We start from the raw sequence: 227,435 nt of genomic DNA on the forward strand, positions 1-227,435 counted from the left end.
CGGATGCGCCGCAAGTTCCGGCTCGTCGATCCGGCCTTCGACGCGATCGACACGCTCTACGGCGCGGGCTACAGCTTCACCGATGGCTGATGCGCCCAAGGGCAGCGGCGAGCACCTCAGCGCGGGCGGACGCTTCGCGCTCACGGGCCGCATCCTCGCGGTCAACATCCTGCCGCTGGTGTTCCTCGGCGGCGGGCTGTTCTACCTCGACAGCTACCGCACGCAGCTCGTCAACGAGCGCTTCAAGCTCGCGCGCATCGAGGCGCAGATCACCGCCGAGGCATTGGCAGGCGCGAGCCGCGCGCGGCAGGAGGCGCTGCTCGTCCAGATCGGCAAGGAACAGCGCATGCGCCTCAGGCTGTTCGACGCGCGCGGCCGCCTCACCGCCGACAGCTTCGCGCTCGCGGACCCCGCCTTCCGCTTCAACGACATCTCCGACGACGACTGGGAGCAGCGCTTCGCCCGCTGGCTTGACCGCACCGTCGACACCATCGTCGCCGCCGAGCCGGTCAAGGACTATGCCGAGCCCGAGGCGCAGGAGGCCGATGCCTGGCCCGAGCTCGCCCGCGCGCGCGAGCTCGGCCTCTCGCAGGTGCGCCTCTACGACTGGATCGACGGCACGCCCGTCATCACCGCCGCGGTGCCGGTGGGCCTGCAAGGCGCGACCTTGCTTACCGTGCGCAACGCCGTCGACATCACCGAGAGCGTGCGCGCGGCGCGCTCGACCCTCGGCTTCGCGGTGCTGCTGGTGATGGCCTGCTCGGCGCTGCTCTCGCTGTTCCTCGCGCGCACGATCGTTACCCCGCTGCGCCTGCTCGCCCGCGCCGCCGTGCGCGTCAAGCAGGGCCGCGACCGCGAGGTCGAGGTGCCGCGCCTCCCCCAGCGCCGCGACGAGATCGGCCTGCTCGCCCGCGCGGTCTCGGACATGACCACCGCGCTGCGCCACCGCATCGACGCGGTCGACAGCTTCGCCGCCGACGTCGCGCACGAGATCAAGAACCCGCTCGCCTCGCTGCGCAGCGCGGTCGACACCCTGCCCCGCGTCGAGGACCCGGCCCTGCGCAGCGAGCTCATCCAGATCGCCGCCCACGACGTGCGCCGCATCGACCGCCTCGTCACCGAGATCGCCGCCGCGAGCCGCGTCGATGCCGAGATCAGCCGCGCCAAGCTCGAGACCGTCGATCTCGCCGAGCTCTTCGCCAACCTCATCCGCAGCCGCGAGGATCGCGGGATGAACGCCGGGCGGCAGCTGCGCCTCGACGCGGCGCCCGGGGCGCGGCTCAAGGTGCTCGGCGTGCCGACCCAGCTCGAACGGGTCGCCGAGAACCTCCTCGACAACGCCGTCTCCTTTTCCCCGCCCGAGGGCACGGTCAGCGTCGCGATCCGCCGCGCGAACGGCCGGGTCGTCACCGAGGTCTGCGACGAGGGGCCCGGCATCGCCCCCGAGCGGCGCGAGGACGTGTTCCGGCGCTTCCATTCCGACCGGCCCGAGGGCGAGAGCTTCGGCAACCACTCCGGCCTCGGCCTCGCGATCGGCCGCGCCATCGCCGAGGCGCATGACGGTTCGCTCACCGCCGATGCGCGTGCCGACGGGGCCTCGGGCGCCTGCCTGCGCCTCGCCCTGCCCGCCGCACCGTGAGCGAGGGGCTGGTCTTCCCGGCGAGCGCCGTTGCCCTCGACGGCCGCGCGCTGCTGATCGAGGGCCCGCCGGGGAGCGGCAAGTCGAGCCTCGCGCTGGCGCTGATCGAGGCCGGGGCCGGACTGATCGGCGACGATGCGGTGACCCTGACGCCCGCGAAAGGCGCGCTGGTCGCCTCGCCTCCGCCGAACATCGGCGGGCTGCTCGAGGTGCGCGGGGTCGGCCTCGTCAGCCTCCCCCTCGCGCCCCCCGCGCCGGTCGCGCTGCTCCTGACGCTCGGCGGCCCCTCTCCCGAACGCCTCCCCGAGCTGCCGATCCCCACCCGCCGCATCGCCGGGATTGCCGTCCCGGTGCTCGGCTTCGAGCCCGGCACCATCGCCCCCGCCGCACGCGCCGTCTGGGCGCTGCGCTGCCACGGCCTCGTATTCGAACCGGCTTTTCATCGCAGCCCCGGCGCGTCACAATAGGCGCCATGAGCGACACGCCCGCCCCTGAGACCCCCGAGCGACGCCAGCTCCTGCTCGTCACCGGGCTCTCGGGGGCGGGCAAGTCGACCGTCCTCGCGGTGCTCGAGGATCTGGGCTGGGAGACCATCGACAACTTTCCGGTGCGGATGCTCAAGCGCCTCGTCACCATGCCCGACGAGGCGCGCGCGCCGCTCGCGATCGGCTTCGATTCGCGCACCCGCGGCTTCGTGCCGGCCGACGTGATCGCGCTGGTGAAGGACCTCGCCGCCCGGCCCGACATCGCGCTCACCTTCCTGTTCCTCGACTGCTCGGGGGGCGAGCTCGAGCGCCGCTTCAACGAGACCCGCCGCCGCCACCCGCTCGCCGCCGGGCGCCCGCTGCTCGAGGGCATCGCCGCCGAGCGCGAGCTGCTCGAGCCGCTGCGCCGCTGGGCGGACGTGATGATCGACACCACCGCGCTCACCAGCAACGACCTGCAGGCGCGCATCCGCGAGCTCTTCGCCCCCGCCGACAGTGCCGCGGCGCTGACGCTCACGCTCTCGAGCTTCGGCTTCGCGCGCGGGATGCCGCCGCTCGCCGACCTCGTCTTCGACATGCGCTTCCTCGACAATCCGCACTGGGTGCCCGGGCTGCGCGAGCAGACCGGGCAGGACGCCGCGGTCGGCGAGCACATCCGCCGCGACCCCGCCTTCGCCGACGCCTTCGCGCGGATCCGCGACCTGCTGCTGGTGCTGCTCCCGCGCTATGCCGCGCAAGGCAAGCCCTATGTCCACGTCGCCTTCGGCTGTACCGGGGGGAGACACCGCTCGGTCTACACCGCCGAAAGCATGGCTCAGGCCTTGCGCGCCGCCGGATTTTCGCCCACTGTCCGCCACCGCAACCTGGGCTCGCGCGCGGCCGATGCGATCGAGGGGGATCGCCGCTAGCAGCGCCGTGCCATTTTCGTCAGGTTGCCTGCGGCACATTGCCGGTTCAGTTAGAAACGCGTAAGGCACGCCCCGGCGGGCAGGTAACGGACCCTTTTTCACGCATGATCGGCTTGATCCTGGTAACCCATGGCCGCCTCGCGGACCAGTTTGTCGAGGCCATGGAGCACGTGGTCGGCCCGCAGGACGGGATCGTCACGGTGTGCATCGGCCCCAATGACGACATGGAGCAACGCCGCGCCGACATCGCGGGCGCGATCCAGGCGGTCGACAGCGGCGCGGGGGTCATCATCCTCACCGACCTGTTCGGCGGCACGCCTTCCAACCTCGCGATCTCGCTGCTCGATGCGGGGCATGTCGAGGTGATCGCGGGGATCAACCTGCCGATGCTGATCCGCCTCGCCGGGGCGAGGAAGGCCATGGACGTCACCGCCGCGGTCCACGCCGCGCAGACCGCCGGGCGCAACTACATCACCATCGCCAGCGAACTCCTCGGGCAGGAAACGCCGCCCGCACGGGCCAAGGCTTGAGGACAGCCGCCGTGGGGGAGGCAAGGCGACACGTCACCATCGTCAACCGCCGCGGGCTGCACGCCCGGGCGAGCGCGAAGTTCGTCGGCGCGGTCGCGGCGCTGCCGGAGGGCGTGAAGGTCACCGTCTCGAAGGCGCCCAACAGCGCGGCAGGCGGGTCGATCCTCGGACTGATGATGCTCGGCGCGGCCAAGGGGGACACGGTCGAGGTGGCGGTCGAGGGCGATGGCGCCGAGGCGGTGCTCGCCGATCTCGTCGGACTGATCGCCGACGGCTTCGGCGAGGACTAGCGCCGGGTTCCGTTCGCCTCGAGCGCAGTCGAGAGGCGGTGGTACAGGTGTCTCGACTTCGCTCGACACGAACGGCATAGGTTCCCTCCGATGCGCAAGCACATCACCGGCTTCTCCAATCCGACGGTCAAGTACCTGCGCTCGCTTCGCGACAAGAAGCACCGCCGGCGCGCGGGGCAGTTCCTCGTCGAGGGCCTGCGCCTGCTCGAGGATGCGCGTGCCTGCGGGCGGGTGCCGCGGACGCTGGTGATGGCCGAGGGGCGCGATCCCCACGACCTCCTCGCGCGGCTCGAGGCAGAGGTGCTGGCCGAGGGCGGCGAGGTGATCGCCACCACCCCCGACATCCTCTCCAAGATCACCGGCAAGGAGAACGCCCAGAGCGTGGCGGGAGTGTTCGACGAGTGGGACACCTCGCTCGCCGGGCTTGACCGCGGGGCGGCGCCGATCTGGCTCGCCGCACAGGCGCTGCGCGATCCGGGGAACCTCGGCACGATGCTGCGCACCTGCGACGCGGTCGGCGCAGGGGGGCTGATCCTGATCGACGACTGCGCCGATCCCTTCAGCGCCGAGGCCGTGCGCGCGAGCATGGGCGCGGTCTTCACCGTCGGCCTTGCGCAGGCGCGGTGGGACGAATTCCTGCCGTGGCTGCGCGCCGGGGAAGGCCAGCTCGCCGCCGCCTCGCTGCGGGACGCTGTGCCCTACCGCGGTGCGGCCTATCGGGCGCCGTGCTTCATCCTCGTCGGCAACGAATCGCAGGGGCTGCCGGACGACTACGAGGCCGCCTGCGATTTGCGCGTCACCATGCCGATGAAGGGCCGCGCCGATTCATTGAACGCCGCGGTCGCCGGTGCGGTGCTCGCCTACGAAGTGCTGGCGGCGGTGGCGCCCTGAAGCGGACAAAGCGGACACCCTGTCCGCTTGGTCGGCAAGGGCATTGCTGATGATTTTCAAGACCTTGATCCTCCGCATGCGCGGCGGACGGACACGGGTTGCGCGAGCGAGAACGAGCCGGGGCCGGTTCGCGGGGGTTCGGACGATGCCAAGGAGCCGCCGGCATCATGCGACCGCGCGGCGCGGTAGGAAAGCGCTGCGTCAGCCCTCCGCGGGCCGCGTCGCGGCGCCGTCGTTTCGGACCGTTTCGCTCGGCGCGCGCCAGGTGACTTCGCTCTGGTCGATCCCGACGGCGCGGCAGAAGGCGGCGATCCGTTCCGCCGTGGGCGCGCCGTCCGCGACGCACCATACCTGTGTTCCCGGGGCCGGTGCGCCGACCCCGCGCCGGAGCGCGAACAGGCCCGCCTCGGTCCGCACGATCGCCACGAAGTGCAGCCCGAGGCCGTCTTCCTCACAGGCCTCGAACCGCAGGCCGAACCGCGGGACCGCGTCGTCGCGGACGACCGCCAGCGCGAAGTCGAGCCCCTCCGGCCAGTCGGCGAGGCCTACCTGCTCCACGCTGCCGCCCTCACGCGGTGCCGATGCACCAAGGGTCGGGCTGCATGTCGACCGGCGGGGTGCGCTCGCCGGGCCGCGGGAAGCGCGCCTTGAAGGTGAAGGCCTGCGGCGTCGGGCCGTAGCGGTCGAGCATCCACAGACGCGAGAGGCCCTCGTCGATGGTGGGACGATGCCCTTGCGCAACCCACCACAGCGCCTGGTAGGCGCCCTCGAAGCGGTGGAAATACTCGCGCCGCCGCGCCATCTCGGGGGTGTGGCCGGAGCGGTAGACGAAGTCGAACAGCGCCTCTGCGCTCTCCCAGAGCGACATGTTGAGCAGCAGCAACGGGTCCGAGGCGACGCTGAATTCGGTCGCGTTGCCGCTGTCGCCCTGGAGCCGCCAGACGAAGCCCGGCGAGGCGTCGGCGATGGCGTTCACGCGCTCCAGCGCGTCGAAGAAGGGCTGCACTCGCGCGTCGCCCTCGGGCGCCAGCAGCTTTCCGATATTGATCTGCGCAAGGTGCCACACCTTGCCGCCCGCGCCTGCCCCCTGTCCGCTCATGCCTACTCCGCTGCGTCGTTGTCCACCGCGAGCGCGGGGTACTCTGTCGCCACCGCCTCGCCGTCGGCCGCATTATAGCGCGGCGCGGCTTCCACCAAGGGGACTTCGTCGATCGCCTGCTTGCCGATCTCGACCCCCTTCTCGGCGAGCCGCCGCCCCGAGGTGAGCACGTTGCGCTCGAAGGAGCCGACGAACTTGTTGTAATTGTTGACCGCCGTCTCGAGCCCGCCGCCGACGCGCTTGAGGTGCTCGCTGGCGACGCGCAGGCGGTCGTAGAGCTCGGCGCCCATCCGGCCGATTGCCTGCGCCTCCTTGGCGAGCCCGTCCTGCCGCCACACCTGCGCAACGGTGCGGGCGATGGCGACGAGGTTGGTCGGCGTCGCGAGCAGCACGCGGCGTTCGAAGGCGAAGTCCCACAGCTCGGGATCGGCCTCGAGCGCGGCGGTGACGAAATGCTCGCCGGGGACGAACATGATCACGTAGTCGGGCGCTTCCTCGAACTGGCTCTGGTAGCTCTTGGCGCCGAGGGTCTGCACGTGCCCGCGCATCGACTTGGCGTGGAGGTCGAGATGGCGCTTGCGCTCGGCCTCGTCATTGGCCTCGAAGGCGGCCTGGTAAGCGTTCAGCGACACCTTGGAATCGACCACCAGCTTCTTCTGACCGGGCACGTTGATGATCGCGTCGGGGCGCAGGCGCCCGTCCTCGGTGTCGATCGAGTGCTCCATGACGAAGTCGGTGTGCTGGGCGAGCCCGCATTGCTCGAGCAGGTTCTGGAGCGCCCGCTCGCCCCAGCGTCCGCGTGCCTTGGGGGCGTTGGTGAGCGAATTGCCGAGCCGCTGCGCCTCGCGCCGCACCTCCTCCTGGCCCACGCGCATCGACTGGATGAGGCCGGCGAGCTGACCGAAGGCATCGGTGCGCTTGGCCTCCAATTCGGCGACCTGTTTCTCGTAATTCGCCAGCTTCTCGCCCACCGGCGAGAGCAGCGCCCTGATCTTGGCCTCGCCCGCTTCCTCCGACTGGCGGAAGCGCGCCTCGGCCCGCTCAAGAAAGGCCTTCTGCGCCTGTTCCAAGACACGGCTGCCGGCGTTCTCGAACTCCTTGCGCAAGCTGTCCTGCGCGGCGAGGAGCGCGGCCTTCTGCTCGGCGAAGGCTTTTTCGCGTTCGGCCGAGGCGCTCTCGAGCGCGGCGAGACGTTCGGACAGCCCCGCCCGCTCGGCCTGCACGGTGTCGAGCCGCGCCAGCAGGCCATCGGCCTGCGCCGCGCGCTCCTTCAACCCGGCGACCTCGATCCGCGCCTCACCCAGCTCGGCGATGGCGCGCTTGAAATCCGCCTCCTGCGACGCCGTGGCCGCCTCGGCGGCAGCGAGGCGGGTGCGCAGGTCGGCCAGCGGGCGCGAGCCGACGAACCAGCCGGCGAGGCCGCCGATCACGAGGGCGAGGAACGAAAGAATCGCGATGTCCATGCCACGATCCTACACGGAACGAAAAGAGAACGCCAGTGGCTTCGCGCCGCTATCCCCCGCCGTGTTTCGCGGGCGGCTCGGGCGCGCGCTCCTTCTGCCAGGGCCAGCGCCCGTCGATCTCGACCTCAAGGCTGAAGCTGAGGAAGGTGCGGATCACGACGATGATGCCGAGCACGAGCACGCTCTCGAGCGTGGGGTCGATCGCGACAGTGCGGATGATGTCGGCGGCGACGAGCAGTTCGAGCCCGGTGAGGATCGCGCGGCCGAGCATCCGGCGGAAGGCGGCGACGCGGTCCTCGCCCTCGGCGGGGCGGGTGACGAGCGAGGTGCCGAAGGCCCCGGCGGCGTAGAGGGCGCCGATGACGATGACGCCGATGCCGCCGAGTTCGAACAGCTTCGCCACGAGGGTGGCGATGGCAAGCATGGTCTGGTCATCGATCATGCGCGGGTTACCGGCGCGGGCGGGGCAGGGTTCCGCCACAAGAGAAGCGGGGCCCCGGATCCCCGGCCTTCGCCGGGGCAGGCAAGCCCGGGGAGGCGAAGGAAGTGAAAGGATGGCGCTGGACCGGCGCGCAGGGCCGCGAGGCCACGCGGCCGAGCCGCAGCGCGCGCAGCTTTGCTGCGCGTCTAGCGAGGACGCTCGCCCGGATGGGCGAGCGCAAGCACATCACGCCGCCCGGCGGATCTTCTCGAGCTTCTTGAGCACCATCGCGCGCTTGAGGCGGCTGAGGTGGTCGATGAACAGGATGCCCTCGAGGTGGTCCATCTCGTGCTGGAGGCAGGTCGCCATCAGCCCCTCGAGTGCTTCCTCGTGGGTGTTGCCGTCCAAGTCCTGGTAGCGCACGCGGCAGGTCGCCGGACGATCGACGTCGGCGTAGATTTCGGGGACCGAGAGGCAGCCCTCCTGGTAGGTCGAGAGCTCCTCGGCCGGGTCGAGGATCACCGGGTTGACGAACACCCGCGGCTCCTTCTTCGTCGCCGGGTGGGTGTGCTTGTGACCGTCATGCGAGCACTCGACCGGCGGCGCGTCGGGATCGTCCGGCTGGAGGTCGATCACCAGCACGCGCTTGGGCACGCCGACCTGGATCGCGGCGAGGCCGATGCCGGGGGCATCGTACATCGTCTCGAACATGTCTTCGACGAGCTGGTTCAGCTCGGGGCCGAACTCGTGGGGTTCGACGGGGGTCGAGACGACTTTGAGCCGGGGGTCCGGCACTTCGAGGATTTCGCGGATAGCCATGCGGGACAAGATAGGGGCCGCGCCGCCTCGGGGCAAGCGCGATGCTCCGATCAGCGTGATCGGCGCAGCCAGCGCTTTCCTACGTGGCCGCAGGCAGGGCAGCGGCCTCGGTGGGAGCTTTCGCCGATCGCCTTGTAGCGGATGCCGCCCATATCCCACACGCTCTCGCGGTGACCGCACTGGCCGCATTCGTACGCCCACTCGCGCGATTCCCGTTCGACCCCGGGGCCGAGAAGCCAGGTGAAAAAGCGCTGGATTCGGTTCATCCGACCGGCCTTCTTGCCCGCAAAGCCTGCGCGAGTGTGCCCTCGTCGAGGTAGTCGAGCTCGCCGCCCACCGGCAACCCGTGGGCGAGCTGGGTGACGCGCAGCGGGAAGGCCTCGAGCCGCTCGGCGATGTAATGCGCGGTGGTCTGGCCCTCGAGCGTCGCGTTCATCGCGAGCACCACCTCGTCGATGCCGCCCGCCTCGACGCGGGCGAGGAGGCTGGCGATGCCGAGGTCCTCGGGGCCGATGCCGTCCAATGCCGAGAGCCGCCCGCCGAGCACGTGGTAGCGTCCGGGGAACAGCCGCGAGCGATCGAGCGCCCAGACGTCGGAGACCTCCTCGACCACGCACAGGGACCGCGCGTCGCGGCGCGGGTCGGCGCAGATACCGCAGGGGTCGCGGGTGTCGACATTGCCGCAGACGTGGCACTCAACCAGCGTCTCGGCGACGCCCGCGAGCGCCTCGAGCAGCGCGGGGAGCGCGCTTTCGCGGTGCTTGACGAGCCACAGCACCGCGCGCCGGGCGGAACGCGGCCCGAACCCCGGCAGGCGGGCGAGCGCGGAACTGAGGGCTTCGATTTCCTGTGAGGCCATGCTGTCCCGTTACCCGTTCGGGCTGAGCTTGTCGAAGCCCCGCCCTTTTCTTTGCGGCGGATAGAAGTAAGGACGGCCCTTCGACAAGCTCAGGGCAAACGGGACTGGTGACGTGCGCGTAGTATTCATGGGAACGCCCGATTTCGCGGTGCCCGCCCTCGCCGCGCTGGTCGAGGCGGGGCACGAGATCGCCTGCGTCTACACCCAGCCGCCGCGCCCGGCGGGGCGGGGCAAGAGGCTGATGCCCTCTCCCGTGCAGGTCGCGGCCGAGCGGCTGGGGCTCGAGGTGCGCTCGCCGGTGTCGCTCAGGAATGCCGAGGCGCAAGCCGATTTCGCCGCACTCGAAGCGGATGTCGCGGTGGTGGCCGCCTACGGGCTGATCCTGCCGCAGCCGGTGCTCGATGCGCCGACGCACGGCTGCCTCAACATCCACGCCTCGCTGCTCCCGCGCTGGCGCGGGGCGGCGCCGATCCACCGGGCGGTGATGGCGGGCGATCCCGAGACGGGCGTGACGATCATGCAGATGGAGGCCGGGCTCGACACCGGGCCGATGCTCCACAAGGTGCGCACGCCGGTCGGCCGCAAGACCACGGGCGAGCTGTTCGGCGAGCTGGGTGCGATGGGCGCGGCGGCGATGGTCGAGGTGCTGGCGGACCTCGCCGCCTTCCCGCACGAGCCGCAGGACGAGGCGCTCGCCGTCTATGCGCCCAAGATCGACAAGGCGGAAGGCAAGATCGACTGGGCCGAGGACGCCGCAGCGATCGAGCGACTGGTGCGCGGCCTCGCCCCCTTCCCCGGCGCGTGGTTCGAACTGGGCGAGGAGCGGGTCAAGCTGCTGCTCGCCGAGGTGGTGGAGGCGGAGGGCGCGCCCGGGACGGTGCTGGATGACGATTGCACGATCGCCTGCGGGACGGGCGCGCTCCGGCCCCTCACGCTGCAACGCGCGGGCAAGCCGGTGCTCGAACGCGCCGAATTTCTGCGCGGGCGGGCGGTGGCGGCGGGGACGGTGCTCTTATGATCGTCATTGCGAGCGCAGCGAAGCAATCCATGGATCGCCTTGGCCCTCCGTCGCAGTTGCAGGCCACGGATTGCCGCGTCGCCTTCGGCTCCTCGCAATGACGAGGTGAAGAGATGACCCGCTTCGCCCTCACCCTCGAGTTCGACGGGACGCCCTTCTTCGGGCTCCAGCGCCAGAGCCACGGGCCGAGCGTGCAGCAGGCGGTCGAGGATGCGCTCCAGCGGATCACCGGCGAGAGCGTCGTGATGCACTCGGCAGGCCGCACGGACGCGGGCGTGCACGCGCTGGCGATGCGCAGCCACGTGGACATCGCAAAGCCCTTCGATCCCTTCCGGCTGACGGCGGCGCTCAACGCACAGCTGCGCCCCGATCCGGTCGCGGTCATCCAATGCGAGGTGGTGCCCGACGACTGGCACGCGCGCTTTTCCTGCACCGGGCGGCGCTATCTCTACCGCATCGTCAACCGCCGCGCGCCATTGACGCTGATGCGCGACAAGGCGTGGCACGTGCCGCAGCCGCTCGATCCGCAAGCGATGCACCGCGCCGCGCAGGCGCTGGTCGGGCGGCACGATTTCACCACCTTCCGCTCGGTCCATTGCCAGGCCGCCGATCCGGTGAAGGCCTTGGACGAGCTGCGGGTGGAGCGCGTCGGCGAGGAAATCCACATCCACGCCGCAGCGCGCTCCTTCCTCCACCACCAGGTGCGCTCGATGGTGGGCTGCCTCAAGCTGGTCGGCGCGGGGACGTGGCCGGAGCGCCGCATCGCCGAGGCGCTGGCGGCGCGCGACCGGGGCGCGCTCGGGCTCAACGCCCCGCCGCACGGGCTCTATTTCGTCGAGGCCACCTATCCCTGACGGGCCCACCCCCGGCCCCTCCCGCAAGCGGGAGGGGAGGACGAACGGCGATCTGTCCCCCTCCCGCCCGCGGGAGGGGTCAGGGGTGGGCGACCGCCGCCCGTTGCCATTCGCAACCGGAATGCCTAGGCCTTCAGGCAACCAAGGGAGACGATCGCCATGACCACCGGAAAGCAGCTCTTCACCACGCTTCAACCCGACGGCAAGCTGACGCTGGAGGTAGCTGAGAGCCAGTTCCACGAGCCCAAGGGCAACCAGGTGCTGGTGAAGATGGAGGCCGCGCCGATCAACCCGAGCGATCTCGCGATCCTCACCAGCGCGGCCGATTTCGAGACCGCCGAATATGCCCCCGGCAAGGTCGTCGCGACCATGCCCGAGCCCTTCCTCTCCGGCCAGAAGGCCCGCCACGGCCAGCGCCTGCCGGCGGGCAACGAGGGTGCGGGCACGGTGATCGCGACCGGCGACAGCGACGCGGCCAAGGCGCTGATGGGCCAGCGCGTCGCCTGCGTGCCGGGCCACGCCTTCTCGCAATATGCCCTCGCCGATGCGATGATGTGCCTGCCGCTCGGCGACCACTCCGCCGAGGTCGGCGCCTCCTCCTTCGTCAACCCGATGACCGCGCTGGGCTTCGTCGAGACCGCGCGGATGGAGGGCCATTCGGCGATCGTTCACTTGGCCGCTGCCAGCAACCTCGGCCAGATGCTCAACCGCATCTGCCTCGAGGACGGGATGAAGCTCGTCAACATCGTGCGCAAGGACGATCATGCCGAATTGCTGAAATCGCAGGGGGCCGAGTATGTCGTGAACTCCTCCGCGCCCACCTACATGGCCGACCTGCGCGCCGCGATCGCCGAGACCGGCGCTTTCCTCGGCTTCGATCCGATCGGCGGCGGACAGGCCTCGGACGGGGTGCTCAAGGCGATGGAGCAGGTCGCGGTCAGCCGCATGACCGAGTTCTCGCGCTACGGCTCGAACCAGCACAAGAAGATGTATATATACGGCCGGCTCGAGCTCGCGCCGACGATCCTCACCCCCTCCTACGGGCTCGACTGGAGCGTCGCCGGCTGGCTGCTCACGCCCTTCCTCCAGCGCGCCGGGCTGGAGACCGTGGTGCGGATGCGCAGCCGGGTGCAGGCGAACCTCACCACCACCTTCGCGAGCCACTACAAGGCCAAGGTCAACCTCGAGCAGATGCTCGAGAAGCCGGCGATCACCGACTACCGCCAGATGAAGACCGGCGAGAAATACCTTGTCACGCCCTGGGGGTGAGGGGAGCGGATGATTTACATCCTCCTCAACATCGTGCCGATCACCGCCGCAACGCTGCTGGGGCTCGCGATCGGTGCAGGGTGGCTGGCCGCGCTCTGTCTGCCGCGGCCCGGCTGGGGGACGCTGGCCGGGATCGCGCTCGCCGAGTTCTGGCTCGCCGCGATCCTGGCCGGAGCGCTGATCCTCGCCCCGCGCGAGGCGGGGGCCTGGGTGATGGCGCTGGGGAGCGCGGTGGTGATCTGGATCGGCTTCGTCGTGCCGGTGCTCGGCGTGAGCCTTGCCGCCTTCGGTCTCGGGCGAAAGCGAATGGTGTCGGCGATGGCCTATTGGCTCGTGGCAATGCTCGGGCAGGCGGCGGTGATGCAGGCGATCGGCCTCGTCCCGCCGCCCGCTGCCGCATAGCGCCGGGCCACGCGCCGCTCCGCCGCGAGCGGTAACCAAGAGAGGCTGCGGCGACACCGATACTTGCGCCTCGCGCAGGGCCGCCGCGCGCGGCGCCGGGTTAACCTTGTCTATAACAATGGCAACTAAGCTGCGGCGGATCGGATCATGCCCGTCGCGCCCGCGCGGCGCGCGTGGTTCGATCTCGCAAGCAAGGCAGCCCCGGGTCGTTACCTCATGAGCCCCTCCCCCGCCCCCGACGGCACACTCGGCCTGATCGGCCACACCGGCTTCGTCGGCGGCGCGCTGCTGCGCCAGGCACGCTTCGAGGCGTGCTACAACTCCGCGAACATCGCCGAGATCGCCGGGCAGAGCTTCGGGACGCTGGTCTGCGCCGCCGCGCCGGGATCGATGGTCGAGGCGAACCGCGCGCCGGAGCGCGACAAGGCGCAGATCGACGCGCTGATCGCCCGGCTCGATGGCGTGCGCGCGGAGCGTTTCGTGCTGATTTCCTCGATCGCGGTGCTCGCCGACTTCGCGGGGGGCGACGACGAGGGGACGCAGGCCTTCCAGCAGAGCCTCGCCTATGGCCGCCACCGCCGCGCGCTCGAGGCTTTCGTCGAGCAGCGCTTCCCCGGCAGCCTGATCGTGCGCCTGCCCGCGCTGTTCGGGGCGGGACTGCGCAAGAACTTCCTCTTCGACCTGCTGAACCCCGTCCCCACGCTGCTCGCCGAGACGAAGCTGGAGGCGCTGGCGGAGGGACTCGCGCCGGACCTCGGCGGCTGGGTGCGCGCGCTCTATGCCCCGGACGCGGCAACCGGCCTGCTGCGGCTCGACCGCGCGGCGTTCGATGCCGATTCGCGGCGGCGGGCGCTCGAGGAGGCGATGACCGCCTGCGGTGCCTCCGCGACCCAGTTCCACAACCGCGCGACCACCTACCAGTATTACGCCATCGACCGGCTGTGGCAGGACATCGGCATCGCGCTCGGAGCCGGGCTCTCGCATCTGCACCTCGCCCCCGAGCCGCTCGCCGCCGCGACGATCCACGCGCGCCTCACCGGCCGTGCCATGCCCGAGACCCCCGCCTCGCTCCACCGCGAGGCCATGCGCACCCGCCACGCCGACCTGTGGGGCACGCAAGGACCCTACCAGTTCGCCGCCGCCGCCACGCTCGACGCGCTGGCGGCGTTCTTCGCGCAGGCGAGGAGCGCGGCGGCATGATCCTCGCCATGTCGAACATCGCCTGGGCGCCCGGGGAGCGGCTCGCGGCCTATGCGATCCTCGCCGAGGCGGGCTTCACCGGCCTCGAGATCGCGCCGGGGCTGTTTTTCCACGCCGCCGCCGACCCCTTCGTGCCCGACGCGGCGAGCGCCCGCGAGGCCCTCGCCGAGATCGCGGACGCAGGGCTCGCGCTCGTCTCGATGCAGTCGCTGCTCTTCGGCGTCGAGGGTGCTGCACTGTTCGGCGGCCCCGAGGCGCGCGCCGCCTTCGAGACGGGCATGACCCGCGCGATCCGCCTCGCCGGGGAGTTCGGCATCCCGCACCTCGTGTTCGGCTCGCCGCTGCAACGCCGCGTCCCCGAGGGGCTGGCGATGGACAGGGCGGTGGGCGAGGCGGCCGCGGTGTTCCGCAGGCTCGCCGACACCGCCGTCGCCGCGGGCACGCGCATCGGCATCGAGGCCAACCCCGCGGCCTACGGGACCAAGTTCTGCACCACCCTCGAGGCGGCGCTCGGCTTCGTCGCGCTCGTCGATCACCCCGCTGTGGTCGCGCACCTCGACATCGGGGCGATGCACATGAACGGCGATTTCGCGGAGCTGGCCGCGCGGCTCCCCGCGCTCGCCCCGCGCCTGTCGCACGTCCACGTCAGCGAGCCGCACCTCGCCCCCGCCCCCGCCGACCCGGCGACGCTGGCGCCGGTGCTGCACGCCCTGTCCGCGGCAGGCTACGCGCGGGCCGTGTCGATCGAGATGAAGCGCCCCGAGGGTGGCCTCGCCGAAGTCCGCGCCGCGGTGACGCGCCTGTCGCAGGCGGCCCGCGCGGCGGAGGCGATCGATGCGTGAGCCCGACCCCGGCCAGTTCGTGAAACCGCGCGAGGACGTGGTCGTCTCGGTGTGCTTCTCCGAGCTCCACGAGAGCCTCTCGACCTTCGCCGCAATCCGCGCGGTCGCCGACACCCTCGACCGCGCCTACCGCTACCGCGAGATCATCCTCGTGGTCGGCGAGGCCCAGCGCGAGGCCTTCCTCGCGATCGTCGAAGAGGTGCCCAACTGCCGCCTCTTCGTCGTGCGCCGCGGGGTCGAATACTACGACCGCCGGGTGATCGCCGCCGAGGAAGCGATCGGCGACCTCGTGGTGATCGGCAACCTCGACGAGATCGCCGCGCTCGACCTTGTCGCCTTCCTCGACCACGCCGAAGCGGCGGACGCAGTGACAATGATCTACCGCTCGCCGAAGCGCCCGGTGAAGCGGCTGCTCGCCTGGCCCTTCATCGCCCTCGGCAAGGTCGCCGGGTTCAACGTCGATCCGAGCGACTTCCAGTCGATCGCCGCGCCGCGCACGCTGCTCAACCTGCTCGCTGCGCACGAGGAGCCGCGCCTTGCGCTGCGCTTCCCCCCGCGCGATCCGCGCATCCCGGTCGACTGGTTCGCGACCCGGCGCAACGTCGCGAGCCGCACCGCCTTCATCGGGCTGCGGCGCCGCGCGCAGCTGCTCCAGACGCTGCTCGTCCACCTCACCCCGCTGATCCTCACCATCGTGGCTATCTCCTCGAGCCTGCTCGCGCTGGTCGGGCTTGCCTATGCCGCGTGGATCGTCGGCGCGCTGCTGCTGGTCGACAGCCTCGCGCCCGGCTGGCTCACCACCAACGCGATGCTCGCGGTGAGCGCGGTGTTCATGGGGATGTCGACCCTCGGGCTCAGCCTCGGCCTCCAACACCTGCTCAAGCAGCAGCGCCGCTTGAAGGGCGACCTCGTGCCCGAGGAGGTCAACCGCATCGACCTGTTCCACCAGGTCGCCTTCGACCTCAATGTCGAGCTCGCGCGCGACGTCCGCCCGCAGCCGCCCGGCGAGGCGTGATGGCGGCACCCGGCTCCACCCGCTACGACTACATCGTGATCGGCGGCGGCTTCTACGGCTGCTGCCTCGCGCTCTACCTGCGCTCGATCGCGGCGCGGGTGCTGGTGGTCGAGGCGGGCGAGCGGCTGATGGACCGCGCCTCGCGGGTCAACCAGGCGCGGGTGCACACCGGCTTCCACTACCCGCGCTCGGCGGCCACCGCGGTCAAGTCGACCCTGCTCCACCGCCGCTTCCTCGCCGATTTCCCCGAGGCGATCGTCGGCGACTTCCAGATGCTCTACGCCATCGCGCGGCGCCGCTCGAAGGTTACGGCCAAGAAGTTCCACCGCATGTTCCGCGACATGGGCGCGCCGATCGCGCCCGCCTCCCCGAGCCAGAAGGCGCTGTTCGACCCCGACATGATCGAGGACGTGTTCGCCTGCCACGAGGTCGCCTTCGACCACAAGGTGCTCGGCCGCCTCGTCGCCGCGCGGCTCGCCGAGGCGGGGATCGCGGTTCGGCTGGCGACCGAACTCGTGGGCCTTGCCGATCGCCCCGAAGGCGTGGTCGCGGCGCTCTCCGACGGCAGCGAGGTGAGCGCGCGCTATGCCTTCAACGTCACCTATGCGCAGATCAACCGCGTGCTCGCCAGGGCGGGCCTGCCCCCGGCGCGGCTCAAGCACGAGATCGCCGAACTCGCGCTGATCGCGCCCCCGCGCGAGCTCGCGCAGGTCGGGGTCACGGTCATGGACGGGCCGTTCTTCTCGGCGATGCCCTACCCGGCCGAGGCGCTCCACTCCTTCACCCATGTGCGCTACACCCCGCACGAGAGCTGGGCGGACGAAGGGGCCGCGCGCGATCCTTACGCGCACTTCGCGGCGCAAGATCCCGAGAGCCGCTTCGCCTTCATGCGCGCCGACGCCCGGCGCTATCTGCCGTGCCTCGCGGAGGCCGAATACCGCACCTCGATCTACGAGGTGAAGACGATTCTCATCAAGAACGAGGCCGACGACGGGCGCCCGATCCTCTACCAGCAGAAGCCCGAGGGGAGCCGGGTGATCTCGATCCTCGGCGGCAAGATCGACAATATCTACGACCTGCTCGAGGCGGTGCGGGACACCGCGCCCGAGTTCGCGGGGCTCCATTCGGGCCATGTGTTCGGGCATGAGCATGCCTGACCGCTTGAGTGTGCGGCCGGGCGTGCGCGGGGGCCTCGTGCTGGCGCTGCTCGCCGCGACGATCCTCGCCTTGCGCGGCGGGGCGCTGCTTTACGAGCACAGCCTCAACTCGCTCGACGGGGCGATGCAGACGTGGTTCGCGCTGCACCACTTCGCAGCCGGGGACCGGCTGGGGAGCGCGTTCCAGTCCTATCTCGGGATCACGATGGTGCTGAGCCTGCTGCCGGTCTTCGCGGCGCTCGGCCAGACGCTGTTCGCCTCGACGATGGCGGCTTACGCGATGGTGACCGCAGGCGCTTTCGCGGCGGCCTGGGCCGTGGTCGGGATGATCCGCGCGGTGCCGGCGAGGCAGCGCTGGCAGGCGGCGGTGGTGCTGCTTTTCGCCTTCTACTACGCGGGGCCGATGGCGGCGGGCGTGGCCGGGCCGGCGTGGCCCGCGACACTCGATCCCGGCGTATCGCTGCGGCCCTTGCGGGGTTTCCTGCCGTTCCTGGTGCTGCCGTTCTACCTCGTGCTGGTGCGCGCCGTGCTGCGCGAGGGCCGGGCGCTGCCGGGCGGGCTGCTGCTCGGACTGGTGGCGGGAGCGGGGCTGCTGTGGTCGAACGACGCGGGCATTCCGCTGGTCATCGCGCTGACGGCGGGACTGGCGCTGGCACTCCACCACCGGCCCGGCCTGCTGGCGCGGACGCTCGCGGCGTTCGGCGCGGGGACCGCCGCATCGGCGGGAGCGATCCTGCTCGCGGTGACCCACGGCGCGCCGGGGCCGTGGGTCGCCTACAACTTCCGCGACGTCGCGGGCGACCAGTTCTGGTTCTTCGCGCCCTGGGAGCGCAGCACCCGCATCCTCGGCCCTGCCGACCTCCCGAACATCCTGCGACACGCCGATCCGCTCTCCGCCGCGAGCCTCGTGGTGCTCGCCGCCTGCGTGCTGTGGGCCGCGCTCCAGCGCCTGCGCGCGCGCAGCGCGCCGGTGCGCGGGAGCGCCTTCGTGTTCGTCGGCGCGAGCGTGCTCGGCACCGCGCTGGTCCCGCAGCTCGGCGGCCATGTCGGGCCGGAGTACAACCCGATCACCTTCGTCCTCGGAGCCTGCGCGCCGCTGATTGTCGGCGGGCGGGCTCTGCTGCGTCGGGACAAGCCGTGGCTGCGCCGCGCCGCCGCAGGACCGGGCCTTATCGCAGGCCTCGCGGCGCTCGGGATGATCGGGATCGAGGCTGTCCACCTCGCGACCGTCTGGTCCGCCACCGACCGGACCGTCTACGACCCCGCGCTCGGCTTCCACGTGACCCCCGCCGAAGCGCGGGACCTCGCGGCGATGCGGCGCCTGAACGCGGCGTGGGAGGCCGAAGGCGTGCCCGCGGACCGCCGCCTGCTGTCGGTCTACACCTCGACACTCGACATTGCCGCGGGGGTCGAGAGCCCCGCCGCGGTGGGCTCGCTGATCCACGCGCTCGGCCCCCGCAACCGCGCCGCCTTCACCGCGCTGGTGGCGGAGCGCAAGGTCGCCGCCGTCACCACCATCGCCCCCGACTCCAGCGGCTGGGAGGGCTGGCTGCTGCGCGCCGACTGGCCGTTCTTCCGGGCGCTGCGCACGAACTACACGCCCATCGCGCGCTCGCGCCAACAGGTGCTGTGGGTGCGCCGCGAAGTCGCCGCGCCGCGCCCCTCCCCTGCCAAGTGCCGGGTGCTCACGCCGACGGGCGGAACGCTGGTGCTCGAGGTCGACGCCCCTGCCGCCGGCCTCGCCGCGCTGACCGTGACCCGCCGCCCGCCCTTCGCCACCGGGCGCGGGGCGATGCTCACCGTCACCGAGGCCTCGCCCGACACCCTCGGCCCCGCAGAGGATCGCTGGACCGACTTCCCGCGTTACGCCGTCCGCAATGCTGCGACCCTCGCGCTGGTCGCGCCGGTCGAACCGGGCACGCCCACCCGCCTGACGCTCGAACAACTCGACGGCGCGGCGCTCGGAGCGGCGACCTGCACCGCCGAGGTCCACCCCGCCATCGCCTTCGCCGCCCTGCCCCCGCTCGCCGAGGGCATCGCGCGCTATCTGGAGGCGGGCCGATGAGCGAGTTCGCGCGCTTCTTCGCGGTCACGGTGCTCGGCGTGGCGGTCGACCTCGCGATCGCCTTCGCGCTCGCCCGCTGGCTGGGCCTGCCCTTGTGGGCCGCAGCCGCTACCGGCTTCACGCTGGCGGCCGCGCTCAACTACGTGATCCACCAGAGCTGGAGCTTCCGCAAGGGCCCGCGCGGCTTGTCGCTGCGGCGGGCGGGGCTCTACGCCCTCGTCGCGGCTGCGACGCTCGCGGTGCGGGTCGGGATCGTCGCGCAGCTCGACCGGATGTTCGCGGGCGCATGGCCGCTGGCGATCCTCGCCTGCGGGGCGGGCGGGTCCTTCCTCGTCAACTTCGCGCTGTCCAAGTTCCTCGTGTTCGGCCCGACGAGGGGGAAGACGGCATGACGGTGCAGCCCGGCCCCATCCTCGACGATGCCGACTGGCAGGTCCCCGCGCACGAGACCGCGCGCTATGCCCCGCGCCGGCACGCCCACGCGCTCGTCATCCCCGTCATCAACGAGGGCGAGCGAATCCGCGGGCAGCTCCTGCGCATCCAGGCCGTGGGGCTGCCGGTCGACGTCATCATCGCCGACGGCGGATCTACCGACGGCTCGCTCGACCACGAGTTCGTCGCGCAGGCCGGGGTGCGCGCGGTGCTCACCAAGACCGGCCCCGGCAAGCTGAGCGCCCAGCTGCGCATGGCCTACGCCTTCGCCCTGCGCGAGGGCTATGCCGGGATCGTCACCATCGACGGCAACGGCAAGGACGGGGTCGAGGCCATCGCCGCGATGGTCGCGAAGCTCGAAGAGGGCTGCGACTACGTCCAGGGCTCGCGCTACCTGCCGGGGGGCGTCGCGGAAAACACCCCGCTCGAGCGGACCATCGCCAACCGGCTGATCCACGCGCCGCTGCTGAGCCTTGCCGGGCGGCACTGGTTCACCGACACCACCAACGGCTTCCGCGCCTACTCCGCGCGCTACCTCACCCACCCCGGCGTGCGCCCGTTCCGCGACGAGTTCCAGGTCTACAACCTGCTCTTCTACCTCACCGTGCGCGCCGGACAGCTCGGCATGAAGGTCGCGCAGGTGCCGGTGGCGCGGCGATATCCCGAGGACGGCAAGGTGCCGACCAAGATCGGCGGTCTTGCCTCGATGCTCGCCCTGCTGCGCGAGACCGTGGTCGCCGCGACCGGCGGGCACACCCCCGACGACGCCGTGCGCGCCCCGGCGGGCTGGCTGGGGCCGCTCCTCGTCCTCCTGCTGGTCCTAGCGCCGCTGCTCGCGAGCGTCATCGCCGCCCCGCCCTATTCGCCCGATTCCTGGGCGCTCTACGAGCTCGCGCAGAGCGTCGGCGCCGACTTCTACCGCTTCACCCACTGGCGCAGCTACGCCAGCGCCTCGCCCTATTCGGCGAGCTTCCCGCCGCTCACGCCGGTGCTGATCGCGCTTGTCGACGCCCTGTTCGGGACGGGCGCGCGCTCCGGGCTGTATCTCGCCTTCGCGAGCTTCGCCGGCTTCGCGCTCGTCTCGGAGCGGATCGGGCGGGCCGTGACCGAGGCGCCGTGGCTGGGGCTCGGGGCGGCGCTGGTGCTGCTGCTCGGCCCCAACATGTTGCTCATCGAGATGAGCGCGGGGCGCACGATCCCGCTGCATTTGCTGCTGTGCGCGCTGATCCTGCTCGGACTGCTGGACGGCGGGCGGCTCGGCGCGGCGCGCGCGGCGGGGATCGGCTTTCTCGCAGGCCTGGCGCTCCTCAACCGCTTCGACGCGCTGCTGCTGCCGCTCCTGACTGCCGGGGCGATCGCGTGGCGGACCCGCTCGAGCACGCGCACGCTCGCGGCGCTCGCCGCCTCGGCGATCGCCGTCTCGCCGTGGATCGTCCACTCGCTGATACGCTTCGGCACGCCGTTCGCCACGGACAATGCGGGGATTGCGACTTCGCTCGACCTTGCCGCCTATGTCACCGACTGGTGGCCGGAGGCGCAGGCCCCGGTCGCCGGGGCGCCGCTCGCTCTCGCCGTCAAGATCGCCGCCAACGTGCTCACCTGCGCCTGGACCGGAGCGGGCTTGCTGGCGAGCCCGATGGGGCTGGCGGCAGCGGCGTTCTGCGCCGCTCCGGCGGGGGTCGCGGCGCTCGCCGGGGGCCGCCCCAAGGGTGACGCGCGCCTGTGGACCCTCGCCGCCGCCGCCGCAGCCGCCGCGGTAATGCTCGCGCCGCAGGTGCTGACGGGCTATCTCGAACAGCGCTATTTCAGCCTGTTCTTCTGGACCGCGTTCCTCGCGGCGGCGTGCTGGGGCGCCGCGCAAGGCCAGCGGCTTGCCCAGCGTAGGCTCGCGGGCCAGCTCGCCTGCGCCGCGGCGCTGCTCGCGGCGGCGGTGCTGGTCGCCGGGCAGGTGGTGCAATCCGCGCGCGCGGGCGGCCTCGCCGCCGGGCGTTGGGCAGACTTCGATGCACCCGCGGACGTGCGGACCCTTGCGGACTGCACCCGCGCCGAGCCGGGGGCGCGCATCCTCGTGCTCGGCGACGATGCCTTCGCCGCGCGCGCCGGAGCGCTCGGCGGCCTCGCGACGATGATGGCACCGCGCAACATGCTCGCCGGGCGGCTCGACGCCGCGGCGAGCCGCGCCTTCCTCGCGGAATGGCAGGTCGACCTCGTGCTCGTCGCCGACCCGGCACGCTCGGCATGGGCGCGCACGACCTTCCCGCTGGCGCCGGTCCCCGGCTGCACGCTCGCGCTCTACCGGGTGACCGGCTGAGCTAGCCCGCGTCGAAAGCCGCCTGCACGGCCTGCGGGTCGGTGATCCCGTTCGCGATCAGCACCATCAGCAGCACGCGCGCCTTGGCCGGGCCGAGCGCGCGCGCGGCGACGAGGCCGAGCGCATCGTCCGCGACCTCGACATTGCGATCGACCAGCCCCTCGTCGACCCGCGTCGCGCGCACCACCGGCACGCCCGAGGCAGCGCAGCGGGCGAGGGCCTCCAGCACCACCGCGGGGGCGTTGCCCTGCCCCATCCCGGCGAGCACGATCCCGCGCGCGCCGATCCCCAGCAAGGCCTCGACGGGCCGCGCGTCCATCCCCGCGCCGGCGGTGAGGATCGCGACCCGCGGAAGCTCCGCCGGGAAGGGATAGCGCGCCGCCGCGCCGGGGCGGTGCGGCGGGCCGAACCAGTCAAGGCTCGCGGGCGTGACCCTTGCGAGGGGGCCGCGGGGAAAGCTGCGGAACGCGTCGATGCTGCTGGTCGCGGCCTTGCGGGCGTCGCGCGCGGCGAGCACCGCGTCACCCATCACCAGCATCACGCCCCGCCCCGCCGCGTGGCGGTCGCCCGCGACCTTCACCGCGTTGGCGAAGTTGCGCATCCCGTCGGCCCCGACCGCGTCGGCCGGACGCATCGCGCCGACCAGCACCACCGGCTTGGTCGCTGGCAGCGTGAGGTCGAGCAACAGCGCGGTCTCCTCCGCGGTGTCGGTGCCGTGGGCGATGATCACCCCGGCGATCCGCGGGTCGGCAAGCGCGCGGGTGCAGGCGCCGTGGAGCGCCTGCCACTCGGCCCAGCCGATGTCCTGCGAGCCGATCCGCGCGATCTCCTCGGGCACCAGATCGGCCGCGAGCCCCAGCGCGCCGAGGTGCGCGACGAGGCTTTCGAGCGCGACGCCGCCGGGGCGATAGGCCACGCCGGTCCCGCCACTGCCCGCACCCGCGATCGTGCCGCCGGTGCCGAGAACGAGGATGGTGGGGCGTGTCATGGGAGCGCCCTAGCCCGCGCCGTCGCCCGCGCCTAGGGCCTCGCGGCCGAACTGGTCGAACACCGCCGCGAGCCCCGGCACGTCGCTCTCGGCCCGCAATGCCGCGAGCGCCTCGGCGATGTCGATCTCGAGCACCGAGACTCCGCCCTCGAAGCCCGCGCCTTCCGCGCCGAGCGAGCGCGCCAGCGCCAGCGCCGGACGGTTCTCGGGGAGGATGTGGACGGTGAACTGGGCAAGCCCCTCGCGCGCGCAGTCGAGCAGCAGTACTGCGGTCAGCAGCCGGGCGAGCCCGCGGCCGTGATACTCGTCGACCACCGCGACCGAATACTCCGCGCTTTCGGGCGCGTCGGCGTCGCGGAAGGCGTGCACCACCCCGAGCGCCGGGGTCCCCGCGAGGTCGGTGCGCAGCGCCCCCCAGGCGAGGTGGTCGTGCCCGTCGGGGCTCGCCAGCGCGCGCAGCACCTGCGGCGGGGCCTCGCGCATCCCGGAGAAGAACCTGAGGTAGCGCGACTGCGGCGAGAGGCGCGCGATGCCCTCCCTGAGACGCGCCTCGTCCTCGCGCCGTACCCGACGGATGCACACCGGCGTGCCGTCATTGAGCTCGGTCTCGATGATCATGGCGCCATTCTAGCAGCTTGGCGCTTCCGGGGGCAGGCCCACGTGAGCCCGCTTGACCCCCGCGCCGCCGCCGCCTACCTCGCCCCAGCCCGCTCAGGCGGGGCGGTTAGCTCAGTTGGTAGAGCATCTCGTTTACACCGAGAGGGTCGGCGGTTCGAGCCCGTCACCGCCCACCAGCGCACAAGGCGGCGCGCGGCGCCTCAGCCCGAGGACGCCGCGGCGAGCGCGATCATCCGTTCGCGCGACAAGGGATCGGCGGGGAAGAAGGTCTCGATCGCGATCTCGTCGAGCGTCACGTCTAGCGGCGATCCGAACACCGTGGTGGTGCTGAACATCGCGATTCGGCCCGCCGCGGTCTCGAGCTCCACCGGCAGGAGGATGCCGCCCTCGCCGCCTGCCGCGCGCTCCGGCCTGCGGGGCGGGCGGGGCAGGCGCTCGATCTCGTCGATCAGCGCCCCGATCCCCGCATCGCCCGATCGCTCGAAGGTCCGCGCCAGCCGCGCCAGCACATGCGCGCGCCACGCGCCATGGTTGACGATCCGCGCGCCCAGACCCTCGGGGTGGAGCGAGAGCTTGAGGACATTGACCGGCGGGGCCAGCAGCGCGGGGGCGACGCCCGCGAGGTAGCAGGCCAGCGCGGCATTGGCCTCGATCAGGTTCCAGTGCCGGTCGATCGCCAGCGCCGGGAAGGGCATGTGGCCGGCGAGCACGAGCCGGACCGCCTCGGCGGCGGGCTGCAGGGCAGGGTCGGACAGGGCATGGCCGCCGTAGACCGGCGCGAATCCGGCGCTTGCGAGCATCAGGTTGCGCTCGCGCAGCGGCAGGCCGAGCGTCTCGGCGATGCGCAGCACCATCGCGCGGCTCGGGCAGGCCCGGCCGGTCTCGAGGAAGGAGAGGTGGCGCGCCGAGATTTCGCTCTCGAGCGCGAGGGCGAGCTGGCTCATCCGGCGGCGCGAGCGCCAGTCCCTGAGGCGCGATCCGAAGCTGGCGGCGTGACTGGCCATGTCGCCTCCTAGCACCCGGGCGCGGCGGCGCCATTACCTCGCGGGTAATCGCCAGGGCGATCGCGGCCTGCGCACAAGGGCGCTCTCGGCACAAGGAGGAGGCAGCGATGATCCGGAGAGACGTCTTGAGCACGGCGGTGGCGGCGGGGGCCTGCGCGGGCCTCGGCCCCATGCCACCCGCGCGCGCCGCGGCGACCTTGCCCGCCCGGGCCCGCGACGACGGTGGCTTCGTCACCGCGCGCGACGGGACGCGGCTCTTCGCCCGCTCGTGGGGCAGCGGGGCGCCGGTGCTGTTCCTCCATGCGTGGGCGCTCCACAGCGGGATGTGGCACCGGCAGTTCGTCGACCTCGCCGCGCGCGGGGTGCGCTGCATCGCCTTCGACCGGCGCGGCCACGGCCGCTCGGCGCTCGCGGGCGGGGGCTACGATCTCGACACCCTCGCCGACGACGTCGCGCGGGTGGTGGAGGCGCTGGGGCTCGAGGAGATCACGCTGGTCGGACACTCGATGGGCGGCGCCGAGGCGGTGCGCTTCTGCGCGCGGGCCGGGGCTGGCGCGGTGCGCCGGCTGGTGCTGGTCGCGCCGACCACCCCCTGCCTCACCCGTTCGCCCGACAATCCCGACGGTATCCCGGCCGAGCTCCTCGCCGCGGCGCGGGCGCGGATGGCGGAGGATTTCCCGCGCTGGGTGGAGGAGAACAAGGCGCCTTTCGTCACGCCCGAGACCTCGCCGCAGACGACCGACTGGCTGGCGCGGATGATGGCCGATGTCGACCTTCCGGCGGTGCTCGCCTCGGCGCGCGCCTTCGCCGAGGCGGACGTGAGGCCCGATCTCGCCCGGATCGCCTGCCCGACGCTCGTGATCCAGGGCGACCGCGATGCCTCGGCGCCGCTCGATCTGACCGGGCGCCGCACCGCACAGGGGATCGCCGGGGCGAGGCTCGAGGTCTATGCGGGCGCGCCGCACGGGCTGTTCGTCACCCACGCCGAGCGCCTCAGCGCCGACATCCTCGCCCACATGGCCTGACGCGCTGCCCTCTTCCGTCTCGCCGAGCGCCGTGCCAAGCAGTTGCGCAAGGATTGCGAGGAGACGCGGCATGGATCTGCAACTGGCCGGCAAGGCGGCGCTGGTGCTCGGGGCTAGCAAGGGGCTCGGGCGCGCGGTCGCCGAGGCGCTCGGAGCGGAGGGGGCCGAGGTGCTCACCGTCGCGCGCTCGGGCGAAGTCGATCTCGTCGCCGACCTCGACGACCCGGCGGCCCCGCAGGCGATCATCGCCGCGGTGCGGGCGCGCGGCGTCTCTCCGGACATCCTCGTGCTCAACAGCGGTGGCCCGCCGACGGGCGGGGCGGCGGGCACCACCCCGGCGGATTTCGCACGCGTCATGGACCGGATGTTCAACGCCCAGCTCGCGCTCGCGCAGACCTTCCTGCCGGAGATGCGCGCGAGCGGCTTCGGGCGCATTCTCGCGATCGCCTCGACGAGCCTCCTCACCCCGATCCCCGGCCTCGTGCTCTCCAACGCGGTGCGCGCGATGCTCGCCTCGTGGTGCAAGACGCTTGCCGCCGAGGTCGCTGCCGACGGCGTGACGGTGAACCTCCTCCTCCCCGGCCAGATCGCGACCGACCGCCTGACCAGCCTCCACGCGGCGATGGCGGCGGGACAGGGCCTTGCCGCCGAGCAGGTCACCGCGCGCTCGATCGCGGCGATCCCGGCGGGGCGGCTCGGGCGGCCCGAGGAGTTCGGCGACATCGCCGCCTTCCTCGCCTCCCCGCGCGCGGGCTTCATCACGGGAAGCGCAATCAAGGTCGACGGCGGGCAGACCGCGATCCTCTGACCCTGCGTGCTTGCGCGCCGCGCCGCCGGTGGCTAGCGCCGCCTGCATGTCCGCCGCCTTCATCGCGCTCCAGCACGTCCTGCCCCAGCACGCCCTCTCGCGCCTCGCCGGGCGCCTCGCCGCGAGCGAGACGCCGTGGCTGCGCGACGCGCTGATCCGCCGCTTCGTCGCGGCCTACGGCGTCGACCTCTCCGAGGCCGCCCGGGGTATCGGGGAGTTCGCCAGCTTCAACGACTTCTTTACCCGCGAGCTGAAGCCCGGCGCCCGCCCGCTCGCCGACGCGCGGGAGTTCATCCTCTCCCCCGCCGACGGAGCGATCAGCCAATTGGGGCCGATCACCGGCGGCCGGATCATCCAGGCCAAGGGACGCGATTACGCGGTCGCCGAGATCCTCGGCTGCGATGCGGCGGAGGCGGCGCGCTTCGAGGGGGGGCGGTTCATCACCGTCTACCTGTCGCCGAAGGACTATCACCGCGTCCACATGCCCGCCGCGGGCACCCTCGCCCGGACCAGCTACATCCCCGGCGACCTCTACTCGGTGAACGTCGCGACCGCCGGGGGTGTCAACCGGCTGTTCGCCCGCAACGAGCGCCTCTCCTGCCGCTTCGACGGGCCTGACGGGCACTTCGCGAGCGTCATGGTCGGCGCGATGATCGTCGCCGGGATCGACACCGTCTGGCCCAACGCCTTCCGCACCCATGCCGCCGCCCCGGTCCACGAGGACTTCGCGGGCGCAGGCCACGCCTTTGCCGCCGGGGACGAGATGGGCCGCTTCCACCTCGGCTCAACGGTCGTGCTGCTGTTCGAGCCCGGCCGGGTGGAATGGCTCGAGGGCCTCGTGGCCGGCGATCCGCTGCGCATGGGGCAGGCGATCGGGCGGCGTCTCGGCGCTTAACTCGCGAGTCTTTGCACGAAATTCACTGGTGCCGCTCTAGCGCCTCGGTATCGAGGAAGACGCGCGGCGCGCGACGCCGCGGCTGTGAGGGGCGCAGCATGGATCGGCTCAATGTGGCGATCATCGGGTGCGGGCCGGCGGGACTCGCGGCGGGGCTGCTGCTCGCGCGGCAGGGGCACGCGATCGCCATCTTCGACCAGTTCGCTGCGCCCGGCCCGGTCGGCTCGGGGCTGATGATCCAGCCGACGGGCCTCGCGGTCCTCGCCGAACTGGGGCTTGCCGAGGCGGTGGTGCTCCGCGGGGCGCGGATCGACGCGCTCCGGGGCATCGAGGAGCACGGCGCCTGCGTGCTCGACGCGCCCTATGCCGCGCTCGGCCTCCCCGGCGCCTTCGGCCTCGGCATCCACCGCGCGAGCCTGTTCGACGTGCTCCACGCGGCGGCGCTCGCGCAGGAGGGGATCGCGATCCACGCCGGCCACGCGGTGACGGGCAGCACCTGCACCCACGAGGGCCGCCGCCTGACCTTCACCGACCGCCCACCGAGCGCAGCCTTCGACCTCGTCGTCGACGCGAGCGGCTGGCGCACCGGCTTTGACCCAGCGCCCAAGGGCGTGCTCCCCTTCGGCGCGCTGTGGGCAAGCCTCCCCTTCGTGCCGGGCGACCCCTTCGCGGGCAACCTCCTCGAACAGCGCTATCGCCGCGCCGCCCAAATGGCGGGCGTGCTCCCGATCGGCACCCGGCCGGAGGTGGGCACGCAGGAGGTGGCCTTTTTCTGGTCGCTCAAGGCCGAGGACCATGCCGCCTGGCAGGCGACCCCGCTCGCGGACTGGAAGGCCGAGGTGCTGCGCCTTTGGCCCGCGCTCGAGGGCCTGCTCGCGCGGATCACCGACCGCCGCCAGCTCACCTTCGCGCGCTATGCCCATCGCACCCACCCGCGTCCCGTGAAGGAGCGGATGATCGCGATCGGCGACGCCTGGCACTCGGCGAGCCCGCAGCTCGGGCAAGGCGCGAACATGGCGCTGCTCGACGCGTGGAGCCTCGCGCGCGGCCTTGCCGAGGGCCGCACGCTCGCCGAGGGCCTGCGCCTCGCGGCCGGGTGGCGGCGCGACCACGTGTGGCTCTACCAGTGGGTGACGAAGCTCTTCACCCCGCTCTACCAGTCGGATTCGCGCTGGCTTCCCGCGATCCGCGACCGGGTGCTCGCCCCGCTCTCGCGCCACTGGCCGGCGCGCGGCATCCAGGCGCAGCTGATGAGCGGGCTGTTCGGCTTCCCGCTCGCCCCGCTCGGGCTCGCCCCGCCCGACTACGAGGCCTTGGCCGAGAGCGCGTCGCGGATCAGCTTGGCCGCCTCGGGGCTGCCCCAGTCGTAGCCCCCCGCCACGCGCAGCACCTCCTTGCCGCTCGCGTCGAACAGGATGGTGAGCGGCAGCACCCCCTCGGGGGTGAACTGCGCGGCGAGCTCGGTCTCGGGGTCGAGCCAGGGTTCGAGCTTGCGGTAGCCGCCCTTGGCGAAGAACGGCGTCACCACCTCAGGCCCGCGCACGTCCTGGCTGACGGTCAGCACCTTGACCTCGCCCTCGAGCTCGCCCGCCAGCGCGTCGAGCTGCGGCATCTCCTTGACGCAAGGGGCGCACCATGTCGCCCACAGGTTGATGAGCACCGGCCCGTCCTGTGCGCCGAGGTCGAGGGTCCTGCCCGCCGGGTCCTTGAAGGCGAGCGCCGGGAGCGGCGTTCCGGCCTTGCTGCGGTCCACCTTGGCCGATGATGCGCCCGCCTCAGCGCCCGGTTGCGTCGGCGCGCCCTCGGGCCTATCGCATCCCGCCAGAACGAGGACCATCAGGGCAGTAATGAGCGACAAGCGGGACATGACAGGCTCCATCGACGGCGCTGCGACCAACGCCATGTGGGGCGGCCGCTTCGCCGACGGCCCTAGCGCGATCATGCGCGAAATCAACGCCTCGATCCCCTTCGACAAGGCGCTGTGGCGGCAGGATATCGCGGCGAGCAAGGCGCACGTGGCGATGCTCGGGGCGGCGGGGATCGTCGCAGCCGAGGATGCCGCGGCGATCGCTGCCGGGCTCGACCGGGTCGCGGCGGAATACGCGGCCGACGGCGTTCCCGAGGACTGGGACCGCGAGGACATCCACATGACGACGGAGGCCCGGCTCGCCGAGCTGATCGGTCCGGTCGCCGGGCGGCTCCACACCGCGAGGAGCCGCAACGACCAGGTCGCGACCGACTTCCGCCTGTGGGTGCGCGACGCAATGGTGCAATTGGACGAGGGCCTCGCCGCGCTCCAGCGCGCGCTGGTGTCCCGCGCGGGCGAGCACGCGGACAGCATCATGCCCGGCTTCACCCACCTCCAGACCGCGCAGCCGGTGACGCTCGGCCACCACCTCATGGCCTATTACGAGATGTTCCGGCGTGACCGCGCGCGGATCGCCGATGCGCGGGTGCGGATGAACGAGTGCCCGCTCGGCTCGGCGGCGCTCGCCGGGACCGGCTTTCCCGTCGACCGCGAGGCGACAGCCCGCGCGCTCGGCTTCGACCGCCCGACCGCGAACTCCTTGGACGCCGTCTCCGACCGCGATTTCGCCCTGGACTTCCTGTGGTGCTGCTCGGCCACCGCGCTCCACCTCTCGCGCCTTGCCGAGGAACTGATCCTGTGGGCGAGCCAGCCCTTCGGCTTCATCCGCCTGCCCGACAGCCTCTCGACCGGCAGCTCGATCATGCCGCAGAAGAAGAACCCCGACGCCGCCGAACTGGTGCGCGGGCATTCGGGGCGGGTGATCGGGGCGCTCACCAGCCTGATGATCACCATGAAGGGCCTGCCGCTCGCCTATTCGAAGGACATGCAGGACGACAAGCCGCCGGTCTTCGAAGCCGCCTCGCTGATGGCGCTTTCGGTCGCGGCGATGACGGGGATGATCGAAGGCGCAACCTTCAACACCGCCCGCATGCGCGCCGCCGCCGAACTCGGCTATGCCACCGCGACCGACCTTGCCGACTGGCTGGTGCGGCAGGCCGGCATCCCGTTCCGCGAGGCGCACCACATCACCGGCGCGGCGGTCAAGCTCGCTGAAAACCGAGGCATCGCGCTCGACCAGCTGCCGCTCGAAGACTTGAAGGCGATCGATGCGCGGATCGAGGAAAGCGTCTATGCTGCCCTTTCCGTCGACGCCTCGGTCGCGGCGCGGGCCTCCTATGGCGGGACCGCGCCCGATCAGGTACGCCAGCAGGTCGCCGCCGCGCGCGCCAGCCTGGGAATGGAGGAATGATGCGCATCGCTGCTGCCCTCGGGCTTTGCCTCCTCGCCGCAGGCTGCGGGACCCAGACACCGCTCACCCCGCCCAAGGGCGCCGAGCTGCCGCCGGCCCCCTATGGCGCAGCCGAGAAACCCAGCTCCGACGAGCTCCTGCGCCGCGACGCGCTCGCCGCCCCCGAACGCTCGGTCGAACTGCGCCGCCGCTCCGAGGAGCGCCAGGACGACCCCTTCGACCTCCCTCCTGAATAGAGCCCCCGCTGCATGGACCATTTCACTCTCAGGGACGGCGTGATGCACGCCGAGGACGTGCCGCTGCCGGACATCGCGGCGGCGGTCGGCACGCCGGTCTACGTCTATTCGCGCGCCACGCTGGAGCGCCACGCGCGGGTCTTCGCCGAGGCGCTGGCGGCGGTGCCCGACAAGCTCATCGCCTTCGCGGTCAAGTCCAACCCCAACCTCGCGGTGCTGAAGGTGCTGGGGCGGCAGGGGATGGGCGCGGACGTCGTCTCGGTGGGCGAGATGCGCCGCGCGCTCGCCGCGGGGATCGCGCCCGAGATGATCGTCTTCTCCGGGGTCGGCAAGACCGCGGCCGAGATGGTCGCGGCGCTCGAGGCGGGCATCGGCCAGTTCAACATCGAGAGCGAGGAGGAAGGCGTCGAGCTCGCCGAACTCGCCGCCGCGCGCGGGCTGACGGCGCTGTGCGCGCTGCGCATCAACCCGGACGTCGACGCGGGCACGCACGACAAGATCTCGACCGGCAAGGCCGACAACAAGTTCGGCGTGCCCATCGGCGAGGCGGGGCAGATCTTCGGGTCGCTGTCGCGCCTGCCGGGGATCAACCTGCGCGGGGTGGCGGTGCATATCGGCAGCCAACTCGCTGATCTTGCACCCCTCGAAGCGGCTTTCGGCAAGCTCGGCGCGCTGGTCGAGGCGCTGCGCGGGGCGGGGCACGCGATCACCCATGTCGACCTCGGCGGGGGCCTCGGCGTGCCCTATCGCGTCGGCGAAGTGCTGCCCGAGCCCGCCGCCTACGGCGCGATGGTCGCGCGGGTGACGCGGGACTGGGGGGTCAAGCTGATCTTCGAGCCGGGCCGGGTGATCGCGGGCAATGCAGGGGTGTTGCTGACCCGGGTGGTGCGGGTGAAGCGCGGGATCAACGATCCCTTCGTGATCGTCGACGCCGCCATGAACGACCTCGCACGTCCTGCCCTCTACGGCGCCTACCACCACTTCGAGGCGGTGAGCCCAAGGGGCGACCGGATGACGGCCAACATCGTCGGTCCGATCTGCGAGACCGGCGACACCTTCGCGATGGGCCGCGAGTGCGACCTGTTGGAGGCGGGCGACCTCGCGGTGTTCCGCACCGCGGGCGCTTACGGCGCGACGATGGCCTCGTCCTACAATTCGCGCGGCTTCGTCGCCGAGGTGCTGGTCGACGGCGACCGCTTCGCGGTCGTCGCGGACCGTATCGAGGCGGGCGCGATCATGGACGCCGAGCGCGTGCCGGAATGGCTCGTCTGACACCGTCATGAGCGGCATCGCGAGCCTGCCGCTGTTCCACAAGGTCGCGGGACAACAGGTGCTTGTGCTCGGTGACGGGCCCGCGGCGGAGCCCAAGCGGCGGCTCGTCGAACGCGCCGGGGGCGTGGTGGTCGAGGACTTTGCGCGGGCGGTTGACGAGGGGGTGCGGCTCGCCTTCATCGCCTTCGAGGACCGACTTGCCTGCGAGGCGGCGGCGATCAATGCGCGCTGTGCGGGGATGCTGGTCAACGTCGTCGACCGGCCGGAATTATGCGACTTTACAACGCCTTCGATCCTCGACCGCGACCCGCTGCTGGTGGCGATCGGGACCGGGGGGGCCTCGGCGGGGCTGGCGAAGCACGTGCGGCTGCGGCTCGAGCGGGTGCTGCCCGAAACGCTCGGGGCGCTCGCCCGGGCGCTCGAGGCGGCGCGGCCTGCGCTCCGGCGGCGTTTCCCCGAGGGGCTGGCGCGGCGGCGGGCGGTGGATGCCGGCTTGCGGGAGGGCGGACCGCTCGATCCGCTCGATCCCGAGGCTTTCCAGCGGGTTGCAGGCTGGATCGCGGGCGCGGACAGCGCTCCGACGGGGGAGCTTCGCGAGGTGATCCTCACCCGCGCCGACCCTGAGGACCTGACCCTCAGGCAAGCCCGCTGGCTGGGCGAGGCGGACCTGATCCTGATCGATGGGGAGGTGCCCGCCGCGATCCTCGCAAGGGCCCGCGCCGATGCCGAGCGGCGGATGTTTCACGCGAAACATCCCCGCGAGGGGGGGGCTGAAGGGGGTCTGGATGGGGTCAAGGCGGGGTCTGGAGCGGGCAAGGCCGGGTCTGGCGCGGGCGAGCAGGAGGCTGCGCCCACCGCCCCTGAAGGCGAGGGCGACGCTGCCCCCGGCCTCACGCTGGTCCTGCGCTGGCGGCCGGTGGCGCCGGGCGGCTAGCGGGCACGGTAAGAGGAGTCGCGACGCGCGGGGGCGGAGCCCCCACCCCCGGCCCCTCCCCCGGGGGAGAGGAGAAGAAGGGCGCTCCCTTAGGGCGGCATCTGCCCTGGCGAGAGGACGAACCCCTGCGCCGCTTCGGAAAACCTAAGCCGCCTGGAGCACCGGAGTGCGCAGGCTCGCGAAGTAGCCGGACATCGCGGCGATGGCCTTGTCGCTCAGCGCGATGAAGGCGCGGCGACGGTCGGCCGGGTCGGGAACGCGCACGAAGATGCCGCTCTCGACCATCTGGGTGAGCCAGCGGAGCGCCGTCGTCGCCGGAACCCCGGCGGCGATGCACAGCGAGGTCACCGAGACCTGCACGCCCTCGCCGTGCGCGGCGGTCAGGTCCAGCAGCATGTCCCACGCCGGATCGCCGAACAGCGCCGGATCGAAGAAGCGGGTGCGCGCCTGGCGGTTGGCGATGATCTGGCGCACCACCTGCGGATCGGGGAGCGCCGGGCGCGCCGGGGCAAACCCGCTCGCGGCGGCCGATTCGAGGCGCGCCGTCTCGTGCCCGAGGCCGCTGAAGGCCCCGCGCTCGCCCGCGGTGTGGCCGATGCGGTCGAGCGAATGGGCGATCGCCTCGACCTGCTGCGAGAGGCGCAGCAGCGCGACGCGGTCCTCCTCGGCCATTTCGCGCAGCCGCGCCGCGCCCGCCTCGCCCATCACCCGGCCGACCGCGATCACCCGCTCGGCGCGGCTCGGCGACACGAGGATCTGCGGGTTGGACTGGTCGAGCACGGCGAAGACATCGTCGAGACCTTCGAGGTTGGTGCCGACGATCAGCTTTGCCCCCGAGCGCGCGATCCGCATGTCGAGCCGGGCGAGGCCTGCCAGCATCATCGCGTCCATCCCGCGCGAGCCGGTGACCGCGCAATCGACCACCACCACATCGCCGAGCAGCGCGATCGGCCCTTCGAGCAGCGCGCGCAGGCCGCCCCCGTCGATGCTCTGGAACCCGGCCCCGCCGAGATCGGCGGCGATCTGGCGGCGGAGCCCCTCGTGCTCCCCGAAAATCGCGACCCGCGCGGGGAGCCCGGCCCCGTCATCGGCGCAGCCATAGGCGAAATCTTCGGCAGCAGAAGCGTGGTTGAGCATCGACTCGACTCCAGCAATGTTGGAACGAGAATAGAACAAAAACGGATCATAGCAAGCAAATGTTGGAGATGACGCGCGCTTGCGCTTCGCTCCTCCGCATCGCCGCGTCGCAGTCGCGCGTCGCGGGACAAGCGCGTTCCCGACCGGACCGACGAGCGGCAGATCCGTCCCGAAAATTTTCAAAACCAGGATAGACTCCCCACCTGATCGAAGCTAACCATCGCGCTCATGAGCGCCTGGTCAAAAGCCGTCCACCCTGCCCAAACCTGGTTTCGCAAGAAGCGTGCAGAACGCATCCTGAAGCGGTTTCCGGAGATCAATGGCGGCGTGGTGATCGACGTCGGCGGATCGCTCACCTTCTGGAAGTCGGTCGGCGACATCCTCAAGCCGGCCCGCGTGATCATCTACAATATCAGCGCCGGACGCATGCAGATGGGCCTGCAGAACCGGACCGACTATATCGAAACCCATATTTATGATGGCCACACCATTCCCGAGGCGGATGGCACTGCCGACGTGGTGATCTGCAATTCCGTGATCGAACACGTGCCGCTCGAAAACAGGGCGCGGCTGGTCTCGGAGATCGCCCGCGTCGGGAAGAGGTTCGTGGTGCAGACCCCGGCCTATGGCTTCCCGCTCGAACTGCATTTCGGGCTGCCCTTCATTCACTGGCTTCCGCGCAGCTGGGGCCGGTTGCTTGTGCGTGCATCGCCCTTTGCACTCATGTCCGATGCAAGTTCGGTATGGATGTTCGACCAGACGCAGCTGCTGCGGAAGCCTGAATTCAAGCGCTACTTCCCCGATGCCGACATGGAAGTCGAATACTTCCTCGGCATGCCCAAGAGCGTGCTGGTTTTCGGATAGTCCTGTCCAGCCCGCCTGCCGCAGTGCGGGTGGTTCCTCACTCGAAATTCATGCGCGCGGGCCCTGGCTGATGGGCGCGATCAGGGCCTGATCTCGATCGCCGTGCCGTCGGGGACGATGCGCCACAGCTCCTCGATCTCGGCGTTCGAGAGCGCGATGCAGCCGTCGGTCCAGTCGCCCGGCATCCGCCCCGTCGGCAGGGCATTGGGCTGGCCGTGGAGGAAGATGTCGCCCCCCGGCGAGCGGCCCTGCCGCGCGGCATAGGCGCGGTCCTCGGCGTTGGGGTAGGAGAGCTTGAGGCTCAAATGATAGGCGCTCCCCGGATTGCGCCCCTCGATCACGTAGCGCCCCTCGGGCGTGCGCTCGTCGCCCTCGAAGCGCTTGTGGCCCTGCGGCTGGTCGCCGAACTGCAAGCCCCGCCAGGCCCTGACCGGCTGGCCGCCGGCATAGGCGACCATCAGCCGCTCGGACTTGTCGACAATCAGGTAGTCGACCTTGGCGAAGCGCGGCGCGGGGATGATCCGCGCCGCCTCGCGGGCGAGCGGGGGCTGCGCGGCTGGGCCCTGCGCCTGCTCGGGCTGCGGCGCGGCGCAGGCGGCGAGCAGCAGGAGCGGGAGGATTGCGAGGCGGGTCACGCGGGCAAGCCTACCCCGGCGGGGGACGGGCGATCAATCCGCATTGCTCCTCGCCCGGAGGATCGGGCTCAGGCGCCGAACCCCAGCCGCTCGGCCGCCTTCACCAGTTCCTCCTCGCGGCCCCGCGCACGGGCCGCAGCCGCCTCGGCATAGCGCGCGACGAGCTCGGGTCCGGCCTTCGCGGGAGAGCCCGCGTCGAAGGGCGGCGCAGGGTCATATTCGAAGCCGAGCTGGAGCGCCCTGGCGACCTCTTCCCCGGCGATCTGAGCGATCAGGGTCAGCGCGAAATCGATCCCCGCTGTCACCCCGCCGCCGGTCACGCGGTTGCGATCGATCACGGTGCGGGCGTGGACGGGCTCGGCGCCGAAGCGCGCGAGGTGGTGGTGCCAGGCCCAGTGGGTGGTCGCCCGGTATCCCCTGAGCAGCCCTGCCGCGCCGAGGATCAGCGCCCCGGTGCACACGCTGGTGACCCAGGTGGCGGTGCTGCCCGCCTGCCGCAGCCATGCCATCGCGGCGTCGTCGTTCATCACGCTCGCGACGCCGACGCCGCCCGGCACGCAGATGATGTCGGGCGCAGGGATGTCCGCATAGGTGATGGTGGGGACGATAGAGAACCCCGCGTCGGTGGGCAGCGGGTCGAGGCTGTGCGAGACGTAATGCACGCTCGCCCCCGGCAGGCGCGCGAGGAACTGCGCCGGGCCGGTCATGTCGAGCTGGGTCATGTGGGCGAAGGGCAGGAACGCGATCTGCATCGGAGGCCTCCTAGTCGACGAAGGGATCGCGCATCAGGATCGTGTCGTCGCGCTCCGGCGAGGTCGAGACGAGCGCGACGGGGCATTCGATCAGCTCCTGGATGCGCTGGATGTACTTGATCGCGTTGGCCGGAAGGTCGGCATAGGAGCGCGCGCCCGCGGTGCTCTCGTGCCAGCCGGGCATTTCCTCGTAGATCGGCTCGCATTCGGCCTGGTCGGCGGCGTGGCTGGGGAGGTAGTCGTAGACCTTGCCGCGCAGGCGATAGCCGGTGCAGATCGCGACCTTCTCGAGCCCGTCGAGCACGTCGATCTTGGTGAGCGCGATGCCGGTGACGCCGCTGATCGCGCAGGACTGGCGCACGAGCACGGCATCGAACCAGCCGACCCGGCGCTTGCGGCCGGTGACGGTGCCGAATTCGTGGCCGCGCTCGCCGAGGCGCTGGCCGACCTCGTCCTCGAGTTCCGTCGGGAAGGGGCCCGAGCCGACGCGGGTGGTGTAGGCCTTGACGATGCCGAGCACGAAGCCGGTCGAATTGGGGCCGAGGCCGCTGCCCGACGCCGCGGTGCCGCTCACCGTGTTCGACGAGGTGACGAAGGGATAGGTGCCGTGATCGACGTCGAGCAGCACCCCCTGCGCGCCCTCGAACAGGATCTTGGCCCCGGCGCGGCGGACCTTCTTGAGGCGCTTCCACACCGGCTGTGCGAAGCGCAGCACGAAGGGGGCGATCTCGCGCAGCTCTTCCAGCAGCGCGGCGCGGTCGACCGGGGGCTGGCCGAAGCCGGCGCGCAGCGCGTCGTGGTGGGCGCACAGGCGGTCGAGCTGCGGCTCCAATGTGTCGAGGTGCGCAAGGTCGCACACCCGGATCGCCCGCCGGCCGACCTTGTCCTCGTAGGCCGGGCCGATCCCGCGCCCGGTGGTGCCGATCTTGCCCTTGCCCGCCGCCGTCTCCCTGAGCGCGTCAAGATCGCGGTGGAGCGGCAGGATCAGCGGGCAATTGTCGGCGATCGCGAGGTTCTCGTCGGTGACGGATACCCCCTGCCCCTCGACCTTGGCGACCTCGTCGCGCAGCGCCCAGGGGTCGAGCACCACGCCGTTGCCGATCACCGAGAGCGTCCCCGAGACGATGCCGGAGGGGAGCAGCGAGAGCTTGTAGGTCTTGCCGTCGATCACGAGGGTGTGGCCGGCGTTGTGCCCGCCCTGGAAGCGCACGACCACGTCGGCGCGGCTCGCCAGCCAGTCGACGATCTTGCCCTTGCCCTCATCGCCCCACTGGGCGCCGATCACGGTGACGTTGGCCATGCTGGTCCTTTGCTAGCGGCTCGACAAAACCCGGGGGGCCTAGGCGTTCGCCGCGCCAAGGGCAAGCGCGGTGAGGGGCCTCCCGCGCGAAGGGTTTGGCGCGAGCGCGCGTTGCTTGGGGAACGACCCTGCCGCCAAGGAGCCTGCCCATGAAGACCCCCGCCACGCTTCTCACCGCCGCCGCCGCGCTCGGCGTGCTCGCCACCCCGATCCTCGCCCAGCAGCAGCGCGGCGGGGGCGGGCGCCTCCCGCCCGAGTGCCGCGCCGAGATCGTGCGGCTGTGCGGCACGGACCGGACGCAGATGCGCTCCTGCCTGCGCGAGAAGGCGGGCGAGCTCTCGGACGGGTGCCGGAGCGAGCTGCGCCAGCGGATCGAGCAGCGCCTGCGCCAGCGCGGCGGCGGGGGGATGGGCGCGCAAGGACCCGCGACCCCGCCGACGCAGACCCTCGCCTACGGCCCCGACAGCCTCCAGGCATTGGACCTGTGGGTGCCCGAGGGCGCGAAGAAGGCTCCCCTCGTCCTGTTCGTCCACGGCGGCGGTTGGAAGCGCGGCTCGAAGAACAACGCCACCTCGCGCGCGCTCCCGGCGCATATGCTCGAACAGGGCTATGCCTTCGCCTCGATCGACTACCGGCTGGTGCCGCGCAACACCGTCGAGGAGCAGGCGCGCGACGTCGCCGCCGCGCTCGCGCACCTGCTGAAGCGCGCCGAGAGCCTCGGCATCGATCCGACCCGCGTGGTGCTGACCGGTCACTCGGCGGGCGCGCATCTCGTCGCGCTGGTGGGGACCGACGAGCGTTATCTCAAGGCCGCGGGCCTGTCCTTCGCGGACATCGACGGGGTGATCCCCAACGACGGCGCGGCCTATGACGTCGCGGAGCAGTTGGCGGCGGGGCCGAAGATGATGGCGCCGACCTATGTCCAGGCCTTCGGCACCGACCTGGCGCGCCAGAAGGCGCTTTCGCCGACTCTCCAGGCGGCTGCACCCAACGCGCCCGCCTTCCTGCTGCTCCACGTCCAGCGCCCCGACGCGATCGCGCAATCGAACGCGCTCGCCGCGGCGCTCAGGCGCGCGGGCACCAAGGCCGAGGTCGCGGGCTTCCCCGGCGAGGGCCTGCGCGGCCACATGGAGATCAATCGCAAGCTCGGCCAAAGCAACTATCCCGCGACTGCGGTGATGGATGCGTGGCTGAAGAAGGTGCTGGGCTGAACCCGTTGGGGGGCGTCGCCCCGGGCCCTGCGTCCGGGGCGACGATATCCTGAAAAGGCCCGGCGCTGCGTCCGAACCTCAGAACAGCATTGCACTCAGCACGCCCGCCAGCCCCCCCGTCACCACCGAGGCGAGCGTGATCCTGAACATCATCCGGGGCACAGTCTCCCCGCGCCGCCGCCGCAGCGTGAACCAGCCACCCACCTTGCCATGCTGCGTGTCGCCGCGTGCGCCGGAAGCGCGGCGCGCCCCGCCACCCCAGCCGAGAACCTCGGCGAGACGCTCCGCCCGCGAGCGGTAGCCCCCCATGCCCACCACCCAGTCGCGCGCGGCCATCCGGGCCTCCGCCTTGGCAAGCTCCATCGCATCGACCACCTCGCCGCGCAGGTTCAGCACCACCGCCTTGGGCAAGGCCTCCTCGAACTCGATACCCGCATGGCTCCCGCGGCACCACTTGACCTCGCCGAAGACCTTGATCCTCCCGAGGTCGAGCCAGACGGCTTGCGCGACTTCGAGCGGGCGCGGGGTGACGATGCCCGCGCCGCGAAGGGACAGATCGGCGATCTCCACAAGGAAAGTGTTCGCTGTCGTGGCGAGGCTGCTGCGAATCCCGAGCACCGCTCGCCCCAGGCTGCGCTTGCAATCTGGGGTTTCGTCGGAGAGGGGCTGAGCGTGGGCATTCATCGCGCGATGCTAGCACGAAGCCCCAGAATAAGCCGTGCGGGCACTTAGGTGAATCTCCGTAGGTCGGAGCCTCGGGAAGGGGCCGCCGGCGACGAGGCTCCGTCCTTGCAGGTCAGAGCGCGACCGGCTCTTCTCCTTCCAGCACGTAGCCGCAGCCGAGCATCTGCGGGTCCTCGCCCGCGGCGAGCTGGGCGAGGGTGCGCCAGCCTTCGAACCTCAGGCGCGCCGCCACCGCCCGGTCGTGACCCAGGGGCAGGTAGCAGGTGCGCACCGGCTCGGGCTGGGGGGCGATCTCGGCAAGGCGGTCGAGGTAGAGGGTGAAGCCGGTCGCGGGCTCCTCGCTCCCGGCGATGCGGTAGGTGCCGCCCCGCCCCGCCGCGCGGCGCAGGCCTTCGGCGTAGAGCGTGAAGCCGAACCACGACTGGTATTCGAAGCCGTGGCGCTCGGTCGGGTCGAGGGTGATCGTCGCCGCGTCGCCGACGGCCGCCGCGATCTGCTCGAGCGCGTCGAGCCGCGACTTGAGCGCCCCGCCCGCATCGACCGCGCGAAGCGAAGCGAGCGCCCCCTCGAAGGGCCCGGTCGCATAGAGCAGCGGCAGGTAGGCCGACCCGCCCGCGGCCTTCAATCCGCCCGCGTCCTTGGTGTCGAGCTCGCGGCGCACCGCCTCGATCTGCTCGGGCGCGAGCGGGAAGGTCTTCGCCGCAAGCGTGTCGACGAGGTCCGGCAGGGTGAAATCGACCGCGATGCCGGTCAGCCCCGCGGCCTTCAGCGCCTCGACCGCGAGCATCACCGCCTCGCTCGCGGCGGCGACCGAATCCGCGCCGATCAGCTCGGCGCCCAGTTGCAGCCGCTCGCGCGCGGGGTCGAGCTGGCTCGCCTTGATGACCACCGTGTCGCCGCAATAGGCGAGCCTGAGCGGACGCGGGGCGGCGGCGAGGCTGGTCGCGGCGATGCGCCCGACCTGCGGGGTCATGTCGGAGCGCAGCGCGAGGGTGCGCAGCGAAGCGGGATCGACGAAGCGGAACATCGCACTGCTCTCGCCGACCGTGACGCCCGCCATCCTCCCGGCAAGCGAGGCCTCGAACTCGAGCAGCGGCGGGCGCACCCGGTCGTAGCCATGCGCGGCGAGCACGTCGAGCGCGGCGCGCATGGCAGCCGTGATCCGCGCGGCCTCGGGGGGCAGGCGGTCCTCGAGGCCTTCGGGGAGGAGGTCGTTGGGCTTGGTCAATTGATCACACTTCCGTTCGTGCTGAGCCTGTCGAAGCACGGCACTTCTTCTGCACCGCGGCGCTATAAGATGTGCGGCCCTTCGACAAGCTCAGGGCGAACGGGAGAAAAGAGACACCCACCCCTAACCCCTCCCGCAAGCGGGAGGGGGACCGGGTTGCGCTTTCGTCTCCCCTCCCGCTTGCGGGAGGGGCCGGGGGTGGGCCCGCGCCGAACTCAGAACGTCAGCGCCTTGACCGTCTTGACGCCCTCGACCTTCTCGGCCTCGGCGATCACCTCGGGGGTCAGCGCCTCGTCGAGGCTCAACAGCAGCACCGCTTCCCCGCCGGCCTCGCGGCGGCCGAGGTTGAAGGTGCCGATGTTGATCCCGTGGTCGCCGAGCAGCGTGCCGATGCGGCCGATGAAGCCCGGCTTGTCGTCGTTGACGATGTAGAGCATGTGGCCCGAGAGCTCGGCCTCGATGCCGATGCCGAAGATCTCGACCAGCCGCGGCGCCTCGGTGCCGAACAGCGTGCCGGCGACCGAGCGGGGGCCCTGCGCGGTCTCGACGGTGACGCGCACCAGCGTGTTGAACGCGCCCTCGCGTTCGTGGCGCACCTCGCTCACGGCAAGCCCGCGCTCCTTGGCGAGGAAGGGCGCGTTGACCATGTTCACCGTGTCCGAATAGCGGCGCATGAAGCCCGCGAGCACGGCGGCGGTGATCGGCTTGCCATTGAGTTCGGCCGCCGCGCCCTCACGCTCGACCCCGATCTGGGTGAGGTTGCCGTGGGCGAGCTGGCCGACGAGGCTGCCGAGCTTCTCGGCGAGCGTCATGTAGGGCTTGAGCTTGGGGGCTTCCTCGGCGGAGAGCGACGGCACGTTGAGCGCATTGGTCACGCCGCCGTTGACGAGATAGTCCGCCATCTGCTCGGCGACCTGGAGTGCGACGTTGACCTGCGCCTCGTTGGTCGAGGCCCCGAGGTGCGGCGTGCAGATGAAGTTGGGCGCGCCGAACAGCGGGTGGTCGGCGGCCGGAGGCTCGACCTCGAAAACGTCCAGCGCCGCGCCCGCGACCTGGCCGCTCTCGAGGCATTCCTTCAGCGCCGCCTCGTCGATCAGGCCGCCGCGCGCGCAATTGATGACGCGGATGCCCTTCTTGGCGTTCTCGAGCCGCTCGCGGCTGAGGATGTTGCGGGTCTCCTCGGTGAGCGGGGTGTGGAGCGTCACGAAGTCGGCGCGGCTGAGCAGCGTGTCGAGGTCGACCTTCTCAATGCCGAGCTCGATCGCGCGCTCCTCGGTGAGGAAGGGATCATAGGCGATCACCTTCATCCGGAGGCCCAATGCGCGGCTCGCCACGATCGAGCCGATGTTGCCAGCGCCGATCAGGCCGAGGGTCTTGCCCGTCACCTCGACGCCCATGAACCCGCTCTTGGGCCACTTGCCCGCCTGGGTCTGGGCGTTCGCTTCCGGGATCTGCCGGGCGAGCGCGAACATCAGCGCGATGGCGTGTTCGGCGGTGGTGATCGAGTTGCCGAAGGGGGTGTTCATCACCACCACGCCCTTGGAGCTGGCGTAGGGGATATCGACATTGTCCACCCCGATGCCGGCGCGGCCGATCACCTTCAAGTTGGGCGCGGCATCGAGGATCGCCTTGGTGACCTTGGTCGAGGAGCGGATCGCGAGGCCGTGATATTCATGGATGCGCGCGGCGAGCTCATCGGGGGTCTCCCCGGTGATGACATCGACATCGCAGCCGCGCTCCTCGAAGATGCGCGCGGCGTTGGGGTCCATCTTGTCGCTGATGAGAACTTTGGGCTTGGTCATGGAGATTTCCTTCCACGGAAAAGAAGACCCGTTCGCCCTGAGCCTGTCGAAGGGCTGCACTTCATTTGGAAGGCAGCGCGGCATCAGAAAAAAGGCAGTGCTTCGACAAGCTCAGCACGAACGGAGGAGGGGTGAGTGCGAAAGGCCGGCAAATCAGCCGTTCTTGACCTTCTCGTAGGCCCACTCGATCCACGGCAGCAGGCGCTTGATGTCCTCCTGCTCGACCGTGGAGCCGCACCAGATGCGCAAGCTCGGCGGCGCGTCGCGGTAGCCGTTGAAGTCGAAGCCGACGTTGCGCTCCTCGAGCAGCTTGACGATCTTCTTGGGAACGCCCGCCTTGTCCTCGTCGGAGAGGCTCTCGTACCAGTCGCCCTGGAAGACCATGCACACGCCGGTGTTGGTCTGGAGCGCCGGGTCGCTCGCCATGTTGCGCAGCCACGGGGTCGCCTCGATCCAGTCCTTGACCAGCGCCGCATTGGCATTGGCCCGCTCGATCAGCGCCTTGCGCCCGCCGATCGCCTTGCCCCATTCGAGCGCGGCGATGTAGTCCTCGGTCGCCAGCATCGAGGGGGTGTTGATCGTCTCGCCCTCGAAGATCCCGCGGTTGAGCTTGGCGCCCTTCTTCATGCGGAACAGCTTGGGGAGCGGCCAGGCCGGGTCGTAGCTCTCGATCCGCTCGACCGCCTTGGGGCTGAGGATCAGCATCCCGTGCTGGGCTTCCGAGCCCATCACCTTCTGCCACGAATAGGTCGTCGCATCGAGCTTGGCCCAGTCCATCTCCATCGCGAAGATTGCGCTGGTGGCGTCGTTGATCGTCACGCCCTCGCGGCCCTTCTCGAGCCAGTCGGTGTTCGGAATGCGCGCGCCCGAAGTCGTGCCGTTCCAGGTGAACACCACGTCGTTCCTCTGCGGGATGGTGGTGAGGTCGGGGATTGCACCATAGTCGGCGGTCAGGACCTGCAGGTTCGGCAGCTTCAGCTGCTTCACCGCGTCCTGGATCCAGACATTGCCGAAGCTCTCCCACGCCGCGACCGTCACGGGCCTCGCGGGATCGAGCATCGACCACATCGCGGCCTCGATCGCCCCGGTGTCCGAGGCCGGCATGATGCCGATCAGATAGTCATCAGGAATGCCGAGCAGTTCGCGGCTGAGATCGAGCGCGTATTTGAGGCGCGCCTTGCCGATGCTCGAACGGTGCGAGCGGCCGAGCGATTCGGTCTTAAGCTTGTCCAGCGACCAGCCGGGGAATTTTGCCGTAGGGCCCGAGGAAAAGAAGGGGCGCTCAGGCTTCAGCGAAGGCTCATGCGCGAGCCCGCGAACGTAGTCAGTCATGTATTCTCTCCTTGCAGAGAGCACGCGCGGCGTTGGGACCGCGTGGCCCGTCGGCCGCTGTAGAGAGGCGCGGCGACAAGTCAATGACGAAAGGGGAAAGGTCGATCGCCCCTCCCCGTCCCGAAGGGATGAGGAGGGGCTGTCCTGAGCCTGTCGAAGGATGGCAGACGCCGCAGGCGGCTGACGGAGGGGTAATCCTCCGGCGCCGCATGACCCCTCCGTCATCGCTTCGCGATGCCACCTCCCCATTCGCAAGCGAACGGGGAGGGACTTGGGCTCTCGCGCAACCTCCCTCTCGCAAATTCCCCCGGGCTCGCCTAAACGGGCGGCCTCATGGACATCGCCAACCTCCGCGTCGCCCTGTTCAGCGGCAATTACAACTACACCCGCGACGGGGCTAACCAGGCCCTCAACCGGCTCGTGGGCTCGCTGCTGGCACGCGGGGCGAAGGTGCGCGTCTACTCGCCCAAGGTCGCCAATCCCGATTTCCCCCCGACCGGCGATCTCGTCGGGCTGCCCAACGTGCCGATGCCGGTGAAGGGCCGCGGCGAATACCGCCTGCCGACGGGGCTCGGGCCTGCGGTGCGCCGCGACCTCGCGGCCTTCGCGCCCGACATCGTCCACCTCTCCTCGCCCGACCCCTCGGGCCACGCCGCGCTCAAGTGGGCCCGCGCGCGCGGCGTCCCGGTGCTCGCCAGCGTCCACACCCGCTTCGAGACCTACCCGCGCTACTACAACATGGCCTTTCTCGAGCCGGTGATCGTCAAGCTGCTGAAGCGCTTCTACAACCGCTGCGACGCCCTCGTCGCGCCCTCGCAGTCGATGATCGACGAGCTCGCCGCGATGGGCATGCACCACCGCATCGGGTTGTGGAGCCGCGGTGTGGACCGCACGATCTTCTCTTCCGCCCGCCGCGACCCCGAATGGCGCCGCGAGCTCGGCCTCGCCGACGAGGACGTCGCGATCGTCTTCCTCGGCCGGCTGGTGATGGAAAAGGGCCTCGACGTCTTCGCCGAGACCATCGCCGCCCTGCGCGAGCAGGGCGTTCCGCACAAGGTGCTGGTGATCGGCGACGGGCCGGCGCGCGCGTGGTTCGAGGCGAACCTGCCGGGCGGAATCTTCGCGGGCTTCCGGACCGGCGAGGGCCTCGGCCAGGCGCTCGCCAGCGGGGACGTGTTCTTCAACCCCTCGGTCACCGAGACCTTCGGCAACGTCACGCTCGAGGCGATGGCGAGCGGGCTTCCCGTGGTCGCCGCCGGGGCAACCGGCAGCGCGAGCCTCGTCGCCGACGGGGTCACCGGGCGGCTGGTCGCGCCCTCGGGCAGCATCAAGGCCGACGCCGCCGCCTTCGCCGCGGCGCTCGCGCCCTATTGCGCCGACCGGGCGCTGCGCTCGGGCCACGGCGCGGCCGGCGAGACGCGCGCCTGCGAGTTCGGCTGGGAGGCAATCAACGCGGTGGTCGCCGACACCTATCTCCAGCTGGTCGAGGAACGGCGCGGCAGGAAGGCGGCCTAGGGAGGCGTTCTTGTCACCCTGCCGCCTCGCTGCTTGAGGGCGTCAGCGCAGCACCCCGGCCTTCCTCATCCGGACCGCGTAGAACAGCAGGAACAGCGTCACGGCCCAGATCGAGACCTTGAGCCCGGGCGGCGTGGCCATGTCGGCCGGCACATCGAGGATCACGGTCTCGGCCATCGTCACGCCGATCAGCCCCGCAAGCGCGATCGCCATCGCCGGCACCGCCCACCTCGAGCGGAGCAGCAGCAGCACCGATCCCGCAAATGCGCCCCACACCCCCATCGCCCAGACGGCGGTGGCCCACGCGGGATAGCTTTCCATGAAGGCGATCTGGCTCGGGGTCATGCCCATCTCCTCGAGCTTGCCGAGCTTGGTCGAGAGATAGCTGATGATCCCCATGCTGTTGAACAGCAGGGTCACGGTGCCGACCATCCACAGGTGGACCGGCGCGTGCATGCGGCCTTCGGTAACTGTCGCCAAGAGCGTTTCCCTCCCCCGATCCGGCGCGACCCGAACGGGGGAGAGGATAGGCCTTTCGTGCATCCGCTGCAACAGCGGATGCCGTAACGTCAAAGGCGCTCGATGCGCTTGGCCATCTCGTCGATCATGTCGACGATCTCGCCGATCGTGCGCTCGTCGAGCTTGCCGGCCCGCGCGCGGTTCTTGAGCACGCTGGCGAGGTTGCCCATCGCGCGGAACATGTCGGAGGAGCGCACGTGGGTGGTCTGCTCGCCGTGGCGGCCGAGGCGGCGCATCAGGCCCTCGACCTCGTCCTTGCGCGCCTCGAGCTCCTCACGGCCCTGCTGGGTCGCGGCGAAGGGCTTCTTGGCGCCCTCGGCCTCGGCTTCCTCGATCGCGCCCTCGTCCTCAAGCAGCTGGAGCGTCGGGTAGACCGCGCCCGGGCTCGGCGCATAGGCGCCGCCGGTCAGCTCCTCGATCTCCTTGATGAGCTCGTAGCCGTGGCGGGGCTCCTCGGCGATCAGCGCGAGCAGGACGAGGCGCAATTCGCCCTGACCGAACATCCGCCCGCGCCGACCACGCCGGCCGCGCTCGCCGCGTGCCTCCTCGCCGCCCTCGCGCTCGGTGTCCTCGCTGTCGTAGCGCCAGCGCATCTTGACGCCCGGCCCGGGGCCGAAGTTCACGTTGCCGTTCATCGCCAGCGCCGCGATCGCCTCGCCGAGCTTGTCCCAGCCGTTGCCGCGGCCATATCTGTTCCAGGTCATGCGCATCTCCTCCGTCAGAGTCGTAAGATACATCCAAGATATATCGCAGACCTATCGTTGCAAGCGCGCGCGCCAGGGACGGTTCCCTTTTCCGCCGGGCGGCCTATCACGACCGACGAATGGCTGACCTGTTCGGACAAGACGCCCCCGGGGGCCCGCGCGACCATGCTCCGGCAGCGCCAGAGGACTCTGGCGCCCCGCTCGCCGACCGGCTGCGGCCGCGGACCCTCGCCGAGGTGGTCGGGCAGGAGCACCTCACCGGGCCCGAGGGCGCGATCGGACGGATGGTCGCGGCGGGGCGCCTTGCGAGCATGATCCTGTGGGGCCCGCCGGGGACGGGCAAGACCAGCATCGCGCGCCTCCTCGCCGAGGCGGTGGGGATGCGCTACGCCGCGATCAGCGCGGTGTTCTCCGGGGTCGCCGACCTCAAGCAGGCCTTCGCCGAGGCCGAGACAATGGCGAAGGCGGGCAAGCGCACGCTGCTGTTCGTGGACGAGATCCACCGCTTCAACCGCGCCCAGCAGGACGGCTTCCTCCCCTTCGTGGAGCGCGGGACGGTGACGCTGGTCGGCGCGACCACCGAGAACCCGAGCTTCGCCCTCAACGCCGCGCTGCTGAGCCGCGCGCAGGTGCTGGTGCTGAACCGGCTCGACGAGGCCGCGCTCGAGGCGCTGCTCGCCAAGGCGGAGGCGCTGGAGGGCCCCCTCCCCCTCGATCCGCAAGCGCGCGCGGCGCTGATCGCGCAGGCCGACGGCGACGGGCGCTTCCTCCTCGGGCAGGCCGAGACGCTCTACGCGGCGCGGCTCGAGGGGGCCCTCGACCCTGCGGGTCTCGGGGCCTTTTTGCAGCGCCGCGTGGCGGTCTACGACAAGGACCGGGACGGGCACTACAACCTCATTTCCGCGCTCCACAAGTCGGTACGCGGGAGCGATCCGCAGGCGGCGCTCTACTGGCTGGCGCGGATGCTGGTGGCGGGCGAGGAGCCGCTGTTCCTCGCGCGGCGGCTGGTGCGCATGGCGGTCGAGGACATCGGCCTCGCCGATCCCCAGGCGCTCCCGCAATGCATGGCGGCGATGGAGGCCTACCGCTTCCTCGGCTCGCCCGAGGGAGAGCTGGCGCTGGTGCAGGCGTGCCTCTACCTCGCGACGGCGCCGAAGTCGAACGCCGCCTATGTGGCGCAGAAGACCGCGTGGAAGGCAGCAAAAGAGACGGGGAGCCTCGCCCCGCCCGCCAACATCCTCAACGCGCCGACGAAGCTGATGAAGGACCTCGGCTACGGCGCGGGCTACACCTACGACCACGAGGCGGCGGACGGCTTCTCGGGCGACAACTACTGGCCGGAAGGAATGGAACCGGCGCAGTTCTACGCACCGGTGGAGCGCGGCTTCGAGCGCGAGATCAGGAAGCGTCTCGACTACTGGGACATGCTCAGGGCCGAGCGGGGGTGACGCTGCCTCGTCGATCGATTCCGTTCGGGCTGAGCTTGTCGAAGCCCCGCACTTTCTTCCGCGCGAGCGGCCGGAAGAAGGACGGCCCTTCGACAAGCTCAGGGCGAACGGGGTTGGTTGCTTGACCCGCTTCACCCACTTCCTCGCGGTCGACTGGTCGGGAGCCAGGGGCGCGCGCCAGAAGGGGATCGCGGTCGCGGTCGCGCTCGCGGAGGGCGGAGCGCCGGTGCTGGTCGCGCCGCCCGATCCCCGCGGCTGGGCGCGCGCGGAGGTGCTCGCGCTGCTGCTCGACCTCCCGGGGGCGACGCTCGTCGGGCTCGACCTCGGCCTCTCGCTGCCGTTCCACGACGCGGGTGCCTTCTTCCCCGGCTGGGATGCCTCGCCCCCCGACGCGCGCGGGCTGTGGGCGCTGATCGACCGCCTGTGCGCCGCCGACCCGCATCTCGAGGCGGGAGGCCTCCTCGCCCACCCCGAGGCCGCGCGCTACTTCCGCCACGGCGCAGGCGCCGAGGGCGACCGCTTCCTCCTCCCCGGCGCCGCGAGCCGCGAGGGCCGCTTCCGCATCGCCGAGGCCGCGCAGCGCGCGCAGGGCGTGCGGCCGGTGAGCAACTTCAACCTCGTCGGCGCCGCGCAGGTCGGCAAGTCGAGCCTGACGGGGATGCGGATGCTCCACCGCCTCGCCGGGCGCGTGCCGGTGTGGCCCGTCGACCCGCTGCCCCCGGAGGGCTCGGTGGTCACGGAGATCTACACCTCGATGGCCGCGCGGCTCGGCGGGGTGACGGGGGCGGCGACGAAGATCCGCACCTTCGAGGCCCTGAACGATGCGCTCGATGCGCTCGGCTCGCCGCCGGTCGCGGGCAGCGGCGCGATCGGCGACCACGCCTCCGACGCCCTCCTCACCGCCGCCTGGCTGCGCCGGGTGCACGGCAATCGCGATCTGTGGCACCCGCCTGCGCTGACCCCCGCAGTCGCCCGCACGGAAGGGTGGACTTTCGGCGCGTTATAGGTGCCCTACCGCTTCGCTACTTGAGGGCAGGACGGATTGGCATTAGGGCGCAAGCCGGAAAGCCGGCTTAGCTCAGATGGTAGAGCACCTGATTTGTAATCAGGGGGCCGCGGGTTCGATCCCTGCAGCCGGCACCAGCACCCCCGTTGTCCCCTCCCCGCCTCGATCCGGCGACGCCCTGTTCGCGCCGAGGGCCGCGAGCACCCGGGCGGCGACCCGGCGATTGTCGGCCGCATCGAGATGCGCGAAGCAGCCGCTCAGCGCGAAGTCGCGCTCCATGGTGACGAGGCGCACCGCCGCACGATCGCGGGCGGACAGGCGCGCATAGGCCGCCGCGTGGGCTTCCCGGACGGGTCCATAGCCGTAGTCGAGCAGGAGAATGCGCGCGCCCGGATTGGCCTTGCGCAAGCCCCGAGCGAAGCGGGCTAGGGCGGGCGCCAGCGCGCGCGTCACCGTGTCGCTGTCGGCCAGCGCCTCGCGCGGAAGGAAGGGCTCCGACAGGTCATTCTCGCCCAGCGCGACGATGATCGTGCGCGGACGCCACGTGGCAGGGCGGCGCCAGGGCTCGACGGTCTCGGGAAGCGTTCGCAGGTAGAGCTTCTGCATGGTCGGCTTGCCCGCCTGATAGACGAAGTTGCGGACCAGTCCGGCGCCGGAATAGGCGTTGACCGCGTAATCCGCGCCCAGTGCCTTGGCGACGAGCACGGGCCAGGCGCGGCTCGTGTCGGTCGTCTCCCAGACCTCCTCGTCCGTGCACGCAGCCTTGCCGGCGGAGAGCCCGAATCCGGTCATGAAGGAATCGCCGATGAATTCGATCTGGTCAGGGCGCCCCGGCCCGGGCGGCAGGACCCGCGCATCGCGCGGGACGGACACGCCGAGCAGCTGGACATTGGCGTAGCGGTCCTCGTCGATCCGCTCGAGACGCAGGAGATGCTCGCCCGCGGCGAGCCCGCCGACCACGAAGACCGGCCCGATCCGCGCGTCGATCAGACCGAGGTCGGCGCCGTCGACGAAGACGCGCCAGCGCGAGCGACCGGCAAACGGGCCGACAAGGACCTGCGTGCCGACGAAGCGCGCCTCGACATAGGTCCCCGGCCATGCGCTGGTGAAACCCTCTGCCTCGGCGCGAACGCGGCCTCCCAGCCGCAGCGGGACAGGCGTGTCGAAAGCGACAAGCGCGTCCGGTCCGACCGGCACGATGGCGGGCGCCGCTCCGACCGGCCCGCCGAAGAGGGCCGCGGCCAGCAGGATCGGCGCCATACCACGCAGCAGCATTCCGAATGTCATGCACCCCTCCCCCACAGCCAGCGCCGGCGGCGTACACAATCGCGGTCGCCGGCTCAACCGGTCGGGAGCCGTCAGCCTTGCTTGAGGAAGAACTCCTCGCGCTCGCGGCGCAGCTCGTCCGGAGTGAGCGCGGCGAGGCTGCCGAGCTCGGCGCGCAGCGCGAGTGCGAGGCGTTTGACCGTCTCGGCCGGATCGCGGTGCGCGCCGCCGCGCGGCTCGTAGACGATGCGGTGGATGACGCCCAGCTTGAGGAGGTCCGCCGCGGTCACCTTCATCGCCTCGGCGGCGCTCTCGGCCTCAGCGGCGCTGCGCCACAGGATCGAGGCGCAGCCCTCAGGGCTGATCACCGAATAGACCGCGTGCTCGAACATCAGCACGCGGTTCGCCGCGGCGAGCGCCACCGCGCCGCCCGAGCCGCCCTCGCCGACGATCACCGCGACGAGCGGCACGCCGAGGGCGAGGCACGCCTCGGTCGAGCGGGCGATCGCCTCGGCCTGCCCGCGCGCCTCGGCATCGACGCCGGGGAAGGCGCCCGGCGTGTCGACCAGCGTCACCACCGGCAGGCCGAAGCGGTCGGCGAGCTCCATCAGGCGGATTGCCTTCCTGTAGCCCTCGGGCCGGGCCATGCCGAAATTGTGCCGCAGGCGCCCGGGCGTGTCCTCGCCCTTGACGTGGCCGATCACCATCACGCGGCGGCCCTCAAAGGTGGCAAAGCCGCCGATGATCGCCTGGTCCTCGCCGAACACCCGGTCGCCGGCGATCGGCAGGAACTCGGAGAACAGCCCGGCCACCAGCCGCTCGAAACGCGGCCTTTGCGGGTGCCGCGCGACGAGGGTGCGCTGCCACGGCGAGAGACGCGCATAGGTGTTTTCGAGCAGCTTCGCCGCCCGGGTCGCGAGCATCCGCGCCTCCTCGGTGCCCTCGGCATGGGCAGCGAGCTCGGCGGCGTGCTTGTCGAGCGCCTCGATCGGCTTCTCGAAGGGCAGGTACTGGATCACGGGTTGGGCTTGTATCACACCGTCATCGACATGCCGCGATAGATCCGCGCACGGTAGCGCGAATCCTCCGCATCGGGCAGCGGCGCGCCGACCAGCAGCACCGCGCGGGCGAAGCGGCGCACCTCCTCGAGATGCTCGTCGAGATCGCGCGGCTCCTCCGACTGCACGCGGCGGGTGAGGTTGATCTGGTTGACCGGCACATCGTGGACGAGCCGCTCGTTCTCCACGGCGAGCGTCGCGGTGAAGGCGTGGAGCGTCGTCTTGATGAAGTTCGCGAGCGCGAAGGCCGGGCTCTTGTCCCCCATCGGCACGTCGGGGCTGGTCAGCACCAGCTGGCAATCGTCGTAGAGCGAGGCGCGGCGCGAGACGCGGAAGTGGTGGGTGAGGTTGTCGGCCACGACCGTGCGGAACTCCTCAGGGGTGAGCGGATCGTCGGTGTCGAACAGCTTGGCCGGCAGCGCGGACATCGGGGTCGAGAGGATGGTGGTCGGCTTGCCCCACGCGACCAGCGCCTCGTCCATCGCGGCTTCGATGTCGGTCGTCTTGACCAGCGAGGTCAGCGCCTCGGCGGTCTCGGGCTCGAGCTGGGCCTTGATCGCCTCGAAAGCCTCGGGCGTGCGGGTTATCACCACCACGTTCGCCGCATGGCAGTCCTCGATGAAGGCGCGCGCTGTCTCGGCGAGATAGTCGGCGAGGTGCTCGCCGATGATCCACACCGTCTTGCCCCGCATCTGGTCGAGGCGTTCCTGCTTGGGCGAGCCGAACAGCTCGCGCTCGGTGGTCGAGCGTTCCACGCTGAGGCCGCCCGAGGGCATGAAGGTCTCGCCCGACACGGCGCGGTCGGCGAGGAAGAAGACCGTCGCCTGCGCGACGTCGTGCTCGGTCGGCATCTTGCCGAGATAGAGCTTGGAGAGCACCCCGGTGCCGACCTTCTTGGCCTCGACCGCGATCTTGTCGGCGGGGAGGAAGGGCGCATCCTCCGGGGGCACGCGCAGCAGCCAGTCGCTGTCCTCGGACGAGGGTCGGTCGTTCCACTCGGGCGCGTCGAGGAACAGGCCGGCCTGGCGCAGGCGGCTCACCAGCGCGGCGGCGATGGCGGGCGTGAGGAGATACTGGTCCCAGGTGCAGGTCCCGTCCCCCTCGCGCGCGCAGGCGAGCGCCAGCTCGCGCAGCTCGCGCGGGTTGTTGGTGTCGTGGCTCATCTTGACCGTGTCGTTGCGCGCGAGCCGCGCCAGCACCGCCTCCACGCGCACCCCGCGCCGGATCGCCTTGATCGCGGCGGCGTGGACGGCGTTGAGGCGCTTGTTTGCGAGGATCAGCTTGCCGCGCCGCTCGAACAGCCCGGGCTTGCCGCCGGTGCCCGACAGGCGGTCGCCGTCGACCGGCCCCGGCGCGATCGCGTTGAACTGCACCTCGGGGCCGAGATAGCGCGCCATGCTCTCGACCATCGCGCGCTGCCCGGCCTTGGACACCGCGTAGTCGGCGCGGTTGGGATAGGCGACCGCGAGATACTTCTCGCCGCCGAAATAGGACGAGACGTTGAGGATGTAGCCCGAGCCCTGCGCCTTCATCAGCGGGGCGACGTGGTGCATCAGGAAGTAGTTCGACACGAGGTTCGCATCGAGCGTGTAGTTCCAGGCATCGACGCTCATGTCGACGACCATGTCCTCCGCGCCTGCCACCCCGGCGTTGTTGATGAGGTAGTCGATCCGCCCGAAGGCCTTGAGCGTCGCATCGACCGCGCCCTTGAGGCTCTCGAAATTGCTGACGTCGACATTGGCGAGGGTCTGCACCCGGCGCTCGACCCCGGCGAAACCGATGTCCTCGAGTTCGCTGACGATCCGCGCGCGGGCGACCGCGAGTTCGCTCTCGCGCCGGGCGACCATCATCACCTTGCCGCCCGCGAGCGCGAGCAAGCGCGCGACCTGTCCGCCGATCCCGGCCGAGCCGCCGGTGATCAGCGCGACCTTGCCGAGGTGCAGCCCGGTGATGTTCTCGCTGAATCCCGGCATCGCCTTGCGCGCCCCGGTCGCCTCGCCGATATTGCCGGGGACGTAGAGCGTGATCTCGCCGAGCTTGCTCTCCTTCAGCAGGATGCGCGCCGCGTGGCCCGCGGTGAAGCGGATGTTCTCGGCCTCGCTGTTGGTGAAGCGCACGATCTGGTTGCCCCACTCCGCCTGCCGGCGGCGGCCGTGGGCGGTGTCGATCGCGCTCTCGTCACGCCAGATGCGAATCAGCTGCTCGGTCGCGGCGCGCTGGATGTGGTTGTAGATATTGCCGTTACCGTCGCTCTTGTGGCTGACGAAGACGAAGCGCGGCGGCTGGAGGAGGTTGTCGTGGCGCTTCCAGTAGCGGCTCATGGTCCGCGCGAGCGCCATGTTGCCCGCGAGCTCGGCGTCCATCAGCGCCTCGACCACGCCATCCTCGGCCTCGGTGAGCTTGCCCTTGAGTTCGTCCGCCGCCAGCGCGGGCAGGAACAGCGCGCCGCTGACGGGCGTGCCCTGCTTCGTGTAGTCCTCGAGCGCGGCCTCCATGCCGCCTGCGTCCTTGCGGCTGAAGCGGGTGATGCTGAGCTTGTCCGAGAGGCCCATCGCTGCGCAGCGCTTCTCGGCGATGGCGACGTCGGCGGCGCGCGGCAGGCCGAGCAGGACCTGCGCCCCGCAGGCGAGCTGCACCTGCGCGATCTCGAGCGCCTCCTCCCAGTCGTCCCCCGCGGCGATCAGCACGGCAAGGCCGGTGCCGTCCATCGAGCGCATCGTCGGCCGCGCGAGATAGGTCGCGCGCTCCTCTTTGCGCACCGTCATCCCGTGGGTGACCTCGAAATCGTGGCCGTTATAGGCCGCGCTCTCGTCCGAGCCGAGGAACACGCAGGTGGTGGCGATGTCGGTCGGCGTCGGGAAGGTCTTGGCCTTGTCGTTCCCGCCGGTCGCGCGCTCGAGGCTCATCATGTCGAAGAACTGCTTCGCGGTCGTCCCCTGCTCGTCGCCGCGCGCGGTGTCCATCGCGGCGAAGACGGTGCGGATCCGCTCGCTCTCGATCGGGCCGGGGTAGACGAGGTTGACGCGGATTCCTTTCGGCCCGAGTTCGAGCGACAATTCGCGGCTCCACGCGTTCATCGCCGCCTTGGGGACGACATAGGCCGCCCGCGCGTAGTAGGGCGTGCGGCTGAAGATCGTCGAGACGTTGATGATCGAGCCGCCTTCGGGAATGTGCTCGGCCGCTACGCGCGCGACGTTGAAGGCGACGCCGAAGATGTTCCTGAGCGCGTCGGGCACGGTCTCGCCGTCGGTCGAGCCCGTCTTCCGAAGCGCCGACAGTTCCTCCGCCGACAGCGGCAGGTTCTCGATCGGCTGCTTGGGCCCGGCGCTCCCGGCGTTGTTGACGAGGATGTCGATGCGGCCGAACTGCTTGACCACCTCCGCGATCCCCGCCCGCACCGAGGCGAGGTCGCCGCCGTCCAATGCCACGGTCGCGACCCGCGCCGGGTCCGCGCCCGTAGCCTTGAGCAGCGCCTCGGCTGCCGCCTCGGTGCGCTCGGGCGTGCGGCCCGTCATCACCACGGTCGCGCCCTCGGCGAGGTAGTGGCGGCAGATGTGCCCGCCGAGATTGCCCGCCGCGCCGGTGACGACGGCGATCTTGCCCGCGAGGCGCCCCGGGACATCGCCCTGCAAGGCGGGCGCGGCGGCAGCGACTTTGGACTTGGCCATAAGCTCTCTCCTCACGGAATTGCGGCGAAGCGGCACTTCGCGGACAGTTTCGTTCAAAACCCTGGGGAGGAGCGCTAAGAACGTTTCAACGATGGCAATGCGGCATCAGGCTTTCGGTTCCCCGCCCGCTTGCGACGCAGCCCACGCTTCCAACAGGGCGTCGCGGCTCCTGAGGCCGAGTTCGGGGAGCGCGTGGTTGACGACATAGGTCGAGCCGGTGTGCCGGTTGTCCCACATCGCCTGGTGCGCTTCCGGCAGGCCGTTCCACGCGACCACCTCGGGCTCGGTCACCTCGAGGAGGCCAGCGGCGATCATGTCGTTCATCCGCGCGACCTCGTAGGCGTTGCACAGGTGCGTGCCGAAGATGTTGGCGGTCGGCATGTAGATGCGCCGCTGCCGGGTCCAGACCTGCGGCGCGTAGAAGGTGAAGCGGCAGCCGCTGAGGTCCTCGGCGAAGATCACGCGGCCCGTGAAGGGCTTTACGAGCGAGGTCGAGATGCCGAGCGTGTCCTGCCCGGCCCGCTCGAAGACGAGGTCCGGGCTGCCGCGCGGGTTGTCGGGCGAGCGCAGGATCTTGCCCACCGCCGAGCCGAAGGGCTTCATCACCCGGTCCTGGTAGTCGCGCACCGCCGCCTTGAAGACCTCGATGTCGGCCTTGGCGTCGGGCAGGCGCGGCATGGTGTCGGGCCAGTGGAAGTTCGCCCCCTCGCGGCGGCGGATGGCTTCGAGGCTGACGATCCCCTCGATCGCGTCTTCGAGCCCGAGCGATTGCAGGAATTCGCGCTGCCCGTCGGTGGTGGTGGCGATCACCGAGCGGGCGTTGAAGCGGCGCGCGGCCTCGATCATCTGGAGCCCGGTCTCGTCAAGCAGCTCCGAGGAGCCCGGCCCGTAGAAGATCAGCACCGCCTCGCCCCCGCGCAGGGCCGCGCGGCGGAGCATCTCCTCGGGCGAGGCCGTCCCCGGCTTGCCCATGAAGCTGAAGTGGTAGCCGGACGAAGCCCCGTAGAAGGCGAGCGTGCCGCCCTCGGCCAGCAGCTGGAACGAACGCGGGAAGGCGGTTTCGCCCGCATGGCTGACAACGTAGTCGGCGAGCTTGCCGCCGTTGAGCTTCCGGTATTCCTCGATCAGCGGCGCGCCCGCGGCCTCCCAGGCGATGGCCTCCGCCTTGTCCTCGGGCACAACGGTGAACAGGCTGGCGAGCGCAGGGTCCTTGCGGTTGATCGCCCCCACCGCGCCCTGCACCCCGGTGATGAAGCGCGCGCGCTCCTCCGAGGACACGAGGCCCGTCACCTGCAACCCGGTCCGCACCGACGAGCGCAGCGCATCCAGCCCCGTCCCCGTCGCCGCGCCCTCGACAAACAGCGTCCGCCCCGGCGCGATTTGCAAGGTCGTGAACAGGCAGCGCGCGATGGTGCCCAAGTTGAGCACGTAGCTCCCCGCCTGCTCGAGCGTCAGGTCCGGCGGCACCTTGTGCATCTGCGGGGCCTGCACCGTCAGGAACTGCGCATGGCTCCCGGTCTCGGTCTCGTAGCCCTGGATCGAGAAATCCGCATACATCGGGTCGTTGCCGACCAGCGGGCTCAAGAGGTCGTTGGTCCCCGAATAGACCGTCACCAGATCGCCGACCTTGATCCGCCCCTGCGCCCGCGTCTCGGAACCCAATGCCGCGACCAGCGCGATCCCGCCCGAGCCGGTGATCTGCACGTCCTCCTCGTGCGCGTCGAAGGGCGAGACGGGGATGCCGGTGAGCGCCCAGATGTCGTTGAAGTTGACCTCGCTGGTCAGCATGTAGAGCAGCGCCTCGTTGGGCGCGGGCTCGGGGGTTGTGACGATCAGCTCCTTCTCGTGGCTCGCGGGAGGTCCGAAACGGGGCTGGCCGGTGTCGGGATCGCGGGCGATGCCGAAGGCATACTGGTAGGGCGGGATCGGGGTGACGCCCGGGAAGAAGGGTGCGCCGACGGGGAGGAGGTCGCCCGCCGCTTCGAGCGTTGCGCTGCGCATCTCGTGCTCGGCGTCGATCCACACCCCGTCGCGGCGGACGGGGAGCGGGGGCGCGACCTTGTCGATGAACTGGCGGATGCCGGTCTTGCCGCCCTCGGGATCGACGATGGCTTCCGCGAAGAGCCGCGCCTCGCGCGCCGTGCCCGCGGTGATGCCCTGTTCGAGCCCGGTGCGCACCGCTTCCAATGCGCGCTCGCCCGCCTTGGCGCGGCCCGCCCAGTCGAGCTGCCGGAGGATGCGCTGGAGGAAATCGTCCGCGAGCACCGCATCGAGGCTCACGTCCGATGCCTCCTCCCAGCGCGCCACCGCCTTCTGCCGTTCCGCGAAGGCAAAGCCGAGCGCGCTCTCCTCCCCATGCTTCACGAAATCCCGCACCGCCGCATGGGCCGCCGAAAGGGCATCCTCCGCCCCCTCGACCAGCGCGTCGACGACGCCAATCTCCACCGCCTGCTCCGCCGTGATGCTCCGCCCGCCGAGGATGAGGTCGAGCGCATCGCGCACGCCCTCCGTCCCGCGCCGGTCGGCGAGCAGGCGCGGCAGGCGCTGGGTGCCGCCATAGCCGGGGAGCAGCCGCAGCCGGATTTCCGGCTGGCCGAAGCGCGCCACCGGCTCGGCGACGCGGTAGTGGCAGGCGAGCGCGAACTCCATGCCGCCGCCCAGCGCCACCCCCTGCACCGCCGCAACGCAGGGCTTGCCCATGCTCTCCATGGTGCGGAAGGCAAGGTGCGCGTTGTTGGGGAGGACCATCGCCTCCTCGACCGAGTGGATCTCCTCGAGCATCTGACGGATGTCGGCGCCCGCCACAAAGGACGAGGTGCCCTCGCCGGTGAAGACCACCGCGACGACGTTCGGATCGCGCGCGAGGGTCGAGGTGACCAGCACCAGCTCGTCGATCGCGCGCTCGTTCAGCGCATTGACCGGCGGGTTGGTGACGGTGACTGTCGCGACCTGCTTGCCCGGGGCAACGGTGTTGTACTGCACGAGGAAGTAGCGGTGGCGGTCGAACAGCGCCTGCTCGTCGGCCATGCGCTGCTTGCGCTGCCAGTCGGCGATCACGCGCTTCAGTTCGTCGAGAGCCTCGGGGTTCCTGAGCGTCGTGACGTCGCCGACATCCTCGCCGACCACCAGCGCGCGGACCATGCGGCGCATGTACTTGCCCGAGCGGGTCTCGGGGAATTGCGAGACCTCGATGAAGTCCGCCGGGACCGCCACCGCGCCCTTCTCGGTGCGCACGAGGTCGAACAGCCGGCGCTTGTCCTCGTGCGTGAGTTTCCTCCCCGCGACCGGCACGACGAAGGCGAGCGGGGTCAGCCCCTTCTCGCGGTGCGGCGCGCCGACCACCAGCACGTTGCCGACCGGCGAATCCGGCGCGAGCGCCTTGTCGCGCAGCACGGCGCCCTCGATCTCCTCGGTGCCCATGCGGTGGCCCGAGACGTTGATGACGTCGTCCGAGCGCCCGTGGAAGGAGAAGGAGCCGTCGGCGTGCGCAATCGCGAAGTCGCCCTGGGTGTAGGCCCATGCGCCCTTCCAGCGGCGCCAGTAGCCCTCCTCCCAGCGCGCCGCGTCGCCGCGCCAGGCGGGATCGACGCGGCCATCGGAAACCTCGAAGCCCGCGATGTCGCCCCAGATCGTGCGCGCGAGATAGGGGTAGGGCGCGGCGATGACGACCTCGCCCTTCTCGCCGGTCGCGGCGCGGCGCCATGCGACGCCGCCCTCGTCCGAGCGCGCGAAGGGCGCCTCGCCGACTGCCGGAGCGTCCTCGTCCTCGACCCAGACGTCGCCGACGATCCACGGCAGCGGATAGGCGTGGGCGTCGGCGCGCAGCGGGAAGTCGTCGTTGGCGAACATATGCGTCCACGCGATCCCGCCGTGCTCGGTCGCCCAGTAGGAATTGATATAGCGGGGGGTGACGTGCTCCATCCCGAAGGCCTGCACCGACGGGGAGACAGGCTCGGCGCAGAAGGTCGCCACGCGCAGGCCGCTCATGTCGTAGCGTTCGAGCTCGGCGAGGTTGTCGGGGTCGGACATCACCGACTTGAGGAAGGTCACCCCGGCCTTGAAGATGCGGACATTGTGCCGCTCGATCATCGAGGCGAAGCGGCCCGCGTGGGGGAAGACCGGCGAGCCTTCGCTCACCAGCGAGGTCACCCGCGTCATCAGCGGCGCGCAGATCAGGTAGCTCTGGCCGGTGATCCAGCCCGGATCGGCGACCACGAACAGCGTGTCCCCGGCCCGCGCATCGAAGCTCGCCCTCATCGTCTCGGCGACGCCCGCGGCATAGCCGTGCGAGTGGACGATCCCCTTGGGCTTGCCGGTGCTCCCCGAGGTGTAGATGAAGAACATCGGGTAGTCGGCGTCGACCGGCATGGGCTTCGAGGAGGCCCAGATCGCGCGGACGAAATCGGCGTCGGGCAGCGCCATCAGCTCGGCCTCGCCCTGCACGGCGAAGCCCGCGCCCCGCGCCTTCTCGAGCACGGTGCCGAGCGCCGCGTCGGTCAGCTCGTGGCTCCAGCGGTCGCGCTCCTCGCGCCAGATCATGTCGGGCTGGTTGGTGTGGCGGCACACGATCACCGCCTCGACCCGCGGCGGCAGGGTCACGAGGCTCGAGGCGATCGCGATCCGCACCCGCGCCGCGTCGGCGGAGGTGATGCGCCCCTCGGCGCCCAGCTGGATCAGCGCCCGGCCCACGCCGCGCATCACGTCCGAGCGGTCGACCGTGATCTCCCCGGCGAGCGCCTCGCGCACCGCGGCGAGGATCGTCGCGTGGTCCTCGCCCGGCAATTCCAGATCGAGCCCGCCGAGGATCTCCAGCGCCGTCGTCACCGGCACGAAATTGTCGAGCGCCGGATCGGTATAGGCGTTCTTGAAGGCCGCGACCTGCGCGTTGCGGTAGCTGCCGTCGCTCGTCACGATCACCCGCGCGCCGGTGTCAGCGATGCGGTCCGAGAGGGTCTTGTCGGAGAAGCCGCCGAACACCGCGGTGTAGACCACCCCCATGCGCTTGGCCGCCTCGGTCCAGTAGATCTGCGGCACGATGCTCGGCATGTTCAATGCCATGCGGTCGCCGGGCTTCAACCCCAGCGCCTCCAGCGCCACCGCGCACTTGGCGACCTCGAGCAGCAGCCGCTTGCGGCTGATCGTGAAGCAGTCGATCGGCGCGCCCTTGCCGCCGTTGGCGCTCATGTCCCAGCGATCGCCCTCGAAGACCAGCGCCGCCTCGGCCCCGTGGCCGGCGAGCACGTGGCGGTCGAGCTCGGAGAAGGCCGCGTTGGTGCGCCCGCCGACGAACCAGCGCCAGTGCGGCGGGTGGCTCCCGTCGAAGCCAGTGTGCCACGGCGTGAAATCCGCCGGCAGGTCGGGCGACACCGGCGCGCCATCGCGCGCGTCCCACCCCGACCAGCGCCCGTCCTCGCCCCGCGCGAGCCATGCCCCCGCGGCGCCGACATCGGCGACAAACCAGTGCATGTTGCGCGCGGCGATGTCGCCATGGAAACCGCCCGGATCGGCGAGCGCGGCGGCGCGCATCGCCTCCCAGTCGGCGCGGGTGCGCACCGGGTTGGTCACGGCAGCGGGCGTGGTCGCCGACAGAGTGGTGACAGGAATAGCCTCGTCCCCCCAGATGCAGGCAAAACTCGCGGGCGCGGTCCCGACGCTTGGCGGTTCTGGCAGCAAAATTGCACGACGCGCGCCCTCCGAGCAAGAATATGCCACGGACGGTGCACCCTGCGATAACACGGCAAGCGCCAAAGGGTTCCACGCGTCCCCTCTCGCCCCTTGGCCCGGCCCGAGGCTGGCGGCTAACGCTTTGTCAACCAAGGCGGGACTATGGGGCGATCCTAGGGGCGCGTCTACCCGGCTGCCCCCCGACGAGGACAAGAGATGCCGCTTGGCTTTCGCAAATCCGCAGGCGACAGGAAGGCCCCCGCGCCCGAGAAGCGCGAGGCCGCCCCGCGGCCCGAGCGCAACGTCGTGCTCGGCGAGGTCGAGGAGCTGGGCATCGGGATGTTCTGGGCGACCGACGCCGAGGACCGCCTGACCTTCCTCTCGCAGCGCGCGCTCGCCGACCTCGGCGCCGAGGCCGAGAGCCTGATCGGCACCCCGCTCACCCGCGTGTTCCTCGATGTCGAGGAGGAAGGCAGCGCCAGCCCGCAGCGCAGCCTCGCCTTCAAGTTGAAGGCCCGCTCCAAGCTCGACGAGCAGATCGTCGCCGTGCCGACGGCGCGCGGCGCGACCCGCTGGTGGCGCCTCAACGGCCGCGCGCTGATCGATGCCAAGGGCAATTTCCAGGGCTTCCGCGGCAGCGCGGTCGATATCTCGGCGCAATATGCCTACGAGACCCAGGTCGCGCGTCAGTCGCAGGTCGACGAGCTGACCGGGCTCGCCAACCGCCGCAAGCTCGGCGAGCGGCTCGCCGCGATGCTCGCCGCCTTCCGCGCCAGCAAGCGCTCCTGCGCGCTGATGATGGTCGACCTCGACCGTTTCAAGCAGGTCAACGACACGATGGGCCACCCGGCGGGCGACGAGCTCTTGAAGCAGGTCGCGCAGCGCCTCTCCGCGATCGTCGGCCAGGCCGGCGAGGTCGGGCGGCTCGGCGGCGACGAGTTCCAGGTGCTGCTGCCCGACATGGACGACCGCGGCACCCTCGGCGAGCTCGCCAACCGCATCGTCCAGTCGCTCTCGCAGCCCTACCAGATCCACGGGCGGCGGGCGATCATCGGCACCTCGGTGGGCATTGCCGTCGCGCCTTATGACGGGGTCGAGGCCGCCGAGCTGACGAGCGCGGCCGACATGGCGCTCTATTCGGCCAAGGAGACCCGCGCGGGCACCTTCTGCTTCTTCACCAGCCAGCTGCGCGATGCCGCCTCGAAGAGCGCGCTGCTCGGCGACCGGCTGCGCGACGCGGTCGACAAGAACGCGCTGAAGCTCGCCTACCAGCCGCTCGTCGATCCCGAAACCAACGAGGTCAAGTGCTTCGAGGCGCTGCTGCGCTGGCACGACGAGGAAGAGGGCGACATCAGCCCGGCGCACTTCATCCCGATCGCCGAGAACGACGACCTCATCATCCGCCTCGGCGAGACGGCGCTGCGGCAGGCCTGCATCGACGCGGTCGCCTGGCCCGAGACGATCCGCGTCGCGGTCAACGTCTCGGCCAAGCAGTTCGTGCGCCCCGGCTTCCGCAAGGCGGTGGTGGGCGCGCTCCAGGCCTCGGGCCTGCCCGCCGGGCGGCTCGAGCTCGAGATCACCGAGAGCGTCTTCGTGGGCGATCTCGAGGAGGTCGACGCGCTGTTCCGCGAATTGAAGAAGATCGGGGTGCGCTTCGCGCTCGACGACTTCGGGACGGGCTACTCCTCATTGGGCTATCTGAAGCACGGCCATTTCGACAAGATCAAGATCGACCAGAGCTTCGTGCGCGGCTGCACCGAGAACGGCGACATCAACCCCGCGATCATCGCCGCGATCGTCGCGCTCGCCAAGGCTCTGGGGATGGAGACGGTCGCCGAGGGGGTCGAGGCGATGGACGAGCTCGAACTCGTGCGCGCGCGCGGCGCGGACCTCGTGCAGGGCTTCATCTACTCGCGGCCGATGACGCAGGAACAGGTGCTCGCCCGTTTCGAGGCGGAGGACGCCGAGTTCAAGCCCAGCGGCCCGCCGCGCCACCGCTCGGAGCGGATCACCATCTTCCGCAAGGTCGGGCTGATCCACGAGGACCACTATTACGACGTGATCTTGCGGAACCTCTCTAAGACCGGCGCGCGGATCACCGGCCTTGCCGGGGTGCCGGTCGGCACCGACGTGGTGCTCGATCTCGGCCACGGGCAGCTGGTGGTGAGCAAGGTGGTGAACGCGACCGAGAACAGCCAGGGCTTGAAGTTCGAGACCCACCTCATCGCCGACGGCAGCGGCGGGTTCATGACCCGGCACCGCATCTCGCCCTATTCGCTCGCCGAGGCGGGCATTCCGCTCGCGGCATTGGGCGCGGGGGCCTTCCCGCTCGCCAAGTGGCGCGAGGCGAACAAGAGCGTGCCCAAGTTCGTCCAGCTCGAGCTGAGCGCGCCGGGGCTCTGAGCGGCGCGTTTCGCAGGCCCGGGCGAGCGCGGTCCAGCTGGCGCCTTGCTCGGTTCAGAGGCGCGCTAGACCCCCTCTAGACCCGGTTCAGACCCCGTCCAGAGGCCCCCTGCTGGCGATGTTTCACGTGAAACATCGCTTGGCGCGGCTCAGCCGCGGCCGCGGTAGGAGGGCACGCCCTGATCCGGCAGCCACAGGTCCTTGGGCGGCGGCCCCGACTGCCAGAACACGTCGATCGGGATGCCCCCGCGCGGATACCAGTAGCCGCCGATGCGCAGCCATTGGGGGCGCATCTCCTCGAACAGGCGGACCCCGATGCCGACCGTCACGTCCTCGTGGAAGCCGTTGTGATTCCTGAAGGAACCAAGGAACAGCTTGAGGCTCTTGCTCTCGACGATGGTCTCGCTGGGCACGTAGTCGATGACGAGATGCGCGAAATCGGGCTGGTTCGTGACCGGGCACAGCGAGGTGAATTCGGGGCTGACGAAGCGCACGAGGTAGGTGAGGCCGGGCCGCGGGTTGGGCACGTAGTCGAGCACCGCCTCCTCCGGCGAGGCGGGGAGCGGGGTGTCGCGGCCGAGGAACTGCGGCTGCGGTCTGTTGGAGGGGGGTGTGCTTTCCATGCCGCGCTGTTGCCCCGATCGGGCGCGGCGCGCAAGCCGCAAGCTGGACGCGGGCCGGCCTCGCGCCCTATGTTGGACAGCGCCGGTTCACCCAACTTCCGGCACTCAGTCCCGCTTCCTTGCGAGCGCCCCACCCGAGCCGACCACCGGACCCGTCGCCCCATGACCCGCCTGCCCTCCCGCCCCGCTCCGCACACCCCGGGCCAAGCGCCCCGGCCGCAGCGTCGGCGGAGGCTGCGGCAGGGCCTCGCCAAGTCCTGCGCACTCGCGGCCGCCCTGCTGCTCCCCGAGGGGCTGGCGGCACAGCAGAGCAGCGGCACCTTCAGCCTCCCGCCGGGGCCCACCCAAGCCCCCGCCGGCCCCGCCGACGAGCGCGCGGGGGTCGCGATCCCGCCCCGCCCCGTCCCGACCGCGCGCCCGACGTCCACCCCGAGCGCCGCCCCCGCTCCCGCGCCCACCATCGCGCCGCGCCCCGTGATCGACACCGCGCCCGCCCCTCTCCCGCCGCGCGCCGCTCCGGCCCTTGCCCCCACCCGCGAGAGCCCGCCGCAGGCGGGCGCGAGCGCCCCCTCCCCCGCCGATCCCCTGCCCGCTCCCACCCTCGAGGCGGCGCCCTCGCCTGCGGCTTCGGGCGCGGCACCCCTGCCGCTCCCCGCGCCCGCCGACAGCCGTGAAACCGCGCCCGTGCGTATCCTCCCCGCGCTCCCCGGCTGGTGGCCCTTCGCCGCCGGCGGGCTCGGCGCGCTGGCGCTGCTCGGCGGGCTCGTCGCACTGGTGCGGCGTCGCAAGCCCAAGGTGCTGCGCCTCGCCGAGCCTTCTGTCGTCGAGGAGAGCGAGGCGCTGCCCGACCTCGCCGATCTCCACCTCGGCCTCGAGGTCACCGGCGCGACCCGCAGCCTGATGATGTTCACCTTGGGCTACCGCCTCACCATCGCCAACCGTTCCGGGCGGGCGGTCGGCAACCTCGTGACCGGGGTGCAGCTCGTCTGCGCCCGGGCGAGCGCCGCGGCGACCGGGAGCAACGGCCCCTCGGCCGGCGCCGCGCAGGCGCTCGGCGCGATCGAGCGGATCGGCCCGCACCAGGCGCGCAGCATCATGGGCGAGGTGCAGCTCCCCCTCTCCGCGATCCGGCCGCTGCGGCAGGGCACCAAGCCGGTGTTCGTGCCGCTGGTCCACGTGACGCTCGAGGGCGAGGGCCAGAGCGCGATCACCCGCAGCTTCGTGATCGGCCCGCGTAGCCCGAGCGGCCGCGTACATCCGATCCCGCTCGACCAGGGGCCGGGCGGCATCGCCGGCCTCGTCGCGCAGGGGATCGCGGTTCCGCCCGCCTCCGCCGCGGCCTGACGCGCGCGGGGCTTTGCAGGCGCGCGCCGCGCGCGCTAGGGTCGTCGGCGATGACCACGCTCCCCTCCCCGCTCGTCACGACCGAGTGGCTCGCCGCGCACCGCGATGCGCCCGGCCTCGCCGTGCTCGACGCCTCCTATCACCTCCCCGCCGCCGCGCGCGACGCCGCCGCGGAGTTCGCTGCGGGGCACATTCCGGCCGCGCGCTTCCTCGATCTCGCGAGCCTCTTCGACGCCGCCTCGCCGGTGCCCTATGCGGTGCCGACGCCCGCGCAGCTCGCCGCGCGCCTCGCCGGCCTCGGCATCGCGCCGGGCGACGCGATCGTGCTCTACGACGACAGCGCGATCCGCACCGCCGCCCGCGCGTGGTTCGTCCTCACTGCGAGCGGCTGGACGGAGGTCGCGATCCTCGACGGCGGGTTCGGCAAGTGGCGCGCGGAGGGCCGGCCGCTGGAGAGCGGCGCGCCCGAGATCGCCCCCGCCGCTCCGGCGAGCCTGAGCGCGGCTCGCGCCGTGCGCAGCAAGGCGGAGATGCTCGCCAACCTGAGCAGCCGCGCGGAACAGGTGCTCGACGCGCGCGGCGCCGACCGGGTCTACGGCACCGGCCTCGACCCGGTCCACGCGATGCCCAACGGCCGCATCCCGGGGGCGCTCAACCTCCCCTACACCGCGCTGTTCCACCCCGACGGGACGTGGAAGGCGCCCGAGGACCTGCGCAGGCTCTTCATGGAAGCGGGGATCGACCTCGACCGGCCCGTCACCACCACCTGCGGCAGTGGGGTGACCGCGTCGGTGCTGCTCTTCGCCCTGCACCTCCTCGGCAAGGAGGACACCGCGCTCTACGACGGCAGCTGGAGCGAATGGGGCGCAGACCCCGCCACCCCCAAGGCGCAAGGAGCCGAAGCATGAGCGGCGGCGAGGACGGCAAGCCCCTTAAGCCCGCCACCCGGCTCGTCCACGGCGGGCGGCGCAGGGAGTGGACCGGGCCGGTGGTCAACCCGCCCGTCTGGCGTGCCTCGACCCACCTCTACGCCACCGATGCCGAGCGCCAGGCGGCGGGGAAGAACAATGCCGACGGCCAGTTCTTCTACGGCCGCCGCGGCGCGCCGACCCAGTGGGCGCTCGCCGAGGCGCTCACCGAGCTCGAGCCCGGCGCCCACGGCACGGTCCTCTACCCGAGCGGCGTCGCGGCGATCCTCGGCTGCATGCTCGCGGTCCTGACGCCCGGCGACCGCCTGCTGATGAGCGACAACGCCTATGACCCGACGCGCAGCATGGCACTGGGGCTGCTCGCCCGGCTCGGGGTGGAGACGACCTTCTTCGACCCGCGCGACGTCGAGGCCTTCGCCGAACTCTTCGACCGCCCGGTCAAGGCGGTGTGGCTCGAAAGCCCCGGCAGCCTGACCTTCGAGGTCAGCGACGTGCCCGCGCTCGCTGCCATCGCCCGCGGGCGCGGTGCGGTGACCCTCCTCGACAACACCTGGGCGAGCCCGCTCGGGTTCGCGGGGCTGACGCAAGGCTGCGACATCGTGATGATGAGCCTCTCCAAGCACGTCGGCGGCCACTCGGACCTGATGATGGGCTCGGCGAGCGCGGGCAAGCGCTGGTACACGGCGCTGCGTCGCACCTCGCAGGAACTCGGGCAGGTGGTCTCGCCCGACGATGCCGCGCTCGCGGCGCGGGGCCTGAGGACGATGGGCGTCCGGCTCGCGGCGCAGACCCGCTCGGCGCTGCGGGTGGCCGAGTGGCTCGAGGCCCAGCCGCAGGTCGCCGAGGTGCTCTGCCCGCTGCTTCCCTCGCACCCCGGCCACGCGCTCTGGCAGCGCGACTTCACGGGCGGCTGCGGGCTGTTCTCCTTCGTGCTGGCAAGCGACGACCCGGCCGCCTCGGCGCGGGTCTCGGACGCGCTCCGGCTGTTCGGCAACGGCTATTCCTGGGGCGGGTTCGAGAGCCTCGCCCTGCCGATTGCCCCCCGCACCTATCGCAGCATCATGCCCTGCCCCACGGGCGGACGGCCGGCGCTGCGGCTCTCGATCGGGCTCGAGGACCCGGACGACCTGATCGCCGACCTCGCGACCGCGCTCGGGCAGCTCGGGTGACGCCGCCGGGCGAGAAGGTCGCGGGCGCGGACCTCCTGCGCGAGGACCTTGCCGAGCACTCGCGTACCATCGGCGGGATCGCCGACCGGCTCGACGCCTTCGCCTTCGAGCTCGGCCAATACCGCGTCTCGGCCTTCGACGTGATCTTCGCGATCGCCGCGATCCTGCTCGCCATCGGCCTCGCGATGCTCGCCACGCGCCTGACCCGCGCGGCCTTGCGGCGCGCAACCCGGCTCGACGGCACCCAGCAAGTCCTCGCCGAGAAGATCGCCACCATCGTCATCTGGGTGACCGCCTTCCTGATCGGGGTCGACCTCATCGGCGTCGATCTCACCGCGCTGACCGTCTTCTCCGGCGCCTTCGGCCTCGCGATCGGCTTCGGGCTGCAGAAGACCTTCGGCAACCTCATCTCCGGCATCATCCTGCTGATGGACAAGTCGATCAAGCCCGGCGACGTCATCGCGGTCGCCGACCAGACCGGGCAGCAGACCTTCGGCCAGATCCGCAAGATCGGCATCCGCGCCGTCTCGGTCACTACCCGCGACGAGCGCGAATACCTGATTCCGAACGAGAATCTGATGACCGCGCAGGTCGAGAACTGGTCCTATTCCTCGCGGAACGTGCGCATCCAGGTGCCGGTGGGCGTGAGCTACGATGCGGACATGGCGCTCGCCGAGAAGCTGATGCTCGAGGCCGCGCGCAAGGCCAAGCGCGTGCTGCTCAAGCCCGCGCCGAGCGTGTGGTGGAGCGGCTTCGGCGACAATGCGGTGAACTTCACCATCCACTGCTGGATCGACGATCCCGAGGAGGGCGTCGGCAATGTCCGAAGCGAGGTGCTGAAGCTGCTGTGGACGCTGTTCAAGGAGAACGGGATCGCGCTCCCCTATCCGCAGCGCGATCTCCACCTCAGGCGTAGCGAAGCGGTCGACCGCATCATCGCGGTGCTCGAGGAAAGGGGCGCTCCGCCCCCCCAATAGCTGCGCTTCGCACGGGGCAATCCATTCTCGCTGGCACCGCTCGCCCGGCTGGCCCATCTGCTCCCCATGCAGACTGGCACAATCTTTCTCGTCGGCGCGGGGCCGGGTCCGGTGGACCTCCTGACCCTGCGCGCCGCGCGCCTGATCGAGCGCGCGGAGGTGATCGTCCATGACGGTCTGGTCGGGCCCGACATCCTCGGCCTTGCCCCTCCGCAAGCGCGGCTGATCTCGGTCGCCAAGCGGCGCGCCCGTCACACCATGCCGCAGGACGAGATCAACGCGCTGCTGGTGCGCGAGGCGCGCGCCGGACACGTCGTGGTGCGTTTGAAGGGCGGCGATCCCTTCATCTTCGGGCGCGGCGGCGAGGAAGCCGAGGCCGCGCGCGCCGCCGGGGTGGCGGTCGAGGTGGTCCCCGGCATCAGCGCCGCGAACGGCGCGGCCGCCGCGTCGCACATCGCGCTCACCCACCGCGAGGCCTCGAGCATCGTCTCCTTCGTCGCCGGCCAGTGCAAGGGCCTCGCCGAGCAGGACTGGTCGGGCCTCGCCGGCAAGGGCCGCACGCTGGTGATCTACATGGGCGTCTCGACCGCTCCGCAGATCGCCGAGAAGCTGATGGCCGACGGCCTCGCCCCCGAGATGCCGGTCGCCGTGATCGAGAACGCCGCGCGCCCCGAAATGCGCGTGCTGCGCGGATTGCTGGCGGGCTTGCCCGAGCTGGTCGCGGCGCATGGCGTGAAGAGCCCCGCGCTGATCGTCATCGGCGAGGTGACCGCGCGCGATGATGTCGCCCTCGCCGCGACGGCCTGGGAGGCGGCGCGATGAAGATCCTCACCGGCAACGACCTGCGCTCGGGCGCGGTGACCTGGTGGACCGGCTCGGGCTGGTCGCTGTTCGTCGACGACGCCGTCGACGTGGGTGACGAGGCCGCGGAGATCCTCGCCCGCGAGGAAGCCGCGCGCCGGGTCAACGCCGCCTATGCGATCGACGCGAGCATCGACGCGGCGGGCCACGTGCGCCCCGCGCATATCAAGGACCGGGTGCGCGCGCTCGGCCCGACCGTGCGGCGCGACCTCGCCGTGCCGACCGCCGAGAAGACCGGCTGGGACTGGGTGATCTGATGCGCACCCCGTCGATCACGGTCGCTTCCGCCTTCGCTTTCGCCGCCGTGCCCGCCGCCGCGCAGGAGGCCCCCGCGCCCGCCGAAGCGCGCGCCACGATGGTCGTCGAGTGGACCCGCCTCAAGGCCCTCCCCGGCGAGCGCGCCAACCTTACCTCGTTCATTTTCCTCAACTGGTTCGCGATGGACGCCAAGGCGGTCGAGCAGGGCCTGTTCACCTCCTACCGCCTGATCGCCAACCCGGCTGCCGACGGTGAGTGGGACCTGCTGGTCGAGGTCGGCTATCCGACCCCTGCCGGCTACGACGATCCGGCGACGCAAGCCGCCTTCGGCGCGATCCGCGCCGCGCACAAGGAAGTGCCGGTCGCCGGCAAGACCCTGAAGGAGCTCGGCACCATCCTCGGCACCGAGCGCCTCCCCGTTCTCACTGGAACCCGCTGATGTACCGTTACGATTCCTATGACCAGGCGATGGTCGATGCCCGCGTGGAAGAGTTCCGCGACCAGGCGCGCCGCCGCCTCGAGGGCAAGCTGACCGAGGACCAGTTCAAGCCGCTGCGGCTGATGAACGGGCTCTACCTCCAGCTCCACGCCTATATGCTGCGCGTCGCGATCCCCTACGGGACGCTCAATTCGGTGCAGCTCGAAAAGCTCGCCGACATCGCCGACAAGTATGACCGCGGCTACGGGCATTTCACCACCCGGCAGAACATCCAGTACAACTGGATCAGGCTCGAGGACGCCGCCGACATCCTCGCCGAGCTTGCAACGGTCGAGATGCACGCGATTCAGACCAGCGGCAACTGCATCCGCAACATCAGCGCCGACCACTTCGCGGGCGCCGCGGCCGACGAGGTGGTGGACCCGCGCCCCTATGCCGAGCTGATGCGCCAGTGGTCGAGCTTCCACCCGGAGTTCACCTACCTCCCCCGCAAGTTCAAGATCGCCGTGATCGCGTCGGAAAAGGACCGCGCGGCGATGCGGCTCCACGACATCGGCGTGCGGATCGTCAAGCGCGGCGAGGAGATCGGGGCCGAGTTCTACGCCGGCGGCGGCATGGGCCGCACCCCGATGATCGCACCGCTGATCCGCGACTTCGTGCCGATCGACCAGTTCATCACCTATGCCGAGGCGTGCCTTCGCGTCTACAACCGCTACGGCCGGCGCGACAACAAGTACAAGGCGCGGATCAAGATCCTCGTCCACGAGCTCGGCGCCGCCGAATACATCCGCCAGGTCGAGGAGGAATTCGCGCACCTGCTCTCGGTCGGCGTCGAGCCCCCGCGCGAGGAGCTCGCGCGCATCGCGGCGCACTTCACCCCTCCCCCGTTCCTGTCGAGCCCTTCGGCAGGCTCAGGGCAGGCTGCCGACATTCTGTCGTCAGTCGAGACACCCAGCCTCTCGACTATGCTCGAAGCAAACGGTGGTCAGGGCAGCGTCTTCGGCCAGTGGGTCCGCCGCAACACCCACGCCCACAAGGCGCCGGGCTACGTCTCGGCGGTCATCAGCCTCAAGCCCGCGGGCGGCATCCCCGGCGATGCCACCGCCGAGCAGATGCGCGTCGTGGCGCGGCTCGCGCGCGAATACTCCTTCGACGAGCTCCGGGTCATGCACACGCAGAACCTGCTGCTGCCCCACGTGCGCATCGCCGATCTCCACGCGGTGTGGACCGCGCTCGACGAAGCCGGACTGGGCGCGCCTAACATGGACACGATCGAGGACATCATCGCCTGCCCGGGCCTCGACTACTGCTCGCTCGCCAACGCCCGCTCGATCCCGCTCGCCCAGCGCATCTCCGAGCGCTTCGCCGAGACGGGCCGCACCGAGGTGGTCGGCGAGTTGAAGCTCAAGATCTCCGGCTGCATCAATGCCTGCGGGCACCACCACGCGGGCCACATCGGCATCCTCGGCGTCGACAAGAAGGGCGTGGAGAACTACCAGCTCTCCCTCGGCGGCTCGGAGGCCGAGGACGTCAGCCTCGCCAAGATCACCGGCCCCGGCTTCGACGAGGACGGCGTGATCGCCGCGGTCGAGAAGGTGACCGACGTCTACCTCGCCGCACGAACCGAGGGGGAGCGCTTCCTCGATACCTACCGCCGGATCGGCATGGAGCCGTTCAAGGAGGTGCTCTATGGCTGACAATCTGGGGGCGAGCCCCGACGAGGTGCAGTTCCGCTTCCGCGATGACGAGCCGGTCGACCACGCGACCGTCACCGTCGATTCATGCTGCGATCAGACCAATGCCACCGCCGTACGGATCGAGCCGGGCGACGACGCGCGGGTCCTGCTGCCGTTCATAGACCGCTTGGCACTGGTCGAGGTCAACTTCCCGAGCTTCGGGGACGGGCGCGGCTATTCCGCGGCACGCATCCTGCGCGAGGCGGGCTACACTGGCGAGCTGCGCGCGGTCGGCCAGGTGCTGATCGACCAGCTCTCGCATATGCGCCGCTGCGGCTTCGACAGCTTCGCCCCCGACAAGCGCCTCGACGAGGAGGACGCGGCCCGCGCCTTCGCGACGTGGGAGAATGTCTACCAGAGAGCCGCCGATGCCCGACGCACCATTCCGGAGAAGCGCCATGAAGCCTGATGTGCCCATCGCCAAGATCGGCATGATCGCGCACACGCCCGACGTGCTCGACCTCGCCCCGCGCTTCACCGAGCACGACGCGGTGCGGCTCAACAACCTGTTCCGCGGCTCCTCGACGCAGGAGATGCTCGAAAGCGTGATCCGCGACCGGCTCGCGGGCGATCTCGCGGTGGTCTCGAGCTTTGGCGCGGAGAGCGCGGTGCTGCTGCACCTCGTCGCCGAAGTCGACCCCAAGGTGCCGGTGCTGTTCCTCGACACCGGCAAGCACTTCGCCGAGACGCTGGCCTATCGTGACGCGCTCGTCCGTCTGCTCGGCCTCAACCTCGTGGTGCTGACCCCCGACCCGGAGGACCTCGCGAAGAGGGACGAGACCGGCCTCAGGTGGTCCTACGATCCCGACGGGTGCTGTGAGATCCGCAAGGTGCGGCCGCTTGAGAAGGCGCTCGCGGCCTATGATGCGAGCTTCACCGGGCGCAAGGCCTTCCAAGCCAGGACCCGCGCCAACCTGCCGCGCTTCGAGATCGACACCTCGGATGCGCAGGGGCGGCTCAAGATCAACCCGCTGATCGACTGGGACGCGGGCCAGATCGAGGGCTATTTCATCCAGCACGACCTCCCCCGCCACCCGCTGATCGCGCAGGGCTATCCCTCGATCGGCTGCTCGCCCTGCACCTCGCAGGTCGCCCCGGGCGAAGACCCGCGCTCGGGCCGCTGGAAGGGCTGGGACAAGACCGAGTGCGGCATCCACAAGCCGGGCGAAGAGCCGTTCCTGTGAGGCTTGCGGCCTAGAGCCACCCTTCGCGGGCGTACCACGCGGCGGTTGCCTTCAGCCCCTCCTCGCCCGCGATGCGGGGCTGCCACAGGCCGGGCGGCGGCTTCCTGTCGAAGCGCGATACCCAGTTGGGATGGGCCATGTAGCCGACCCGGTCGGGGGTGAGCTTCGCCCGGTCGCCCCGCGCGAGGCGGTCGGCGGCGGCGGCGAGGTCGAGCAGGGCGCGCGGCAGGTGCGGCGCGAGGACCGAGCGCCGGCCCACCGCCCGCCCGATCGCCTGCGCGAGCTCCTTGTGGCTCCAACCGCCCTCGCGCCCGTCGTCGGGCTCGTAGACTTTCTTGCTTGCCGGTCCTACCGCTTCGCTACTTGAGGACGCGGCAAGGACGACCAGCAGCGCGGCGAGATCATCGGCATGGATGATCGAGGTCGCACCCCCCGGCGGCAGCGGCACCACGCCCCACTTCGCGGCGCGGAACAGGTCGAGCATGTCGATGTCGCGCGGGCCGTAGACGGCGGGCGGCCGCACCGTCGTCCAGTCGAGCTCCGAGGCCTCGACCAGCGCCTCGGCGCGGGCCTTGGAGGCGCCATAGGCCGACAGCTGCGGCTCGCGCGCGGAGAGCGAGGAGACGAACACCAGCCGCACGAGCTTCGCGCCCTGCATTGCGGCGATGACGTTGGCGGTGCCGGTGACGTTGGCGATGTCGAACTGCGCGGTGTCGGGCGTGTTGGTCAGCCCCGCGACATGAATCACCGCGTCGGCCCCTTCGACCAGCGCGGCCAGCGCCGCCTCGTCGCCGAGATCGCCGCCCAACCACGTGACGCCCTCGCGTAGGGGCTGTTCGCGGCGGGCGAGCGCGCGCACCGTGTGACCCTCGGCCAGCGCGTCGGCGAGCACTGCGCTCCCCACGAAACCGGTCGCGCCGGTGATCGCCAGAATGCTCACAGCAGGACCATGTGGTCGCGGTGGATCACGCAGGAGCGTGGGCTATAGCCCAAGCGATCGGCCTGGTCCTCGGCGCGCTTGCCGGCGATCAGTTGGACTTCGGCGGCGTCGTATTCGGCGAGCCCCTGTGCGAGCCGCTCGCCGCGCATCGACAGCACGCTGACGAGATCGCCGCGCCGGAAGCTGCCGGACACGCCCACGACCCCCGCCGCGAGCAGGCTCGCCCCGCCCTTCAGCGCCTCGGCACAGCCCTTGTCGACGCGCAGCTCGCCCGCCGGCGCGAGCCGCCCGCCGAGCCACGCCTTGCGCGCGCTGTCGGAGCGCACGGGGAGAAACAGCGTCCCCGTCCCCTCGGCGAGCGCGCGGGCAATCGGCGCCTCGTGCGTGCCGTTGAGGATCCCGAGCGCGATCCCCGCCCGGGTCGCGATCTGCGCGGCCTGGAGCTTCGAGACCATCCCTCCCGAACCGAGTCCCGAGGACGAGGCGCCGCTTGCCATCGCCATCACCTCGGGCGTGACGGCCTCGACGACCGGGATCAGCGCGGCGCCCGCCTCGCGCGGGTCGCGGTCGTAGAGTCCGTCGACGTCCGAGAGCAGCAGCACGAGGTCGGCATTGGCCGCCTGCGCCACCCGCGCGGCGAGGCGGTCATTGTCGCCGAAGCGGATTTCCTCGGTGGCGACGGAGTCGTTCTCGTTGATGACGGGGATGGTGCCCGCCTCCAGCAGCCGGTCGAGCGTCGCGGCGGCATTGAGATAGCGGCGGCGGTCCTCGAGGTCGCCGAGCGTCAGGAGCATCTGCGCGGCGGTGATCCCCTCGGCCCCCAGCGCGCGGCTCCACAGGTCGGCGAGCGCGATCTGGCCCACGGCGGCAGCGGCCTGCGCGTCGGCGAGGCTCCCGCGCCCGCCCTTCGCCAGCCCGAGCCGCGCCGCGCCCAGCGCGATCGCGCCGGAACTCACGACAATGATCTGCGCGCCCGCCTGCCGCAGCGCCGCAAGGTCGCCCGCCATCCGGGTCAGCCAAGCCTCGCGCGCCTGCCCGCCGCCGACCAGCAGCGCGGAGCCGATCTTGACCACGATCCGCCGCGCGGCGGCGATGTCGGCGAGACGCGTCAGCATCCTGCCCTCAGAGCGGCGACCACGCGGGCGCGTCGCCGTCGTCCTCGATCTCCACCGCCTTGGTCTCGGTGGCAGTGCGATCGGGAAGGTAGGCGAGCACGGCGTCCAGCAGTTCGGGGATGCCCGCGCCGGTCGCGCCCGAAACGGCGAAGACCTGCTCCGCACCCGCCGCGAGCAGTTCGCCGCGGAACCCCTCGACCAGTTCGGCATCGGCAAGGTCGAGCTTGTTCAGCACCACCAGCCGCGGCTTCTCGTCCAGCCGCGTGTGCTCCTTGTCGCCATAGGCGGCGAGCTCCTCCTCGACGATGCGCATGGCCTCGGCAGGATCGGCGTCGTCGGTGCCAGTGATGTCGATGAGGTGGATCAGCACCCGGCAGCGCTCGATATGCCCGAGGAAGCGGTCGCCGATCCCGACCCCTTCCGCCGCACCCTCGATCAGGCCGGGGATGTCGGCGAGCACGAATTCGCGGCCCTTGTGGCGCACGACACCGAGCTTCGGGACGAGCGTGGTGAAGGCATAGTCGCCGACCTTGGCCTGCGCGTTGGAGACGGCGTTGATGAAGGTCGACTTGCCCGCGTTCGGAAGACCCACCAGCCCCACGTCGGCGAGCAGCTTCAATCGCAGCCACACCCACATCTCCTCGCCGGGCATTCCCGGCTGGTGCTGGCGGGGCGCGCGGTTGGTCGAGGTCTTGTAGGAGGCATTGCCGCGCCCGCCCATCCCGCCCTCGAGGAAGACCACCCGCTGACCGACCTCGGTGAAATCGGCGAGCACCTCCTCCTTGTCCTCGGAGAGGATCTGCGTGCCCACCGGCACCTTGATCACCAGCGGCTCGGCCGAGGCGCCGGTGCGGTCCTTGCCCATGCCGTGGCCGCCGCGCGGCGCCTTGAAGTGCTGCGAGTAGCGGAAGTCGATGAGGGTGTTGAGCCCGGCCACGGCCTCGAAGACGATGTCGCCGCCGCGCCCGCCGTTGCCGCCGTCGGGTCCGCCGTATTCGACATATTTCTCGCGGCGGAACGAGACGGCCCCGGGGCCGCCTCCGCCGGACTTCACGTAGATCTTGGCCTGGTCGAGGAAATGCATGGCGCGCGCATAGGGAATTCCTGCTGCGAATGCGAGGGGAATGGCAATCCCGCGCGTTCCGTTCGTGTCGAGCGCAGTCGAGACACCGCCGGGAGGCCTCTCGACTGCGCTCGAGGCGAACGGAGCCTGGCTAGAGCCTTGCGATGAAAGGCTGGAGCCGCTCCGGGATATCGTCCGGCGCGTGGACGAGGCAGGCGAGCACCTCGGCGCTCTCCGCCAGCCGCGGGCCCGGACGGTTGAAGAGGTGGTGGCCGTCGACCGCGAAGACCCGCCCCTCGCGCACCGCCCTGAGGCTTCGCCATGGCTCCCCGGCCAGCAGCGCGCGCGCCTCGGGGAGGGTCTGGGCGAGCTGGTAACCGCAGGGCATGAAGGCGATGACGTCGGGATCGGCAGCGACGACCGCATCGGCCTCGATCCAGTGCGAGTGGACGCCCGGCGCAGCGAGCAGCGGCTCGGCGCCGGCCGCCGCAACCAGTTCCGGCACCCAGTTGCCCGCGACCATCAGCGGCTCGATCCACTCGACCGCGAGCATCCGCGGGCTCCCCTGCGGCAGCGTGGGGCGCGTGGCGATCCCCTCGCGCATCCGGGCGATAGCGGCCGGCGCACGCTCGGGCACGCCTGCTGCCTCGGCCACCCGCGCGAAATCGCCGAACACGTCGGACAGGTCGTCGGGCGCGAGCGAGACGAGCCTGGGCGGCGTTCCCACCCAGCTCGCCAGCGCCTCCTCGAGATCGGCGGGCGTCACCGCGCAGACCGCGCATTGCGCCTGGGTGAGGATCACGTCGGGCCTGAGCGACTTGAGCAGCGGGGCATCGACATCGTAGACCGACAGCCCCTTCTCGACGATCGCCTTCACCCGGTCCTCGATCGCGCGCGAGCTGAGGCCCTTCTCCAGCTTGGTCGAGGTGCACACCGGCAGCGCCTTCACCGCAGGGGGGAAGTCGCATTCGTGCGAGCGGCCGACGAGGTTCTCCTGCAATCCCAGCGCCACCGCGATCTCGGTGGCGCTGGGGAGCAGCGAGACGATCCGCAGGCCCTCGCTCATCGGGCCTGCCGGACGGCAAGGGCCGGGATGCGGGCGAGGACCTGCCAGCCGAGCCACAGCCCGGCGAACCACAGCGCGTCGTTGAGCGCAACGAGGCCGACGATGTGGGGCGCGAACATCGCCACGTCGCCGAAGGCCAGCGCATAGGCGAAGAGACTCGCCTCGAAGGCGACGAAGGCCGCGAGGAAGGCGAGCAGCGGCCCGCCCCGCCCGCCGAGCCGGCGCACGGCGCCGAAGGCGATGAGGCTCGCCCCCAGCAGCGACAGCCCGGCGGCGAAAGTCGGCCCGTCCCATGGGAAGCCGAGCAGCCCGAAGCCGAGCGCCTGGTTGCCGAGCCAGCACAGCACGACCGCCCCGATCCCCTGCCGCCGTTCCATCGCCAGCGCGGCGATGGCGGCGACGGCGGCGAAGGGCATCATGCAGGCGATGACCAGGCTGCCCGACAGGGTGGTCGCGGCGAGGATGGCGGGAAGCGCCAGCGGGGCGAGCGATTTCACAGTATCCGTCATGACGTCATCTCCCTTTCAGAACCGCGCCTCGACGCCCACGGCGGCCGAGCGGCCGGGGGAGACGAAGCTGAACACCTGCTCGTAGGTCTCGCCCAGCAGGTTCTCGACCCGGGCGAAGCCGCTGATCCCCTCGGTGAGCTTCACCCGCGCATTGAGGTTGACGAGGGTGTAGTCGCCGAGCCGCACCCGCACCGGCACGAAGCTCGGATCGGTGAAGGCATCGTCGAGCGCGCGGCCGTTGTAGCGCACCACGAGGCTCGCCGAGGCGGCATCGCCCGGCGCGCTCCAGGTGAGCGCCCCGCTGGCGATGTGGCGGGGGCGGCGCACCTCCTCGCGGCCGTTCTCCTCGGCATCGAGGTAGGAATAGGCCGCATCGAGGCTCCATTGCTCGGCGAGCCTTGCCGCGAGCGAGACTTCCACCCCGCGCTGCTCGCTCGTGGTGGTGCGGTTGGCGGGGGTGGCGATGAAGTTCGGCGGCGGGAAGGTGGTGAAGATCTCGCCCTTCAGTTCGCTGTCGAACCAGGTCACCGCCACGCTGGCGCTGTCGCCCAGCTGCTGGTCGATCCCGACCTCCCAGCCCTCCGACTTCTCGGGCCGCAGCGCCGCATTGCCGATGAAGCGGCCGTCGACGAAGCCGTAGAGCTCGAAGAAGCCGGGGTTCTTGACCCCCGATCCGGCCGCCGCGCGCAGGCGGGTGCTGTCCGTCACCCGGTAGCCTGCGCCCACCCGGTAGGTGGTCGCGTCGCGGAACAGGTCGTTGATGTCGTGGCGGACCGCGCCCGAAAGGTCGAGCCGTTCGCCCGAATAGCGATACTCGCCGACGATCCCGACCTGCTCGATCCGCCGCTTGCCGGTGAAGGCGAAGCCGCCCGGCGTGGTGTTGCGGAAGCCCTCGCGCTCGTAGTCGGCGGCGAGCGTCAGGCGGTGCCCGCTCCCGGCGTCGAAGGCGCTGACGTAGGAGGCCTTGACGCGGTCGCCCTCGCTGCCCGAGGAGCGGCCGAGGGCGCCGTAGCTGTCGCGGGTGACGTCCGCAATCTGGGCGGAGAGGTCATGCGTCCAGCGTCCGTCCAGCGTGTCGAGCTTCGCGCCCACCAAGGCATAGACCGCCTCGTTGGTGAAGCGGGTGCCGGGGCTGTCGATGGTGAAGCCGAAGGTCGGGCTCGCCGTGTCGAAGTCGCTGTCGTTGAAGCGGCCCTCGGTGCGGATGAAGCGGGCCGCGGCGCGCAGGGCGAGGTTCTCGCTCACCGCGAGGCTCCCCTTGCCCGCCAGCGTGTAGCTGTCGCGCCCGATGTCCCGCGAGCCGCCGCGCGCGTTGGGCTGGCCGTCGGTGCTGACGACGACGGCGGAGAGCGCCGCGTCCCAGCCGTTGCCCGACGCGCCGTAGCGCGCGGCGCCGTTGACGGTGCCTTGCGTCCCGCCCTCGATCCGCCCGGCGAGGCCTTCGAGGCTGCTCCCGCGCGCGGTCTCGTAGGCGACCACGCCGCCGATCGCGTCCGAGCCGTAGAGCGCCGACTGCGGCCCGCGCAGCACCTCGAGGCGCGCGCCGATGTCGGCGGAGAGGGTGCCGATGTCGAACTCGCCGGCGAAGGGATCGGAGACCTCGATCCCGTCGACCAGCACAAGCACGTGGTTGCCCTCGGACCCGCGCAGGCGGATCTGGGTCTGCCCCGCCACGCCCGCGACCGCGACGCCCGGGACATCGCGCAGCACGTCGGCGATGTCGCGGGTCTGGCGCTGTTCGAGCTGTTCAGGGGTGAGGACGCTCACCGAGCCGGTGAACGCGCGCAGCGGGGTGCTTCCCGCCCTGCTGGCGCTGACGAGGATGGGGGCAGGCGAGGCGGTGGGATAGACCTCGGCGAGGTCGTCCTCCTCGGTCCGCTCCTGGGCCGCGGCAGGCACGCCCCACACCAGCGCCGCCACCGCGACCCTGTACCACAATGTCGAATTCTTCACGGATTCCTCCCGTCACAAGCAACATGGTGGCCGCGAGAGGTTGCCCCCAGCGCAGCCCAGCGATGTCGCTCACAACGAAAGTCTGTTTCCGCGCCTGGCCAATCCCTGAGCCGGGCAAAGAGCGACACGCCCCGGTCGGTCTCCTGGCTCGCGGGTCGTCATACCCGGCGCTCACCTTCCCAGGGCCTGGTCGGCCCCAGTGGCTGCACCCCCGAAGGAGCGCGCGCGCCGCATACTCGCCGCTTACAGTTGCAGGGACAGCTGCGGAATCGCACCGCATTCCCGTTACCGAAACGCGTCGGCAGGGTTAGCGTCAGGCGCGGCTGACGGCAAGGTGTGTAAATGGAGGGTGCGAAAGGTTGCTCTTCGCGGCGACCGCTCCCGCGCTTCGCTTGGGAGCTTTTCGGCCGCGACTGTCCCCCGGACAGTCGCGAGTCACGAAAAGCTGGTGGAGCCGAGGGGGATCGAACCCCTGACCTCGTCATTGCGAACGACGCGCTCTCCCATCTGAGCTACGGCCCCGTTCCAGGTTTTCGCGCCCGCAGGGCCCCGTCGGGGAGCGGGCGAGCGCGCGCATTAGCGGGAAGCGCGGGCCCATGCAACGGGCATTTTGCGCCCCGTTGCGCGGCCGTCTAGTTCCCCGGTTTCGTCGCAGGCGAAGGCGCGGGCTTGGGCGCGATCGGCTGCACCACGGGCTGCGCGGTGACCCCTTCGCGAACCGGGATGACCGGGACCGGCAGGCCGGTCTCGGGATCGATCACGGTCTGCGCCGGGACCTGCGCGGGCGCAGTGGCGAGCCCCGCGCGCGCCTGCTGCACCGCCACCCAGCCGGGCTGCGAGGCACCGTAGAGCGCGCCCCACTTCGCGTCCCACGCCGCCGAGGCCTGCTGATAGGCCTCGTATTCGTCGAAGAACTGCTCGAAGGGCTGGAGCAGCCCGGCGAAGTTCGCGCGGGCGAAGGCGAGTGGATCGGTCGGCGGTGCGGCGAGGGCGCGGTTCGCCATGTCGAGCGCCGCGCGGCAGAACCCGGCGCGCGCGGCGGGCTCGGCGAAGAAGTTGTAGACCTGCGTGGTGTAACCGTCGCGCGCCACCATCGCATCGCGGCGCGCCTTGTGTCGGCTGGTGTAGATCTTCTCGATCCGGTCGTTGACCGCCTTCAGCGATCGCGTGTTCCGGGCGAGAAAGGTCCGGTAGCCGGTCAGGATCGGCTCGTACTCCGGCCCGAGGCAGTTGAGCGCCGCGACGTTCCAGGCCGAGCGCAGGTTCCAGACCAGCTGGTCGTCGGACAGGTTCGAATTGACCGTGATGCGCTGCCCGTCGGGCCCGCGCGAGGGCATGGTCATGACGTAATGCGCGCCCCCCGGCGGGAGCGGGCGGTAGGGCACCGCCTCGACCACCTGCGGCGGCGGGGCCGGCGGCGGCGGGGGAGGCGGCGGCGGCGGGGGCGCCTTGGCGGCACAGCCCGCGAGCAGCGCCGCTCCGGCGAGGCTGGTGATCACCAGGCCCAGCGGGGGGCGGCCCGGGGACACGGCGGCCGCGGCCGGCTTGGGGGACAACGCGCTCATCGAAACACCTCTCCTGCTCCCGGCGGGACGCTGCCGGAGTGCGAGGGTGGGCGCCTCCGGCTTGCTCCAGCCTGAAGCGCCGCGATAGCCGCGCGGGGCCGCAAAGCAAATGCCCGGGAGCCAGCGAGGCCCCCGGGCATCCGAGATTTCAACACTCTTGCGCCGGGTCGAGGCCCGACGTGCCGCCGCTTACTCGCGGTTGCCGAGCAGGCGCAGCAGGTGGAGGAACAGGTTGATGAAATCGAGGTAGAGGTTGAGCGCCCCGAAGATCACCGCCCGGCCCGCCATTTCGGTGCCGCGCACGTACTGGTATTCATCCTTCAGGCGCTGCGTGTCCCACGCGGTCAGACCCGCGAAGATCAGCACGCCGAGCACGCTGATGACGAAGGACAGCGGACCGGAAGCGACGAAGATGTTGATGATGCTCGCCGCGATCAGGCCGACCAGGCCCATGATGAGGAAGCTGCCCCAGGCCGAGATGTCCTTCTTGGTGGTGTAGCCGAACAGCGACAGGCCCGCGAAGGCCGCCGCGGCGGCGAAGAAGGCGGTCGCGATCGAGGCGCCGGTGTAGGTCACGAAGATCGTCGAGAGCGACAGGCCGAACAGGACCGTGAAGGCCCAGAACGCGACCTGGAGCGCCCCGGTGCTGGCGCGCGCGGCACCGAACCACCAGAACAGCATCACCGCGAGCGGCGAGAGCGTAATCAGCCAGCCGAGGCCGGTCGGCTGCGCGAAGGCGCCGCCGGGGGTCTCGACCACGTTGAACGCCAGCGCGAACAGCGGCGAGTTGACGAACAGCAGCGCCACGATGCCGGTCAGCAGCACGCCCGAGGTCATGTAGTTGTAAATCGAGAGCATGTGCGAACGCAGGCCCTCGTCGTAGCTCACGCGGCCGGCGACATCGCCCCCGGCGCGAGGCACGGAGCCCAGCGGCTGCGCATTGCGCGAGGTGTCTTTCCAGTCAGCCATTGTGAAACCCTTAGCCTTTCCATGTCGGAGCGCGAAAAGCCGCGCTCTCCACGGGCGAATATCGGTGTTTCGGGGGCGCATTTCAAGCGAAACCGGACGCGCAAATCTCGCGGAATTGGCAGCTTAATCGCTGTTAATATTGCACTGTGCGCGACAGCGCGGCGCCCTTGTCGCGGGTTGCGGCAAGGGTTGCGGCGAGCAGCCTGCGCAGCGCCTGTTGCTCGTCGAGCACGTTCAGCCCCTCGCGGGTCATGCCGCCGGGGCTGGCGACGCGGTCGGCGAGTGTCGCCGGGTCCGCGTCCGAGGCCGCTGCGAGCGCCGCGGCGCCCTCGACCGTCGCCAGCGCGAGCCGCGCGGCGGTGGGTGCGTCGAGGCCGAGGTCGCTCGCCGCCCCCGCGAGCGCGTCGATGAAGCGGTAGACGAAGCCCGGTCCCGAGCCCGCCAGCGCGGTGACGAGATCGAACTGCGCCTCGTCCTCGAGCCAGACGGCACTGCCCAGCGCGTCGAACAGCGCGAAGCAGGCGCTGCGGGCGCCAGCGTCAAGGCCGCGCTCGCTGAGGATCACCGGCGACTTGCGGATCGCGGCGGCGAGGTTGGGCATCACCCGCACGTGCGCGCCCGCACCGGGAAAGGCGGCCACAAGCTGGTCGAGCGTGATCCCGGCGAGGAGCGAGTGGACGATGCGGCCTTGGGTCAGCCCCTGAAGCCCCGGCCCGAGCGCGGCGAGCTGCTGCGGCTTGAAGCCGAGCAGCACCGCGTCGTGATGGCCCGGCACGTCGTCGGCGCTGCGGTGGAGCGTGACGCCCCCGAGCGCCTCGGCCAGCGCGGGATCAAGCACGCTGAACCGCGCAGCAGGCTCGCCCGCTGCCAGCCACCCGGCGAGCATCGCCCCGCCCATGTTGCCGCAACCGATGATGAGGAGGTGTCCGAACATTGCGGGAGGCGGCGTATCAGGCCTCGCCCGCCGCGTCGACCATCGCCGCATCGAGCGCGGCGCGGGGGGACTTGCCGCCCCACAGCACGAACTGGAAGGCGGGATAGAAGCGGTCGCATTCGTCGATCGCGCTCTCGACCAGCGCCTGCGCCATGTCGAGGCTGAGGCGCCCGTGATCGCCGAGCATCGCGCCGTGGCGGTAGAGCAGGACGTCGCCGTTCGACCAGATGTCGAAATGCCCCAGCCACATCTGCTCGTTGACGAGGCAGAGCAGCTCGTAGGCGGCGGGGCGCTTGTCGTCGGTGACGCGGATGTCGGGGAGGCACAGGAACTGGAGGACGCTGTCCTCCGCGCGCCAGATCGCGCGCAGCTGGTAATTGGCCCAGCTGCCCTGGACCTCGCCGGTCATCTCGTCGTCGGAGACCATCTCGCAGGGCCACCCGCGCGCGGCGAAGAGGCTGGCGAGCATCTCCACGGGGGCGGCATCATCCTCGGCGGCATAGTCCATGTCAGCAGCTCTCATCGCCGGGCTTTCGTTGGGGCGTGGGTCGGGGAACCATCGGGGCGAGGATTGGACGCGAAGCGGGGGGCTTGGCAATCACATGGGCTGGAGCGGCTGGGGAGAATTGGACAGAGCTGTGCAAAGCCTGTGCACAGAAGCTGGAGGGCGCCCGAAGGGCTTCACTTAAGCGGTTGAACTTCCTCGCCTTCCCCGCTGAGCCAGAGGAACACGTCGAGCCCCTTCTTCTTGAGTTCGCGCACGGCCGCCTCGGCCTTGTCGCGGCTCGGGTAAGGGCCGGCGAGCAGGCGAGTGGTCTGGCCCCACTTCGCGGTCCAGGCCTTCTGGCCGGCGAGCGTCTTGCCGCCTTCCTTGGAGAGGCGCTTCCAGTCGAAGGCGAGCGCGTCGAGCTTGCGGCCCGCGGCGACCTGCACCCAGATGCGGCTGGGATGCTTGGGCTTGGGCGGCTCCTTGGCCTTGGACTTGGCCTTTTCGGCGGTCTTGGCCTTGTCGGCAGCGGGGGAGGCCGCAGTCACCGGCGGGGCCTCGCGCCGCACCTCGATTCGCGAGATGTCGACCGCGTCGGCGCCCGCCCGGGCGTCGGGCGTCGGCGCGCCGAGATCGGCGAAGGCGTCGGCGACGCGCGGGGTCGGTGCGGCCGAAACGGCGACGGGTGTGACGGTCGCGGTGCGCGCCGGGGCCTTGCCCTTGCCACCCGCCTGCGCGGGCGCCGGGGCGGGCCGCGCGCCGAGCGGCGGGCCGGAGGGCGCGAGCCGGCTCTCGCCGCGCTCCTCGGCGGCAAAGCGCGCCAGCCGCGGATCATCGCGCCCGATATCGGCGGCACGCGGGAAGATCCCGAGGTTCGCCGCCGCCGCCTGCTGCGGCTTGGTGAGGCGCGGCATGTAGCCGAAATAGGGCACCAGCCGCGTCGCGAGGTCGCGCGGCATGACCTGCTCGACGATCGCGGTCGCCCGGTCGGCATCGCCGAGGATCGCGAGCCCGAAGGCGCGGGCGCGCTGCGCGGCCATGTCGCGGCGGTCGAGCAGCGGGCGCAGCGTCTCCTCGAAGCGCGCGCGGTTGCCGGCGATCGCGTAGCTGACTGCGAGCCGCCGCCGCGCCTCGTCGTCGCCCGGATCGAGCTCGAGCGCGCGGGTGTAGGCGGCCTGTGCGGCGACCTGCTCGCCGACGAGGTCGAGAGTCAGCGCGCGGTCGGTGATAAGGGCGCGCTCGTCCGCCCCCGCGGCGAGCGCGCGGTCGAACTGCACCAGCGCCTCGCCCGCCCGGCCCGATCGCAGGTAGACGGAACCGAGCCCCTGGGCGACGCCGGGGTGCCCGGGATCGATCTCGGCGGCCCGGCCGAAGAAGCCGATCGCCGCCTCGAGATCGCTGACGCCGAGCGCCGCCTGCCCCGCCTCGAGCAGGGTGTCGCGATCGCGCGGCGCCTTGGCGAGCGCGACGAGGGCACGGTTGAGGCGCTGGACTTCGGGGCTGGGAAGCTGCTGGACGACCTCGCGCGCCTCCGTGTCCTGCGCCGCGGCGCCGGTCACCGGCAGCAGCGCCGCGGTCAGGGCGAGGAAGGCAATTGCGGGAAGGCGCGACACCATCGCTCGTGCTCTATCTTTTCGGCCGCTGCCCGCCAGAGGCACGGCGCGACCTTGCGGCCAGCAGGGGCGCCTGCGCGCCGGACGGCGGCGGGCGCCTGCGCCGGTTACTGGTTGTTCTGCCGACCGAGGAAGCGCGGGATGCTGAGCGCCGGGCCGTCGTCGCCCTCGTCGCCTTCGTCCTCGTCATCGCCGTCCCGCGCGGTGCTGCGCGAGAGGTTGGCCATGCGTTCGAACAGGGTGCTGCCCGACGTCGCCCCGCCGCCGGCACTGCCCGCATCGCCGCCCCCGCCGCCGAGCAGGCCGCGACGGCGACCGCCGCCGAGCCGCGCCTCGACGGGGCGATCCTCCGCCGCGAGCCGGTCGGCGCTGGCGAGGAGATCGTCCTGCACCGGGTGGCGCGGCGTCGCGGCGGGATCGCCATAGGCGGCATAGCTGTCGTCGAGGTCGAGCGCGTCGTCATCCTCCGCTGCCGCGCCGGCGCCGTAGCCGTAGCCCGAAGGCGCGTCCTCGGCATTGCGCAGGCCAGCGAGCGGATCGACGATCTCGTCGACATCGTCCTCGTATTCCTCGCCGTAATCGTCGCCGGCCTGCATGCCGGTCAGCTCGAAAGGCGCCGCCGACCCGTAGCTCTCGTCCTCCGCCTCCTCGGCGAGGTCGAGCGTGTCTTCCTCGTCATCGGCGACGACCGGCACTGCGCCGAGGTCGAAGGTCGGCGTGGCCGCCACATGGGCCGGCGCCGCGACGGCCGCGGGAGCATAGGGCTCGGGCGCGGGGGCAAGCCCCTCGTCCTCCGACAGCTCGAGCACCGGGCGCTTGGGCGCACGCGCGCCGCCGAGCGAGACGTGCTGCGAACGGTCGATTGCGCCGACCGCGCCCTGCTCGATCCCGGTGGCGACCACCGAGACGCGGATCTTGCCCTTGAGATCGGGGTTGAAGGCCGAGCCCCAGATGATGTTCGCGTCCTCGTCGACGAGTTCGCGGATGTGGTTCGCCGCCTCGTCGACTTCGAGCAGGCGCATGTCCTCGCCCCCGATGATCGAGATGATGACGCCCTTGGCGCCCGCCATGCTCACGCCGTCGAGCAGCGGGTTGGCGATCGCCTGTTCGGCGGCGTCAAGTGCACGGTTCTCGCCCTCGCCCTCGCCGGTGCCCATCATCGCCTTGCCCATCTCGCTCATCACCGAGCGCACGTCGGCGAAGTCGAGGTTGATGAGGCCGGGCATGACCATCAGGTCGGTGATCGAGCGCACGCCCTGCTGGAGCACCTCGTCGGCGAGCTGAAAGGCCTCCTTGAAGGTGGTCTCGGCCTTGGCGACGAGGAACAGGTTCTGGTTCGGGATGACGATCAGCGTGTCGACGTGGCGCTGGAGCTCGTCGATGCCGGCCTCCGCGGCGCGCATCCGGCGGGTGCCTTCGAAGAGGAACGGCTTGGTGACGACCCCGACGGTCAGCACGCCCATGCGCCGCGCGGCCTCCGCGATCACCGGCGCGGCGCCGGTACCGGTGCCCCCGCCCATCCCCGCGGCGATGAAGCACATGTTGACGCCCTCGAGCGCGCGCTCGATCTCGGCGACGGTCTCCTCGGCGGCAGCCTTGCCGACTTCGGGGCGGGCGCCCGCGCCGAGGCCGCCGGTGATGTCGGGCCCGAGCTGGATGCGCTTCTCCGCCGGCGAGGTGCTGAGCGCCTGCGCATCGGTGTTGGCGACGATGAACTCCACGCCCTCGATCTCGGCCGCGATCATGTTGGCGATCGCATTGCCGCCGGCCCCGCCGATCCCGATGACGGTGATGCGGGGGCGCAGGTCGTCGCTGGCCGCGGGTCCGATATTGATGCTCATGGGCTGGTCCTCCAGGCGCGGGGTCGCGACTTTGTCATCCTCTTCCCCCGCTTATAGCGTCTCTGACAGAATCGGTGTCATCATTTTATAGCGGCAAAGCCCTTATCCACAGCATGGGGTGCGCCTTGCCGACTCGTCGCCACAGGGGCGTGGCGGCTCAGAAATACTCCTTGAGCGCCCGGAACAGGCGCATCACCAGCGCCCACCAGCCCGCCTCGCGGTTGAAGGCGCGGTACACCCCGCCCCGCCCGGCGCCGACCTTGCGGATGTCGACCGGGTCGTCGGCGGCGTAAAGGCACAGGCCGGCAAGCGTCGCGAAGCCGGGCGCATGATGTGCCTCGGGCATGCCGGTGAGCTGCGGCGGGCGGCCCAACCGCACCGGCTGGCCGAGCGCGCCCTGCATGAAGTCCGCCATCCCGGCGAGTTCCGCGCCGCCGCCGGTGAGCACCACCTGGCCCGCACGGCTGCCCGAAAAGCCGATCGCCTTCAGCGCCTTGCCGACCTCCGCGGTGAGCACGCCGAGCTGCTGGGTCACCACCGCGACGAGCTCGGCGCGCACGATCCGGTTCTTGTCGTCCGCCCCGCGCGCGAGCGGCCCGACGGGCGCGCCGTCCCCGCCCTCGCCCGGCGGACTGACCGGGATCAGCTCGCGGTGATCGGAGGGGCTGGCGATCGCCGAGCCCGCGACGCATTTCAGCCGCTCGGCCTGCGAGCGGCGGATGCCGAAGCTCGAGGCGATCGCGTCGGTGATCGCCCCGGAGCCCATCGGCACGGCGTGGAGACCGAGGAGCATACCCCCTGCGAAGACCGCGACATTGGTGATGTCCGCCCCGATCTCGACCAGCGCCACGCCGAGCTCGCGCTCCTCGACCGTCAGGCAGGCGTGCCCCGCGGCGAGCGGCGCGGCGACCACGCCCTCGACCTCGAGATGCGCGTTCTGCACCGCCTCGGTGAGGTTCCGCACCGGCGCGCCGTCGGCGAGCATCACGTGGATGTCGACGCCGAGCCGCTCGGCATGAAGCCCGCGCGGATTGGCGACCCCGTGGGCGCCGTCCAATGTGTAATGCGCAGGCTGGGCGTGGAGCACGCGGCGACCGTCGGGCTGGATCATGTCCTGCGCCTCGATCAGCAGCTGCTCTACGTCCTCGTCCTCGATCCGCCGCCCGCCGATCTCGATGTCGACCGAGACGACGTTGCTGGCAAGCCCCGCCCCCGCGCAGGCGATCCACACCGAGCGCACCGGGGTTCCGGCGCTCCGTTCGGCGCGCTCGACCGCGTCGCGAATGGCGTGGGCGGCGGCGGTCATGTCGGTGACGTAGCCGCGCCTGATCCCCGCGCTCGCACGGTGGCCGGAGCCCAGGACCTGCAACTCGCCGGTTTCGGTCTCGCCCATGATCATCGCCGAGATGCGGAAGCTGCCGATATTGACCGCGGCATAGGTGCGCGCGAGACGGCGCTGGGGGGCTGCCTTGGACGCCATCAGGTCGGGTCTCCTTCGCCCTCGGGCTTGGCGGCGACGTCCTTGGGCTTGCCCACCGCGTCGGGCAGGCGCAGGTAGAGCCGCGGCGGCGTCCTCATGTCGAAGGCGAGCACCTTGCCGCCGAGCAGCCTGTTCTTGCCGTCGAGGCGCGCGAACTTGACGAGCGCGGTCGCCGCCTCGACCTCGCCCTCGGGAAGCGCGAGCATCTGGCCGGTCGTGAAGGTGAGGTTCCAGCGGCGGTTGCCGACCCACTCCGCCGCCTCGACCTTGGGGGCGAGCGCGGGGGCGGCGGCGAGCAGGCTCTCGAGCGCCTTTGCCTGCCGCCCGGCGCCGGGCCCGGCGAGCCGCAGCATCCCCTTGGCCTTGTCGGCGGCGATCGGCTCCAGCTCGACCCCGGTCGCGTCGATCAGCACCAGCCGGTCGGGCTTCTCGAGCACCGCATGGGGCTCGCGCTCGACGATGTCGATGGCAAGGGTGTGGGGGAGCTGGATCGAGACCCGCGCGTCCTTCACCCACGGCAGCGCGCGCAGCTCCTCGCGTAGGGCTGCGATGTCGACGTCGGGCATCGCCTGGTTGCGGGTGGCGAGCGCGCGGGCATAGACCTGCTGCTCGTCCATGCGGGCCGTGCCGGTCACGCGCACGTGGCGCACTTCGAAGCCCGCATCGGCGGCGATCTTCGCGACCTGCGCCTGCGCGAGCGCGGGGACGCCGGCGAGGCTGGCGATGACGAAGGCCACCGCGACCGTGCCGCCGATGATCGCGGCGAGCCAGATGCGGCTCCACTGTTCCTCGGTGAAGGGCAGCACGCCCATCGCCTTGTCGACGACGCCGCTCGCCGAGCCGCGCGCCTTGCGGGCGGTGACCGCGCGGCTCTGTGCCCTTGCGGCACGGCGCACCCCGGGAGTGCCGTTACGCCGGATCTGCTGCGCCATCGCCGCCTCCCTTCCGCTTGAGGGCGTGGACCCTGAGGGCCTCGGCGCACAGCATCTCGACGAGGTCGGCATAGGAAATGCCGCAACCCGCCGCCTGCTCCGGGACGAGGCTCAGGGGCGTCATGCCCGGCTGGGTGTTGGTCTCGAGCACGAACAGCCCGTCCTCGCCCTGCTCCTCGTCCCAGCGGAAGTCGGTGCGGCTGGTGCCGTGGCAACCGAGAACCTGATGGGCCTTGACCGCATAGGCCTCGCACAGGGCGGTGATTTCGGGCGGGAGCCTGGCGGGGAAGATGTGCTCGGTGCGCCCGGCGGTGTACTTGTTCTCGTAATCGTAGAAGCCGTTGGCGACGATCAATTCGGTGACACCCAATGCGCGCGGGCCGTCGGGGCCGTCGAGCACGGCGGCGGTGAGTTCGCGGCCCTTGATGAAAGGCTCGGCGAGCAGTTCGGCGAACTCCTGCCACGGGCCGGTCGCGTCCGGATTGATCGGGTTGCCGACATTGCTGTCGGCGGTGACGATCGCGACGCCCACCGAGGAGCCCTCGTTGACGGGCTTCAGCACATAGGGCCGCGGCAGCGGGTCGCGCTGGTAGAGCTCCTCGCGCGTGACGATCCGCCCGCCCGGCATGGGAATGCCGTGGGGGACGAGCGCCTGCTTGGTGAGCTGCTTGTCGATCGCGATCACCGAGGTGGCGAGGCCCGAGTGGGTGTAGGCGAGGCCCATCAGGTCGAGCATCCCCTGCACCGTCCCGTCCTCGCCGGGCACGCCATGGAGCGCGTTGAAGACGACGTCGGGTCTGGCCTCGTGGAGCCTGAGCGCAACGTCGCGCCCCATGTCGATGCGGGTGACACGGTGCCCCTTGCTCTCGAGCGCGTCGGCGACGCCCGCGCCGCTGGTCAGCGAGACCTGCCGCTCGTTCGCCCAGCCGCCCATCAGGACCGCGACGTGGAGGGGTTTGTCAAACATTGAACAGATCCGTTCGCCCTGAGCTTGTCGAAGGGCCGTCCTTCTTAAGCACCGGGTCAGAAGAGAAGCGCAGGGCTTCGACAGGCTCAGCCCGAACGGTGTTGGAGTGAACCATCACGGCCGCCCCACCCGCTGGATTTCCCATTCGAGGCTCACCCCGGTCGCGGCGTAGACCTTGTCGCGCACCAGCTCGCCCAGCCCCTCGATGTCGGCGCTGGTGGCATCGCCGGTGTTGAGGAGGAAGTTGGTGTGCTTTTCCGAGACCTGCGCCCCGCCGAGCTTGAGGCCCCGGCACCCGGCCTCGTCGACCAGCTGCCAGGCCTTGCGCCCGCCCGAGACCGCGGGGTCGGGGTTCTTGAAGGTCGAGCCGCCGGTCTTGGTGCGCAGCGGCTGGCTGGCCTCGCGCGCGGCGGCGATGCGGTCCATCTCGACGCCGATCGCCGCGGGGTCGCCCGGAGCCCCGCGGAAGCGCGCCGAGACGACGATCGCACCCTCGGGGAGCGCGGAATGGCGGTAGCCGTAGTCCAGTTCGGCGGCGGTGAGCGTCACGAAGGTCCCGTCCGGAAGGATCACCGCGCAGTCGACCAGCACGTCGGCGACTTCGCGCCCATAGGCCCCGCCGTTCATCCGCACGAAGCCGCCGACGGTGCCGGGGATGCCGCGCATGAACTCGCAGCCGGCGATCCCGGCGTCCCGCGCCTTGGAGGCGACGAGGATACCGCTCGCTCCGCCGCCGCAGGTGAGTTCCAGTTCGCCGCTGCGTTCGACGCCCGCAAAGGTCTTGCCGAGCCGCACCACCACGCCGGGCACCCCGCCGTCCCTCACGATCATGTTGGAGCCGAGGCCCAGCGCCATGACCGGGATCTCGCCCTCGAGCCGTTCGAGGAACATCTTGAGGTCCTCGAGGTCAGCGGGCTCGAACAGCCAGTCGGCGGGTCCGCCGGTCTTGAACCAGGTGTAGGGCGCGAGCGGGGCCTTGCAGGTGAGCTTGCCGCGGATGCCGTCCAAGGGCACCGGCGCGGCGACGGCGCCCTCGACCGCGCAGGTCGGGGCCATGCCGGTGCCGCCGATGAAGGTGTCGCCCGGCTGGTTCACGCGGCCTCGGCCTCCCGCCTCGCGGTAATCGCAGGCGCGAGGCCCGCGGCCCAGCGGGTGATGTCGCCCGCGCCGAGGCAGACGACGAGGTCGCCCGGCTGGACTTCCCCGGCAAGCGTCTCGGCGAGCGCGTCAGCCCCGGCGATCTCGCGCGCGGCGCGGTGGCCGCGGGCCTTCATCCCGGCGACCAGCGCGGCGTGATCGACCCCCTCGATCGGCTCCTCGCCCGCCGGGTAGACCGGGGCGACATAGGCGATGTCGGCGTCGTCGAAGCAGGACTGGAACTCGTCCATGAGCGACTGGAGGCGGGTGTAGCGGTGCGGCTGGGCGACCGCGATCACCCGCCCGCCCGAGGACACCGCCTCGCGCGCGGCGGCGAGCACGGCGCGGATCTCGACCGGGTGGTGGGCGTAGTCGTCGATCACGGTGACCTTGCCGCCCGCAAGCTCGACGGACCCCACGCGGGTGAAGCGCCGCCGCACCCCGCCGAAGCGGGCAAAGCCGGTGCGGATCACCTCGTCCGAGCAGCCCATCTCGATCGCGACGGCGATCGCCGCGAGCGCGTTCTGGACGTTGTGACGGCCGGGCATCGGCAGGTGCACACCCTCGATGCGGCGATCCTCGAGACCGCGCTGGCGGACGATCACGTCGAAGGCGTTGCCTCCGTCCTCGGAACGGACGTTGACGCCGCAGATATCGGCCTGGAGCGAGAAGCCGTAGGTCACGACCTTGCGGTCGCGCACCGCGCCGATCACCGCCTGCACCACCGGGTGATCGACGCACAGCACCGCCGCGCCGTAGAAGGGCACGTTGTGGATGAACTCGACGAAGGCGCGCTTCACCCCGTCAAAGTCGCCGTAGTGATCGAGGTGCTCGGGATCGATGTTGGTGACGACCGCGATGGTGCCGTCGAGGCGCAGGAAGCTCCCGTCGCTTTCGTCGGCCTCGACCACCATCCAGTCGCTATCGCCGAGGCGCGCGTTGGAGCCATATTGCTCGATGATCCCGCCGTTGATGACGGTGGGATCGATCCCCCCGGCGTCGAGCAGGGTCGCGATCATCGAAGTGGTGGTGGTCTTGCCGTGGGTCCCCGCCACCGCGACAGTGGATTTGAGACGCATCAGCTCGGCGAGCATCTCGGCGCGGCGCACCACGGGGACGCGCGCCTCGAGCGCGGCGGCGACTTCGGGGTTGGTGCGGCGCACCGCGGTCGAGGTGACAACCACCGCCACGCCCGCGACATTCTCGGCGCGGTGGCCGACATGGACGGTGATCCCGCGCGCGCGCAGGCGCTCGACGCTCGCCCCCTCGGCGATGTCGGAGCCCTGCACCTTGTAGCCGAGGTTGTGCATCACCTCGGCGATGCCGGACATGCCGATCCCGCCGATGCCGACGAAGTGGATGATGCCGATGTCGGTGCCCACGCCCTTCATTGGTCGGCCTGCTCCTTCGCCGCCTTGCGCGCCGAGCTGGTCGAGGGGCGCGCCGCAGCCGCTGCCGGCGCACCCGCGTCGACGCGGATCACGTCCATGAGGTCGACGCCGCTCATGCTCTCGACGAGGTCGGCGAGCGCCTTCGCCGCCTCGGGCCGCCCGCAGTTGAAGGCGCAGTGCGCGGCGTTGGCGAGGCTCTGCGGGTTCATCGCCATCGCCTGGATCTGCTTGGCGAGCTCCTTGGGCTGGAAGGCCTCCTGCCGGATCATCCGCGCGCCCCCGGCCTTGACCATCTCGCGGGTGTTGACCGCCTGGTGGTCGTCGGTGGCGATGGGCAGGGGCACGAGGATCGCGGGCCGGCCCACCGCGGTCAGTTCGGCGATGGTCGATGCGCCCGCACGACCGATGAACAGGTGCGCGTCGGCGAGGCGCTCGTGCATGTCCTCGAAATAGGTGCCGAGTTCGGCGGGAATGTCGTGCTCGGCATAGCGCTTGCGTACCGCCTCGAGGTCCTCGGGGCGGCACTGCTGGGTGACCTGGAGCCGCTGGCGCAGCGCCGGGGGAAGCATGGCGAGGCCATCGGGCACCACCTGCGAGAGGATGCTCGCGCCCTGCGAACCGCCGGTGACGAGGATGCGCAGCAGGCTCTCCTCGGTGAAGGCGGGGAAGTCCTGTTCGCGCAGCGCGAGCACCTCGGCGCGCACCGGGTTGCCGGTGAGGTGGACCTTGGCGGCGTGCTTCGCCTTCAGCCGGTCGACCTCGTCGTAGGAGGTGGCGATCGCGTCGACGCGGCCTGCGAGCAGGCGGTTGACCCGGCCGAGCACCGCGTTCTGCTCGTGGACGATGCTCGGCAGCTTGGCCGAAATGGCGGCGAGCAGCGCCGGAAGCGCCGGGTAGCCGCCGAAGCCGACGATCGCGGAAGGCGCGAAGCTCTCGAACAGCCGCAGCGCCATCGACCGCCCCTCGAGCACCGCGCGCACCCCGCCGAGCCAGCCCAATGGGTTCTTGCCGAAGCGCCCGGCGGGCAGCACGTGGGCGGGCAGGAACTTGGGCTTGCCCGGCAGCATCGCCCCGCGCTCGTCGGTAATGAGGGCGACGTGGTGCCCCCGGTGGTGCAGCTCGGTCGCCAGCGCGAAGGCGGGGATCAGGTGCCCGCCGGTGCCCCCTGCCGCCAGCACGTAGTGCCGGGTGGCGCCGCTCCTCGGTTCGCTCGTCATGGACGTTCTTCCTTGCGTTCGATCAGGTCGCGCAAGCTGCCGCCCTCGCGGGCGAGGAACGGGTTGCGCCGGGTGATCGCCAGCAATAGCCCAAGCGTGAAGCACACCGCCAGTGTCGATGAACCGCCGTAGGAGATCAGCGGCAGGGTCATCCCCTTGGAGGGAAAGAGCTTCAGGTTCACGAGGATGTTGATGAAAGCCTGACCGCCGAACTGGGTGATGAGCCCCGCGCCCGCGAGCAGCGCGAAGAGGTTGTCCTCGCCCACCAGCCGGGTGAGCGCGCGCATCACCAGCGCGCAGTAGACGAGCACGATCACCGCGCACATCACGAGGCCGAACTCCTCGCCGATCACCGAGAAGATATAGTCCGTGTGCGCCTCGGGGAGGTTCATCTTGCGGATGCCGAGCCACAGGCCGGTGCCGGTCCAGCCCCCGGCGGTGATGGTGCGCTGGGCGAGGTCGACCTGGTCGAAGGCGGTGCCCCCGCCGAGGAAGCCGTCGATGCGGTGGCGGGCGTTGTCGTAGAACATGTAGGCGAGCGTGAGGCCGACGATGCCGAGCCCGCCCAGCCCGGCGATGCGCTGCCACGGCATCCCGGCGAGCAGCACCATCACGAGCCAGATCCCGCCGAACAGGATCGCGTCGCCGAGGTTCGGCTGAAGCATCAGCAGCGCGGCGATCAGGCCGAAGAAGCCGGTGACGTAGACGATCACCGGCAGGTGCGGATCGCGCACCTTCCAGCTCAGCACCCAGGCGCAGATGATCGCGAAGCCGGGCTTGAGGAATTCCGACGGCTGGAGGCTCATGCCCACGTTGATCCAGCGCCGCGCGCCGTTCTTCTCCTCGCCGATGAAGGGCACGACGAACAGCAGCGCGAGCATCACCGCGCCCACCAGGATGCCGAGCCGGCGCGCCTGGTCGCGGTCGAGGAAGCTGAGCCCGGTCATCACCGCAAGGCCCATCAGCTGGAACACGATGTGGCGCTTGAAGAACATGAAGCCGTCGAGCCGCTCCTTGGCGGTCGAGAGCTGGTCGGCGCTCGCCGGTGACGCCGCGGCGACCGCGACGAGGCCGATGCCCATCAGCACGAGGATCAGCGCCAGCAGCACCTTGTCGATCTCGCGCCACCAGACGCGCAAGCCATCGCGCCAGCGGCGCTGGACAGGGACGGGCGGGAGGAAGTTGCCGGGGCCGCGAACGGCGGGGGTGTAGGGCGCGCTCACGCGAGGGTGTTCCCGGTGCCCGCGACTTCATCGCAGGTCTCGCAGCCGGTGATGACGCCGACCATCTGGCGGAAGTGGTGGCCGCGCTTCTCGTAGTCGCGGAACTGGTCGTAGGAGGCGCAGGCGGGCGAGAGCAGCACCACCTCGCCGGGGCGGGCGACCTCCTCGGCGCGGCGCACCGCCTCGCTGATGAGCTCGCAGCGCTCGACCTTGACCCGCCCTTCGAGGAGGTCGGCGAACATCGGCCCGGCCTCGCCCACGGTGTAGGCGGCGGCGACGTTGCCGAGGTGGTCGGCACAGGCGCCGAGGCCGTCCTCCTTGGGCAGCCCGCCGACGATCCAGTGGATGCGGGGCGCACCGCCGCTGATCGCCGGATCGGGCGGGAAGGCCGCGAGCGCCGGGGCGGCGGAGGCGGCGTTGGTCGCCTTGCTGTCGTTGATGTAGACGACGCCCTTCGCCTCGCAGACCCGCTCCATGCGGTGCGGCAGCCCGCGATAGGTGGCGAGGCCCTGCCCGATCTGCGCGTCGGTCAGCCCCAGCTCGCGGCAGATCGCCACCGCGACCGCGGCGTTCTGGGCGTTGTGCGGCCCCGCCAGCAAGGGCGAGCGACCCTCGGCGAGCCCCGCCGCCGCGAGATCAGCGCTCTTCACCCGCACCAGCGGCTTGCCCGCCGTCTCCAGTCCCTCGGCGATCGCAGTGGTGGGCTCGTCCTCGTCGCAGACGATCGCCGTGCCGGTCTGCTGCATCTGGAACAGCCGCTCCTTCGCCGCGGCATAGGCCGCGAAGTCGGCGTAGCGGTCGAGGTGGTCGGGGGTGATGTTGGTCAGCGCCGCGACGTCGCAGTCGAGCGTGAAGGTGAGGTCGATCTGGAAGCTCGACAATTCGAGCACGTAGACCCCGCCCTCGGGTAAGGGCGCCTGCCCCAGGATCGGGTCGCCGATGTTGCCGCCCATCACGCTGGGCACCCCGGCAGTCTTGAGGATGTGGTGGACCAGTGCGGTCGTGGTCGACTTGCCGTTGGTGCCGGTGATGCCGACCACCTTGTGCTCAGGAAGGCTCGCGCGGGCCATCGCGAAAAGCTCGATGTCCCCGATCACCGGCAGGCCGTATTGCCACACGTGCGGGCCGATCGGATGGGTGTTCAATGGCACCCCCGGCGAGACAACCACGCCCGCAAAGCCGGTGAGGTCGAGCTCCAGCGGGTCGATCAGCCGGCAGCGCCCCTCGAAGGGTGCGCGCGCGTGCGGCTGGCGATCCCACGCGATCACCTCCGCCCCGCTCGCGAGCAGCGCCTCGGCCGCCGCCGCGCCGGAGCGCGCGAGGCCGAGCACCGCGAAGCGCCTGCCCTTGAAGACGGGGGAGATGATCACGCCGCGCGCCCTACCTGAGCTTCAGCGTCGAAAGGCCGATCAGCGCGAGCACGATGGCGATGATCCAGAAGCGGATCACGACCTTGCTCTCGCTCCAGCCGAGCTGCTCGAAGTGGTGGTGGATCGGCGCCATCTTGAAGACGCGGCGCCCGGTGCGCTTGAACCAGAACACCTGGACGATCACGCTCACAGCCTCGAGCACGAAGAGGCCGCCGACGATCGCGAGCACGACCTCGTGGTGCGAGGCGACCGCGATCGCGCCGAGCGCGCCGCCGAGGGCAAGGCTGCCGGTGTCGCCCATGAACACCGCGGCGGGCGGCGCGTTGAACCACAGGAAGGCGAGCCCCGCGCCCATGATCGCGGCGCAGAAGATCGCCAGGTCCCCTGCACCCGGAACGTGCGGGATGCCGAGATAGGCGGAATAGTCGGCCCGGCCCGCAAGGTAGCAGATGATCGCGAAGGTGCCCGCGGCGATGATGACAGGCATGATCGCAAGGCCGTCCAAGCCGTCGGTGAGGTTCACCGCATTGCCCGCGCCGACGATCACGAAGGCGGCAAAGACGTAGTAGGCCGGGCCCAGCGGGATGCTCACGCCCGTCAGGAAAGGCAGATAGAGGTTGGTGTTGATCTGGCTGACGATCAGCCAGGCGGCGATCCCTGCGACCACGAACTCGGCCGCGAGCCGCACCCGCCCGGGCACGCCGGCGTGGCTGTTCTTGGCGACCTTGTCGTAATCGTCGAGGAAGCCGATGATCCCGAAGCCGATGGTGACAGCGAAGCACGCCCAGACAAAGGGGCTCGCGAGGTTCATCCAGATCAGCAGCGAGAGCGTCAGCGAGACGAGGATCATCAGCCCGCCCATCGTCGGCGTGCCGCGCTTGGCGAGGTGCGACTGCGGGCCGTCGAGGCGGATCGGCTGGCCCTTGCCCTGCCGCACGCGCAAGAGGTTGATGAAGCGCGGACCGATAAGGAGGCCGATGAAGAGCGCGGTCATCAGGGTCGCCCCCGCGCGGAAGCTCTGGTAGCGCACCAGGTTGAGGATGCCTTCGAAGCCAAGCCACTCGGCAAGCAGATAGAGCATTCAGTCTTCCTTTGGTGCCCGCGGCGAGGCGGGCGTCAGCCTCCCGCGCGCACGGCCTCGGTGTAATGTGCCACAAGCCTGCCCAATCCGACCGAATTGGACCCCTTCACCAGCACCGCATCCCCCCCCGCGAGACCGAACCGGCCGAGCGCCGCGATCGCTTCGGCAGGCGTTTCGCAATGCGCGAAGGAGGGGGGCTTGCCAAGCGAGGGATTTCCACCTTTCCCCAACTCGTCCGCGAGCGCCCGCATCTCGTCGCCCACGAGGATCGCGTGATCGACATTCGCCTCGGCGAGCGGGGCGGCGAGCTGGCGGTGGAAGGCCTCGGCAAAGTCGCCGAGTTCCTTCATGCTGCCCAGCACCGCGATGCGGCGGGTGGCGGTGGTGGCGGCGAGCGCCTTCAAGGTCGCGCGCATCGAGGCGGGGTTGGCGTTGTAGCTCTCGTCGATCAGCAGCGCGGTGCCGCCCGCCGCCGCGATGGTGTGGCGCGCGCCGCGGCCCTTTAGCCCGCCCATCTCGGCGAGCGCGAGGCCCGCGCTGGCAAGGTCCCCGCCCGCCGCGCGCACCGCCGCGATCACGCCCAGCGAGTTGACGATCCAGTGCTCGCCGGGCTCGGCTAGCTGGTAGCAGATGCGCCGGTCGCCGAGGTCGGCGGTGACCAGCGAGCCGCCGCCCGCCGCCGGAATCGCGTCGAGCAGACGGACGTCGGCATTGGCAGAGCGCCCGAAGGTCACGACCTTGGCCCCGCAGGCCCGCGCATGGCCGGCGAGCCGTTCGGCCCACTCGCTGTCGGCCGGGACGATGGCGACCCCGCCGGGGACGAGTCCGGTGTAGATCTGCGCCTTTTCATCCGCGATCGCCTCGAGGCTGCCGAGGTTCTCGATATGTGCGGGTGCGATCGTGGTGATGAGCGCCACGTGGGGCCGCGCGTGGGCGGCGAGCGGCGCGATTTCGCCCGCGTGGTTCATGCCCATCTCGAACACGCCGAACTTCGTGCGCGCGGGCATCCGGGCGAGGCTCAGCGGCACGCCGACATGGTTGTTGTAGGAGCGCACCGAGCGATGCGCCGCGCCGCGGCTGGCGCGGTCGAGGCAGGCGAAGATCGCCTCCTTCACCCCGGTCTTGCCGACCGAGCCGGTGATCCCGATCCGCACCGCCTCCACCGCCCGGTCGCGTGCGGCGTGGGCGAGGTCGTGGAGCGCCTGCGTCGTGTCCTTCACGAGCACGTGCGGGACGTCGACGGGCCGGTCGACGATCGCCGCGACCGCGCCCTTCGCCATCGCCGCCTCGACGAAGCGGTGCCCGTCCATCGCCTCGCCCTTCAGCGCCACGAAGACGTCGCCGGGCTTGACGTCGCGCGAGTCCATCTCGACGCCCGAGGCCTGGAAGTCGTGGCTGGCGATTCCGCCTGTGGCGGCCTCGATCTCGGCAGCGGTCCACAGCGCAAGGGGGAGCGCGTCACGCGCGGTGACGGGCCATTGGTGGAGCATGGGATGAGCGAGCGGGGCGTTCACTTGGGGGCGCTCCCGGCGCAGTGCCGCGCCACCTCGACATCGTCGAATGCTTCGATCCGCATCGTTTCTCCAGACCCGAATATCTGACCCTGCTCGTGGCCCTTCCCCGCGATCAGCACAATGTCGCGAGGGCCGGCTTCCCCAATTGCGGCGGCGATCGCGGCGCGGCGGTCGCCGATGTCGCGCGCGTTGGCTCCGGCGCCCGCGATGACCTGCGCGCGGATGCTCGCGGGGTCCTCGGAGCGCGGATTGTCGTCGGTCACGATCACCAGATCGGCGGCGCGCGCGGCGACCGCGCCCATCTCCGGGCGCTTGCCCGCATCGCGGTCCCCGCCCGCGCCGAAGACGACGATCAGCTTGCCGCCCTCGGCCACGTGCGGGCGGAGCGCGGCAATCGCCGCCTCGAGAGCGTCGGGGGTGTGGGCATAGTCGACATAGGCCGGCGCGCCCGCCGCGTTGAGCGCCGCGCGCTCGAGGCGGCCCCGCACCGGCTGGAGGCGGGTCAGCGCGTCGAAGGTGGCGCTCGGCGAAACCCCGGTCGCCATGGCGAGCCCCGCTGCAACCAGCGCGTTGGCGGCCTGATAGGCGCCGATCAGGGGAAGGCCCACCTTCCGGGTCTCGCCTTCATGTTCGATGTGAAGAAGCTGCCCCAACTGCCCGGGTTCGCGCGCGGTCAGCCTGAGGAAGGCCCCGCCCTCGCCGACCGTCAGCACCTTGAGGCCGCGCGCCTCGGCTGCGGCGATGGCCTTCGCGGTCCACTCCGACCCGTCGCCTGCATCATGGATCACCGCCGGGCTGCCGGGCGCCACGACCTCGGTGAACAGCCGCATCTTGGCCGCGAAATAGGCCTCCATCGAGCCGTGGTAGTCGAGGTGGTCGCGGCTGAAATTGGTGAAGGCCGAAGCCGCCACCGTCAGCCCCTCGTTGCGATACTGGTCGAGACCGTGGCTCGAGGCCTCGTAGGCGACATGGGTGACGCCCTCGCGCGCAAGGCCCGCCATGTTGGCGAGGAAGGTGACGATGTCGGGGGTGGTGAGCCCGGTCGAGACGCTGCCGTCGGGCGTGGTGACGCCCAGCGTCCCGATGCTCGCCGCGCGCTCGCCCGCCATGCGCCAGATCTGGCGGGTCATCTCCACCGTGGAGGTCTTGCCGTTGGTTCCCGTCACCGCGACGATGCTCGCAGGGTAAGGCGCGAAGAAGCCCGCCGCGAGGCGCGCGAAGGCGCGGCGCGGGACCGGGTCGGCGACGTGCAGCGCGCCTTCGACTCGCGCCTCGGGCCGGGCGACGACCGCGATTGCGCCTGCCTCGATCGCCGCGGGGATGAAGTCCTCGCCGTTGACGGCGGCGCCCTGGAAGGCGCCGAACACGGTGCCGGGCGCGACCTTGCGGTGATCGATGGCGAAGCCGGTGACCGCAGCATCGCTCTCGCCCGCCAGCCCCGCGCCCCTCAGCAGCTCGCCCAACCTCATTCCGCCTCGCCCCCGCGGTCGACGAGGTAGCGCAGGTCCGAAATGTCGACGTCGCGCGTTTCGTCAGGCTGGACGCCGAGCAGCGGACCGATGCGCGGCACCAGCTTGCCGACGATCGGCGCCGAGGTGAAGGCGGCGGTGCGCTGGAAGCTCGAGGCCATCGTGCCCTTGGGCTCGTCGACCACCACCACCACGACATAGCGCGGCGCGTCCATCGGGAAGGCGGCGGCGAAGGAGGAGACCAGCGCGGTCTTGTTGTAGCCGCCCACGCCCGCCTTTTCGGCCGAGCCGGTCTTGCCGCCGACCCGGTAGCCGGGGGCGTCGGCGCTCTTGCCGGTGCCGTAGAGCGAGATCATGCGCAGCATCTGGCGCATCCGCGAGGAGGTCGATTCCTTGAACACCCGGCGCCCACGCGGCACATCGGCGGGCGCGCGCTTCATCAGCGTCGCCGGGCGCCAGATCCCGCCGTTGACCATCGCGGCATAGGCGCTCGCGAGGTGCAGCGGGGTGACCGCAAGGCCGTGGCCGAAGCCGACGGTCATGTTGGTGACGCGGCTCCACTCGCCCTTCGGCCACAGCGGCTTGCCCTTGGCGGGCAGTTCGATGAACGGACGGCGGTCCATGCCGAGGTCAATCATCGCGCGGCGCAAGCGTTCCGGGCCCATCGCGTCGGCGACCCGCGCGGTCACGGTGTTCGAGGAATAGACCAGCGCCTGCGGCACGTTGAGGACGCTGCCGTGCGAGTGCAGGTCCTTGATCGCGCGGCTGCCGACCTGCACCGGGCTCGCGTCCCAGGGCTTCGACAGGTCGCGCACCACGCCCGCGTCCATCGCCGCGGCGACGCTGATCGGCTTGAAGGTCGAGCCGAGTTCGAAGACGCCGTTGGTGGCGCGGTTGAAGACGTTGACCGGCCCGGAGGCCCCGGCGACGTTGGGATCGAAGTCGGGAAGGCTCGCCATCGCCATGACCTCGCCGGTGTCGACATCGAGAACGATGCCCGCCGCACCGATCGCGTTGGTGGCGAGCATCCCGCGCCGCAGTTCGTCCTCGAGCGCACCCTGCACGCGCACGTCGATCGACAGCGCGACCGGCTTCGTGCGCTTGTCGGGATGGCTGAGCTGCGCCTCGAGCACCTGCTCCATCCCGGTCTTGCCGCCCTCGTCTTCGACGACGTAGCCGAGCACGTGCGCGGCGAGCGAGCCCTGCGGGTAGTATCGGTCGGTCTCGCGCGGGATCTCGAGCGCGATTTCGCCCAATGCGAAGACCTTGTTGGCCTCCTCGGGAAGGATGCGGCGGCGCAGGTAGCCGGGCTTGCCCGAGGCGAGGCGCTTCGCCATCCGCGCCTCGTCGATATCGGGGAAGATCGCCTTGAGGCGCGCGGCGACCTCGGCGGGCGAATGCACCAGCGGGCTGCCGTTGTCGCCCATCGCGGAAGGCTCGAACCACAGGGCGTAGGCCGGGAAGGCGCGCGCCAGCGGGGCGCCGTTGCGATCGGTGATCTCGCCGCGCGGGGGAACCAGCGCGTCGGCGAGGCTCGCCTGCTGCGGAGCCTGCCCGCCGAAGCCGAGCACCGCGATGCGCAGGCAGGCGATCAGCGCCACCGCCGCGAAGCCGCCGATCAGCCACAGCAGCCGCACCTTGGCCGCCCACAGCAGCTGGCTGCGCAGGGTGAGGCTCGGCAGGCGCCCGGCGGGGATCACCGGCGCGGGTGCGGGGACGGCGAAGGGCGCGGCGAGCGGGGTCCGGGGCGCGGCGAAGGCGGCGGAGCGGACCGCCATCATGTTCATTCCGCGAGCCCCTTGCCGGCGAGCGGCTTGGCGACGCGCGGGGTCTCGGCCTTGGCCGGACGGATCGGCGAGGCCTCGATCAGGAAGTCGCCGAAGGCCTGGGCGAAAACCGCGGTCGCGCCCTTGTCGCCGTCCGCGGCGGCGAGCGTCACCTTGGCGCCCGACACCGGCGAGCGCATCGGCGCGTCGCCCGCGGCGACCTCACCGGCCTCGTCCTCGGCCCGCGCGAGGCGGATCGGGTTCGGCGCATCGGGCCCGCGCACCTCGCCGAGGCTCGCGAGCTGGCGCTCGCCGTCGAGGAACTGCCCGGCGCGCGGGGCGCCGTAGCCGAACTCGACCTGGTTCCACTCGGCGAGCTGGCGCTGGCTGGCGCGGGTCTCGAACTCGGTCTCGAGCAGCAGCTTCTCGCGCTTGAGCGCAATCAGCTGGCGCTCGGCGAGCAGCACCTCGCTCTTGACCGCGTGAACCTTGAAGCTGAGCACCGTGACGAGCGCGAGGCAGACCGCCAGCACGGCGGCCCAGCCCAGCGAACGGGCCTGTGAGCTGTTCATCATGCGGCGAGGCTCCTCGCAGGCGCGCCGGTGCGGACGGCATGGCGCAGGGTGGACGAACGGGCGCGGGGGTTGCGGGCGATCTCGGCCTCGGAGGGGCGGATAGCCTTGGAAACCTGCGCAAAGGTGGGCGGGGCACCGGGGATTTCCCCGGGCAGGTGGCGCGATACCGCGCGGCCCGCGCCCGAGGCGGCCTTGAGGAACTGCTTGACGATCCGGTCCTCGAGGCTGTGGAAGCTGACCACCGCGAGCACCCCACCCGGCACCAGCAGCGCCTCGGCAGCCGCGAGCCCGGCCTCGAGCTCGCCGAGCTCGTCGTTCACATGGATGCGCACCGCCTGGAAGGTGCGGGTCGCGGGGTCCTTCTTGTCGTGCGGCTTGTACCCGAGCGCGCGGCGCACCACGCGGGCGAGCTCGCCGGTGGTCGCGAGCGGGCGCGCGGCGACGATCGCGCGGGCGACGCGGCGCGACTGGCGCTCATCACCGTAGCGGTAGAGCACGTCGGCGATCGCCGCCTCGTCGGCGGTGTTGAGGAAGTCCGCCGCGCTCTCGCCCGCCTGGCTCATGCGCATGTCGAGCGGGCCGTCGCGCATGAAGGCAAAGCCGCGGTCCCCCTGGTCGAGCTGCATCGAGGAGACGCCGATGTCCATGACCACGGCATCGACCTTGGGAACGCCCATGCGGCGCAGCTCGTGATACATCATCGAGAAGCGCTGCGGGTGGAGCGACAGACGGCCGCCGTAGTCGGCCTCGTAGACCGCACCCTCCGCAATCGCGTGAGGATCGCGGTCGAAGGCATAGACCCGCGCGCCCGCCTCGAGCAGGGCGATCGAATAGCCGCCCGCGCCGAAGGTCGCATCGACGATGGTCATGCCGGGGCGCGGCTGGAGGGCAGCGACGACTTCCTCGAGCAGGACGGGAATGTGCGGAGCGCCGGAAAGTTCGGGAGTCATTCCGAAGCTCCCTTCCGCGCGGCGGCGACGAGCTTGGCGCAGCTCGCCTGCGCGCCCTTCCACTCGGGGCCCATCAGCGCAAGTTCGGCCGGGTTCCAGACGAAGAAGAAATCGCCCGCACCCTGGAAGTAGAGCCCATCGCCGACCTTGCCGAGGTCGCGCAGGTGTTCGGGCATGACGAAGCGGCCGCTCTCGTCGAAGGGGAGCTGCTCGAAGCCGAACAACTGCTGGGCGCGCACGTCGCGGTCGAAATCGTGCTGGCCTAAGCGGATCGCGCGCTCTTCCTCGCGCTCGAGCTGCTCGTGGAGCTTCTCGGTGCGCGACAGGCCGAAGCCGACGAGGCAGTCGAAGCGGTCGTGGGCGGCGAGGCACAGGACGCGGCTGCCCGAGCTCTCCTTCACCGCCTTGCGGAAGGCGGAAGGCAGGACGAAGCGACCCTTGTCGCCCGAGGGCGAGAAGGCCTGACCGCTATATCCCACAAAAGCAGACACGTGCCTGCAATCCCCTCTGACCCCTGGCGGTGCCCCTCACCGGCCCCCGCGCGAATGACGCACTCGAAATTCCCCCGGACACGCCTCCCCCGCCCCGCCCGCAGGCGCGCGGACGGTCGCGCCGACCCGGTGAGCGGCGCGCTAGACATTACAGGCATGTCTGATGGACCCCGGTCATATCGGGGAAGGCGCGGGGATGAAAGGGTTTTTTGCGGGAAAACGCGGGATAAGTGGGTAAATATATGATTTTCTTATGTTGGATGAGTTTCGTGCAAGGCGTGCACCGCATGAACTAAGTGAACCAGACGCTCCCAATTGCAGAACAAACAGGGACATTCGGGCGCGTTCCCGCGATTTCCCGTGGGGATTCGGGCCAAGCGAGTCCTGCCCTCCCGCGATTTCCCCGAAAGCGCCTACTCGACCGCCGCGCGCACCACCGCACGCAGCGCCGGGCTGCCCTCGCCGCCGATGTCGGCGTGCTCGAACAGCGCGGCGTCGGCGATCAGCGTCACCCGCCCCTTGCCGACCGGGCAGGTCGCGCCCGCGCTGCCGTGGCCGAGGCAGGCCCCGGCGAGCGCAGGGGTCACCGAGACGAGCCCCGGAAAGGCGAGCGGCACCGGGCTTCCGTCGGGAAGCGCGTCGACGCGGTGATTGCCCGCGACGCTGTCGTCCTCGGGCAGGGTGATGTCGAAGCCCCAGCGCTTCACCACCGGCGGGATCAGCGCGGGTTCGGTCGGGCGGCGCGGGTCGCCCAAGGGCAGGTCGTAGTCTCCGGTCAGCACCGGATCGAGCACCAGCAGCAGGTGCCCCCCGGCCCGCACCCAGTCGTCGAGCGCGACGTTGTCGCGCGGCGAGAGCCCGCGCGGCTGGATCACCGCGAGCCGGGTGAGACCCGCCAGCGGATCGGTCGGCGGGTCGCTCGGGGATAGGCCCGGAATGGGCGCGAGGGTGTCAAGGGGGACGAGCGCGTAGTCCTGCCCGAGCGCCTTGCCCTGCCACGGCGTCTCGACCGTCCCGGCCGCGATCGCGCCGACCTCGGCGCCGAGCGGCCAGGTGAGCGGCAGGCTGCTCATCAGCCCGAGCTTCGGCCGCTGCTCGCCCGCCCCGCCCGTGGCTGCCGCGTCGCCGGATGCCCCGTCGCAGCCCGCGAGCGCCAGCGCCGCGACCGCCGCGATCAGGCTATTGCGCCGGCGCGACATTGCCCGCGGAGCCCGGCGGCGGGGGCAGGTCGAGCGGCTTGGGGCTCGGCGAGGGGCTCGGCTCGGCGGCGATGTCGGGGACCACGCCCGCGTCCGCGAGCGGGTTGTTCTGCGCCGCCGGGGCGCCCGGCTCGGTGGTCGGCGCGGCCTCGGGCACGGCGAGCCGGTCGGTCTTGTCGGCCTGCCCGCCGATGATGCTCGCAAGGCCGACGAGCAGCACCATCGCGCCAATCCCGAACATCCCCACCTGCAGCCGCTGCACCGCCTCGCCGCGCGCGTTGACCGCGGCGGTGAGTTCCTCCTCGGCGATCTGCGGCGCGGTCGCAGCCGGATCGCCGACGCGGTGGAACAGGCTGCGCTGGTTCATCCTGAGCAGCCGCTCGCGCAGGGAGAGCCGGCTCACGCGGCGGCTCCCACGGCCGACGGCGTGCGCGCCAGCCAGTCGAACACCGGCAGGCCCTTCGCCGCGAGCCACTCGGGGTTGTAGAGCGTCGAGAGGTAGCGGAAGCCCGTGTCGCACAGGATCGTCACCACCTGCGGGTTCGCGCGGCCCTCGGCGACCAGCTGCCGGCCGAGCGCCACGGCCCCGGCGACATTGATCCCCGAGGAGAGGCCGAGGCACAGGCCCTCTTCCTTCAGGAGCCGCTCGACCCAGACAAGGCCCTCCTCGTCGGCGATGCGGAACTGGGTGTCGATCGGCGCGCCTTCGAGGTTGGCGGTGATCCGCCCCTGCCCGATCCCCTCGGCGACCGAGGAGCCTTCGGCGCGCAATTCGCCGTGGGCATAGTAGTTGTAGAGCGCAGCGCCGTGCGGGTCGGTGAGCGCGATGCGGATGGTCTCGTCGAAGGCCTTGAGGCCGAGGCCCACCCCCGCGATCGTCCCGCCGGTGCCCGCCGCGCAGGTGAAGCCGTCGATCCGACCCCCGGTCTGCTCCCAGATCTCCGGGGCCGTGCCCTCGATATGGGCGCGGCGGTTGGCGATGTTGTCGAACTGGTTGGCCCAGACCGCCCCCGGCGTCTCCTCGGCGAGGCGGCGCGAGGTGTGGACGAAATGCCCGGCGTCGGAGAACTTGGTCGGCGGCACCAGCACAAGCTCGGCGCCCAATGCCCGCAGGGTGTCCATCTTCTCCTTGGATTGGTTGTCGGGCATGACGATGATCGTCCGGTAGCCGCGCGCGTTGGCGACCAGCGCGACGCCGATCCCGGTGTTGCCCGCCGTCCCCTCGACCACCGTGCCGCCGGGCTTCAACTCGCCCCGGCTTTCGGCATCGCGGATGATCCAGAGCGCCGCGCGGTCCTTCACCGAGGCGCCGGGGTTGGCGAATTCGCACTTCCCCCAGATGTCGCAGCCCGCCTCTGCCGAGGGGCCCGCGAGGCGGACGAGCGGGGTGTTGCCGATAAGCGCGAGCGTGTCGCCGAAGGGCCGGGTGATGTTCATGGGGCAAGAGTTAGGCGCTGCGGCGGCGCGGGGCAATGATCAAGGCGAGGAGGTGTGATCCCCCCTTATCGTCATTGCGAGCCGCAGGCGAAGCAATCCATGGACCCGGCATCGCGCTCGTGACCGACGGCAGTCGATGGATTGCCGCGTCGCTACGCTCCTCGCAATGACGAAAAAACGTGCATTCTGGGCAACGGCGACAGTCACGCCAGCGCCAGCTGCGCCTCGACTTCCGCCCCCTCGGCGATCTTCTCCGCCTTGCGCACCGCGGCCTTGAGCGGCAGCAGCCAGCCGCCGTGCGCCTTGCTCGGGAACAGCGAGGTGCGCCAGGTGGTGCCGCCGATGGTCGCCGCGATCCGCACCGAGCCCCAGGCGTCGGCCTTGCTCGCGGCGGCGCGGATCGCCTGCGCGGTCTCGCCGCTCACGGTGAGGAAATACCACGAGCCCTTGGCCGGCGCGCCGTCTGCGCCCTGCCACAGCCACACGGGCCCGCGCACCGTCCACGGCCCCGCCCCGGAGCCCTCGGGCGCAACCCCCAGCTCGTCGCGCAGGAAGCGGGCGAGGTCAGCGTCCAAGTCGCAACACCCTCGGCCCCGCCCCCGGAAATCAATCTTCCGGAGCGATGGTGACGTGCAGCCCGTCGAGCTCGGCGGTGAAGGGGATCTGGCACGACAGGCGGCTGGTCGCGACGCGGTGATCGGAAGATTCGAGCAGGTCGTCCTCGTCCTCGCTCATCTTCGGCAGCTTGTCGGCGAATTCCGGGTCGACGACCACGTGGCAGGTCGCGCAGGAACAGCACCCGCCGCACAGCGCCAGCAGCTCGTCGAAGCCATTGTCGCGGATCGCTTCCATCACGGTGAGACCGTCCTCGACGGTGATCTCGCTGGTGGCGCCTTCGCGATTGGTGACGACCAGTCTGGGCATGGATCGGTGTTCCTTTTCGGCTATGGGGCGCAAGAGGCTGCGCTCGTGAGAGTGTGTGCGGGCTGCTAAGGCACTCTGGGGGCCAGTGCAAGATAAGGAAATTGCGAGTGGGATTGGCGGCCGAAAAATTGCGCGGCGATCTGGATATCCTTGCGGCGCGCGAGCCGGCGGTGGCGGCGGCGCTGGAGCGCGTGGGCTATCCCGAGCCGCGCATCCGCGACCGCGGCTTCGTCACCATGCTGCGCACCATCGTCGGCCAGCAGGTCTCGGTCGCGGCCGCCGCCTCGATGTGGCGCAAGCTCGAGGCGGAACTCGGCGAGGGCTTCACGCCCGCGTGCCTGCTGGAGCGCGACTTCGACACCTTGCGCGCCTGCGGATTGTCGCGCCAGAAACAGGGCTACGCGCGCTCGCTGTGCGAACTGGTCGCGGCGGGCGAGCTCGACTTCGCGCGGCTGCCGGAGGACGATGAGGCGGCCATCGCGCTCCTCACCCGCATCAAGGGCATCGGCCGCTGGTCGGCGGAGATCTACCTGCTCTTCGCCGAAGGCCGCCCCGACATCTGGCCCGCCGGCGACCTCGCGGTGCAGGAGGGGGTGAAGCGGCTGCTGGGGCTGGAAGAGCGCCCGGCGGAGAAGGCCACCCGCGCGCTCGCCGAGGGCTGGTCGCCGCACAGGGGGGCGATGGCGATCTTCACGTGGCATTTTTACGCGAACCCGGCGATGTGACGGTGCGGGAAGGCATGGCTGCACCGGACCGACACTGAGCCGATCAGGTTCCGGTCCGAGCTCTCCCCGGCTGCCGACTGCGCGCTCGTCGCGAGCGGCGATCGGTCTCGCAGGCATGCCGATCGAGCGTTTGACCACCGATCCCGCACTCGATACGACTGCGCCATGTCAGTCGCATCCGAGGGCAGGGACAGCGATCTTGCGCGACCGCTTCGGGGAAGGCGCCGCGCGGCGCTCGGCGCCCTGGCAATTCTCCTTATCGCCGGGCCGGCGCTGGTTGTGGTGGCACGTCTGCGCGCCCCGGACCTTGCCTTCGACAGCGTCCCGCTCGTTGCCTGCAGCACGAGCGCGCCGACGACAGGCCGGGTCTTCCATGTCGATCCGGTGCGCGGCAGCCCTGCGGGCGACGGCAGCCGCGCGCGTCCCTGGCGCGATTTCGACCACCTCGTCGCCGCGGGCCTGATCGGCGAGAGCCGCCGGAGCATCGGCCGCCTCGACCGGCTCGCGGCGGGGCTTCTCGGCCGCGCGCCGGCAGCGCGACTCCAGGCGCGTCCCGGCGCGCGGTTGCGGGCCGGCGACACCCTGCTCCTGGCGAGCGGCGACTATGGAGATGTCGACCTCTCCGGCCTCGTCAACAGCGGCTTTGTGACCATCGCCGCGGCCCCGGGAGCGACGCCGCGCCTTGCGAGCCTCGACCTTTCGGGCGCGTCCCATTTCGTCGTGCGCGGCATCGCCATCGCCGCCGCGCAGGCTTTGCCCGGGCGGAGCCATCTCGTCACCCTCCATGCGCCCGGTGCGCCGCGGGCCGACAACATCCTGCTCGAAGACCTCGCGGTCTCGTCGCTTCGCGCCATCGCCGCGACGCCGCCTGATGTCTTCGAAAAGGAGGCGCCCTCCGGCGTCATCCTCGCCGGCGATTGCGTGACCCTGAAGGACAGCCGCCTCCATGATGTCGGAACGGCGGTCAGCGTTTACCAGGCGCGGCGTGTGCTGATCGCCGGCAATGCCATCGACGGCATCGCGATCGACGGCATCCAGTTCTCGGGGCGGGACATCCTGATCCGCGGCAACGTGATCACCAACCAGTGGCCCGTCACGGGACCGCTCCACCCCGATTGCATGCAGGGCGCCGCCCCCGGTCCGAAAGCGAGGTTCGGGCCGGTCGAGATTACCGGCAACGTCTGCATCCGCGGGCTGGCCGACACCGAGAGCCGGCGCGAGGCCCGCACCGACATCTACGGCTGGCAGGGAATCTCGATCTTCGACGGGCACTGGCGCGGCGTGACGGTGCGCTGCAACCTCGTGCTCGCCGGAGCACAGCACGGCATGGCGCTCTACGGCGCCGAGGGCGCCCTGATCGAGGGCAACGTGGTGCACGGCACGGTCAAGGGGCGGGCGAGCTGGATCGCGGTCCTGCCGGCGAAGGACGGGCGGCAATCCTCGGGCGTGCTGATCGCGGGCAACCGCGCGAGCGCCTACCTCAATGGCGTAAGGGATGCCCCGGTCCCGCTCGAGACGATGATCGATGCCGTAGGGGTCAAGCGCGAGGACGGGTTCCTGCTTGCGCAGCTGCGCGGTCCGGTGACGGGGTTGACGCTCGGGAAGGGCAATGTCTGGCGGACGCCAGAGGCACCGCGCGCGCCGCTCGGGCGCGATCCGCGCTTCGTCTGGGAGGCGGGCATCCCCAGCCTTCATCCGCGCGATGCCGCCGAGGCGCTGCGGCTCCACCCGCTTCCGGCGTCCTGTGCCGGCAGCCCCGCGACAGGCGGGCCGGGCGCGGCGGGATGAGGCCCGCTGCCCCGGCAGGGCCGCAGCGCGACAAGGTTGCTGACAGGCCTGTCAGTGCGCACTAGACGGGTTGCAAACAGCAATTCGAGGGGATCACACAGTGGCACAGCGCTCCATCTTCATCACCGGCGGCGGCTCGGGCATCGGGCGCGCGACGGCGTTGCACTTCGCCGCCAAGGGCTGGTTCGTGGGGGTCGCCGACATCAACGAGGCCGGGATGGCCGAGACGCTCGCGCTGATCGAGGGCGGCGCGAAATGGCAGGGCCGGCTCGACGTGCGCGATCGCAAGGGCTGGGACGAGGCGCTCGCCGCCTTCGCCTCCGCCGCGGGCGGGCGGATCGACGCGCTGGTCAACAATGCCGGGATCGGCACCGGGGGATCGCTGTCCGAGCTCGACCCCGAGGAGATCGATCGCTGCCTCGACATCAATCTGAAGGGCGTGCTCTACGGCGCGCAGGCGGTCTATCCCTACCTCAAGGCGAGCGCACCGGGCTCGGCCCTGGTCAACATGGCGAGCGCCGCCGGGATCGCCGGATCGGGCGGGATGAGCGTCTATTGCGCCACCAAGTTCGGGGTGCGCGCGGTGACCGAAAGCCTCGATGCCGAATGGGCGCCCGATGGCATCACCGTCGCCTCGGTGTGCCCCTCCTTCATCGACACCCCGCTGCTCGCCGGCACGGGCAACCGCAAGTCGAACGAGACAATCCGCCAGCGGGTGACCGCAGCGGGGCTCGAGATCACCCCCGTCAGCCACGTCGCGCAGGCGGTGTGGGAGGCGGTGCACGGCACGAAGCTCGACTATTTCGTGGGCGAGACGAGCAAGCGCATGGCCTTCGCCAAGCGCTGGATGCCGGGGCGGGTGAGGAAGCAGCTCAGGAACAGCCTGCGGCCGCTGGGGCAGTAAGCCCGCACTCGCTCATCCCGAGCTTGTCGAAGGATGCGGTAACAGGCCCTTCGACAAGCTCGGGGCGAGTGGGACCAAGTGCTAAAGAAGCCCGTCCATCGCCGCCGCCATCCGCGCATCGCGCGCCGACAGGCCGCCCGCATCATGCGTGGTCAGCGTCACCTCGACCCGGTTGTAGACGTTGAACCACTCGGGGTGGTGGTCCTGCACCTCGGCCAGCAAGGCGACGCGGCTCATGAAGCCCCAGGCCTCGGAGAAATCCTTGAAGCGGAAGGTGCGCGCGATCGCCTTGCCCTCGCGCGTAAGGGTCCATTCCGAGTGGGCGGCGAGCAGCGCGGCGGTCTGGTCGGGGGTGAGTTCGGGAACGGACATGGGGAGGCTCCGGGTGAGGGGTCGCTTGTTTAGGCGAGGCCTTTTCCCTAACGCGGGCAGGCAATGCAAGCCTCGCCGCCCCTGCTCGCCGCCGAGAACCTCGCCTGCCGCCGCGGCGAGCGGCTGCTGTTCCGGCGGCTGACTTTCGCGCTCCGGCCGGGCGAGGCGGCCCACGTGACCGGCGCGAACGGCGCGGGCAAGACGACGCTGATCCGCGCTCTCTCCGGTCTGACGCGGCCCTATGCGGGCGAGGTCCGGCGCGAGGGCGCTCTCGCCCTCCTCGACGAGCGCAGCGGGCTCGATCCCGACCTGCCGCTGGGCCGTGCGCTCGCCTTCTGGTTCGGCTGCGACCGCGCGGAGGGCGCACCCGCGATCATGGCGCGCCTCAGGCTCGACACGCTCGCCGAGGTGCCGGTGCGCTACCTCTCGACCGGGCAGAGGAAGCGCGCCGCGCTCGCCCGGGTGCTGGGGCAGTCTGCCCAAATCTGGCTGCTCGACGAGCCTCTGTCGGGCCTCGATACGGCCTCGCAGGCGCTGGTGAGCGACCTCGTCCGCGACCATTGCGAGGTCGGCGGGATCGCGCTGATCGCCTCGCACCAGCCGCTCGATGTCCCCGGCATGACGCGCTTCGCCATCGAGGATTTCGCCCCGGTGGGAGAGGAGGCGTGATCGCGGCCATCCTCCGCCGCGACCTCGCGCAGTTCTTCCCCTTCACCGGGAGCGGGGCGGCGCTGCCCACGGTGTTCTTCGTCGCGGTGGCGATGCTCTTCCCCTTCGCGGTCGGCCCCGACGCCAACCTCCTCGCGAGGACAGGCGGCGGGGTGGTGTGGATCGCCGCGCTTCTGGCCGCGATCCTGCCCTTGGAAAAGCTGGTGGCGCGCGACATCGACCTCGGGTTTTTCGACCAGCTGCGCCTGCGCGGCCTTGCCGAGGAGGCGATGATGGCCGTCCGCCTCCTCGCCCACTGGCTGAGCTTCGGCCCGCCCCTCCTGCTCGCGACCTTCCCCGCCGCCGCGCTCCTCAAGATCGAGGGCGAGACCTTCCGCCTGCTGCTGCTCGGGCTCGTCGCGGGCACGCCGGGCCTTGCCGCCATCGGGTTGATGATCGCCGCCCTCACCGCATCGCTGCGGGCAGGCGCGGCGCTCTCCGGCCTGATGCTGATCCCGCTGGCGCTGCCCATCCTGATTTTCGGCGCGGGAGCACTGGCCCGCCAGGACGCCGCAAGCCTCGGCTTCGTCGGCGCGATCAGCCTGGCGCTGGTGGCCGTCGCGCCGTTTGCGGCGGGGGCAGCGATCCGGGCGGCGCGGGAGGGTTAGGCTCCCTTCCTCGTCATTGCGAGCGAAGCGAAGCAATCCATGGCCGGGAGGTCGCAATCAGATGCAACGGTGGTCCATGGATTGCCGCGTCGCCTTCGGCTCCTCGCAATGACGAATCGATGTGAGGCCCCGGGTCATGCCCGGGGAGATGGAGACGACTCTCTGAGGTAGGCGACAAGCGGAACTGTCGTCTCAAGTCTCGGCCGTGCAAATACGTCCGCCCCGAATAAAGCCCGCCAACTTGGTTCGTCGTCCGGCAGGAGAGACACCAGTTGGCGCAAATCCACAATCAGTCGCGGGTCAGCACCCGCATCGTTCTTGCCGGCATGTCCCATCAGCCAAGGGAAATTGGCGATAGGGCAACCGCACACGAGATCAGGAGCTTCGAACCTTTCCGAACCGGCGCGCATAGCCTTCAAAGCAAGCCGGGGCACAAACAGCAGTTCCCCGTCAATCATGCGATCGCGAGCCCGCCCACCCAGCATCCGCCGCAAACGTGGGACGAATAGCTTCAGAACCGGACCGTCAGCAAGCACGAGGCTGTCGAAATGCCGAAACCGAATAGCAGACAAGCCGAATTGATCGGCTAACCGCTCAGCCAATTGCGATTGCGGCGTCGGCATCAGTAAGGCGGGCAGTCCCGCCCGGTCGGGCTCTTGGTGAAGATCTCGTTCCCGGTCTCGGTGATCGCGATCGAGTGCTCGAACTGGGCGGAGAGCGACTTGTCGCGCGTCACCGCGGTCCAGCCGTCGCCCAGCACCTTGGCCCAGGGCTTGCCGAGGTTGATCATCGGCTCGATGGTGAAGAACATGCCCGGCTTCAGCTCCGGCCCCGTCCCTGCGCGGGCGGCGTGGACGACCTCGGGGGCGTCGTGGAACAGGCGTCCGAGGCCGTGGCCGCAGAACTCGCGGACCACGCCGTAGCGGTATTGCGCCGCGTGGGCCTCGATCGCCGCGCCGATATCGCCGAGGCGCGCGCCCGGCTTGGCCGCCGCGATGCCGAGCATCAGGCACTCATAGGTCACCTCGACCAGCCGCCGCGCCTTGAGCGTCGGCTCGCCGGCGTAAAACATCCGCGAGGTGTCGCCGTGCCAGCCGTCGACCAGCGGGGTTACGTCGATGTTGAGGATGTCGCCGTCCTTCAGCACCTTGTCGCCCGGAATGCCGTGGCAGATCACGTGGTTGATCGAGATGCAGGAGGAATGGGCATAGCCGCGGTAGCCCAATGTCGCGGGGACCGCGCCCGCATCGAGCATCATGCCGCGGATCGCATCGTCGATGGCCCCGGTGGTGACGCCGGGCTTCACCAGCTCGACGCAGGCATCGAGGATTTCGGCGGCGAGGCGCCCGGCCTTCCTCATCCCCTCGAACCCCTCGGGGGTGTGGAGTTTGATCGAGCCGTCACGGTAGACGGTCGTATCGCCGTCGACGAGTTGGTAGTCGTGCATCGCCCGCATATAGCGATGGCGCGCCCGGATTGCTACTCGCCGCGTGCGAAGGCGTTGCGGTAGCGGGGCTTTACCGCGGTGAGCACCTCGGCGGTGACCGGCAGCGTGATCTCGTATGCCCCTTCCGCATAGGAGCCCGCCACGTAAGGATCGGCGATGAGGCCGATGCGGTCGAAGTGCGTCTTCGATTTCGAGCCGAGCAGCAGCGTCAGGTCCTTGACCGGCGGGCAGGGGAAGACGCTGTCGTCGCCCGGGTCCGCGCCGAAGCGCTTGCGGCGTTCCGCGGCAAGGGTCTTGCACCAGCGGGTGCCGAGCACGTCCTGGAGCGCCTTCTCCGAGACGAACAGGTCCTCGGGGCTAAGCGCCTGCTTCGCCGCGCGGTCCCAGACGAGCCCGCCCGAGCCGTAATTGCCGTGCGCGCCGCCCGAATATTCGCTGAAGCTCTGCGACAGCGAGAGGAAGCCGGGGATGTCGGCGACCACTTCCCACGTCTTGGCGAATTCGCGATTGACGCAGCCGCCGCAGTTCTCGTCGGCGAATTCCTTGAGCGCGGCCTGCCAGTCGGATTTCTGCTCGGCGAGGAGCCGGTCGCGCTCGGCGGTGAAGCGAGCGGCGAGTTCCGGGACGGCGGCGACTGCGGCGGGCCAGGAATAGGCGAAGTCGCGGCTGGGCGCGGTGTCTCCGGTGCCCTTGGTCTCGTTGTCCTCGAACGCCACCTTGCCGGGCGCGGGGCTCGGCGGAGCGGGTGAGGCCGGTGGAGTGGCGCTGGCCGTCGTGGTGGCGGCGGTGCTCGCGGCAGACTCCTCCGAGCCGGAGCAGGCGGCGACGAGCGCGAGCGACACCGTTGCCGTCCACATGGCGCCCAGCCCGCGCTTGCCGGGCCCCAGACCCCGGTTAGCCCGCTCCAGACCCCCCTCAGCCCCCCTCCAGACCCCCGCCTGCACGCCCGTTTCGGCAGGTTTCACGTGAAACATCGTCGGCTCCTCCGGTCCCGGCCGAATCCGCTGGTGACATCGGCATGGGCGCGATTATGGAACAGGGATGCACGAAGCCAAAGCCCTGATCCGACCCGACCGCGGCGAGGACGCCGTCGCCATCCACCTCGTCGCCAAGGAGGGGTTCGAGGGGTTTGCCAAGGGGCTCTCGGCGGGCCAGCGGGCGGCGCTGGCGGCGCACAAGTTCGAGGGCGCCGCGGGCCAGTATGCGATTGTTCCGGAAGGGGATTCTTTCTTCGTGGTGGCCGGGGTCGCGAACCCCGAGAGCCTCACCGCCTGGTGCCTCGCCAAGCTCGCCGACGAGCTGCCCGAGGGGGTCTACCGCCTCGCCAATGCCGAGCCAGGTGCGGCGATGTTCGGTTGGATCACCGGGCAATACCGCTATGCGCGCTACAAGAGCGAGGACAAGAGCGTGGGGGCGCGGGTCCTGCTGACTGCGCAGGTGGCGCAGATCGAGGCTCAAGTGGCTGAAGCGCAAGCGGAAATGCTGGTGCGCGACCTCGTCAACGCGCCGCCCGAGGACATGGGCCCCGCCGCGCTCGAGGCCGAGTGCGAGCGGCTTGCGAAGTCCTACAAGGCGGACCTCGCGGTGATCCGCGGCGATGCCCTCGAACAGGACTACCCGATGGTCCACGCCGTCGGCCGTGCGGCGGCCCGCCACCACGCGCCGCGGCTGATGCATTTGACCTGGGGCGATCCTACGCACCCGGTGCTGGCGGTGGTCGGCAAGGGGGTGTGCTTCGACAGCGGCGGGCTCGACATCAAGCCGCCCTCGGGCATGCGGCTGATGAAGAAGGACATGGGGGGCGCCGCCCACGCCATCGCGCTCGCCGGGCTGGTGATGGAGGCGCGGCTCAAGGTGCGGCTGCATCTCCTTGTTCCGGCAGTGGAAAACGCCATCTCGGGGAGCGCCTTCCGGCCCGGCGACATCCTGCGCAGCCGCAAGGGGCTGACGGTCGAGATCGACAATACCGATGCGGAAGGGCGCCTGATCCTCGGCGACGCGCTCACCCGCGCCTCGGAGGAAAGCCCTGATCTGATTGTCGATTTCGCGACACTGACGGGCGCTGCGCGGGTTGCGCTGGGGCCCGACCTTCCCGCCCTCTTCGCGCGCCGCGACGAGACCGCCGAGGCCTTCCTCGCCGCCGGCAAGGCGCACGACGACCCGGCCTGGCGCCTGCCGCTCCCCGAGAGCTACCGCGAATACCTCGCCTCCGACGTCGCCGACATGGCGAACTCCTCGGCGACCCCTTTTGCCGGGGCGAGCGTCGCCGGGCTGTTCCTCGACCGCTTCGTCGGCGAGGGGATCGATTGGGTGCACTTCGACACCTTCGCCTGGTCCCCCTCCCCCAAGCCTGGCCGCGCCCGCGGCGGACGGGGGCTCGGCCTGCGCGCGGCATGGCACGCGATCCGCGCCCGGTATGGGGCCTGACTTGCTCTAGGGGCCGGTTGCCGCTAACGGGCCTGCCACGTTGCGCTCAAGGGGAGAGGACGCAGCGGCACCGGAAAGGCCGACGGAAGCAGCGATGAGCGCCACGCGCGACAACAGGGAATATGCCGTGCCGACGGGCGTGCTGGGCCTCGCGGGCCCGGTCGAGAAGCCTGCGCCCGGCACCCTGCCGCTCCGCGGCGACCTCGCGCATATCGCGCTCGCCGGCACGCACCTCGCGGCGCATTACGTGATCCCGCATGAGCGCAGGGTCGGCGCAGGCGGCGCGGGCCTGCGGCTCACCCCGCGCGCCGATGCCGAGGTGTTCGCGACGCTCCCCGCCGGAAGCCGCTTCGAGCTGCTCGACGTCGCAGGCGAATGGGTGTGGGGCTGCCCGGGACCGCAAGGCCCCTCGGGCTGGTGCCGGGCGAGCGACCTCGCCCCGGCAGAAGCCTGACGCCGGTGGCGATCCGGCTGTTCATCGACGGGGCCGCAGGCACCACCGGGCTCGAAATCCGCGAGCGGCTCGCGGGCCGCGACGAGTTCGCGCTGATCCTTCTCGACGATTCCCAGCGCAAGGACGAGACCGCCCGCCGCGACGCGCTGCATGCCGCCGACATCGCGATCCTTTGCCTCCCCGACGAGGCTGCGAAGGAGGCGGTGCGGCTTGCCCAAGGATCGGGCACCCGCATCATCGACGCCTCCTCGGCGCACCGGGTGGCGGAGGGCTGGACCTACGGATTTCCCGAGCTCATCGGGCGCGAGACCATCGCCGCTGCCCAATTCGTGAGCAACCCGGGGTGCTATCCCACGGGCTTCCTCGGATTGGTCGCCCCGCTGGTGCGTGCCGGGCTGCTCCCCGCCGACTGGCCCTACACGGTTAACGCGGTGAGCGGCTATTCCGGGGGCGGAAACACGCTGATCGAGCGCTTCGAGAGCGATCCCGACATCGCCTTCCGTGCCTACGGATTGAGCATGGGGCACAAGCACCTGCCCGAGATGCGGAAATTCGCAGGCCTCGCCCATCCGCCGGTTTTCTCCCCCGCTGTGGTCCCGGCGTTCCGCGGGATGCTGGTCGACGTGCCGCTGCCGCTCGCCGCGATCCCCGGTGCGGGTCGGGTCGGCAAGATGCGGGAATGCCTCGCGGAATTCGCCGCGAATGGCCCGCTCGTGACTTTCGCCGAGGCTGGCTCGACCGAGGAACTGCTGCACAGGGACGAGGGCTCCGCGGACGACACGATGTCGCTCCACCTGTACGCCAACGCCGACGAGACCCAGGTCCGCCTGATCGCCCGGCTCGACAATCTCGGCAAGGGTGCGAGCGGGGCCGCGATCCAGAACCTCAACATCATGTGCGGCCTACCCGAGACTACGGGTTTGCGCCTGAGGGCGAGCGGTTCTGCTTAAAATATAGGCAAAGCCAGATCAATGGCTGTGCACCCATTGCGCGCCGCACCATAATCTTGCTAACCGCCCGCCATCGGCGAAACACATCCACCCTCGCGAATCTCCGCGCGGCAAGGATCGTATGCAGCCACCACCTTATGGCTTGGCACGATTCTTGTTAAGAATCGGCGCAGCAAATCAGCCAGGCGCGGATGGGGACGACGTGAAGAAGATCGAGGCGATCATCAAACCCTTCAAGCTCGACGAGGTGAAGGAGGCGCTGCACGAGATCGGGGTGTCCGGGATCACCGTGACCGAGGCCAAGGGCTTCGGCCGTCAGAAGGGCCACACCGAACTCTATCGCGGCGCCGAATATGTCGTCGACTTCCTGCCCAAGGTGAAGCTCGAGGTGGTGGTCGCCGACGACCAGACCGAGCGCGTCGTGGAAGCGATCGCCGCCGCCGCGCAGACCGGCCGGATCGGCGACGGCAAGATCTTCGTCACCGCGATCGAGAGCGCGCTCAGGATCCGCACCGGCGAGACCAACGACGACGCGATCTGATTTTTCCCCTTTTCCCTGCCGGCCACGGGGGCGGGCGGGCCAAGAACAATCCTCATCACATCCGGAGGCAAAGTACCAATGTCGAAAGCGAAAGAAGTCCTGCAGAAAATCAAGGACGAGGAAATCGAGTGGGTCGACCTGCGCTTCACCGATCCCAAGGGCAAGTGGCAGCACCTCACCATGGTCGCAGGCGTCATGGGCGAGGACGAACTCGAGGACGGCCTGATGTTCGACGGTTCGTCGATCGCCGGCTGGAAGGTCATCAACGAGAGCGACATGATCCTCAAGCCCGATCTCACCGAGACCTGGGTCGATCCCTTCAGCGCCACCCCGATGCTGATCATCAACTGCGACATCGTCGAGCCCTCGACCGGCGACTGGTACTCGCGCGACCCGCGCACCACCGCCAAGCGCGCCGAGGCCTACCTCAAATCGACCGGCATCGGTGACACGGTCTATGTCGGTCCCGAGGCCGAGTTCTTCATGTTCGACGATGTGCGCTTCGAGGACGGTTACGCCGGCTCGGGCTTCTCGATCGACGATATCGAGCTGCCGACCAACACCGCCAAGGAATACGACGCCGGCAACATGGGCCACCGCCCGCGCGCCAAGGGCGGCTACTTCCCGGTCGCGCCGGTCGACAGCGCCGTCGACATCCGCGCCGAGATGGTCTCGACCATGCTCGAGATGGGCCTGCCCTGCGACAAGCACCACCACGAAGTCGCCGCCGCCCAGCACGAGCTCGGCCTGACCTTCGGCACGCTGGTGCAGACCGCCGACCGCATGCAGATCTACAAGTACGTCGTGCACCAGGTCGCCCACGCCTACGGCAAGACGGCGACCTTCATGCCCAAGCCGATCAAGGCCGATAACGGCTCGGGCATGCACACCCACATGTCGATCTGGAAGGACGGCAAGCCGATGTTCGCGGGCAACGAATACGCGGGCCTGTCGGAAATGTGCCTCTACTACATCGGCGGCGTCATCAAGCACGCCAAGGCGCTCAATGCCTTCACCAACCCGACCACCAACAGCTACAAGCGCCTGGTGCCGGGCTTCGAGGCGCCGGTGCTGCTGGCTTATTCGGCGCGCAACCGCTCGGCCTCGTGCCGCATCCCCTATGGTGCGGGCGACAAGGCCAAGCGCGTCGAGTTCCGCTTCCCCGACGCGCTCGCCAACCCCTACCTCGCCTATGCCGCGCTGCTGATGGCGGGTCTCGACGGGATCGAGAACAAGATCCACCCGGGCGAGGCGATGGACAAGAACCTCTACGACCTGCCCCCGGCGGAGCTCGCCGAGGTGCCGACCGTGTGCGGCTCGCTCCGCGAGGCGCTCGACTCGCTCGCGGCCGACCACGAGTTCCTGCTCAAGGGCGACGTGTTCACCAAGGACCAGATCGAGGCCTACATGGAACTCAAGTGGGAAGAGGTGATCCGCACCGAGACCACGCCCTGCCCGGTCGAGTTCGACATGTACTACTCGATGTAATCGCACCGGGATCCGGAGCTGCCGAGGGGGCGGGAAGAGCTGTCTTCCCGCCCCCTTCTGCATCTCGCGGGCACTGCTGCGATCATGTCAAATGAGGCAGAAATCGCTCGGCTCGTCGCTGCTAACCCCCGGATATGGTGCAGGAATGCCACGGCCCCGGGAAATCCGCTCCACCCCTTGAACCGGTCCGCGCGCCGGGTAGGTTGCCGGTCATCGCCGCGGGAGCAACGCCTCTCGTCCGGCCTCTCTTTTCGCAGGAACGATGACCATGACAAAGAACGACCGCCGGCCGCGTCCGGCGTTGCTGACGGGTGTCGCGATGCTCGGCCTGGCGCTCGGCCATGCTGCCGCCCACGCCGAGGAACTGAAGGTCAAGGAAGGCCCCGCGCCGCTTGCCGACGACGCAGACGCGGGCTTCGATGCGCAGGCGCAGACCGCGCGCCTCCTCGCCGATGCCGCCGACGTCGCGCTCGAGCGCCAGAGCCGCACCTGGGCCGCGACCCGCGTCCCCGCCCCGCGCGAGCCCGATCCCGCGATCCTCATCGCGCTTCCCGGTACCCCGACCACGGCGCGCGACCCGGTCAACATCACCGGGGTCGGGCAGATGGTCGTTCCGAGCGGCGCGGGCACCAATCTTTCGCTCGGCTTGTGCACCGGATCGCTCATCAACCCGCGCACCGTGCTGTTCGCGGCGCATTGCGTGAACGACCTTCCGGCGAACGCCTACGGTTCGGCCTCGGGCGGGCAGGCGATCGGTTTCGGCTTCAACGCCTCGAACAATTCCACCCTTCCCGGTGCGCCGGTCGGCACCTCGCCGCTGCGCAACTGGCTGTTCGGATCGGCGACGCAGGGCCGCGCGGCGAACACCACCAGCGCGGCGGAGAACTTCTACACCGCCGAGGGCGTCGCCTATAACCCGCTGTCGCTCGAACCGGCGGCGAACGGGTTCCTCTACGGCGACATCGCGATCGCCGCGCTCGACACCCCGGCGCGCAACATCCCGACCTGGTCGCTGCTGTTCTCGCCGCTGCCGGCACCCGGCCAGATCACCGCGGCCTCCGGCACCGGCTATCACGTCGCGCTGTCGGGCTACGGCGGCAACGGCACGGGCACGAGCGGCAACCAGGGCATCGACTTCCGGCGCCGGGTCGCAGAGAACTGGCTCGGCGCGCTGACCTCGCTCGTCAACTTCGAGACCTTCCTGTTCGGCGGCAGCGACCCGCGCCTGACCCAGAACCTCTACTTCCTCGATTTCGACGATCCGGCGCGCGGCACCGCCACCGCCAGCCGCTTCGACTTCAACGCCTTCCGCGACAATGGCCTCCCCCGCGAAGGCATCACCGCGGGCGGCGATTCCGGCGGCCCGTTGATCCTCGACCAGGCGTTCAGCCGCCAACTGGTGATCGGCGTGCTCTCGGGTGGCTTCCCGTCCTTCTTCAACGGCCAGCCGGACAACAGCTACGGGGTGGTGAGCTTCTACCAGCCGCTCTACCTCTACTGGGACTGGATCGCGGCCAACAACCCCTACCGCTATGTCAGCGCCAAGGCCGGCGACGGCAACTGGGAGGACGCCTCGCGCTGGGTCTCGTTGCAGGACCCGGCCTATTTCATCCTCGGCCCCGACGGCCAGCCGATCAACGGCGTGCCGACCCAGCTCGGCGAGCAGAACAACGGGACCGCGGGCAAGTTCGGCCAGATTTGCTTCCAGACCCGGACCTTCAGCGAGTGCGAGGACCAGCGGACCGGCACGCTCACCTTCACCGCCGACCCGATCGGCACCGGCGCGCCATCCGTGGCGGGCGCCGGCGGGAGCGCGCCGGCGCCGCAGAACCCCGCGCTCGCCCTCCCCGCCGCGACGATCGCCAACGGGCTCCCCGGCGCGACCAACTTCGTGCCGAACAACACCCCCGGCAACCGGCTCGAGGGGGTGCTGCCGCGCTACTTCGACGTGACGCTGAGCAATGCCGGCACGACGCGCCTCGGCAGCAGCATCACCATCGATCGCCTGACGCTGACCGGCGCGGCCGGGCTCAACATCGCCGCCGCGGGGCGCCTCGCCGCGCTCAACGACGTGACCCAGCGCGGCGGAACGATGACCGTCACCGGCGCCCTCGTCTCCTCGGGCGATTACCTGCTGGCGACGGGCCTGCTGCAGGGCACCGGCAACATAAGCGCCCCCTTCCTGACCAGCATCGCCGGGACCATCGCCCCGAACACCATCGGGACGCTCGGCACGCTGTCGCTCACCGGCAACCTCGTCCTGTCCTCGGCGAGCCTTCTGCACATCGACGTGAACGGGGCGAGCTCGGACCGCCTCGCGGTGACCGGCGCGGCCAATGTGGGCGGCATCGTCTCGGTCGGCAGCGGGATCACCGGGCAGGTCAACGGCCTCGGCCGCCAGTTCACGATCCTCACCGCCACCGGCGGCGTGACCGGCACCTTCACCCCGGGCAACCTCACCCCGATCCTCAGCCAGCGCTTCACCTACCAGGCGAACGCGGTGCTGATGACCATCCAGGCGGCGAGCTACACCACGGTGATCGAGACCGGCAACCCGGTGCAGGCGGCCTACGCCCAGCTGCTCGACCAGAATCGCGCGAACGAGGCGCTCGCGGGGCTCTACGGGCTCGACTTCGCGAGCGTCGACACGATCCGCGCGACCTTCAATGGCCTCGCCCCGGTCAACGAGCAGGCGGTGCGCTCGATGGCGGCGCAGACGGTGAACACGCTCCAGAACCTCAACGATGCGCGCCTGCGCGAGGCCGACAAGGATCGGGCCGGCGGCAAGGTCGCCATCACCGGCCGGCCGCTCGAGCTTGCGCAGATGAGCCTCGCGCCGACAGGCCAGCCGCTCGGCGGGGCGCTGATGGCGATGCAGGAGGGCGCCGAGGACACCGAGCTCAACGAGACGAACCTGCCCGAGAACGTCGCGATTTTCCTCTCGGGCGGCTACGTCACCGGCGACATCGGGCAGCTTCCGGGCTTCACCCAGCGCTCCGACATGGACGGGTATGTCATCGCCGGCGGTATCGAGTTCTACCCTGGCGAGAGCACGATGCTGGGCCTGTCCGGCTTCTACGGCACGCTCGATGCCGACACGCCGCTCGGCCAGCGCGTGGAGAGCGACACCTATGCCGCCTCGCTCTACCTGCGCCACAGGTTCGCACGCGGTCCGGTGATCGACGGCCAGTTCAGCATGGGCACGATGGGCTTCGACACGCGGCGCACGGTGCAGTTCCTCGGCGCCTCCCAGACGCTGACGTCGCGTTCGGACGACCTTCTGGTGTCGGGCGCGCTCGGAATCTCCTATGACCTTGCGACCGGGATCGGCACGATCTCGCCCGGCATCGAGGCGCGCTATGCCAGCGTCGACCTCACGACCCTGCGCGAGACCGGCGGGACGCTCGCGCTGGCGGTGGACCGGGAGACGTTCAAGAGCACCCAGGCGCGCTTCGGCTTCGACTATGACCTCAAGGGCCGGATGGCGAGCATCAACGCGGTCGCCCAGCTCGTCTGGGAGTTCGAGGACGGCCCGCAGCTGCTCGGCGCCAACTTCGTGCAGGGCACGGGGCCGAACGCGAACTTCGCGCTCCGGACCGCCGACCAGACCTGGGGCGAGGTCGGTGCGAGCGCGACCTTCGGGACGGGTCCGCTGACCGTCTCCGCCGGGTTCGACACCACGATCGGCCGCTCGAACGCCGATGCGCAGGTGGTGCGCGGGACCGCGACCTGGCGCTTCTGATCGCTCATCCGAGGCACAAGGAAGGGGCGCCCGCCGGCCGGCGGGCGCCCCTTCTCGCATCCGGGCTCAGCGCGGGGCGAGCATCCCGCGGCGGCCGACGACGATGAAGCTCGCGAGCAGCACCAGCACGTAGAGCAGGGTGAGAAGATCGAGCGGCGCGGGCGCGGCGGCATAGCCGAGGTGCGCGAGCATCGCCCAGCCGCCCGCGACCAGCAGCACGAGGCCGTAGCTCAGCGCGCCCGCCTCGAGATTGACTGCGCGCATCAGCTCGTCGCAGGCGCGGTAGACCGCGACCGAGAGGAGCGACCCGCTCACCAGCCCGCCCGCACCGATCGCCAGCGCGACCGCGGCGGGCACCGGACCGCCGGGCGCGGCGAGCGCGAGCGCGATCAGGGCCGCGCCCCACAGCAGCATCGCCAGCCCCGAGAGCCCGAGCATCCGCTTCTGCTCGCGCAGCTCGTCCTCGTCCTCGACATTGAGGAAGCGCGCCCCGATCCGCGGGTTGGCAACGCCGACCCCCATGCCGAGGCCGATCAGCGCGTAGAGCATCCCCACCAGCACGGCGACGGTCGCGGATTCGCCGATCCCGCCGACCGCGCCGCTGTCGAGGAAGGCCAGCGTCCCGGTGCTCGCGGCAAACCCCGCCACTGCCCCGATCAGGCCGGGGATCAGCAGCTTGCGCACCCACTTGGGGGTGCCGGGGGTCTTGTCCTCAATCGTCATCATCTTCGGGCTCCCAGGTGTCGATGAACAGGTCGGGCACCGCGAGGCCGAACAGGCGGGCCATGCGCAGCGCGAGGGGCAGGGACGGGTCGTACTTGTCGGTCTCGACCGCGTTGATCGTCTGGCGCGACACGCCGAGGCGGCGGGCGAGTTCGCCCTGGCTCCAGCCTTTCGCCTCGCGGTGGTGCTTCAGACGGTTTTCCACGGTGTTCCGGCGCGCAAGTTGATAAGGTGCATTCAGAAGCCGCCTTGCCGAGGTTCGTATCAACTTGGCTTCTGACAAGAGCTCTTTACAGACAAGAATGCTTGTCAGTCAAGAGCTCTTGTCACCTGCCCGCAAGATTCCATTTTCCTACTCGCCAAAAGCGTGCTCAATCCCCCGGCCTCAGCCGATCGACGGAGGCCGCCCATGCCCGACACCCCCGCCCCGCCCCTGCCGCGCCGCGTCGGCGCCGCCGGGATCGCTCTCATCCAGCGCTTCGAGGGCTGCGCGCAGCTCCACACCGACGGGATGGTCGACGCCTATCCCGACCCTGCCACCGGCGGCCCGCCGTGGACGATCGGCTGGGGCGCCACGGGCCGCGACACATTCCACGGCGGGCGCATCCGGCAAGGCACGCGCTGGACGCAGGCGCAGTGCGACCAGCGGCTCGAGGAGGACCTCGCCCGGTTCGCCGACGAGGTCGCAGCGGCGATCGGCGACGCGCCCACCACCCAGAACCAGTTCGATGCGCTCGTCAGCTTTCACTACAACACCGGGGCGATTGCCCGCGCTACCCTTACGCGGAAGCACATCATGGGCGACTCCAAGGGCGCCGCGCGCGAGTTCGGCCGCTGGGTGCGTGCGGGCGGGCGGGTGATGAAGGGGCTCACGCGGCGGCGGATGGCCGAGGCGGAGCTTTATCTCGCCTGACCGGGTGGAAGGAAGCCCACCCCCCGGCCCCCTCCCGCAAGCGGGAGGGGGAGCAAAGGCTCAATAATCCCGGCTGACCTGCACCAGCACCGAATCCCGCCCGATCGTCGACACCGTCCCCAGCAGGGCCAGCCAGCTCGTGATCCGGTATTCGACCTGCGTCGCGCTGTAGCCGCGCCCGTCGGTGACGAGCTCGACATAGATGTCGCGGGTGATGTTCTTGCCGATCGCGATCCCCGTCTGCCGCCCGGTCAGCGGGTCGGCGGTGACGATCCGCAGCTGATCGAGGCCGATCGAGCGCCTGAGCTTGCCGATCGGGTCGAGCCCCCCGCCCCCGCCCTGCAAGGAGGCGAGCGCCGCGGCGAGCTGCACCGCGTCGGTCGCCGAGAGCGAGGTCACCGAGCCGCCGAACAGCAGCCGCGCGAGGATCTCCTCCTCGGGAAGCTCCGGGTCGGAGGAGAAGGTGATCGCCGGGGTGAGCGCATTGCCGGTGATCGCGATATCGACATTGGTGCCGTTCTTGCTCGTCTCTGCGAGGACGTCGAGGCGCGGGTTGATCGCTTCGTTCACGTCGAACTGGATGCGCCCGCGGGTCAGCTCGAAGCGGGTGCCCGCGAAGGTGTAGTCGCCCTTCACCAGCCGCGCCTGGCCGCCGATGCGCGGCTCGGCGACCGTGCCGCGCAGCGCGATGTCGACGCCCCACTCGCTGTCGAGCCCCAGCCCCTCGACCGCGACGCGGTTCGGCGCGGCGGCGTTGACGAGGTAGCGCCACGCCGCATCGCGCGCCGAGACCTGGGTGCGCGCGCGCTCGCCATTGATCTCGCGGGTGGCGATGCGCGGCAGCGCGCGGTCCTCGTTCGCGCGGCCCAGCGCCCAGCGCGCGCGGTCGAGCGTCACGCGCCCGGCAATGGTGCCGCCGAGGCCGTTGGAGACGATCCGCAGCGGCCCCGTGATGGTCGCCTCGAGCCCGTTGGCGTTGAGCAGCCGCGCGCGGGTCGCCGCGGCGCGCAGGTCGAGGCTCGGGCCGCGGGTGGCGCTCAGCCCGGCGAGGTCGACCGTGCCGCTGCCGCTCACCCGGCCCCCGCCCGCGGTCTCTCCGGCGAAACGCGTCAGCTCGAGCCGCGAGCCCGCGAAACGCCCGCGCGCGGCGACCTTGGTCACGCGCGTGCCGGTCAGCGCGCTCTGCACCGTGAGGTCGTCGCTCGCGAGGTTGCCGACGATCCGCGGATCGGCGAGCGTGCCGGTCGCGCGCGCGGCGATCCTGACCGGGCCGGCAAGGTCGAAGACCTCGATCGCGGCGAGCCGCCACAGCGTCTCCGCCGCGCCCTCGAAGCCGAGGCGCGCGTCGAGCCGCCCGCGGTTGAGCCTTTCGGCGAGCCCGCCGTCCGGGCTGAGCCCGGTGATCGCCAGCGAGACATCGCCGCGCCGGTCCGCACCCTCGAACAGGCGCATCGCGGCGGTGAGGCGCTGGGGATTGAGGTCGATGACGCCGAGCACGCCCACCGGCTTCGAGGACAGCACTAGCCCCGCGCGGCTGAAGCGGTCGATCCGCCCGCGCGCGCGCGCCGTCGCCGGGGTGCGGCCCGCCTGGCGGTAGTCGATCACCCCGGTGAGGCGCCCGCCGAAGCCGTAGTCGGTGCCGGCGAGGTCGAGCAGGCGCAGCGGCATCTGCGAGAGCTTCATCTGCACCGCGGTCTCCCCGCCCCCGAAGGTGCCCGAAGCGATTGCGAAGCCGCCGCCATAGCCGATCTGGGTTGGCGCGAGGCTCCACCCGCCGTCCTCGCGCGCGGTGAGGACCGCGCGGCGCGGCATGGTGATCTCGCCATTGCCGTAGAGCCCGCGCGCGACGGCCGCGATCCGGCTGGGGCTGACGTCGGCGTCGAAATTGACCGCGAGGCGGTCGGCGCGGCGGCCCGCGAGGCTGCCCGTTACCTTGCCGCGGCCGTTGGTGATGGCGGCCTTGGCGGTGAGGCTCGCGACGCTGAGGCCGCCATAGTCGAAGCCCGAGGCCGCGAGGTCGGCATTGACCGTGGTGTTGCCCTCGCCGATGCGCCCGGTGGCGGTGATGTCGGCACGGGTGATGCTGATCGGCGTGGCGCCGCCGAAGGTGGCGTTGCGGGCGCGCAGGTCGACCGCGAAGCCGGTGGCGTTGCCGGGCTGCGGGCGGAAGCCGATGGTGCCGTCGATGCCGCCGCCTGCGAGCCTGAGGTCGCCCGCCGGCCCCGCCTCCTCGAGCCGCACCTCGCCGGTGACGTTGGTGCGATAGACCTCGAGCCGCTCGATGGCGATGCGGGTCGGCGCGTTCTCGGGCAGGATCAGCTCGAGCGCGCCGTCGAACGGCCCGAGCAGCGATTGCCCCGCCACGTCGAGCCCGAAGCCCTCCTCGCTCGGCGCGAGCGCGATGCGCACGTCCTTGAGGCCCGCGGCCGGATAGGGATCGGCAAGCACCAGCACCGCGCGCGGACCGTCGGCGGCGATCTCGGCGTCGAAACGGAACGGGCCGTAGTCGGCCTGCCGTCCGCTCCCGGCGAGCACGGTGCGGGTCACCCCGCCGCCGGTCACGACGCGGCTGTCGAGGCGGGCGGTGAGGCGTGGGGCGGTGACGGTGGTGTTGCGGAAGATGATCGGCTGGCCCGCGCCCATGCCGAGCTCGCCCTTGAAGCGGATCTGCTCGCCGGCGATTGTGCGGATGCTGTCATTGCCGATGCGGGATAGCACGCCGGCCAGGTTGGCGCGCAGGCTCCACGGCACCCGGGGTCCGAACTTGGCGAGGATCTTGGCGTTGGCCGTGACCTCGCCCGCGCCCTCGACCTTGAGGCGGCTCGCGGTGATCGGCCCGGCGACGGCATAGGCGCCCGCGGGGATATCGCCGCGCAAGCTGAGCGTGCCCTCAAGCCCCGGGAAGGTGATCCGGGTGCGGTCGGCGGCGAGTTGCTGGCGGTTCAGGTCGTAGGTGAGCAGGCCGCTCGCCCGGCCCTTGACGAGGCGCGGGTCGGCGAAGGCGTTGCCGGTGGTGACCCGCTCGGCGGCGAGCGCGAGCGGGAGGCTGAGCACCCCGCCCGCGTAGCGCGCGCTGCCCTCTTGCGTCAGGCCGGTGGCGGTGACACCGGGCGCGACGAGGCGGCCGACCGCAAGCTCGTGCCGGATCACGAGGTCGTCGAAGGCGCCGGTGAGGTTGGCCGCGGCGCGCGCGTTCTCGAGGCGCAGGCTCTCTCCGAACAGCTCGGGATCGCGCAGGGCGAGGCGCAGGCGCGCGCCGTTGATCACGTTGTCGGCGAGGTCGACCACGCCCCCGGCGCGCGCGTCGAGCGCGGGGGAGACCGCGGCGGCGCGGCCCTCGACCACCGAATTCTCGAGCGTGAAGGCGGCGGCGAGCGCGGTGCTCTCACCCAGTCCGCGGGCGACGAGGGTCTCGTTCCCGAGGCCTGCCCGCAACCGGCCGAGGACGCCGTATTTGCCCGCGTCGTTGCTGATCCGGAAGGCGGCGACGGGCTCGCCCTGCGCGCCTATCCCCCGCGCGACCATCGCGCCGCGCCACTTGGCCCAGGTCCCGTCGCCGACGATGCGGGCGCTGTAGCCCTCCCGCAGGCCTGCCAGACCCGCGAGCACGCCCCCGGCAGGCGCGCGTGCGTCGCCGGCAAGCTCGAAGCGATCGCCGTCGGGCTCGGCGTCGAGCAGCAGGGCGAAGCGGTCCTCCGCCCCGAGCCGCGCCTTGGCGTCGACCAGCGCGCGGCCCTTCCTTATGTCGATCCGCGCGGCGGCATCGACCCGCTCGTCGCGCGGCGTGGCGAGGCCCCTCGCGATGGTCAGGTCGTCGATCACCAGCCTGTCGACCCGGATGTCGAAATCGGGGAGCAGCGGCGCATCGGGGTCGCCGGGGAGGAGCTCGGGCAGGCGCGTCAGGCGGCCGCGGCGCGCGGTCACTTCGCGGATGTCGAGCCCGCTCCACAGCCAGTTGAGCGGCCGCCAGTCCAGGTCGACCTCGGGAATGGTGAGGAAGGACCCCTTGGGGTCGCTCACCACGACATTGCGCAACCGGGCCTTGCCGTAGAGGTCCCCCTCGATCCGGCCGACGGTGAAGCGCAGGCCGGAAGCGGGGGCGACGGCGGCGATCTGGTCGGCGATGAAGCGCTTGCCGATCGGGGTGGCGAAGAAGGCGGTGACCAGCAGCAGCGGCGTCAGCAGGATCGCCAGCGCCCAGCCGAGCCGCTTGCCCCAGCGACGGCGGGCGCGGCTGCGCGGGGTCTCGGCCACCGTCACCACCGGCTCCTCCTGCGCCCCCTCGGCCATCAGAACGCCTGCCCGAGGCTGACATAGACCACCACCGGGCTGTCGAAGGTGGTGGGGTTCAAGGGCGCGGCGACATCGACACGGATCGGGCCGAAGCTGGTCTTGTACCTGAGACCCACCCCCGCCCCGTAGCGAATCGTGCCGAAGTCGGGGGTCGAGCCGCGCGAGACCGAGCCCGCGTCGACGAAGGGCACGACCTCGACCGCGCCGCCGAACAGCGGCGTGGGGATGCGCGCCTCGATTGCGGCCTCGACCAGCGAGGCGCCGCCGGTGGGGTTGCCGACCGCATCGCGCGGGCCGACGCCCTGGAAGCCGTAGCCGCGCACCGAGGCCCCGCCGCCCGCATAGAGCCGCCGCGAGGGCGCGACGTCCTCGATTTCCGCGCCCTGGATCGTCGCCGCCCGCACCCGCCCCGCGAGCGTCACGCCGCCGAACGACTTGTAGTAGCTCGCATCTCCTTGCGCGCGCAGGTAGAAGCTCTGCGTCCCTTGCGAGCGCGACACCTCGGGAGCGAGGAACAGGGTGGCGCGGTAGCCCTTGGTGGGATCGAGCAGGTCGTCGCTGCCGTCGAGCGTCACCGAGCCGAACAGCCCGCCGATCAGATACGCCCGGCGCGGCTGCACGACGGGGGCGGAGCGCGCGCGGCGGTTGCGTTCGTCGGTGTAGAGCAGCTCGCCCCCGACCTGGAAGCTCAGAGGCTTCTGGAACAGCAGGTTCGAGACCTTCTCGAAGGCCGTGCGCAACCCGAAGCCGCGCGAGTCCACGGCGAGTGTGTTGATGTCCGAGGCGTAGAGGTCGGCGGTCAGCACCTGGTCGCGCCCGCGGAAGTTATTGCGCCTGACGCCGACGCTGGCGAGCGCCTCGCGGGTGCCGATGATCCCGCGCAGGCGCAGCGCACCCTCGGGCGGGAAGAGGTTGCGGTGCTCCCAGCGCCCCTCGAGCTTGAAGCCGTCCTCGCTGCCGTAGCCGATCGCCCCGGCGATGGTGCGCACCGGCGCGCGTTCGAGCGCGACATCGATCGCCACCTCGCCCGGCTGGTCGCCGACCGGCGGCTTCGTCTCGCGCGGGGTGAGCGTCACGCTCGAGACGAGGCCCGTCGCGAGGATCGCGCGCCTGAGGTCGGTCTCGAGGCTCTGCTGGTAGACGTCGCCCGGATCGAAGCGCGCGATGCGCCCCAGGTGCCTGCTCGAGAGGAAGCGCGGATCGTTGCTGACCACACCGCCGAACACGTACTTGCCCTTGGGCTGGACGTCGATCTTCAGGTCGCCCTCGGTGCGGGCATGATCGATCAGCAGCTCGGGCTCGCCGACCTCGGCGAAGGGATAGCCGGTCTCGCCGAGCGCGACGCGCAGCTCGAGCTCCTGCTCGACGATACGGTCGGCGTAGAGCGGGTCGCCGGTGCGGATGCCGAAGGCATCGGTGAGCTTCGTCGCATCGGGCTCGCGCAGCAGCGGCAGCGCGCCGAGGTCGATCCGGCCGAAGGCGTAGCGCGGGCCGGGGATGATGTCGAAGCGCACCGAGGGCTCGCGCGCGGCGGCCTCGGCGTCGGTCTCGCTGGCGTCGGGCGCCTGCGCGGCAGCGACGCCCTCGCGCCGCCCGCCGGAAAGCTGGCGGACCACCTCGCCCGAATAGTAGCCATAGGTGCGCAGGATGTCGCCGAGCAGCTCCTCGTCGGCGCGGGCGCGGGCGGCGACCTGCGGAGCGGCCTCCTCGCCGTCGTCGAGCTCGCGCAGCGTCGACAGGTCGCGGAAGCGGTCGACGAAGTCCTCCTTCTCGGGGAAGGCTTCCGGCGCCGCGGGAAGCGCGAGCACCAGCGTCGAGCTGACCCGCGTCTCGGCGAGCTCGGGCAGGGTCCCGAGCACCGGGGCTTCGATCGCCGCCAATGCCTCGGCCTCGGGATCGGAGGGGAGAGGGGCGATGTCCTCGAGCGCGAAATCGGCGAACACGGCGTCGAGCGAGGGATCGGGCGGCGGCGGCGCGGCTCCGGCGGCGAGCGCGTCGTCGGCGAGCGGCTGGCCCGGCACCTCGGGCGGCGGCGCGCCCTCGACCCCGCCGGCGGCCCAGCCCTCGGGATTGGCGAGCGCGCTTTCGGGGATCAGGTCGTCGAGCGAATCCGGGACGGGCGCGGGGGGTGGCTCCACCGCGACGGGAGCGGGCGGAGCGGACTCCTCCTCGGGCGCCTCGCGGCCGGCTTGCGCGGGTCCCTCCGACTGCGCGGCAGCGGGCACCGCGCCTAGGAGGAGCGCGGTGTGACCCAGTGCTGCGAGAATGGCGAGGCGGAGCGCGAGCCGCCGACGGGCCTCAGCTGGCCGGGAACTTGACAGGCTGGCCATCCTTGCCCCGCGCGCCCACCAGCCGGGTATCATCTTGGGCCCTGCGCGGCGCGGTCGCCTGTGCGATCAGCCGGTGCTGCTCGCGCTCCTCCATGAGCTGCCAGCCCTCGCGGGTCAGCCGCTCGAGCGGGCGGTAGCGAACCTTGTATTGCATGCGCGGGGAGCCTTCGACCCAGTATCCGAGATAGACGTAGGGCAATGCCTCAGCCGCCGCGCGGCGGATATGATCGAGGATAATAAAATTGCCGAGGCCGGCGCGATGCGCGTGATCCGGCTCGTAGAAAGAGTAGATCATCGACAGCCCGTCCGCCTGACGGTCGGTGAGGCAGGCGCCGACGAGGCGGCCGGAGCGGCCATTGACGTCGGGCTCGCGATATTCGGTGACGACCGTGCTGACCGGCGTGTGCTCGATCATGTCGGCATAGTCGAGCTCGTCCATCGCCGACATCCCGCCGTCGGGGTGGCGCGCGCCGAGGTAGCGGGCGAGCAGCGCGAACTGCTCGTCGGTCGCCCAGGGGCGGCACTCGGTGACGACGAGGTCGGAATGGCGCTTCAACTCGCGCTTCTGCGTGGCCGAAGGCTTGAACTTGCCGGCGACCACGCGGACCGAGACGCAGGCCTGGCAGTCGAGGCAGGAGGGGCGGTAGGCGACCGTCTGGCTGCGGCGGAAGCCGATCCGGCCGAGCGCCTCGTTCAGCTGATCCGCGTGCGGGCCCTTCAATTCGGTGAACACCTTCCGCTCGCTCCTGCCCGGCAGATAGGGGCACGGGGCGGGGCTGGTCACGAAGAACCGGGGGAAGCGGATCGGTGCCGTCACGGGTGGGGCCTGTCCTTATCGCGCGAGAACGAGCGTGGCTGGAAGTGTTAAGAAAATCTTATGCCCGCACTCTCGCCCCGGTAAAAGTCCCTTAACCATGAAAATGTCGCGAAATCTGCGCAGGCGTGCGCAGGACGCCGCAAAAGCGGCTCCGATCCGGAGCTAAGTTGCTGGAATGACGAGCGGCGTCAGCCGCGATCAGCCGAGTTCGACGAGCTGCACCGTGTAGCCCTGCGCGCGCAGGCCTTCGACCAGCCGCTCGACCTGCTCGGCGTCGCGCGCCTCGCATTCGATGTCGGTGATGAGGCCCTTGGCCGGCAGGGTGGTGAAGATCCGCTGGTGGTAGATCTCGATGATGTTGACGTTGTGCTCGTTGAACAGGCGCATGACGCGGAACAGCGCGCCCGGACGGTCCTGGAGCGTGATCCTGAGGCGCGCGAGGCGGCCCTGCCGGGCAAGATCGCGCAGGAGAACGTTGGCGAGCAGGCGCGTGTCGATATTGCCGCCGCACAGCACGAGGCCGATCGACTTGCCGGCAAAACGCGCCGGGTTCCTGAGCACCGCGGCCAGCCCCGCCGCGCCCGCGCCTTCGACAACGGTCTTCTCGATCTGGAGCAGCAGTGCGACCGCCTTTTCGAGCGCAGGCTCGTCGACCAGCAGGATATCATCGACCCGCTCGGCGATCACCTTGGAGGTGAAGTCGCCCGGCTGCTTGACGGCGATGCCCTCGGCCAGCGTGTCCCCGCCGCAGGGCAGGTTCGCGCCCTTGATCCGGTCGAACATCGAGGGGAACAGCGCGGCCTGCACGCCGACCACCTCGATCGCCGGGTTGATCCCCTTGGCGACGGTCGACATCCCCGAGATGAGCCCGCCCCCGCCGATCGGGGTGACGATGCAGTCGAGATCGGGCTTGGTGGCGAGCATCTCGAGCGCCACCGTCCCCGCACCGGCCGCGACGTGCGGATCGTCGAAGGGGTGGACGAAGGTGAGGCCGAGCTCGCCCTCGAGCCGCCGCGCATGGGCATAGGCCTCGTCGAAGGTCTCGCCCTCGAGCAGCACCTTGCCGCCGACGCTCTCGGTCTGCATCACCTTCACCGTCGGCGTGGACTTGGGCATGACGATGGTGACGGGAACGCCGAGGCGCGTGCCGTGGTAGGAGAGGCCCTGCGAGTGGTTGCCCGCCGAGGCGGCGATGACGCCGCGCGCGCGCTGTTCCTCGGTCAGCTGGAGGAGCGCGTTCAGCGCCCCGCGCTCCTTGTAGGCGGCGGTGAACTGGAGGTTCTCGAACTTCAGCCAGATGTCCGCGCCGGTGATCTCCGACAGGGTGATCGAGCGCAGCATCGGCGTGTCGACCACCGCGCCTGCGATCCGCACGGCGGCGGCGCGGACGTCGTCGAGGGTGAGATCGGCCGGGGAGGCGCTCGCCCCGGTGGGGCGCGTGGAGGCGGGCTGGGTCGACATGGGGGCCGCGGATAGAGCCTCGCAGGCGCGAGGGCAATGTTGCTGGTGACAAGCTTTTCTGTGCGGGGGGCAAAGTTGGCAAGCGGGCGTGAAGGCTCTAGCACCTCGGGCATGTCACCGATCCCAAGGACCGCCATGCGCCCCGCCCTGCTCGCCCTCGCCGCCGTCTCCGCTCTCGCGCTGGCGAGCCCCGCCTGCGCCGACACGCTGGTCGACAATGTCGAGGGGGTGACGATCGGCACCGACGGCAAGGTGCTGCGCTTCACCGGGCTCGTGTTCGACGAGGAGGGCAAGGTGACGCAGGTGCTCGCCCGCGGCGAGAAGCGCCCCTCGGTCGACTACCGGCTCGATGGCAAGGGGCGGGTGATGGTACCCGGGATGATCGACGCCCACGTCCACGTGATGGACATCGGCTTCGCCGCGCTGACGCTCGACCTGTCGGACACGACCTCGCTCGCGGATGCGCTGGCGAAGATCAAGGCCTTCGCGGAAGCCAACCCGGGCCGCCCGTGGATCCTCGGGCGCGGCTGGAACCAGGAGAAGTGGGGCCTCGGCCGCTTCCCCACCGCCGCCGAGCTCGACGCGGTGGTCGCCGACCGCCCGGTGTGGCTGCAGCGGGTCGACGGCCATGCCACCTGGGGCAACAGCGCAGCGATCCGGGCCGCAGGCGTCACCGCGAAGACCGCCGATCCCACGGGCGGGAAGATCATCCGCAATGCCAAGGGCAATCCCGAGGGCGTGTTCGTCGACCTTGCCACGGCCCTCGTCGACAAGGTTGTCCCCCCGCCCCGCCCGCAGGACCGTGACCTCGCACTGGCCAAGGCGCAGGACGTGCTGCTGGCGAAGGGCGTCACCGCGGTCGCCGACATGGGCACGCCGCCCGCCGACTGGGCGACCTTCCGCCGCGCGGGGGACACCGGGCGCTTGCAAATCCGCATCATGGCCTATGCGGATTCGATCGATACCCTCGAACTGATCGCCGGGGCGGAACCGACCGGCTGGCTCTACGGCGACCGCCTCAGGATGGGCGGGATAAATCTCTACCTCGACGGTGCCCTCGGCTCGCGGGGGGCGCTGCTGAAGGCGCCCTATGCCGACGACCATGCCACCCACGGCCTGCCGCTGCTCAGCCCCACCCAGCTCAGGAACCTGATGAGCCGCGCGGCGATGAGCGGGTTTCAGACCGCCGTCCACGCGATCGGCGATGCCGCCAATGCCGAGGTGCTCGGCGCGATCGAGGAGCTTGCCGAGAGCTACACCGGCGACCGGCGCTGGCGGATCGAGCACGCGCAGATCATCGACCCCGCCGACATCGCGCGGATGGGCAAGCAAGGGACGATCGCCTCGATGCAGCCGCTCCACCAGACCTCCGACCGGCTGATGGCCGAGGCGCGATTGGGCCCCGACCGGCTCGCGGGGGCCTATCCGTGGCGCTCGGTGCTCAAGGCGGGCGGGCGGCTGGCGTTCGGCTCGGACGCGCCGGTCGAGCCTGCCGACCCCTGGGCCGGGATGGCCGCCGCGATCAGCCGCACCGACGCCGCCGGACAGCCCTTCGGCGGGTGGTTTCCGCAGGAGACGGTGACCCGCGAACAGGCGCTCGCCGGCTTCACCGCCGACGCCGCCTATGCGGGCTACGCGGAAGGGCGCTTTGGCCGGCTGGTGCCCGGCGAGCGCGCGGACTTCCTGTTCCTCGACCGCGACCCCCTGCTCGCCTCCCCCGAGGACATCCGCCGGGTCAGGGTGCTCGAGGTGTGGATCGGCGGGGCGAAGGTGCGGGGGGAAGACTGATCCCGTCCCTCCCCGTTCGCCCATTGCTGCGCAACGGGAAGGGACTGGACTACTCCGCCGCCGCGGCCTGCGCCTCTTCCGCCTCGCGCGCGGCCTTGTCGGCGGCGACGGCCTTGTCCTGGAGGCGCATCAGCACCAGCGAGGCCTCGAACAGCAGCAGCAGCGGCACCGCGAGGATGATCTGCGAGCCCGGGTCCGGCGGGGTGACGATCGCGGCGATCACGAAGATCACCACGATCACGTAGCGCCGCGCCGCCACCATCTGCTCGCGCGTGACGATCCCGGCGCGGTGGAGCAGCAGCAGCAGCACCGGCAAGAGGAAGGTCACCCCGAAGCCGAGGATGAACTGCATCACGAGGTTGAGATACTCGCCCGCGCTCGGCAGCGCCTGGACCTCGAGCCCGCCCGCCTGCCCGCCGAAGCCGAGGAAGAACTTGAAGGCGGTCGGCATGACGATGAAATAGGCGAGCGAGGCCCCCGCGCTGAACAGCACCGGGGTGGCGAAGAGGAACGGCAGGAAGGCCTTCTTCTCGCGCGCGTAGAGCCCCGGCGCGACGAAGGCCCACAGCTGGTTGGCGATCACCGGGAAGCTCAGCACGAAGCCGCCGAACAGCGCGACCTTCAATTCGACGAAGAACACCTCGGGAAGCTGGGTGAAGATCAGCTGGCCCTTCCCCTCGGGGAAGGCCTGCTTAAGGGGAAAGACCAGGAGGCCGAGGATCTCGTCGGCGAAGAACAGGCAGATCCCGAAGCCGACCAGCAGCGCGAGCAGCGCGCGGATGACGCGGGTGCGCAGCTCGATCAGGTGGTCGAGCAGCGGCGCGCGGGTCTCGTCGAGGTCGCGGATCTCAAACATCGCCGGTGGTCCCGGTGGCCGGGCGCGGCGTGTCCGGCGCTTCAGGCGCGGGCGCCGCGGGCGGATCGGCGGGGATCTGGGCGGGCAGCATCACCTCGGCCACGGGAGGCCCGGTCATCACCGGGGCGTGGGCGGCGCTCGCGGAGGTGCTCCCGGCGCTTGCCTCGGCGGTCAGGGCGGCGGAGCGGCGCATGATCTCCTCGTTCTGCGCCTTCCACTTCTTCTCCATTTCCTCGAGCTCGGCCTCGCGCACCATCGCGTCGATCCCCGAGCGGAAATGAGCCGAGATGCGCCGCATCTTGCCGATCCAGCGGCCCGCGGTGCGCATCGCGAGCGGCAGGTCCTTGGGCCCGATCACCACCGCGGCGACGATCAGGATGACCAGCAGCTCTCCGGCGCCGACATCGAACATGGGGGGTGCCCTGCTTCAGGCCGGCGACGGATCAGGCGCCGGTGCCGTCGGTCTTCTCGGCGGCGGGGGTTACCACCGAGGCCTCGACGGGCGCCGGGGCCTCGATCCGGGCCGAGGGCTTGGGCGCCTCGTCGGTCTCGTTGAGGCCCTTCTTGAAGCTCGAGATGCCCTTGCCGAAATCGCCCATCATCTCCGAGATGCGGCCGCGCCCGAACAGCACCATGACGATCACCAACACGATGAGCCAGTGCCAGATCGATCCCATACCCATAGACTTGAACTCCTGAAGTGCGGCGCCGGCCTTGCACGGGCCATGTGACCGGAACATGACCCGGCGGGCGTTACGCGGACCATTTAGGCCAAGCGGAGGGCAAATGCGAGTCAGTCCGCCAGATTCTCGTCGCTCTCGGCGTCGCTTTCGTCGGGCGCATCGTCGGGGTCGAAGCGCATCTGCGCCTCGAGCGCCTCGTCGACCGGATCGAGCAGGCCCGCGGCCCGCAACTCGTCGATGCCGGGCAGGTCGCGGCGGGATGCGAGGCCGAAATGGTCGAGGAAGGTGGGCGTCGTCGCGTAGATCACCGGGCGCCCCGGCACCTCGCGGCGCCCGGCGGGCTTCACCCAGCCCGCCTCCATCAGCACGTCCAATGTCCCCGCGCTGGTCTGCACCCCGCGGATCGATTCGATCTCGGCGCGGCTGACCGGCTCGTGATAGGCGATGATCGCGAGCACCTCGGTCGCGGCGCGGCTGAGGCGGCGCACCTGCTCCTTCTCGCGGCGCAGCAGGTGGGCGAGATCGGGTGCGGTCTCGAAGTGCCAGCGCCCTCCGCGCTCGACGAGGTGGACGCCGCGTTTGCGGTAGCGCGCCTTGAGCGAGGCCAACGCCGCGCGCACCTCGGCCGGGTCGAGCCCGCCGAGATGCGCGGCCAGCGCCTCGAGGCCGAGCGGCTCCTCGGCGGCGAACAGCGTTGCCTCGACAGCGCGTTCGAGGGTGCCGGGTTCCTCGCTCATGCCGCGGCGGCGTCCTTCAAGCGGCGGATGCGCAGGGGGGCGAAGGCCCCGTCCTGCGCGATCTCGGCCCGCCCGCGCTTGGCGAGTTCGAGCGCGGCGACGAAGGAGGAGGCGAGCGCCGAGCGCCGCAGTTCGGGCGAGGCGTGGGGCGGCAGGAAGTCGCGGATCTCCATCCACTCGAGCGTCACACCGAGCATTGCCGAGACCCGCTCGAGGGCGGAATCGAGCGTCATCACCGGGCGGTTGGCGACGTGGTAGATGCGCGGGGCGGTACGCGCCTTGACCTGTCCGTAGGCCTGGATGAGGCTGAACAGGTCGGAGCGCCAGACAGTCTTGCGGTCGGTGCGCAGGCCCTCTGGCGCGCCGCGCAGGAAGACGTCGCGGCCGATCCGGTCGCGGCCCATCAGCCGGGCAGCGGCCTCGCGCATCGCGCCCAATCGCTGGAGCCGCAGTTGCAGCCGGAGCGCGAGTTCCTCCGGGCTCGGGTCCTCCTGCTCGGCCTTGGGCAGCAGCATCGCCGACTTGAGGTAGGCGAGCCAGGCGGCCATCACGAGGTAGTCTGCGGCCACCTCGAGCTTCAGCGCCCCGGCGGTCTCGATATAGTTCAGATACTGGTCGACCAGCGCGAGGATCGAGATCTGGCGGAGGTCGACCTTCTGCCGCCGCGCGAGGTCGAGCAGCAGGTCGAGCGGACCCTCCCACGCGCCGAGCTCGAGATAGAGCGCGTCGGCGTCGGCGCGCTCCGGCGGGAACATGAAGGGCGGCTCGGGCGCGTTCATGCGGCGAGCGCCAGCAGCGCGTCGCGCTTGGCGAGGAGTTCGTGGTGCTCGCCCGCGAGCGCATCGGCGATGCGCGTGCCCGCGAGGGCGCGGTCGAGCCGCGCGGCGGTCGCCTCGGACATGGCGGGGAGGACCTCGCAGATGCCGGCCATGTCGGGCATCTTCGCCCAGCAGTTGAGGACGATGTCGCAGCCCGCCGCATGGGCGCGCGCGGCGCGTTCGGGGATCGTCCCGCCCAAGGCCTCCATGTCGATGTCGTCGGTAAGCAGCAGGCCGTCGAAGCCGATGCTCCCCCGGATCACGTCGCGGATGATCGTCGGCGAGAGGGTCGCGGGGTTCTCGGCGTCCCAGGCGGTGAAGAGGAGGTGCCCGGTCATGCCGATCGGCGCATGACGCAGCGTTTTGAAGGGCGCGAGGTCGGCCTCGAGCTCCGCAGGCGAAGCGGTGACGGTCGGCATCGCCTTGTGGGTGTCGACATCGGTGCGGCCGTGGCCGGGCATGTGCTTGATGCAGCCCGTCACCCCGCCCTCCGCAAGGCCCTCGAGGATCGCGCGGCCGAGCGCGGCGACCTGCACCGGGTCCTCGCCGAGCGAGCGGTCGCCGATCACGTCGTGCGCGCCCGGGACCCTCAGGTCGAGCGGCGGGTGGTAGTCGACGTTGATTCCCATCGCCGAGAGCTCGAGTGCCATCGCCCGGGCGCCGACGCGGGCGGCCTCGATCGCGCTCGCCGGGGCGACCTGGTAGAGCCGGTCGAAGGCCTGCCCCGCCGGATAGGGCGACCAGCCGGGGGGCCTGAGGCGCGCGACGCGGCCGCCTTCCTGGTCGATCGAGACGAGCAGGCGTTCGCGGCCGTGGATGTTGCGGAGGTCGTCGGTCAGTGCCCTGAGCTGCGCGGGGTCGACGCAGTTGCGCCCGAACAGGATGTAGCCCGCCGGGTCGGCCTCGCGGAAGAAGGCGCGCTCGTCGGGGGTGAGCTCGGGGCCGGAAAGACCGAAGATCGCCGGAATCATGCCCCCAGAGTCGCACTTGGCGGGGGTGTGAGCAAGGGGTGGAAGGGGTGTGGAACGGGGATAAGCCCCGGTTCCGGCCGGCTGGGCCACCCGCTATTTCACCTGGCAGTCGATCCCGTCGGCCTTGAGCGCGGCGCACAGGCGGGTCGCCTCGGCCCGGCTGCCCGCGACCGCCTGCAAGCGGTAGACCGTGCCGATGTCGACCTTGCCCTCGACGATGCGGTATTTCACGCCCTTGAGCACCTCGGTGCGGCGGGCGATGTCGCTCCACCCCTGCTCGGCGCGGGCGCGGGTGCCGTAGGCGGCGAGCTGGACCCCGGTGCCGGGCACGGCGGGCGCGGGCGCCGCGGAGGGCGCGGTCACGGGGACGAGCTTGCTGCCCGGCGCGCCCTTCGCGGGCGTGGGCGACGGGGCCGCGCCGGGGACGCTCGGCAGCGGCGGGGTCTCGGCGACCACCGCAGGGCGCTGACCGCCCTCGCCCACCACGGGCGCGACATTGCCGGTGCCGGCGAATTCCTTGCCGCCCGGATTCTCGGGGCGCTGCTTGATCGGGCCCTCGGGCGCTTCGATCACGCTGCCGTCCGCGACCACCTCGCTCGCCGCCATGCGGTTCGAGAAGAACCACACCCCCCCGACCACCGCCGCGCCCAATGCCAGCAGCAGTCCGACGAAGCCGACGATCTGCCAGGTGTCGATGCCGCCCGCCTCCTCGTCCTCCTCGTCGGATTCGAGCCACGGCAGGCTGTCGGTGTCGGCGAGGTCAAGCTCGCCGCCGTCCTCCGGGATATCCTCGTATTCGGCCTCGATCATACCGGCACCCTTGCTGCTGTTCCCGGCAGGCGGGTCACATGCTCTCGACCGCCGCGACGCCGAGCACGCCGAGACCGCCGCGAATAACCTGCCCGATCGCGTCCCCGAGGAAAAGCCTCGCCGCGGTCAGGTCGCGGTCCTGTTCCACGATGAAGCGCTTCTCGGGGCGGTCGTTACCGAGGTTCCAGTAGGAATGGAGGTCCCCGGCGAGGTCGTTGAGGTAAAAGGCGATGCGATGCGGCTCGCGGGCACGGGCGGCCAGTTCGATCTCGCGCGGGAATTGCGCGGCGCGGGCGACGAGCGCGAGCTCCTCCGCGCCCAGCCGGTCGAGCGCCGCGTCGGAGGGCACGATCCCCATCTCCGCCGCCTTGCGCAACGTCGAGCGGATGCGGGCGTGGGCATATTGGACGTAGAAGACCGGGTTGTCCTTCGAGGCCTCGACCACCTTGTCGAAGTCGAAATCCATCTGCGCGTCGGGCTTCCTCGTCAGCATGGTGAAGCGCACCACGTCCTTGCCCACCAGCTCGACCATGTCGGCGAGCGTCACGAAGTTGCCCGCGCGCTTCGACATCTTGAAGGGCTGCCCGCCCTTCATCAGCTGCACCATCTGCACGAGCTTGACCTCGAAGGGCTTGGGCGCCCCGCCATCGGCGCTGGTCAGCGCGGCGACCGCGGCCTTGATGCGCTTCACCGTCCCGGCATGGTCCGCCCCCCAGATGTCGACGAGCGCATCGGCGGTCTGGGCCTTCTGGAAGTGATAGGCGAGGTCCGCGCCGAAATAGGTCCACGCGCCGTTCGACTTCTTGATCGGCCGGTCCTGGTCGTCCCCGAACCTCGTCGAGCGGAACAGCGGCAGCGAGACCGGCTCCCAGTCCTCAGGGGGGGCCTTGCCCTTGGGCGCCTCGAGCACGCCGTCATAGACGAGGTCGTGTTCGCGCAGCCACTTCTCCGCCGCATCGACCTTGCCCGAGGCCTGCAATTCGGCCTCGGAGGAGAAGAGGTCGTGCTGAATCCCGACCGTCGCGAGGTCCGCGCGGATCATGTCCATCATCGCCGTGACCGCGCGAGTGCGGAACAGCGGCAGCCAGTCGCTCTCGGGCGCAGCGGCGTAGGCCTCGCCGAACTCGGCGGCGAGCTGCTGGCCGACGGGCACGAGGTATTCGCCGGGGTAAAGCCCCTCGGGGATCGTCACGCTTGCCCCGAGCGCCTCGCGGTAGCGCAGGTGCACCGAGCGGGCGAGCACGTCGACCTGCGCGCCCGCGTCGTTGACGTAGTATTCCTTGATGACCCGGTGCCCGGCGAATTCGAGCAGCCCGGCGAGCGCATCGCCGACCACCGCACCGCGGCAATGGCCCATGTGCATCGGGCCGGTGGGGTTGGCCGAGACATATTCGATGTTGACCACCCGGCCCTCGCCCATGTCCGAGCGGCCGTAGTCGGTGCCGAGGGAGGCGATGGCGCGCAGCTCGGCGAGCCAGGCCTCGGGGGCGAGCCGCAGGTTGATGAAGCCGGGACCGGCGATTGCGGCACCCGCGATGCCAGGGCGGCTCGCGAGCTTGGCGGTGATCGCCTCGGCGAGCGCGCGCGGGTTGAGGCCGGCGGGCTTGGCGAGGACCATCGCGGCGTTGGTCGCAAGGTCGCCGTGTGCGGGATCGCGCGGCGGCTCCAATGTGACATTGGCGAAGGAGGTGCCGGCGGGGAGCGTCCCCTCGGCGACCAGTTCGGTCAGCACCTGCTCGATCAGCGCCGCGTGGGCGGCGTAAAGGGTCTTGGGTTGGGTCATGCGTGTTCTCTAGCGTCAGGCGCGTTTGTTCGCGCGTGCAAAGAAGGAAGCGAGGCCCCGGGTCAAGCCCGGGACGACGGTGAGGAGAGGAGCGACTGCAAAGCGAGCGCGTGGCACTCCTCGGTGCCGAAGGCGCCGCGAGCGCACACGCGCGAGCCGCAGGTGCTCAAGCCCGCCGGGCTTGAAACGCACCGAGGACGGGGGCGCGGAGGCGCCCCCGCAACCATCAGCGCGTCACGTTGTAGCGCAGCTGCTCCTCGGTCAGCTGGAAGCCGACCAGCATCTCGAAACGGGTGCGGGCGATCGCGGCCTTGACCTCGGGCTCGGCGAGCGGGTCGAGCGCGGCCTCCTGATCGCCCGCGCGGCGTCGCCTCGTGATGCGCTGGCGGATGTCCTCGGGCAGCGAGGCATCGGCGCGGTTGACGAAGCTCGCCGCCTTGGCAGTGGCGCTTGCGCGCTCCTGCCCGTCGGCGAAGGAAAGGGTGACGGTGCCGACGCGCTTGGAGATCACCGCGTTGCCCGCCTGGAGCACGGTCACGAAATAGGGCAGCGCGACGGTCCGCGCCCCGCTGGTGTCGGCGCGGCGGGCGTTCACGGTGAAGCTCGCCTCGGAATAGACCTTCTCGCCGGTGTCGTTGCAGGTCGCGCGCAGGTTGGTCATCGAGGCGCTGACGTCGAGGCTCGCGGTGGTGGTGTCGCCGGGGATGCGGAAGGTGGTGATGTCGCCGGTGAAGTCGGGTATGCCGACCGAGGGGCAGGTGGTCAGCACGCTCGAGATGCCGACGCCCTCGTCGATCACGAGCTCGCCCTTGTTCGAGCAGGCGGACAGCGCGGCAACCGCGGGAAGGGCAATCAGGGCGCGTGCGCGAAGCATCATTGTGGAGCCGTCCTCGTATATCCGATCCCGTGCGCCCTAGCGAGGACGGGCGGAAAGCGCTAGGGGGAGCAACATGAACGCGCCCTTTCAGACCACCGACACTCCCGCGGCCGCGCTGCCGCCCCTCAACCTGCTGATCGCCGCCCCGCGCGGCTTCTGCGCCGGGGTCGACCGGGCGATCGAGATCGTCGAGCGCGCGCTCGAGCGCTATGGCTCGCCGGTCTATGTGCGCCACGAGATCGTCCACAACAAATACGTGGTGGAGCAGCTCAAGGCCAAGGGCGCGATCTTCGTCAAGGAGCTGGACGAGGTGCCCGACGATGCGCCGGTGGTGTTCAGCGCCCACGGCGTGCCCAAGGCGGTCCCGGCCGAGGCACGGCGCCGCAACCTCCTCTATGTCGACGCCACCTGCCCGCTGGTCAGCAAGATTCACCGCCAGGCCGAGCGCCAGATCGAGAAGGGGCGCCACATCATCTTCATCGGCCACGAGGGCCACCCCGAGGTGATCGGCACGATGGGCCAGGTCGAGCCGGGGCAGATGACCCTCGTCGAGACGATCGAGGACGTCGACAAGCTCCCCTTCGATTCGGACGAGGAATTGGCCTACCTCACCCAGACGACGCTGTCGGTCGACGACACCCGCGAGGTCATCGAGGCATTGGAGTGGCGCTATCCCAACATCTCCGGCCCGCGCGCGGAGGACATCTGCTATGCGACCTCGAACCGTCAGGCGGCGGTCAAGGAACTCGCGCAGGACTGCGACCTCGTGCTGGTGATCGGCGCGCCCAATTCCTCGAACTCGCTGCGGCTCGTCGAGGTGTCGGAGCGGCTGGGCACGCCCGCCAAGCTGATCCAGCGCGCCTCGGAGATCGACTTCGCCTGGCTCGACGGGGTGACGACGCTCGGGCTGACCGCCGGGGCCTCGGCGCCCGAGATCCTGGTGCGCGAGGTGGTCGCCGCGCTCGCCCGGCACCGCACCATCGCCGAGCGCGAGATCACCGCGACGGTCGAGAAGATGGTCTTCAAGCTCCCCCGCCAGCTCACCGAATAGGCGCAAGGGGGGCTCAGGCGTGGCGGTCTACACCCACCTCGGGGCCGAGGACCTCGCGCGGCTGATCGGCGAATACGACGTCGGCGAGCTGGTCTCTGCCAAGGGAATCGCCGAAGGGGTTTCCAACTCCAACTGGCTGGTCGAGACGACCGGAAGCGCTGGCAGCGGCACGCGCTTCATCCTGACGCTCTACGAGCGGCGGATCGACTATGCGGACCTGCCCTATTTCCTCGGGCTGCTCGATCACCTTGCGGGCAAGGGCTGCCCGGTGCCGCGCACGATGCACGACCGCGCGGGGGGATCGTGGCGGATGGTCGAGGGCAAGGCCGCCGCCCTGATCGAGTTCCTGCCCGGCGTTTCGCCGACGCGGCCCACCCCGGCGCAGGCGCGCGCGGTCGGCGCGGTGCTCGCGAACCTCCACCTCGCCGCGCGGGATTTCCCGAGCGCCCGCGCCAACGCGATGGACTTCGCCGCCAGCGCCGCGATCCTCGACGCCTGCGGGGCCGAGCGGCTGGCGACAATCGACGCAGGGCTTCCGGCGATGCTGGACCACGCCCGCGCGGCCGCCGCGCTCGACCTGTCGGCGCTCCCGGTCTCCCAGACCCACACCGACCTCTTTCCCGACAACGTGCTGATGCTTGGGCCGAAGGTCACGGGGCTGATCGACTTCTACTTCGCCTGCACCGGGCCGATGGTGCTCGACCTCGCGGTGAGCCACGCGGCGTGGAGCTTCGATGCCGCCAATACCTACGACCCCGCGATCGGCAGCGCGCTCATCGCGGGCTACCAGTCGGTGCGCCCGCTCGATGCCGCCGAGCGCGCGCTCTTCGCCGAGGTCGCCAAGGGCGCGTGCCTGAGGTTCGTCGCGAGCCGCGCCGAGGACTGGCTCGACACCCCCGACGACGCGCTCGTCACCCGCAAGGACCCGATGCAGTTCGCCGCGCGCTGGGCCTTCTACGACCGCGAAGGCGCGGGGCTGCTTGCCTGACGCCCCCCGCCCGGCCTAGGGGCTCGCCGACATGAGACAGGTCGACATCTTCACCGACGGGGCGTGCAAGGGCAACCCGGGTCCGGGCGGCTGGGCCGCGATCCTCAGGAGCGGGGCGCACGAGAAGGAGCTCGTCGGCGGCGAGCCGCGCACCACCAACAACCGCATGGAGATGACCGCGGTGCTGCGCGGCCTGTCGGCGCTCAAGGAGCCCTGCGCGGTGACGGTCCACACCGACAGCCGCTACGTCATCGACGGGATGACCAAGTGGATCTTCGGCTGGCAGAAGAAGGGCTGGATCAACGCGGCGAAGAAGCCGGTGGTGAACGAGGACCTGTGGCGCGAACTGATCGCCGCCGCGCGGCCGCACAAGGTCGCGTGGGAATGGGTCAAGGGCCACTCCGGCCACCCCGAGAACGAACGCGCCGACGCCCTCGCGAGCGAGGAGGCGGCGCGGCAGGGGGATGCGCGGTCGGCTTTCGGGCATTAGGTCCACGAAGTCGTCATTGCGAGGAGCCGAAGGCGACGCGGCAATCCATGGACGAGCCACACCGCACGCGGGAACCTCAGGCCATCGATTGCTTCGCTTCGCTCGCAATGACGAGGGGGTGAGCCTCAGCTGTTGTCGACCACCTCGGCGGCAGGGCCGTTTGTCTTGATCGAATCGATCGCGTTCTGCGCGCTCGCTTTGCTCGAATAGCCCTCGGTGGTGAACATCACTTCCGAATTGTACTTGAACTTCACGCGGTATTCGCCGGCCTTGTCCCTGGTGATCTCGAAGCTGTGCGCCATCGGCTCTCTCCCTTGTGGCTAATGCCGGTTAGGAAAATGCCAGAAGCAGGCGGCGCTGCCTAGGCCGATTGCGGGAGCGGCGCGGCGGCGAAGCGCGCGGGGGCGTAGGCCGCGGGGTCGATCCCGGCGGTCACCGCGTCTGGCCACTCCCCCAGGATCAGCTGGCGGGCGAGGCGCGCGGCGGCCGGCGCGGTCTGGATGCCGAAGCCACCCTGGCCTGCGAACCAGAAGAACGACGGCTCCCCGGGGTCGGCGCCATAGACCGGCAGGCGATCGGGGGCGAAGCTCCTGAGCCCCGCCCAGCGATGCTCGAGCGCGGCGATGCGCCAGTCGGTGACGCTCTGGAAGCGGTCGATCGCGAGCGCGACGTCGAGCTCCTCGGGCGCGGCGTCGCAGGGCTCGGAGGGGACCTCGTCGTGCGGGGAGAGCCACAGGCGCCCGGCGTCGGGCTTGAAGTAGAAGCCGCCCTTGATGTCGAGCACCAGCGGCAGGTCGGCGGGCGCGGGCGGATCGACGCGCAGCACCGCGACGGTGCGGCGCAGCGGGGCGATCCCGACGGGGCGCACCCCGGCGAGGCGCGCGATTTCGTCCGCCCAGGCGCCCGCGGCATTGACGATCCGCGCGGCGCGGAAGGTCTCGCCGTGCGCGGCGGCGATGGTCCACACGCCGCCCGCCCGCGCGAGCCCCGCGACTCGGGCGCGGGTGACGAGCGCGGCCCCGGCGCGCCGCGCTTCGCGCAGGTAATGCTGGTGGAGCCCCGCGACGTCGATGTCGGCGCAGGCCGGCTGGTGGAGCGCCTCGCTCCATTCGGGCCGGATGCCGGGCACGCGTTCGCCGAGCGCCGCAGGCGCGAGGCGCTCCATCCGCACCCCGGTGCCCTCGTAGCTCGCGCGGAAAGCCTCCATCGCGGCGCGGTCACCGGCGCGCCCGACATAGAGCGCGCCGCGCGGGGTGAGGAAGCCGTGTTCCGCGAGGAACGGCCCCGAGGCGCGGGTCAGCGGGGTGATGGCGGGGCCGCCGTAGCACTCCTCCCAGAACGCCGCCGAGCGCCCGGTGGCGTGGTAGCCGGGCGCATCCTCGGCCTCGAGCAGGAGCACGGAGGCCTCGCGGGCGAGCTCGGCGGCGATGCTCGCCCCCGCCATCCCCGCCCCGATCACGGCGATATCGTGGATCATCTCGGAGCGGGTGCCACCCGGTCGAGAAACGCCGCGATCCGCGCCATGATCGGCCCTCGCACCGCGTCGACCTCGCGCAGCACCTCGTGGGCGGCCTCCTCGCCGAGCGCGAGGAGTTCGCCCCGGGGGAGGCGGCGCGCGGCGGCAAGGTTGGCGGGGTGGCTCACCAGCTTGTCGGCCGAGGTCGAGATCACCAGCACCGGCGCGGTCACGCTCTCGAGCGCGCCGGGCGCCTCGAGCAGGATCCAGGAGGCATAGGCGCGCTCGACCCAGCGCCAGCTGCCCGGGCCCATGACGAGCTCGGGCCGCGCCTCGCGCCACCATTGCTCGTCGGCGTAGCGCTCGGGATCGTGGGTGAGGAGATTGGCGCGCGCGGCCGGGAGCTCGCCGGGCTTCTCGCTCCACTTCCACGCGGGCCGCGCCGGGTCGCCGACGCGGCACATCGCGCGGGCGAGGCCGTGGAGGAAGCCGAGCGGCAGCGGCGGCCCGGCGATCCCGGTCATGGGCGCGCTCAGCACGACGGCGTCGGGTGCGATGCGCTTCGCCACCAGCGCGCGCAGCACGAGGTGCCCGCCCATCGAATGCGCGGCGAGAACGTGCGGCCCCGGGGTCTCGCGGGTCCAGCGCTCCCACAGCAGCGCGAGATCGTCGATCCACACCGCGAAGTCCTCGACATGGCCCGTCACCGCGTCCTTGCCGAGCCGCCCCGAGCCCGCCTGCCCGCGCCAGTCCGAGGCGGTCACCCGCCACCCGGCGCGGTGCCATTCCTCGAGCGTCTCGAGATATTTCTCGTAGAAGTCGCCGCGCCCGGGGAGGAACAGGATCGATCCGCGCGGGGCCGGCGCCGCGCCCGGCCAGTCGATGCGGCGCACTGTGTGGCCGTCCGCGGCCTCCCAGGTGCTCTCGCGCGCGGCGGGGGGAATCGCGCGGCGGTCGATCGCCGCGACAGTGCTCGCCGCCGTCATCGCGGGCCGCCGAACGTGGTTACTATTTGGTAAGTCATGATCTGTACGAGTGTCCCAAGAAGGAACGGCCGCCCGAATGTCCGCGCGGCCTAACGGGGGCACGCGTTCGATGAGTTCCATTTCCTACGGTCTGCTGATCGCCTTGGCAATCGCGCTGCTGGTGGCGGCCTTCACCGATATCCGCCGCCGCCAGATCGACAACTGGCTGAACCTCGCGATCGCGCTCGGCGCGCCGGCCTTCTGGTGGTCGCAGGGCCTTGCCCTGTGGCCCGACGTCGCGCTGCAACTCGGCATTGCGGTCGGCGCCTTCGCGGTCTTCGCGGCGATGTTCCGTTTCCGGATCATGGGCGGCGGCGACGTCAAGCTGCTCACCGCGCTCGCGCTGTGGGTGCCCTTCTACGAATACATGCAGTTGCTGCTGATCATGTCGATCGCCGGGGGCATCCTCACGGTGATGCTGGTGTTCTGGCACGTCGCGCGCCGCCAGCGCGACCGCATCGCGGTGCCATATGGCGTGGCGATCGCGTTCGGCGCGCTGTGGACGCTCGCGATCAACTACCTGCCCGCCGGCACGCTGGCGGCCTGAGCGGGCACGAGGGTTCGCTTTCGTCGCATAACCCGATCTTAACCGTTCAAGCCTTACGCCACGCAACCATACCTGCCCGCTAACCAATTGGGGCGACTACGAGGGGGCTATTTGAGCCATGGATAGGAAGAAGCTGGTTCTGCTGCTCGGTGCGCTGATCATCGCGATCGGCACGGCCATCGCTGCGCGCAGCATGTTCGCCGGAGGCTCTGCTCCCCAGGCCGAGGCCGCGGTCCCGACCGGCCCCCGCGTGCTCGTCGCCAAGCGCGCCCTGCCCGCGGGCACGATCATCACCGCCGATGCGCTGGGCTTCCAGCCCTGGCCCAAGGAGCTGGTGCAGGACGCCTACTTCCTCGACGGCGAGGCCGACATGAACAAGCTGCTCGGCACCGTGGTGCGCTATCCGATCACCGCCGGCGAGCCGGTCACGCAGGGCGCGCTCGTCTCGCCGGGCGACCGCGGCTTCCTCGCCGCCGCGCTCGGGCCGGGGATGCGCGCCGTGACGGTGCCGGTCTCGGCCACCACCGGGGTCGCGGGCTTCGTATTCGCGGGCGACCGCGTCGACCTCGTGCTCACCCAGCAGTCCGACGCCGATGAAGGCCCGTCTTTCAAGGTAGCCGAAACCGTGCTGCGCAACCTGCGCGTGCTCGCCACCGACCAGACCACCGAGAAGACCACCGACGAGAACGGCAAGACCGTGGTGCAGGAATTCCGCACCGTGACGCTCGAGGTCACCCCGAAGATCGCCGAGAAGATCGCGGTCGCCCAGACGATCGGCCAGATCAGCCTGGCGCTGCGCTCGATCTCGGACAACCCGGCCGATCTGGAAAAGGCGCTCGCCTCGGGCAGCGTGCAGATCCCGGCGGGTGCGACGCCCGAGCAGGAGGAGAAGCTGCTCAAGGCCGCCGCCGGCCAGCCGATGGACAAGGGCACCACCTTTTCGACCGGTGGCGATGTGTCGCGTTTCCAGCGTTCCGCTCCGCCGCCGCCGAAGGGTTCGGCACGTCCTGCCGCGCCGCAATACTTCGCTGCTCCGGCCCAGCCGGCGGCCAGCGGCGGCGCAGTCAAGGTCTACACCGGGCCGAGCGTGCGGGTGACCCGCGGCAAGGAAACCTCCGAGGAGAAGGTCAGCGCCAGGACCGGCGCGATCCTCTCGGGCCAGGCCACCGGGGTGCGCAAGGCCGGGCAGACCCTGCCCGCCGCCGGTTCCACCCTCGCCTTCTGATGACGACGACGACCAAGACCATGCCGACCACATCCCAGGGGGGTCATCCCATGACACGCAAGTTCAAGACCAAGCTGCTGGTGGCCGCGCTCGCCGCGGTGCCGATGGCGGCGATGCCGGCCGCGACCGCGGTCGCGCAGCAGGTCGTCCGCCCGTCGCAGGAAATCGTCCTGTCGATCGGCAAGGGCGAGCTGGTGACGGTGCCCGGCAGCATGACCGACGTGTTCGTCGCCAACGATCAGGTCGCCGACGTCCAGGTCAAGTCGCAGCGCCAGCTCTACGTGTTCGGCAAGGCCGGCGGCGAGACCACGGTCTATGCCAGCAACGCGGCCGGCGACGTGATCTTCTCGGCCAACATCCGGGTCGGCTCGAACATCGGCAGCCTCGACCAGATGCTGGCGATGGCGATGCCCGACGCCAAGATCTCGGTCTCGACGATGGGCACCAGCACCGTGCTCCTGACCGGCACCGTCGGCGCCCCCGAGGACGCCGCCGAGGCCGAGCGCCTCGTCACCGCCTTCCTCGGCAAGGACGCCAACGTCATCAGCCGGCTGCGCACCGCGACCCCGCTCCAGGTCAGCCTCCAGGTCAAGATCGCCGAGGTCAGCCGCAGCCTGCTGCGCGAGATCGGCGGCAACCTCCAGAGCTTCGACACCACCGGCGGCTTCCGCTTCGGGGTCGGCACGGGCCGCTCGATCGTCACCGGCAAGTCGGGCCTCGCCGGGCCCTTCGCGAGCGGCAACGGCATCCAGAACCCGACCATCACCGTGCCCGTGATCGGCTCCAATGGCCTGCCGCTGTTCGACGACACCGGCAAGCCGGTCACCCAGGACCTGCTCGGCACCGGCGTGAACAGCAACGGCGGCACGACGCTGTCGGGCCTCGGGCGGCTGTTCGGCATCGACATGCTCGGCGCGCTCGACCTGTCCGAACGGCTCGGCCTCGTCACCACCATCACCGAGCCGACCCTCACCGCGCTGTCGGGCGAGACCGCGACCTTCCTCGCGGGCGGCGAATTCCCGATCCCGGTCTCGCAAGGCCAGCTCGGGCAGGTGACGGTCGAGTTCCGCGAGTTCGGCGTGAGCCTCGCCTACACCCCGACGGTGCTCTCCAACGGCCGCATCTCGATGCGGGTGCGCCCCGAGGTCTCCGAGCTTTCGGCGCAGGGTGCGGTGTCGCTCAACGGCTTCCAGGTCCCCGCGCTGACCACCCGGCGCACCGAGACGACGGTCGAGCTCGGCTCGGGCCAGAGCTTCATGATCGCCGGGCTGATGAGCGCCAACTCGCAGAACCAGCTCGACAAGGCACCGGGCGTGGGCGACGTGCCGATCCTCGGCAACCTGTTCCGCAGCCGCAGCTTCCGCAAGGGCGAGACCGAGCTGGTGATCATCGTCACCCCCTATCTCGTGAAGCCCGTCGACGCGAAGGACATCAAGCTGCCGACCGACGGCTTCCACTCGGCCAACGAGTTCGAGCAGCTGCTCGGCTACCAGAACAACGCGGGCAAGTCGGGCGAGCAGCGCCCCCTCCCCCGCGCCGCCGACGGGGACGCCCCTGAGCCCAAGGTGAGCGCCGCCGATCCGGCCGCGATCATTCCCTCGGCCCCGGAAAAGCCGCGCCGCGCGGAGAAGAAGTCCCGTCGCGGGGAGAAGTCCGCCAGCGTCGCCGCGGCGCCCGGCTTCAGCCTCTGACATGAGAAAGGTGACGACGATGCACGATGCACGACAAATGCGGCTCGCCCTCGCGCTGATGCTGGGCCTCGGCCTCGCCGGCTGCGGCGGGATGCCCCAGAACACCTCGCTCTATTCGGTCAAGCAGCCGGTGGTCGAGCGCAGCAACATGACGCTCGACGTGGCGACCACCCCGGGCGGCCTGCCGATCTCCGAGCAGCAGCGCATCGCCGGCTGGTTCGAGACGCTGAACCTGCGCTACGGCGACCGGATCGCGGTCGAGAACCCGGGCCAGAACCCGGCGGTGGCGAACGCGGTGCGCGACCTTGCGGGCCGCTACGGGCTGATGCTCGCCGACGCCGCGCCGGTCACGCCGGGCTATCTCCAGCCGGGCCAGGCACGCATCGTCATCACCCGCTCGAGCGCGAGCGTCCCGGGCTGCCCCGACTGGTCGGCCAAGTCCGACATGAACTATTCGAGCGGCCTCAGCCCCAATTTCGGCTGCGCGATCAACAGCAACCTCGCCGCGATGGTCGCCGATCCGCAGGACCTGCTCGAAGGCAAGAAGGGCTCGGGCGAGACGGTGATCGCGACCTCGAACAAGGCGATCTCGACCTATCGCGACAAGACGCCGACCGGTGCGGGCGAACTCAAGGAAGCCGGCGCGAACGGCGGGGGAGGTAACTGAGCCATGAATGCACCCTGGAAATCGGGCCTGCCCGGCAACCGCGACCCCTTCTCGGCCTATATCTGCGACGACAGCGCGCTCGACGTGCTGCGTCCGGTGGTGATCGAGCTCGGCTGGCAGCCGGAGAAGTGCAACAAGGGCGGCCTGCGCAACGCAGTCCAGTCGCTCTCGGTGAGCGCCTCGCCGGCGATCCTCGTGGTCGACCTGTCGGAAAGCGGCGATCCATTGAACGACATCAACGCCCTCGCCGAGGTGTGCGAGCCGGGGACGGTGGTGATCGCCATCGGCCAGGTCAACGACGTGCGCCTCTACCGCGACCTGCTCTCGAGCGGGATCCACGACTACCTGCTGAAGCCCCTGTCGCCCCAGCAGGTGCATGACGCGCTTAACCAGGCGCTCGCGGTGTTCATGAGCCCCAAGGCGGGCGACGCGGACGCGGCCAAGCGCCACATCTCGACCGCCGTCGTGGGCACCCGCGGGGGCGTGGGCGCCTCGACGCTCGCGACCTCGCTCGCGTGGCTGTTCTCCGAACAGCACAAGGCGCCGACCGCGCTGCTCGACCTCGACGTGCATTTCGGGACCGGCGCGCTCGCGCTCGACCTCGAGCCGGGCCGCGGCCTCACCGACGCGATCGAGAACCCGAGCCGCATCGACCCCTTGTTCATCGAGCGCGCGATGGTGCGCGCCGGGGACAACCTGTCGATCCTCTCGGCCGAGGCCCCGATCAACCAGCCGCTGATGACCGACGGCAGCGCCTTCGTGCAGCTCGAGGACGAGTTCCGCCAGGCCTTCGAGATGACGGTCATCGACCTGCCGCGCAACATGCTCATCAACTTCCCGCAGCTGCTGGCGGACGTGAACCTCGTGGTGCTGACCTGCGAGCTCACCCTCGCCTCGGCGCGCGACACGATCCGGCTGCTGTCGTGGCTCAAGGCCAATGCCAGCCACGCGCATCCGATGATCGTCGCCAACAAGGTCCAGCCCGGCGTCGCCGAGATCAGCAAGGCCGACTTCGAGGCCTCGATCGAGCGCAAGGTCGATTTCGTGGTGCCCTACGACATCAAGGCGGCCTCGAACGCGGCCAAGCTCGGCCAGGTGTTCGTCGATGCCAACCGCTCGAGCAAGGCGACCGCGGCGATCCGCCAGATCGCCGAGCGCGTGATGGGCGTGAGCGTCGACGAGGGCCACGCGGGCGGGCCTGAGAAGAAGTCGCTGCTCGGCGGCTTCGACTTGAAGGCGCTGGTCGCCAAGAAGAACAAGGCGCCCGCCGAAACGGCGGAATGAGGCCGCGCGGCGGCGGCGGGGCGGCGCGCAGGCCGCCCCGCCGCCGCGGGCGAGCCTGAACGAGGCAGGAACACGCGAGCATGGATTTTCTCCAGACCCTGATCATCACGCTGACGATCTTCGCCGTGCTCGTCCTCGGCTACACGGTGTTCGCCGGATCGGGCGTCGCCAAGGCCCAGAAGCGCCGCATGCAGGCGGTGCGCTACCGCCATTCCGAGAGCCTCGATGCCAAGGTCGACGCGCAGTTCAAGCGCGCCATCGCCGCGCGCAAGCCCAAGACCTACCGCGTCGCCGGCTCGGGCTCGCGGATGGAGGCGCTCGCGGTGCGGCTCAATCGCACCGGCAAGAGCTGGACGGTGAGCCAGTACATCTACGCCTCGCTCGGCCTCGGCATCGGCATGGCGGCGGTGGTGTTCGTCTTTGCCGGCGCCCCGCTGCTCGCGCTCGGCGTCGGTGCGCTCGTCGGCGCGGGCCTCCCGCACTGGTGGGTGGGCCGCCTCATCAACAAGCGCACCAACCAGTTCATCTCCAAGTTCCCCGACGGCATCGAGCTGCTCGTGCGCGGCCTGCGCTCGGGCCTGCCCGTCACCGAGACGCTCGGCATCGTCGCCACCGAGGTCCCCGGACCGGTCGGCGCGGAGTTCAAGACGATCATCGACCGCATCAAGGTCGGCAAGACGATGGAGGACGCGCTCCAGGACACCGGCGACAAGCTCGGCATCCCGGAGTTCAACTTCTTCACCATCACCCTCGCGATCCAGCGCGAGACCGGGGGCAACCTCGCCGAGACGCTCTCGAACCTCGCCAACGTGCTGCGCCAGCGCGCGCAGATGAAGCTCAAGATCAAGGCGATGAGCTCCGAATCCAAGGCCTCGGCCTACATCGTCGGCTCGCTGCCCTTCCTCGTCTTCGGCGCGATCATGTTCATCAACCCGGGTTACATGGGCAAGTTCTTCGAGGACGACCGCCTGATCGTCGCGGGGCTCGGTGCGGGCGTGTGGATGGGCATCGGCGTGTGGATGATGTCCAAGATGATCAACTTCGAGATCTGAGGCGGGGAGACAGGCCATGATCAACCAGCCCCAGGGTCCGATGGTTCTCGGCTTCGACGTGATCGTCGTCGGGTCCGTGCTCGCCGGCCTCGCCGCCTTCGCGGTGGTGCTCGCGATCTATGCCGCGGTCACGATCAAGGACCCGATGGCGAAGCGCGTCAAGGCGCTGGAGGCCCGGCGCGAGCAGCTGAAGGCGGGGATCGTCACCTCGGCGACCAAGAAGCGCACCAGCCTCGTGCGCCGCACCGACACCACCGACCGGGTCAAGGACAGCCTCGGCAGGCTCAACGTCCTCCAGGAAAGCCAGATCCGGATCATCCAGCAGAAGCTGGCGCACGCGGGCTACCGCAACAAGGAACTGGCCGTCATCATCATCGGCGCGCGCGCGATCGCGCCGCTCGTGCTCGGCGGGGTGATGGGCCTGCTCATCTATGTCGTGAACTTCTGGCCCGACTGGGGCCCGATGACGCGCCTCTTCGCCTTCGCGATGACCGTGTTCCTGTCCTACAAGGGCCCGGAAATCTACCTCAAGAACAAGGCGGTGAAGCGCACGAAGGAGATCCAGAAGGGCCTTCCCGACGCGCTCGACCTGCTCGTGATCTGCGCCGAGGCCGGTCTCACGGTCGACGCTGCCTTCAACCGCGTCGCCAAGGAACTGGGCCGCGCCTATCCCGAACTCGGCGACGAATTCGCCCTGACCGCGATCGAATTGAGCTTCCTCAACGAGCGCAAGATGGCGTTCAACAACCTCGCCTACCGCGTCAATCTGGAAGCGGTGAAGGGCGTGGTGACGACCATGATCCAGACCGAGCGCTACGGTACCCCGCTCGCCAGCGCGCTGCGCGTCCTGTCGGCCGAGTTCCGCAACGAGCGCATGATGCGCGCCGAGGAAAAGGCCGCGCGTCTGCCGGCGATCATGACCGTGCCGCTGATCGTGTTCATTCTGCCCACGCTCTTCGTGGTCATCCTCGGCCCCGCGGCCTGTTCGATCTCGGACAACCTCGTCAACTCGAACGCGATGGGGTGACACCGGCGCCGGCGCGAACGCCCGAGGGCATCGCGCCGTGGCGGGCCTGCCTCTCCGGTTCCCCTCCCGCTTGCGGGAGGGGCTAGGGGTGGGACAGGGATCATGCGCCGCGCGCGGCCAAGCCCACCCCCGGCCCCTCCCGCGAGCGGGAGGGGAGGAGCGAAAACGAGCCCGCCGAAGGGCCCGGGGCGGGGTTCACCCCTGCCCCGGCCCCTCGCGCAATCGCTCCCCGAGCGCCGTCGCCCGCTCGCGCAGCGCCGCGAGCAGCCGGCGCAGCTGCGCCTCCTCTTGCGGAGCGAACCCGGCGAGGAGGTCGGCCTCGGTGGCGCGGGCGAGCGGCATGACCTCGCCGTGGATGCCCCGCCCCTCGCCGGTCAGCACCAGGAGGTGCGAGCGTCCGTCGCCGGGATTGGGCGCGCGCGCGACCAGCCCGCGCTCCTCGAGCACCTTGACCGCGCGGTTGACCGCGACCTTGTCCATCAGCGTCGCCGCGGTGAGGTCGCGCTGGGTGAGGCTGCCCCCCGCCGCCTCCGCATCGCCGAGCACCGCCATCACCCGCCACTCGGCGATCTTGAGGCCGAAGCGCTTGCGATAGCGCTCGGCGATGAGGCTGCTCACCGCGTTGGAGGCGACCGAGAGCTGGTAGGGCAGGAACGCCGCGAGCTCGCCGCCGCCGTCCCCCGCCCCCTCCGGCGCATCACTCATAGGGGCGTTCGTCCCACCAGGGGTAGAAGTCGGGCATATCGGCGCTGACCTTGCCGGGATACATCGGCGCACGCTTCTCGAGGAAGCTCGCGATCCCCTCCTTGGCATCGGCGCCGCGCGAGAGGCGGTAGATCGCGCGGCTGTCGATCTTGTGCGCCTCCATCGGGTGATCGGCGGCGGCGAGGCGCCACATCATCGCCCGGGTCATGGCGACCGAGATCGCCGAGGTGTTCTCCGCGATCTCGCGGGCGAGCGATTGTGCGGCGTGGAGCAGGTCATCCGGCGCGTGGACCGAGCGCACGAGGCCGCCCGCCCGCGCCTCCTCGGCATCGAAGATGCGGCCGGTGTAGCACCACTCGAGCGCCTGGCTGATGCCGACGATGCGCGGCAGGAACCAGCTCGAGGCGGCTTCCGGCACGATCCCGCGCCGGGCGAAGACGAAGCCGTAGCGCGCGGTCGAGCTGGCAAGGCGGATGTCCATCGCGAGCTGCATCGTCGCGCCGACGCCGACCGCGACGCCGTTGCAGGCGGAGATCAGCGGCTTCCTGGATTCGAACAGACGGAGCGTCAGCAGCCCCCCGCCGTCGCGCACCCGCGGGTCGGAGAGGGTGTCGACGGTATCGCCGCTCGAGAACACCTGCCCGCCGCCCTCAGGTGTGAGGTCCGCGCCGGCGCAGAAGGCTTTCTCGCCGCTGCCGGTGAAGATCACCGCGCGCACGGCGTCGTCGGCGTCGATGTCGTCCATCGCCGCGATGATCTCCTCGCCCATGGTGCGGGTATAGGCGTTCATCTTCTCGGGGCGGTTGAGGGTGATGGTGGCGATGCCGTCGCTCTTCTCGACGATGATCTGGGTGTACTGGCTCATGGGGTCCCTCTCCTGGTGCGGCTCACGTGATGCCATGCTTGGGCCAAAAGGGAACCCCCGCAAAAGCGTGGGCTTGTCCGGGCTGCGCTTGCCGGGGGCTTGCGGGGGCCCAGACCCCCTCCACACCCCCACTAGCCCCCTCCACACCCCCTCGAGACCCTGCCTTGCCCCGGCTTTCCGGCGATGTTTCACGTGAAACATCGCCCGCTTTGACCGCCCGGCGATCCTCGGCTAACCGCAGCGGGGATGACAGGGCACACCTTCCGCATCGACCCGAGGCTCGACCCGGCAGGCCTGCACGAGGAATACCGGGCCAGCGGGCGGCTCCACATCCCCGGCTTCCTCGTCGCCGAGGATGCCGAGGCGCTGCTCGCCTTCCTCAAGAAGGCCGAGGCGTGGAAGCTGGTGTTCAACGCGGGCGAGAAGCTCTTCGAGCTCGACCGCGCGACGCAGGCCGGCCTTCCGGAGGCGAAGCGCCGCGAGCTCGAACAGGCGATCCAAGCCAAGGCGCGCTACGAGTTCCAGTTCTGCTACGAGACGATCCGCGTCCCCGACGCCGAGCGCGAGCGCCTCGCGGCGGGCACGCTGCTCGCGGATTTCGCCCGATTTCTCTCGCAAGGAGAAGGACTTGCCTTCCTTCAGGCGGTGACCGGCGAGCCCGCCATCGCCTTCGCCGACGCGCAGGCGACGGCCTATGGACCGGGGCACTTCCTCACCGCTCACGACGACGCGGTGGCCGGCAAGCACCGCAAGGCGGCCTATGTGATGAACCTGACGAAGGACTGGAGCGCCGACTGGGGCGGCCTGCTCGCGTTCCACCAGCCCGGCGTCGCGGCAGCCGAGGCGCTGGTGCCGAGCTTCAACGCGATCAACCTGTTTTCCGTGCCGCAGCCGCACAGCGTCACCATTCTCGCCCCCTTCGCGCCGCGCCGACGCTACGCGGTGACCGGCTGGCTACGGGGCGGGACGAGGCCCTGATCCACGAAGAAGCCGCCCGGGCCGGGCGGGCGCGGGCGGCTCTATCGCTCACTATTCCGTGACTTAGCGCGGCGCCATGCGGCCACGCCTCGCCATCAGCGCGGGGCCATACGAATGGCGCCGTCGAGGCGCACGTCCTCGCCGTTGAAGTAGCCGGTCTCGATCATGCACATGGCGAGCTTGGCATATTCGGTGGGGATGCCGAGCCGCTTGGGGAACGGCACCGAGGCGGCCAGCGCGTCGCGCACGTTTTGCGGCGCGGCGGCGAGCAGCGGGGTGTCGAAGATGCCCGGCAGGATGGTGTTGACGCGGATCCCCTCGTTCATGAGGTCGCGCGCGATGGGGAGCGTCATGCCGATCACCCCCGCCTTCGAGGCCGAGTAGGCGGCCTGGCCGATCTGCCCGTCCTCGCCCGCGACGCTCGCGGTGTTGACGATCGCCCCGCGCTCGCCGAACTCGTCGAGCGGGTCGAGGGTCAGCATCCCGGCGGCCGACTTGGCGATGCAGCGGAAGGTGCCGATCAGGTTCACCTGGATCACGAAGTCGAAGGCGCTGATCGGGAAGTGCTTGATCGAGCCGTCTTCCTTCGAGCGGCTGGCGGTCTTGATCGCATTGCCGATGCCGGCGCAGTTGACGAGGATGCGCTCCTGCCCGTGGGCCTCGCGGGCCCTTGCGAAACCGGCGTCGACGTCCGCGTCGCTGGTCACGTTGACCTTGCAGAACACGCCGCCGAGCTCGGCCGCGATGGCGTTGCCCTTCTCCTCGTTCATGTCGAAGATCGCGACTTTCGCGCCCTTCGCGGCGAGCGCGCGCGCGGTCGCCGCGCCGAGGCCCGAGGCACCGCCGGTGACGACCGCGGGGGTATTGCTGCTGACTTCCATTGTCTTTCCTCTCAGAGTGTAAAGATCAGAGCGCCTCGATGATCGTGACGTTGGCGACCCCGCCGCCTTCGCACATCGTCTGGAGGCCGTACTTCTTGCCCCGCGCGCGCAGGGCATGGACGAGGGTCGCCATCAGCTTGGTGCCGCTCGCGCCGAGCGGGTGGCCGAGCGCGATCGCGCCGCCGTTGACGTTGAGCTTTTCGGGGTCCGCCCCGGTGTGCTTGAGCCAGGCGAGCGGGACCGAGGCGAAGGCCTCGTTGACTTCGAACAGGTCGATGTCGTCGATGGTCAGGCCCGCGCGCTGGAGCGCCTTGTCGGTCGCGAAGAGCGGCTCTTCGAGCATGATGACCGGATCGCCCGCGGTGACGGTGAGGTTGTGAATGCGCGCCAGCGGCGTGAGGCCGTGGGCCTTCAGCGCCGCCTCGCTGACCACCAGCACCGCCGAGGAGCCGTCGCAGATCTGGCTCGAGGAGGCCGCGGTGATCGCCCCGTCGGGGGAAAGCAGCTTGACGCCGGAAATGCCCTCGAGCGTGGCGTCGAAGCGGATGCCCTCGTCGACGGTGTGCATCTGGGTGCCTTCGGGGGTCTCGATCTCGACCGCGACGATCTCGCGCTCGAAGGCCCCGCCCTGGGTCGCGGCGATCGCCTTCTCGTGGCTCGAAAGCGCGAAGCGGTCGAGGTCGTCCTTGGAAAAGCCGTGCTTCCTGACGATCATCTCGGCGCCCATGAACTGGCTGAAGTTGATGCCGGGGAACTTCGCCTCGATGCCTTCCGCCTTGCTGAGCAGGCCTTCCTTGGCGTGGAGCGTGACGTTCGAGCCCATCGGCACGCGGGTCATGCTCTCGACGCCGCTCGCGATCACCACGTCCTGCGTGCCGCTCATCACCGCCTGCGCGGCGAACTGGATCGCCTGCTGGCTGGAGCCGCACTGGCGGTCGATGGTCACCGCCGGGGTCGACTGCGGGAGCAGCTTCGAGGCGAGCACGCCCATGCGCCCGACCTGGAGCGCCTGCTCGCCGGCCTGGCTGACGCAGCCGGTCACCACATCGTCGATCGCCTTGGGATCGATCCCGGAGCGCTCGACGATCGCGTCGAGCGACTTTGCCAGCAGGTCCACCGGGTGCACCCCGGCGAGACGCCCGCCGCGGCGGCCGCCGGCAGTGCGGACGGCTTCGACAATGTAAGCAGTTGCCATGAATCTCTCCTCCAAATCGGACCGGTGAAGGCCCGCGCAGGGCGAAATCGGTTGCGCTTCGCCACTCGCTTGCCCCCCGCCTATTGAAGGCGACGGGGCAAATCAAGCGTGAGAAAGGAGGTGTCGTGCCCGTTGTGCCAGGGGCTCAGCCCACGCGCCGCACCCGGATCGCGCGCCGCCCGCCGATGCTCGCCCGGTAGCTGCCGAGCGCGGCGCTCTCGATGCGGACCACGTCGCCCGGCTTTGGCGTGCCGAGCACCGCCTGGTTGTCGATCTGGAGCCACTTGGCCCCGTTCGCGAGCGTGAAGGTCGCGCGCCCCGAGGCGTCGAAGCCGAAGCTCGCGAGCGGCTCCTCGACGCGGTCGATCTCTTCGGCCTCGGTGCCGTCGCGCTTGCCGAACAGGCCGATCTTGGGGAGCGTGAAGCCGAACAACCCGCGGCGCGCCTCCCTGATCTCGGCCTGCTCGACAATCACCACCCGCTCGGCCTTCTCCGCCTCCTCGAGCGCGCCGACCTCGCGGTCGTAGCAGGCAAGCCGTTCGGCCTCGCTGGCAATTGCGCGGCAGGCGAACACCGCCTTGGCCGCACCGCCCTGGTCGGGCCCGTCCTGCGCCCATGCAGCGCCCCCCGGAACGAGGAGAAGGGCGGCAAGAGCGCCGAGCGCGCGGCTTCGGTTCGATGGCATGGCGATGCTGCTCCCTCGGGGATGGGCCTTCGCGGATTCAACCGCCGGGCCGATCCCAACTTGCTTATGTATCAAATGATGCAGGCTGGAAGATATGTGCCTTTTGAGACACATGTCTTGATAATCCGCTCTCCGACAGCCGTCCGCCGATTTCTCTAATCTCGATTAGGGAGCGCGTCCGTCCCGGCCTGCCATGCGCATGATCCATGGATCACGCGGTGATCCGTGCCCCCAGAAAAGATATCGGAGGACGTTTCCCAATGACAAAGTTTGCCAGTCTCAAGCTGGGCGTGGCGGGAGCGGCGCTGAGCGTCGCCTTGGCGGCCAGCCCTGCACTCGGGCAGGATCAGACCGCCGAGGAGGCCGGGGACGAAGGCGCGGCTGCCGAACGCGGCATTGTTGTCACAGGCTCGCGCATCGCGTCGCCCGAGGCGACCTCGCCCGCCCCGCTCCAGGTCGTCAACCAGCAGCTCATCCAGGACTCGGGTGTCGTCAACATCCAGGAACTGCTGCTCGAGAACCCGGTGTTCGGCACCCCGACCCTGAGCCGCACCAACTCGGCCTTCCTCACCTCGGGGACGGGCGTCGCGACGATCGACCTGCGCGACCTCGGTTCGGACCGCACCCTGGTGCTGATCAACGGCCGCCGCGTCGTATCGAGCCTTGCGGGCTCGGCCACGGTCGACCTCAACGTCATCCCGACCCAGTTCATCCAGCAGGTCGACATCCTCACCGGAGGCGCCTCGTCGCTCTACGGTTCGGACGCGGTCGCGGGCGTGGTGAACTTCATCTACCGCACGGACTTCGAAGGTCTCGAAGCCAACGCACAGTACGGCCTTACCGAGCGTGGCGATTCCAACCGCCTCCAGGCGAACGTCACCGCGGGTGCGAACATCGCCGACGGCCGCGGCAACATCATGGTCCACTTCGGCTATTCCAAGGAAGACGGTCTGCGTTCGAACCAGCGCGCCAACACCCGCGTCGACGACATCGACGGCCTCTACACCGGGGGCAACTTCGGCGAATCGAGCGCGCCCTTCTTCTCGGGCTTCACCCCGCAGGGCAGCTTCATCACCGGCCAGCGCCGCAATGATGCCGGAGAGGTGATCGGTTCCTTGTACACCTTCACCTACGGGCCGAACGGTGTGCTTCAGCCCTGCATCATCACCAATGGCGCGACCTGCAACAGCGGGCGTCCGGCGATCGCCGACGATCCGACCACGCCGCAGAACGAAGCCGCGGCGGCCGTGCCGAGCATCGGCACCGGCGTCGGGCCGACGGGCTTCAACCGTCAGGAGTTCCGCACCCTCGCGGTGCCCGTCACGCGCTACACCTTCGCCGCGCGCGGCACATACGAAGTCGCGAACGACGTGGACTTCTTCTTCGAAGGCACGTTCAACAACACCTCCTCGTCGCGCATCATCGAGCCCTTCGCGCTCGATTCGGGCGGCGCCAACGGGGTGTTCCCGAGCGGTGCCGGGTACAACATCGAGAACCGCGCAAACGTCGACCTCAACGGCAACGGAACGCTGGATCCCGGCGAGTTCGGCGTCATCGTCGCCAACCCGCTCGTACCGCAGGCGATCCGCGACCAGGCGGTCGACACCAACGGCGACGGTCTGCGCGACATCGGCTTCCAGCGTCGGCTTTCCGAGTTCGGCCCGCGCAGCGGCACGACCGAACGCAACTTCTACCGCTTCGTGGTGGGTCTCGAGGGCGGCCTGTTCGACAACCGCTTCAACTGGGACATCAGCTACAACTACGGCAAGGTCACCGAGAACCAGACGTCCTCGGGGCAGGTCAACATCCCGAACTTCCGCGACGCGCTCGCCGTCCGCAGCGAGGTGGGTGACGAGAACGGCAACGGGATCGCCGGCGAGGCGATCTGCATCAGCGCGGAAGCGCGGGCCAACGGCTGTGCCCCCGCCAATATCTTCGGGGCCGGGAATGTCTCGCAGGCTGCGGTGAACTACATCGCCGCACAGGGAACCTACCAGACCGGCATCGAGCAGCAGGTGGTGCAGGCCAACCTGTCGGGTACGCTGATCGATCTTCCGGCAGGCCCGCTCGGCCTCGCGGTCGGGGCTGAATACCGCAAGGAATCGTCCTTCTCCGACAACGACGCGCTCACCAATGCCGGCCTCAACGGCGGCAACGTGCTGCCCGACACGCGCGGCTCGTTCGACGTGAAGGAGGCCTACGCCGAAATCCGCGTGCCGGTGCTCGCCGACAAGCCGTTCTTCCAGTCGCTCGACTTCAACTTCGCGGGCCGCATCTCCGACTACTCGACGGTGGGCACGGTCTACAGCTGGAACATCACCGGCACCTGGCAGCCGATCGAGGACATCCGCTTCCGCGGCACTGTCGCCGACGCGGTGCGCGCGCCGAACGTGGGCGAGCTGTTCTCCGGCCTGTCGCAGACCTTCCCGAGCGGCCTGCAGGATCCCTGCGTCGGCATCGGCGCGTCGGGCGGCGGCGTTCTGGGCGATGCCTGCCGTGCGGCCCCGGGCGTTGCGGCCAACATCGCGGCGAACGGCGTGTTCACGCTGAACCAGGCGGACCTTCAGGGGATCTCCGGCTTCGACGGCGGCAATCCCGATCTGAACGAGGAAACCGCGCGGTCCTACACGGCGGGCGTGGTCATCAACCCGCGTTCGATCGATTCGCTGCGCAACCTCACGATCACGGCCGACTACTACAACTACCGCATCAGCGACGTGATCTCGGGCTTCCCGCGGCAGTTCACGCTCGACCAGTGCTACGGGCAGAACAACCAGACCTTCTGCTCGCTGATCACGCGCCGTGCGACCGGCAGCGCAGTCAACAGCCCCGGCTCGATCGACCTGATCAACGCGCTGTCGGTCAATGCGGCGGTGCTCAAGACCTCGGGCGTCGACGTGACGGCACAGTGGTTCACCCCGCTGGGCCTGACCGAAAACGACCGGCTGACCCTGCGCGGGGCCTACACCCACGTGATCCGGTACGACTTCTTCTCGCTGCCCACGGAGGATCCCGATCGTTCGGACGGCGAGATCGGCACCGCGAAGGATCGCTTCACCGCGAATGCCGCCTACCAGAACGACGACCTGCGTCTGACCTTCACCGGCACGTTCATCGGCGCGTCCTATGTCGATGACCAGTTCGACGGGCCGCGCGCCTACAAGGTCGGTGCGGAGTTCTACCTTGACTCGCAGCTCAACTTCTTCGCCGGCGACAAGTACGAGTTCTTCGTCGGCGTCGACAACCTGCTCGACAACAAGGCTCCGAACATCCTCACGCAGATTCCCGGCAACGTCACCGGCTCGGATACGGCCGCAGACGTCTACGACGTGTTCGGCCGTCGTTACTACGCCGGTATCCGCCTCAAGCTGTGATCGCCTGAGGCTGCATCCTCCGAATACCCGAGCGGCGGGGCCCCCAGAGGTCCCGCCGCTTTTTTCGTATGTCTGCCTGTTGCGCCACAGCAACACTGCTAGGCAGGCGCGGCTCCGATACGGGCGAGTATAATCTGTGGCAAATAGGTTACATATCCCGAGTTTATGACCTGGATTAGTAACCTGACCTTCCTTTGTTGCTGGGTTTGGGCGATTTGGACACTCCAGGAGGGCCGATCGGAAGAGCCCGTCCATCCGCTTATCGTGAAGACACGCCCGCTCAAGCCCCTTGCAGGCGCCTGCGCTGCTTTCTTCACGATGTTTAACAGAGGAAATGACCAGATGACAAAGACAGGCAGTCTGAAGCTTGGCGTAGCCAGCGCGGCGCTGAGCATCGCACTGATGGCAACGCCCGCTTTCGCGCAGGACACCAACGCATCCGTCGAATCGGAAGCCGAAGCGCCCACCAGCACCATCGTCGTGACCGGTTCGCGCCTCGCGCGCCCTGAACTCGATGCCTCGAGCCCCGTTGCCGTGATCGGAGCGGAAGAGTTCCAGATCCAGCAGACCGTCAACGTCGAAGAAGTTCTCAACGATCTTCCGCAGATCGTCCCCGCGACGACCGGCGTCTCGAACAACCCGGGTGGCGGGATCGCCTCGGTCGACCTTCGCGGTATCGGCACGCAGCGCACCCTCGTGCTCGTCGACGGGCGTCGCTACATCAACTTCGGCACCGACCAGACGGTCGACCTCAACACGATCCCCGCCTCGCTGATCGAGCGCGTCGACGTCGTCACCGGCGGCGCGTCGGCCGTTTACGGGTCGGACGCGATCGCGGGCGTGGTCAACTTCGTCCTCAAGAAGGACTTCGAAGGCGTCGAGGTCAATTCGAACCTCGACATCTCGGAGCAGGGCGACGGCAAGCGCTACAACATCGATGCGACGATCGGCGCGAACTTCGCCGACGGCCGCGGTAACGTGGTGCTCCACGTCGGCTACAACCGGCGTGAGTCGGTTTTTGCCGGCGACCGGGCCGCGACCCGCGTTTCGTTCTCGGACGTCAGCAACGGTCAGGGCGGTCGCACGCTGATCCCCGGCGGTTCGTCGCTGATCCCGTCCTTCCGCGTGGGCATTACTGGCCTTGCGCAGCGCCTCGGTCTCAGCAACGGCGCCAATGACGCGGTTCGCTTCGACCAGAACGGCAACGCGGTTCTCTACAATGCGAACACCGACCTCTACAACTTCGGTCCGGTCAACTACCTGCAGGTCCCGCAGAAGCGCATCATCGGCTATGCCAAGGCCGACTACGAGGTCTCCAGCCACCTGACGACCTACATCGAAGCCACCTTCGCGAACAACCGCGTCGACACCGAACTCGCGGCGACCCCGATCGGCAACACCACGCCGTTCCGCGGCGGTTCGCTCGGCTCCGCTTTCGCGATCCACGTGTACTCGCCGTTCCTCGGCAGCGCCACGCAGGCTGCGCTGCAAGCGCTGGATACCGATGGTGACGGCTACGTGAGCTCGGGCGCCTATGGTCGCCGCTTCCTCGAAACCGGTTCGCGCAACCAGGCCGACGATCGCAACGCCTACCGCGTGCTCGCCGGCGTGAAGGGCAACATCACCGGCAGCTGGGATTACGACGCGTACTACTCGTACTCGCGGACCCGCAACTCGCAGGTGCAGGAAGGCAACATCCAGCTGTCGGCGTTCCTCGCCTCCACGCGGACGGCCTTCCGGGCTCCCAACGGCACGATCAGCGTCACCCCGGTTGCGGGCGGCACTCTGGTCTGCGCCGATGCTGCTGCGCGGGCCAACGGCTGCGTCCCCGCCAACGTCTACGGCGAGAACAAGGTGAGCGCAGAGGCGGCAGAGTACCTGTCGATCTCGGCGACCAACCTGACGCAGGCCAGCACCCAGGTGGCTTCGGCGGTCATCACCAACAACGATCTCGCCGATCTCGGCGCGGGCGGCATCGGTCTCGCCTTCGGCGTCGAGCATCGCCGCGAGGCCGCGAAGTTCCAGCCGGACACCTTCCTCGCCTCGGGCGACGTCGGCGGCTTCAACGCCGGCAACCCGACCACCGGTGCCTACAACCTGACCGAGCTCTTCGCCGAACTCAACGTTCCGCTGCTGGCTGACCGTCCGTTCTTCGAACGGCTCGAGGTCAACGGCGCGGCCCGTTTCTCGGACTACTCGAACGGCGTGGGCAGCGTGTGGACCTATGCGGTCGGATCGACCTGGGAGCCGGGCGCCGGCCTCCTGTTCCGCGGCAACTACCAGCGCGCCATTCGCGGGCCGAGCATCAACGAACTGTTCGGTGGTCAGACCGTCAGCTTCGACGGCGCGGTCGACCCCTGCCAGACGGCTGCGGCCGCCACCGGCACGCTGCGCACGCGCTGCATCGCCTCGGGCGTTCCGGCATCGGTGGTCGGCACGAACTACAGCACGGGTGGCACGTCCTTCCCCGGCCTCGTCGGCGGGAACCCGAACCTGTCGGAAGAGCGCGCGACGACCTGGACCGTCGGCGGTGCATTCACTCCTGACTTCTTCCGCAACTTCTCCCTGACCGTCGATTACTACAACATCGAGATCAAGGACTACATCGGCACCGTCGGCAACCAGAACATTGCCAATGGCTGCTTGCTGCAGGGGATCGACGATTTCTGCAGCCTGTTCACCCGTTCGCCCAACGGCGAGTTCCAGCAGTTCGTCAACTTCAACCGCAATGCCGGTTCGTTGAAGACCGACGGGATCGACGTGGCTGCCCGGTTGAAGGTTCCGCTGGGCTTCGGTCTGGCGTCGGGCAACGACGCTCAGCTCGAATTCGCCTTCAACGGCACCTACCTCATGACCCTCGACTATGTCGCGGTTGCTGGCGTGACGCCGGTCAACGAGTGCGCCGGCCGCTTCGGCCGCGTGTGTTCGCGGACCGTGTCCTTCGCCCCGACTCCGGACTGGAAGCACACGCTGCGCACGACCTATCGTGACGGGCCGGGCTTCCTCTCGCTGCAGTGGCGCTACATCGGCTCGTCGACCGACGAGGATCGGAACACGCTCTACGCCGTCGAGCGTCTGCGGAGCGCCAACTACTTCGACCTGACCGCCGGGATCGACGTGAACGACAACCTGACGTTCAACTTCGGCGTGCGGAACCTCTTCAACAAGGGCTTCCAGCCGATCGCGTCGAACCAGCAGGGCGGGAACGGCCAGCAGTCGAACACCTACCCGACGCTGTACGATCCGCTCGGTCGCTACTTCTCGGCTTCGGCTACCGTCCGGTTCTGATCCTCGGACGTTAGACCGAAACGCGCATAGGGATGGGGCGGGAGAGCGATCTCCCGCCCCATCTTCTTTGGACTGAGGCCATGGCGGATCGCCTGCTGCGCGGCAGGCACGGCGACAGCCGCAGGCTCCCGCCCACGTACGCCCGAGCGAGCTTTCGCTCGCGAGACTACCTTACCTTCAAGCTGCTCCGGCCCTGCCAGGGTGCCCCACCTGAGCCGTGCTCTGGCCGTCAGTTCTCGCGGCGCACGCGAATGGCCGTTGCACCATTGATGTTGGCGAGGAAGCTGCCCATCGCGGCTTTGCGGATACGGATGGTATCGCCGACCTTGGGTCTGACGACGCGCGTGTCGGATTGGACCCATTTCGCTCCGTCCTTCAGGATGAAGACGAACTTGCCGGCGGGATCGTATCGGATGGCAGCGATGGTGCTTTCGACCTCGCTTACCTCTTCCTCGCCACCTCGCGAGAACAGCTTCAATTGCGGCAGCGTGAGGCCGAAGAGACCACGCTTGGCCTCCTGCACCTGTTCCCGGTCGACCACGATGAGGTCGTCACGCGTCCGCGCAGCTTCGAGCAGGCTCACTTGCTTGTCGTAACAATCAAGGCGCGCCTCGCGCTCTGCGATGGCTCGGCAGTCGAGCACCTCCTTGAGCGCTGCAGGAACTTCGCGTTGATCCTGAGCGAAGGCAGCTCCCGCAGCGAGGGCCGCCGTCAGGCAGCCTGCGATCATCAGGTTGGACCGGAACATCGCCGCAATACTCCTCTCGCTGCTTCGCAAGCCCCGTGCCTCGCCTCAGAGCGACAGCCTTATCGCTCCCGGCGGCGACTTATGCAATCGCGGCGCGATGTCGGCGCGGATGCCGGCCGCGGCGCCCTGGGTCGCGCGGACAGGCAAAGGGCCCGGCCATCGCTGGCCGGGCCCTTTCTCGTTGGCAGGGGCTCGCCCGGCTTACAACCCGCCGGGCCCGCAGTCGTTGGCCAGATAGTCGAGCATCTTGGTGTAGAGCTGCTGCTGGTGGTTGAACATCAGCGTGTTGTAGAAGTGGTCCGCGCCCTCGAGCGTCACGAACTCCCCGGTCTTGCCGGCCGCCTCGAAGGCCTTCTGGTACTCCTTGAAGTGGTAATACTGGACGCGGCGATCGACGTTGCCGTGGATCATCAGCAGCGGGATGTTGACCTTGGCAATCTCGTTCATCGGATTGATCCCGATCGTCCCGCGGCGGCGTTCCCACTCGTCCAGTGCCTTGAGGTCGGCGTTGCGGCGGCCGAGATACTGCTTCTCGGGGTTGGCCACCGCCGCGCCGGCGATCGCACACTGGTAGAGCTGCGGCTCGCGGCTCAGCGAGACGAGCGCCGCGTAGCCGCCGTAGGACCAGCCGAAGAAGGCCACGCGGTTCGGATCGACGAGACCCTGGTCGATGAGGTATTTCACCCCGTCGTCCTTGTCGTCCTGCATCTTGCCGCCGTGCTCGCCGTAGCCCGCGTCGAAGTGCTTCTGGCCCCAGCCCACCGAGATGCGCTGGTCGGGGTGGAACACCATGTAGCCCGCATTGGCGAGCATCTGGCCCCACTCGTCGTAGCCGACCATGCCGTTGACCTGCGGACCGCCATTGTGCTGCACGATCAGCGGGAACGGCGGCTTGCCCTTTGGGATGGTGATCCAGCCCGGGATCATCAGCCCGTCGCGCGCCGGGTAGCGGATATACTTCACGTCGGCGAGCTGGTCGGGGTTGAGCAGCGGGTTGCGGCTGCCGAGCTTGGCGAGCTTGCCGTCCTTGACCAGCCAGAACGAACCCGGATCGTGCGGGCCGCGGTTGGTGACGACCATCGATTTGCCGTCGAGCGAGCGGCTCGCGATCGAGACCTGCCAGGCGTAGGGGATCTGCTGCTCGAGCGCCTCGTAGAGCGCCTTCTCCTCCTCGTCGAACCAGTGCCGCTCCATCTTTGCGCCCGGGTAGCGCGCCGCGACGAGCTTGCTGGTGCCGGGGATCGAGCTCAGCTGGATGCCCATCACGTCCGAATCCTCGGCCTGGAACAGCTTCTTGCCGACCTTGCCGGTGGTGAAGTCGAACTCGTAGAGCGCCGCCTTGTCCTCGCCGTTGAGGTTGTCGATCAGGTACCCGATATTGGGGTCCTTGGGATCGAAGCCGGCAACGCCGACGAAGCCGCCGAGGATGCGGTAGAGGTTCTTGGGATCGTTGAGGTCGAGTTCGTTGAGCTTGGTCCAGTCGCTGTCGCCCGGCTTGCGGTAGTAGGAGATGATCTTGCCCGCGCCGAGGTCCTGGATTTCGGTGTAGCGCGGATTGCCCTCGTCATCCCAGGTCGAGACATAGGGGATCTTGCCCCCGCCGCGCAGCACCAGCGAACGGGTGCCGTTCCTGAGGTCGAACTTGTAGTAGGAGCGCGGCCGCACCGCGGCGTAGGGATCGACCCCGGTGCCGTCGGCGACGATCGCCCCGGTCGCGACCAGCACGTGATCGGGATCGTTGGGCAGCAGGTTGACGATGCTGAAATTGCCGTCGACGTTGCTGAACTTGTTGGCCGAGAGGCTGTAGGCGTAGGTCTTGTAGTCGCGGACGTCGTCCTCGGGGCCCTTCACGGTCTTGCGGTTGACCTGCCAGGCCGCGCCGAAGATCACGTCGTTGCTCACCCACTGTGCGCTGACGATCTCCATCGGATCGGCATTGAGGCGGCGCAGCGGCTTCGACAGGTCGGCGGTGTCGTAGATCTCGAGGATGTATTCGCCCTCCTTGCTCTCGACCTTGTGGACCAGCAGGTGCTTGCCATCGGGCGAGATCTGGACCGCGTTGACGACGTCGCGCAGCGCCCAGACGTCGATGGGCACGCTCCCCTGCGCCTCGGCGCTCTGGGGCGCGGCAGCAACGAGGCCGAGTGCGGAAGCGCCGACGAGGGCGGCGGCGAGCGTGGCTTTGAGGTGTTTCATATTGCGAGCGTTTCCCGGGGACACGAGGTTGAGACCAGCAGGCGACGTCGGCCGTGGTGCGCCTTGAGGAAGGGGGCGGCGCGGACCGATTACCGCCGTCATTAAACGGGAAATGCGGCCCCTCGGTCAATACCGCGAGGCCGCACTTCCTTTGTCATTCAGGCCATTCGTCGATCAGAAGCGGTACAGCACCTGAGCGAAGAACTCGCGGCCGTCGAGATCGTAACCGTTACCGATCGCGGCATTGGCGATGGCCAGCACTTCGCTGCTGTCGACCAGCGGCGGCTTGCGGTCAAACAGGTTGGTCACACCGGCGATGATGCGGAAATCGCCGTTGTCCCAGCGCAGCGAGACGGCATGCTCGAAGTACTCGCCGGTGAACCCGACGTCGCGGCAGTAGATGTTGTCGCCCGCGACGACCCCGTTGGGGGTCGTGCCGGTGCGCGAACCGCCGCCGAGACAGGTATCGCCGAAGAAGCCGGTGGTGGGCTGACCGTTCGGACCGAAGCCGAAGGCATCCGAGAACGGATCGACCCCGTCCGGATCCTGAGCCACCGCGCCGATGTAGCGGGTCTGCCAGGTCAGGGTGAAGTCGTTCCAGTTCGCCGCGAAGGTCGCGCGACCGATCCAGCTCGGGAAGCCGAACTCGCCAGCGAAATCCTCGGTGTCGACGTCACCATTGTCGTTGGTGAAGGTGCTCGAACGCTCGATCAGGTGGTTCGCGGTCAGGTTGAGCGAGAGCTTGATCTCGTCCTGACCGATCATCACCGGGTAACCGAAGGTCGCGTTGAGGTCGATGCCGCGGACCGATTCCTGGTCGAGGTTGAGGAAGCCCTGGAACACGTCCGACACGAGGCGACGATCGATGCCCGAGACCGTGATGCGGTCGCAGAACGGGCTGCGGGTGTTATCGTCGCGGGTGTAGCAGTCATTGAGGATGAACTGCGCGCTCGGCTCGATGATCGACTGCTTCAACTTGATGTCGTAGTAGTTGAAGTTGAAGGCGAAGCTAAAGCCGCTCGCCCAGTCTTCCTCGAACGCGAAGCCCGTGGTGATCGAGCGCGAGGTTTCCGGATCGATGTCCAGCGAGCCGCCCGAGGTGATCTCCACGCTCGAGGTGGTGAGGGTGTTCAGACCCTGGGCATCGATACCGACGCGGGTCGGATCGCGGCCTTCGCGGCGGCAGTTGGCGAGCGTCTGCTGGTCACGCGGATCCTGCGAGGCGATGTAGCCCACGGCCGGGTCGAACGCGGCGTTCGGCACGGCGCAGGGATCGGTCAGGGTGAGGAAGCCCGACTGCGAGCGCAGGAAGTTCTCGCGCAGGTTCGGCGCACGGAACGAGGTCCCGTAGTTGAACTTCACCAGCAGCGGGGCGACCGGGCGCCAGCCCGCGCCGAGCGCGAAGGTGCCGTTGGTGCCGTAAAACTCCTCGTCGGTGATACGGCCGGCGGCCTTGACCGTCAGTTCTTCCACCAGCGGCTTGCCGGCCATCAGCGGCGCTTCGATTTCGCCGTAGAGCTCGCGGATCCACTTCGAACCCGACGCACCGGCGTCGGCGAAGAAGCCGAAGAACAGGCCGTTCGACGCCTGGAAGTTCGGATCCGACTGGATCTTGTCCTCGCGCCATTCACCGCCGAGCACCACGCCGACCGGGCCGGCGGGAAGCTCGAACAGGTCGCCGGTCACGTAGGCCGACAGCATGGTCTGCTCGTAGGTGGTGTCGAAGCGACGCTTGTCGAAGATGTAGGCCCGCTCGGCCGCGCTGATGTCGCCGACGAAGGCGCCCTGCAGGCTCTGCGAGAACATGTTGACCGGGGTGCAGCCCTGCAGGAGGTCGGGCGCGGCCTTGCTCGGGTTCGCCAGACGCGCGCCGTTGCAGACGCCGATCCACTGGGAATCGCCGAAGAAGCCGTAGACCGGCAGGTTGTTGTCGTAGTCGTCAGCGATGCCGTCACCGTCGTTGTCGACGATGCCGTCGCGGTTGTAATCCGCCGTCGGGTCGAGACCGAGCGCCAGCGCGAGGCGGTCCTCACGCACGCCGTCGCGGGTCGACTTGCCGACCGAGCGCGAATAGGTGCCCGCCACCTCGAAGGTCCAGCTGGAACCGATGAAGGGCAGGTCGCCGCGCACACCGAGGACGCCGCGGTACTGTTCCTGCGTGACCTCGTAGTTGTTGCGGTCGCCGCGGATGCCGACGATCGGCTGCACCGGCAGCGAGAAGCCGGTCGACAGCGGACGGGTGTTGCCCGCGAAGACGTTGGGGTTCAGACGACGCTGGAAGGCGTTGTCCGCGGCCCGGCAGTCGACGCCGTTCGGATTGATGCGCGACCCGTTCGGGTTGGTCGCGATGTTGCAGGGGTTGAACGGGTTGAGGTCAGGCACGAAGGGGAAGATCTGCGGCTGGCCGGTGTTCGGGGCCGAGATTTCCGCGCGGGTGAACTGCGCCTCGAAGAAGGGCGTGATGTTGGCGTCGCCCTCGAAGGTGTATTCACCATAGGCAAAGCCGTTGATCAGCTCCTGTCCCGAGATGAAGGTCGTATCCAGCGTCTCGGGGTTGTTGTTCGAGTTGTTGTTGTAGTCCTGGAAATCGACGTCACGGCGACCGTCGCCGTTGAAGTCGACTTCGCGGTTGCCGAGGCCGGTGTTCTCCGAGAAGTCGGGAAGCACGTTGCCGGCACCGGGCTTGTAGTAGACCGAACCGACGCGGCTGTTGTCGATGAAGATACGGCCGGAAAGACCGCCGATCTTGCACTCGCTGTCCTTGGCGGTGATCGCACCGCCCGAGTTGCGGCGGATCAGCGCGCTGTCGCGGATGCCGAGCGTGCGGATATTGCCGTTCTGGTCGATTTCGCGATGCGCGTCGCAGCCGACGAGGAAGTCACGGTCGCGGAAGCGAACGAGATCGCGCTTCTGGTACTCGACCCCGATGCCGAACACGGCGCGATCGGTGTTGAAGCCCCACGCGCCCGAGATGCTGTAGTCCTCGCCCGCGCCCTGCGGATTGAGGTCGCCGTTGGCCTGGATTTCGAGGCCGTCGAAATTCTTGCGCAGGATGACGTTGACCACGCCTGCGACCGCGTCCGAACCGTAGACCGACGAAGCGCCGTCGGTGAGGATGTCGTAACGGTCGACGAGCGAGGCCGGGATCAGGTTGATCGACGGGTTCGCCGGCGCACCTTCCGCACCCGAGGGCGCGAGGCGGCGGCCGTTCACGAGGATCAGCGTGCGGTCGGCGCCGAGGCCGCGCAGGTTGAGGGTCTGCGAACCCGGGCCGTTGTTGAGCACGAAGCCGTTGAAGGTCGCGTCGATCTGCTGACCGGCGGCAGCTTCCGAGCGCTGCAGGATCTGCGCCGGATCGAAGGCGCCGACGGCCTGGAGGTTCTCGGTCGAGAGCACCTGGAGCGGCGAGATCGAGGTGTAGGTGTCCTTGACGATACGCGAACCGGTGACGACGATACCGCCCTGCGGCTGGGTGCGGCCGGTGGCGTCGGTCGAGACGTCGACCTTTTCTTCCTCGCCATCGGTGACGACGCCCGAAGGCTCCTTCTTCTGCTCGGCTTCCTGGCCCTTGTCCTGCGCAAAGACGGGGCCGGCGATCACGAATGCGAGCGCCGAGGCCGAGAAGGCCAGCGCCTTGATCGAATTGCTGTGAAATTTCTTCATGGTCACTCCAGTTGCCCAAACCGGAGACGCAACGGCAAGGGCGCGGAGCCTGCCACAGGATTCCCCTGTGTGGCCGGCCGTAGCGCCAAAGATTACCGCGTTCAGTCCCCGCTGTGCCGGTTTTGTGCAATGACGTAGCCGCCGTGTCAAAGCGGCCCCGCTCCGGTCCCAACCTTTTTCCGGGGGTGTTGCGTTAATCCCACATTCAGCCGACAAGGCAGCGAAGCTTGCGCAACAAAATTATATTTCAACTTTATGAATATGCATTCATAACCGAGGAACTGCGCAACAAAACGGTATGCTTTGTGAATATGGCGCTTTGTTGTTCCTTTATTGCGCGCTCTCGCATGGCCGCAAAAGGCGGGGCGCGAGTCGCCCGTCGCGGCCGGATGCCGAAAACAGGGAAGGCCCCGGAACACCCGGGGCCTTCCGCCTCACACGGTCGTTCGGGGCTCAGGCGACCGACATTGCCAGCGCCCCGTCACCCTCGTCGATCCTGAGGGTGCTGCCGTCGGGCAGACGCCCCTCGAGCAGCATCTCGGCAAGCGGGTCTTGAAGATAGCGCTGCACCGCGCGCTTCAGCGGCCTTGCGCCATAGACCGGGTCATAGCCCACCCGCCCGAGCCAGCGCAGCGCCGCATCGGTGAGGTCGAGCCTGATCTTGCGGTCGGCGAGCAGCTTCTGCACCCGGCCGACCTGGATTTCGACGATCGGCGCCATGTGCTCCTGCCCGAGGCGGTGGAACAGGATGATCTCGTCGAGGCGGTTGAGGAACTCGGGCCGGAAGTGGGCGCGGACCACGTCCATGACGTCCTTCTCGACCGAGGCCACCTCTGCCCCGTCGGGGAGGTTCGCAAGGTACTGGCTGCCGAGGTTGCTGGTCAGGATGATCAGCGTGTTGGCGAAGTCCACCACGCGGCCCTGCCCGTCGGTCAGGCGGCCATCGTCGAGCACCTGGAGCAGCACGTTGAAGACGTCCTGGTGCGCCTTTTCGACCTCGTCGAACAGCACCACCTGATAAGGCCGGCGGCGCACCGCCTCGGTCAGCACCCCGCCCTCCTCGTAGCCGACATAGCCCGGAGGCGCGCCGATCAGGCGGGCGACGGCGTGCTTCTCCATGAATTCGCTCATGTCGATGCGGACCATCGCGCTGTCGTCGTCGAACAGGAAGCCGGCGAGCGCCTTGGTGAGCTCGGTCTTGCCGACACCCGTGGGGCCGAGGAACAGGAACGAGCCCAGCGGCCGCCCCGGGTCCTGGAGACCTGCGCGCGCGCGGCGGACGGCCTTGGAGACCGCCTCGATCGCCTGCGACTGGCCGATGACGCGCTTGCCGAGAATTTGCTCCATCTGGAGGAGCTTCTCGCGCTCGCCCTCCATCATCTTGTCGACCGGAACGCCCGTCCAGCGGCTGACGACCCCGGCGATGTCCTCCTCGGTCACCTCCTCGCGCAGCATCGCATTGGCGGCCTGACCCTGCGCTTCGGCGAGCTGCTTCTCGAGCTCGGGGATGCGCCCGTAGGACAGCTCCCCCGCCTTGGCGAGATCGCCCTCGCGCTGGGCCTGCTCAAGCTCCAGTCGCGCGGCGTCAAGCGCTTCCTTGATGCGCCCTTCGGCAGCGATCTTGTCGCGCTCGTTCTGCCAGCGGGTGGTGAGCTCGGCCGATTGCTGTTCGAGATTGGCAAGATCCTCGCGCAGGGCGACCAAGCGGTCCTTCGAGTTCTGGTCGGTCTCCTTCTGGAGCGCCTGTTCCTCGATCTTCAATTGGATGATCCGCCGGTCGAGGCCCTCGATCTCCTCGGGCTTGCTCTCCACCTCCATGCGGATGCGCGAGGCGGCCTCGTCCATCAGGTCGATGGCCTTGTCGGGCAGGAAGCGGTTCTGGATGTAGCGGTCGGACAGCTTCGCCGCGGCGACGATCGCGCCGTCGGTGATGCGCACGCCGTGGTGGAGCTCGTACTTGTCCTTGATGCCGCGCAGGATCGAGATGGTGTCCTCGACCGTCGGCTCCTGAATGTAGACCGGCTGGAAGCGCCGCTGGAGCGCGGGGTCCTTCTCGACGTATTTCTGGTACTCGTCGAGCGTGGTCGCGCCGATGCAGTGGAGTTCGCCACGCGACAGGGCAGGCTTCAGGAGGTTCGAGGCATCCATCGAGCCTTCCGAGGCACCCGCCCCGATCAGGGTGTGCATTTCATCAATGAAAAGAATGATCTGCCCCTCGGCGTGCTTGACCTCGTCGAGCACCGACTTCAGCCGCTCCTCGAACTCGCCGCGATATTTCGCCCCGGCGATCAGCGCGCCCATGTCGAGGCTCATGAGGGTGCGGCCCTTGAGGCTGTCGGGGACGTCGCCGTTGGCAATGCGCAGGGCCAATCCTTCGGCAATCGCGGTCTTGCCGGTGCCGGGCTCGCCGATCAGCGCGGGGTTGTTCTTGGTCCGCCGCGCGAGGATCTGGATGGTGCGGCGGATTTCCTCGTCGCGGCCGATCACCGGATCGAGCTTGCCCTCGCGCGCCGCCTTGGTGAGGTCGCGGGCGAATTTCTGCATCGCGTCGTAGGTGCTCTCGGCGCCCGCGGAATCGGCTTTTTTGCCGCCTCTGAGCTGTTCGATGGCGGTATTGAGGGCCTGTGGGGTGACCTTCGCGGCGGCTAGAGCCTGGCTGGCAGGGGTCTGGACGAGGGTAAGCGCGGTCAAGAGACGCTCTACGGTGACGTAGGAATCCCCTGCCTTCTCGGCGAGCTGCTCGGCCTGATCGAGCACCCGGACGGCATCGTTGTCGAGGCCCGGCGTGGCCTGTGCGCCCGAGCCGGTCACCGCCGGGATCTTCGACAGGCCGGCGTCCACCGCGGTCGCGGCGAGCGGCGCCTGCCCGCCCGCGCGCTGGATCAGCCCGGCGGCCATGCCCTCGCTGTCCTCGAGCAGCGCCTTGGCGATGTGCAGCGGGGTGATGCGCTGGTGGTTCATGCGGATCGCGACCGTCTGCGCGGCTTGCAGGAAGCCCTTTGCCCGGTCGGTGAACTTCTCGAGATTCATCGGTTCCAACCCCTCCAATGGTTGCCGCATCCAAGTAGTGTTGCAGATTGGCAACACAAGCCCCACCCCGCCGAAATTCTGTGCCCGAGGTGTATTAGCCGACTAGGTGGGTTCCTTCGCGCTGCAAGGCAAGAGGGTCCTTGCAGGCGGGCTCGCGGCTTGACCTCGCCCGCCGCCCGCGCGATGACGCGCCCAAGGGACGAGAGAGAGATTTCCGCATGATCTGGGTGAAGCGCGGCGCGATTGCGCTGCTGGGGGTGCTCGTGCTGGCCGTGGCGGCGCTCGCGAACTGGGAGCCGTTCTTCGCGCGAACCGCCGCGGGCGCACCGGGCGGAACCTACCGCGCCGAGATCATCCGCGACGAATGGGGCGTCCCGCACATCTCGGGCAGGACCGACGCCGACACGGCCTTCGGCGTCGCCATCGCCCATGCCGAGGACGACTTCTTCACCCTCCAGGATACGGTCGCGATGAGCCGCGGGCGCTATGGCGCGATCGCCGGCGAGGAGGGGGCGAAGGTCGACTACGTCTACCACCTGATCGACGCGCGCGGCACAGCGGAGCGCGAATATCCCAAGCTCCCCGCAAGGACCCGCGCGGTCTACGAGGCCTATGCCGCGGGTCTAAACCAATACGCCGAGGACCACCCGGGCGAGGTCAAGCTCGCGAACCTGTTCCCCATCGACGGCACCGACATCGCCACCGGCTTCGCGCTGCGCCAGCCGTTCTTCTTCGGCCTCGACAGCGTGATCGGACCGCTCGTGGCGGGCGAGCTGCTGCGCCGCGAGCATGGGCCCGACATTCCCGGCTTCCCGCGCCCGCCGCTCGAAGGCGCCGCGCCGGTAGGCGAGCCTACTCCCGCGCCTGCGGCAAAGCAGGCGCGCGCGCGGGTGCTGCCGACCGGCGAAGAGGCGGAGCACCTCGGCTCCAACGCCTTCGCGGTCGCGCCCGCCAAGGGCGGCGGGACGACCACGCTGATCTCCAACTCGCACCAGCCCTACCGCGGCGGCGTCGCCTGGTACGAACTGGTGATCGAGAGCGGCGAGGGCTGGCACCTCGCCGGATCGACCTTCCCCGGCGTGCCCTTCCCGGTGATGGGGCACAACGAGCATCTCGGCTGGACCAACACGGTCAACACCCCCGACATGATCGACATCTACAAGCTCGAGCTCGACGCGAGCGGCACGCGCTACCGGCTCGACGGCAAGTGGATGCCGCTCGAGAGCAGGACGGTGATCCTCCCGGTCAAGGTGGGCCCGCTCGTCCTGCCGATCCGCCGCGAGGTGCTGCGTTCGGTGCACGGCCCGGTGATCCGCAACAAGGACGGCGCCTTCGCGGTGCGCTACGGCGGGATCGGCAAGCTCGGCCAGCTCGATGCCTATTACCACCTCGGCAAGGCCAAGAGCTTCGCCGAATGGGAGGCGCAGATCGCGCGGCTTGCGATCCCCTCGACCAACTTCGTCTATGCCGACGAGACCGGCACGATCGCCTACATCTACAACGCCGCGATCCCCAACCGGCCGCAGGACGTGAAAGCCGACTGGCGCTCGGTGCTCCCCGGCGACCGGTCGGACCTGATCTGGCAGGGCGCGGTGCCCTATGCCGCGATCCCCAGGATCGTGAACCCGGCGAGCGGGTGGGTCTACAACTCCAACAACACCCCCTTCACCGCCGCGGGCAAGGGCAGCGACCTCGATCCGGCGAGCTTCTCGCCGGTGCTAGGGATCGAATTGAAGCAGACCAACCGCTCGCGGCGCGCCTACGCGCTGCTCTCGGCCAGCGGCACGCTCGACCGCGCGGCGCTCGAAAAGATCAAGTACGACACCGGCTATGCCCGCGAGGGCTATGTCGCGCGGCTGTGGGACGAACTTGGGCGCATGAAGGCGGACGGCGAGCTGGCGAAGGCGCGCGACCTGCTGCTCGGCTGGGACTTCACCGCCGACGGCAAGGGCCCCGCCGATGCCCTCGCGATGCTGGTGATCCGCGACTTCATGGCGGCCGACTATTCGAACAAGCCCTTCCCCGACGTGCCCGAGAAGCTGCAAGCCGCAGCCGATCACCTGATGACCCATTTCGGCCGCCTCGACCCGCCGCTCGGCGAGCTGGTGCGCCTGCGGCAGGGCACGGTCGACCTGCCGATGGACGGCGGCTCGGACACCCTGCGCGCGGCGACCACCTGGGACGTCGATCCCGACGGGCGGCTCAACATGAAGCACGGCGACAGCTTCATCATGTGGGTGGAATGGACGCCCGGCCAACGGGTTGTCTCGCGCTCGATCCAGCCTTTCGGCGCCGCCACGACCCGGCCGCGCAGTCCGCATTACACCGACCAGATGAAGCTGTTCGTCGAACACCGGCTGAAGCCCGTGCACTTCTGGCGCGATGATCTGCTGGCGAAAGCCAGCAAGCCGCGCAGGACCATCGTCACCAACGCGCGCTGAGCCGCGAATTCCTTCGCTCGATCCCACTCACCGGAGCCATCCTTCATGACTAATCGTTTCGCCGCTGCCAGTCTCTCGGCCCTCGCGCTCGCGCTGGCTGCACCCTTCTCCCCGGCGCTCGCCGAGGCCAAGCCCGCCCCCGCCGCCAAGGCCGACGCGCCCGCGGGCCCGCAGGCGACCGCCGACCTCCCCTCGCTGGTGAAGCAGGTGCAGATCCCCTATCAGGAGTTCAAGCTGGCGAACGGCCTCACCGTGCTCGTCCACGAGGACCGCAAGGCGCCGGTCGTGGGCGTCGCGGTGTGGTACAATGTCGGCTCGAAGGACGAACCCAAGGGCAAGACCGGCTTCGCGCACCTCTTCGAGCACCTGATGTTCAACGGCTCGGAAAACGCGCCGCAGGACTACTTCCAGTACCTCGCCGAAATGGGCGCGACCGACTACAACGGCACGACCTGGTTCGACCGCACCAACTACTTCCAGACCGTCCCCCGCCCCGCATTGGAGCGCGCGCTGTGGCTCGAGAGCGACCGCATGGGCTACCTGCTCGGCGCGGTGACGCAGGAGAAGCTCGATAACCAGCGCGGCGTGGTGCAGAACGAGAAGCGCCAGGGCGACAACGAGCCGGGCGGGCTCGTCTATTACGACGTCCTCGCCACGCTCTTCCCCGAAGGCCATCCCTACCACCACGACACGATCGGCTCGATGGCCGACCTCGATTCGGCCTCGATGGCCGACGTCCAGGCATGGTTCCGGGAGAACTACGGCCCCAACAACGCGACCCTCGTGCTCGCTGGCGACATCTCCGCGGCCGAAGCGAAGCCGCTGGTCGAGAAGTATTTCGGCACGATCGCGGCAGGTCCGGTGAACGATCCGGCGCAGGCCGCCGTCCCGACCTTGCCCGCGCCGGTGCGCAAGACCTTCAAGGACCAGGTCGCCGCCACCAGCGTGACCCGCTACTGGCCGGTCGAGGGCATCACCGGCAAGGACCGCATCGCGCTCGACGTCGGCGCCTCGATCCTCGGCGGGCTCTCCTCGAGCCGGCTCGACGAGAAGCTGGTGCGCAACGATCCCATCGCGGTCAATGTCTCGGCGGGCAACTCGACCTTCCAGCGCATCGGCATCCTCAGCGTCAGCGCGACCCTCGCCCCCGGCGGGGATCTTGCCGCGCTCGAGAGCCGCATGGACGCCGAGGTCCAGCGCCTCATCTCCGAAGGCCCGACCGAGGACGAGGTGCGCCGCGCAGTGACGAGCTATCTCGCCCGCACGATCCGCGGGCTCGAGCAGGTCGGCGGCTTCACCGGCAAGGCCCAGACCCTCGCCGAGGGCAAGGTGCTGGCCGGCAACCCCGCCTTCTACGCCAAGGAGTTCGAGACGCTCGCCAGCCTCAAGCCGGCGGACATCAAGGCGGCGATGGCGCGGTGGATGACCCGTCCGGCGATGACCGTGGTGCTCGAACCGGGCGCGCGCGACGCGAGCTACGAGGAAGCCGCCTCGGTCGGCGGGGCGGACGAAAACGCCTCCGAGCGCGACCGGGTTGCCGAGACGATCAAGGTCAGCCTCGAGCGTCCCAAGCCGGCGATCGGCGGCGAGGCCAAGCTCGACTTCCCGGCGATCGAGCGCGCCACTTTGGCGAACGGCATGAAGGTCACCTACGCCCGTCGCACTGCCGTGCCGGCGACCTACGTTACGATGAGCTTCGACGCCGGCGGCGCCTCCGATCCGGCCGCTAAGGCGGGGCTCTCCGGCCTCGCGCTCGCCCTGTTCGACGAGGGCACCGCCACGCTCACGTCGCAGCAGATCGCCGAGGCGAGCGAGCGGCTGGGCGCGACGATCTCGGCCGGGAACAGCGACGACCGTTCGACCTTCACGCTCTCGGCGCTGACCGCCAACCTCGCTCCTTCGCTCGACCTGATGCGCCAGGTGATGCGCGAGCCCGCCTTCAACCCCGACGACCTCGAGCGCGTCCGCGCCCAGACGCTGACCGGCATCCGCCAGTCGATGAAGTCGCCGCAGGGCATCGCCCAGCGCACCCTCACGCCCGAGCTGTTCGGCACCAGCCCCTATGGAGGGGTGAGCACCGTCCAGAGCGTCGGAGGCATCACCCGCGACGACCTCGTCGGCTTCAAGGACCGCTGGATCCGCCCCGACAACGGCGAGGTCTTCGTGATCTCCGACAAGCCGCTCGCCGAGGTGGTCGCCGCGCTCAACGCCGCCTTCGGCGACTGGCAGGCGCCGAGCGCGCCCAAGGGCGCCAAGCAGTTCGCCGCCAACCCGGCCGCGAAGGGCAACCGCATCATCCTGGTGAACCGCCCCAACTCGCCGCAGAGCGTCATCACCGGGGCGCAGATCACGCCCCTCAAGGCGGGCGATCCGGCCTTCATCGCCTTCAACGCCGCCAACAATTCGCTCGGCGGCAACTTCCTCGCGCGGCTCAACATGAACCTGCGCGAGACCAAGGGCTGGAGCTACGGCGTGCGCGGCGCGACCCAGGCGCGCGAGAAGGCGGTGGTCTATGCAATCTCCGCCCCCGTGCAGGCCGACCGCACCGGGGACTCGCTCGCCGAAATGATCCGCGAGACCAAGGAGTTCCTGACCGTCAAGGGCGTCACCCCCGAGGAGCTCGACCGCAACATCGCCTCGGAAGTCGGCGCGCTGCCGGGCCGCTTCGAGACCTCGCCGGCGGTGCTCGGCGCGATGCAGGGCAATGCGCTCTACGGCCGTCCGGACGACTACCAGGAGAAGCTCGCCGACATCTACCGCGCGCAGACCGCCGCAGGCCTCGACGAGGCCGCGCGCGCGGCGCTCGACACCGACAAGTTCGTCTGGGTGGTGGTCGGCGACGCCAGCAAGGTCCGCGCCCAGCTCGAACCGCTCGGCCTGCCGATCGAACAGCGCGAGATGGAGAGCGAATAAGCGACGCGTCGTCAGCGCGCTTCAGCCGAATTCCGGTTGAAGCGCGCTGACACCCATGTCAATAACGCCGCCGAAGTGCCGGGTCGCCTGAGGTCCGCACACGAACCAAGGGAGTTGGATATGTCTGTTGCAGGTACCTACAAGACCGTCGTCAAGAGCCCGATGGGCGACCAGACCGGCACGCTGACCGTCGTTCCCGACGGCGACACCTTTTCGGGCTCGCTGGTCGGCAGCCTCGGCTCGATGGACATCGCCGGGGGCACGGTAGAGGGCAACACGATCAAGTGGAAGATGAACATGGTCGTGCCGATGCCGATGACCCTCGATTGCGAAGCGACCATCGACGGCGACACGCTGACCGGCTCGGTCAACGCCGGGGCCTTCGGCGCCATGCCGCTGTCGGGCACCCGCGAGGCCTGATCCTTCCCCGCAAGGGGCACAGGGGCCGCCGGAGTTTGCGCTCCGGCGGCCTTTTCGTTGGCGCGCGCCGGATTGCCTGCGTTCAGGATTCGCGCGGTAAATGAGAGGGCTGGTCCGATTGGGGAGATGCCCGCGATGAAGTCCGCCATTCTCGCTGTCGCCGCCACTCTGATGCTGGGAGGCTGCATGACCATTCCCGAGGCCCATCCGCTGACCGGCACCAAGTGGCAGCTGGCGACGATCGACACCCCGGGGAGCACCACTACCCTCACCCCGGCGGTGCAGCGCCGCCACACGATCACCCTCAAGGAAGGCGGCGAGGCGCAGGTGCAGCTCGATTGCAACCGCGGCCGCGCGAGCTGGACCGCGGGCAAGCCCCGCGCAGGGGCCGGACCGATCAGCTTCGGTCCGGTCGCGAGCACCAAGATGCTCTGCCCCCAGCCCTCCTTCGGCGACCAGCTCGCCAAGGGCCTCGGGGAGGCTTCGCGTTACGCCACCACGCTCGACGGGCGGCAGCTGGTGCTCGAGGGCGCCGAACTGCGCCTCACCTTCTCGCCCATCGCCGAGTAGCCGGCCCCCCCACGGCCATCCGACCAAGGTCTAGCTGTTCCCCGGCCCCGATCCGCGCGACTTTGCAATCCTCGACAGGCGCGGCATCATCGAATGCCAGCTCAAGGATCGAGCGCAACAGCGGGAGACGGACTATGGCGACGACCTTTGATGGCGCCCTGCCCAAGCACCACGCGGCGACGGGGACGGAGAAACGCGTCATCCTCGCCTCGTCGCTGGGCACGGTGTTCGAATGGTATGACTTCTACCTCTACGGCCTTCTGGCGACGATCATCTCCTCGCAGTTCTTCTCGGGGGTGAACGAGACCACCGGCTTCATCTTCGCGCTCGCGGCCTTCGCGGCGGGCTTCGCGGTCAGGCCCTTCGGCGCGCTGGTGTTCGGCCGGCTCGGCGACCTCGTCGGGCGCAAGTACACCTTCCTCGTGACGATGGGCCTGATGGGCTTTGCGACCTTCACCGTCGGCGTGCTGCCCTCCTATGCGAGCATCGGGGTCGCGGCGCCGCTGATGCTGGTGCTGCTGCGGCTGGTGCAGGGCCTGGCGCTGGGCGGCGAATACGGGGGCGCAGCGACCTACGTGGCCGAGCACGCGCCCAACGACAAGCGCGGGCTCTACACGAGCTTCATCCAGACCACCGCGACGCTCGGCCTGTTCGCGGCGCTGCTGGTGGTGATCGGGACCCGCACGGCGATCGGCGAGGAGGCCTTCAAGGAATGGGGCTGGCGCGTGCCGTTCCTCGTCTCGGCAGTGCTGCTCGGCGTGTCGATGTGGATCCGGATGCAGCTCCAGGAAAGCCCGGTCTTCCAGAAGATGAAGGAAGAGGGCACCAATTCGAAGGCGCCGATTTCCGAGGCCTTCGGCAACTGGAAGAACGGCCGCTTCGCCCTCGTCGCGCTGCTCGGCGCGGTCGCGGGGCAGGCGGTGGTGTGGTACACGGGCCAATTCTACGCGCTGTTTTTCCTCGAGAAGATGTTGATGGTCGACGGCGCCACCACCAACATCCTGATCGCGACCGCGCTCGCCATCGGCACGCCGTTCTTCGTGGTCTTCGGCTGGCTGTCGGACCGGATCGGACGCAAGAAGATCATCCTTTCCGGCTGCGCGCTGGCGGCGGCGACCTACTTCCCGGCGTTCCACCTGCTGACCGAGGCAGCGAACCCGGCGCTCGCCCATGCCCAGGCCAATGCGCCGGTCAGCGTGATCGTCAACGACGCCGATTGCTCGGTGCAGTTCGACCCCGTCGGCAAGAACAAGTTCGACGCCAAGAGCTGCGACATCGCCAAGTCCTTCCTCGCCAAGGGGGCGGTGAGCTACACCGCGGTCGAGGCGCAGGCGGGCAGCATCGCGCAGATCAAGGTGGGCGCGCAGACCTTCACCGCGCCCGACCCGGCCAAGGTGAGCGGCGAGGAACGCAAGGCGGCGATCACCGCCTTCCAGGACGAGGTCAAGGCGGCGCTGGTCGCGGCGGGCTACCCCGCCAAGGCCGACCCGGCGGCGATCAAGACCCCGGTGGTGATCGCGGTGCTCACCTACCTCGTGCTGCTGGTGACGATGGTCTACGGGCCCATCGCCGCGCTGCTGGTCGAGCTTTTCCCGACCCGCATCCGCTACACCGCGATGAGCCTTCCCTACCACATCGGCAACGGCTGGTTCGGCGGCTTCCTGCCGACCACCGCCTTCGCGATGGTCGCGGCGACCGGGGACATCTACTATGGCCTCTGGTACCCGATCGGGATCTGCGTGCTGACCGTGGTCGTGGGCCTGCTGTTCCTCCCCGAGACGTTCCGGCGCAATATCGACGAGTGACACCGGGAAGGTCGCACGGAGGGGCGGCGCCGCGAGGTGCCGCCCCTTTGCATATGCCCAGCCATGGGTTAGCTTGTCTGGCGGGAGAGGGGAGAGGCGCATGATGCTCGGCGCGGCCCTGGTGGCCGCCACATTCTACCTCGGCGCGCTGTTCTGGATCGCCTCCTGGCGCGACCGGCGGGGCGCGGGCGAGGGTCGCGCAGGGCCGTACGCGGGAAGCGTCTACGGCCTCAGTCTCGCGGTCTACTGCACCAGCTGGACCTTCTTCGGCGGGGTCGGCACCGCGGCGAGCGCGGGGCTCGACTACCTGCCGATCTACCTCGGGCCGATCCTCGTCTTCACCCTCGGCTTCGGCGTCGTCCGCCGCATCCTCGCGCAGGCCAAGGCCCAGCACTCGACCTCGATCGCCGACTTCCTCTCGGCCCGCTACGGCAAGAGCGCCAGCCTCGCCGCGCTGGTGACGGTGATCGCGACCCTCGGCACGCTCCCCTACATGGCGCTCCAGCTGCAATCGGTGGGGACGACGCTGCTGCTGCTGGGACCGGAGCTCAGAAGCCGGGTCCCGGCCGACACGCTGGTGCTGATCGTCGCGGCGCTGATGGGCCTCTTCGCGATCCTGTTCGGCTCGCGCCGGGCCGACCGGGCGGGGGAGAACGCCGGCCTCGTCCTCACCATCGCGCTCGAGGCGGTGGTCAAGCTCGCCGCGCTGCTGGCGGTGGGCGCGCTTGCGCTGGTCCTGCTGGCAGGGGACGGCGCTCTCGCGAGCCCCGCCGCGCCGCCCGCGCTCCTCGCCCCCGGCCAGCTCGACGCGCGCTTCGCGGTGCTCACCCTGCTCGCCGGGGCGGCAATCCTGTGCCTGCCGCGCCAGTTCCACATGAGCTTCGTCGAGGCTCCGGGCGAGCGCGCCACTCCCGCGATGCGCTGGGTGCTGCCCGCCTACCTCGCGGTGAATGCCGCGGTGATCGTCCCGATCGTCCTCGCCGGACAGGCGCTGCTCCCCGCCGGCACCGCGCCCGACACCATCGTCCTCGCCCTGCCCCTCGCTTCGGACCACCCGTGGCTTGCGGTGCTGGTGTTCCTCGGCGGCTTCTCGGCGGCCACCGGGATGATCGTCGTCGAATGCGTGGCACTGTCGATCATGATCACCAACGACCTGCTCGCGCCGCTGCTGCTGCGCCGGGCGCTGGCGGGGCGCGGCGACCGCAGCCGGATCGCGCGGCGGCTGCTGCTGATCCGCCGCCTGACCATCGCCGCGCTGCTCGGCGCCGCCTATGCCTTCTACCGCGGCTTTGCGGGCGTGTCCGACCTCGCCGGGCTCGGCACCCTCGCCTTCGCCGCGGCCGCGCAATTCGCGCCGGGGCTGGTGCTCGGGATCCTGAGCCAGCACGGCAACCGGGCGGGGATGCTCGCCGGTCTCACCTGCGGCTTCGCGCTGTGGCTCGCGCTGCTGATCCTTCCGGCCGCGAACGGCACGCCGCCGCCCTTCTCCATCCACCCGGACCCGCTGGTCTCGGGCGTGATCCTCAGCCTCGGGGTCAATGCCGCGCTCTACTGGCTGGTCTCGGGCCTCGTGCGGCCTTCGCTGCTCGACCAGGCGCAGGCCGCGGCCTTCGTCGGCACCCCGATGCCCGGCGAGCTCCCGCGCCACGCCACCACCAAGCGTGTCGGCGACGTGCGCGCACTGCTTGCCCAGTTCGTCGGCCGGGAGCGCGCCGACACCGCCCTCGCCGCGCTCCAGATGAAGAACGGCGATCCCGCGGGCGCGGCGGTGCTGGAGCTGGCCGAGCGGGTCATCTCGGGCGTCATCGGGACCTCCTCGGCGCGGATGCTGGTCGGCTCCTGGGCGGGCGGCGACCCGATCCCGCTCCCCGAGGTCGTCGCCATGTTCGACGAGACCCGGCGGCGCCTCAACTTTTCGGGCGAGCTGCTCCAGACCGCGATCGAGAGCATCGATCAGGGCGTCGCACTGGTGGACAGCGAGATGCGCCTCGTGGCGTGGAACAGCCGCTATCAGGAAATCTTCGACCTCCCCGACCGGCTCGTCAGCGTCGGCACCCCGATTGCCGACCTCATCCGCTTCAACCTCGCACGCGGGCACCTCTCCGAGGCCGAAATCGACGAGCAGGTCGCGCGCCGCCTCGCCTATATGCGCGCCGGGACCGAACACCGCATCGAGCGCGTCCAGCATGATGGCCGGGTGCTGCGGATCGTCGGCGCGCCGACGCCGGGGGGCGGCTACACCACCTCCTACACCGACATCACATTGGACCGCCGCGCAGAACAGGCCTTGGAGGAGAAGGTCGCCGAACGCACCCGCCAGCTGAGCGCCGCCAACGCCGCGCTCGCCGAGGCGACGCGCTCCAAGACCCGCTTCCTTGCCGCCGCCAGCCATGACCTCATCCAGCCCCTCAACGCCGCGCGCCTGTTCGCCTCGGCGCTGGGCGAGGAGGTGGCGGGCGCGCCCGCGCTCGAACGGCTGGTCGCCGATCTCGACGGCTCGATCGTCGCCGCCGACCGGTTGATCCGGGTGCTGCTCGAAATCTCCAAGCTCGACAGCGGCGCGGTCGTCCCCGCGCCCGAGCCGATCGCTCTCGACCAGCTGTTCGAGGACGTCGCGCGCGAATTCGTGCTCCAGGCGCAGGCCAAGGGGCTGCGGCTGCGGCGGGTGCGGACGAGCGTCTGGGTGATGGCCGACCGCGCGCTGCTCACCGCCGTGCTGCGCAATCTCCTCAGCAACGCGGTGCGCTACACCGCGCGCGGCGGAGTCCTGATCGGCGTGCGGCGGCGCGGCGGGGAGGCCGTGATCGCGATCCACGACACCGGCCGCGGCATCGCGCCCGCCGACATCGAGCGCATCTTCGGCGAGTTCGAGCGCGGCGCCTCGACCGACCGCGAGGGGCTGGGGCTGGGCCTTGCCATCGTCCGGCGCGCGGCGCGGCTGCTCGAGGTAGACATCGAGACCACCTCGGCGCCGGGGCGCGGGAGCCGCTTCGCCTTAGCCCTGCCGGTGCTCCGCCGCGCGGCGGCGGCGACGGCGCTGCCCGCCCCGGCGCGCAGCTCGGGCGGCTTCGGCGCGGCGCGGGTGCTGGTGGTCGACAACGACCCAGCCGCGCTCACCGCCACCGCGGCGCTGCTCGGCAAGTGGGGCCTCGATGTTACCTGCGCGGCGAGCCTTGCCGAAGCGCGCGCGCTCGCACCCGATGCGCCGCAGGTCGCGATCATGGACTATCGCCTCGACGGGGCGGAGCGGGGCGATGCGACCTATGCCGCCCTGTGCGAGGCCTGGGGCAGCCGCCCGCCGGGGATCCTGCTCACCGCCGAGGGCTCGGAGGAGACCGAGGCGGCGGCGGCGCGGATGGGGGCGAACCGGCTCTTGAAACCGTCCTCCCCCGCCGCCCTGCGCGCACTGATCGCGACCGCGCTCGCGCAGGGAGCCGGGCGTCAGGCCCTCGCGGAGTCGGCGACCGGCTGATCGACGTCGAGCTTGGCCGCGAGCAGCACCGCCTGGGTGCGGCTGGCGACCCCGAGCTTGCGCATCAGCGCGGTGATATGTGCCTTCACGGTCGCCTCGCTGATCGCGAGCTCGTAGGCGATCTGCTTGTTGAGGAGGCCCTGCCGGATCGCGCCGAGGATGCGCCGCTGGGCCGGCGTCAGGCTGGCGATGCGCGCGAGATCGTCGTCCGCCTCCGCGCCGGTGTCCGGGAACCACCCGTCGCCGCGCTTCACCGCCGCCAGCCCCTCGCGGATCGCCTCGAGGCTCGCCGACTTGGGGATGAACCCCGCCGCCCCGAGCTGCGCCGCGGCGGCCGCAACGCGCGGTTCCTCGGAGGCCGAGACGATGACGATGGGGAGCGCCGGATGGTCCTGCCGCAGGTCCATCAGCACGCTGAGCCCGCTCGAATCCGCCATGTGCAGGTCAAGAAGCAGGGCCTCCACCGCCCCCTCGGCCAGCACCGCGCGCGCTTCGGCGGCGGAGCTGGCCTCGATGATCGCGAACCCCTCCCACACCTTCCCGACCGCATGCGCCAGCGCGCTGCGGAACAGCGGGTGGTCGTCGGCGATGACGATGCGCGAAGCCACTACCTGTTCTGGCGCCCCTCGATCAGCCGCTCGACCAGCGAGGGATCGGCGAGCGTCGAGGTATCGCCCAACGCGCCGAACTCGTTCTCGGCAATCTTCCTCAGGATGCGGCGCATGATCTTGCCCGAGCGGGTCTTCGGCAGGCCATCGGTGAAATGGATGATGTCGGGCGTGGCGATCGGGCCGATCTCCTTCCTGACATGCGCCTTCAGCTCGGCGAGCAGCGCTTCGGTCCCCTCCTCGCCGACATTGAGGGTGACGTAGCAGTAGATCCCCTGCCCCTTTATGTCGTGCGGATAGCCGACCACGGCGGCCTCGGCGACCTTGGGGTGGAGCACCAGCGCGCTCTCGACTTCCGCCGTGCCCATGCGGTGCCCGGAGACGTTGATGACATCGTCGACCCGGCCAGTGATCCAGTAGTAGCCGTCCTCGTCGCGCTTGCAGCCGTCGCCGGTGAAGTATTTGCCGGCATAGGTGCTGAAATAGGTCTGCACGAAGCGCTCGTGATCGCCGTAGACGGTGCGCGCCTGACCGGGCCAGCTATGGGTGATGCACAGGTTGCCCTCGGCCGCGCCCTCGAGCACCCCGCCCTCGTTGTCGACCAGCTGCGGGCGGATGCCGAAGAACGGAAGCCCCGCGCTCCCCGGCTTCATGTCGTGCGCGCCGGGCAGCGTGGTGATCATGCAGCCGCCGGTTTCGGTCTGCCACCAGGTGTCGATGACGGGGCAGCGGCCCTCGCCCACGACGTCGAAATACCAGCGCCACGCCTCGGGGTTGATCGGCTCGCCGACCGAGCCGAGCAGGCGCAGCGAGGCGCGGCTGCGGCTGGTGACGTGGTGGTCGCCCTCGCGCATCAGCGCACGGATGGCGGTGGGGGCGGTGTAGATGATGTTGACCTGATGCTTGTCGACCACGTCCCAGAAGCGCCCGTGATCGGGGTAGTTTGGCACGCCTTCGAACACGACGGCGGTCGCCGCGTTCATCAGCGGGCCGTAGACGACATAGGAGTGCCCCGTGACCCAGCCGATATCGGCGGTGCACCAGAACACCTCGCCCGGCTGATAGTCGAAGATGTAGTGGAAGGTCGTCGCGGTCCACACCCCGTAGCCGCCGGTGGTGTGGAGCACGCCCTTGGGCTTGCCGGTCGAACCGGAGGTGTAGAGGATGAACAGCGGGTCCTCGGCGTCCATCACCGCGCAGGGGACGTCGGCATCGCTGGCGAGGTCCTCGAGCCAGTGGTCGCGGCCCTCCTGCATCGCGATGGCGCCGCCGGTGTGGCGGATCACCAGCACCCCGTCGACCGGCGTCTGGTGCGCGGCGAGGCCGAGCGCGGCATCGACATTGGCTTTCAGCGGAATGTGCTTGCCGCCGCGCAGCCCCTCGTCGGCGGTGACGACGAAGCGGCTGCCGCAGTCTTCGATCCGGCCCGCCAGCGCCTCGGGAGAGAAGCCGCCGAACACCACCGAGTGCACCGCGCCGAGCCTTGCGCAGGCGAGCATCGCGACGACGCCCTCAAGGATCATCGGCATGTAGATCGTGACCCGGTCGCCCTTGGCCACGCCCAGCGATTTCAGCGCATTGGCCATGCGGATGACCTCGCGATGAAGCTCGCCATAGGTGAGCTTCCTCGTCTCGCCCGCTGGATCGTCGGGCTCGAAGATCAGCGCGGTCGTGTCGGCGTGCGCGGGCAGGTGCCGGTCCACGGCGTTGTGGCAGAGGTTGAGCTGCCCGTCTTCGAACCACCTGATCGCCACCGGATCATAGGACCAGTCCCCGCCCTTCGTCGGCGCCCGCGTCCAGACGAGCCGCTGCGCCTGGCTGAGCCAGAAGGCGTCCGGCGTCTCGAGCGAGGCGCGGTACATCTGCGCATATTGCTCGGGGGTGCAGTGCGTGGGCGTGGCCGCCTTGGGCCGCTCGACGGCGTGGATCATCTCGACTCTCCCTGTATCCTGGCCCTGTTTTACAACAGGCTATCAGCCCCGCGCCCTCAGACAAAGGTCTTACGACGTTTGGCTAGCTGTCGCGCCTGGCCTGCCGGGGTCATTCTCCCGCCCCGGGGATCGGATAAAACGGGAGAGAGACATGGGACACACGAGGGGGCGGTGCGCCTGGCGCGCGGCATTGCTGGCGGCGAGCGTGCTGACGGCGAGCCCGGCGCTGGCGCAGGCGAAGGAGGCGAGCGTCGATGCGCGGCTCGACCGGCTCGAGGCGCTCGTCGAGGGCCTAATCGCCCGGCTCGATGCCGAGAAGGCCAGCCACGCCGCCGACGATGCCGTGATGCGCGCCGAGCAGGACGCGGTGCGCGAGCAGGGCGCCGCCCTCCTCGCCGCGACCCGCGACCTCAAGGACCGCCAGGCCGCGCTCGCGCAGCAGATCGCGGTGCCCAAGGCTCAGGAAGACAAGGGTTTTCGCGTCGGCAAGACCACGGTCTCCTATTCGGGCTACGTCAAGCTCGACGCGCTTGTCCAGAGCACCAGCGGGGGGCAGATGCCCGACGGGAGCATCGGGCGCGACTTCCTGATCCCGGCATTGATCCCGGTCGGCGGGACCGCCTCGGGCTACGACACGGACTATTCCGCGCGCCAGACCCGCTTCATCCTCAAGACCGCCACGGACGTGGGGACCGAGCATACGCTCAACTCCCAGATCGAGCTCGATTTCAACGTCACCGACGGAGGGGACGAGCGGACCACCAATTCCTATGTCCCGCGCCTCAGGCAGGCCTTCATCACCTATGACAACTGGATGTTCGGCCAGGCGTGGTCGACCTTCCAGAACGTCGCGGCCCTGCCCGACAGCCTTGATTTCATTGGCGTAACCCCGGGCACCGTGTTCGACCGCCAGCCGCAGATCCGGTGGAGCAAGAACGGCTGGCAGATCGCCCTCGAGCAGCCCGAGACGACCGTCACCACCCGCACCGGGGCACGCATCGCGGCCGGGGACGACACCTTCCCCGACATGGTCGCGCGCTACAACCTCAACAAGAAATGGGGCTCGCTCTCGGCCGCCGCGATCGTCCGTAACCTGCGGATTTCGAACGACGATTTCGGCACCGGCAGCGACAGCGCGCTGGCCTGGGGGATGAGCCTGTCGGGCAAGATCAAGGTCGGCGCCAAGGACGACCTCAGGTTCATGGCGACCGCGGGCGACGGCCTCGGGCGCTACATCGGGCTCAACATCGTCAACGATGCCGCGCTCACCCAGGCGGGCAAGCTCGACCCGATCTTCACCCTCTCGGGCTTCGCCGCCTACCAGCACCACTGGGGCGGCCGGGTGAGATCCACCCTCGCGGGATCCTACTTCAAGGCCGACAACCCGGTCGTGCTCACCAGCCGCCAGGTCACCGACGAAAGCTGGAACGCGCTCGCCAACATCATCTGGACGCCGGTCGATCCGCTCGATGTCGGGATCGAGGTCCTCTATGCCGAACGCAGCCTCGAGGACGGGCGGACCGGGGACCTGCGGCGCGTGATGTTCTCGACCCGCTACAACTTCTGAGCTCCTCCCCGAAAGCGCGATGTTTCACGTGAAACATCGCGTTTTTTGCCTTTCTGGAGGGGGCCAAGCGGGGGTCTGGAGGGGGTGTAACAGGGGTGTGGAGGGGGTGTGAAGCCGTCTCGACCCCACCCTGCGGCAGGCACAAGAAAACCCCGCCGGCTCGCGCTCGCCGGCGGGGTTCCTTCCGACCGAAAGGGTACGGTCAGAAGCGGTAGGCGAGGCCTGCGCTCAGCAGCCAGGGATCGAGCTTGTGCTTCGTCTCGATCACCAGCGCATTGCCGGCATACCAGCGCGCGGTGGTGTCGATGAAGTAGCGCTTGGCATCGAGGCTGAAGCTCAGCCCCTTGTCGTTGAGCGCCACGTCGACCCCCGCCTGGAGCGCCACGCCGAACTCGTTCGAGAAATCGGTGCGGGTCACCCCGAGCGGCCGGGTCGCGGCGCCCGGCTTGTCGCTCACCCACAGGAAATAGGCCGGACCCGCGCCCACGTAGGGCTTCACACCGCCAGCTTTTGGCCCGAGATCGAAGTGATACTTCGCGGTCAGCGTCGCCGGGATCAGCTTGGCGTTCGAGACGAGCTCCGCCCCCGCGGGCAGCCCCGCCACCGTATCGACGTCGTGCTGGGTCATCCCCGCGATGGTCTCGAGCGAGATGTTGTCGGTGAGGAAATACTCGATCGCCACGGTCGGCGTCACATTGTCGTTCGCCTCGGTCTGGGTGCTCGCCGGAAGGTTCGGCACGTTCCGGTTGATCTTGGTGATCTTGCCGTCGGGCGCCACGTAGGTGCCGAGCAGCTTGACCTGCACGTGTCCGGCGCGGCCGGTATCCGTGTCGCCCGCCTCCTGGGCAAGCGCCGGGGTCGCGGCAAGCGCCAGCACGGCGCCGCCGATCATCATCAACGTCTTCATTTTCCCGTCCTCTTCGGCAAGCAGTGGCCGCGCCCATGCGGCCCAGGATGGTTGCTGCCTGTGGCCTTCGGATAGTCGCGGCGGCGCCGGGGCCTCATTGATCGGGATCAAAGACCTTTGCATCCGGCCGGCCCATGGCCGCATCCATCATGGCGACACTCAGCCCCGCATCGGTCCAGTTCGGCTTTGCCACGTTCCGCGCCGCGCTGCCTGAAGGCACGGGCGACGCGCGCACTGCCGACCGGCTCTGCGCGATCGGCGTTGCCGACCATCTCGCGCGCGGGGCCCAGCTCGCCCCCGACCCGGCCGAGGACCGGCTGGTGTGGATCGCGAGCGGCTCGGCCAAGCTGGTCGCCGCGCCCACCGCCACGCCCGGCCCGATCGCCAGCGGCCAGGTGCTCGCCTTCCACTTCGCGGGCGACCTCGTCTCGGTGCTGCGCCAGTCGGACGGAGACTTCCGACTCGTCGCGCTGACGCCCTGCGACCTCGTGATCTTCCCCGCCGAGCGCTTCCTCGATGCAGCCCAGGGCGACCCGGCGGTGCTCCGCTCGGTGCTGACCCGGAGCCTTCAGGCGCTGCACCGCTCGCGCACCCGGATGATGCAGATGGGACACAAGTCGGCCGCCGCGCGGATCGCCGACTTCCTCGTCTCGATGGCCGAGCGGCTGACCGGGCAGACCGAGGGCGAATGCGCCTTCGCGCTGCCGATGAGCCGCAGGGACATCGGCGACTCGCTCGGCCTCACCATCGAGACCGTCAGCCGCCAGCTCACCGAGCTGCGCGAGGCGGGACTGGTGGCGACCGAAGGACGCTCGAAGGTCGCGCTCAGCGATGTGGGCGCGCTGGCGAGGATCGCCGGACGCACGCAGCCAGCGCCCCGGCAGAGCGGCGGAGACAAGCCCAAAAACTGACCCGGATTTGATTTCGCTCAAACACTGAAGACCCGGGGGCGATGTAGGGATCGCACCGACGGAAGGGATAAAACATCATGGAAACAGTCCTCAGGCGGCTGGGGGTGTGGACGCTTGTCCTCATCGCCAGCATCGCTGCCATCGCGCTCACCCCCGACAAGGGCTTCGCCATCCAGATGGGGATCGTGGCGCTCGTCGCCGTGGTCCTGATCGTCGCGACGCTCACCACCTACGACCCCGTGGCGCGCGCCCAGAGCATCTTCCGGATGCCCCCGGGGCCCGCCCGCTACGACGACGACGTGATCCGCTGGGGCGTGATCGCAACGATGTTCTGGGGCGTCGTGGGCCTGCTCGTCGGCGTGTTCATCGCCGCCCAGCTCGCCTTCCCGCAATTGAACTTCGAGCCCTACCTCAACTTCGGCCGGATCCGCCCGCTGCACACTTCAGCTGTGATCTTCGCCTTCGGCGGCAACGCGCTGATCGCGACGAGCTTCTACATCGTCCAGCGCACCTGCCGCACCACGCTCGCGCTGCCGGGCACGGCGCGCTTCGTGTTCTGGGGCTACCAGCTGTTCATCGTGCTGGCCGCGACCGGCTACGTACTCGGGATCGGACAGGGCCGCGAATATGCCGAGCCCGAATGGTATGTCGACCTGTGGCTGACGATCGTGTGGCTCGCCTATGCCGCGGTCTTCGTCGGCACGATCCTGAAGCGCCACGAGCCGCACATCTACGTCGCCAACTGGTTCTTCCTCGCCTTCATCCTGACGATCGCGATGCTCCACGTGGTCAACAACCTCGCGGTGCCGGTGAGCTTTCTGGGCGCCAAGAGCTACAGCCTGTTCTCGGGCGTGCAGGATGCGTTGACGCAGTGGTGGTACGGCCACAATGCGGTGGGCTTCTTCCTCACCGCCGGGTTCCTGGCGATGATGTACTACTTCGTGCCCAAGCAGGCCGGGCGCCCCGTTTACTCCTACCGCCTGTCGATCATCCACTTCTGGTCGCTGATCTTCCTCTACATCTGGGCGGGCCCGCACCACCTCCACTACACCGCGCTCCCCGACTGGGCGCAGACGCTCGGCATGGTGTTCTCGGTGATGCTGTGGATGCCGTCGTGGGGCGGGATGATCAACGGGCTGATGACCTTGAACGGCGCGTGGGACAAGGTGCGCACCGATCCGATCATCCGCATGATGGTCCTCGCGCTCGCCTTCTACGGGATGAGCACCTTCGAGGGGCCGATGCTCTCGATCAAGGCGGTGAACTCGCTGTCGCACTACACCGACTGGACGATCGGCCACGTGCACTCCGGCGCACTGGGGTGGAACGGGATGATCACCTTCGCCTGCGTCTACTACCTGACGCCGCGCCTGTGGAACCGCGAGCGGCTCTACAGCTTGCGGATGATCAACTGGCACTTCTGGCTCGCGACGCTCGGCATCGTCTTCTACGCCGCCTCGATGTGGGTCGCGGGGATCACCCAAGGCCTGATGTGGCGCGAATACGGCGCGGACGGGTACCTCGTGAACAGCTTCGTCGACACCGTCGCGGCGCTCCACCCGATGTACGTGCTGCGCGGCGTGGGGGGCCTCATGTACCTCTCCGGTGCGCTCATCATGGCCTACAACATCGCCATGACCATCGCCGGCAAGCTGCGCGAGGAAGCCCCGATGGGCGAGACCGCGCATGATTACAGCGCTGACGTCCCCCTCCCCGCACGCGGCCTTGTTGCCGAACCCGCCGAATGACCGCTCAGCAGGAAACCCGAACCATGAGCAACAACACTGCACAACCCGGCGCCTTCGAGGGTCACAAGAAGCTCGAACGCAACGTCACCCTGCTCGCCGCCGCCACGCTCGCGGTGGTGGCGGTGGGGGGGATCGTCGAGATCGCGCCGATGTTCTGGATCGACAACACGATCGAGAAGGTCGAGGGGATGCGCCCCTACACCCCGCTCGAGCAGGCCGGGCGCGACATCTACATCCGCGAGGGCTGCTACGTCTGCCACAGCCAGATGATCCGGCCCTTCCGGGACGAGGTCGAGCGCTACGGCCACTACTCGCTCGCCGCCGAATCGATGTACGACCATCCGTTCCAGTGGGGCAGCAAGCGCACCGGTCCGGACCTCGCGCGGGTCGGGGGCAAGTATTCGGACGCCTGGCATGTCGACCACCTGAAGGCCCCGCGCGCGGTGGTGCCCGAGAGCATCATGCCGAGCTACGCCTTCCTCGCCGAGACCGAGCTGAAGGTCGCCGATCCGGCCGCGAGCCTTGCGACCCTGCGCGACGTGGGCGTGCCCTACACCGACAAGGACCTCGCCAGCGCCGCGGCTGACCTCAAGGCGCAGGCCGATCCCAATGCCGACGCGGGCGATCTCGCCAAGCGCTACCCCAAGGCGCAGATCCGCGACTTCGACGGCGATCCCACCCGCGTCACGGAGATGGATGCGCTGGTCGCCTACCTCCAGATGCTCGGCACCCTCGTCGACGTGAACAGCGCCGCGGCGCAGGAACAGCTGACGCAAGGCAGTAATGGGGGGGAGAAGGGCCGATGAGCCTCTACACCGCCCTTCGCCACTTCGCCGACAGCTATGCGCTGGCGATGATCCTGGTGCTCTATCTGGTGCTGTGCCTGTGGCACTTCCGCCCCGGCGCGCGCGCCTACCGCACCGACGCCAAGCTTTCGATCTTCCGGGATGACAGCCATGACTAAACGCATCGACGAGCCCACCGGCACCGAGACCGTCGGCCACGAATGGGACGGCATCGAGGAGCTCAACACCCCGCTGCCGCGCTGGTGGCTCTACACCTTTTACGCGACGATCGCCTTCGCGCTCGTCTACGTGGTGCTCTACCCCGCCTGGCCGCTGCTCGACCGCGCGACGTCGGGCACGCTCGGCTGGTCGAGCCGCGGCGACCTCGCCGCCGAGATGCGCGCCGCCGAGGCCGCGCGTGCCGGGGTGCGCGCCCAGATCGCCGCGACCCCGATCGAGGCGCTCCCCGCCAACCCGCAGCTGATGCAGGCGGCGATCGCGGGCGGGGCGGCGGCCTTCAAGGTCAATTGCGCGGCCTGTCACGGCGCGGGCGCGGCGGGCTCTGCGGGCTACCCCAACCTCAACGACGACGATTGGCTGTGGGGCGGCACGCTCACCGACATCGAGACGACGCTCACCAATGGCGTGCGCTGGGACGCGAACCCCGCAACGCGGGTGAACCTCATGCCGGCCTTCGCTGGTCTGCTGAAGCCCGCCGAGATCGACGCGGTCGCCGCGCACGTGCTCTCGCTCTCCGGCAAGGCCAAGGGGAATGCCACGGGAGCGCAGCTCTTCGCCGACAATTGCGCGGCCTGCCACGGCGCGACCGGCGGCGGGATGCCGGCGATGGGCGTGCCCGCGCTCAATGATGCGATCTGGCTGTTCGGCGGCACCGCGGCCGACGTGAAGCGCCAGGTCACCGCCCCCCGCCACGGCGTCATGCCGGCGTGGAAGGACCGGCTCGATCCCGTCACGATCAAGATGCTCGCGGCCTACGTGCACTCGCGCGGCGGCGGGCAGGATCCGGCGCCCGCCGCCCCCGCGACCCCTGCCGCCGCAACCGCGGCAGCCCCCGCACCCAAGGCGAGGACCGATGGCTGACATCGAAGCCCCCGAGCGCCCTGCTCCCGACAGCGCGCCCAAGCCAGAAGGCTTGGGGCGCGACTGGGCGGCGGCGCTCGGGACCCCCTCCGACCCCGCGCCTGCCCCGAAGCCGGCGCCGCAGCCTGACGCCGGCTTCATGGGCAGCGCGCTCTACGAGAAGGGCCGCACGGTCCACAACAAGCGCATCGACGGGCCCTTCCGGCGCTTCAAATGGGCGGTGATGGCGATCACCCTGCTCATCTACTACGCGACGCCGTGGATCCGCTGGGACCGCGGCCCCTATGCGCCCGACCAGGCCGTGCTCGTCGACCTCGCCAATCGCCGCTTCTACATGTTCGACATCGAGATCTGGCCGCACGAGTTCTACTTCGTCGCGGGCCTCCTGATCATGGCGGGGATCGGCCTGTTCCTCGTCACCTCCGCGGTCGGGCGCGCGTGGTGCGGCTACGCCTGCCCGCAGACCGTCTGGACCGACCTCTTCCAGCACGTCGACCGCTTCTTCGACGGCGACCGCAACGCCCGCGCGCGGCTCGACAGGGCGCCATGGGACGCCGCGAAGACCGCCCGCCGCCTCGCGAAGTGGAGCGTCTACCTCGGAATTGCCTTCTGGACCGGCGGCGCGTGGATCATGTATTTCGCCGACGCGCCGACGCTCACGTATGACTTCTGGCACGGCACCGCGAACCCCGTCGCCTACGCGACCGTCGCGATCCTCACCGGCACGACCTTCTGGCTCGGCGGCTTCATGCGCGAGCAGGTGTGCGTCTACATGTGCCCCTGGCCGCGCATCCAGACCGCGATGCTCGACGAGAAGAGCCTGATCGTCACCTACAAGGACTGGCGCGGCGAGCAGCGCGGGAGCCTCAAGAAGGCGGCGAAGCACCCCGATGCCTACGGCGACTGCATCGACTGCCAGCTGTGCGTCGCGGTCTGCCCGACCGGCATCGACATCCGCGACGGGCAGCAGATCGGCTGCATCACCTGCGGCCTGTGCATCGATGCCTGCGACCGGGTGATGAAGGAGGTCGGGCGTCCGCGCGGCCTCATCGACTACGCGACGCTCGAGCAATGCGAGGCCGAGGCGGCGGGCGCTCCGCCGACCCCGGCGTGGAAGGCGCTGCTGCGCCCCCGGACCCTCGTCTACCTCGGCGTGTGGAGCGCAATCGGCGCAGGCCTGCTCTTCGCGCTCGGCACCCGCACGCATACCGGCCTCACCGTGGCCCCCGACCGCAACCCGCCCTTCATGCTGCTGAAGGACGGCTCGGTGAGGAACGCCTACACCCTGCGCCTGAGGAACATGGAAGCCCGCCCCCGCGCGATGGACCTCGCGCTCGAAGGCCTGCCTCCGGGCGCGGTGTTGTGGACCGAGGCGGTGAGCCTCGAGAACGCCGCGCCCCTCCAGCGCGTCACGGTCCCCGCCAACGCGACCAAGGTGATGCGCGCCTACGTGATGCTGCCGAGCGGGATGCGCGCGCACGACTTCGCCTTCCGCCTCACCAGCCGCGACGAACAGCACGAGACCGCCCGCGTCGCCGCCACCTTCGCCATGCCCGGAGAGCAATGATGCGCCAGACCAGCAACCTCACGGGCAAGCACATGGCGGCGATCTTCGTCGGCGGCTTTGCAGTCGTCATCGCGGTCAACCTGACGATGGCGACGATGGCGGTGGAGAGCTTCCACGGCACGGTGGTCGACAATTCCTACGTCGCGAGCCAGCACTACAATGGCTGGCTGAAGCAGGCGGCGGCCTCGAAGGCGCTCGGCTGGCAGGCGGTCCCGCACCGCCGCGCGAGCGACGGGCGGGTGGTCGTCGAGACCATCGCCGTGCCTGCGGGCGCGTCGATCACCGGCACTGCCGAGCGACCGCTGGGCGCGCGCGAGGCAACGCCGCTGACCTTCTCGCCCGCGGGCAAGGCGCGCTGGGTCTCGGACCAGCCGCTCGCCCCGGGCCGCTGGCAGCTGCGCATGGCGATCCGCGCCGAGGGCAAGGCCTGGGCCGGCGAAAGCGCCCTCCCATGAACGCCTCCGCCCTGCGGCTCGTCGAGCCCTCCCCCCTCGCCGAGGCGCCGCGCCCGCTCGCGACCACCCGGCTGACCGTGCCCGGCATGAAATGCGCCGGCTGCATCGGCAAGATCGAGCGCGAGCTCCCGAAGCTCGCCGGCATCGCCGCTGCGCGCGCCAATCTCTCGGCGCGGCGCGTCGCGATCACCCATGACCCCGCGCTCGACGAGGGGGCCCTCGCCGCTGCGCTGCTCGAGATCGGGTTCGAGTCCCAGCCGGTCGCCGACGCCGACCTGCTCGGACCGACCGGCAGCGAGGCCGCCGAGCGCAGGCGCCTCACCCGCGCCCTGGGGGTCGCGGGGTTCGGGATGATGAACGTGATGCTGCTCTCGGTCAGCGTCTGGTCCGGCGCGGAGGGCTCGACCCGCGCGCTGTTCCACTGGCTCTCGGCGGTGATCGCCCTGCCGGTGATCGCCTATGCGGGGCGGCCCTTCTTCGCGAGCGCGTGGATGGCGCTGAAGCATCGACGCACCAACATGGACGTGCCGATCAGCATCGGCGTGATCCTCGCGACGTGCCTCAGCCTCTACGAGACGATCACCGGGGGCGCGCACGCCTTCTTCGACAGCGCCGTGATGCTGCTGTTCTTCCTGCTGGCGGGCCGCGCGCTCGATGCCGAGATGCGCACCCGCACGCGCGCAGGCATCGGCGCGCTGCTCGGCCGAATGGGCAAGAGCGCGAGCGTCATCGCCCCGGACGGCACCACCCGCCGGGTTGCCGCCAAGGACCTCGCGCCCGGGATGCTGGTGCTGGTCGCCGCCGGGGAGGCGCTCGCCGCCGACGGGGAGGTGGTGGAGGGCACGAGCGCGCTCGACAATGCGATGCTCACCGGGGAGAGCGCGCCGGAGCCGGTCGGGCCGGGCGCGCTGGTGCACGCGGGCGCGATCAACCTCGCCGCGCCGCTCAGGGTGCGCCTCACCCATGTCGCCGAGGACACCGCCATCGCCGAGATCGCGCGGCTGATGGACGAGGCGGGCCAGTCGCGCAGCCACTACGTGCGCATCGCCGACCGCGCGTCGCGGCTCTATGCACCGGTGGTGCACAGCCTTGCGGCGCTCGCCTTCGCGGGCTGGATGATCGCAGGGGCGGGGTGGCACGCCTCGCTCACCATCGCCATCGCGGTGCTGATCATCACCTGCCCCTGCGCGATGGGCCTCGCCGTGCCCGCCGCGCAGGTCGTGGCGAGCGGCGTGCTGCTGCGGCGCGGGTTGCTGGTCAAGGACGGGAGCGCCCTCGAACGCCTCGCCGAGTGCGATGTCGCGCTGTTCGACAAGACCGGCACGCTCACCCTAGGCGAGCCCCGCGCAGATATCCGGAGCCTCGACGCAGAAGCGCGCAGCATCGCCCTTGGCCTCGCCCAGGCGAGCCGCCACCCGCTGAGCCGCGGCCTTGTCGCCGCCCTGCTGCCCGAGGGCGTCCACCCCGCGAGCGTGGACGACATTCGCGAAGTCGGCGGGCAGGGCCTCACGGGCCGCTGGAACGGGTTTGCGGTCGCCCTGGAGAAGCTCGAAGGGCCGGTTCCCGAAGGCGAAGCCGAGGGCCCCCTCCTTGCCACCTGCCTGCGCATCGGTGAGACCCGCCGGATCATCCCCTTCGCCGATCCGCTGCGTCCCGATGCCGCCGCCGCCATCGCCGCGCTGGCGGGCGAGGGCCTTGGTGCCAGCATCCTCTCGGGCGACCGCGCCGCACCGGTCGCTGCCGTGGCGAGCGCGCTCGGCCTCGAGGCGCAGGCAGGCGCAAGCCCGCAGGACAAGCTTGCGGTCCTGGAAGCCCTCAAGGCAACCGGCCGCCGCCCGCTGATGGTCGGCGATGGCCTCAACGATGGCCCCGCGCTCGCCGCCGCGCACGCCTCGATCGCGCCGGGCACCGCGTCCGATGCGAGCCAGCAGGCCGCCGACGCAGTGTTCATCGGCGACACGCTGATGCCCGTCGCGCTGGCCGTGAAAGTCGCGCGCAAGACCATGCGGATCGTGCGCGAGAACTTCGCCTTCTCGATTGCCTACAACATGCTCGCAGTCCCGCTGGCGCTGTTCGGGCTCGTCACCCCGCTTGTGGCCGCGATCGCCATGTCGCTCTCCTCGCTTGCGGTGGTCGCCAACTCGCTGCGCCTTGCCCGGAGTGCCCGCGCATGACCGGCCTTGCCTTCCTCATCCCCATCGCGCTCGGCATGGGACTTGCGGGCCTCGCCGCCTTCATGTGGTCGATGCGCGCCGGGCAATACGAGGACATGGACGGCGCGGCGAGCCGCATCCTGATCGACGAGGAGGAGTTGCCGTGAGCCTCGCCGCGCTCCCCCTTGCGCTGGCCGCGCTGGTGCCGGTGATGATCGGCCCGCTGCCCGCGCAGCACGGCCCCGCCGCGCTGACGGCGGCGCTGTGCAACGGGGGCACGATCAGCATTCCTCTGCGCCGCAAGGCCCCTGTCGAGGACCCGGCCTGCCACCCCAAAGGCTGCCACGCCGGCACCTGCCGCGAAGACAAATCCGGCAAATTGATCTCGCGCAAAGACGTGCCCTGACGAGGTTCGCTATCGCGAGCCGCAGACCACCCGTCCCGCCTCCACGCCCGGCCACAAAAGCCTGATGGTTTCATCGGTGGCCGGGCACGGAGGCGGCGCGGGCGGTCTGCCGCGACGAAGGAGCGCCCGACACCGATGTGGACCTATCACCCCGAGCTGCTCGCCACCCCCGTGCCGCGCTACACCAGCTACCCGACCGCCGCCGATTTCGGCGCGCTGGAAGAGGGTTCCATCGAGCGCGCCATCGCGTCGGCCACCGGCGACGTCTCGCTCTACCTCCACATCCCGTTCTGCGAGCAGATCTGCTTCTACTGCGGCTGCAACACCGGCAAGTCGGGCAAGCGCGCGCGGGTCGAGGCCTACCTCGCCGCGCTCCACCAGGAGATCGCGACCGTCGCGAGCCTCCTCCCCCAGACCGCCCGCGTGCGCCGCGTCGCCTTCGGCGGGGGCAGCCCCAATGCCATCGAGACCGGCGAATTCCTCGCGTTGATCGAGGCGCTCCACGCGCATTTTCCGATGGGCTCGCCCGCGATTGCGATCGAGCTCGATCCGAGGAGCCTCACCTCCGACTGGGCGAGCGTGCTGAGCGGCGTGCGCGTGAGCCGGGCGAGCCTCGGGGTGCAGACCTTCGCGGTCCACTGCCAGAAGGCGATCGGGCGCGAGCAGTCGCTGACGATGATCTGCCGCAGCGTCGACTGGCTCCGCGGCGCGGGCGTCACCTCCTTGAACTTCGACCTGATGTACGGCCTCCCCCACCAGAGCGAGGCCGACCTCGAGGACAGCCTCGAGATGACCCGCAAGCTCGGCGCGGACCGGGTCGCGGTGTTCGGCTATGCCCATGTGCCGCACCTCGTGCCGCGCCAGACGATGATTCCGGAAGGCGCGCTCCCCGGCGCGGCGGCGCGCTTCGCGATGGCCGCGCAGGCGCACGACACGCTGGTCGGCGCGGGCTATGCGCGGGTCGGCTTCGACCACTTCGCGCTCCCCCATGACCCGATGGCGCGCGCGGTGCGGCAGGGCACGCTCCGCCGCAACTTCCAGGGCTTCACCGACGACACGGCCGAGGTGCTGATCGGCCTCGGGGCGAGCGCGGTGAGCGGCTTTCCGCAGCTCCTCGCCCAGAACGAGAAGCACACCGGGCGTTACCGCCAGCTTTCGGACGAGGGGCGGCTCTCGGCCAGCCACGGCATCGCCCGCTCGCCCGAGGACCAGCGGCGGGGCGCGGTGATCGAGGCGCTGCTGTGCCGCGACGCGGCGGCGATCGCCCCCGACCTCCTCGCCGAGGTGACCGAGCGGCTCGCGCCCTTCCTCGCGGCTGGCCTCGCGCGGCTCGAGGGCGAGCGGCTGGAGATCCTCCCCGAGGGCCTCCCCTATGCGCGGGTGATCGCCGCGCTGTTCGACAGCTACCGCGCCGCCGCCCCGCGCCGCTTCAGCTCCGCGATCTGACGCCGGGCCGACACGCCTTGTCAGTCTGCGGCTTTACGCAGATAGTCCCCGCCGGGCGCGGCCCAGCGAGGGGAACACCAGCATGAGCAACGGACACGTCGACCTCCACCAGTTCATGGAAGGGGTGAAGCGCCGCAATCCGCACCAGGACGAATTCGTCCAGGCGGTGCAGGAAGTGGCCGAGGACATCTTCGCCTTCATCGCCGACAAGGCCGCGTACCACGAACAGCAGATCCTGCGCCGCATCGCCGAGCCCGACCGCGTCGTCTCGTTCCGCGTGTGCTGGGAGGACGATGCCGGCAACATCCGCGTCCAGCGCGGCTGGCGCGTCCAGAACAACAACGCGATCGGCCCCTACAAGGGCGGCATCCGCTTCCACCCAGCGGTCAACGAGAGCGTATTGAAGTTCCTCGCCTTCGAGCAGACCTTCAAGAACGCGCTCACGGGCCTGCCGATGGGCGGCGGCAAGGGCGGCGCCAACTTCAACCCCAAGGGCAAGTCCGAGCGCGAGATCATGCGCTTCTGCCAGTCCTTCATGACCGAGCTCTACCGCCACATCGGCGCCGACGTCGATGTCCCGGCGGGCGACATCGGGGTGGGCGCGCGCGAGATCGGCTACATGTTCGGCCAGTACAAGCGCATCACCGGCAACTTCACCGGGGTGCTGACCGGCAAGGGCCTCGAATGGGGCGGCAGTCTGATCCGCACCGAGGCGACCGGCTACGGCGCGGTCTATTTTCTCGCCGAGATGCTCGCGACGAAGGGCGAGAGCCTCGCGGGCAAGACCGCCGTGATCTCGGGGAGCGGCAATGTCGCGACCCATGCGGCGGAGAAGATCGTCCAGCTCGGCGGCAAGGTCGTGACCCTCTCCGACAGCGGCGGCTTCATCCATGACCCCGACGGCATCGGGCAGGAGAAGATCGACTGGGTGAAGACCCACAAGACCCACCGCCGCGGCCGGATCGAGGACTATGTGGCGGCCTTCCCCGGCGCCACCTTCCACGCCGGCCGGACGCCGTGGGGCGTGCCCTGCGACGTCGCCCTGCCCTGCGCGACGCAGAACGAATTGCTGGGCGAGGATGCGAAGACGCTCGTCGCCAACGGCTGCCGCGCGGTCGCCGAGGGCGCGAACATGCCGACCGACCTCGACGGGGTGCACGTCTTCAAGGCGGCGCGGCTGCTCTACGCCCCCGGCAAGGCGTCGAATGCCGGCGGGGTCGCGGTCTCGGGCCTCGAGATGAGCCAGAACTCCGAACGCCGCTCGTGGAAGGAGGAGGAGCTCCAGCAGATGCTCAAGGACATCATGTCCGGCATCCACCAGGCCTGCATCCGCTACGGCGACCAGGGTGGCGGCTACATCGACTACGTGAAGGGCGCGAACATCGCCGGCTTCAAGAAGGTCGCCGACGCGATGCTGGCCTTCGGGGTGGTGTGATCGGCGCCCCGCCCCGGACGCTTCCAGGACGGGGTCGCTTCGACCGACCCGGCTAGGCTGCGATCAGGCCTTCCTCGGCCATCGCCTTCCTCACCGCCGGACGGGCGGCGATCCGCTCCTGATAGGCGACCAGCACCGGCCAGGGCGCGAGGTCGAGACCGATGAAGTTGTGCCAATTCACGATGGTAAAGAGGTAGGCGTCGGCGACCGTGAAAGTTTCGCCGGTCAGATAGGGCCGGTCGGCGAGGGCGGCCGCGACGAAGTCGTAGGCCCGCTTGACGCTGGCGATGGCGAGGTCCTTCGAGACTTGCGGATAATCGGCCTTGAAGAGCGGCACGTGGGCCTTGTGCATCTCGGTGGCGATGTAGTTCAGCCATTGCTGCACCTTGGCGCGCGCGAGGGTTCCGGCGGGCGGGAGCAGGCCGGCCTCGGGGTGCCGGTCGGCGACGTACTGGACGATCGCGGCGCCCTCGGTGAGCGTCTCGCCTTCGCCGAGCAGCAACACGGGCACTGCGTCCTGCGGGTTGATCGCGCTGAGCGGCTGGCCGCTCTCGGTGGTCTTGGTCGCGAGATCGACCCGCTCGAGCGTGTAAGTCGCACCCGCTTCGCTGAGGACGATGTGCGGCGACATGGCGCAGGAGCCGGGGCTGTAGAAGAGCTTCATGTTGTGTCTCCATGGGATCGGGCACGGAAGGGGGGTGTGCCGGAGCCGCCAATATGCTATCGGTTACTTTGAGCAAGTAGGTACCTGAAAGTAACTAGTATGCCCGACGTAACCGACAAACTGGTCGATCTGCCGCGTTACAGCTCCATGGATTGCCCGCTGCACGGGCTGGTGACGATCCTCAGCGGGCCCTGGACCACCTACATCCTGTGGCTGCTGAAGAACCGTGGGCCGATGCGCTTCGGCCAGCTCAAGAAACAGATGCCGAGCATCTCGGCCAAGGTGCTGACCGAGCGGCTGCGGATGCTTGAAGGCTTAGGGATCATCGATCGTCATCACGAGCCGACGATCCCGCCCAAGGTCACCTACTCACTGACCGAACGCGGGCACGAGCTCGACGCCGCGCTCGATGCGCTCGACGCGCTGGCCCTTAAGTGGAGCGGGCGGACCGGCTGGAGCTGACCTACTTCACCCCCAGCGCCGCCGCCTGCTCGCGAAGCTGCGCCGCCGCGCCAGGATTGGCCTTCACCGCCGCCTCGAGCGCCGCCTTGGCCTTGGCGGGCTCGCCCAGCGTCATGCGGCTGCGGATCAGCATCACCCAGCCGTCGAGGTTTGTCGGCTGCGACTTCAGCCGCTCCTCGAGCTGGGCGACCATGCCCTCGGCCATCTGGCGTTGTTCGGAGGGCTTCATCCGGCTCGCCGCCGCGACGTCGGCGGCGCTCGGACCGCGCAGCGCGGGCGAGGCGCTCTCGCCCGCGACGCTGCCCGAGCCGGGGGCGAGCAGCGCGGGCTTGCGCGCGCCTTGGGCGGCGGCGATGCGGCTCTTGACCTCGATCGCGTTCATCTGCCCGACCTGCTCGATGGTGCGCACCAGGTCCGCCTCCCACGGCGCCCCTCGCGGGCTGTCGGCGAGGAGATCGAGCCAGGCGGCGATGGCGCCCTCGTGGTCCTTGTCGATGTCCTTCTTCGCGGCGAGGAAGTAGCGCGCCCGCGCATCCTCGGGGTCGAGCGCAACCGCCTTCTCGAAGGCCTGCAAGGCCTCGGGCGGGAGCGGATCGCGCTTGCTCGCCAGCACGAGGCTCTCCCCGAGCGCCGACCACAGCACCGCCTCGCCGGGCGCGATGGCGAGGGCGCGGCGGTAGGCGGCGGCGGCCTCGTCGAAGCGCTCGGCCTGGAAGTAGGCGAAAGCGAGGTCGCTCCACGGCCCGGCGTCGTTCGCCGAGGCCTCGGCCCGGGCGCGCAGGGTCTCGATCGAGGGAGCGCCCTCGCCTGCGGCTTCGGGCGCGAGGGCCGCCTCGCCCGCCCCCATCACGTTGTAGCCGATCGATCCCGCCGCGAGCAGCAGCGCCGCGCCGAGCATGATCCAACCCGCGCGCGAGCCGCTCGCCGCACCCGTTCCTGTCTGTTCGCCTGCCATGCGCCAAGCCGCTAGCATCCCGCCGTTTCCCGGGCAATTCGCTCTGGCATCGGGCGCGCTTTCGCTTAAGGTGCCGGGGCAACAATCTATCCGCGAAGAGGGGTTTGGATAGGTGACGGGGGTGTTCCAGGTCGCCATCGTGGGATCGGGCCCGGCAGGGCTGAGCGCGGCCGCGCGGGCGGCGGCGCGGGGCATGAGCCACATCCTCCTCGAGAAGACCGACCACCTCTCGGACACGATCTACAAGTACCAGAAGGGCAAGCACGTCATGGCGACGCCCGCGAACCTGGTGCTGCGCAGCGACATCGACTTCGAGGCGGGCAAGCGCGAGACGATCCTCGGGATCTGGGACGAGCAGATCGCCGGGCACAAGGTCAACGTGAAGCTCAATGCCGAGGTCGTGAAGGTCGAAGGACAGAAGGGCGACTTCCGCATCCACCTGAGGGGCGGCGAGGTCGTCGCGGCGGCGACGATCGTGCTCGCCATCGGCACGCAGGGCAACCCCAACCGGCTGCGCTGCCCGGGGGCGGATTCGCCGCTGATCCAGTACCAGCTCGACGATCCGGGCGAGTATTTCGACGAGCACATCACCGTGATCGGCTCGGGCGACGCGGGGATCGAGAACGCCTTGGGCCTCGCCGCCGATCCGGCGCAGAGAAACGTCGTCACCATATTGAACCGCAGCGCCGATTTCGCCCGCGCCAAGGCGGCGAACGTCGCGCTGCTGGAAGAGGCCGAGCGCGAGGGGCGGCTGACCGTGCGGCGCGAGACCGAGCCCGCCGAGGTCAGAGACGGCGAGCTGCTCCTCAACACCCGCGACGGGCAGGAGGCGATCCGCTGCGATCGCATCATCGCCCGCACCGGCTCGCAGCCCCCGCGCGGCTTCGTCGAGGCGATGGGGATCGCATTCTCCAGCCCCGAGCCCGGCGCCTTCCCCAAGCTCTCGCCCGAATTCGAGACGACCACGCCCGGCATCCACGTGATCGGCGCGCTCGCGGGATACCCGCTCATCAAGCACTGCATGAACCAGGGCTACGACGTCATCGAGTTCCTCGCCGGGAACCGCGACTTGAAGCCCGCCGACGAGCCGATCCTTGCCGCGAAGTTCGCCGGGCTTCCCGGCAATCGCAGCGTCGATGAATGGCTGTCGGTGTTCGGGGGCAACGTCGCGATCCTCGCCGATCTCTCGGTGCTCCAGCTGCGCGAGCTGATGCTCGATTCGACCGCCCACGCCTACGAGCCGGGCGAGGTGATCTTCCGCCGCAACGATCCCGGCTCCTCGATGTTCGCGATCGCCGAAGGCTCGGTCGCGGTCGAGGTCAACCCGGCCGACCCGTCGATCACGGTCGGCATCGAGCAGGGATCGATCTTCGGCGAGGTGGGCCTCATCTCGGGTCGCCGCCGCGGGGCGACAATCCGCGCCGCCGAGCCCGTCATCGCGCTCGAGCTGCCGCGCATGGCGGCGCTGAAGCTGCTCGCCACCTCGCCGGGGGCGGCGCGGGCGGTGGGGACGATCTCGATCGAGCGTCAGCTGCTCCAGATGTTCGGCCCCGGCATCACCAAGGCCGACGTCGCCCCGCTGGTCGCCAGCGCCGAGCTGGTGCCCGCGCGCGCAGGCCAGGTGATCGTGCGCGAGGGTGCCGAGGACAAGGACGTCTACATCGTGCGCTCGGGCTCGATGATCGTCGAGAAGCAGGTGGGGACGCGCCCGGTGTTCCTCTCCTACCTCCCCGCAGGCTCCTATTTCGGCGAGATGGCGGTGATCGACGGCTCGGCGCGCACCGCGACGGTCAAGGCAGCGATCCGCTCCGAGGTGATCCGCCTGCCGGGCGAGGCCTTCCTCGACTTCTTGGGCCGCAACCCGGGCCTGCGCGAGCGCGCGCTCGGCGAAATGAGCGCGCGGCGCGCCACCAATGCCTTCATCGAGAGCCGCAAGGACGGCTTCTCGGGCGCGGTCGACCTCTATTCGCAGACCGCGCAGTTCCTCGTCGACAACGGCATCGGCGAGGCGACCGACGTGTTGCTGATCGACGAGAAGCTGTGCATCGGCTGCGACAATTGCGAGAAGGCCTGCGCCGACAGCCACGACGGGCTCTCGCGATTGGACCGCGAGGCGGGGCGCACCTATGCCCATCTCCACGTGCCGACCTCGTGCCGCCACTGCGAGCACCCGCATTGCATGGCCGACTGCCCGCCCAACGCGATCAAGCGCGGGCCCGACGGCGAGGTGTTCATCGACGAGACCTGCATCGGCTGCGGCAACTGCCAGAGGAACTGCCCCTACGGCGTGATCCGCATGGACGCCAAGCCCCCGAAAAAGCCGAGCCTCCTCCAGTGGATGCTGTTCGGCAAGGGCCCCGGCCCGGGCGAGGCGCCCTATGGCTGGCGCAAGGCCGAGGCGAAGAAGCAGAGCCTCCCCGAGGCCAAGCTCGCGGTGAAGTGCGACATGTGCGCCGGGATCGACGGCGGCCCCGCCTGCGTGCGCGCCTGCCCGACCGGTGCGGCGATCCGCGTCAGCCCCGAAAAGTTCCTGACCTACACCAAGCTCGCCGAGGACGAGGAATGAGCGCCGGCGCGGCACGCGAGCGCCTCCGCGAGGACGAGAAGCGGCGGGATTCGGGGCACGTCGGCTTCCTCGCGCACAAGGGCTTCCGCTGGCTGTGGATCGCGCTCGCGCTGAGCGCCACCGCGGCGCTCGGCTATGCGCTGATCGACCAGCAGCCGCGGCCCAATGGCGGCACGTGGTACGGCTATACGCTGGGCACGATCGGGCTTGGCCTCATCATCTGGCTTTCGCTGCTGGGCGTGAGGAAGCGCCGCATCAACCCCGGCGCGTGGAGCCTCAAGGCCTGGACCAGCGCCCATGTCTATCTCGGCCTGTCGCTGGTTGTGGTGGGCACGCTCCACACCGGCTTCCAGATCGGGTGGAACGTCCACACCCTCGCCTATGTGCTGATGCTGCTGGTGATCGCCACCGGCATCTACGGGGTGACCGCCTACGCGATCCTCCCGGCGCGCCTTTCCGACAACCGCAGGGAGATGACGCGGGCGCAGATGCTCGACGCGCTCACCGCGATCGACCGCCAGCTCGAGAGCGCCGCGCAGCCGCTGGCGCGCGGCGAGGCGGACCTCGTGCTCGCGGCGCTCAGGCAGAGCCCCTTCGCCGGGGGCGCGCTGGCGCGGCTGACGGCGCGCTATCCGGGCTGCGCGACCGCGCGGGCGCGCGCCGGGATGCTCGGCACCTCCGAGGCCGAGGAGCGGGTGCGCGCGCTGCTCGAACGCAGGCTCGCCCAGCTCGGCCAGATTCGCGGCAGCTTGCGCATCCGCGCGCTGCTCGAGGTGTGGCTGTTCCTGCACATCCCCCTGACCCTCGCCCTGATCGCCGCGCTCGCCGCTCACGTCATCAGCGTGTTCTACTACTGGTGAGCGCGGCGCGATGACCTTCCTGATCCGCACCATCGACATGACCGCCAGCGGCCGCGCCATCCAGCGCGAGCGGGTGAGCGAGGCGTCGAGCCTGACGGTCGGCCGCGCGGCGGAGAACGACATCCACCTGCCCGACCTCGCCGTCGAGCAGCATCATATCCGCATCGACGCGGCGGCCGGCGGGACAGTCGCGGTGACGGCGCTCGGCACGCTCGGCTTCGGGCTCGACGGGGTGGTAGCGAGCGAAGGCGCCATCGACCCGCGCATCGGCGGCGAGATTGCGCTCGGCTCGGCGCGGCTGGCGGTGGCGCGGGAGGGCGAGCGCATCGCCATCACCATCCGCCAGGTCGCCGAGGAGGAGGGCAAGGCCGACGCCCTGCGCGGCTTCGCGCTCGCGAGCGTGCTGCCGTCGAAGCGGGCGATGAGCTGGATTTTCGCCTCCGCGATTCTCCTCCTGCTGCTGATGGTGCCGGTCGCGAGCCACCTGTTGCGCACCCCCGTCAAGCCCGACCCGACGGGCAGGAACCCGGGCACGGTGCTGCTCGACAGCGCGTGGACCTCGGGCGCGCTGTCCCTGAAGCACCACAGCCTCGAGCAGAACTGCGAAAGCTGCCATGTGAACGCCTTCGAAAGCGTGCAGGACGAGACCTGCCTTGCGTGTCACGAGGAGACCGGCGACCACGCGGCAAAGTCGCGGCTCGCGCGGGGGATGCCGGAATTGTCGCCGGGCGACGCGATCCAGTGGCGGATCGGCGCGGCGCTCGGCAAGGAAGGTCCGCTCGGCTGCGTTGCCTGCCACTCCGAGCACGAGGGCGAGGTCCGCCAGAAGCCGGGCGACGAGGCGTTCTGCGGCAATTGCCACTCGAAGCTCGACACGCGGCTGACCGACACGGCACTCGCCAATGCGCACGATTTCGGCAAGGCCCACCCGCAGTTCCGCCCGCTCTACTTCGCGAGCTTCGGCGCGGCGAAGCCGGTGCGCGCGGCGTGGGGCACGCCGCCGGTCGAGCGATCGGGCCTCAAGTTCCCGCACGACGTCCACATGAACGCCCGCGGCGGGGCGGCGCGCATGGCGGTGAGCCTTGGCCGCTATGGCAAGCCGCTCGACTGCAAGGACTGCCACGTGCTGACCGGCGACAAGATCGGCTTCAAGCCGGTCGAGATGGAGCAGGCCTGCGAGGCGTGTCACTCGCTCGTCTCGGGCCGCATCGCCGGGGGCGGCTTCACCAAGCTGCGCCACGGCAGCCTCAAGCACCTTGCCGAGGACCTCGCCAGGATCAGCACCGGCCCGCGCCCCGCGCTTGCTCCGGGCCGCCAGCGCCCGGGGCAGCTGGGGAGCGCCTCGCCCTATCGCGCCGATTTCGGCCGCCCGGTGCGCGCCTATGTCGGCATTTCGCGCGCGCTGTCGGTCGGCGGGGTGTGCACCGAGTGCCACCTGCCGACCACCGGCCCGACCGGGCAGGCCGACCTCATGCCGGTCAACCTCCCCGACCGGTTCCTCACTGCGGGCTATTTCAACCACGAGGCGCACAAGGCGCAGAAATGCACCGACTGCCACGCCGCCGACACCTCCAAGGCGGCGAGCGACCTGCTGCTGCCCGACCTCAAGAGCTGCCGTTCGTGCCACTTGGGCGCGAGCGCGGTGAAGACGAAGAAGATCGTCCCCTCCGACTGTGCGATGTGCCACGCCTACCACGTGCCTGCGGGCCAGTGGCAGCCGAAGGGCCCCTCCCCCCACTACCGCCCCCCGCCAGCCCCCGCCGTGAAACCCGCCGCCGTCAAGATGGCCAAGGCACCGAAGAAGGGTTGGGGGAGCTAGGATGGGAGCCACCGCAGAGCGCAACGCCGTCCTGATCGCGCAGCTTACCGACATCCATATCGGCTTCGCGGCCGACGACGGCGACGCGGAGCTCAACCTCGTCCGCTTCCGCGCGGTGCTCGAGCGGCTGTTCGCCGGGCCGAACCGGCCCGACCTGCTGGTGCTTTCGGGCGACATCACCGACCGCGGGGACGCCGCAAGTTTCGCCAAGGTCACCGCGCTGCTGGCGGACTGCCCCTGCCCGGTGCTGCCGCTGGTCGGCAATCACGACAGCCGCGAAGGGTTCGCCGGGGCCTTCCCGCAGGTCGTCCCGGCAGCGGACGGGTTCCTGCACTATTCGGTGAAGACACGGCTGGGCCTCAGGGTGATCTGCCTCGACACGCTCGAAGAGGGCCGCCACGGCGGCGCCTTCTGCGAGGCCCGGGCGCGCTGGCTCGCCGCGCGTCTCGCCGAGGCACCCGATGCGCCGACGCTGATCTTCATGCACCACCCCCCGGTCGCTGTCGGGATCGACTGGATGGACCCCGCGCCGGACGAGCCGTGGATCGCCCGTCTCGCCGCGGTGCTGGAGGGGCAGTCACAGGTGCTCGCGGTGCATTGCGGCCATCTCCACCGCCAGATCGTCACGCGCTTCGTGGGCATTCCCTTGGGCGTCACCCCCTCGATCGCGCCGTTGGTCGCGCTCGACCTCGCCCCCATCGACCCCGCGGTGCCCGATGGGCGCGAGCTCATCACCACCGAGCACCCCGCCTATGCGCTCCACCGCTGGGACGGGAGAGCCCTCGTCTCGCACTACGAGCGGGTCGGCGACTGGCAGGTGCTGGAACGCTACCACGCCGGGCTCCAGCCGATGATCGCCGGGATGTTCGCCGAGCGCGGCTAGGCCCTAGCGCGCGGCCCTCAGCGGGCTCGGCGGGGCGACGCCCACCCAGCGCTTCATGTCGACCTCGTCCGAGACCTTCCACGGCACGCCCGAGCGGGTCATGAACAGGCGCTCCATCTCCTCCCGGGTGAAGGGCCGCGAGCCGAGCCGGCCGAATACCGCGATCTGCCCGCCGGTCTCGTCCACCGCGCGGTCGCGGTCGAGGCCCTTGGAGAGCGCGATGGCGGGCGTCGGCGTCTTCGCCCAGGCGATCAGCTCCGGCATGGGCGCGGGGCTGAAGCCGTAGAAATTGCGCTGGCTTTCGGGGCTGGTGAGTTGCAGCACCTTCATCCCGTTCCGCCCGTCCGCGACATAGGCGAACAGCGAGGCGTTGGTCGAGGCGACGATCACGTCCTCGGCATCGTTGAGCTGCCCCCCGAGCGTCACCTTCTGGTAGACCTTCGGTGCGCGCGGGTTGGTGACGTTGAGGATCACGAGGCCGTCCTGCTTCGCCGCGACATAGGCGTAGGTGCGCGCAATGTAGAGCCGGCGCGCGTCGGCGAGCGATACGGTGGCCTCGGGCACGGCGACGGGGTTGCGCAAGCTGGTGATGTCGAACAGCTTCACCCCTTCCGCGTCCGTCACCCAGAGGTAGCGGAACTGCACCGCGCTCGCCCGCGCGTCGGTGAGCGGGCGCACCGCGGCGAGCTTCGGCGTGTCGGGATCGGCGAGATCGACCACCACGAGGCCCTTGTCAGCGGTGATGTAGGCAACCTCGCCCGCCAGCACGATATGCCGCGCGCCGCTCAGCACCCCGCCGGGGTTCCACGCGGTCTTGCCGTCGGCATAGACTTTGCGGGCGAGCTTGTTGTTGCGGAATTCGCCGTCCGCCATGGTGTTGACGTTGACGAGGATCAGCCCCTCCACCGCATCGGTGATGGCGGCGTAGTTGTAGATCGGCTTGAAGGCCTGCTCCTGGTTCATCTCGCGCATCTGTTCGGTATTGCGGGCCGGCGCGATCGGCTGGTTGGTGGGCAGCGCCATGCAGGTGGCGTTGGTGGTCTTGACGTGGGTGTCATGGCCGAGCGCGGAGAACGGTCCCTTGATGATCCGCTCCGAGAAGCCCTTGTTGGCGATCGAGGCGACGTCATAGACCATGAAGCCGCCCTTGCCTTCGGCGACATACATGTATTCGCCGCGCAATTGCAGACAGCCGACGCGGTCGCCGGTCGCCTCGTGGACGTTGGCGAATTCCTCCATCGGATGGGTTTCGCCCGACAGGTTCTTGTTGAAGGTCTTGCCCCGCACCCAGTTCTTCAGCTCGCGCCCGTTCTGGTTGACGTGGAGCCCCCAGTAATCGGGATAGGCATAGCGGTGGAGGTAGGAGCCGATCACCGCCTGCGGCTCGTCGTATTCGGTGACGCGGGTCGCCTGGAAGCCGCCCTCGAGGCCGGTCCACGCGTTGAGGCCGACGAAGTTCACGTAATTGGTGCCCAGCAAGAGGAGCTGCGCCATGATCGCGTTGTTGTCGTCCTTCGCCGAGAGGTGGCAATCGGTGCAGGTCTTGGTCTCGGTCTTGCGCACCGTATGCGGGAAATGCGGCGCGAAGGCCTGCGAGGAGAAGCCGATCGCGCTGATCGGCGGCTGCTGGACGTAGATCCGCTCGCGGTTGGTATTGGTCGATGACAGCACCAGCGCCGAGGACGAGCGCACCGGTGCGACCTGACCGCCCTTGGTGGTCATGTGCTTGCCGAGCTGGAACATCTCGTCGCGCGCGACCTGCGGATTGTAGGTTGCGAAGTTGCGCGTCTCGCCGCCGTCGAACTTGTGGATCTTGGTCTTCCAGTTGGCCTCGATCGGGAGGTGGCAGCCGCCGCAGCTCGTCGTCCATGACAGGTGGCAGGTGAAGCAGGCCATTTCCGGCTCGCGGTGCGCGCGGTCGCCTTCCGCGATGCCGGTGCCGAATTCGAAGGTGCCGGTCTCCGCGCCGTAGCGGCTCATCAGCTTCGCGCGCGCGGCCTTGGCGTTGAAGGCGGGGGTCGAAGGATCGACCGAGTCCTTGACGAGGCTCATCTCCCATTCGAGGCTCGGATCGACGAGCGAGCGCTGGACGAGCTTGCGCCGCCCGTCCGCCCCCTCCATCCACTCGAAGCGGCGCTTGCCGTCGGGGTTACGCAGCAGGCTGAGGTCATGCCCCTCGGGCGGCGCGGCCGGGCCGCTGGTGCGCAGCGTGGGATAGGCGTCGGCGGTGCCGTGGCAGTCCTTGCAGGTGATCTCGATCGCGTTCGCGACCTCGCCATAGATGAGGCCGTTGCCGTGGCTGTCCTGCTCGAAGTGGCAGTCGGCGCATTGCATCCCGATCTCGGCGTGAATGTCCATGAGGTGCACCGCCTTGCCCGGATTGACGCCGGGGGGCACGAACTTGCCCTCGCCCTGCTTGCGCCACTTTTCGGGATCGTCGGGATCGACGATCTTGCCCTCGGCATCGAGGAGGTTCCCCTCGCGGTCGCGCTTGAAGATCGCGCGGAAGTTCCAGCCGTGGCCGTGGTAGTCGGCGAACTGGGTGTCCTTGAGCGTCGGGTTCAGATCATAGACGTTGCGCAGGAAGTCGAGGTCGGACCAGTTGCCCTTGGGCGCGGCGCCTTCGGGGTTGCGGTCGGTGACCTCGCGCACCTCCTTGGCGGTCGGGTATTTCTGCTGCTTCGGCCACATCGCCGGCGCGTCGCTTTCGTAGTCCCACATGGTGTAGCCGAGGAAGGAATTCAGGAAGATGTTGGGCTGGTGCATGTGGCAGTTCATGCACTGGCTGGTGGGAATCGCGCGGGTGAAGACGTGGCTCAGCGGGTGGCCCTTCTCCTTCACCTGACCATCGGGGGTCTTGAGGGCGCCATCATCTTTGGCGTGATCGTGCCCGTCCTCCGCCTTGTGGCCCGGCTGCTTGACCGCGCCATGACCCTCGGTCTTCTCGCCATAGCCCGCCGCGTGCTCGATCTTCGCGGCGATCGTCGGGTCGGCGCTGATCGTCTGCCCGTCGCGCCCGTACTGCGCATAGATCAGCGAGTGGCGCGGCTCGCGGTCGTTGGCGTAGACCACGTGGCAGGAGGCGCAGCCCGAGTGGCGGTAGTCGCCCGGCTGGTCGTTGGTCCCCATGAACCACGTGAAGGGATCGTTGAGCCGCGTCTTGTGGACGTTGAGCACCGGGATCGAGACCCTGAGACCCGTGCCCGGCCCGCGGTTCGACTGCTTGAGATCGGGGCGGCCCGGCTCCTCGAGGCGCTGGATCTGACCCGTCGGGCTCGGCAGGCCGACCTCGGCGAACTGGGTGTTGATGTTGCGCCCGCCGCGCTCGAAGACGCGGAAGATGTCGCCCGGCGGGACGACGTGCCAGGTCGGCAGCGGATACATCTCGGCGAGCACCCCGCGCGCGACCTGGTCGTGCGAGAGCTTGCCCCCCGGCCCGGCACCGGGCGAGGTGATCTTCGCCGGCTTGCCCTCGCGCGTATAGGCCTCGCCGAGGAGGTAGTTCTTGTAGGGCAGGATCCCGTTGTTGTAGCTCGCCCCGCCCCACAGCATCGCGCCCGACGCCATGATCGAGCGTTCCGCCGCCTCGATCGCCTGGATGTGGCACGCCCCGCAGGCGTCGCGCGCGACGCGGTAGTCGGAGGGGTTGATGAACTTGATGAATTCCGGCCCCTCCTTGTTGAGAAGCGCGTAGGAGCGCGTGGGGTTCGCCGAGGACGGCCAGTGCCACGACTTGGGGTATTTCGGCAGCACGTGCGCCCTGTCGCGCGCGGCGACGTAGTCGGGGTGGTCGTGGGGCAGCTCGGAATTGCCGCGGATGGTCGCGTCGCCGCCGTGGCAATCGGTGCAGCCCAATCGCACCGCCGGGGTCATGTGCATGGTCGGCGCGTCGGTCTTGACGTGGCAGGTGTTGCACCCTTCCGACTTGGCTTCCATCTCCGCCACCGACTGCCGCTGCGGCGCGGGCGGGGCGATGACGCGGCTGTAGTCGCGCTTGACCGGCTTCTCCTTGTCCGCCGCCATCGGGCTCCCTGCGAACAGCGCAAGGCCGAGGAACAGCGCCCCCGCGATCAGGGCGAGACGGCTCAGGAAGGGGCGGCCGGAGGACAGCATCAGTAGGTCAGCACCACGTTCGCAAGGATCGAGACATATTCGCGTCCACCCCCGCGCGAGGTGAACTGCTCGCGGAAACCCTCACCCGCGAGCAGGGTGGCAGCCGAGAGGCGGAAGACGATGTTCTGGTTGGCGTGGGGCCGCCAGATCGCCGAGGCCGAGAGGTCATAGCCGATCTCGCGGTCGATGTTCGGCTGGTTGCGGATCGCCTCGAGGCTCGCGGTGTCGGCGAACCACAGGTGGTTCGCATTGGCCGAGACGCGCAGCTCCGGCGTGAGGTCGAAATCTGCGCCCGCACCGACGAGGATCAGGCCCGGGTTGTTGAAGTTCGACTGCCCTTGCTCCTTGGAGCTGCGCAGCGAGTTGAGGAGGCCGTTGCGCCCGTTCACCCCGATCGCGCGCCCGCCGCCGGCAAAGGGGATGGTCTGACGAATCCAGTAGGAGGTGTCCGCGCCCGCGAATACCGGGTTCTCGAAGATCGCGTCGAAGCCGGTTTCCTTGTCGTCGTCCGGGTTCTTGTCGCCGCTCGCATAGGCGCCCGAGAGGCGGAAGCGCGCCCAGTCGCGGTCGTAGCTCGCCTCCAGCGCCACGAACTGCGCATTGATGTCGGCGGGGCGGTCGGTGAAGAAGGAGTTGCGGTCCTCGCCCAGCGCCCAATAGGCCATGCCGGTGAGGTTGATGCGCCCGATGCGCCCGTCGACCCCGTAGCCGAGATAGACCACGTCGTAGTCGCGCCCCCGCAAGCTCCCGATCAGCGCCGGGCGAACCGGGAAGCCGTTGTCGTCGACCTCGATCTCGTCGGCCTCGCGGTTGCGGTTGTAGACGACGGTGAACTCGCTCGTCAGCGCCGGGATCAGGAAGTCCTGGCGATAGGCGTTGACGACGAAGACATAATCGTCGCGCGGGGCCTGAACGACCGAGTTGAGCCCCGAATTGGTGTCCTTCTCGAGCCGCCAGAAGGCGCCGAGGTTGAACTGGAAGCGGTTGTTGTCGCGCGATCCGAAGACGCGTACGCCCAGTTGCTGGTCATTGAACAGGAAGCCGCGGAAGTCCGACTGGAAAGTCTGGATGCCGGCGCGCGCCGAGATGAAATCGAACCTTTCGGTGTCGAAGCGCGCGAAGTGGTAGTCGACGAAGGCTTCCTGCACGCCGAGGAAGTGGTCGAGCCGGTGGCTGGGCTTCGAGGGCTCGACGAACAGCACCCGCCGCTCCGGCACGTCGACGTAATTGACGTTGTAGGCGAGCGTGACACGGTACTCGACCGTGGGCGGGGCATAGGTGGTCGAGCCCTTGAGGAGCGCGAAGCCCGCGAGGAAGGTCTGGCTGAAGACCTGGCTGAACGAGCTGCCGAACACGTCGTTGCGGTCGGGGTCCTCGGTGGTCTGGACGCCGACGGGGATCGGGAAGCTGCGCGGCTCGTAGACCGTGTCCGAGATCACGTTGGCGACGAAGAACCAGTCGTCACCGGTGATCGGCAGCCACGGCACCTTCTTGCGGTCGATCGGGCGGTCGCCCTTGAGGGTGTTCTGGTGATAGGGATCGAGGAGGTTCTCCTTCACGAGGCCAAGGCTCTGGATGAGCCGCCAGCGGTCGGGGATGGGGATCTGCTCGGCGGGAAAGGCCTGCGGCGGGGGTGCGCGGACCGCGCCGGGGTTATCCTGCTCGATCTTGTCGGGCAGCGGCGCAGTGTAGCCGGGCCGCTCGCGCCCCTCGATGATCTGCGGATCGACGGGGGGGATGTCCTTCTCCCAGTCGCCCGGCTGCGGCTGCTCCTCGCCTGGAGGCGGACTCGGCGGCGGCGTCTCCTCGGGCACCGGCGCGGCTTGGAGCACGAGCAGCGAGGCGGGAAGCAGCCAGCTCATCTACAGTCCCTGGCAGACGTTTTGCTGCGTCGTGTCGAGGAACGGCGCGAAGGGGCAGTTCACATATCTCAGCCGCACCGGCGTGCCGTTCACCGGCACCGCAATGCGGTCGGCGCGGATCGAGGCGGGCGCATTGCCGATCCCTGTCCCGAGCTTCACCCCGGCGTTGTAGAGCCCGAGGAAGGGCACGAGGTCGTTCTGGTCGATCCCGTCGCCCGAGGCTCCGATGCCACCGACCAGCACGTTGCCGCGGTAGATCGGCACTGCGCCGGGAAACAGCGTGATCCCGTTGCGGATGCGGCTGCCGTTGGGGCTCGCGTCCGGCAGGCTCGTGCAGCGCCCGCGCGGCACATCGCTTGGCCGCGCGCCGGCGATGAACTGGAGGTGCTCGACGATGCTCGGCACCACGAGGGTCGACTGGAGTCCGGTCGAGAAGATCGACCACTGGTCGATCGGGCGCGACAGCGGGCCCGGTGCGGTGCCGAACTGGCCGTCGGGGAAGTAGGGCCGCGCGATATTGCCGAGCGAGCGGTTGGAGAAGGCGTACTTGCCGTCGAGCACCGCCGGATCGCTGGCGAAGGTGCGGGTCGCGGTGACGAAAGCCGAAATCCGCGGATCGCCCGCGGCGAGCAGATCGTCGTCGGCCCGCGCGTTCGAGAAGAAGGTCACGCTGCGCGCCTTCTGGGTGGTCGCGTCGATCGCGTCGACCAGCGCGTCGGGCGAACGGATGATCCCCAGCACCTCGCCGCGGGTATCGACCATCACCAGCGTCATCTCGGCGCGCGAGCCGACCGGCTTCCTGACCTGCGAGCGGGTGCGCGAGAGCACCGCGAAGCTTTCCTCGAAGATCGTGCGCACCTCGGCCTCGGTGAGCGGCTGGCCGACCTCGGCGGCGTCGGTGCCGGCCCGGATCGGGAAGCGGTTGTTGCCCGCCCCGTCGCTGACGACATAGGCGTCCGGGTTGGCGAACTCGGTGGAGCGCGCCGGGCGCACCCCCGAGGCCTCGCTCCCATAGGCCGTCCCGGCGAGCAGCGCGGTGCCGTCGTAATAGCCCCTCAGCGGCGCCAGATTGCCGAGCCGCGGGGCGACATTCGCATAGGTCGCGGTGAGGACGCTCGCGGAGAGCTGGTTGTAGGCGATGTCGCTGTAGCGCAGCAGCGTGCCGTCGAGCGCGATCTTGTCGGCGCGGATGTCCTCCGCCGCCTCGAAGCCGACCGTCGCCGCGAGCGCGATCCGCTCGTCGGGGAGGTTGTCGAAGTCGAGGACATTGGTGTCGAAGCCGTAGTCCGGGTCCGCCGCGACGCCCACCGCGCCGATCAGCACGCCGTCGCGGTAGAGCGGGAAGCCGCCCGCATCGGCGGCAAAGCCGATCGCCGAGCGCTTGGGCCCCGGGGTCGCGCCCTGTCCCGCCACGAAGCGCGCCGAGATGTCCGAGCAGGGCAGCTGGCTGAACTGCACCGAGAACAGCGCCCCGCTCTCCAGGCCGCCGGTCGAAGGCGCCTTGGGGAAGGTCTCCTGGATGATCCCGCCTGCCGTGCGGCTCGAGAAGGCATTGCCCTGGCTCGAGAAATAGGCCGCGGTCAGCGCCTTGGCGATCGCCGCGGTCTCGGCCGGTACGCTCGCGCCTTGCAGGTCGAGGTTGTTGCCGTTGGGCGCATTGGGGATCTTCTGGGTGACGGGCGCGCCGGTCATGCGGAAGATCGCAAGGACGTTGCCGACCCGGTCGATGACGGTGATGACGGCCGGGGTGCGGTCGGCCTCGGCCTGGGTGGCGGCCTGCGCGACGATCCTGCCGACGTCGGCCGAGCTCAGTCCGATCACGGCGGGCTGGGTGTAGACCGGGCTCGAGCCGCCTCCGCCACCACCGCCGCTTGGGGGAGGCGTCGTCCCGCCGCCGGAGCTGCCCCCGCCGCCGCATCCGGCGGTCGCGAGCAGCGCAGCTGCGAGCAGCCCCCTCAGGAATGCGGATCGCATCATTGCAGCCGCCCGATCGCCCCCGCGGCGGACTTCAATGCGGCGCGGAAATCGGCGGGGCGGTAGGCGTTGGGCTCCTCGACCGCCTTGTAGGCGCGGGCGATGTCGGCGCGGATGCCGGCGGCGGCGCCCTGAGTCACCCGGCCCTCGCGCACGATAGCGTTGAGGAGCGTGTCGATCGCCATCACCGCCTGCACCGATCCGGCATAGTCGGTGAAGCGCGGCGCGGTCGCCTCGCCGGCGATGATGCCGATCACCGTGAAGCCATCGCTCCCCGCATAGCCGCGCGCGCCCAGCGCATCGGACAGCGCGCCAGCCCGCGCGGCGAGCGTCTGGGCTGCGGCGCGCGCCTCGGCGGGGCCGGCCCCGAAGGCCTTGTGGAAGTCGCGCGCGGCCGACCGGAACGCGGCCGCCTCACCCGGCACCAGCGCGCCCGCGACGGCTTGCAGCATGATCATGTTCTCGTCGTTGAAAGGCGGGTTGCCGAAGGGAATCGGGCGACCGGGATTGGTCTCGAAGGTGAGCTTCCTCTGCGGCCCGTCGGTGATCTGGCGGTGACACGAGTGGCAATCGAGGAAGGTGAACTGCGGGAAGGCGCCCTCGTAGGCGAATTTGGGCTGGGCAAACAGGCTGGTCGAGCGGCGCACCGCCTCGGCCTGACCCACCGCCCAGAAGCGCACCGAATCCGGCGATCCCTTGCGGCGCGTGTAATCGGCATCGATGTCGTGGTGCTGCTGCAATGCGCTGAACAGGTCGAGCTCGAAGGAGATGCGCGGGTGGCCGGCGGCCATCATCGCGTGGGTGACGAACTGCCCGGGCTTGGAAGAACCGAAATGGCAGTCGAGGCACACGCTCGCGCGCACCTTGGGGATCTCGAGCGGGGTCAGCCCTGCGGCGACGTTTCCGGCGTGAGTGGCGGGCAGGGCGTAGTGCTCGGCGAGCCACGCGCCGCCGCTCGCGCCGTGGCAGCTCTCGCAGCCAACCCCGTCGGTGAGCTTGAAGCGCGCCCCCCGGCTTGCGGCGGGCGCGTTGGTCGCGTGGCAACCGAGGCAGGCGGGTGCACTCTGGGCATTGCCGAGGCCGAGGCTCGCCGCGATCTGCTGACCCCGCCGCCCGCCAAGCACGGCATAGGCACGCGAGTGCGCGCCCGAGGGCGAGGACGGCTCCTGCCAGGTCGCGATTTCGTCCTGCCGGACCACCGCGCCATTGCCCTCGGCGCGGCCGTGGCAGGTCGATCCGGCGCAGGTGGCGACGCCCTCGAAGACAGGATTGCCGATCGCGCCGGCAGCGGGGTAGAGCGCGGCGAGGCCGATCACCGCCAGCACGCGCAGCGCCCCCGGCCTTGCCAGCAGGCCCGCGACGCGTCTCGCCAGTTTTCCCCTCATCCCCTAACCCCCGAGATGCTCCGGCTTCGACCCCTGCCGTCCGACGCGACGGGCGCGGTGCCGGGCGGGGGAAGCGCCCCTTGCGCCGACTCCCCGCGCCCGATCACGCGCCCCACCTTGTTCCCAATGTGGCCCCGCGATGCAACAGGCAATCAATGGCTTTTGCCGCGTGCCGCGTGCCCTGTTGCCGTTCAGTCCATCCCCGCCGCGGCGCTCTGCTCGAAGGCATTGGCGAGCGTCTCGAGCTGCAAGGTGCAGCCGCGCGCGATCAGCGCCTCGGCGAGCGCGTCGGGCGCCTCGAAATCGCCGACCAGCGCCACGAAGTCGAGATGCGCGGTGGTCCTGCCGTCCGGGCCGGTCACCATGTAGTGCGTGCCCTCGCGCACCGGCAGGCGCGCCGGGTCGAGCGCGGCGACGGTGACGGTGTCGTCGAAGGTCACGTCGGCATGGGCCTCGCCCTCGGCATCGGCGGAGATGCGGTAGGTCGCGGTGCCCTCGGTCGCGGGCCGCCACAGGCGCACCGTGGCGAGGTCGTAGAGGCACACCGTGCCCGAGCGGGTGATGTCGACATACCACAGGCTCGGGTTGGTCACCTCGCCGTCGAGCCCGTCGCGCACCGCCCCGGTGCGGACCCGGGTCGCCGCGCGCTTGCGGGTCAGCGCGGCGAAGCGGTCCGAGGCGACCTGCGGGCGGTCGCCGACGCGGAAGCTGCCCGCGCCGCGGATGATGCGGGTGCCCTGCGCGGTGAGCACGGTCACCGCGTCGCCGTCCTTCAGGGTGATGCGCACGTCGTCGTCGAGCTTGGTGCCGACCGGGTACTTGCCCGCCGAGGGCCCGGTGGACTTGACCACCACCCCGGCGAGCGCCGCGCCCGGCAGGGCGAGAACCAGCGCCGCCGCCGTCGCCACGCGCTTGAAACTAGCTGAGAACATAGGTCCCTTCCCCATCGATGTGCTGCAACCTCTCGACGAGCGACTGTAGCGCCGAATCCTCCGCATGACGACTGGCGACGTCGCGGGCGATGTCGATTGCCCTGCCGGGCGCGCCGGCGGCGAGCGCGCAGGCCTCGGCGAGCGCGGCGCGGTCCTCCTCCGGGAAGTCCGGCACCGCCTCGAAGAGGTCGACCGCCTGCGCCCGCCCGCGCAGCCGCACCCGGCCCATCGCGCGCCAGACGTCGCTGCCTGCCGCCGCGACGAACTCGCGGCTCGCCAGCACCGAAGTCCCCAGCGCCTTGTTCGCCGCCTCGAGCCGCGAGGCGGTGTTCATCGAATCCCCGAGCGCGGTGTACTGGATGCGCGTCGCCCCGCCGAAATTGCCGACCACCGCCTCGCCGTAATGGAGCCCGACGCGGGTGCGCCCGATCGCGGGGAGCGAAGGGTCCATCGCGGCGACCTCGCGGCGGAAGGCCTCGCCCGCCTCGCGGATCGCCAGCGCCGCGCGCGCCGCGCGCTCGCCGTCGTCGGCGCGCGCGATCGGCGCGCCCCAGAAGGCGACCACCGCGTCGGCGACGAACTTGTCGATCACCCCGCCGTGGTCGAGCACCACCTGGCTGAGGCTGTCGAGATAGCGGTTGAGGAGCCTCGCGACGGTCTCCGGCGGGATCGCGTGGCTCATCGCGGTGAAGCCCTCGAGGTCGCTGAACAGCACGAAGATCTCGCGCTTCTCGCCCCCGAGCGAAAGGAGTTCGGGCCTGGCGATGATCGCCTCGGCAATGTCGCGCGGGATGTATTTGCCCAAGGCCCCGGTCGCGAAGTTGCGCTGCACCGCTCCCGCCGCGCGCGCCGCGGTGGTGACGGCGGTGAAGGCGGTGATCCAGCCGATCAGCCAGCCGAAGGCCGGGAGCCCGTAGGTGTCGACATTGGCGAACTGCAGCGCGATCGGGATGCCGACGAAGGCCGCCAGCAGCAGCGCCAGCACCGGGGCGAGCCGCCGTGCGCGCCATTCGAGCAGCGCGGTGAGCACGGCGGTCAGCACCACCAGCACGGCCATCGCCCAGATCACCCAAGCCGGGATCGGCTCCAGCCGCCGTCCGTCGAGCATCTGGGCGATGATGTCGGCATGGACCGCGATCCCCGCGGGCGTCTCGCCGTTGATCGAGGTGAAGGTCGTCTCGACCCGGTCGTAATCGACGATGTCGCCGCCGAGCAGCACGTATTTGCCCCTGACCTGCTCGGCGAGAAAGGGGAGCACCTCGGGGTCGGGATCGGCGAAAAGGTCGATCTGGAGCGAGGCGAACAGCGGCGCGTCGACGAACTTGGGACGGCGGTAGTCGATGGCGCCCTCGTAAGCCGCGAAGCCCGGCGCAGGCTCGCCCGCCTCGGCGAGCATCGCGCGGCCGAGGAGGGACGGCAGGCCGGGCACGATCCTCGGCCAGACGCGGGTCGCGCCGAAGGTGTTGTCGAGCCGGATGCTGGCGGGCACCGCGCGGCTCCCCGCGAGCCGCGCCTGGAAGGCATCGAGGAAGGCCTGCTGCTCGTAGACCACGTCGTCCTCGTTGGTGGCGACATTGGCATAGGCGACCGCGACCGGAGTCCGCATCGCGCGCAGCGTGGCGATCAGTTCCTCGTCCTCGTCCTGTGGCTGGTCGAAAAGGATGTCGATGCCGATCGCCTTGGCGCCCATCGCATCGAGGTTCCTGAGCGCGCGCGCCAGCAGCCCGCGGTCGAGCGGCGAGCGCTTGCGGGCGTTGATGAGCGTCTGGTCGGTATAGACCACCAGCACCAGCCGCTGGTCCTGCTCGACGAGGTCGGCGGCGTAGTAGGCGCGCAGGTCATAGAAGGCGCGCTCGGCCTCGCTGGTCAGCGGGGTCGCAACCTCGCCGCCCGGCAGCACCCAGCTGAAGCGCGCGATGCACACCGCAAACCCGAGCACCACGAGGGTCGCGGCGAGTTGCACGGTCCCCGCCGCGCGGACATTGCGCCAGCCGCGCGCGAGCCAGCCGGGCTGCTTGTCGGCCTCGCCTGCCGCCATCAGCGGGTGAGGCGCGCCGCGCCGTCGCCGACGACCGCGAAGGCCGACCAGTAGAAGGGGTGCGAGGTCTCGGCGTCGTCCATCAGCGCGGTCTGCGAGGTCATCAGCGCCTCGGCCGTCGCGCGCCCGTCGGCGGCGAACAGCCCGCCGATCAGGCGGCCCGTGGCGTCGAAGTCGTCGGGCACCGGCCAGTGGCTCGCGAGCACGGTGCGCCCGCCCGCGCCGACGAAGGCGC

Annotated in this window: 193 protein-coding genes, 3 tRNA genes and 1 riboswitch (2 of these 197 running past the window's edge); of the genes, 94 read left to right on the top strand and 102 right to left on the bottom strand. The window is 70.1% G+C overall.

The genetic code is table 11. From position 1 onward, the window contains the following. The 7 genes from ACLBKU_RS00825 to ACLBKU_RS00855 all read left to right on the top strand — a co-directional run. Positions 1 to 90: the final stretch of a response regulator gene (locus ACLBKU_RS00825; protein WP_410177632.1), read on the top strand. The gene continues 678 nt to the left of window position 1, outside the view; the window shows 90 of its 768 coding nt (coding positions 679-768); the start codon falls outside the window, past its left edge; it ends in the stop codon at positions 88 to 90. Next, a complete protein-coding gene (locus ACLBKU_RS00830; RefSeq protein WP_410177633.1) occupies positions 83 to 1,639 on the top strand; it encodes a stimulus-sensing domain-containing protein in 1,557 nt (518 codons plus the stop codon). The genes ACLBKU_RS00825 and ACLBKU_RS00830 overlap by 8 nt, the downstream gene beginning before the upstream one ends. Next, positions 1,636 to 2,106 (top strand): HPr kinase/phosphorylase, encoded by a 471-nt coding sequence (locus tag ACLBKU_RS00835; RefSeq protein ID WP_410177634.1) that lies wholly within the window; start codon positions 1,636 to 1,638, stop codon positions 2,104 to 2,106. The genes ACLBKU_RS00830 and ACLBKU_RS00835 overlap by 4 nt, the downstream gene beginning before the upstream one ends. Positions 2,107 to 2,111: 5 nt before the next feature. After that, on the top strand, positions 2,112 to 3,032 hold the full coding sequence (gene rapZ, locus ACLBKU_RS00840; protein ID WP_410177635.1) for an RNase adapter RapZ: 921 nt from the start codon (positions 2,112 to 2,114) through the stop codon (positions 3,030 to 3,032). Between the two features lie 104 nt (positions 3,033 to 3,136). Further along, entirely contained in the window at positions 3,137 to 3,562 is a 426-nt protein-coding gene (locus ACLBKU_RS00845; RefSeq protein WP_410177636.1) for a PTS sugar transporter subunit IIA, read from the top strand. 11 nt (positions 3,563 to 3,573) lie between these two features. Next, the gene (locus tag ACLBKU_RS00850; RefSeq protein ID WP_410177637.1) at positions 3,574 to 3,852 is read left to right on the top strand and encodes an HPr family phosphocarrier protein; all 279 of its coding nucleotides are present in this window, start codon (positions 3,574 to 3,576) and stop codon (positions 3,850 to 3,852) included. Between the two features lie 90 nt (positions 3,853 to 3,942). After that, positions 3,943 to 4,743: a TrmH family RNA methyltransferase gene (locus ACLBKU_RS00855; protein WP_410177638.1), complete on the top strand. Its 801-nt coding sequence runs from the start codon at positions 3,943 to 3,945 to the stop codon at positions 4,741 to 4,743. Positions 4,744 to 4,944: 201 nt separating this feature from the next. On the opposite strand, the gene ACLBKU_RS00860 is transcribed toward ACLBKU_RS00855, so the two are convergent. From ACLBKU_RS00860 to recR, 7 genes are all read right to left on the bottom strand, one after another. Continuing rightward, positions 4,945 to 5,301 carry a hypothetical protein gene (locus ACLBKU_RS00860; RefSeq protein WP_410177639.1) on the bottom strand — a complete coding sequence of 119 codons (357 nt, stop codon included), beginning with the start codon at positions 5,299 to 5,301 and terminating at the stop codon, positions 4,945 to 4,947. 10 nt (positions 5,302 to 5,311) lie between these two features. Beyond that, entirely contained in the window at positions 5,312 to 5,842 is a 531-nt protein-coding gene (locus tag ACLBKU_RS00865; protein WP_410177640.1) for a DUF3291 domain-containing protein, read from the bottom strand. A 2-nt stretch (positions 5,843 to 5,844) separates the two neighbouring features. Continuing rightward, positions 5,845 to 7,305, bottom strand: a complete 1,461-nt coding sequence (gene rmuC, locus ACLBKU_RS00870) for a DNA recombination protein RmuC (protein ID WP_410177641.1) — start codon at positions 7,303 to 7,305, stop codon at positions 5,845 to 5,847. 49 nt (positions 7,306 to 7,354) lie between these two features. Next, entirely contained in the window at positions 7,355 to 7,747 is a 393-nt protein-coding gene (locus ACLBKU_RS00875) for a DUF1622 domain-containing protein (protein ID WP_410177642.1), read from the bottom strand. Positions 7,748 to 7,972: 225 nt separating this feature from the next. Then, positions 7,973 to 8,545, bottom strand: a complete 573-nt coding sequence (locus ACLBKU_RS00880) for a peptide deformylase (RefSeq protein WP_410177643.1) — start codon at positions 8,543 to 8,545, stop codon at positions 7,973 to 7,975. 50 nt (positions 8,546 to 8,595) lie between these two features. Beyond that, entirely contained in the window at positions 8,596 to 8,811 is a 216-nt protein-coding gene (locus ACLBKU_RS00885) for a hypothetical protein (RefSeq protein ID WP_410177644.1), read from the bottom strand. Beyond that, entirely contained in the window at positions 8,808 to 9,404 is a 597-nt protein-coding gene (gene recR / locus ACLBKU_RS00890) for a recombination mediator RecR (protein ID WP_410177645.1), read from the bottom strand. The genes ACLBKU_RS00885 and recR overlap by 4 nt, the downstream gene beginning before the upstream one ends. A gap of 112 nt (positions 9,405 to 9,516) precedes the next feature. On the opposite strand from recR, the gene fmt reads away from it, so the two are divergent. The 11 genes from fmt to ACLBKU_RS00945 all read left to right on the top strand — a co-directional run bounded on the left by fmt (position 9,517) and on the right by ACLBKU_RS00945 (position 21,969). Beyond that, on the top strand, positions 9,517 to 10,422 hold the full coding sequence (fmt, locus tag ACLBKU_RS00895) for a methionyl-tRNA formyltransferase (protein ID WP_410177646.1): 906 nt from the start codon (positions 9,517 to 9,519) through the stop codon (positions 10,420 to 10,422). A gap of 113 nt (positions 10,423 to 10,535) precedes the next feature. Further along, positions 10,536 to 11,276, top strand: coding sequence for a tRNA pseudouridine(38-40) synthase TruA (gene truA, locus ACLBKU_RS00900; protein WP_410177647.1), 741 nt, complete (start codon positions 10,536 to 10,538; stop codon positions 11,274 to 11,276). Between the two features lie 159 nt (positions 11,277 to 11,435). Continuing rightward, complete coding sequence (locus ACLBKU_RS00905) at positions 11,436 to 12,545, top strand: zinc-binding dehydrogenase (RefSeq protein WP_410177648.1); 1,110 nt, start codon at positions 11,436 to 11,438, stop codon at positions 12,543 to 12,545. Between the two features lie 9 nt (positions 12,546 to 12,554). Continuing rightward, positions 12,555 to 12,947 carry a hypothetical protein gene (locus ACLBKU_RS00910; RefSeq protein ID WP_410177649.1) on the top strand — a complete coding sequence of 131 codons (393 nt, stop codon included), beginning with the start codon at positions 12,555 to 12,557 and terminating at the stop codon, positions 12,945 to 12,947. A gap of 147 nt (positions 12,948 to 13,094) precedes the next feature. After that, the gene (locus ACLBKU_RS00915; RefSeq protein WP_410177650.1) at positions 13,095 to 14,147 is read left to right on the top strand and encodes a hypothetical protein; all 1,053 of its coding nucleotides are present in this window, start codon (positions 13,095 to 13,097) and stop codon (positions 14,145 to 14,147) included. Continuing rightward, positions 14,144 to 14,989, top strand: coding sequence for a sugar phosphate isomerase/epimerase family protein (locus ACLBKU_RS00920; RefSeq protein WP_410177651.1), 846 nt, complete (start codon positions 14,144 to 14,146; stop codon positions 14,987 to 14,989). Before ACLBKU_RS00915 ends, ACLBKU_RS00920 begins: the two co-directional genes overlap by 4 nt. Beyond that, positions 14,982 to 16,004: a hypothetical protein gene (locus ACLBKU_RS00925; RefSeq protein ID WP_410177652.1), complete on the top strand. Its 1,023-nt coding sequence runs from the start codon at positions 14,982 to 14,984 to the stop codon at positions 16,002 to 16,004. Before ACLBKU_RS00920 ends, ACLBKU_RS00925 begins: the two co-directional genes overlap by 8 nt. Then, positions 16,004 to 17,161, top strand: a complete 1,158-nt coding sequence (locus tag ACLBKU_RS00930) for an NAD(P)/FAD-dependent oxidoreductase (protein WP_410178979.1) — start codon at positions 16,004 to 16,006, stop codon at positions 17,159 to 17,161. The genes ACLBKU_RS00925 and ACLBKU_RS00930 overlap by 1 nt, the downstream gene beginning before the upstream one ends. Continuing rightward, positions 17,148 to 19,226, top strand: a complete 2,079-nt coding sequence (locus ACLBKU_RS00935; protein ID WP_410177653.1) for a hypothetical protein — start codon at positions 17,148 to 17,150, stop codon at positions 19,224 to 19,226. Before ACLBKU_RS00930 ends, ACLBKU_RS00935 begins: the two co-directional genes overlap by 14 nt. Then, complete coding sequence (locus tag ACLBKU_RS00940; protein WP_410177654.1) at positions 19,223 to 19,618, top strand: GtrA family protein; 396 nt, start codon at positions 19,223 to 19,225, stop codon at positions 19,616 to 19,618. Before ACLBKU_RS00935 ends, ACLBKU_RS00940 begins: the two co-directional genes overlap by 4 nt. Continuing rightward, positions 19,615 to 21,969 carry a glycosyltransferase family 2 protein gene (locus ACLBKU_RS00945; protein WP_410177655.1) on the top strand — a complete coding sequence of 785 codons (2,355 nt, stop codon included), beginning with the start codon at positions 19,615 to 19,617 and terminating at the stop codon, positions 21,967 to 21,969. Before ACLBKU_RS00940 ends, ACLBKU_RS00945 begins: the two co-directional genes overlap by 4 nt. Position 21,970: 1 nt before the next feature. Here ACLBKU_RS00945 and ACLBKU_RS00950 read toward each other — a convergent pair whose 3' ends face one another. Together ACLBKU_RS00950 and ACLBKU_RS00955 are read right to left on the bottom strand one after the other, a co-directional pair. Further along, a complete protein-coding gene (locus ACLBKU_RS00950; RefSeq protein ID WP_410177656.1) occupies positions 21,971 to 22,957 on the bottom strand; it encodes an asparaginase in 987 nt (328 codons plus the stop codon). Positions 22,958 to 22,966: 9 nt separating this feature from the next. After that, a complete protein-coding gene (locus tag ACLBKU_RS00955) occupies positions 22,967 to 23,575 on the bottom strand; it encodes an N-acetyltransferase family protein (RefSeq protein ID WP_410177657.1) in 609 nt (202 codons plus the stop codon). A gap of 100 nt (positions 23,576 to 23,675) precedes the next feature. Here ACLBKU_RS00955 and ACLBKU_RS00960 point away from each other — a divergent pair. Beyond that, positions 23,676 to 23,751, top strand: a tRNA-Val gene (locus ACLBKU_RS00960). Between the two features lie 24 nt (positions 23,752 to 23,775). On the opposite strand, the gene ACLBKU_RS00965 is transcribed toward ACLBKU_RS00960, so the two are convergent. Continuing rightward, on the bottom strand, positions 23,776 to 24,579 hold the full coding sequence (locus tag ACLBKU_RS00965) for a helix-turn-helix domain-containing protein (RefSeq protein WP_410177658.1): 804 nt from the start codon (positions 24,577 to 24,579) through the stop codon (positions 23,776 to 23,778). Between the two features lie 107 nt (positions 24,580 to 24,686). Here ACLBKU_RS00965 and ACLBKU_RS00970 point away from each other — a divergent pair, with 107 nt between their 5' ends. From ACLBKU_RS00970 to ACLBKU_RS00985, 4 genes are all read left to right on the top strand, one after another. After that, the gene (locus tag ACLBKU_RS00970) at positions 24,687 to 25,604 is read left to right on the top strand and encodes an alpha/beta fold hydrolase (RefSeq protein ID WP_410177659.1); all 918 of its coding nucleotides are present in this window, start codon (positions 24,687 to 24,689) and stop codon (positions 25,602 to 25,604) included. Between the two features lie 70 nt (positions 25,605 to 25,674). Next, on the top strand, positions 25,675 to 26,412 hold the full coding sequence (locus tag ACLBKU_RS00975) for an SDR family oxidoreductase (protein ID WP_410177660.1): 738 nt from the start codon (positions 25,675 to 25,677) through the stop codon (positions 26,410 to 26,412). A gap of 46 nt (positions 26,413 to 26,458) precedes the next feature. Next, positions 26,459 to 27,307 carry an archaetidylserine decarboxylase gene (gene asd, locus ACLBKU_RS00980; RefSeq protein ID WP_410177661.1) on the top strand — a complete coding sequence of 283 codons (849 nt, stop codon included), beginning with the start codon at positions 26,459 to 26,461 and terminating at the stop codon, positions 27,305 to 27,307. Positions 27,308 to 27,405: 98 nt separating this feature from the next. Then, a complete protein-coding gene (locus tag ACLBKU_RS00985; RefSeq protein ID WP_410177662.1) occupies positions 27,406 to 28,677 on the top strand; it encodes an FAD-dependent oxidoreductase in 1,272 nt (423 codons plus the stop codon). Here ACLBKU_RS00985 and ACLBKU_RS00990 read toward each other — a convergent pair. Next, on the bottom strand, positions 28,611 to 29,144 hold the full coding sequence (locus tag ACLBKU_RS00990; protein WP_410177663.1) for a TlpA family protein disulfide reductase: 534 nt from the start codon (positions 29,142 to 29,144) through the stop codon (positions 28,611 to 28,613). The two genes, ACLBKU_RS00985 and ACLBKU_RS00990, sit on opposite strands and share 67 nt — an antisense overlap. Before the next feature lie 64 nt (positions 29,145 to 29,208). Here ACLBKU_RS00990 and argH point away from each other — a divergent pair, with 64 nt between their 5' ends. The 4 genes from argH to ACLBKU_RS01010 are packed head-to-tail and all read left to right on the top strand — an operon-like array spanning position 29,209 to position 33,027. After that, positions 29,209 to 30,585 (top strand): argininosuccinate lyase, encoded by a 1,377-nt coding sequence (gene argH / locus ACLBKU_RS00995; protein ID WP_410178980.1) that lies wholly within the window; start codon positions 29,209 to 29,211, stop codon positions 30,583 to 30,585. Further along, on the top strand, positions 30,582 to 30,821 hold the full coding sequence (locus tag ACLBKU_RS01000; protein ID WP_410177664.1) for a hypothetical protein: 240 nt from the start codon (positions 30,582 to 30,584) through the stop codon (positions 30,819 to 30,821). The genes argH and ACLBKU_RS01000 overlap by 4 nt, the downstream gene beginning before the upstream one ends. Before the next feature lie 12 nt (positions 30,822 to 30,833). Next, positions 30,834 to 32,093 carry a diaminopimelate decarboxylase gene (gene lysA / locus ACLBKU_RS01005; protein ID WP_410177665.1) on the top strand — a complete coding sequence of 420 codons (1,260 nt, stop codon included), beginning with the start codon at positions 30,834 to 30,836 and terminating at the stop codon, positions 32,091 to 32,093. Positions 32,094 to 32,100: 7 nt separating this feature from the next. Then, a complete protein-coding gene (locus tag ACLBKU_RS01010) occupies positions 32,101 to 33,027 on the top strand; it encodes a bifunctional precorrin-2 dehydrogenase/sirohydrochlorin ferrochelatase (protein WP_410177666.1) in 927 nt (308 codons plus the stop codon). A gap of 144 nt (positions 33,028 to 33,171) precedes the next feature. Here the strand turns inward: ACLBKU_RS01010 and ACLBKU_RS01015 are convergent, their stop codons facing one another. Next, the gene (locus ACLBKU_RS01015; protein WP_410177667.1) at positions 33,172 to 34,164 is read right to left on the bottom strand and encodes a MarR family transcriptional regulator; all 993 of its coding nucleotides are present in this window, start codon (positions 34,162 to 34,164) and stop codon (positions 33,172 to 33,174) included. Between the two features lie 228 nt (positions 34,165 to 34,392). Between ACLBKU_RS01015 and ACLBKU_RS01020 the strand changes: the two genes are divergently transcribed. Next, complete coding sequence (locus ACLBKU_RS01020) at positions 34,393 to 35,028, top strand: class I SAM-dependent methyltransferase (RefSeq protein ID WP_410177668.1); 636 nt, start codon at positions 34,393 to 34,395, stop codon at positions 35,026 to 35,028. Positions 35,029 to 35,108: 80 nt separating this feature from the next. On the opposite strand, the gene ACLBKU_RS01025 is transcribed toward ACLBKU_RS01020, so the two are convergent. From ACLBKU_RS01025 to ACLBKU_RS01035, 3 genes are all read right to left on the bottom strand, one after another. Then, on the bottom strand, positions 35,109 to 35,663 hold the full coding sequence (locus tag ACLBKU_RS01025; protein ID WP_410177669.1) for a murein L,D-transpeptidase family protein: 555 nt from the start codon (positions 35,661 to 35,663) through the stop codon (positions 35,109 to 35,111). Positions 35,664 to 35,731: 68 nt separating this feature from the next. Beyond that, positions 35,732 to 36,415 carry a DJ-1/PfpI family protein gene (locus ACLBKU_RS01030; protein WP_410177670.1) on the bottom strand — a complete coding sequence of 228 codons (684 nt, stop codon included), beginning with the start codon at positions 36,413 to 36,415 and terminating at the stop codon, positions 35,732 to 35,734. 10 nt (positions 36,416 to 36,425) lie between these two features. Continuing rightward, entirely contained in the window at positions 36,426 to 37,715 is a 1,290-nt protein-coding gene (locus ACLBKU_RS01035; protein ID WP_410177671.1) for an adenylosuccinate synthase, read from the bottom strand. A gap of 149 nt (positions 37,716 to 37,864) precedes the next feature. On the opposite strand from ACLBKU_RS01035, the gene ACLBKU_RS01040 reads away from it, so the two are divergent. Further along, entirely contained in the window at positions 37,865 to 38,926 is a 1,062-nt protein-coding gene (locus ACLBKU_RS01040; RefSeq protein ID WP_410177672.1) for an alpha/beta hydrolase, read from the top strand. Positions 38,927 to 39,004: 78 nt separating this feature from the next. Here ACLBKU_RS01040 and ACLBKU_RS01045 read toward each other — a convergent pair whose 3' ends face one another. From ACLBKU_RS01045 to ACLBKU_RS01060, 4 genes are all read right to left on the bottom strand, one after another. After that, positions 39,005 to 39,610 (bottom strand): PilZ domain-containing protein, encoded by a 606-nt coding sequence (locus ACLBKU_RS01045; protein WP_410177673.1) that lies wholly within the window; start codon positions 39,608 to 39,610, stop codon positions 39,005 to 39,007. A 112-nt stretch (positions 39,611 to 39,722) separates the two neighbouring features. Continuing rightward, a complete protein-coding gene (locus tag ACLBKU_RS01050; RefSeq protein ID WP_410177674.1) occupies positions 39,723 to 40,838 on the bottom strand; it encodes an ATP phosphoribosyltransferase regulatory subunit in 1,116 nt (371 codons plus the stop codon). Between the two features lie 215 nt (positions 40,839 to 41,053). Then, the gene (gene serA / locus ACLBKU_RS01055; protein ID WP_410177675.1) at positions 41,054 to 42,640 is read right to left on the bottom strand and encodes a phosphoglycerate dehydrogenase; all 1,587 of its coding nucleotides are present in this window, start codon (positions 42,638 to 42,640) and stop codon (positions 41,054 to 41,056) included. A gap of 153 nt (positions 42,641 to 42,793) precedes the next feature. After that, positions 42,794 to 43,972: a phosphoserine transaminase gene (locus ACLBKU_RS01060; protein WP_410177676.1), complete on the bottom strand. Its 1,179-nt coding sequence runs from the start codon at positions 43,970 to 43,972 to the stop codon at positions 42,794 to 42,796. Between the two features lie 333 nt (positions 43,973 to 44,305). Here ACLBKU_RS01060 and ACLBKU_RS01065 point away from each other — a divergent pair, with 333 nt between their 5' ends. Then, entirely contained in the window at positions 44,306 to 45,487 is a 1,182-nt protein-coding gene (locus ACLBKU_RS01065; protein WP_410177677.1) for a glycosyltransferase family 4 protein, read from the top strand. A 42-nt stretch (positions 45,488 to 45,529) separates the two neighbouring features. On the opposite strand, the gene ACLBKU_RS01070 is transcribed toward ACLBKU_RS01065, so the two are convergent. Together ACLBKU_RS01070 and ACLBKU_RS01075 are read right to left on the bottom strand one after the other, a co-directional pair. Continuing rightward, on the bottom strand, positions 45,530 to 45,967 hold the full coding sequence (locus tag ACLBKU_RS01070) for a hypothetical protein (protein ID WP_410177678.1): 438 nt from the start codon (positions 45,965 to 45,967) through the stop codon (positions 45,530 to 45,532). Between the two features lie 89 nt (positions 45,968 to 46,056). Beyond that, positions 46,057 to 46,710, bottom strand: coding sequence for a PadR family transcriptional regulator (locus ACLBKU_RS01075; protein WP_410177679.1), 654 nt, complete (start codon positions 46,708 to 46,710; stop codon positions 46,057 to 46,059). Between the two features lie 119 nt (positions 46,711 to 46,829). Here ACLBKU_RS01075 and ACLBKU_RS01080 point away from each other — a divergent pair, with 119 nt between their 5' ends. The 3 genes from ACLBKU_RS01080 (at position 46,830) to ACLBKU_RS01090 (ending at position 49,301) form a co-directional block, all read left to right on the top strand. Beyond that, a complete protein-coding gene (locus tag ACLBKU_RS01080) occupies positions 46,830 to 48,158 on the top strand; it encodes a replication-associated recombination protein A (protein ID WP_410177680.1) in 1,329 nt (442 codons plus the stop codon). A 121-nt stretch (positions 48,159 to 48,279) separates the two neighbouring features. After that, a complete protein-coding gene (locus tag ACLBKU_RS01085) occupies positions 48,280 to 49,164 on the top strand; it encodes a hypothetical protein (protein ID WP_410177681.1) in 885 nt (294 codons plus the stop codon). 61 nt (positions 49,165 to 49,225) lie between these two features. Then, a tRNA-Thr gene (locus ACLBKU_RS01090) sits at positions 49,226 to 49,301 on the top strand. Here ACLBKU_RS01090 and ACLBKU_RS01095 read toward each other — a convergent pair. From ACLBKU_RS01095 to ACLBKU_RS01110, 4 genes are all read right to left on the bottom strand, one after another. Further along, positions 49,264 to 50,451 carry a GDSL-type esterase/lipase family protein gene (locus ACLBKU_RS01095; protein WP_410178981.1) on the bottom strand — a complete coding sequence of 396 codons (1,188 nt, stop codon included), beginning with the start codon at positions 50,449 to 50,451 and terminating at the stop codon, positions 49,264 to 49,266. The two genes, ACLBKU_RS01090 and ACLBKU_RS01095, sit on opposite strands and share 38 nt — an antisense overlap. Before the next feature lie 71 nt (positions 50,452 to 50,522). Then, entirely contained in the window at positions 50,523 to 51,449 is a 927-nt protein-coding gene (locus tag ACLBKU_RS01100) for an acetyl-CoA carboxylase carboxyltransferase subunit alpha (RefSeq protein ID WP_410177682.1), read from the bottom strand. A 14-nt stretch (positions 51,450 to 51,463) separates the two neighbouring features. Further along, positions 51,464 to 55,156: an SDR family NAD(P)-dependent oxidoreductase gene (locus ACLBKU_RS01105; protein ID WP_410177683.1), complete on the bottom strand. Its 3,693-nt coding sequence runs from the start codon at positions 55,154 to 55,156 to the stop codon at positions 51,464 to 51,466. A 105-nt stretch (positions 55,157 to 55,261) separates the two neighbouring features. Then, positions 55,262 to 60,721: an AMP-binding protein gene (locus ACLBKU_RS01110; RefSeq protein WP_410177684.1), complete on the bottom strand. Its 5,460-nt coding sequence runs from the start codon at positions 60,719 to 60,721 to the stop codon at positions 55,262 to 55,264. Between the two features lie 315 nt (positions 60,722 to 61,036). Between ACLBKU_RS01110 and ACLBKU_RS01115 the strand changes: the two genes are divergently transcribed. Continuing rightward, positions 61,037 to 63,223, top strand: a complete 2,187-nt coding sequence (locus tag ACLBKU_RS01115; RefSeq protein WP_410177685.1) for a putative bifunctional diguanylate cyclase/phosphodiesterase — start codon at positions 61,037 to 61,039, stop codon at positions 63,221 to 63,223. Positions 63,224 to 63,372: 149 nt separating this feature from the next. On the opposite strand, the gene queF is transcribed toward ACLBKU_RS01115, so the two are convergent. Next, positions 63,373 to 63,846, bottom strand: coding sequence for a preQ(1) synthase (gene queF / locus ACLBKU_RS01120; protein ID WP_410177686.1), 474 nt, complete (start codon positions 63,844 to 63,846; stop codon positions 63,373 to 63,375). Between the two features lie 162 nt (positions 63,847 to 64,008). On the opposite strand from queF, the gene ACLBKU_RS01125 reads away from it, so the two are divergent. The 10 genes from ACLBKU_RS01125 (at position 64,009) to ACLBKU_RS01170 (ending at position 72,743) form a co-directional block, all read left to right on the top strand. Further along, positions 64,009 to 65,190 (top strand): hypothetical protein, encoded by a 1,182-nt coding sequence (locus tag ACLBKU_RS01125; RefSeq protein WP_410177687.1) that lies wholly within the window; start codon positions 64,009 to 64,011, stop codon positions 65,188 to 65,190. A 50-nt stretch (positions 65,191 to 65,240) separates the two neighbouring features. Next, on the top strand, positions 65,241 to 66,098 hold the full coding sequence (locus tag ACLBKU_RS01130) for a sulfurtransferase (RefSeq protein ID WP_410177688.1): 858 nt from the start codon (positions 65,241 to 65,243) through the stop codon (positions 66,096 to 66,098). Then, on the top strand, positions 66,095 to 67,288 hold the full coding sequence (gene metC, locus ACLBKU_RS01135) for a cystathionine beta-lyase (protein WP_410177689.1): 1,194 nt from the start codon (positions 66,095 to 66,097) through the stop codon (positions 67,286 to 67,288). The genes ACLBKU_RS01130 and metC overlap by 4 nt, the downstream gene beginning before the upstream one ends. After that, a complete protein-coding gene (locus tag ACLBKU_RS01140) occupies positions 67,285 to 68,265 on the top strand; it encodes a mechanosensitive ion channel family protein (RefSeq protein ID WP_410177690.1) in 981 nt (326 codons plus the stop codon). Before metC ends, ACLBKU_RS01140 begins: the two co-directional genes overlap by 4 nt. Before the next feature lie 66 nt (positions 68,266 to 68,331). Further along, complete coding sequence (gene cobA / locus ACLBKU_RS01145) at positions 68,332 to 69,087, top strand: uroporphyrinogen-III C-methyltransferase (protein WP_410177691.1); 756 nt, start codon at positions 68,332 to 68,334, stop codon at positions 69,085 to 69,087. Then, positions 69,084 to 69,383, top strand: a complete 300-nt coding sequence (locus ACLBKU_RS01150; protein WP_410177692.1) for a DUF2849 domain-containing protein — start codon at positions 69,084 to 69,086, stop codon at positions 69,381 to 69,383. The genes cobA and ACLBKU_RS01150 overlap by 4 nt, the downstream gene beginning before the upstream one ends. After that, complete coding sequence (locus ACLBKU_RS01155) at positions 69,383 to 69,823, top strand: hypothetical protein (RefSeq protein WP_410177693.1); 441 nt, start codon at positions 69,383 to 69,385, stop codon at positions 69,821 to 69,823. Before ACLBKU_RS01150 ends, ACLBKU_RS01155 begins: the two co-directional genes overlap by 1 nt. After that, positions 69,823 to 71,520: a nitrite/sulfite reductase gene (locus ACLBKU_RS01160; RefSeq protein ID WP_410177694.1), complete on the top strand. Its 1,698-nt coding sequence runs from the start codon at positions 69,823 to 69,825 to the stop codon at positions 71,518 to 71,520. Before ACLBKU_RS01155 ends, ACLBKU_RS01160 begins: the two co-directional genes overlap by 1 nt. Next, on the top strand, positions 71,513 to 71,968 hold the full coding sequence (locus tag ACLBKU_RS01165) for a DUF934 domain-containing protein (protein WP_410177695.1): 456 nt from the start codon (positions 71,513 to 71,515) through the stop codon (positions 71,966 to 71,968). Before ACLBKU_RS01160 ends, ACLBKU_RS01165 begins: the two co-directional genes overlap by 8 nt. Continuing rightward, complete coding sequence (locus tag ACLBKU_RS01170) at positions 71,958 to 72,743, top strand: phosphoadenylyl-sulfate reductase (RefSeq protein ID WP_410177696.1); 786 nt, start codon at positions 71,958 to 71,960, stop codon at positions 72,741 to 72,743. The genes ACLBKU_RS01165 and ACLBKU_RS01170 overlap by 11 nt, the downstream gene beginning before the upstream one ends. A 10-nt stretch (positions 72,744 to 72,753) precedes the next feature. Here ACLBKU_RS01170 and ACLBKU_RS01175 read toward each other — a convergent pair whose 3' ends face one another. From ACLBKU_RS01175 to ACLBKU_RS01335, 33 genes are all read right to left on the bottom strand, one after another. Continuing rightward, positions 72,754 to 73,683 carry an NAD-dependent epimerase/dehydratase family protein gene (locus ACLBKU_RS01175; protein ID WP_410177697.1) on the bottom strand — a complete coding sequence of 310 codons (930 nt, stop codon included), beginning with the start codon at positions 73,681 to 73,683 and terminating at the stop codon, positions 72,754 to 72,756. Further along, complete coding sequence (gene proB, locus ACLBKU_RS01180; RefSeq protein WP_410177698.1) at positions 73,680 to 74,798, bottom strand: glutamate 5-kinase; 1,119 nt, start codon at positions 74,796 to 74,798, stop codon at positions 73,680 to 73,682. The genes ACLBKU_RS01175 and proB overlap by 4 nt, the downstream gene beginning before the upstream one ends. 7 nt (positions 74,799 to 74,805) lie before the next feature. Further along, the gene (gene cgtA, locus ACLBKU_RS01185; protein ID WP_410177699.1) at positions 74,806 to 75,882 is read right to left on the bottom strand and encodes an Obg family GTPase CgtA; all 1,077 of its coding nucleotides are present in this window, start codon (positions 75,880 to 75,882) and stop codon (positions 74,806 to 74,808) included. A gap of 130 nt (positions 75,883 to 76,012) precedes the next feature. Beyond that, entirely contained in the window at positions 76,013 to 76,927 is a 915-nt protein-coding gene (locus ACLBKU_RS01190; RefSeq protein WP_410177700.1) for a cobalamin-binding protein, read from the bottom strand. After that, a complete protein-coding gene (locus ACLBKU_RS01195; RefSeq protein WP_410177701.1) occupies positions 76,924 to 77,436 on the bottom strand; it encodes a hypothetical protein in 513 nt (170 codons plus the stop codon). Before ACLBKU_RS01195 ends, ACLBKU_RS01190 begins: the two co-directional genes overlap by 4 nt. Positions 77,437 to 77,451: 15 nt before the next feature. Beyond that, positions 77,452 to 79,389, bottom strand: coding sequence for a TonB-dependent receptor plug domain-containing protein (locus ACLBKU_RS01200; protein ID WP_410177702.1), 1,938 nt, complete (start codon positions 79,387 to 79,389; stop codon positions 77,452 to 77,454). A gap of 115 nt (positions 79,390 to 79,504) precedes the next feature. Beyond that, positions 79,505 to 79,697: riboswitch (cobalamin riboswitch) on the bottom strand. A 138-nt stretch (positions 79,698 to 79,835) separates the two neighbouring features. Continuing rightward, positions 79,836 to 79,911 (bottom strand) — tRNA-Ala (locus ACLBKU_RS01205). A 110-nt stretch (positions 79,912 to 80,021) separates the two neighbouring features. Continuing rightward, the gene (locus tag ACLBKU_RS01210; protein ID WP_410177703.1) at positions 80,022 to 80,954 is read right to left on the bottom strand and encodes a hypothetical protein; all 933 of its coding nucleotides are present in this window, start codon (positions 80,952 to 80,954) and stop codon (positions 80,022 to 80,024) included. Between the two features lie 189 nt (positions 80,955 to 81,143). Continuing rightward, positions 81,144 to 81,923 carry a Bax inhibitor-1/YccA family protein gene (locus ACLBKU_RS01215; protein WP_410177704.1) on the bottom strand — a complete coding sequence of 260 codons (780 nt, stop codon included), beginning with the start codon at positions 81,921 to 81,923 and terminating at the stop codon, positions 81,144 to 81,146. 133 nt (positions 81,924 to 82,056) lie between these two features. After that, positions 82,057 to 82,857, bottom strand: a complete 801-nt coding sequence (locus ACLBKU_RS01220) for a pyrroline-5-carboxylate reductase family protein (protein ID WP_410177705.1) — start codon at positions 82,855 to 82,857, stop codon at positions 82,057 to 82,059. 16 nt (positions 82,858 to 82,873) lie between these two features. Beyond that, the gene (locus tag ACLBKU_RS01225) at positions 82,874 to 83,380 is read right to left on the bottom strand and encodes a YbjN domain-containing protein (RefSeq protein ID WP_410177706.1); all 507 of its coding nucleotides are present in this window, start codon (positions 83,378 to 83,380) and stop codon (positions 82,874 to 82,876) included. Between the two features lie 158 nt (positions 83,381 to 83,538). Next, a complete protein-coding gene (locus tag ACLBKU_RS01230) occupies positions 83,539 to 84,960 on the bottom strand; it encodes an SPOR domain-containing protein (RefSeq protein ID WP_410177707.1) in 1,422 nt (473 codons plus the stop codon). Positions 84,961 to 85,064: 104 nt separating this feature from the next. Next, complete coding sequence (gene ftsZ / locus ACLBKU_RS01235) at positions 85,065 to 86,798, bottom strand: cell division protein FtsZ (RefSeq protein WP_410177708.1); 1,734 nt, start codon at positions 86,796 to 86,798, stop codon at positions 85,065 to 85,067. 157 nt (positions 86,799 to 86,955) lie between these two features. Beyond that, the gene (ftsA, locus tag ACLBKU_RS01240; RefSeq protein WP_410177709.1) at positions 86,956 to 88,278 is read right to left on the bottom strand and encodes a cell division protein FtsA; all 1,323 of its coding nucleotides are present in this window, start codon (positions 88,276 to 88,278) and stop codon (positions 86,956 to 86,958) included. Beyond that, a complete protein-coding gene (locus tag ACLBKU_RS01245; RefSeq protein WP_410177710.1) occupies positions 88,278 to 89,210 on the bottom strand; it encodes a cell division protein FtsQ/DivIB in 933 nt (310 codons plus the stop codon). The genes ftsA and ACLBKU_RS01245 overlap by 1 nt, the downstream gene beginning before the upstream one ends. Then, positions 89,188 to 90,177 (bottom strand): D-alanine--D-alanine ligase, encoded by a 990-nt coding sequence (locus ACLBKU_RS01250; protein WP_410177711.1) that lies wholly within the window; start codon positions 90,175 to 90,177, stop codon positions 89,188 to 89,190. The genes ACLBKU_RS01245 and ACLBKU_RS01250 overlap by 23 nt, the downstream gene beginning before the upstream one ends. 114 nt (positions 90,178 to 90,291) lie before the next feature. Continuing rightward, positions 90,292 to 91,233, bottom strand: coding sequence for a UDP-N-acetylmuramate dehydrogenase (gene murB / locus ACLBKU_RS01255; protein WP_410178982.1), 942 nt, complete (start codon positions 91,231 to 91,233; stop codon positions 90,292 to 90,294). A gap of 35 nt (positions 91,234 to 91,268) precedes the next feature. Beyond that, complete coding sequence (gene murC / locus ACLBKU_RS01260; protein ID WP_410177712.1) at positions 91,269 to 92,705, bottom strand: UDP-N-acetylmuramate--L-alanine ligase; 1,437 nt, start codon at positions 92,703 to 92,705, stop codon at positions 91,269 to 91,271. After that, positions 92,702 to 93,922, bottom strand: a complete 1,221-nt coding sequence (murG, locus tag ACLBKU_RS01265; RefSeq protein ID WP_410177713.1) for an undecaprenyldiphospho-muramoylpentapeptide beta-N-acetylglucosaminyltransferase — start codon at positions 93,920 to 93,922, stop codon at positions 92,702 to 92,704. Before murG ends, murC begins: the two co-directional genes overlap by 4 nt. After that, the gene (locus ACLBKU_RS01270) at positions 93,919 to 95,145 is read right to left on the bottom strand and encodes an FtsW/RodA/SpoVE family cell cycle protein (RefSeq protein ID WP_410177714.1); all 1,227 of its coding nucleotides are present in this window, start codon (positions 95,143 to 95,145) and stop codon (positions 93,919 to 93,921) included. Before ACLBKU_RS01270 ends, murG begins: the two co-directional genes overlap by 4 nt. Further along, positions 95,142 to 96,515, bottom strand: coding sequence for a UDP-N-acetylmuramoyl-L-alanine--D-glutamate ligase (gene murD, locus ACLBKU_RS01275; RefSeq protein WP_410177715.1), 1,374 nt, complete (start codon positions 96,513 to 96,515; stop codon positions 95,142 to 95,144). The genes ACLBKU_RS01270 and murD overlap by 4 nt, the downstream gene beginning before the upstream one ends. 10 nt (positions 96,516 to 96,525) lie before the next feature. Next, entirely contained in the window at positions 96,526 to 97,596 is a 1,071-nt protein-coding gene (mraY, locus tag ACLBKU_RS01280; RefSeq protein ID WP_410177716.1) for a phospho-N-acetylmuramoyl-pentapeptide-transferase, read from the bottom strand. A gap of 35 nt (positions 97,597 to 97,631) precedes the next feature. After that, entirely contained in the window at positions 97,632 to 99,086 is a 1,455-nt protein-coding gene (gene murF, locus ACLBKU_RS01285) for a UDP-N-acetylmuramoyl-tripeptide--D-alanyl-D-alanine ligase (RefSeq protein ID WP_410177717.1), read from the bottom strand. 20 nt (positions 99,087 to 99,106) lie between these two features. Continuing rightward, positions 99,107 to 100,579, bottom strand: coding sequence for a UDP-N-acetylmuramoyl-L-alanyl-D-glutamate--2,6-diaminopimelate ligase (locus ACLBKU_RS01290; RefSeq protein ID WP_410177718.1), 1,473 nt, complete (start codon positions 100,577 to 100,579; stop codon positions 99,107 to 99,109). Further along, positions 100,576 to 102,360 carry a peptidoglycan D,D-transpeptidase FtsI family protein gene (locus tag ACLBKU_RS01295; protein WP_410178983.1) on the bottom strand — a complete coding sequence of 595 codons (1,785 nt, stop codon included), beginning with the start codon at positions 102,358 to 102,360 and terminating at the stop codon, positions 100,576 to 100,578. Before ACLBKU_RS01295 ends, ACLBKU_RS01290 begins: the two co-directional genes overlap by 4 nt. Before the next feature lie 2 nt (positions 102,361 to 102,362). Beyond that, positions 102,363 to 102,920, bottom strand: a complete 558-nt coding sequence (locus tag ACLBKU_RS01300) for a hypothetical protein (protein WP_410177719.1) — start codon at positions 102,918 to 102,920, stop codon at positions 102,363 to 102,365. Next, complete coding sequence (gene rsmH, locus ACLBKU_RS01305) at positions 102,917 to 103,870, bottom strand: 16S rRNA (cytosine(1402)-N(4))-methyltransferase RsmH (RefSeq protein WP_410177720.1); 954 nt, start codon at positions 103,868 to 103,870, stop codon at positions 102,917 to 102,919. The genes ACLBKU_RS01300 and rsmH overlap by 4 nt, the downstream gene beginning before the upstream one ends. Then, positions 103,867 to 104,349, bottom strand: coding sequence for a division/cell wall cluster transcriptional repressor MraZ (locus ACLBKU_RS01310; RefSeq protein WP_410177721.1), 483 nt, complete (start codon positions 104,347 to 104,349; stop codon positions 103,867 to 103,869). Before ACLBKU_RS01310 ends, rsmH begins: the two co-directional genes overlap by 4 nt. Before the next feature lie 425 nt (positions 104,350 to 104,774). Next, a complete protein-coding gene (locus tag ACLBKU_RS01315) occupies positions 104,775 to 105,560 on the bottom strand; it encodes a hypothetical protein (protein WP_410177722.1) in 786 nt (261 codons plus the stop codon). Next, positions 105,541 to 105,963 carry a hypothetical protein gene (locus ACLBKU_RS01320; protein ID WP_410177723.1) on the bottom strand — a complete coding sequence of 141 codons (423 nt, stop codon included), beginning with the start codon at positions 105,961 to 105,963 and terminating at the stop codon, positions 105,541 to 105,543. The genes ACLBKU_RS01315 and ACLBKU_RS01320 overlap by 20 nt, the downstream gene beginning before the upstream one ends. Then, positions 105,960 to 106,997: a cysteine synthase A gene (locus ACLBKU_RS01325; RefSeq protein WP_410177724.1), complete on the bottom strand. Its 1,038-nt coding sequence runs from the start codon at positions 106,995 to 106,997 to the stop codon at positions 105,960 to 105,962. The genes ACLBKU_RS01320 and ACLBKU_RS01325 overlap by 4 nt, the downstream gene beginning before the upstream one ends. Before the next feature lie 203 nt (positions 106,998 to 107,200). Further along, on the bottom strand, positions 107,201 to 107,572 hold the full coding sequence (locus ACLBKU_RS01330; protein WP_410177725.1) for a DUF1905 domain-containing protein: 372 nt from the start codon (positions 107,570 to 107,572) through the stop codon (positions 107,201 to 107,203). Between the two features lie 31 nt (positions 107,573 to 107,603). After that, the gene (locus ACLBKU_RS01335) at positions 107,604 to 107,921 is read right to left on the bottom strand and encodes a 2Fe-2S iron-sulfur cluster-binding protein (RefSeq protein WP_410177726.1); all 318 of its coding nucleotides are present in this window, start codon (positions 107,919 to 107,921) and stop codon (positions 107,604 to 107,606) included. Positions 107,922 to 108,028: 107 nt separating this feature from the next. On the opposite strand from ACLBKU_RS01335, the gene ACLBKU_RS01340 reads away from it, so the two are divergent. The 3 genes from ACLBKU_RS01340 to ACLBKU_RS01350 all read left to right on the top strand — a co-directional run bounded on the left by ACLBKU_RS01340 (position 108,029) and on the right by ACLBKU_RS01350 (position 111,338). After that, positions 108,029 to 108,646, top strand: coding sequence for a DNA-3-methyladenine glycosylase family protein (locus ACLBKU_RS01340; protein ID WP_410177727.1), 618 nt, complete (start codon positions 108,029 to 108,031; stop codon positions 108,644 to 108,646). Between the two features lie 282 nt (positions 108,647 to 108,928). After that, positions 108,929 to 110,434, top strand: a complete 1,506-nt coding sequence (locus ACLBKU_RS01345; RefSeq protein ID WP_410177728.1) for a right-handed parallel beta-helix repeat-containing protein — start codon at positions 108,929 to 108,931, stop codon at positions 110,432 to 110,434. A gap of 100 nt (positions 110,435 to 110,534) precedes the next feature. Beyond that, positions 110,535 to 111,338: an SDR family oxidoreductase gene (locus ACLBKU_RS01350; protein WP_410177729.1), complete on the top strand. Its 804-nt coding sequence runs from the start codon at positions 110,535 to 110,537 to the stop codon at positions 111,336 to 111,338. Positions 111,339 to 111,419: 81 nt separating this feature from the next. On the opposite strand, the gene ACLBKU_RS01355 is transcribed toward ACLBKU_RS01350, so the two are convergent. Beyond that, positions 111,420 to 111,710: a 4a-hydroxytetrahydrobiopterin dehydratase gene (locus ACLBKU_RS01355; RefSeq protein WP_410177730.1), complete on the bottom strand. Its 291-nt coding sequence runs from the start codon at positions 111,708 to 111,710 to the stop codon at positions 111,420 to 111,422. 63 nt (positions 111,711 to 111,773) lie between these two features. On the opposite strand from ACLBKU_RS01355, the gene ccmA reads away from it, so the two are divergent. Beyond that, complete coding sequence (gene ccmA / locus ACLBKU_RS01360; protein ID WP_410177731.1) at positions 111,774 to 112,379, top strand: heme ABC exporter ATP-binding protein CcmA; 606 nt, start codon at positions 111,774 to 111,776, stop codon at positions 112,377 to 112,379. Next, entirely contained in the window at positions 112,376 to 113,026 is a 651-nt protein-coding gene (locus ACLBKU_RS01365; protein ID WP_410177732.1) for a heme exporter protein CcmB, read from the top strand. Before ccmA ends, ACLBKU_RS01365 begins: the two co-directional genes overlap by 4 nt. Before the next feature lie 134 nt (positions 113,027 to 113,160). On the opposite strand, the gene ACLBKU_RS01370 is transcribed toward ACLBKU_RS01365, so the two are convergent. The 3 genes from ACLBKU_RS01370 to ACLBKU_RS01380 are packed head-to-tail and all read right to left on the bottom strand — an operon-like array spanning position 113,161 to position 115,330. Continuing rightward, positions 113,161 to 113,649, bottom strand: coding sequence for a hypothetical protein (locus ACLBKU_RS01370; protein WP_410177733.1), 489 nt, complete (start codon positions 113,647 to 113,649; stop codon positions 113,161 to 113,163). Then, complete coding sequence (gene map, locus ACLBKU_RS01375; protein WP_410177734.1) at positions 113,649 to 114,473, bottom strand: type I methionyl aminopeptidase; 825 nt, start codon at positions 114,471 to 114,473, stop codon at positions 113,649 to 113,651. Before map ends, ACLBKU_RS01370 begins: the two co-directional genes overlap by 1 nt. Before the next feature lie 32 nt (positions 114,474 to 114,505). Then, positions 114,506 to 115,330, bottom strand: coding sequence for a PdaC/SigV domain-containing protein (locus tag ACLBKU_RS01380; RefSeq protein WP_410177735.1), 825 nt, complete (start codon positions 115,328 to 115,330; stop codon positions 114,506 to 114,508). 184 nt (positions 115,331 to 115,514) lie between these two features. Between ACLBKU_RS01380 and ACLBKU_RS01385 the strand changes: the two genes are divergently transcribed. The 6 genes from ACLBKU_RS01385 (at position 115,515) to ACLBKU_RS01410 (ending at position 124,075) form a co-directional block, all read left to right on the top strand. Beyond that, positions 115,515 to 116,900, top strand: coding sequence for a leucyl aminopeptidase family protein (locus ACLBKU_RS01385; RefSeq protein ID WP_410177736.1), 1,386 nt, complete (start codon positions 115,515 to 115,517; stop codon positions 116,898 to 116,900). Between the two features lie 94 nt (positions 116,901 to 116,994). Continuing rightward, entirely contained in the window at positions 116,995 to 117,354 is a 360-nt protein-coding gene (locus ACLBKU_RS01390) for a hypothetical protein (protein WP_410177737.1), read from the top strand. Between the two features lie 5 nt (positions 117,355 to 117,359). Then, complete coding sequence (gene argC / locus ACLBKU_RS01395) at positions 117,360 to 118,304, top strand: N-acetyl-gamma-glutamyl-phosphate reductase (RefSeq protein WP_410177738.1); 945 nt, start codon at positions 117,360 to 117,362, stop codon at positions 118,302 to 118,304. A 202-nt stretch (positions 118,305 to 118,506) separates the two neighbouring features. Next, positions 118,507 to 118,845 (top strand): P-II family nitrogen regulator, encoded by a 339-nt coding sequence (locus tag ACLBKU_RS01400; RefSeq protein ID WP_410177739.1) that lies wholly within the window; start codon positions 118,507 to 118,509, stop codon positions 118,843 to 118,845. Positions 118,846 to 118,923: 78 nt separating this feature from the next. Beyond that, the gene (gene glnA, locus ACLBKU_RS01405) at positions 118,924 to 120,333 is read left to right on the top strand and encodes a type I glutamate--ammonia ligase (protein ID WP_410177740.1); all 1,410 of its coding nucleotides are present in this window, start codon (positions 118,924 to 118,926) and stop codon (positions 120,331 to 120,333) included. 268 nt (positions 120,334 to 120,601) lie between these two features. Beyond that, positions 120,602 to 124,075 carry an autotransporter domain-containing protein gene (locus tag ACLBKU_RS01410; protein ID WP_410177741.1) on the top strand — a complete coding sequence of 1,158 codons (3,474 nt, stop codon included), beginning with the start codon at positions 120,602 to 120,604 and terminating at the stop codon, positions 124,073 to 124,075. A gap of 66 nt (positions 124,076 to 124,141) precedes the next feature. Here ACLBKU_RS01410 and ACLBKU_RS01415 read toward each other — a convergent pair whose 3' ends face one another. After that, complete coding sequence (locus tag ACLBKU_RS01415; protein WP_410177742.1) at positions 124,142 to 124,801, bottom strand: hypothetical protein; 660 nt, start codon at positions 124,799 to 124,801, stop codon at positions 124,142 to 124,144. Continuing rightward, positions 124,788 to 125,003 (bottom strand): helix-turn-helix transcriptional regulator, encoded by a 216-nt coding sequence (locus ACLBKU_RS01420; protein ID WP_410177743.1) that lies wholly within the window; start codon positions 125,001 to 125,003, stop codon positions 124,788 to 124,790. Before ACLBKU_RS01420 ends, ACLBKU_RS01415 begins: the two co-directional genes overlap by 14 nt. A gap of 204 nt (positions 125,004 to 125,207) precedes the next feature. Here ACLBKU_RS01420 and ACLBKU_RS01425 point away from each other — a divergent pair, with 204 nt between their 5' ends. Further along, positions 125,208 to 125,711, top strand: a complete 504-nt coding sequence (locus ACLBKU_RS01425; RefSeq protein ID WP_410177744.1) for a lysozyme — start codon at positions 125,208 to 125,210, stop codon at positions 125,709 to 125,711. Between the two features lie 60 nt (positions 125,712 to 125,771). Here the strand turns inward: ACLBKU_RS01425 and ACLBKU_RS01430 are convergent, their stop codons facing one another. From ACLBKU_RS01430 to ACLBKU_RS01445, 4 genes are all read right to left on the bottom strand, one after another. Further along, positions 125,772 to 130,001 carry a translocation/assembly module TamB domain-containing protein gene (locus tag ACLBKU_RS01430; RefSeq protein WP_410177745.1) on the bottom strand — a complete coding sequence of 1,410 codons (4,230 nt, stop codon included), beginning with the start codon at positions 129,999 to 130,001 and terminating at the stop codon, positions 125,772 to 125,774. Beyond that, on the bottom strand, positions 130,001 to 132,229 hold the full coding sequence (locus ACLBKU_RS01435) for an autotransporter assembly complex protein TamA (RefSeq protein ID WP_410177746.1): 2,229 nt from the start codon (positions 132,227 to 132,229) through the stop codon (positions 130,001 to 130,003). Before ACLBKU_RS01435 ends, ACLBKU_RS01430 begins: the two co-directional genes overlap by 1 nt. Positions 132,230 to 132,302: 73 nt before the next feature. Beyond that, the gene (locus ACLBKU_RS01440; RefSeq protein ID WP_410177747.1) at positions 132,303 to 133,151 is read right to left on the bottom strand and encodes an arginyltransferase; all 849 of its coding nucleotides are present in this window, start codon (positions 133,149 to 133,151) and stop codon (positions 132,303 to 132,305) included. 198 nt (positions 133,152 to 133,349) lie between these two features. Continuing rightward, positions 133,350 to 134,612: a threonine ammonia-lyase gene (locus ACLBKU_RS01445; RefSeq protein ID WP_410177748.1), complete on the bottom strand. Its 1,263-nt coding sequence runs from the start codon at positions 134,610 to 134,612 to the stop codon at positions 133,350 to 133,352. A gap of 135 nt (positions 134,613 to 134,747) precedes the next feature. Between ACLBKU_RS01445 and ACLBKU_RS01450 the strand changes: the two genes are divergently transcribed. Then, positions 134,748 to 136,400, top strand: a complete 1,653-nt coding sequence (locus ACLBKU_RS01450) for an amidohydrolase (protein WP_410177749.1) — start codon at positions 134,748 to 134,750, stop codon at positions 136,398 to 136,400. 49 nt (positions 136,401 to 136,449) lie between these two features. Here the strand turns inward: ACLBKU_RS01450 and tatC are convergent, their stop codons facing one another. The 9 genes from tatC to ACLBKU_RS01495 form a co-directional block, all read right to left on the bottom strand. Next, the gene (gene tatC / locus ACLBKU_RS01455; protein WP_410177750.1) at positions 136,450 to 137,256 is read right to left on the bottom strand and encodes a twin-arginine translocase subunit TatC; all 807 of its coding nucleotides are present in this window, start codon (positions 137,254 to 137,256) and stop codon (positions 136,450 to 136,452) included. Further along, the gene (gene tatB / locus ACLBKU_RS01460; protein WP_410177751.1) at positions 137,249 to 137,668 is read right to left on the bottom strand and encodes a Sec-independent protein translocase protein TatB; all 420 of its coding nucleotides are present in this window, start codon (positions 137,666 to 137,668) and stop codon (positions 137,249 to 137,251) included. Before tatB ends, tatC begins: the two co-directional genes overlap by 8 nt. Before the next feature lie 31 nt (positions 137,669 to 137,699). Beyond that, the gene (locus ACLBKU_RS01465; RefSeq protein WP_410177752.1) at positions 137,700 to 137,939 is read right to left on the bottom strand and encodes a twin-arginine translocase TatA/TatE family subunit; all 240 of its coding nucleotides are present in this window, start codon (positions 137,937 to 137,939) and stop codon (positions 137,700 to 137,702) included. A 110-nt stretch (positions 137,940 to 138,049) separates the two neighbouring features. Beyond that, positions 138,050 to 138,676: an SMC-Scp complex subunit ScpB gene (gene scpB / locus ACLBKU_RS01470; RefSeq protein WP_410177753.1), complete on the bottom strand. Its 627-nt coding sequence runs from the start codon at positions 138,674 to 138,676 to the stop codon at positions 138,050 to 138,052. Then, the gene (locus ACLBKU_RS01475) at positions 138,673 to 139,455 is read right to left on the bottom strand and encodes a segregation and condensation protein A (protein WP_410177754.1); all 783 of its coding nucleotides are present in this window, start codon (positions 139,453 to 139,455) and stop codon (positions 138,673 to 138,675) included. The genes scpB and ACLBKU_RS01475 overlap by 4 nt, the downstream gene beginning before the upstream one ends. Beyond that, on the bottom strand, positions 139,452 to 140,465 hold the full coding sequence (gene nagZ / locus ACLBKU_RS01480) for a beta-N-acetylhexosaminidase (RefSeq protein ID WP_410177755.1): 1,014 nt from the start codon (positions 140,463 to 140,465) through the stop codon (positions 139,452 to 139,454). Before nagZ ends, ACLBKU_RS01475 begins: the two co-directional genes overlap by 4 nt. Positions 140,466 to 140,558: 93 nt before the next feature. Then, entirely contained in the window at positions 140,559 to 141,275 is a 717-nt protein-coding gene (locus ACLBKU_RS01485; RefSeq protein WP_410177756.1) for an SPOR domain-containing protein, read from the bottom strand. Positions 141,276 to 141,309: 34 nt separating this feature from the next. Continuing rightward, positions 141,310 to 143,058, bottom strand: a complete 1,749-nt coding sequence (gene argS / locus ACLBKU_RS01490) for an arginine--tRNA ligase (RefSeq protein ID WP_410177757.1) — start codon at positions 143,056 to 143,058, stop codon at positions 141,310 to 141,312. Between the two features lie 226 nt (positions 143,059 to 143,284). Further along, entirely contained in the window at positions 143,285 to 143,935 is a 651-nt protein-coding gene (locus ACLBKU_RS01495; protein WP_410177758.1) for a hypothetical protein, read from the bottom strand. A 73-nt stretch (positions 143,936 to 144,008) separates the two neighbouring features. Here ACLBKU_RS01495 and ispH point away from each other — a divergent pair, with 73 nt between their 5' ends. The 3 genes from ispH to rnhA are packed head-to-tail and all read left to right on the top strand — an operon-like array spanning position 144,009 to position 146,464. Further along, positions 144,009 to 144,986 (top strand): 4-hydroxy-3-methylbut-2-enyl diphosphate reductase, encoded by a 978-nt coding sequence (ispH, locus tag ACLBKU_RS01500; RefSeq protein WP_410177759.1) that lies wholly within the window; start codon positions 144,009 to 144,011, stop codon positions 144,984 to 144,986. A gap of 19 nt (positions 144,987 to 145,005) precedes the next feature. Beyond that, entirely contained in the window at positions 145,006 to 145,974 is a 969-nt protein-coding gene (locus ACLBKU_RS01505) for a homoserine kinase (protein ID WP_410177760.1), read from the top strand. Between the two features lie 31 nt (positions 145,975 to 146,005). Beyond that, positions 146,006 to 146,464, top strand: a complete 459-nt coding sequence (gene rnhA, locus ACLBKU_RS01510; protein ID WP_410177761.1) for a ribonuclease HI — start codon at positions 146,006 to 146,008, stop codon at positions 146,462 to 146,464. 125 nt (positions 146,465 to 146,589) lie between these two features. On the opposite strand, the gene ACLBKU_RS01515 is transcribed toward rnhA, so the two are convergent. From ACLBKU_RS01515 to ACLBKU_RS01525, 3 genes are read right to left on the bottom strand one after another with little or no spacing between them, the layout of a single operon-like run. Continuing rightward, a complete protein-coding gene (locus tag ACLBKU_RS01515; protein WP_410177762.1) occupies positions 146,590 to 146,766 on the bottom strand; it encodes a YegP family protein in 177 nt (58 codons plus the stop codon). A 59-nt stretch (positions 146,767 to 146,825) separates the two neighbouring features. Continuing rightward, on the bottom strand, positions 146,826 to 147,941 hold the full coding sequence (locus ACLBKU_RS01520) for an NAD(P)/FAD-dependent oxidoreductase (RefSeq protein WP_410177763.1): 1,116 nt from the start codon (positions 147,939 to 147,941) through the stop codon (positions 146,826 to 146,828). Beyond that, positions 147,938 to 148,906 (bottom strand): alpha/beta fold hydrolase, encoded by a 969-nt coding sequence (locus ACLBKU_RS01525; RefSeq protein WP_410177764.1) that lies wholly within the window; start codon positions 148,904 to 148,906, stop codon positions 147,938 to 147,940. The genes ACLBKU_RS01520 and ACLBKU_RS01525 overlap by 4 nt, the downstream gene beginning before the upstream one ends. Positions 148,907 to 149,015: 109 nt before the next feature. Between ACLBKU_RS01525 and ACLBKU_RS01530 the strand changes: the two genes are divergently transcribed. The 7 genes from ACLBKU_RS01530 (at position 149,016) to ACLBKU_RS01560 (ending at position 156,438) form a co-directional block, all read left to right on the top strand. Beyond that, positions 149,016 to 149,492: a prepilin peptidase gene (locus tag ACLBKU_RS01530; RefSeq protein ID WP_410177765.1), complete on the top strand. Its 477-nt coding sequence runs from the start codon at positions 149,016 to 149,018 to the stop codon at positions 149,490 to 149,492. Positions 149,493 to 149,610: 118 nt separating this feature from the next. Beyond that, a complete protein-coding gene (gene cpaB, locus ACLBKU_RS01535; protein ID WP_410177766.1) occupies positions 149,611 to 150,717 on the top strand; it encodes a Flp pilus assembly protein CpaB in 1,107 nt (368 codons plus the stop codon). A 50-nt stretch (positions 150,718 to 150,767) separates the two neighbouring features. After that, on the top strand, positions 150,768 to 152,408 hold the full coding sequence (locus ACLBKU_RS01540; RefSeq protein WP_410177767.1) for a type II and III secretion system protein family protein: 1,641 nt from the start codon (positions 150,768 to 150,770) through the stop codon (positions 152,406 to 152,408). Between the two features lie 37 nt (positions 152,409 to 152,445). Then, the gene (locus ACLBKU_RS01545; protein ID WP_410177768.1) at positions 152,446 to 153,075 is read left to right on the top strand and encodes a CpaD family pilus assembly protein; all 630 of its coding nucleotides are present in this window, start codon (positions 152,446 to 152,448) and stop codon (positions 153,073 to 153,075) included. Between the two features lie 3 nt (positions 153,076 to 153,078). Beyond that, positions 153,079 to 154,359: a pilus assembly protein CpaE gene (locus ACLBKU_RS01550; RefSeq protein WP_410177769.1), complete on the top strand. Its 1,281-nt coding sequence runs from the start codon at positions 153,079 to 153,081 to the stop codon at positions 154,357 to 154,359. A gap of 80 nt (positions 154,360 to 154,439) precedes the next feature. Beyond that, the gene (locus ACLBKU_RS01555; protein WP_410177770.1) at positions 154,440 to 155,411 is read left to right on the top strand and encodes a type II secretion system F family protein; all 972 of its coding nucleotides are present in this window, start codon (positions 154,440 to 154,442) and stop codon (positions 155,409 to 155,411) included. 16 nt (positions 155,412 to 155,427) lie between these two features. Beyond that, positions 155,428 to 156,438 (top strand): type II secretion system F family protein, encoded by a 1,011-nt coding sequence (locus ACLBKU_RS01560; RefSeq protein WP_410177771.1) that lies wholly within the window; start codon positions 155,428 to 155,430, stop codon positions 156,436 to 156,438. Between the two features lie 195 nt (positions 156,439 to 156,633). Here ACLBKU_RS01560 and ACLBKU_RS01565 read toward each other — a convergent pair whose 3' ends face one another. Both ACLBKU_RS01565 and ACLBKU_RS01570 read right to left on the bottom strand, forming a co-directional pair. Continuing rightward, complete coding sequence (locus ACLBKU_RS01565) at positions 156,634 to 157,143, bottom strand: MarR family winged helix-turn-helix transcriptional regulator (protein ID WP_410177772.1); 510 nt, start codon at positions 157,141 to 157,143, stop codon at positions 156,634 to 156,636. Next, positions 157,136 to 158,008, bottom strand: a complete 873-nt coding sequence (locus ACLBKU_RS01570; RefSeq protein WP_410177773.1) for a crotonase/enoyl-CoA hydratase family protein — start codon at positions 158,006 to 158,008, stop codon at positions 157,136 to 157,138. Before ACLBKU_RS01570 ends, ACLBKU_RS01565 begins: the two co-directional genes overlap by 8 nt. Positions 158,009 to 158,254: 246 nt before the next feature. Between ACLBKU_RS01570 and ACLBKU_RS01575 the strand changes: the two genes are divergently transcribed. Beyond that, the gene (locus tag ACLBKU_RS01575) at positions 158,255 to 158,986 is read left to right on the top strand and encodes a 2OG-Fe(II) oxygenase (RefSeq protein WP_410177774.1); all 732 of its coding nucleotides are present in this window, start codon (positions 158,255 to 158,257) and stop codon (positions 158,984 to 158,986) included. Between the two features lie 95 nt (positions 158,987 to 159,081). Here ACLBKU_RS01575 and ACLBKU_RS01580 read toward each other — a convergent pair whose 3' ends face one another. The 3 genes from ACLBKU_RS01580 to ACLBKU_RS01590 form a co-directional block, all read right to left on the bottom strand. Further along, positions 159,082 to 159,867, bottom strand: a complete 786-nt coding sequence (locus ACLBKU_RS01580) for an SDR family NAD(P)-dependent oxidoreductase (protein ID WP_410177775.1) — start codon at positions 159,865 to 159,867, stop codon at positions 159,082 to 159,084. 25 nt (positions 159,868 to 159,892) lie between these two features. Next, positions 159,893 to 161,062 carry an acetyl-CoA C-acetyltransferase gene (locus ACLBKU_RS01585; protein ID WP_410177776.1) on the bottom strand — a complete coding sequence of 390 codons (1,170 nt, stop codon included), beginning with the start codon at positions 161,060 to 161,062 and terminating at the stop codon, positions 159,893 to 159,895. Between the two features lie 145 nt (positions 161,063 to 161,207). After that, entirely contained in the window at positions 161,208 to 161,747 is a 540-nt protein-coding gene (locus ACLBKU_RS01590) for a hypothetical protein (RefSeq protein ID WP_410177777.1), read from the bottom strand. A 260-nt stretch (positions 161,748 to 162,007) separates the two neighbouring features. Here ACLBKU_RS01590 and ACLBKU_RS01595 point away from each other — a divergent pair, with 260 nt between their 5' ends. Continuing rightward, positions 162,008 to 165,121, top strand: a complete 3,114-nt coding sequence (locus tag ACLBKU_RS01595; RefSeq protein ID WP_410177778.1) for a TonB-dependent receptor domain-containing protein — start codon at positions 162,008 to 162,010, stop codon at positions 165,119 to 165,121. A 402-nt stretch (positions 165,122 to 165,523) separates the two neighbouring features. Then, positions 165,524 to 168,409: a TonB-dependent receptor domain-containing protein gene (locus tag ACLBKU_RS01600; RefSeq protein WP_410177779.1), complete on the top strand. Its 2,886-nt coding sequence runs from the start codon at positions 165,524 to 165,526 to the stop codon at positions 168,407 to 168,409. Positions 168,410 to 168,638: 229 nt separating this feature from the next. On the opposite strand, the gene ACLBKU_RS01605 is transcribed toward ACLBKU_RS01600, so the two are convergent. The 4 genes from ACLBKU_RS01605 to clpB all read right to left on the bottom strand — a co-directional run bounded on the left by ACLBKU_RS01605 (position 168,639) and on the right by clpB (position 178,046). Next, the gene (locus ACLBKU_RS01605; protein ID WP_410177780.1) at positions 168,639 to 169,157 is read right to left on the bottom strand and encodes a hypothetical protein; all 519 of its coding nucleotides are present in this window, start codon (positions 169,155 to 169,157) and stop codon (positions 168,639 to 168,641) included. A gap of 201 nt (positions 169,158 to 169,358) precedes the next feature. Further along, entirely contained in the window at positions 169,359 to 171,353 is a 1,995-nt protein-coding gene (locus tag ACLBKU_RS01610; protein ID WP_410177781.1) for an alpha/beta hydrolase family protein, read from the bottom strand. Positions 171,354 to 171,527: 174 nt separating this feature from the next. Continuing rightward, positions 171,528 to 175,016 (bottom strand): TonB-dependent receptor domain-containing protein, encoded by a 3,489-nt coding sequence (locus tag ACLBKU_RS01615; RefSeq protein ID WP_410177782.1) that lies wholly within the window; start codon positions 175,014 to 175,016, stop codon positions 171,528 to 171,530. A gap of 453 nt (positions 175,017 to 175,469) precedes the next feature. Next, positions 175,470 to 178,046 (bottom strand): ATP-dependent chaperone ClpB, encoded by a 2,577-nt coding sequence (clpB, locus tag ACLBKU_RS01620; RefSeq protein ID WP_410177783.1) that lies wholly within the window; start codon positions 178,044 to 178,046, stop codon positions 175,470 to 175,472. Between the two features lie 218 nt (positions 178,047 to 178,264). On the opposite strand from clpB, the gene ACLBKU_RS01625 reads away from it, so the two are divergent. The 6 genes from ACLBKU_RS01625 (at position 178,265) to ACLBKU_RS01650 (ending at position 189,667) form a co-directional block, all read left to right on the top strand. Further along, positions 178,265 to 180,487 (top strand): acylase, encoded by a 2,223-nt coding sequence (locus tag ACLBKU_RS01625; protein WP_410177784.1) that lies wholly within the window; start codon positions 178,265 to 178,267, stop codon positions 180,485 to 180,487. Positions 180,488 to 180,532: 45 nt separating this feature from the next. After that, on the top strand, positions 180,533 to 183,400 hold the full coding sequence (locus ACLBKU_RS01630) for a M16 family metallopeptidase (RefSeq protein WP_410177785.1): 2,868 nt from the start codon (positions 180,533 to 180,535) through the stop codon (positions 183,398 to 183,400). Positions 183,401 to 183,520: 120 nt separating this feature from the next. Further along, positions 183,521 to 183,820: a hypothetical protein gene (locus ACLBKU_RS01635; RefSeq protein WP_410177786.1), complete on the top strand. Its 300-nt coding sequence runs from the start codon at positions 183,521 to 183,523 to the stop codon at positions 183,818 to 183,820. Positions 183,821 to 183,955: 135 nt separating this feature from the next. Then, a complete protein-coding gene (locus tag ACLBKU_RS01640; protein WP_410177787.1) occupies positions 183,956 to 184,390 on the top strand; it encodes an META domain-containing protein in 435 nt (144 codons plus the stop codon). 134 nt (positions 184,391 to 184,524) lie between these two features. Further along, entirely contained in the window at positions 184,525 to 186,195 is a 1,671-nt protein-coding gene (locus tag ACLBKU_RS01645) for an MFS transporter (RefSeq protein ID WP_410177788.1), read from the top strand. Between the two features lie 100 nt (positions 186,196 to 186,295). Next, positions 186,296 to 189,667: a PAS-domain containing protein gene (locus tag ACLBKU_RS01650; RefSeq protein ID WP_410177789.1), complete on the top strand. Its 3,372-nt coding sequence runs from the start codon at positions 186,296 to 186,298 to the stop codon at positions 189,665 to 189,667. On the opposite strand, the gene ACLBKU_RS01655 is transcribed toward ACLBKU_RS01650, so the two are convergent. Next, entirely contained in the window at positions 189,637 to 190,275 is a 639-nt protein-coding gene (locus ACLBKU_RS01655) for a response regulator (protein WP_410177790.1), read from the bottom strand. The genes ACLBKU_RS01650 and ACLBKU_RS01655 overlap by 31 nt on opposite strands. Continuing rightward, entirely contained in the window at positions 190,275 to 192,206 is a 1,932-nt protein-coding gene (gene acs / locus ACLBKU_RS01660; protein ID WP_410177791.1) for an acetate--CoA ligase, read from the bottom strand. Before acs ends, ACLBKU_RS01655 begins: the two co-directional genes overlap by 1 nt. Before the next feature lie 151 nt (positions 192,207 to 192,357). Here acs and ACLBKU_RS01665 point away from each other — a divergent pair, with 151 nt between their 5' ends. Further along, entirely contained in the window at positions 192,358 to 193,773 is a 1,416-nt protein-coding gene (locus ACLBKU_RS01665) for a DcaP family trimeric outer membrane transporter (RefSeq protein WP_410177792.1), read from the top strand. 202 nt (positions 193,774 to 193,975) lie between these two features. On the opposite strand, the gene ACLBKU_RS01670 is transcribed toward ACLBKU_RS01665, so the two are convergent. After that, a complete protein-coding gene (locus ACLBKU_RS01670) occupies positions 193,976 to 194,680 on the bottom strand; it encodes an OmpW/AlkL family protein (protein ID WP_410177793.1) in 705 nt (234 codons plus the stop codon). A 134-nt stretch (positions 194,681 to 194,814) separates the two neighbouring features. On the opposite strand from ACLBKU_RS01670, the gene ACLBKU_RS01675 reads away from it, so the two are divergent. From ACLBKU_RS01675 to gdhA, 12 genes are all read left to right on the top strand, one after another. Next, positions 194,815 to 195,591 (top strand): Crp/Fnr family transcriptional regulator, encoded by a 777-nt coding sequence (locus ACLBKU_RS01675; RefSeq protein ID WP_410177794.1) that lies wholly within the window; start codon positions 194,815 to 194,817, stop codon positions 195,589 to 195,591. A 77-nt stretch (positions 195,592 to 195,668) separates the two neighbouring features. After that, positions 195,669 to 197,339: a cytochrome-c oxidase, cbb3-type subunit I gene (gene ccoN, locus ACLBKU_RS01680; protein WP_410177795.1), complete on the top strand. Its 1,671-nt coding sequence runs from the start codon at positions 195,669 to 195,671 to the stop codon at positions 197,337 to 197,339. A 23-nt stretch (positions 197,340 to 197,362) separates the two neighbouring features. Then, the gene (gene ccoO / locus ACLBKU_RS01685; protein ID WP_410177796.1) at positions 197,363 to 198,145 is read left to right on the top strand and encodes a cytochrome-c oxidase, cbb3-type subunit II; all 783 of its coding nucleotides are present in this window, start codon (positions 197,363 to 197,365) and stop codon (positions 198,143 to 198,145) included. Next, entirely contained in the window at positions 198,142 to 198,303 is a 162-nt protein-coding gene (locus tag ACLBKU_RS01690) for a cbb3-type cytochrome oxidase subunit 3 (RefSeq protein WP_410177797.1), read from the top strand. The genes ccoO and ACLBKU_RS01690 overlap by 4 nt, the downstream gene beginning before the upstream one ends. After that, on the top strand, positions 198,296 to 199,225 hold the full coding sequence (gene ccoP, locus ACLBKU_RS01695; protein ID WP_410177798.1) for a cytochrome-c oxidase, cbb3-type subunit III: 930 nt from the start codon (positions 198,296 to 198,298) through the stop codon (positions 199,223 to 199,225). Before ACLBKU_RS01690 ends, ccoP begins: the two co-directional genes overlap by 8 nt. 139 nt (positions 199,226 to 199,364) lie before the next feature. Then, positions 199,365 to 200,792 (top strand): cytochrome c oxidase accessory protein CcoG, encoded by a 1,428-nt coding sequence (ccoG, locus tag ACLBKU_RS01700; protein WP_410178984.1) that lies wholly within the window; start codon positions 199,365 to 199,367, stop codon positions 200,790 to 200,792. Beyond that, entirely contained in the window at positions 200,789 to 201,247 is a 459-nt protein-coding gene (locus ACLBKU_RS01705; protein ID WP_410177799.1) for a FixH family protein, read from the top strand. The genes ccoG and ACLBKU_RS01705 overlap by 4 nt, the downstream gene beginning before the upstream one ends. Then, a complete protein-coding gene (locus ACLBKU_RS01710; protein ID WP_410177800.1) occupies positions 201,244 to 203,421 on the top strand; it encodes a heavy metal translocating P-type ATPase in 2,178 nt (725 codons plus the stop codon). The genes ACLBKU_RS01705 and ACLBKU_RS01710 overlap by 4 nt, the downstream gene beginning before the upstream one ends. Next, the gene (gene ccoS / locus ACLBKU_RS01715; protein WP_410177801.1) at positions 203,418 to 203,567 is read left to right on the top strand and encodes a cbb3-type cytochrome oxidase assembly protein CcoS; all 150 of its coding nucleotides are present in this window, start codon (positions 203,418 to 203,420) and stop codon (positions 203,565 to 203,567) included. Before ACLBKU_RS01710 ends, ccoS begins: the two co-directional genes overlap by 4 nt. Further along, positions 203,564 to 203,806 (top strand): hypothetical protein, encoded by a 243-nt coding sequence (locus ACLBKU_RS01720; RefSeq protein WP_410177802.1) that lies wholly within the window; start codon positions 203,564 to 203,566, stop codon positions 203,804 to 203,806. The genes ccoS and ACLBKU_RS01720 overlap by 4 nt, the downstream gene beginning before the upstream one ends. A 135-nt stretch (positions 203,807 to 203,941) precedes the next feature. Then, positions 203,942 to 205,252 carry an oxygen-independent coproporphyrinogen III oxidase gene (gene hemN / locus ACLBKU_RS01725; RefSeq protein WP_410177803.1) on the top strand — a complete coding sequence of 437 codons (1,311 nt, stop codon included), beginning with the start codon at positions 203,942 to 203,944 and terminating at the stop codon, positions 205,250 to 205,252. Positions 205,253 to 205,334: 82 nt separating this feature from the next. Continuing rightward, complete coding sequence (gene gdhA, locus ACLBKU_RS01730) at positions 205,335 to 206,687, top strand: NADP-specific glutamate dehydrogenase (protein ID WP_410177804.1); 1,353 nt, start codon at positions 205,335 to 205,337, stop codon at positions 206,685 to 206,687. A 52-nt stretch (positions 206,688 to 206,739) separates the two neighbouring features. On the opposite strand, the gene gstA is transcribed toward gdhA, so the two are convergent. Then, positions 206,740 to 207,351: a glutathione transferase GstA gene (gene gstA, locus ACLBKU_RS01735; RefSeq protein ID WP_410177805.1), complete on the bottom strand. Its 612-nt coding sequence runs from the start codon at positions 207,349 to 207,351 to the stop codon at positions 206,740 to 206,742. Between the two features lie 99 nt (positions 207,352 to 207,450). Between gstA and ACLBKU_RS01740 the strand changes: the two genes are divergently transcribed. After that, entirely contained in the window at positions 207,451 to 207,813 is a 363-nt protein-coding gene (locus ACLBKU_RS01740) for a winged helix-turn-helix transcriptional regulator (RefSeq protein ID WP_410177806.1), read from the top strand. Position 207,814: 1 nt separating this feature from the next. On the opposite strand, the gene ACLBKU_RS01745 is transcribed toward ACLBKU_RS01740, so the two are convergent. Beyond that, positions 207,815 to 208,768 (bottom strand): tetratricopeptide repeat protein, encoded by a 954-nt coding sequence (locus tag ACLBKU_RS01745; protein WP_410177807.1) that lies wholly within the window; start codon positions 208,766 to 208,768, stop codon positions 207,815 to 207,817. Between the two features lie 112 nt (positions 208,769 to 208,880). Between ACLBKU_RS01745 and ACLBKU_RS01750 the strand changes: the two genes are divergently transcribed. From ACLBKU_RS01750 to ACLBKU_RS01765, 4 genes are read left to right on the top strand one after another with little or no spacing between them, the layout of a single operon-like run. Beyond that, positions 208,881 to 211,334: a cyclic nucleotide-binding domain-containing protein gene (locus ACLBKU_RS01750; protein ID WP_410177808.1), complete on the top strand. Its 2,454-nt coding sequence runs from the start codon at positions 208,881 to 208,883 to the stop codon at positions 211,332 to 211,334. Then, positions 211,331 to 212,194 carry a hypothetical protein gene (locus ACLBKU_RS01755; protein WP_410177809.1) on the top strand — a complete coding sequence of 288 codons (864 nt, stop codon included), beginning with the start codon at positions 211,331 to 211,333 and terminating at the stop codon, positions 212,192 to 212,194. The genes ACLBKU_RS01750 and ACLBKU_RS01755 overlap by 4 nt, the downstream gene beginning before the upstream one ends. Before the next feature lie 10 nt (positions 212,195 to 212,204). Beyond that, positions 212,205 to 214,013 (top strand): cytochrome c3 family protein, encoded by a 1,809-nt coding sequence (locus ACLBKU_RS01760; RefSeq protein WP_410177810.1) that lies wholly within the window; start codon positions 212,205 to 212,207, stop codon positions 214,011 to 214,013. Between the two features lies 1 nt (position 214,014). Then, the gene (locus ACLBKU_RS01765) at positions 214,015 to 214,896 is read left to right on the top strand and encodes a phosphodiesterase (protein WP_410177811.1); all 882 of its coding nucleotides are present in this window, start codon (positions 214,015 to 214,017) and stop codon (positions 214,894 to 214,896) included. A gap of 3 nt (positions 214,897 to 214,899) precedes the next feature. Here the strand turns inward: ACLBKU_RS01765 and ACLBKU_RS01770 are convergent, their stop codons facing one another. The 7 genes from ACLBKU_RS01770 to ACLBKU_RS01800 form a co-directional block, all read right to left on the bottom strand. Beyond that, the gene (locus tag ACLBKU_RS01770; RefSeq protein ID WP_410177812.1) at positions 214,900 to 219,009 is read right to left on the bottom strand and encodes a hypothetical protein; all 4,110 of its coding nucleotides are present in this window, start codon (positions 219,007 to 219,009) and stop codon (positions 214,900 to 214,902) included. Beyond that, positions 219,009 to 220,871 (bottom strand): hypothetical protein, encoded by a 1,863-nt coding sequence (locus ACLBKU_RS01775; RefSeq protein WP_410177813.1) that lies wholly within the window; start codon positions 220,869 to 220,871, stop codon positions 219,009 to 219,011. Before ACLBKU_RS01775 ends, ACLBKU_RS01770 begins: the two co-directional genes overlap by 1 nt. Next, a complete protein-coding gene (locus ACLBKU_RS01780; RefSeq protein ID WP_410177814.1) occupies positions 220,872 to 222,848 on the bottom strand; it encodes a hypothetical protein in 1,977 nt (658 codons plus the stop codon). Continuing rightward, positions 222,845 to 224,230 carry a multiheme c-type cytochrome gene (locus ACLBKU_RS01785; protein WP_410177815.1) on the bottom strand — a complete coding sequence of 462 codons (1,386 nt, stop codon included), beginning with the start codon at positions 224,228 to 224,230 and terminating at the stop codon, positions 222,845 to 222,847. The genes ACLBKU_RS01780 and ACLBKU_RS01785 overlap by 4 nt, the downstream gene beginning before the upstream one ends. Positions 224,231 to 224,421: 191 nt before the next feature. Further along, complete coding sequence (locus ACLBKU_RS01790; RefSeq protein WP_410177816.1) at positions 224,422 to 225,162, bottom strand: hypothetical protein; 741 nt, start codon at positions 225,160 to 225,162, stop codon at positions 224,422 to 224,424. After that, positions 225,149 to 227,200 carry a CHASE2 domain-containing protein gene (locus ACLBKU_RS01795; protein ID WP_410177817.1) on the bottom strand — a complete coding sequence of 684 codons (2,052 nt, stop codon included), beginning with the start codon at positions 227,198 to 227,200 and terminating at the stop codon, positions 225,149 to 225,151. Before ACLBKU_RS01795 ends, ACLBKU_RS01790 begins: the two co-directional genes overlap by 14 nt. Beyond that, a protein-coding gene (locus tag ACLBKU_RS01800) for a CHAT domain-containing protein (protein WP_410177818.1) crosses the window boundary here: on the bottom strand, positions 227,200 to 227,435 show its 3' end. The gene runs 2,782 nt beyond the window's last position; only the last 236 of its 3,018 coding nucleotides appear in the window; its start codon lies beyond the right edge, outside the window; it ends in the stop codon at positions 227,200 to 227,202. Before ACLBKU_RS01800 ends, ACLBKU_RS01795 begins: the two co-directional genes overlap by 1 nt.

This window comes from Erythrobacter sp. NE805, from assembly GCF_046452355.1.
GTDB lineage: Bacteria > Pseudomonadota > Alphaproteobacteria > Sphingomonadales > Sphingomonadaceae > Erythrobacter.

Excerpts from the sequence above, each read along its gene's own strand:
- ACLBKU_RS01585 (WP_410177776.1), bottom strand. The coding sequence starts at position 161,062 with ATGGCAACTGCTTACATTGTCGAAGCCGTCCGCACTGCCGGCGGCCGC.
- ACLBKU_RS00920 (WP_410177651.1), top strand. The coding sequence starts at position 14,144 with ATGATCCTCGCCATGTCGAACATCGCCTGGGCGCCCGGGGAGCGGCTC.
- nagZ (WP_410177755.1), bottom strand. The coding sequence starts at position 140,465 with ATGATTCCGGCGATCTTCGGTCTTTCCGGCCCCGAGCTCACCCCCGAC.
- ACLBKU_RS01250 (WP_410177711.1), bottom strand. The coding sequence starts at position 90,177 with ATGTTTGACAAACCCCTCCACGTCGCGGTCCTGATGGGCGGCTGGGCG.
- ACLBKU_RS01390 (WP_410177737.1), top strand. The coding sequence starts at position 116,995 with ATGAGCGCCACGCGCGACAACAGGGAATATGCCGTGCCGACGGGCGTG.
- ACLBKU_RS01195 (WP_410177701.1), bottom strand. The coding sequence starts at position 77,436 with ATGACGGATACTGTGAAATCGCTCGCCCCGCTGGCGCTTCCCGCCATC.
- glnA (WP_410177740.1), top strand. The coding sequence starts at position 118,924 with ATGTCGAAAGCGAAAGAAGTCCTGCAGAAAATCAAGGACGAGGAAATC.
- ccoS (WP_410177801.1), top strand. The coding sequence starts at position 203,418 with ATGACCGGCCTTGCCTTCCTCATCCCCATCGCGCTCGGCATGGGACTT.
- ACLBKU_RS00965 (WP_410177658.1), bottom strand. The coding sequence starts at position 24,579 with ATGGCCAGTCACGCCGCCAGCTTCGGATCGCGCCTCAGGGACTGGCGC.
- ACLBKU_RS01795 (WP_410177817.1), bottom strand. The coding sequence starts at position 227,200 with ATGGCGGCAGGCGAGGCCGACAAGCAGCCCGGCTGGCTCGCGCGCGGC.
- ACLBKU_RS01370 (WP_410177733.1), bottom strand. The coding sequence starts at position 113,649 with ATGCCGACGCCGCAATCGCAATTGGCTGAGCGGTTAGCCGATCAATTC.
- ACLBKU_RS01615 (WP_410177782.1), bottom strand. The coding sequence starts at position 175,016 with ATGAAGAAATTTCACAGCAATTCGATCAAGGCGCTGGCCTTCTCGGCC.
- ACLBKU_RS01755 (WP_410177809.1), top strand. The coding sequence starts at position 211,331 with ATGAGCGCCGGCGCGGCACGCGAGCGCCTCCGCGAGGACGAGAAGCGG.
- ccoN (WP_410177795.1), top strand. The coding sequence starts at position 195,669 with ATGGAAACAGTCCTCAGGCGGCTGGGGGTGTGGACGCTTGTCCTCATC.
- ACLBKU_RS01590 (WP_410177777.1), bottom strand. The coding sequence starts at position 161,747 with ATGCCATCGAACCGAAGCCGCGCGCTCGGCGCTCTTGCCGCCCTTCTC.
- ACLBKU_RS01595 (WP_410177778.1), top strand. The coding sequence starts at position 162,008 with ATGACAAAGTTTGCCAGTCTCAAGCTGGGCGTGGCGGGAGCGGCGCTG.
- ACLBKU_RS01575 (WP_410177774.1), top strand. The coding sequence starts at position 158,255 with ATGACAGGGCACACCTTCCGCATCGACCCGAGGCTCGACCCGGCAGGC.
- ACLBKU_RS01165 (WP_410177695.1), top strand. The coding sequence starts at position 71,513 with ATGGCTGACAATCTGGGGGCGAGCCCCGACGAGGTGCAGTTCCGCTTC.
- acs (WP_410177791.1), bottom strand. The coding sequence starts at position 192,206 with ATGATCCACGCCGTCGAGCGGCCCAAGGCGGCCACGCCCACGCACTGC.
- ACLBKU_RS01230 (WP_410177707.1), bottom strand. The coding sequence starts at position 84,960 with ATGGTGTCGCGCCTTCCCGCAATTGCCTTCCTCGCCCTGACCGCGGCG.
- ACLBKU_RS01045 (WP_410177673.1), bottom strand. The coding sequence starts at position 39,610 with ATGAATGCCCACGCTCAGCCCCTCTCCGACGAAACCCCAGATTGCAAG.
- ACLBKU_RS01740 (WP_410177806.1), top strand. The coding sequence starts at position 207,451 with ATGCCCGACGTAACCGACAAACTGGTCGATCTGCCGCGTTACAGCTCC.
- ACLBKU_RS01385 (WP_410177736.1), top strand. The coding sequence starts at position 115,515 with ATGCACGAAGCCAAAGCCCTGATCCGACCCGACCGCGGCGAGGACGCC.
- proB (WP_410177698.1), bottom strand. The coding sequence starts at position 74,798 with ATGCTGACGCGTCTCGCCGACATCGCCGCCGCGCGGCGGATCGTGGTC.
- ACLBKU_RS01635 (WP_410177786.1), top strand. The coding sequence starts at position 183,521 with ATGTCTGTTGCAGGTACCTACAAGACCGTCGTCAAGAGCCCGATGGGC.
- ACLBKU_RS01565 (WP_410177772.1), bottom strand. The coding sequence starts at position 157,143 with ATGAGTGATGCGCCGGAGGGGGCGGGGGACGGCGGCGGCGAGCTCGCG.
- asd (WP_410177661.1), top strand. The coding sequence starts at position 26,459 with ATGTCCGCCGCCTTCATCGCGCTCCAGCACGTCCTGCCCCAGCACGCC.
- ACLBKU_RS01765 (WP_410177811.1), top strand. The coding sequence starts at position 214,015 with ATGGGAGCCACCGCAGAGCGCAACGCCGTCCTGATCGCGCAGCTTACC.
- gdhA (WP_410177804.1), top strand. The coding sequence starts at position 205,335 with ATGAGCAACGGACACGTCGACCTCCACCAGTTCATGGAAGGGGTGAAG.
- ACLBKU_RS01485 (WP_410177756.1), bottom strand. The coding sequence starts at position 141,275 with ATGATCGAGGCCGAATACGAGGATATCCCGGAGGACGGCGGCGAGCTT.
- ACLBKU_RS01570 (WP_410177773.1), bottom strand. The coding sequence starts at position 158,008 with ATGAGCCAGTACACCCAGATCATCGTCGAGAAGAGCGACGGCATCGCC.
- ACLBKU_RS01245 (WP_410177710.1), bottom strand. The coding sequence starts at position 89,210 with ATGGCGCAGCAGATCCGGCGTAACGGCACTCCCGGGGTGCGCCGTGCC.
- ACLBKU_RS01300 (WP_410177719.1), bottom strand. The coding sequence starts at position 102,920 with ATGATGAACAGCTCACAGGCCCGTTCGCTGGGCTGGGCCGCCGTGCTG.
- ACLBKU_RS00950 (WP_410177656.1), bottom strand. The coding sequence starts at position 22,957 with ATGACACGCCCCACCATCCTCGTTCTCGGCACCGGCGGCACGATCGCG.
- ACLBKU_RS00905 (WP_410177648.1), top strand. The coding sequence starts at position 11,436 with ATGACCACCGGAAAGCAGCTCTTCACCACGCTTCAACCCGACGGCAAG.
- ACLBKU_RS01775 (WP_410177813.1), bottom strand. The coding sequence starts at position 220,871 with ATGAGCTGGCTGCTTCCCGCCTCGCTGCTCGTGCTCCAAGCCGCGCCG.
- ACLBKU_RS01000 (WP_410177664.1), top strand. The coding sequence starts at position 30,582 with ATGATGCGCATCGCTGCTGCCCTCGGGCTTTGCCTCCTCGCCGCAGGC.
- ACLBKU_RS00955 (WP_410177657.1), bottom strand. The coding sequence starts at position 23,575 with ATGATCATCGAGACCGAGCTCAATGACGGCACGCCGGTGTGCATCCGT.
- ACLBKU_RS01610 (WP_410177781.1), bottom strand. The coding sequence starts at position 171,353 with ATGAAACACCTCAAAGCCACGCTCGCCGCCGCCCTCGTCGGCGCTTCC.
- ACLBKU_RS01540 (WP_410177767.1), top strand. The coding sequence starts at position 150,768 with ATGACACGCAAGTTCAAGACCAAGCTGCTGGTGGCCGCGCTCGCCGCG.
- ACLBKU_RS01645 (WP_410177788.1), top strand. The coding sequence starts at position 184,525 with ATGGCGACGACCTTTGATGGCGCCCTGCCCAAGCACCACGCGGCGACG.
- ACLBKU_RS01745 (WP_410177807.1), bottom strand. The coding sequence starts at position 208,768 with ATGGCAGGCGAACAGACAGGAACGGGTGCGGCGAGCGGCTCGCGCGCG.
- ftsA (WP_410177709.1), bottom strand. The coding sequence starts at position 88,278 with ATGGCGTCCAAGGCAGCCCCCCAGCGCCGTCTCGCGCGCACCTATGCC.
- ACLBKU_RS01065 (WP_410177677.1), top strand. The coding sequence starts at position 44,306 with ATGGACATCGCCAACCTCCGCGTCGCCCTGTTCAGCGGCAATTACAAC.
- map (WP_410177734.1), bottom strand. The coding sequence starts at position 114,473 with ATGCACGACTACCAACTCGTCGACGGCGATACGACCGTCTACCGTGAC.
- ACLBKU_RS01530 (WP_410177765.1), top strand. The coding sequence starts at position 149,016 with ATGAGTTCCATTTCCTACGGTCTGCTGATCGCCTTGGCAATCGCGCTG.
- ACLBKU_RS00930 (WP_410178979.1), top strand. The coding sequence starts at position 16,004 with ATGGCGGCACCCGGCTCCACCCGCTACGACTACATCGTGATCGGCGGC.
- ACLBKU_RS01545 (WP_410177768.1), top strand. The coding sequence starts at position 152,446 with ATGCGGCTCGCCCTCGCGCTGATGCTGGGCCTCGGCCTCGCCGGCTGC.
- lysA (WP_410177665.1), top strand. The coding sequence starts at position 30,834 with ATGGACCATTTCACTCTCAGGGACGGCGTGATGCACGCCGAGGACGTG.
- ACLBKU_RS01560 (WP_410177771.1), top strand. The coding sequence starts at position 155,428 with ATGATCAACCAGCCCCAGGGTCCGATGGTTCTCGGCTTCGACGTGATC.
- argS (WP_410177757.1), bottom strand. The coding sequence starts at position 143,058 with ATGACCCAACCCAAGACCCTTTACGCCGCCCACGCGGCGCTGATCGAG.
- ACLBKU_RS01380 (WP_410177735.1), bottom strand. The coding sequence starts at position 115,330 with ATGTGGACGGCAACGGTGTCGCTCGCGCTCGTCGCCGCCTGCTCCGGC.
- ccoO (WP_410177796.1), top strand. The coding sequence starts at position 197,363 with ATGAGCAACAACACTGCACAACCCGGCGCCTTCGAGGGTCACAAGAAG.
- ACLBKU_RS01295 (WP_410178983.1), bottom strand. The coding sequence starts at position 102,360 with ATGATGGCGGTCCGCTCCGCCGCCTTCGCCGCGCCCCGGACCCCGCTC.
- ACLBKU_RS01665 (WP_410177792.1), top strand. The coding sequence starts at position 192,358 with ATGGGACACACGAGGGGGCGGTGCGCCTGGCGCGCGGCATTGCTGGCG.
- ACLBKU_RS01150 (WP_410177692.1), top strand. The coding sequence starts at position 69,084 with ATGAAGATCCTCACCGGCAACGACCTGCGCTCGGGCGCGGTGACCTGG.
- ccoP (WP_410177798.1), top strand. The coding sequence starts at position 198,296 with ATGACTAAACGCATCGACGAGCCCACCGGCACCGAGACCGTCGGCCAC.
- ACLBKU_RS01450 (WP_410177749.1), top strand. The coding sequence starts at position 134,748 with ATGCGCCCCGCCCTGCTCGCCCTCGCCGCCGTCTCCGCTCTCGCGCTG.
- ACLBKU_RS01465 (WP_410177752.1), bottom strand. The coding sequence starts at position 137,939 with ATGGGTATGGGATCGATCTGGCACTGGCTCATCGTGTTGGTGATCGTC.
- ACLBKU_RS01335 (WP_410177726.1), bottom strand. The coding sequence starts at position 107,921 with ATGCCCAGACTGGTCGTCACCAATCGCGAAGGCGCCACCAGCGAGATC.
- ACLBKU_RS01225 (WP_410177706.1), bottom strand. The coding sequence starts at position 83,380 with ATGAGAGCTGCTGACATGGACTATGCCGCCGAGGATGATGCCGCCCCC.
- ACLBKU_RS00910 (WP_410177649.1), top strand. The coding sequence starts at position 12,555 with ATGATTTACATCCTCCTCAACATCGTGCCGATCACCGCCGCAACGCTG.
- tatC (WP_410177750.1), bottom strand. The coding sequence starts at position 137,256 with ATGTTTGAGATCCGCGACCTCGACGAGACCCGCGCGCCGCTGCTCGAC.
- ACLBKU_RS01430 (WP_410177745.1), bottom strand. The coding sequence starts at position 130,001 with ATGGCCGAGGGGGCGCAGGAGGAGCCGGTGGTGACGGTGGCCGAGACC.
- ACLBKU_RS01290 (WP_410177718.1), bottom strand. The coding sequence starts at position 100,579 with ATGAGGTTGGGCGAGCTGCTGAGGGGCGCGGGGCTGGCGGGCGAGAGC.
- ACLBKU_RS00975 (WP_410177660.1), top strand. The coding sequence starts at position 25,675 with ATGGATCTGCAACTGGCCGGCAAGGCGGCGCTGGTGCTCGGGGCTAGC.
- ACLBKU_RS01760 (WP_410177810.1), top strand. The coding sequence starts at position 212,205 with ATGACCTTCCTGATCCGCACCATCGACATGACCGCCAGCGGCCGCGCC.
- murF (WP_410177717.1), bottom strand. The coding sequence starts at position 99,086 with ATGCTCCACCAATGGCCCGTCACCGCGCGTGACGCGCTCCCCCTTGCG.
- ACLBKU_RS01690 (WP_410177797.1), top strand. The coding sequence starts at position 198,142 with ATGAGCCTCTACACCGCCCTTCGCCACTTCGCCGACAGCTATGCGCTG.
- queF (WP_410177686.1), bottom strand. The coding sequence starts at position 63,846 with ATGGAAAGCACACCCCCCTCCAACAGACCGCAGCCGCAGTTCCTCGGC.
- cobA (WP_410177691.1), top strand. The coding sequence starts at position 68,332 with ATGCAGACTGGCACAATCTTTCTCGTCGGCGCGGGGCCGGGTCCGGTG.
- recR (WP_410177645.1), bottom strand. The coding sequence starts at position 9,404 with ATGGCCTCACAGGAAATCGAAGCCCTCAGTTCCGCGCTCGCCCGCCTG.
- ACLBKU_RS00915 (WP_410177650.1), top strand. The coding sequence starts at position 13,095 with ATGCCCGTCGCGCCCGCGCGGCGCGCGTGGTTCGATCTCGCAAGCAAG.
- ACLBKU_RS01015 (WP_410177667.1), bottom strand. The coding sequence starts at position 34,164 with ATGCTCAACCACGCTTCTGCTGCCGAAGATTTCGCCTATGGCTGCGCC.
- ACLBKU_RS01780 (WP_410177814.1), bottom strand. The coding sequence starts at position 222,848 with ATGATGCGATCCGCATTCCTGAGGGGGCTGCTCGCAGCTGCGCTGCTC.
- ACLBKU_RS01030 (WP_410177670.1), bottom strand. The coding sequence starts at position 36,415 with ATGCAGATCGCGTTCCTGCCCTTCGCCCACATGACCCAGCTCGACATG.
- ACLBKU_RS01010 (WP_410177666.1), top strand. The coding sequence starts at position 32,101 with ATGAGCGGCATCGCGAGCCTGCCGCTGTTCCACAAGGTCGCGGGACAA.
- argH (WP_410178980.1), top strand. The coding sequence starts at position 29,209 with ATGTGGGGCGGCCGCTTCGCCGACGGCCCTAGCGCGATCATGCGCGAA.
- ACLBKU_RS01160 (WP_410177694.1), top strand. The coding sequence starts at position 69,823 with ATGTACCGTTACGATTCCTATGACCAGGCGATGGTCGATGCCCGCGTG.
- ACLBKU_RS01640 (WP_410177787.1), top strand. The coding sequence starts at position 183,956 with ATGAAGTCCGCCATTCTCGCTGTCGCCGCCACTCTGATGCTGGGAGGC.
- ACLBKU_RS01170 (WP_410177696.1), top strand. The coding sequence starts at position 71,958 with ATGAAGCCTGATGTGCCCATCGCCAAGATCGGCATGATCGCGCACACG.
- ACLBKU_RS01605 (WP_410177780.1), bottom strand. The coding sequence starts at position 169,157 with ATGTTCCGGTCCAACCTGATGATCGCAGGCTGCCTGACGGCGGCCCTC.
- ACLBKU_RS01425 (WP_410177744.1), top strand. The coding sequence starts at position 125,208 with ATGCCCGACACCCCCGCCCCGCCCCTGCCGCGCCGCGTCGGCGCCGCC.
- ACLBKU_RS01355 (WP_410177730.1), bottom strand. The coding sequence starts at position 111,710 with ATGTCCGTTCCCGAACTCACCCCCGACCAGACCGCCGCGCTGCTCGCC.
- gstA (WP_410177805.1), bottom strand. The coding sequence starts at position 207,351 with ATGAAGCTCTTCTACAGCCCCGGCTCCTGCGCCATGTCGCCGCACATC.
- ACLBKU_RS01475 (WP_410177754.1), bottom strand. The coding sequence starts at position 139,455 with ATGAACGCGCCCGAGCCGCCCTTCATGTTCCCGCCGGAGCGCGCCGAC.
- ACLBKU_RS00925 (WP_410177652.1), top strand. The coding sequence starts at position 14,982 with ATGCGTGAGCCCGACCCCGGCCAGTTCGTGAAACCGCGCGAGGACGTG.
- ACLBKU_RS01095 (WP_410178981.1), bottom strand. The coding sequence starts at position 50,451 with ATGACATTCGGAATGCTGCTGCGTGGTATGGCGCCGATCCTGCTGGCC.
- ACLBKU_RS00945 (WP_410177655.1), top strand. The coding sequence starts at position 19,615 with ATGACGGTGCAGCCCGGCCCCATCCTCGACGATGCCGACTGGCAGGTC.
- clpB (WP_410177783.1), bottom strand. The coding sequence starts at position 178,046 with ATGAATCTCGAGAAGTTCACCGACCGGGCAAAGGGCTTCCTGCAAGCC.
- ACLBKU_RS00935 (WP_410177653.1), top strand. The coding sequence starts at position 17,148 with ATGAGCATGCCTGACCGCTTGAGTGTGCGGCCGGGCGTGCGCGGGGGC.
- ACLBKU_RS00865 (WP_410177640.1), bottom strand. The coding sequence starts at position 5,842 with ATGAGCGGACAGGGGGCAGGCGCGGGCGGCAAGGTGTGGCACCTTGCG.
- murC (WP_410177712.1), bottom strand. The coding sequence starts at position 92,705 with ATGAAGGGCGTGGGCACCGACATCGGCATCATCCACTTCGTCGGCATC.
- ACLBKU_RS00990 (WP_410177663.1), bottom strand. The coding sequence starts at position 29,144 with ATGGTCCTCGTTCTGGCGGGATGCGATAGGCCCGAGGGCGCGCCGACG.
- hemN (WP_410177803.1), top strand. The coding sequence starts at position 203,942 with ATGTGGACCTATCACCCCGAGCTGCTCGCCACCCCCGTGCCGCGCTAC.
- ACLBKU_RS00855 (WP_410177638.1), top strand. The coding sequence starts at position 3,943 with ATGCGCAAGCACATCACCGGCTTCTCCAATCCGACGGTCAAGTACCTG.
- ACLBKU_RS01190 (WP_410177700.1), bottom strand. The coding sequence starts at position 76,927 with ATGAGCGAGGGCCTGCGGATCGTCTCGCTGCTCCCCAGCGCCACCGAG.
- ACLBKU_RS00875 (WP_410177642.1), bottom strand. The coding sequence starts at position 7,747 with ATGATCGATGACCAGACCATGCTTGCCATCGCCACCCTCGTGGCGAAG.
- murB (WP_410178982.1), bottom strand. The coding sequence starts at position 91,233 with ATGGCCCCGACCTGCGCGGTCGAGGGCGCCGTCGCCGCGCCGGTGCCC.
- ACLBKU_RS01525 (WP_410177764.1), bottom strand. The coding sequence starts at position 148,906 with ATGACGGCGGCGAGCACTGTCGCGGCGATCGACCGCCGCGCGATTCCC.
- ACLBKU_RS01770 (WP_410177812.1), bottom strand. The coding sequence starts at position 219,009 with ATGCTGTCCTCCGGCCGCCCCTTCCTGAGCCGTCTCGCCCTGATCGCG.
- ispH (WP_410177759.1), top strand. The coding sequence starts at position 144,009 with ATGAACGCGCCCTTTCAGACCACCGACACTCCCGCGGCCGCGCTGCCG.
- ACLBKU_RS01675 (WP_410177794.1), top strand. The coding sequence starts at position 194,815 with ATGGCCGCATCCATCATGGCGACACTCAGCCCCGCATCGGTCCAGTTC.
- ACLBKU_RS01670 (WP_410177793.1), bottom strand. The coding sequence starts at position 194,680 with ATGAAGACGTTGATGATGATCGGCGGCGCCGTGCTGGCGCTTGCCGCG.
- ACLBKU_RS01315 (WP_410177722.1), bottom strand. The coding sequence starts at position 105,560 with ATGTCGCGCCGGCGCAATAGCCTGATCGCGGCGGTCGCGGCGCTGGCG.
- cgtA (WP_410177699.1), bottom strand. The coding sequence starts at position 75,882 with ATGCATTTCCTCGACCAGGCCAAGATCTACGTGAAGTCCGGCGGAGGC.
- ACLBKU_RS01215 (WP_410177704.1), bottom strand. The coding sequence starts at position 81,923 with ATGGCTGACTGGAAAGACACCTCGCGCAATGCGCAGCCGCTGGGCTCC.
- ACLBKU_RS00940 (WP_410177654.1), top strand. The coding sequence starts at position 19,223 with ATGAGCGAGTTCGCGCGCTTCTTCGCGGTCACGGTGCTCGGCGTGGCG.
- ACLBKU_RS01555 (WP_410177770.1), top strand. The coding sequence starts at position 154,440 with ATGGATTTTCTCCAGACCCTGATCATCACGCTGACGATCTTCGCCGTG.
- cpaB (WP_410177766.1), top strand. The coding sequence starts at position 149,611 with ATGGATAGGAAGAAGCTGGTTCTGCTGCTCGGTGCGCTGATCATCGCG.
- ACLBKU_RS00885 (WP_410177644.1), bottom strand. The coding sequence starts at position 8,811 with ATGAACCGAATCCAGCGCTTTTTCACCTGGCTTCTCGGCCCCGGGGTC.
- ACLBKU_RS01550 (WP_410177769.1), top strand. The coding sequence starts at position 153,079 with ATGAATGCACCCTGGAAATCGGGCCTGCCCGGCAACCGCGACCCCTTC.
- rmuC (WP_410177641.1), bottom strand. The coding sequence starts at position 7,305 with ATGGACATCGCGATTCTTTCGTTCCTCGCCCTCGTGATCGGCGGCCTC.
- ACLBKU_RS01625 (WP_410177784.1), top strand. The coding sequence starts at position 178,265 with ATGATCTGGGTGAAGCGCGGCGCGATTGCGCTGCTGGGGGTGCTCGTG.
- ACLBKU_RS01035 (WP_410177671.1), bottom strand. The coding sequence starts at position 37,715 with ATGGCCAACGTCACCGTGATCGGCGCCCAGTGGGGCGATGAGGGCAAG.
- truA (WP_410177647.1), top strand. The coding sequence starts at position 10,536 with ATGACCCGCTTCGCCCTCACCCTCGAGTTCGACGGGACGCCCTTCTTC.
- ACLBKU_RS01650 (WP_410177789.1), top strand. The coding sequence starts at position 186,296 with ATGATGCTCGGCGCGGCCCTGGTGGCCGCCACATTCTACCTCGGCGCG.
- ACLBKU_RS01155 (WP_410177693.1), top strand. The coding sequence starts at position 69,383 with ATGCGCACCCCGTCGATCACGGTCGCTTCCGCCTTCGCTTTCGCCGCC.
- mraY (WP_410177716.1), bottom strand. The coding sequence starts at position 97,596 with ATGCTCTATCTGCTTGCCGAGTGGCTTGGCTTCGAAGGCATCCTCAAC.
- ACLBKU_RS01705 (WP_410177799.1), top strand. The coding sequence starts at position 200,789 with ATGATGCGCCAGACCAGCAACCTCACGGGCAAGCACATGGCGGCGATC.
- ACLBKU_RS00830 (WP_410177633.1), top strand. The coding sequence starts at position 83 with ATGGCTGATGCGCCCAAGGGCAGCGGCGAGCACCTCAGCGCGGGCGGA.
- ACLBKU_RS01220 (WP_410177705.1), bottom strand. The coding sequence starts at position 82,857 with ATGTTCGGACACCTCCTCATCATCGGTTGCGGCAACATGGGCGGGGCG.
- tatB (WP_410177751.1), bottom strand. The coding sequence starts at position 137,668 with ATGTTCGATGTCGGCGCCGGAGAGCTGCTGGTCATCCTGATCGTCGCC.
- ACLBKU_RS01520 (WP_410177763.1), bottom strand. The coding sequence starts at position 147,941 with ATGATCCACGATATCGCCGTGATCGGGGCGGGGATGGCGGGGGCGAGC.
- ACLBKU_RS01630 (WP_410177785.1), top strand. The coding sequence starts at position 180,533 with ATGACTAATCGTTTCGCCGCTGCCAGTCTCTCGGCCCTCGCGCTCGCG.
- scpB (WP_410177753.1), bottom strand. The coding sequence starts at position 138,676 with ATGAGCGAGGAACCCGGCACCCTCGAACGCGCTGTCGAGGCAACGCTG.
- ACLBKU_RS01020 (WP_410177668.1), top strand. The coding sequence starts at position 34,393 with ATGAGCGCCTGGTCAAAAGCCGTCCACCCTGCCCAAACCTGGTTTCGC.
- ACLBKU_RS01325 (WP_410177724.1), bottom strand. The coding sequence starts at position 106,997 with ATGAACATCACCCGGCCCTTCGGCGACACGCTCGCGCTTATCGGCAAC.
- ACLBKU_RS01495 (WP_410177758.1), bottom strand. The coding sequence starts at position 143,935 with ATGATGCTTCGCGCACGCGCCCTGATTGCCCTTCCCGCGGTTGCCGCG.
- ACLBKU_RS01105 (WP_410177683.1), bottom strand. The coding sequence starts at position 55,156 with ATGGCCAAGTCCAAAGTCGCTGCCGCCGCGCCCGCCTTGCAGGGCGAT.
- ACLBKU_RS01415 (WP_410177742.1), bottom strand. The coding sequence starts at position 124,801 with ATGATGACGATTGAGGACAAGACCCCCGGCACCCCCAAGTGGGTGCGC.
- ACLBKU_RS01710 (WP_410177800.1), top strand. The coding sequence starts at position 201,244 with ATGAACGCCTCCGCCCTGCGGCTCGTCGAGCCCTCCCCCCTCGCCGAG.
- ACLBKU_RS01790 (WP_410177816.1), bottom strand. The coding sequence starts at position 225,162 with ATGTTCTCAGCTAGTTTCAAGCGCGTGGCGACGGCGGCGGCGCTGGTT.
- ftsZ (WP_410177708.1), bottom strand. The coding sequence starts at position 86,798 with ATGAGCATCAATATCGGACCCGCGGCCAGCGACGACCTGCGCCCCCGC.
- serA (WP_410177675.1), bottom strand. The coding sequence starts at position 42,640 with ATGACCAAGCCCAAAGTTCTCATCAGCGACAAGATGGACCCCAACGCC.
- rsmH (WP_410177720.1), bottom strand. The coding sequence starts at position 103,870 with ATGACTCCCGAACTTTCCGGCGCTCCGCACATTCCCGTCCTGCTCGAG.
- ACLBKU_RS01125 (WP_410177687.1), top strand. The coding sequence starts at position 64,009 with ATGACCCGCCTGCCCTCCCGCCCCGCTCCGCACACCCCGGGCCAAGCG.
- rapZ (WP_410177635.1), top strand. The coding sequence starts at position 2,112 with ATGAGCGACACGCCCGCCCCTGAGACCCCCGAGCGACGCCAGCTCCTG.
- rnhA (WP_410177761.1), top strand. The coding sequence starts at position 146,006 with ATGAGACAGGTCGACATCTTCACCGACGGGGCGTGCAAGGGCAACCCG.
- ccoG (WP_410178984.1), top strand. The coding sequence starts at position 199,365 with ATGGGCAGCGCGCTCTACGAGAAGGGCCGCACGGTCCACAACAAGCGC.
- ccmA (WP_410177731.1), top strand. The coding sequence starts at position 111,774 with ATGCAAGCCTCGCCGCCCCTGCTCGCCGCCGAGAACCTCGCCTGCCGC.
- ACLBKU_RS01445 (WP_410177748.1), bottom strand. The coding sequence starts at position 134,612 with ATGTCGACCCAGCCCGCCTCCACGCGCCCCACCGGGGCGAGCGCCTCC.
- ACLBKU_RS01075 (WP_410177679.1), bottom strand. The coding sequence starts at position 46,710 with ATGACCTGGAACAGATATGGCCGCGGCAACGGCTGGGACAAGCTCGGC.
- ACLBKU_RS01210 (WP_410177703.1), bottom strand. The coding sequence starts at position 80,954 with ATGAGCGCGTTGTCCCCCAAGCCGGCCGCGGCCGCCGTGTCCCCGGGC.
- murG (WP_410177713.1), bottom strand. The coding sequence starts at position 93,922 with ATGACGAGCGAACCGAGGAGCGGCGCCACCCGGCACTACGTGCTGGCG.
- ACLBKU_RS01060 (WP_410177676.1), bottom strand. The coding sequence starts at position 43,972 with ATGACTGACTACGTTCGCGGGCTCGCGCATGAGCCTTCGCTGAAGCCT.
- metC (WP_410177689.1), top strand. The coding sequence starts at position 66,095 with ATGAGCGGCGGCGAGGACGGCAAGCCCCTTAAGCCCGCCACCCGGCTC.
- ACLBKU_RS01580 (WP_410177775.1), bottom strand. The coding sequence starts at position 159,867 with ATGGAAGTCAGCAGCAATACCCCCGCGGTCGTCACCGGCGGTGCCTCG.
- ACLBKU_RS00845 (WP_410177636.1), top strand. The coding sequence starts at position 3,137 with ATGATCGGCTTGATCCTGGTAACCCATGGCCGCCTCGCGGACCAGTTT.
- ACLBKU_RS00970 (WP_410177659.1), top strand. The coding sequence starts at position 24,687 with ATGATCCGGAGAGACGTCTTGAGCACGGCGGTGGCGGCGGGGGCCTGC.
- ACLBKU_RS01080 (WP_410177680.1), top strand. The coding sequence starts at position 46,830 with ATGGCTGACCTGTTCGGACAAGACGCCCCCGGGGGCCCGCGCGACCAT.
- ACLBKU_RS01600 (WP_410177779.1), top strand. The coding sequence starts at position 165,524 with ATGGCAACGCCCGCTTTCGCGCAGGACACCAACGCATCCGTCGAATCG.
- ACLBKU_RS01410 (WP_410177741.1), top strand. The coding sequence starts at position 120,602 with ATGACAAAGAACGACCGCCGGCCGCGTCCGGCGTTGCTGACGGGTGTC.
- ACLBKU_RS01040 (WP_410177672.1), top strand. The coding sequence starts at position 37,865 with ATGAAGACCCCCGCCACGCTTCTCACCGCCGCCGCCGCGCTCGGCGTG.
- ACLBKU_RS01785 (WP_410177815.1), bottom strand. The coding sequence starts at position 224,230 with ATGAGGGGAAAACTGGCGAGACGCGTCGCGGGCCTGCTGGCAAGGCCG.
- ACLBKU_RS01115 (WP_410177685.1), top strand. The coding sequence starts at position 61,037 with ATGCCGCTTGGCTTTCGCAAATCCGCAGGCGACAGGAAGGCCCCCGCG.
- ACLBKU_RS01130 (WP_410177688.1), top strand. The coding sequence starts at position 65,241 with ATGACCACGCTCCCCTCCCCGCTCGTCACGACCGAGTGGCTCGCCGCG.
- ACLBKU_RS01515 (WP_410177762.1), bottom strand. The coding sequence starts at position 146,766 with ATGGCGCACAGCTTCGAGATCACCAGGGACAAGGCCGGCGAATACCGC.
- ACLBKU_RS00985 (WP_410177662.1), top strand. The coding sequence starts at position 27,406 with ATGGATCGGCTCAATGTGGCGATCATCGGGTGCGGGCCGGCGGGACTC.
- ACLBKU_RS00880 (WP_410177643.1), bottom strand. The coding sequence starts at position 8,545 with ATGGCTATCCGCGAAATCCTCGAAGTGCCGGACCCCCGGCTCAAAGTC.